A 210501-nucleotide genomic window follows, 5' to 3' on the forward strand; every position below is an offset into this window, starting at 1 on the left:
CGATGCTGAACATTACAAACCTGTCTGCCGATTACGGCGGCAAACCCGCCCTGGAAGAGATCAACCTGACGCTGGACAGCGGTGAACTGCTGGTCGTGCTGGGGCCGTCCGGTTGCGGGAAAACCACGCTGCTGAACCTGATCGCCGGGTTTGTACCGTATCAGCACGGCACGATCCACCTGGAAGGGAAACGGGTCACGGGGCCGGGCGCAGAGCGCGGCGTGGTCTTTCAGAACGAAGGGCTACTGCCGTGGCGAAACGTGCAGGAAAACGTTGCGTTCGGTCTGCAACTGGCTGGCGTGGCGCGTGAACAGCGCCTGAGTACGGCGCGCGACATGCTAAAAAAAGTCGGGCTGGAAGGAGCTGAAAAACGTTTTATCTGGCAGCTTTCGGGCGGGCAGCGCCAGCGCGTCGGGATCGCCCGTGCGCTGGCGGCCAATCCACAGCTGCTGCTGCTGGACGAACCTTTCGGGGCGCTTGACGCCTTCACCCGCGAGCAGATGCAAACCCTGCTGCTGCGCCTGTGGCATGAAACAGGCAAGCAGGTGCTGTTAATCACCCACGATATCGAAGAGGCCGTGTTTATGGCGACGGAGCTGGTGCTGCTCTCTCCGGGGCCGGGGCGCGTGCTGGAGCGCCTGCCGCTTGAATTTGCCCGACGCTATGTTGCGGGAGAACCGGTGCGCAGCATTAAATCCGACCCGCTGTTCATCGAAAAACGGGAATACATCCTGAGCCGCGTGTTTGAGCAGCGGGAGGCCTTCTCATGAGCATTGTCTTCAGTGAAAAACCGCGGCGGGCGCGCCTCGCCTTACGCTGGCCGTTCTCTCGCCGCATCGCCTTAAGCGTCGGCACGCTGGCGGTGTTGCTGGCGGTATGGTGGGCGGTTGCCGCTCAGCAGTGGATCAGTCCGCTGTTTCTGCCCCCGCCAGGCCAGGTTCTGGAAAAACTGATGACCATCGCCGGGCCGCAGGGCTTTATGGATGCCACCCTCTGGCAGCATTTGGGCGCCAGCCTGGCGCGTATTCTGGTGGCGCTGCTGGCGGCGGTGATGATTGGCGTTCCGGTGGGGATCGCGATGGGGCTGAGCCCGACGGTGCGCGGCATTCTCGATCCGCTGATAGAGCTTTACCGGCCCGTTCCGCCGCTGGCTTACCTGCCCCTGATGGTGATCTGGTTTGGCATCGGCGAGACGTCAAAGATCTTACTGATCTACCTGGCGATTTTTGCGCCGGTCGCGATGTCGGCACTGGCTGGCGTAAAAAGTGCGCAGCAGGTACGCATACGCGCGGCGCAGTCGCTCGGTGCCAGCCGCGCGCAGGTGCTGCTGTTCGTCATTTTACCGGGCGCGCTGCCGGAGATATTGACCGGGCTGCGCATTGGCCTTGGGGTGGGCTGGTCTACGCTGGTGGCGGCAGAGCTGATTGCCGCTACGCGCGGGCTTGGATTTATGGTGCAGTCGGCGGGAGAGTTCCTGGCGACTGACGTGGTATTGGCAGGGATTGCGGTGATCGCCGCGATCGCCTTTGGATTAGAACTGGGACTGCGCGCGCTACAGCGTCGCCTGACGCCCTGGCATGGAGAAATACAATGAGTGAACGTCTGACGATTACCCCGCTGGGGCCGTACATTGGCGCGCAGGTGTCGGGCCTGGACGTAACCCGTCCGCTGAGCGATAACCAGTTTGAGCAGCTATACCACGCAGTGCTGCGCCATCAGGTGGTGTTCCTGCGCGATCAGGTCATTACCCCGCAGCAGCAGCGCGCGCTGGCCCTGCGTTTTGGCGACCTGCATATTCACCCGGTCTACCCGCATGCGGAAGGGGTGGAGGAAATTATCGTGCTCGACACCCATAACGATAATCCGCCCGATAATGACAACTGGCACACGGACGTCACCTTTATCGACACACCACCAGCCGGGGCCATTCTGGCAGCAAAATTACTGCCAGAGACCGGCGGCGATACGCTATGGGCGAGCGGCATTGCGGCGTTTGAGGCGCTCTCCGCGCCGTTCAAGACCCTGCTAAGTGGCCTGCGGGCAGAGCATGATTTTAAAAAATCGTTCCAGGAATATAAGTACCGTAAAACGGAAGAGGAGCATCAGCGCTGGCTGGATGCGGTCGCAAAACATCCGCCGCTGCTGCACCCGGTGGTGCGTACCCATCCGGTGACGGGTAAGCAGGCGCTGTTTGTGAACGAAGGGTTCACCACGCGCATTGTGGACGTAACGGAAAAAGAGAGCGAGGCGCTGCTCAGCTTCCTGTTTGCGCATATCACCAAACCGGAGTTTCAGGTGCGCTGGCGCTGGCAGGAGAACGATCTGGCGATCTGGGATAACCGCGTCACGCAGCATTACGCCAATGCGGATTACCTGCCGCAGCGAAGGATTATGCAGCGGGCGACGATCCTGGGGGATAAGCCGTTTTACCGTCCATAACCCGTCGTTTCCGCAGTTCATGCAGGCCGGGTAAGGCGTAGCCGCCACCCGGCAATGGGCTACAAATGGGCCTCAATGTACCGCTGATAGCGGTTCGCCTTCAGATAGCACAAATCCACCAGCACCAGCCCGTCCACGCAGTTATTGAACGCCGGATCGCTGCCGAAATCGATAAACTGCACGCCACCTGGCTCGCATAGCTCGGAATACTGTTTATAGAGCGGCGGAATGCCGCATCCCAGATTGCCCAGCAGGGATTTCAGCTTTGTCAGGTCGTCCACGTAATCCACTCCGCCAAACTGTGCCAGCACGTCCGGAAGCGAGGCCGGATAGGGTTGACGCGAGGCGGCTAAGGGATGGCTGGCCGGAAACCAGAGGCGATAAAACGCCACCAGCAGATCCCGTGCGGCAGGCGGTAAGCCGCCGGAGATAGACACCGGGCCAAACAGGTAGCGATAGTGCGGATAGCGCGCCAGATAGGCGCCAATGCCTGACCACAGATAGTCCAGACCGCGACGTCCCCAGTAGCGCGGCTGTATAAAGCTGCGCCCCAGCTCAATGCCGTGCTCCAGTATGTCCTGCATTTTTTCGTCGTAGTGGAACAGGCTGTAGCTGTACAACCCGTCAACGCCGCGCTTTTCTACCTGCATCGCCGTCGGCATAAAGCGATACGCGCCGACAATTTCCAGATCGTCATCATCCCAGAGGATCAGGTGCAGATAGTCATCATCGTAGCTGTCCATATCCCGGCGCTTGCCGCTGCCTTCTTCCACGGCACGAAAGGCAATCTCGCGCAGCCGTCCCAGCTCGCGCAGAAGAGGTGCCTCCTCCTGCCCGTTGCGCTGCCACAGGTAGATGGTTTTACCATCGCTGGTTTTGCCCAGACACTCGGCCTGCGCCAGTTCGCGCTTCAGCGTGGCCCGATCTTCCGGGCGGGCAATGGCGCACTGGGTTTTAAAGACGCCAGGCAATCCCTTGCCAAGTCGTATCACGTGCTGACGGCACTGCTCGGCCATTTCACGCGATGAAAGGGTAGCGCTAAACCTGTCATTCCAGGCAATCTGCTGGCCGATTTTGATCGGCAGCTGGCTGTGACGACGGCGAAACATCTGTTGCATCAGCAGCAGCATGGATACCGTGGGCGATACCAGCGTGCTGACATAAAACAGCAGGCTGTTGTGCGCCTGAATATGTACCGGGAGTAACGGCACCCGCAGTTTGCTGGCCAGCTTGATAAAGCCCGGATGCCATTTTTTATCGCGGATGCCTTTGCGCGTTGGGCGGGAGACTTCGCCCGCCGGGAAGAAGATCAGCACGCCGGCGTTTTGCAGGTGCTGCTCCATCTGTATCAGCGAGGCTTTTGCGGTTTTTCCGCCCATATTATCCACGGGGATAAACAACGAACTGAGGGGCTCAAGGTGGGACAGCATCCGGTTGGTGACAACCTTGACGTCGCGGCGCACGCGCGAAACGGCGTACAGCAGCGCCAGACCATCCAGGGTACCGGTCGGGTGGTTAGCTATCACAATGAGTGGGCCGTGTTCGGGGATTTGTTCGAGATCGCGGGCGGAAACGGTGCAGAGAATATCAAGGTGTTCCAGAACCTGCTCCACCATATCCAGCCCTTTCAGGTGACGGTGGCGGGCGGCAAACTGCTGAAATTCGTCTTCGTGGAGCAGTCTTTTTAACAGACTTTTTTGCCAGGGTGCGGGCCTCGCCTGAGGCCAAAGGTCATCAAGAACGCTGTCGAGACTAAACATTGATCACTCCTCCTGCCGTCTTGCCCAGACAGTAGAAGGAGGAGATGTCGGTTGTATTGCAGTTTGGTGAAGATTAGCGGAGGATTTTTTTCTCGGCCAGATCCAGCGCGAAGTAGCTGAAGATCAGATCCGCACCTGCGCGCTTGATCGCCCCCAGGCTTTCGAGGATCACTTTCTCTTCGTCGATGGCACCCGCCTGCGCGGCGAATTTGATCATCGCGTACTCGCCGCTCACCTGGTAAGCGCCCAGCGGCAGTTCAGTGCGTTCGCGAATGTCGCGCAGGATATCCAGATACGCGCCGGCCGGTTTCACCATCAGACAGTCTGCGCCCTGAGCCTCATCCAGCAGAGACTCACGAATCGCTTCGCGGCGGTTCAGCGGGTTCATCTGATAGGTTTTACGATCGCCCTTCAGCGCCGTGCCCGCCGCTTCACGGAACGGGCCGTAGAACGAAGAAGCGAATTTGGTGGAGTAGGACATGATGGCGGTGTCGGTAAAGCCTGCCGCATCCAGCGCCTGACGAATAGCCTGAACCTGTCCGTCCATTGCCGCCGACGGCGCAATGAAATCCGCACCCGCAGCGGCGGCAACCACCGCCTGCTTGCCGAGGTTCAGCAGGGTCGCATCGTTGTCCACGCCGTGATCGCACAGCACACCGCAGTGGCCATGAGAGGTGTATTCGCAGAAGCAGGTATCGGACATGACGATCATCTCCGGCACGCTCTCTTTGCAGATACGCGACATGCGGGCCACGAGGCCATCTTCCTTCCAGGCATCGCTGCCGGTGGCGTCGGTGTGGTGGGAGATACCGAAGGTCATCACCGAGCGGATCCCCGCGTTGGCAATGCGTTCAATCTCGCGGGCCAGATGCTTCTCAGGAATGCGCATCACGCCCGGCATCGCGTCGATGGCTTTGTAGTCATCGATCTCTTCTTCAACAAAAATCGGCAACACCAGATCGTTTAAGCTCAGTGTTGTCTCTTCAAACATGGCGCGCAGTGCGGGTGACTTGCGCAGGCGACGGGGACGTGCAATTAAATCGGTCATGGTATGCCTGATGTTTGTGGAACAAAGAGGTATAGTGTACCTGAAAGCGGGAAGCGGTGTTTTACTAAAGTTGTCTTTTAGATTTTCGAAATCGACTAATATTCTTCACATGTATTTTGTCTATATTATACGTCTTATTATGGGGTTTAACGTGGTGTGAAATATTGGCGAAGCTTCTATATTAGATGGAGGTTATAACTATTAATGATTTATTGTATTTTATGATAGGTATCGAACCGACCGAAGTGGTTTGCAATCAGTTGAATTTATAATATTTATTCATAATGATTGATATTGTGCTGGGTTTTTAAGCTTAGTTGTCTGGATACGGACTTAATTGAATCATTCATTGAACCTTTTCGAAGTGAAACTGCATAATTCTTTCCGCAATTAAACATTGCCAAATGATTTGATGGACAAACTTGCTTACGTCCCTGAGGAGGGATGACCCAATGCAAACATGGAAAAAGAAACTGGTTGTATCACAACTTGCATTAGCCTGCACACTGGCTATCGCTTCTCAGGCCAATGCGAAAGATATATCCGGCACGACCTATAATACTTTTGGATATGACAATACTGCGTCAACTCCCTGGTATTATGGTTATGCTGACTGGGATTATTCAGATGCCACACATGATGGTGACATTTATCCGGTCATCAATAAATCAACCGTAAACGGTGTTATTTCGACTTACTATCTGGATGATGGTGTCAATGGCCGTGCGAACGCGCTGAGTATTTCTAACAGCACCATTAACGGCATGATCACGTCAGAGTGTATGACCACGACGTGTGCAGATGGCGTGGATACCGACGGTACCACGCATTCCCAGTACGATCGTTTTAGCCTGACCGTTGATAACTCCACCATCAACGATGCCTACGAGCATTACGCGTATGATGTCGTTAATGGCGAGAACACTGAAACGCATTATGTGGACACCTATGGTCTGGGTAATGCAATCACTCTGGACGTTGAATCTGATATCGTTATTCAGAACAACTCCCACGTCGCGGGTATCACGCTGACGCAGGGTTATCAGGAACTGGATAACACCCCGTACGACGGCGTTGAAGGCGTTGCTAACAGCAGCAATGTCTTTACCGATACGCTGGTGGTGAAAGACTCTGTGCTGACCTCTGGTGCGTACAGCGATCTGGGCACTGACGGGTTCTACGGTCAAACGGCGAAGCCGAGCGATTACGGTGAAGTCAATGCTACAGCGGCGGACGACGCTGCGCTGATCGTGTCTGCTGGTGCCTCTGATAACGCCATGCAGACCACTGCTACGTTCGATCACTCCACCATTACCGGCGATATCCTCTTCACCAGCACCTTCGATAATAACTTCTACGAGAATGGCGACCCGGCAACCGATACCACCGATGACGGCGTATACAACCCAACCACCAACGGCTGGGATGACACGGATACACTGGACGTCACTCTGACCAACGGCAGCAAGTGGGTCGGTGCAGCGCAGTCCAGCGTTGAAGCCATCGGCACTGCGCAGATGTACGGTGAGGGCTACAGCGAAGTTGACTGGCACACGCTCTCCCCTAACAGCATCTGGCCTGGCTCGACCGTTGATACCAACGGTCATGTAGTCGGTAATGAGGTGTATCAGAGCGGCCTGTTTAACGTGACGCTGGAGAACGGTTCCGAGTGGGATACCCGCAAGATCTCTAACATCGACACCCTGGCGGTGAATAATCAGTCTCAGGTCAACGTTGAGAACTCAGGCCTGTTGGCTGACTCAATCACTCTGACCAACGGCTCTTCGCTGAATATCGGAGACACGGGTGGGGTTGCCACCGACAGCCTGTATCTGGACAGCTATAGCCGTGCGGCACTGACCGAAGAAACCGCTGAACTGTATGCCAATACCATTACCGTGGACAACGGTGCAGAGCTGGCGCTGGGTCTGGGTCAGGTTGATACGCACAACATGGTGCTCACCGATGGTGGTGTGCTCAATGTTGCCAGCCGCGATTATGTGCTGAACAGCGACCTGAACAACGCACGCTACATCACCAACGATCGTTACAAAGCGGAATACGACTATGGTGTTGTCGCGCTGAACTCTGACGGTCATCTGGCGGTGAACGGTGACGTTGCCGGTAACTATAAAGTGCGCATCGACGATGCCACCGGTGCAGGCTCCGTTGCTGACTACGAAAACAAAGAGATCATTCGCGTCTATGACAATAACGCGGATACCGCAGCCAGCTTTACTGCCGCAAACAAAGCCGATTTAGGTGCTTACACCTATCAGGCGCAGCAGAAGGGTGACACCGTTGTTCTCCAGCAGAAAGAGCTGACTGACTACGCCAACATGGCGCTGAGCATTCCTTCCGCTAATACCAACATCTGGAATCTGCAACAGGATACTGTGGGTACGCGTCTGACCAACAGCCGTCACGGCCTGGCAGATAACGGCGGAGCGTGGGTAAGCTATTTTGGCGGCAACTTTGACGCGGATAATGGCACCGTTAGCTACGATCAGGACGTAAGCGGCATTATGGTCGGTCTGGATACTCAGATTGACGGTAATAACGCGAAGTGGATCGTCGGTGGTGCGGCTGGTTTCGCGAAGGGCGATATCAGCGATCGTACTGGTCAGGTCGATCAGGACAGCCAGACTGCGATGATCTACGCGTCTGCGACGTTTGCGAACAACGTCTTCCTCGACAGCTCACTGAACTACACCCGCTTTAACAACGACCTCTCTGCTACCATGAGCAACGGTCAGTATGTTGACGGTGACACCACCTCTGACGCTGTTGGCTTCGGGATGAAGCTGGGCTATGACTGGAAACCAAACCTGTCAGGCTACATCACCCCTTACGCGGCGGTATCTGGTCTGTTCCAGTCAGGCGACGACTACCAGCTGAGCAACGACATGCGTATCGATGGTCAGTCTTACGACAGCATGCGTTATGAACTTGGCCTGGATGCGGGTTATACCTTCAACTACGGTGGCGAGCAGGCGTTAACGCCATATTTCAAACTGGCGTACGTGTATGACGATGCTGACAACGAGGCGGATATCAACGACGACAGTATTGATAATGGCGTGGAAGGCTCTGCGGTTCGCGTAGGTCTGGGCACGCAGTTCAGCTTCACGAAAAACTTCAGTGCTTACACTGATGCGACTTATCTGGGCGGCGGCGACGTTGACCAGAACTGGGGAGCAAACCTGGGTGTGAAATATACCTGGTAATACAGAAAGCGCGGGGGATTTTGCCCCCGCTTTTTTATGTGCTTTAAAAATAATAAAGAACCGACATATACAGATGACTTGAGGTATGCATGAACGTTAATGCGAAACCACTTTCTGAATTAAGCCGGCTCATAAAGTGTCTGGAAGTCGCCGGTACCCCATTTAAGAACGAACCACAGCAATTAATAACTCCCGGCAATAATGATGATGAACCATTGACCTTTGTAATACAGTCCGGCATGACAGCCGTCCACCGTAAATCAGACGAATTACTGGTGGGTATTGCGCGAGCACCGTATATTCATGGTTTAAGTGCATGGATAAATGACAGCTATCTTGAATATTCTCTGATAGCACAAACACCTTGTGCCGGATTTTATTTACCAGCCTCTACTGCGTGCCAACTTATTCAGCAAGCACAGCTTTGGCAAGAAGCTTTCTGCTGGCTGTCCTGGTTAAACCATATACTGGGAAAACGTGATATACAGCTGGTTGGAAATAATTCCTATAGCCAAATTCGGGCGATGCTGATCAATATGGCTGAGTGGGATGACGCGCTACGTTCAAAAATTGGTGTTATGAATCATATTCAGCGTAGCACACGGATTTCTCGCTCGGTCGTTGCGGAAGTGCTGGCGGCGCTGCGACAGGGCAACTACATCAATATGAGCCGGGGCAAACTGATCAGCATCAACCGTTTGCCCACGGACTATTGAGATCAATTAGAGGCCGTAAGAACCTGCGCTTTATTGGCGCTGAGCTCGGCGACCAGGTTATTTACGCCATCACTCATATTCACGAAGCGGGTGTTCGGCGACCGGGTGACCACCACAAAAGCGCCTACGTTCGATTGCGGAATCATCGCCATGTAGGTGATGAATCCGCCACCCCCACCGGTTTTTTGAATAATACCCGGGCGGCCCTCTTTTGGTGCCATGTACACCCAACCCATGCCGAGAGCATCGGCTTTACCGGGAACGTCCATACCGATGACGCGACGTAACTGGGCTCGCTGGTAGATGAGCGTCTGCATCCGGTCAGCCTGATTGCTGCGCGCGTAAAAATCCGAGGAGAGGAACTGCTGCATCCAGCGCATCATGTCGCCGGGGGTTGAATAAACCCCACCGCTGCCGATGGCGGCAAGTGTGTTATTACACGGGCTGGCCCCTTTTTCTGCCACCATCAGTCGCTTGCACTGGTCCGGAGATGGAGTGTAAGTGGTATCTTTCATCCCCAGCGGACGCGTGATCTGCTCTTCAAACAGTTGAGGATAAGGCTTGCCTGATGCCGACGCTAAGGCATCAGCCAGCAGATCAAACGCGAGGTTAGAATAGCCGGCCTGCGAGCCCGGAGCCGATTTCAGGGTAGCGGTGCTCAGGTAATTCCAGCGCTGTTCGCGGGTTGGCCAGACAAAAACAGGGCGATGCGCGGCACCACCAGGCTGTTCTCGCGGCAGGGCGCTGGTATGGGTCGCCAGGTTCACCAGTCTGATCGGCGTGCCCTGATATGTCGGCACGCGCGCGCCGGGTGGGGCATATTTGCTGAGCGGATCGTCGAGTTTCACCACGCCCTGATCGAGTAATTTCACCAGCATTTCACTGGTCATCAGCTTGGTTATCGACGCGACGCGGATGACGGAATCCAGCTGCGGGCGAACGTTATTTCCCGGTCGTGTTTCACCGAAGCTGCGAAACACCCGCTGGTTACCGTCGATCACGACCAGCGCCATTCCCGTCGCACCACTGCCGTAATAAATCAGGTTCGCGTAGCGATCGGCAATGTCAGAGGCCAGAACCGGGGCGGTCAGAGGCTGGGCTGCCTGGGCGGTGGACAGGGTCACCGCACACAGCGCGGCGAAAGAGAGCAGACAACGTTTCAACGAAAAGCATCCATCAAGTGAATAAGGAGAGTTACGGGTATTTATACTACTAATCGGCGTCGGGCAATGGCCCGATTTGCATAACGATAGCGAGAAAAACGTAACCGTGGGTAAATTTGAACAATTTACTTGCGGTCAGACTCCCATTTTGTGACATCGACCGTATGATAGACGCTACGGTTGCTGTTGCGAATGAAACGCACCGAAACAATTCCTGAAAACGGGAAAGCGAACTAATAATTCACCCGCAGGTCTGACTTTTTTGCCTGAGCCGGGCGGCTGGCACAGGCAAGGTTTCGCGTGGCGATATGTTGAACACAGCAACAGCCATAACAACAAGAAGGAAGCACAATGTTTAAGTCATTTTTCCCAAAGCCGGGGCCCTTTTTCCTGTCGGCATTTATTTGGGCACTGCTGGCTGTCATTTTCTGGCAGGCCGGTGGCGGCGCGTGGCTGACCCGTCTTACGGGGGCAACGGGCGAGATCCCCATTAGCGCAGCGCGCTTCTGGTCCATGAGCTATCTGCTTTTCTACGCTTACTACCTGCTCTGCGTAGGGCTGTTCGCCATGTTCTGGTTCATCTATTCTCCTCACCGCTGGCAATACTGGTCGATTCTCGGCACGTCGTTAATCATCTTTGTCACCTGGTTCCTGGTGGAAGTGGGCGTGGCGGTCAACGCCTGGTATGCGCCGTTTTACGATCTGATCCAGACGGCGCTGAGTTCGCCGCATAAGGTGACCATAAACCAGTTCTACCATGAGGTGGGGATCTTTCTCGGCATCGCCCTTATTGCCGTGGTGATCGGTGTGATGAATAACTTTTTCGTCAGTCACTATGTGTTCCGCTGGCGTACCGCGATGAACGAACATTATATGGCGCACTGGCAGCACCTGCGTCATATCGAAGGTGCCGCACAGCGTGTGCAGGAAGACACCATGCGTTTTGCCTCAACGCTTGAAGATATGGGCGTGAGCTTTATCAACGCCATCATGACGCTTATCGCCTTCCTGCCGGTGCTGGTGACGCTCTCGTCGCACGTTCCGGAGTTGCCGATTGTCGGGCATCTGCCCTATGGCCTGGTGATTGCCGCGATTGTCTGGTCGCTGATGGGAACGGGGCTGCTGGCGGTCGTGGGGATCAAGCTGCCGGGGCTGGAATTTAAAAACCAGCGCGTGGAAGCGGCCTACCGTAAAGAGCTGGTGTATGGCGAAGACGATGCCAACCGTGCGTCACCGCCTACCGTGCGCGAGCTGTTTGGCGCCGTACGTCGTAACTACTTCCGCCTCTATTTCCATTACATGTATTTCAATATCGCGCGCATTCTTTATCTTCAGGTGGATAACGTTTTCGGGTTGTTCCTGCTGTTCCCGTCCATCGTTGCGGGTACGATCACGCTCGGTCTGATGACCCAAATCACCAACGTCTTTGGTCAGGTTCGCGGTTCGTTCCAGTACCTGATAAGCTCCTGGACTACGCTGGTGGAGCTGATGTCCATCTATAAACGTTTACGCAGTTTCGAGCGTGAGCTGGACGATAAGGACTTGCAGGAAGTCACCCATACATTAGGTTAAAAAAGGAATTGCTATGCCATTTGCCGTACCACGTGGATTACCGCTGACGTTACTCGCTGCCTTCGTGCTGGCGGGCTGTGCCGATAAAGGGGCCGCCCCGCTCAAAGAAGGCGAGAAGCCCGTTGATGTGGCAAGCGTGGTGCGGCAAAAAATGCCCCCCAGCGTGAAGGATCGCAGCGAGTGGGCTGATGCGCTGGCAACGACCTTCAAAAGCCAGAAGATTGCGCCTACCGAGGAGAATATCTGCTCGGTGCTGGCGGTGGCGCAACAGGAATCGATGTATCAGTCAGATCCTGTCGTGCCTGGCCTGAACAAAATTGCCTGGAAGGAGATCGACCGCCGGGCCGAATCGATGCATATCCCGGTTTTCCTGGTGCATACCGCCCTTAAAATCACCTCGCCAAACGGTAAAAGCTACAGCGAACGGCTGGATACGGTGAAAACTGAGAAACAGCTGAGCGCCATTTTCGACGACCTGATCAATATGGTGCCGATGGGGCAGAAGCTGTTCGGTTCGCTGAATCCGGTGCATACCGGCGGCCCGATGCAGGTCAGTATCGCATTTGCGGAAAAACATACCGACGGCTATCCGTGGGATATCGACGGTACGGTGCGTCAGGAAGTCTTCTCCCTGCGCGGGGGTCTGTGGTTTGGAACGTATCATCTGCTGAATTATCCGGCCAGCTACGATAAACCGCTGTATCGTTTTGCGGACTTTAACGCGGGCTGGTATGCCAGCCGAAATGCAGCCTTCCAGAATGCGGTGAGCCGCGCCAGCGGTGTGAAGCTGGCTCTGGACGGCGATCTCATTGCTTACGGCAGCAGCGAGGCGGGCACCACCGAACGTGCGGTGCGTAAACTCTCGACGAAGCTGGAGATGAGCAACAGCGATATCCGTCGTCAGCTGGAGAAGGGCGATAGCCTGGCGTTTGAGAAAACGGATTTGTATAAGCAGGTCTTTGCGCTCGCCGAGAAGAAAAGTGGGAAGGCATTACCAAGAGCCATTCTGCCGGGCATTCAGCTGGAAAGCCCGAAGATCACGCGTAACCTGACGACCGCCTGGTTCGCAAAACGCGTGGACGATCGTCGGGCTCGCTGTATGGGACTGTAATCAGCGGCGGTGGCGCCAGCGCAGGACGAGTGCAATGACGCCCAGCACCATGCTGCCCGCGAGGAAGGGGATGAGCCCGAACACGGTGCTCACGCCTAAACCGATTTCAACGCGCGGGCGGCCGGTATCCTGAACCTGCATCAGGTGCTCATACACGCCAGGAGCGTGCACCAGCATATTCAGCAGTTGGGTTCCAGCCCAGAAGCAAAACAGAACAAACAGGGCATAGGCAATGTTCCCCGCAGTGGAGGTTTTTGGTTGTTTTCCGCCAAAAATCGGTTTCGACAATGTAAAGTCTGCCATAAGACCTCCCGAAAAAATCACTCTGTTTTAATACGCGTCGTACAGGGTGAGTGTGACAGGTCATAGCATTTGTCAATATCAGAATCGTGGGAAAGTCGGCTCAGGATTCCTCCTGGATTGTCGATTTATGCATCATGTCACAAATTGATAACATAAGTGAAACTGTGCTGCATTTCAGAATTTACGTATCCGCCACAGACGTCTTCAGTAAACTGTGAGAGGATGGTTTTTTTCTGCCGGAGTTGCTATGAAGCTCACTTCCAAACTACGCCGTGACTGGCATTACTACGCCTTTGCGATCGGGCTGATCTTTATTCTTAACGGTGTTGTCGGGCTGCTCGGGTTTGAAGCGAAAGGCTGGCAAACCTATGCGGTGGGGCTGGTGACCTGGGTCATCAGTTTCTGGCTGGCGGGATTCATTATCCGTCGTCGTCCCGATGAGACGACGACGGCAGAGAACGTCGAGTAACCGTTAGTTCATCGAACTTTTCAGGGCGCTGTCAGCGGCGTGACGTTCCAGCGCCAGTTCAATCAGGCGGGTGATCAGTTCCGGATAGCTTATCCCGCTGGCCTGCCACAATTTCGGGTACATGCTGATATTGGTAAAGCCCGGCAGGGTGTTGATTTCGTTAATCACTACCTCGTTATCCGGCGTCAGGAACACGTCGACGCGGGCCATCCCGCAGCATCCCAGCGCCTGATAGGCTTCAACGGCGATCGCGCGGATCGTGTCGTTAACGTCGGGATCGAGCGCGGCGGGCACCACAACCTGGGCACCTTTGTCGTCAATATATTTGGTGTCGTAGGAATAGAAGTCACTGTTCAGAACCACTTCACCGCAGGTGCTCGCCTGGGGGAAATCGTTGCCCAGGACAGCGCACTCGATTTCGCGACCTTTAATTCCCTGCTCAACCACCACCTTATGGTCGAATTCGAAGGCCAGACGAACGGCATCGTTAAACTGCGCTTCGCTGGTCACTTTACTGACGCCCACGGAAGAGCCCTGATTCGCGGGTTTCACGAACAGCGGCAGGCCAAGCTGCGCCTGGATCTGCGCGAAGCTATGTTTATCGCGGTTGGCACGCGTAAGCGTCACGAACGGCGCAATGTTCAGACCGGCGTCGCGCAGCAGACGTTTAGTGACGTCTTTATCCATGCAGGCGGCAGAGCCAAGCACATCGGAGCCGACAAACGGCAGGTTCGCCATACGCAACATCCCTTGCAGGGAACCGTCTTCGCCCAGCGTGCCGTGAACGATGGGGAACACTACGTCAATCTGTGCCAGCGCCTGCGCGTTCCCGGCATTAATAAGCTGTCCCTGTTCCACGCCCGGCACCGTTGCGACGCTGATATCAGAAGGATTAAGGGCGATGTGCGCCGGATCGTCAGCATGTAGCAGATACTGGCTGGCATCGTTAACATGCCACTGGCCCTGTTTATCAATGCCCAGCAGCACCACGTCAAAACGGCTTTTATCAATCGCATCAACGATATTTTTAGCCGATTGCAATGACACCTCGTGCTCTGCCGATTTTCCCCCAAAGACAATACCTACGCGCTGCTTTGCCATCTCACTCTCTTCCAGTCTGACGAAAAGCCAATAACATACCACGATGCCCGGCGGGTTTCGCGGCCTTCTGCCATAATGTTTTAAGGGATGTTGAAGGGGGGCGCGTGAGAGGAAAAGGTCTGCTTATTCTTATCGTTATTGCCGGGATCGCCGCGGTGGGCTACCGCTGGTTGCCGCCGCATTACAATCCTTTCGTGCCGCTTACGCTTGACGATCCGCCCGGAAAAATAACCCAGTTTAAACTTCGGCGCTTAACGCCGCAGGCGTGCGAAAATCTGTTAGCGCAGGCGAATCAACGCCAGCTTATCCGTACCCAGGCTGTTGCTGACAGCGCCGGGGAGTGCCCGCTAAGTAACGTGGTGCGCGTGCGTGATTTTGGCCCCGTTAGCCTGAACGGCAGCTTTCTTGCCAGTTGCCCGCTGGCGTTAAGCTCGGCGCTGTTTGTCAGCCAGCAGGCCCGACCGCTCACCAAAACCTGGACGGGAAGCGAGCTTACGCGCATTGAACATCTGGGCAGCTTTGCCTGCCGCAATATCTATAGCCGCCCGGATGCGCGGCGCAGTGAACATGCCACGGCGGATGCGCTGGACATCAGCGCCTTCCGGCTGGCAAACGGACAGCGCGTTACCATTCTCAATGGCTGGAAAGCGGAAAAGACGCAGCCCTGGCTACAGGCGCTGCTGTCGGCAAGCTGCGGCTATTACGGTAACGGTCTGGGGCCGAACTATAATGCCGCCCATGCCAACCATTTCCATTTGGGGATGCGCGGATACGGATTATGTCGATGAAGCATAATCTTCCACCGAAAAGTGGATAAATTGTGACTTGTTTCACAAATATGATGACTGGGAAGATAAAACACCAAAGTCTGCAAGGCCGCATCTCTGGCGCTATGCCATCGCGCGTAACTTGCTAATCTGTCGGCGAATTCGCCTAAAAATGAAGACTATTTCTGTTATGGAATCCTGGAAAGTTAACCTCATCTCAGTCTGGTTCGGCTGTTTCTTCACCGGACTGGCTATCAGCCAGATATTGCCCTTCCTGCCGCTGTACGTGTCGCAGCTGGGGGTCACTTCCCATGAAGCGCTCTCCATGTGGTCCGGCCTGACGTTCAGCGTGACGTTTCTGGTATCTGCCATAGTGTCACCGATGTGGGGAAGTCTGGCGGACCGTAAGGGGCGCAAATTAATGTTGCTCCGCGCCTCGCTGGGGATGGCGATAGCCATTTTGCTCCAGGCCTTCGCCACTAACGTCTGGCAGCTGTTTATTCTGCGGGCGATTATGGGGCTGACTTCCGGGTACATTCCGAACGCCATGGCGCTGGTGGCCTCGCAGGTACCGCGCGAGCGGAGCGGCTGGGCGCTCAGCACGCTTTCCACGGCACAGATCAGCGGAGTGATTGGCGGCCCGCTGCTCGGCGGCTTCCTGGCTGACCATGTCGGGCTGCGTGCGGTCTTTATCATTACCGCCATCCTGCTGACAATCAGCTTTATGGTCACCCTTTTTCTGATCAAAGAGGGCGGGCGGCCTGCTGTAAGTAAATCCGAACGACTGAGCGGAAAGGCGGTTTTCGCCTCGCTGCCTTATCCTGGCCTGATGATCAGCCTCTTTGTCACCACGATGGTGATCCAGCTCTGCAACGGCTCGGTGGGGCCGATCCTGGCGCTGTTTATCAAGTCGATGGCGCCGGACAGCAGCAACATTGCTTTTCTGAGCGGGATGATTGCCGCTGTGCCGGGCGTGTCGGCGCTGATGTCCGCGCCGCGTCTGGGAAAACTGGGTGACAGGATCGGTACGGCGCGCATTCTGATGGCAACGCTCATCATCGCCGTGATCCTCTTCTTTGCCATGTCGTTCGTCACCACACCGCTTCAGCTTGGCGTGCTGCGCTTCCTGCTTGGTTTTGCCGATGGCGCCATGCTGCCTGCGGTTCAGACGCTGCTGGTGAAATATTCCAGTGACCAGGTAACAGGCCGCATTTTTGGCTACAACCAGTCGTTCATGTATTTAGGCAACGTAGCGGGCCCGCTGATTGGCGCATCGGTCTCGGCGATGGCGGGTTTCCGCTGGGTATTTGCCGCAACGGCGGTGGTGGTACTTATTAATATTATTCAACTGGCCTTTGCCTTACGCCGTCGCAGGCAAATCGCTGAGGCAAAGTCAGCCCGGTAAACACGATAATATATTATTTATTCTTATGAACGCCGCATTTTTATATAACGAAATGCGGCGCGTTTCTTTTAGAAAAACGTTTCGCTCCCGGTTCGGAATATCTTTTTTGGCAGCGATGTCACTTTTGCATAAGAGAAAATCAATCCATGCTTTGCATTATTCATTGAGGGTGTTAATTTCAGGGGGAATCACAAAAGGAAATAGCACCATGAAAAATCTCATTGCTGAGTTGTTGGTTAAGCTTGCCCAAAAGGAAGAAGAGTCGAAAGAGCTGGTAGCCCAGGTCGAGGCGCTGGAAATCGTCGTTACGGCACTGTTGCGACAGATGGCAAAACCGGAGCAGGAGGCGTTGATCGACAACGTTGAAGGCGCGCTGGAGAACGCTCGCCCTGATTCACAGGTGCCCGCAGAAGATGCGGAGCTGCTTCAGCAATACGTAAAGAAGCTTTTAAGGCATCCTCGCAGCTAACCTGCCAGAGGTGAAAATGACGTGTCACAGAATTGTCATGCAGGATGCCTGGCGTTGCGCTGTTTTTATTTTTACCTACTTGTCATGGGGTAATTAAATTGAAGCAGAGCACACTTTTTACCGCATTATTTACGTTATTAATGACTTTTGTCCTTACGGCATAACCGGGTAATGTTAATCGCACCGTAACGGAACTGAAATAACCGGGAAGCCCAGCGAAAATCATGGTTGCAGGGTGGTTTTTTTCCCGTAACGAACCAGACTTAACGTGGAACTTCACATAAAGGATGGTGCAATGAAAACAACAATACTGGTTACCCTGCTCTCTGGCCTGTGTCTGATGGCCTCAGCACACGCGGAAGAGAAAACGTTAACGCCCCAGCAGCAGCGCATGACGACCTGTAACCAACAGGCCACATCACAAAGTCTGAAAGGGGATGCCCGTAAAACGTATATGAGCGACTGCCTTAAGAAGGGTGCGACCAAACCGGGTGAAAAAAGCCTGACCCCGCAGCAGCAAAAAATGCGCGAGTGTAATGCTCAGGCGACGCAGCAGATGCTGAAAGGCGACGATCGCAGCAAATTCATGAGCGCGTGCCTGAAGAAACAGGCGTAGTGCTAAGGGGGAGCCACGGCAGTGGCTCACCCAACATTTCATACTTTCGCTGTCATTCCCTCACTATAGCTGGGGAAATGATTTCATAATTTTCCCAAGAAAGATGAGCGATGAATGTTATGAAATCACGAGCACATTCGGGAAGCGGGCACCAGCAGCTTTTACTGGATGACTCATACCGTTCCGGCTGCGTTATTCGTCAGGACTTACTCAGCTTCTCTGATTTTTCCATGCATTTTTGCATCGCCTCGATCACGGCGGAGCGGAAGCCACGATCTTCCAGCACGCGCACGGCTTCAATGGTCGTGCCGCCCGGCGAGCACACCATATCTTTCAGTTCGCCCGGATGTTTACCCGTTTCCAGCACCATTTTGGCCGAGCCCATTACCGCCTGCGCCGCAAATTTGTAAGCCTGCGCGCGCGGCATGCCGCCCAGCACGGCGGCATCCGCCATGGCTTCGATAAACATAAAGACATACGCCGGCGCCGAGCCGCTCACGCCAACTACCGGGTGGATCATCGCTTCGGCAATCACTTCCGCTTCGCCGAAGCAGCGGAAAATATTCAGTACATCCGCCACGTCTTCAGACGTCACCAGGGCGTTCGGGGTCACGGAGGTCATGCCGGCATTTACCAGCGACGGGGTGTTTGGCATGGCGCGAACAATCTTACGGTCGTGGCCCAGCGCGCGGGCGAGCTGATCGAGGGTCACGCCTGCGGCAATCGACACCACCAGGGTATCTTTATTCAGGCTGGAGGTGATCTCGCTCAGGACTTTAATCATGATATTCGGCTTAACGGCGCCAAAGACAATGTCCGCCACCTGAGCCACTTCCTGCGCGCTTTCGGCGGCGTTGATACCATACTCATCACGCAGCGCCGCGACTTTATCCGGTGACGGGGTATAGACCCAAATCTGCCCCGGCAGCACCTGGCCGCTGGCAATCAGTCCACCGAGGATAGCTTTACCCATGTTCCCGCAGCCGATAAACCCGATTTTCTTATCCATCACGTCTCTCCGTTATTATGCGTTGTTATCTCTCACTGATAGCTTAACAACGAAATGCAGGCGACAATAGTCGCCAGAATCATATTGGGGAGAGACTATGGCGATTTGGGTTGATGCGGACGCGTGTCCGAACGTGATCAAAGAGATTTTATTTCGCGCTGCCGAGCGCGTGCAGATGCCGCTGACGCTGGTGGCGAACCAGAATATCCGCGTGCCGCCCTCCAGATTCATTCGTTCTCTGCGCGTTCCGGCCGGGTTCGACGTGGCGGATAACGAGATAGTACGCCTGTGCAGCGCGGGGGATTTGGTGATCACCGCGGATATCCCGCTGGCGGCCGATGTTCTGGCGAAAGGGGCGGCGGCGCTGAACCCGCGTGGAGAACGTTATTCTCCAGCAACGATCCGCGAGAAACTCACCATGCGTGATTTTATGGATACGCTGCGTTCCAGCGGCGTGCAGACCGGTGGGCCAGATAGCCTGTCGCAGCGCGATCGCCAGCAGTTTGCCGCCGAGCTGGATAAATGGCTGCTGGAAGTGAAACGCCGCCCGGCGTAGACATCCTCCGGGCTGTTTTGTGGTACAGTGTGGCTTCCGCAGGCTTGTCATTCCGTACCGCTTTGCAGTAAAGTTAGCGCAACATCTTCTGCAATCATTTCTTTACAGCCTTCAGTTATCCGGCATCAAGGGGAATACCTGGTTATGAACCCACCCATCTTTTTAGTTGGCCCTCGCGGCTGTGGGAAAACGACCGTTGGTCTGGAACTGGCGCGTTTGTGCCAGAGTCAGTTCGTCGATACTGACCACTGGCTCCAGGAGAATGCCGGTCAGACCATCGCCGATATCGTGGAGAATGAGGGGTGGGAGAGCTTTCGCGCGCGCGAAACGGCTACGCTGGAAGCGGTGACCGCACCGTCAACCGTGATTGCAACCGGTGGGGGCATTATTCTGGCACCGTACAATCGTCAGTTTATGCGCGAAAAAGGTGTCGTGATCTACCTCTGTGCCCCGGTATCGACGCTGGTGGGGCGGCTGGAAGCGTTTCCGGAAGAGGGGCAGCGCCCGGCGCTGACCGCGAAACCGCTGAGTGAAGAGGTCAGCGACGTGCTCGCCGAACGCGATGCGCTATACCGCGAGGCGGCACACCATGTTGTGGATGCCTCGGCGTCACCCGAAAAAGTTGCGATTCAGATTATTACCGCCCTGCGTTTGGCTTGCGCCAGCTAACAGCCGTCTATACTCATAGCTCAGACATAAAAAAAGGATGAGCTATGCCAACCAGACCTCCCTATCCACGTGAAGCCCGCATCGTTACCGTTGAAAAAGGTAACGGCGATGAGACCGTAACCTGGTATCAGCTGCGTGCCGATCACCCCAAACCGGATTCGCTGATCAGCGAACATGAAACCGAACAGGAAGCGCGGGATGCGAAACGGCGCTATGAGGATCCAGAGAAGTCCTGATAAAAGTCCGAATTCGTTACAACCGTGCCTGCATCACACTTTTAACTTATCGCCAATGTTAAGTAGCAGTTAATATTTAGTTATTACAGGTGGATTAGGAAAGGCCAGTCGATCTTTACACTACGGTGTAGAGATCCCCTGCTACGCTTGGTGCTGTTTTGTTGAATAAATGAACGGTGCAGCGTAGTGAGCCTGTACCTGTGTGGCAGTTGTGGTAGTAACGAAAGGCGATCAAAATGAAGGCGACGTTGGCGATCCTCACAATCGGTGTGGTCCCTGTAAGCGAAGTATTACCGCTCCTCACGGAGCATATCTCTGAACAACAGATTAAGCATCTTAGCCTGTTAGGGAAGATGAGTCGGGAAGAGGTCATGGAAGACTACGCTGTCGAGGCGGGGGATGAGCCCCTGGCAACGTTATTAAGCGACGGTAAACTGGCGCATGTGTCGCGCCAGAAAATTGAGCGCGCGCTACAGGGCGTGATCGAAGTGCTCGATAATCAAGACTATGACGTCATTTTGCTGATGAGCACGGCACCGGTTAAAGGGCTTAGCGCGCGTAACGCCATTCTGCTTGAACCGATGCGGATCATTCCGCCGCTGGTGGCGTCAATTGTGGATGGTCATCAGGTTGGGGTCATCGTTCCCGTTGAAGAACTGCTGGATAACCAGACGGTGAAGTGGGCCGCGCTGGAGCACACTCCGCTGTACGCGCTGGCAAATCCGTTCTGGGACAGCGAAGCGAAACTGATTGCGGCGGGACAGGAGTTGATCGACAGAGGGGCGGATGTCCTGATGCTGGACTGCCTGGGGTTCCATCAGCGGCATCGTGATTTACTGCAAAAGGCGCTGGATGTTCCGGTGCTGCTCTCTAACGTCCTGATGGCGCGCCTGGCGTCGGAATTACTGGTGTAATGAATTTTGCGTGACAGGTCATGAGCATGGCCCCTATAGTGGATTTTTCTCTATAAATATAAGGGCCAGTTCATGCTTCAAAGTAACGAATACTTTTCCGGTAAAGTGAAATCCATTGGTTTTACCAGCAGCAGCACTGGCCGCGCCAGTGTCGGCGTAATGGCAGAAGGGGAATACACCTTTGGCACCGCAGAAGCGGAAGAGATGACGGTGGTCAGCGGCGCGCTGAACGTCTTACTGCCGGGTGAAACGGAGTGGAAAGTCTATAGCGCCGGGCAGGTATTCAACGTGCCGGGCCACAGCGAGTTCCATTTACAGGTTGCAGAGCCAACCTCTTATCTGTGCCGCTATCTGAAGTGATGTTTTTTCCCTCTCCCCGTTGGGGAGAGGGTGATGGAGAATTACCTCTGCGCTTCGCCGCCGAGGCCTTCCACCAGATTCTGGATCAGCGCCGCCAGCTCGCCGGTCATCAGGATAAAGTCTGCGTCAAAGCGCTGGGCATAATCTTCGCGGTCGATATCTTCGTTCTGATCGCGCAGTTCATCGCAGAATTTCAGACGCTTCACCGAGCCGTCATCACACATCACAAACTGAATGCGCTGTTGCCAGTCGAGCGCCAGTTTGGTCACCACTTTGCCCGCTTCAATGTGCACGGCGATTTCGTCGCTCACCAGATCCTGTTTCTTCGCGCGGATCACGCCGCCGTCTTCCAGCAACGCTTTCAGCTCTGCTTCATCAAGGATCTGGAAGCCCTGAGCGGCCGTCCCGCTGCGCACCCACTCCGTCAGGGTCAGCTCAATCGGCGTTTCCAGCGCCAGCGGAACCACCGGCAATGAGCCAAGGCTCTTACGCAGCAGCGCCAGCGTATCTTCCGCTTTTTTGGCGCTGGCGCAGTCCACCATGATCAGCCCGTTAACGGTGTCGATCCACATCATGGTCTGGCTAAAGCGGCTAAAGGCGCGCGGCAGCAGCGAGTGCAGCACTTCATCCTTCAGAGAATCTTTTTCGGTTTTTTTAAGCTTACGGCCCTGTTCAGCTTCCAGCTTGAAGATCTTCGCTTCGAGCGCCTGCTTAACCACGGGCGTTGGCAGGATCTTCTCTTCTTTACGGGCGCAAACGATGATTTGCCCCGTGCTGCTGGCGTGGGTCAGCGCATCGCTTTGAGAACCCATTGGCGGAACCCAGCCGGTTTTTGCCATATCCTGGCTACCGCAAGGGGTAAAGGAGTAAGCGGCTAACTGTTTTTCCATCTCTTCTGCACGCAGCGAAACGTCGCGGCTGAGACGGTAAACCATCAAATTTTTGAACCACAGCATGATAATTTCCACGGCCTTGTCGTTAAATCAGCGGGCATGATAACGAATTGTCGCATCGCTTGCATTGCTAATCGGGATGCGGGCTTCTACTCTGTTGATAATCAAAATAATGAGGAGTGTCTTGTGCGTATTGGGATTGATTTGGGCGGCACCAAAACAGAAGTTATTGCGCTGAGCGAGCAGGGAGAGCAACTGTTTCGCCACCGTCTGCCTACGCCGCGCGATGATTATCACCAGACCCTCGAAACGATTGCCCGCCTGGTCGATATGGCAGAGCAGGCAACGGGCGAATCGGGGACGGTGGGGATAGGGATCCCCGGCTCCATATCGCCCTATACTGGCGTGGTGAAAAATGCCAACTCCACCTGGCTCAACGGTCAGCCGTTTGATAAAGACGTAAGTCAACGTCTGAACCGGGAAGTGCGTCTGGCAAATGACGCCAACTGCCTGGCGGTGTCCGAGGCCGTCGATGGCGCCGCGGCAGGCGCGCAGACCGTTTTTGCGGTCATCATCGGCACCGGCTGCGGGGCGGGCGTGGCTATCGGCGGACGCTCGCATATTGGCGGCAACGGCACCGCGGGCGAGTGGGGACACAACCCGCTGCCGTGGATGGACGAAGATGAACTCAAATACCGCGCCGAAGTACCGTGCTACTGCGGCAAGCAGGGCTGTATTGAGACCTTTATTTCCGGTACGGGGTTTGCCACCGATTATCATCGTCTGAGCGGCCAGCCGCTCAAGGGGAACGAGATTATGCGTCTGGTTGAGGAGCAGGATCCGGTGGCTGAACTGGCGCTCAGCCGCTACGAAATGCGGCTGGCAAAATCCCTGGCGCATGTGATCAATATTCTCGATCCCGACGTGATTGTGCTGGGCGGCGGCATGAGCAACGTCGACCGGCTGTACGCGACGGTGCCCACGCTGATAAAACAGTGGGTATTTGGCGGCGAGTGCGAAACGCCGATCCGCAAAGCCGTCCACGGTGATTCCAGCGGCGTGCGCGGCGCAGCGTGGTTGTGGCCGGAATAAACGCAAAACAGCAACGCAAGTTTTTGTACCCTCTCCCACGGGGAGAGGGCCAGGGTGAGGGCACCAGACCGCAGCGCCCCATCATTTAACCCACCGCAAACTCCCTGTCCAGCCTGCTGTATCCCAGTCCGTTGATCTTCTTCACTTTGATCTGCACCGGAATACGATCTTTCATTGCCTCGACGTGGCTGATCACGCCGATGGTTTTCCCGGTGGCGTTCAGCGCGTCGAGCGCATCCAGCGCGGTATCCAGCGTTTCGCTGTCGAGCGTGCCGAACCCTTCATCCAGGAACAGCGAGTCAATCCGCGTTTTGTGACTGACCAGATCGGAAAGCGCTAAGGCCAGCGCCAGGCTGACCAGGAAACTCTCCCCGCCGGAAAGGGTGCGGGTATCGCGTACCGCATCGGCCTGCCAGGTGTCGACCACCTCCAGCTCCAGCGCGTCGCTCGCTTTACGCTGGAGCAGGTAGCGGCCGTGCAGACGGTTGAGCTGCTGGTTGGCAAGCCACACCAGATTATCCAGCGTCAGCCCCTGAGCGAATTTACGGAATTTATCGCCGGTGCTGGAGCCTATCAGCGCATTGAGATAGCCCCAGTCGTCGGCCTGACGCGCCGCTTCCTCAATCTGCTGCATTAACGCCTGCTGGTGCAGACGGTTATCGCTGTCCTGTTTAAGCTGCTGGCGGATCTCCCCCTGATGCGTGGTGTTGTCCCGAAGCTGCTGCGCCAGCTGCTGTAACCGTGCCTGAAGGGTTGCGACATCGGTTTCCAGCCCCTCCGGGCGTTGTGCCTGGTGCGCCTGAAGCTGCTGGCTTGCCTGTACCGAGAGCGCCATGGCCTGCTGAAGCTGGTTCTCGAGCGTCTGCTTTTGCTGTTCAAGCTGGCGGATCGACGCATCATCCAGCAGGGCGGCGAGAAATGCCTCGCGATCGGCGAAGCAGCTCGCGGTCAGCGCGGCGCTGAACTGAGCCTGCGATTGCTGAAGCCGTTCACGCTCCAGGGTCTCCTGCTGCTGTAGGGTGGCGAGCTGGCTTTGCAGCGACACGCATTCGTCGTGGATCGCACGCCAGTTCTCAGGGATCACCGCGTCGGCTTCTGCATTATCAGAAACCGGCAGCGTATCCAGAATGGGCATCAGGGCGTTAATACGCTCCTGAATCGTACCGTGCTGGGCCTGTTTTTCCTGCCACCGGGCGTATTCGTTTTCGCGCGCGCTGAGCCAGGCGTTTTCAGCACCCTCATCGGGCTCGCTAAGCGATAGCGACCGTAACGAGGCCGCCAGCGCCTGACGCGTCGCCGCCAGCTGCTGCTGGTGCTGGCGCGCCTGTCCTTCCTGTTCATTGAGCTGGTTTTGCAGCGTCAGACGCTGGCTTAGCTGATAAAGCTGGCGTTCGTACTGCTCCTGTTCGCTCATCCAGGGGGCAATATCATCATGAATGTTCAGCGCTATGTTCAGCGAAGTGCAGACCTCCAGCCACTCTTTAGTGAGTGCTTGCTCTTCCTGAGACAGAGACTGGGCTTCCGCTGTCTCGCGCTGGATCTGCTGGGTCAGCGCATTGACCTGCCCGAGCACCAGCAATCCTTCCTTTTTCAGCGCGGCAACCTCTTTTTCGAGGGCATCGCGGCGGCGCTGATTGTCGGTCAGTTCGAGTGCCTGATACTGCACCACGGCCGGATGTTCGCATGAGCCGCAGAGCGGGCAAGGCTTACCGGCTTCCAGCTGAGCACGATAGTTCTCAAGATCTTTGATTGTCGCTTCACGCTCACAGAGCGCCTTAAGATCGACAAAGTGCTGATTTTTCTCTTTATACTGCTGGCGGCGCAGGGTCAGGGTGTCGTTGAGCGTGACCTGCTCAGCCTGTGCTTTCTTCACGCTTTCCGCATTCTGGCGCAGCCGTTTTTGCAGCGGCTGATAGCGAGCGTGAAGTGCGGTCAGGCGCTGGCGAAGCGCTCGCGTGTGTGCCTGTTGCTCCATTGCCGTCGTGATGGCCTCAGCCGTCAGCGTCAGCGTACTTTCCGGCATCCCTGCCAGCTTCTGGCGGAGCTCAGCAATGCGCGCCGACTGGGCCGCGAGCTGATTTTTATCGCGACTCAGCTGTGTAAAATGCGCCCGCCAGCCGGCAATTTCCTGTCCCCACTGACGGAAACGATCGTGTTCGGTCAGCCACTGCGTCAGCGCCGTGTGCTCTGTCTGCAACTGTTCACGGTTGCGCAGCGCACCGTTGCGGATACGCGCGCGCTGTGCCGCTCTGTCGAGTAAGCGAGTATTTACTTCAGCAATTCGCTCTGTGGTCTGCGACAGGCGGGCGGTCTGCTCCTGCTGGTGCTCCCACAGGGGGCGCAGCTGGGCGGCGGGCTGGGCCAGCTGAAGCTTCGCCAGTTGGGGAGCGGCGTCCGTCAGAGCCTGTTGCGCCTGCTGCTGCGAAACGGCTGCGCGCTGCTGTTCACGTATTAGCTCGTCGTTACGCGTAAGCCACTGAAAATCTTTCTGTTGGCTCTGCTGCCGGGCCAGCAGGATCTTTTCTTCGTCAGTGAGTGCCTGCAAACTTTGCTGCAAGTGCTGCTGCTGTTCCTCGCTCAGCAGAACAACGCCTGCGGCCTGCGCTTCACACATCTCCAGCACACTGCGTGCCGCTTTATGTTTTTCGAAGACCATGGCGGAAATCTGGCCGTAAATTTCCGTGCCGGTCAGTTCTTCCAGCAGCTCAGCGCGATCGCTCGGTTTCGCATTCAGGAAAGCGGCAAACTGCCCCTGAGAGAGCAGCATCGAGCGGGTAAAGCGTCCATAGTCCAGCCCGGTCAGTGCGGCGGTTTGTTCCAGCTTATCCGTGACTTTGTCGGCCAGAATTTTGCCGTCTTCGCAGCGGGCCAGCTCCACGCGCGGTGCCTGTAAGTTTCCGTCCGGCTGGTTGCGGGCACGGTTCTGGCTCCAGAAAGCGCGATAGGCGACGCCTTTGACCTCGAACTCCACCTCTGCCAGACATTCGGCGGTATCGCGCGTCATCAGGTCGTTTTGGGCCTGGGAGACCTTATTAAGGCGCGGCGTTTCGTGGTATAGCGCCAGGCAGATGGCGTCCAGCAGCGTGGTTTTGCCTGCGCCAGTGGCACCGGTGATGGCAAACAACCCGTTGCTGGCGAACGGCTCCGCGGTGAAATCAATTTTCCACTCGCCTTTCAGTGAATTGAGATTTTTCAGACGCAGGCTCAGAATTTTCATGCGTTTTCTTCCTCGTCATTGAGGGTATGCAGGGTCTGGGCAAACAGCTCGTTAAGCCTCGTTTGCCTGGCCTCGTCCATCTCTTCATGCGCAAGCCGCCGCGCGAACACCTCTTCAACCCGGAGTTCGCTCAGCGTTTCACGTTGAGCACTCAGCAGAATTTTCTCGCGCTGCTCGCGGCTGCGGCGTACCAGCAGCACCTCCACGGGAAGGTCTTCCGTCAGCGTCTGAATTTTACGCTGCATATCGTACAGGTAGTCGTCGGTGGCGATTTCGATATCGAGCCAGACGGGCGGGTTAAGCGCTGCGCCGCGCCACTGTTCAAGCTGGGCGGTAATGGCGGCCAGATCGCCTTTCAGCACCGCCAGCGGCTGGGTGACCGGGACCTCAAGCGTCTCAACGGCGCTGAGTTTGCCGTCGGTGAAGCTCACCAGATGCACGGATTTGGCTTTGCCCGTTTCGTCAAAACTGAGCGAAATGGGCGAGCCGCTGTAGCGGATGTGCTCGCAGCCGCCGATGATTTGCGCCCGGTGAATGTGCCCGAGGGCAATGTAGTCAGCGGGCGGGAAGTTCTGCGCCGGAAACGCGTCCAGCGTACCGATATAAATTTCGCGCACCGCGTCACTCTTACTGGCCCCGACGGTGGTGAGGTGTCCGGTGGCAACGATCGGAATGGCCTGTTCACCGCGCAGGGCACAGGCTTCTGTATGTTGCTGGTGGTAATAGCGCGTGATGGCCTGCAACAGATGCTGCTGCTTTTCGCTGCCGGACAGGCCGGCCTGGCTTTGCACGATATCGCGCGGGCGTAAAAACGGGATAGGGCACAGCACCGCGCCCGGCGTGCCGTCGCGTTTTTTCAGGATCTGCGGCGCGTGGCCGGCGCTGGCTACCACGGTGGTATTGAGGTACGCCAGAATATCGCGGGATTCGTTCAGCATCGCCACGGAATCATGGTTTCCGGCGACAATCACCAGATGACAACCGGTTTGCTGGAGGTTGACCACAAAACGGTTGTACAGCTCACGCGCATAGCTCGGCGGCGATCCGGTATCAAAAATGTCGCCCGCCACAATGATTGCGTCCACCTCGTGAGCCTGAGCCGTCTCCAGCAGCCAGTTCAGGAACGCTTCATGTTCCGCGGCGCGGCTTTTGCTGTAAAAATTTTGACCCAGGTGCCAGTCTGAGGTGTGAAGTATGCGCATAAGAGATCCGTGGCAATAATAAGAAAGCAGGATTATAAACTTTCGGGGAGCGGAAAATAACCGCTGTAATAAAACAACAGTTTGCCATTTACCGTAGTAATGTTTTTCATAAATCTGTCATAAATCTGACGCATAATGACGCCGCATTACAGACTTGTAACTTAAATACGATAAGACAGGGCAAAGTATGGCGAGACGTATTCTGGTCGTAGAAGATGAAGCTCCGATCCGTGAAATGGTGTGCTTCGTGCTTGAACAAAATGGCTTCCAGCCGGTTGAAGCGGAAGATTATGACAGCGCGGTGAACCAGCTGAATGAACCCTGGCCCGACCTGATCCTGCTGGACTGGATGTTGCCTGGCGGTTCCGGATTGCAGTTTATCAAGCATATTAAGCGCGAGGCGATGACCCGCGATATCCCGGTAGTGATGTTGACGGCGCGCGGTGAGGAAGAGGATCGCGTGCGCGGTCTGGAAACCGGCGCGGACGATTACATTACCAAACCGTTCTCCCCGAAAGAGCTGGTGGCTCGAATCAAAGCGGTGATGCGCCGTATTTCACCGATGGCGGTGGAAGAGGTGATTGAGATGCAGGGGCTGAGCCTCGATCCTACCTCACACCGGGTCATGACTGGTGAAAATCCCCTCGATATGGGACCCACCGAATTTAAACTCCTTCACTTCTTTATGACACACCCGGAACGCGTTTACAGCCGCGAACAGTTGCTGAATAACGTCTGGGGAACTAACGTCTATGTCGAAGACCGAACGGTTGACGTCCATATTCGCCGCCTGCGTAAAGCACTGGAACTGAGCGGCCACGATCGCATGGTACAGACGGTCCGCGGCACGGGTTATCGTTTCTCGACCCGTTTCTGAACAATGACAGGAGTGTGACGCGTGCTGGAACGTCTGTCATGGAAAAGGCTCGTCTTTGAACTGATCTTATGCTGTATTCCGGCCCTCATTCTGGGGGCTGTTTTTGGCTATCTGCCGTGGTTTTTACTGGTGGCCGTGACGGGACTGCTCGTCTGGCATTTCTGGAATTTACTGCGCCTCTCCTGGTGGCTATGGGTCGACAGGAGTATGACACCTCCGCCGGGAAGCGGGAGCTGGGAGCCGCTGCTCTACGGCCTGCACCAGATGCAGATGCGTAATAAAAAGCGTCGTCGTGAGCTGGGAAGCCTGATCAAACGCTTTCGCAGCGGCGCGGAGTCGCTGCCGGACGCGGTGATCCTGACGACGGAAGAAGGGACCATCTTCTGGTGTAATGGCCTCGCGCAACAGCTGCTGGGCCTGCGCTGGCCGGATGATAACGGCCAAAATATCCTTAACCTTCTGCGTTATCCCGAGTTCACGCTGTATCTGAAAAAGCGCGATTTTACCCGTCCACATAACCTTAAGCTCAACAACGGTCGTCATCTGGAAATCCGCGTAATGCCCTACAGCGATCGGCAGTGGCTGATGGTGGCGCGTGACGTAACCCAAATGCACCAGCTTGAGGGCGCGCGCCGTAACTTCTTTGCTAACGTCAGTCACGAGCTGCGTACGCCGCTGACGGTGCTTCAGGGCTACCTGGAGATGATGCAGGAACAAACGCTGGAGGGGGCGCCGCGTGAGAAAGCGCTGCATACCATGCGGGAGCAGACGTTCCGCATGGAAGGGCTGGTCAAACAGCTGCTGACGCTTTCAAAGATTGAGGCAGCCCCGTCGCTGGCGCTAAACGACATCATTGACGTGCCGATGATGCTGCGGGTGGTAGAGCGCGAGGCCCAAACGCTGAGCCATAATCAGCACACGCTGGCTTTTGACGTTGATAACACGCTGAAAGTGCTTGGCAGTGAAGATGAGTTGCGCAGTGCTATCTCAAACCTGGTGTATAACGCCGTGAACCATACCCCGCAAGGGACGCATATTACGGTGCGCTGGCAGCATATCCCGGCGGGCGCTGAATTTAGTGTAGAGGACAACGGCCCGGGGATTGGGCCAGAACATCTCCCGCGTCTTACCGAACGGTTCTACCGGGTGGATAAAGCGCGCTCGCGGCAGACCGGGGGGAGCGGGCTGGGGCTGGCAATCGTCAAGCATGCGGTGAGCCACCACGACAGCCGTCTTGATATCGAAAGTACTCTGGGCAAGGGCACGCGCTTCAGCTTCGTGCTTCCGGAACGATTAATTGCCAAAAAAAGCGCCTGACGGCAGGCGTGTCAGTTTACCTTTCCACGGGCCAGCGTTTGCTGGCCCGTTTGCTTTGCAGTCAAGCGAAACGCGGCTGAATATTATACGGCTGCTGCTTTTTTGTTCGCATGATTAGCCATGAGTTTTTCTTATACATGGCATATTATTTTGGTCTGCATTTTCATGCTGGCATATTGTTCTGGTTTTACGATCCCTCCTTGCCTTTAAACGTTATAAGCGTTTAAATTGCCCCCCATATACTGTCAGACCGACTGTATATGCGTGGTAAATCGAAAAACTATTCTTCTCCACGCCAGGACGGGAGCATATCCCGCTGAAATTGAGCAAATTTTCCGCTGCATTGTCCCGTCAGGGATGGCGAAAATCTCAACGTTTTCAACACCACATCCACAGGCAGTAAGGTTTTATGACCCATCACTTGAAATCGCGTGACATTATCGCGCTGGGCTTTATGACATTTGCGCTGTTCGTTGGCGCAGGCAACATCATTTTCCCGCCAATGGTTGGCTTACAGGCGGGTGAACACGTCTGGACGGCTGCGTTTGGCTTCCTGCTGACTGCTGTGGGTCTACCGGTACTGACCGTCATCGCGCTGGCGAAAGTAGGCGGCGGTGTGGACAGCCTCAGCACCCCGATTGGCAAAGTGGCCGGCGTTCTGCTGGCAACCGTCTGCTATCTGGCCGTTGGCCCGCTGTTCGCAACCCCGCGTACGGCGACCGTCTCCTTTGAAGTGGGGATCGCTCCGCTGACCGGTGACGGCGCGATGCCGCTGTTTATTTACAGCCTGATTTACTTCGCCATCGTGATTCTGGTTTCTCTTTATCCGGGCAAACTGCTGGATACCGTAGGTAACTTCCTGGCACCGCTGAAAATTGTGGCGCTGATCGTGCTGGCGGTTGCAGCTATCGTCTGGCCTGCGGGTCCTATCAGCTCTGCGATGGACGCGTATGAGAACGCCGCGTTCTCAAACGGTTTCGTGAATGGCTATCTGACGATGGATACGCTCGGCGCGATGGTGTTTGGTATCGTTATCGTTAACGCCGCGCGTTCTCGCGGTGTGACCGAAGCGCGTCTGCTGACCCGCTACACCATCTGGGCTGGTCTGATGGCCGGTGTCGGCCTGACGCTGCTGTATCTGGCGCTGTTCCGTCTGGGTTCAGATAGCGCAACGCTGGTCGATCAGAGCGCAAACGGCGCGGCGATCCTGCATGCTTACGTGCAGCACACCTTTGGTGGGGCAGGCAGCATGCTGCTGGCAGCGCTGATTTTCCTGGCGTGCCTGGTGACGGCGGTGGGCCTGACCTGCGCCTGTGCAGAGTTCTTCGCCCAGTATCTGCCGCTCTCTTACCGCACGCTGGTGTTTATCCTCGGCATCTTCTCCATGGCGGTGTCGAACCTCGGTCTGAGCCACCTGATTCAGGTATCCATTCCGGTGCTGACGGCGATCTATCCGCCATGTATCGTGCTGGTCGTGCTGAGCTTCACGCGTCCGTGGTGGCATAACTCTACGCGAATTATTGCGCCAACCATGTTTATCAGCCTGATTTTTGGTATCCTTGACGGGATCAAAGCATCAGCATTTGCAGAAATCCTGCCAGCCTGGACACAGCGTCTGCCGCTGTCCGAGCAGGGCCTGGCCTGGCTGATGCCTTCCGTTGTTGCGCTGGTTCTGGCGATTGTTTGGGACCGTGCTGCCGGGCGTCAGGTAACCTCCAACGCCCATTAATCAACGGCAACAAATTGTTTAACCACGGGGCTTAAGGCCCCGTGGTTTTTTGTTTTTTTCGTGTTGAATGGCAAGATTTTAATGGAAAGCACTAACAAACTTAAACGTGGATTGAGCACCCGCCACATCCGCTTTATGGCGCTGGGCTCGGCTATCGGCACCGGTCTTTTTTATGGCTCGGCAGATGCCATCAAAATGGCCGGTCCAAGCGTTCTGCTGGCCTACATCATTGGCGGCGCCGCGGCTTATATCATCATGCGCGCGCTGGGTGAGATGTCGGTTCACAACCCGTCTGCCAGCTCGTTTTCACGCTACGCGCAGGAAAACCTGGGCCCGCTGGCCGGTTTTATCACCGGCTGGACCTACTGCTTCGAAATCCTGATTGTCGCGATTGCTGACGTAACGGCGTTTGGCATCTATATGGGGGTCTGGTTCCCCGCCGTGCCGCACTGGATCTGGGTGCTGAGCGTGGTGCTGATCATCTGCGCCGTTAACCTGATGAGCGTGAAGGTGTTTGGCGAGCTGGAGTTCTGGTTCTCCTTCTTCAAGGTTGCGACCATTATCATCATGATCCTCGCCGGTTTCGGCATCATTATCTGGGGTATCGGTAACGGCGGTCAGCCAACCGGCATTCATAACCTGTGGAGCAACGGCGGCTTCTTCAGCAACGGCTGGCTTGGGATGGTCATGTCGCTTCAGATGGTCATGTTCGCCTATGGCGGTATCGAGATTATCGGCATTACCGCCGGGGAAGCGAAAGACCCTGAGAAGTCCATTCCGCGCGCCATTAACTCGGTGCCGATGCGCATCCTGGTGTTCTATGTGGGCACGCTGTTTGTGATTATGTCCATCTACCCGTGGAACCAGGTGGGCACCAACGGCAGCCCGTTTGTTCTGACCTTCCAGCATATGGGCATTGCGTTTGCGGCCAGTATTCTCAACTTTGTGGTGCTGACCGCCTCGCTGTCGGCCATCAACAGTGACGTGTTCGGCGTGGGCCGCATGCTGCACGGCATGGCGGAGCAGGGCAGCGCGCCGAAGGTGTTTGCCAAAACGTCGCGTCGCGGCACTCCGTGGGTAACGGTGCTGGTGATGACCGTGGCGCTGCTGTTCTCGGTCTACCTGAACTACATCATGCCGGAGAACGTCTTCCTGGTGATCGCGTCGCTGGCGACCTTCGCCACCGTGTGGGTGTGGATCATGATCCTGCTGTCGCAGATTGCTTTCCGTCGTCGCCTGTCGCCAGAAGAGGCCAAAGCGCTCAAGTTCAAAGTGCCGGGGGGCGTGCCAACGACCATCGTCGGCCTTATCTTCCTGGTCTTCATCATTGGCCTGATTGGTTATCACCCGGATACCCGTATCTCCCTGTACGTGGGCTTTGCGTGGATCGTCCTGCTGCTGGTGGGCTGGATGTTTAAATGCCGCCGCGACCGTCAGCTGGCGGAAGCAGAGTAAGATAAAAATGCCGGGTGGCGCTGCGCTTACCCGGCCTACACGCCCTTTTGCCCCGGCAAAAAGTCTCATCCCCCGTCCTCCTCCCCCAATAAATTCCGTCATGGTGAGCTAACCTTAACAACCCTGTGGCAAGGTGACGTCAATTTCATCAAAGGGGATTCGTGATGTTAAACGCCTGGCACCTTCCGGTTGCCCCATTTGTTAAGCAAAACAAAGACAACCTTGTGATTACGCTCTGGCTGGCGGGGGAAAATCAGCCTGAACGCGTGACGCTGCGCGCCGAAGTGGATAACGAAGAAACGTCGCTGAAAATGCACAAAGTGCGCAGCCAGCCGCAGCCGGGCATCACGGCGTGGCGGGTAAATATCGATTTGCGCAGCGGGCAGCCGCGACGCCGTTACGGCTTTAAGCTGCTGTGGAATAACCGTCAGCTGTGGTTTACCCCGCAGGGATTTAGCCGTTTTCCGCCCGCGCGCCTGGAGCAGTTTGCGGTGGACTGCCCCGATAGCGGCCCGCAGTGGGTTAACGATCAGGTCTTTTACCAGATTTTCCCGGACCGCTTTGCGCGTTCTGAAAAGCGCACCGCCGATCAGGACAAGGTCTACTACCATCATGCGGCCGGTCACGACATCATCCTGAAAAAATGGGATGAGCCGCTGACCGCCCATGCGGGGGGATCGACCTTTTACGGCGGCGATCTCGACGGTATCAGCGAAAAACTGCCGTACCTGAAAACGCTCGGCGTGACGGCGCTCTACCTGAACCCGGTGTTTAAAGCGCCAAGCGTACACAAATACGATACTCAGGATTATCGCCACGTTGACGAGCAGTTTGGCGGTGACGAGGCGCTGCTGCGGCTGCGTCATAACACGCAAAAAGAAGGTATGCGTCTGATCCTCGATGGTGTGTTCAACCACAGCGGGGATTCTCACGGCTGGTTTGATCGTCACAATCAGTCGATGGGGGGCGCTTGCCATAATCCTGACTCACCGCAGCGTGACTGGTACAGTTTTGACGAGGAGGGGCGCGCTCTGGACTGGCTGGGCTACCCGAGCCTGCCGAAGCTTGATTTCCAGTCGCCCTCGCTGGTGAACGAAATCTACGGCGGGGAAGACAGCATCGTGCGCCACTGGCTCAAAGCGCCGTGGAATATGGACGGCTGGCGGCTGGACGTGGTGCATATGCTGGGGGAAGCGGGTGGGGCGCGAAATAATCTACAGCATGTCGCCGCCATCACCCGCTCGGCAAAAATGGCCCGCCCGGAGGCATTCGTTTTCGGGGAGCACTTTGGCGACGCGCGCCAGTGGTTGCAGGCAGATGCGGAAGACGCGGCGATGAACTATCGCGGCTTCACCTTCCCGCTGTGGGGGTTCCTCGCTAACACCGATATCTCTTACGATCCGCAGCATATTGACGCCGAAACCTGCATGGCGTGGATGGAGAACTATCGCGCCAGCCTGTCGCATCAGCAGCAGCTGCGGATGTTCAACCAGCTCGACAGCCACGACACCGCGCGCTTTAAGTCGCTGCTGGGTAAAGATGTGGCGCGCCTGCCGCTGGCGGTGACCTGGCTCTTCACCTGGCCGGGCGTACCCTGCATCTACTATGGCGATGAAGTCGGGCTGGACGGCAACAACGATCCGTTCTGCCGTAAAACCTTCCCGTGGGAGCCTGAAAAGCAGGATCAGGATCTGTTCAGCCTGTTCCAGCGCATGGCGACGCTGCGCAAGCAGAGCCAGGCCCTGCGCTACGGGGGCTGTCAGGTGATGTACGCCCACGATAACGTGGTGGTGTTTGTCCGCGTCTATAACCAGCAACGCGTGCTGGTCGCAATCAACCGGGGCGAGGCGTGCGAAGTGGTGCTGGACAATTCCCCGCTGCTGGCCGGTAAAACGTGGAAGAGCAAGGAGGGCAAAGCGACGTTCCAGGAGAGCGTGCTCACGCTTCCCGCTATCTCTGCGGCGGTCTGGTTCGGCGGTTAACCGCAGGCAGAAGGGTTTTCACCTTTTAAGATGGCGCAAATGCAACTATTTGTGTCAATCTTAACGGATCGTTTACGGTGAAGGTGGAAACATGGACGAGCTTTACATCCTTGGCTGTTTGTTCCTGGTTTTTGCGCTGGTAGTGGCACCCGTGCTGGCGGTTATCGGCTTTAACCGAAGCACGGCGGCGAAGCAGGAGATCGCCCGGCTTCGCCAGCGCATTGAGGCGCTTGAGCAGCGTGGTGTGGCTGAAAAAGTGCCGGAGCCGGTGCAGTCCGTCACGCCGGTGGAGGAACCAGCGGCAGAGGCCGTTACCGCACTTGTCGATCCCTGGCGTCCCGAACCGCCCGTCACCGAAGCAAAACCTGCACCTGTACGGGCGGCGAAACGGCCTTCTGCCTTTGGCGGCATTCTCTCCTCGCTGACGCGCTGGTTCATGCAGGGCAATCCGCTGGCGAAGCTGGGGATAGTGCTGCTCTTCCTGGGTCTCTCTTTCCTGCTGCGCTATACCGTTGAACATTCACTGTTCCCGCTTGAGCTGCGCCTTGCTGCCACGGCGCTGTTTGCCATGGTTCTGCTGGTCATTGGCTGGCGGCTGCGGCACAGGCAGCGTATCTATGCCCTTATTCTACAGGGCGGGGCGACCGGCGTACTCTACCTGACCGTCTTTGGCGCATTCCGGCTGTGGCAGATGCTGCCGATGACCCTGGCGTTTGCGCTGCTGGTGGTGATTTGCGCGGCGAGCGTTGGGCTGGCCGTTCTGCAAAGGGCCCTGAGCCTTGCCATGCTGGCGAGCCTCGGCGGGTATCTCGCCCCGCTGCTTCTGTCGACGGGCGGGGGAAGCTTTGTGGCGCTGTTCTCCTTCTATCTTCTGCTGTCCATCGGCATTCTCGTCATCAGCATCTGGCAGCACTGGCGCGAGCTCAATCTGCTCGGGCTGCTCTTTACGTTCGGCGTTGGCGGCTTGTGGGGGCTGAGCGACTACCAGCCTGAAGACTACGTCATCTGCCAACTGTTTCTGATCGCCAATACGCTGATTTTCGGCGTGTTTAGCGTGGCGCTGTCGCTGCGGGCGCAGGAAAAAGGCAAGCAGATTATTGACGGCGTACTGCTGTTTGCCCCGCCGCTGGTGGGGTTTGGGATGCAGTACGGCATGACCTCGCACTGGACGTACGGCCCGGCGCTCAGCGCGCTGGGCTACGGTGCGTTTTACCTCTCGCTGGCGTTTCTCGCGCTGCGGCGCTATCCCTCCATCGGACGACCGCTGGTTATGGCGGCGCTGGCGATTGGCGGCGGGTTTGCCACGCTTGCCATCCCGCTGGCGCTGTCGGCACGCTGGACGGCGATGGTCTGGGCGCTGGAAGGGCTGGGCATCCTGTGGCTGGGCGTACAACAGCAGCAGCGGCGCATGAGTTATAGCGGGACGGCGCTGCTGGTCCTGGCGCTCGGCAGCGCCACGTGGGCGCAGATGAACGGCGTCACGTCGCTGAGCCTGCTGCTGATCTTCGCGGTGCTTAGCCTCTGCTGGCTGGCTGCGGCCTGGCTGTGGCGGAAAATCGCGCAGCCAGGCAGCTGGGCGCTGCTGGCAGGCGGGCTGCTGTTCTGGCTGGTGGCGCTGATGGGCGCGTCGCAGTTGATCCTCAAGCCGCAGTTAGCGGTTCTGGCGGGCGTGCTGGCGCTGACGGCGGCATCGGCCTGGGGCTGGCGGCAAATTGCCGCGCGTCTGGCATGGCGGGAGCTGGATGCCAGTAAATGGCTGCTGTGGCCGATGATGCTGCTGATGGTGCTGTATCAGGTCTCGCACCAGCAGATCCTGGCAGCCGGCTGGGCAAATCTGGCCTGGTGTATTGCGCTTCCTGCCGCCCTTATGCTGCTGCGGCGCGACGAAGAAAAACGTCTTCCGCGCCTGTCGATGGGGCTGCACCTGTCGCTGTTGTGGATGATTTTGCTGGCGCTGGGCGCTGAGCTTTACTGGTTTGCCCGCTCCCTGCCGTGGGGGATGGCGGCCTGGGGAAGCGGCATCGCCATGGCTGTTGGCGGTGGGGTGATTATGATGCTCTCCGCGGCCGTCCGGCATCGTGCGTGGCCGTTCCGGGTCTGGCCTGCACTCTATGCCTGTCTTAGCATGATACCGGTGGTTGTGGTGCTCCTGGTATTGCTGGTGGTCACCAATTTCCAGGACGGCGTGGTCTATCGACAGACCTGGCTGCCGCTGGTGAACCCGCTTGAGGAAGGGGCGGCGTTTGCCCTGCTGGGGCTGGTGGTCTTCTATCGGGCCGTGGCGAGCTACTATCCGGCATCGCTTGCGCAGTCCCGACCATGGCCCGCCGTTGCGCTGATGGCGCTTGGCTTCTGGTGGCTTAACGGCGCGCTGCTTCGCGCGCTGGCGTGGTACGGCGAGGTGGCCTGGAACATGGAATCATTGTGGCATTCGCGGCTTATTCAGACCACCTTTGCCCTGTTCTGGATGTTCTGCGCGCTGGTGGTGATGATCCGCGCCACCCGTCGGGCCTCCCGCCAGCAGTGGCTTGGCGGTGCGACGCTGCTGGGCGTGGTCATGCTCAAGCTGATGCTGGTGGACAGTGCGGGCGGAGGCGGCCTGGCGCGCGCCGTCGCGTTTATTGGCGTGGCGATCCTGGTCCTGATTGTGGGCTATTTCTCGCCGCTACCGCCTAAAGCAGGAGAAGAAAAATGAAATGGATGAAAGCGGTTGTTTGTGCGGCACTGCTGGCCCAGTCCGGTCCGGCGATAAGCGAGAGCGCACCGGCGGAATCTCCCCGGAATTATGCCTTCGGCCTGTCCCTTGATACTTCAACAGCGTCGCCGTGGTATCGGGTCACGCTGCCGTTGTCCGTTTACCAGCAGAGCACATCGCCCGATCTGCGCGACGTTCGCGTGTTTAATCAGGCGGGTGAGGCGGTACCGTTCAGCCTGGTTACCACAACGCGTCCGCAGCCGGCACCGACCACAACGCCTCTGCGCCTCTTTGCGCTTAACGCCTCGCCGGACAGGGAAGAGGGCAGCGGCGAGAAAATTATGCTGCGGGCCAGAAACGGCGTGGAAATTGTGCTGGAAGGGCAGACAGCAGCGGCGGCCGGACAACGCTATCTGCTGACTCTGCCGGAAAACGCGGCTGAGGTTCCGCTCTCTCAGCTCCAGCTGATTTGGGACGCGCCGCAGGGCTCGTGGCAGGGGACCGCATCGGTCTATTACGGTGAGGATCTGAAAAACTGGTCAACCCTGCGCGAAGAGATGCCGCTGCTGGACGTGATCAGCGGGCAGGATCGCCTTAAGCTCGACCGCATCGATACCGATCTGGTGTTATCCCCTGAGGCGAATCGTTATCTGCTTTTAGTGCTGAACACGGGGCATTCTGCCCTGACGTTAACCGGCGTCAACGCCATTAACGCCCCTGCACAGGCGGGATCTGAACACATTAGCCTGGCGGGAGAGGGAGAGCGTGTATCCGAAAGCGAAGCCGTGTGGCGCTGGACGCATCCGCAACCCCTCAGTGCGATTGGCTTCATGCTGAATGGCGACGGCGTTCTCCCGGTAGAAATAGCCTGGCGGAGTTCGGACAAAGATCGGTGGCATACGCTGAAAAAAGAGGTGATCTACCAGCTTGGCGGTAAAACGTCTGAACCCATTTCGCTTCCGGGCGGGCTGATCGAGGCGGTGAAAATTAACGCCCTGAACGCGCGCCTGCCGGAGAACCTGCCGGGCGTGACCGGGCAACGCGTGCGCTACGACCTGGTGTTCAACGCGCAGGGAAAAGGGCCGTACCTGCTCGCGTGGGGGAACGGGGCCGCTAAACCGGCAAGCGTGGAAATGGATATGCTGATCCCGTCCGGGCTGCGTAAGACCTACGATCTGGCAGCCCTGCCGATGGCCGATACGCTGGAGGCTGTCCCGCTGGGTGGCGAGGCGCGTTTAACCGCGACGTCTGCGGCAGAGCAGGAAAGCCGGATGAAAACGCTGATGGTCTGGGGCGTACTGATCGCCGGGGTATTGCTGCTTGCGGGGATGGCATGGCGAGTCTGGCGCGAGGTAAAAAAAGACGGCGCCGCATAAGGCATAAAAAAACCCGCGTATTCGCGGGTTTTTCGTAAACCGTACCGATTACAGGCTGGATACGTTCTCAGACAGGTATTTAGCTACGCCGTCTGGGGAAGCAGCCATACCTTCTTTACCTTTTTCCCACTGAGCCGGGCACACTTCACCGTGCTCTTCGTGGAACTGGAGCGCGTCAACCATGCGCAGCATTTCGTCGATGTTACGACCCAGCGGCAGATCGTTCACAACCTGGTGACGAACGATGCCGTTTGCGTCGATCAGGAAAGAACCACGCAGTGCAACGCCAGCGTCCGGATGTTCGATACCGTAAGCCTGCTGGATTTCGCGTTTGATGTCCGCAACCATCGCGTATTTCACCGCACCGATGCCGCCGTTTTCGACAGGGGTGTTACGCCATGCGTTGTGTACAAATTCAGAGTCGAAGGAGACGCCAACCACTTCCACGCCACGCTTCTGGAATTCTTCGTAACGTTTGTCGAACGCGATCAGCTCAGACGGGCAAACGAAAGTGAAGTCCATTGGCCAGAAGAACAGAACGGTTGCTTTACCGTTGGTGTGCTGTTTGAAGTTGAAGTTTTCAACGATTTCACCGTTACCCAGAACTGCGGCAGCTGTAAAATCCGGGGCCGGACGAGTTACCAGAACCATATGATTCTCCTGTAGATACTAAGGTTATTTGGAACGCAACGCGGGCCAGTATAGAGACTGCGCGGGAATAAGACAAAGAGGTGGTAACAATCGTTCCACCAGTTTTTACCTATCAATCAAACCGGCATCACAGTTCTTTATTTTTTGCCTGCATCATCATACGCGGGTAGAACTGCCAGAAGCGGGTTTCCAGCGCATCGTAATGTTCATCCAGGTCATGCCATGAGTCGCGCAGCGCGTCCAGACGCGGGCGGCGGCTCGCCATGCCGTTCAGGACGTTCTGAATAAAATCCATCTCGCGGTATCGCTCCAGCCAGCGTTCAGACCACAGATAGTTATTCAGATTCACAAAGCGCGGCGGGGAGTCCGGCAAAATGATCGAGACCTGTGCGTGGGCGTAGCGCACAAACTCTGGCAGCGTCATGTCAGTCGACAGCTGTGACCAGTGGCGCGACAGGAAATGATCCCACATTACGTCGAGCGTGATTGGCGCCACGCGTCGCGTTTCGGGGCGGAACCAGGCTTTGGCTTCCGTTACTTCCGGCAGGTTATCGGTCAGCACGTCGATGCGGCGGTGCATAAAAATCCCGTCGACAACCTCGGGGGAATAGTCTTCCGCGGGGTTGCCGCGCACGAAATCGGCCAGCAAATTGCCGGAGAGGGAGCTGTCCGCGAGGTGAGCCAGATGCAGGTGAGCGAGAAAATTCATGCGTTTTATTTGTCCGGTGGCGGCTAGTTGTTGCAGCAAAAGGGCGCGAGCACTAGACTATGCCGCCTGTTTTTAAGTCACGAGTATACGTCATGCGCGTCGCCGATTTCTCCTTTGAACTACCTGAATCCCTGATTGCTCACTACCCCATGCCTGAGCGTAGCAGCTGTCGCTTGCTGTCACTGGACGGGCCAACGGGCGCGCTGACGCACGGTACTTTCACCGATCTGCTCGACAAGCTCAACCCTGGCGATCTGCTGGTCTTTAACAATACCCGCGTGATCCCGGCGCGCCTGTTTGGCCGTAAGGCCAGCGGCGGCAAGATTGAAGTGCTGGTCGAACGTATGCTCGATGATAAACGTATTCTGGCACATATTCGCGCCTCCAAGGCGCCGAAGCCGGGTGCTGAGCTGCTGCTGGGCGATGACGAGAGTATCAAAGCGACCATGACCGCGCGCCACGACGCGCTGTTCGAGGTGGCGTTCGACGACGAGCGCACGGTGCTTGATATCCTCAACACCATCGGCCACATGCCGCTGCCGCCGTACATTGAGCGCCCGGATGAAGAGGCCGACCGCGAACTGTATCAGACCGTCTACAGCCAGAAGCCTGGCGCGGTCGCGGCCCCGACCGCAGGCCTGCACTTTGATGAACCGCTGCTGGAAAAGCTGCGCGCCAAAGGCATTGAGATGGCCTTCGTGACGCTGCACGTTGGCGCGGGTACGTTCCAGCCGGTGCGCGTGGACAGCATTGAAGACCACATCATGCACTCTGAGTACGCCGAAGTGCCGCAGGAGGTTGTGGATGCGGTGCTGGCGGCGAAAGCGCGCGGCAGCCGCGTCGTGGCTGTCGGAACGACATCCGTGCGTTCTCTTGAGAGCGCCGCGCAGGCCGCGAAAAGCGAGTTGATTGAGCCGTTCTTTGGCGATACGCAGATCTTTATTTACCCGGGCTATCAGTACAAAGTCATTGATGCGCTGGTGACCAACTTCCATCTGCCTGAATCTACATTGATTATGCTGGTGTCCGCGTTTGCGGGGTATCAGCATACGATGAATGCCTACAAGTCTGCGGTAGAACAAAAATATCGCTTTTTTAGCTACGGTGACGCGATGTTTATCACGTACAATCCGCAGGCTTTGAATGAGCGTGTCGGGGAATAAGTCCGCGGCACCGTATGACAACGTTGGACTGTTTTTCTGACGTCGGAGAAAAAATGAAATTTGAACTTGATACCACCGACGGTCGCGCGCGTCGCGGTCGCCTGGTGTTTGATCGCGGCGTGGTTGAAACCCCCGCGTTTATGCCTGTGGGCACGTACGGCACCGTAAAAGGGATGACGCCGGAAGAAGTTGAAGCCACGGGCGCACAGATTATTCTCGGCAACACCTTCCACCTGTGGCTGCGTCCGGGCCAGGAGATCATGAAGCTCCACGGCGATCTGCACGATTTCATGCAGTGGAAAGGCCCGATCCTGACCGACTCCGGCGGTTTCCAGGTCTTCAGCCTGGGCGATATCCGCAAAATCACAGAGCAGGGCGTACATTTCCGTAACCCGATCAACGGCGATCCGATCTTCCTCGATCCGGAAAAATCGATGGAGATTCAGTACGATCTCGGCTCCGATATTGTGATGATCTTCGACGAATGTACGCCATACCCGGCGGACTGGGACTATGCGAAACGCTCCATGGAGATGTCCCTGCGCTGGGCGAAGCGTAGCCGCGACCGTTTTGATTCCCTGCAAAACAAAAATGCGCTGTTCGGCATTATTCAGGGCAGCGTTTACGAAGATTTACGCGATATCTCCGTTAAAGGTCTGGTAGAGATAGGCTTTGATGGCTACGCTGTCGGCGGTTTGGCTGTGGGTGAGCCGAAGGAAGATATGCACCGCATTCTGGAGCATGTCTGCCCGCAAATCCCGGCGGATAAACCACGATACCTGATGGGGGTGGGTAAGCCAGAAGATCTGGTGGAAGGCGTACGTCGCGGCATTGATATGTTCGACTGCGTGATGCCTACCCGAAACGCACGTAACGGTCATCTGTTCGTTACCGATGGCGTGGTGAAAATCCGTAACGCGAAGCATAAGAGTGACACCAGCCCGCTCGATTCCGAGTGCGATTGCTATACCTGTCGCAATTATTCTCGCGCGTATCTGCATCATCTCGATCGTTGCAACGAGATTTTGGGCGCGCGTCTCAATACCATTCATAATCTTCGTTATTATCAGCGCTTAATGGCTGGTTTACGTAAGGCTATCGAAGAGGGTAAATTAGAGAGCTTCGTGACCGATTTCTACCAACGTCAGGGGCGGGATGTTCCACCGTTGAACGTTGATTAATTTTAATAATGAGGGAATTTGAATGAGCTTTTTTATTTCTGATGCGGTAGCAGCAACGGGCGCACCAGCGCAGGGCAGCCCGATGTCTCTGATTCTGATGCTGGTTGTGTTCGGTCTGATCTTCTACTTCATGATCCTGCGTCCACAGCAGAAGCGTACTAAAGAGCACAAAAACCTGATGAACTCCATCGCGAAAGGCGATGAAGTCCTGACCAATGGTGGCCTGGTAGGTCGCGTTACCAAAGTAGCGGAAAACGGCTACATTGCTATCGCCCTCAACGACACCACTGAAGTGGTTATCAAACGTGACTTCGTAGCTGCCGTTCTGCCGAAAGGCACCATGAAGGCGCTGTAATCCCAACTTTTCCCAAAGGGAACTGCCGTGTTAAACCGTTATCCTTTGTGGAAGTACATCATGCTGGTCGTCGTGATTATCGTCGGCCTGCTGTACGCGCTTCCCAACCTGTATGGTGAGGATCCGGCCGTTCAAATCACTGGCGCGCGCGGTGTCGCCGCCAGTGAGCAAACGCTGATCCAGGTCCAGAAAACGTTACAAGAAGAAAAAATTACCGCTAAGTCTGTGGCACTGGAAGAGGGCGCAATTCTTGCTCGCTTCGACACCACCGACACGCAGCTCCGCGCACGTGAAGCGCTGATGGGCGTGCTGGGTGATAAATACGTCGTGGCGCTTAACCTTGCTCCTGCAACCCCGCGCTGGCTGGCTGCGCTGAACGCAGAGCCAATGAAACTGGGTCTTGACCTGCGTGGTGGTGTTCACTTCCTGATGGAAGTGGATATGGATACCGCGCTCGGCAAGCTACAGGAACAGAATATCGACAGCCTGCGCAGCGATCTGCGCGATAAGGGCATTCCGTACACCACCGTACGCAAAGAAGATAACTACGGTATGAGCATCACGTTCCGCGACAGCGCGGCACGCGATCAGGCTGTGACTTATCTGTCTCAGCGTCACCGCGATCTGGTGATCACCTCTCAGGGCAGCAACCAGCTGCGTGCGGTCATGACCGACGCGCGTCTGAGTGAAGCGCGTGAATACGCCGTTCAGCAGAACATCAACATTCTGCGTAACCGTGTAAACCAGCTGGGCGTGGCTGAGCCACTGGTACAGCGTCAGGGTGCTGACCGTATCGTGGTTGAGCTGCCGGGTATCCAGGATACCGCACGTGCGAAAGAGATTCTGGGTGCGACAGCAACCCTGGAGTTCCGTCTGGTGAATTCCAACGTCGATCAGGCAGCTGCGGCCTCAGGCCGTGTCCCGGGCGATTCCGAAGTGAAACAGACCCGTGAAGGCCAGCCGGTTGTGCTGTACAAACGCGTGATCCTGACCGGTGACCATATCACCGACTCCACTTCAAGCCAGGATGAGTACAACCAGCCGCAGGTGAATATCTCGCTTGATAGCGCTGGTGGCAACATCATGTCTAACTTCACTAAGGACAACATCGGCAAGCCGATGGCGACCCTGTTCGTGGAGTACAAAGACAGCGGTAAGAAAGACGCCAACGGCCGTGCGGTGCTGGTGAAAGAGGAAGAGGTGATCAACATCGCCAACATCCAGTCTCGTCTGGGTAACAGCTTCCGTATCACCGGTATCAGCAACCCGAACGAAGCGCGTCAGCTCTCTCTGCTGCTGCGTGCCGGTGCGCTGATTGCGCCAATTCAGATTGTTGAAGAACGTACCATCGGTCCAACCCTGGGTATGCAGAACATCAAACAGGGTCTGGAAGCGTGTCTGGCCGGCCTGGCGGTGTCCATCATCTTCATGATCTTCTTCTACAAGAAGTTCGGCCTGATTGCGACGTCTGCGCTGATTGCCAACCTGGTGCTAATCATCGGCATCATGTCCCTGCTGCCGGGGGCGACGCTAACCATGCCGGGTATAGCGGGTATCGTCCTGACCCTTGCGGTGGCGGTCGACGCCAACGTACTGATAAACGAACGTATCAAAGAAGAGCTGAGCAACGGTCGTTCTGTACAGCAGGCGATTGAAGAAGGCTACAAAGGGGCGTTCAGCTCCATCTTCGATGCGAACGTAACAACACTGATTAAGGTTCTTATCCTGTATGCAGTGGGTACTGGCGCGATCAAAGGCTTTGCGATTACTACCGGTATCGGTGTCGCAACGTCGATGTTTACCGCTATTGTCGGCACCCGTGCCATCGTGAACCTGCTGTACGGCGGCAAGCGCGTCAAAAAGCTGTCTATCTGAGGAGTGCGTTGTGGCACAGGAATATACTGTTGAACAATTGAACCACGGCCGTAAAGTCTGGGACTTTATGCGCTGGGACTACTGGGCCTTCGGCATTTCAGGTTTTCTGCTGATTTTGTCCATCGTCATTATGGGCGTGAAAGGCTTTAACTGGGGTCTGGACTTCACCGGTGGTACGGTGATCGAAATTACCCTGGAAAAACCGGTCGATATGGACCAGATGCGTGAGTCTCTGCAAAAGGCGGGCTTTGAAGAGCCGCTGCTCCAGAACTTTGGCAGCAGCCGCGACATCATGGTGCGTATGCCTCCGGTACACGATGCCAACGGCAGCCAGGAGCTGGGCAGCAAGGTCGTTCAGGTTATTAACGAAACGACCAGCCAGGACGCGACGGTTAAGCGTATTGAGTTCGTCGGCCCGAGTGTCGGTGCAGACCTGGCGCAGACCGGTGCGATGGCGCTGCTGGTGGCGCTGATCTCAATCCTGATTTACGTTGGTTTCCGCTTTGAGTGGCGACTGGCGGCAGGCGTGGTTATCGCCCTGGCGCACGACGTGGTGATCACCATGGGCATACTGTCTCTGTTCCACATTGAGATTGACCTGACAATTGTGGCATCCCTGATGTCCGTTATCGGTTACTCACTGAACGACAGTATCGTGGTATCTGACCGTATTCGTGAAAACTTCCGTAAGATCCGTCGCGGTACGCCGTACGAAATCTTTAACGTGTCGTTGACCCAGACGCTGCACCGTACGTTGATCACCTCCGGTACCACCCTGATGGTGATCCTGATGCTGTTCCTGTTCGGTGGCCCGGTGCTGGAAGGCTTCTCGCTGACCATGCTGATCGGTGTGTCTATCGGTACGGCCTCGTCTATCTACGTGGCGTCCGCGCTGGCGCTGAAGCTGGGCATGAAGCGCGAGCATCTGATCCAGCAGAAAGTCGAGAAAGAAGGGGCGGATCAGCCGTCTATTCTGCCGTAAGCGATCGTCTTACGCGGCATCGAAATCCCGGCCAGTTGGCCGGGATTTTTTTTGTCTGCATCTCACAAACACTCCTGACAGTATGCTGTCAGGAGCCCTGCCGTAGACTCCTTCTCAACCCTAACAACAGGCAGGAGGACGTATGAAAAGAGTTATTAACTGGTTTGAAATTCCGGTCGCCAATATGGATCGCGCCATCAAATTTTATGAGTCGGTGATGCAGGTCGCGCTGCGGCGCGAGAAGATGGACGTGGCTGAGCTGGCGATTTTCCCGCACGAGGATCCGGCCACGGGCGGCGCGCTGGCGAAATTTGACGGCGTTACACCGTCTTCGCAGGGCGCTATTATTTACCTGCATACTGCCAATCTGGCGGCCACGCTCGATCGTATTGCTTCTGCGGGCGGTGAGTGCGTGTTTGGCCCGCTGGAACTGCCGCAAGGCATTGGCACTATAGCCCTGTTTGCCGACAGCGAAGGTAATCGCGTCGGCCCAGGAAAAAGTGCTGGCGATCCTGCCAGAAGAGAGCCGCCGCAAAGCTGAGCAGACGCGGATTTACGCGCCGGATATTGCCCTTCAGCCACATTCCCGTAGTGGTTTCGACGTGATCCATCAGGCGATTTCCGCACAGCGCGTGCTGGCACTGCATTATCGTGATGAGGCTGGGCAGCTCTCAAAGCGCGAGGTTCAGCCGCTGGGCTTGTTCTTCTGGGGAGAGCGCTGGCTGCTGGCGGCGTGGTGTGAACGGCGCGATGACTATCGCTGTTTCCGGCTCGACCGATGCCTCAATATTGTGCAGACGAAGAGGCGGTTTAGCGAAAGTGCGGACAGGTCATTGGCAGATTTTTTGCGCAAGGTGAGGCAGTAAAAAGCCGGGTGGCGGCTACGCCTTACCCGGCCTACATTCGGATCGTAGGCCCGGTAAGCGTAGCGCCACCGGGCGGAATCCGCACTGATTAGAAGTTGTAACCCACCACCAGGTAACCACCCCAACCGGTAGAACGCACGCTGAAGTCGCCGTTGCCGAAGTTCAGGCTGGCGTCGTCGTTCCACTGACCGCCGTTGTGCCAGTAACGCGCAACAACAGAGTAGTGCCAGTGATCGTAGTTCAGCGCCAGGATGTGACTGGAGGCGATGGAGTCATTGGTGCGCGCCTTCTTGCCGTTCAGATCGCGGAAGTCGTTGTCGCCCAGGTCTGAACCCCAGTCAAAGTTGGTGAAGCCGATGTAGCTCAGGTTACCGCCCCACAGCTGGGTGATTGGCACAAAGTATTTCACTTTGAAACGGTAGCCGTCCCATTCGTTTTCGTTCGCGGCACCGTAGTTCTGCCACTGGTATTTTGCGTACACGTTCATGGACAGGCTCATTGGCAGGCCAGTCTCAATGTCGGTGCCCAGACCCATATACCAGGTGCTCTGACGACCGGACTTGTTGCGGCCCATGTCGTAGATGTAGTTGTTTGCGAAATACCACTCTTTGAACGGACCAAACGCCAGGCTGGTGCCGGTCAGCTTGTCGATGGAGAAGCGCGGCTCGATCTCCATGAACAGAGGGGAACCATGGTTCCAGATACCTTTCGCGTCGGTGTTACCACCGAAGAAGACCGGGGCATCCATGTAGCCGTAGAAATCAAACCAGTCTTTTTTAGCGAACGCTTCGTACTCAAGGTAGGTATCGTTACGGATCTGCGGTCCGAAACGGGTGTGGTAACTGCCCACAACGTTAACGCTCTGATGCCACCAGTCAGAAACATATTCTGGCTTGGTATTCTCCGCAGCGTTAGCCGTGAAAGAGGAGGAGAGTGCCAGAACTGCACCGGCTGCGAGTAATGTTTTTTTCATAATCATGCCACTGATTGAAATTCCCTTCCGGGAGTGAAAAATGCGCGAATTGCGTTTCTAAATATTTCGTGTTTCTGCGGAGCCTATTATAGGAATCCTTGCTCACAAAAATATGTGGTGTTTCACATATCTCTCACATACGTAATCGATTGCGTTCACGTTTGCGTACTTTAGACGGGCGGGATTGTAGCGGCAATCATTTATGTTGCCAATCCATACGAAATGTAAATGTTAGCGGAGTGACATTTCACTCCGCTAAAAGTGAAGGTTATTGCGCGGCGGGTTGAATGTCGTGAATGCGGATAAAGCCTAACTGTTCCGGCGTCAGGCCGCTCAGCTGAACCGGGATGTCCACGTCGCTTGGTGCCAGCGTGCTGGCGGGGGCGGTGAAAAGCTGGTTCTTCACGTTCACTTCCTGATAGTTCTCGGTAGTGCCCTGGATCTGTCCCCACTCCACGGTGCCGGTAAAGGCCGGAAGCGGATCGTTGGACTCACCCTGGATACGCAATGTTGCGCGCGTACCATCCGCATTGGCTGCAACATTCACCAGAGACATTTTTAGCATGCCAATCTGGCTGTTGAGTCGGGCAGGCGTATTAGCCCCTGGCAACAGATAAACGCCATTGCTGGATTTGGCATTCAGCGCGTTCTGCTGGGTGATCTTTACGGTTTCCTGGTTAAGTTTGTTCATCGCCACGTTGAGCGTATTCACGCTTTGTTTCATCTCGCGGACTTCACTTTGCTGTGCGCAGGCGCTGAGCGTGAACAGGCTCCCCACCAGCACGATTTTCAGGTAACGTCTTGTCATTGCGTTTAATTCCTTGAAATCACAGAGTGCTGCAATGGTAGACAGGATAGTGCCGCCAGGCATAGATCCTTTGTCTCAAAAAGCTCTTCCTTTGTTGTCGGGCCAGTTCAGGGTAAAATAGAAATCAGTTAACCAGATAACAGGGACATCGTATGCATTGCCCATTTTGCTCCGCCGTGGATACCAAAGTCATCGACTCACGTCTTGTAGGCGAAGGGTCTTCCGTGCGCCGTCGCCGGCAGTGTCTGGTGTGCAACGAGCGTTTTACCACCTTCGAGGTGGCAGAGCTGGTCATGCCGCGCGTGGTAAAAAGTAACGATGTGCGCGAACCGTTCAATGAAGAAAAACTGCGCAGCGGGATGCTCAAGGCGCTGGAAAAACGGCCCGTCAGCTCCGATGACGTCGAAATGGCGTTAAACCACATTAAATCTTATCTGCGCGGGTTAGGCGAGCGCGAAGTACCGAGCAAAATGATTGGTAATCTGGTGATGGAACAGCTGAAAAAGCTCGATAAAGTCGCCTACATCCGCTTCGCCTCCGTTTACCGCAGCTTTGAAGACATCAAAGAGTTTGGCGAAGAAATCGCCCGCTTACAGGATTAAGCCCATGCACGACGAGATGTACATGGCGCGAGCCATGAAGCTGGCGCAGCGCGGTCGGTTTACCACTCACCCTAACCCCAACGTCGGGTGCGTCATTGTTAAAGATGGCGAGATTGTGGGGGAAGGTTTTCACTACCGCGCAGGCGAGCCGCATGCTGAAGTGCATGCCCTGCGTATGGCGGGGGAGAACGCGCGTGGCGCGACGGCCTACGTGACGCTGGAGCCATGCAGCCACCACGGGCGTACGCCGCCGTGCTGTGAAGCGCTGATTGCGGCAGGGGTTTCGCGCGTGGTCGCCGCTATGCAGGATCCTAACCCGCAGGTGGCGGGCCGCGGCCTTTATCGTCTGCAACAGGAAGGGATCGACGTCAGCCACGGCCTGATGATGCAGGATGCGGAAGCCATCAACAAAGGCTTCCTGAAGCGCATGCGCACCGGCTTCCCGTTTATTCAGCTTAAGCTGGGTGCCTCACTGGATGGCCGTACGGCGATGGCCAACGGCGAGAGCCAGTGGATCACGTCCCCGCAGGCAAGGCGCGATGTGCAACGTCTGCGCGCGCAAAGCCATGCTATTCTCACCAGCAGTGAGACGGTGCTGGCTGACGATCCGGCGATGACCGTGCGCTGGGATGAGCTGAATGCGGATACCCAGGCGCTCTACCCGCAGGAGAACCTGCGCCAGCCGCTGCGCATTATTATTGATAGCCAGAACCGCGTGACGCCGGAGCACCGCATCGTGCAGCAGCCGGGTGAAACCTGGATTGCGCGCACGAAGGAAGATACGCGCGAGTGGCCGGAAGGCGTGCGCAGCATTATGGTGCCGGAGCATAACGGACATCTGGATCTCGTGGTGCTGATGATGTTGCTCGGCAAACAGCAGGTCAACAGCATCTGGGTCGAAGCCGGGCCGACGCTCGCCGGCGCGCTGCTCCAGGCGGGGCTGGTGGATGAGCTTCTCGTCTACGTTGCGCCTAAACTGTTAGGTAACGACGCCCGCGGCCTGTTTGTGCTGCCCGGCCTTGAAAAACTGGCCGATGCGCCGCAACTTTCATTCAGCGAGATTCGTCCGGTGGGCCCGGATGTCTGCCTCCATTTAACGACAGCGTAATTGCTCCCGAAATAGGGAAGCAGTGCGCAAAGTATTATGATAAAATCCGCCCCCCTGCGGGGCCAAATGAACCCGTAAAGGAAGAGTATGAACATTATTGAAGCTGCTGTAGCTACCCCGGACGCTCGCGTCGCCATCACCATTGCGCGTTTCAACAACTTCATCAACGATAGCCTGCTGGAAGGTGCGGTTGACGCCCTGAAACGTATCGGCCAGGTTAAAGATGACAATATTACCGTCGTTTGGGTACCAGGTGCTTATGAACTGCCACTGGCAGCAGGCGCGCTGGCGAAAACCGGTAAATACGACGCGGTGATTGCGCTGGGTACCGTTATTCGTGGCGGCACTGCGCACTTCGAATACGTTGCGGGCGGTGCAAGCAACGGTCTGGCGCACGTTGCGCAGGATGCTGAAATTCCTGTCGCGTTCGGCGTATTGACCACCGAAAGTATTGAACAAGCCATCGAACGTGCTGGCACCAAAGCCGGTAACAAAGGTGCAGAAGCTGCACTGACCGCGCTTGAAATGATCAATGTATTGAAAGCCATTAAGGCCTGATTTTTTTGTAAGGGGAATTCCGTGAAACCTGCTGCTCGTCGCCGCGCCCGTGAATGTGCCGTCCAGGCACTTTACTCCTGGCAGTTGTCCCAGAACGACATCGCTGATGTTGAATACCAGTTCCTGTCAGAACAGGACGTGAAAGACGTTGACGTTCTGTACTTCCGTGAACTGCTGTCGGGAGTGGCGACTAATAGCGCGTATCTCGATGGCCTGATGAAGCCATACCTGTCCCGTCTGCTCGAAGAGCTGGGCCAGGTGGAAAAAGCAGTGTTGCGTATCGCGCTGTTTGAGCTGTCTAAACGTGACGATGTGCCGTACAAAGTGGCCATCAACGAAGCGATCGAACTGGCGAAAACCTTCGGTGCTGAAGACAGCCACAAGTTTGTAAACGGCGTACTTGATAAAGCCGCACCTGCGATCCGTCCCCACAAAAAGTGATCCGCAAACCGGAGTCCTGCATTGCCGAAACGGCAGTGCGGCTCCGGTTTTTTCTTTTATTTGCTGAGGCATAACGTATGGCATGCGGCGAATTCTCCCTGATTGCCCGTTATTTCGACCGTGTCAGAACCTCTCGTCTTGATGTTGAAACCGGCATTGGCGATGACTGTGCACTTCTCAATGTTCCCGAAAAACAGACGCTGGCAATCAGCACCGACACCTTAGTATGTGGGCGTCACTTCCTGCCCGATATCGATCCTGCTGACCTGGCGTATAAGGCGCTGGCGGTCAACGTCAGCGATCTGGCGGCAATGGGCGCCGACCCGGCCTGGCTGACGCTGGCCCTGACACTGCCGGAGGTGGATGAAGCCTGGCTTGAAGCGTTCAGCGATGCGCTGTTTGAACAGCTGAACTATTACGATATGCAGCTGATTGGCGGTGACACCACTGCGGGTCCGCTATCGATGACCCTGGCCATTCACGGTTATGTGCCTGCCGGGCGCGCGCTCAAGCGCTCGGGCGCAAAACCGGGAGACTGGATCTACGTGACCGGCACGCCGGGAGACAGCGCGGCAGGTCTGGCGATCCTTCAGAACCGTTTAGCGGTTGAAGATGCGGACGATGCGGCGTACCTGGTGAAGCGTCACATGCGGCCAACGCCGCGTATTCTGCACGGTCAGGCGCTGCGCGAGCGGGCCAGTTCGGCTATCGACCTGTCTGACGGGCTGATCTCCGATCTTGGTCATATCCTGAAAGCCAGCGGCGTGGGCGCACGTATCGATCTTGATCTGTTCCCGCTGTCAGAGCCGCTGCGTCGTCATGCCGAGCCTGAACAGGCGCTGCGCTGGGCGTTATCCGGTGGGGAAGATTATGAGCTGTGCTTTACCGTTCCCGAACTGAATCGCGGGACGCTGGACGTGGCGTTAGCGCATCTGGGAGCGAAATTTACCTGCATCGGGCAGGTGATGCCGGAGAGCGAAGGGCTACTGTTTGTCCGTGATGGTGCCCCGGTTACGCTTGACTGGAAAGGGTACGATCATTTTGGGTGAGTGTTTTGCCGGGTGGCGCTACGCTTACCCGGCCTACAAATAGTGTGCGATCGTAGGCCGGGTAAGCCGCCACCCTGCAAGCGTTTACTTAAACCCCACCACCGGATGCTGCTGATACGGCGTCTCCAGCTCGGCAACCTGCTCAGGCGTCAGCGATAAATCCACCGCGCTTAACAACTCATCCAGCTGTTCTTCCCGCGATGTACCAATAATCGGTGCGGCGACACCCCGCTTGCCCAGCAGCCACGCCAGCGCCACCTGCGCGCGCGTTGCGCCGATATCGTCGGCGATCCCGGCTAAACGTTCGGCAATCAGCGCATCGCTGGCTTCCGTGTTGTCGTACAGATTTTTACCCACTTCATCCGATACCAGCCGCGCCGTGGTTTCTCCCCACGGACGGGTTAAGCGTCCGCGCGCCAGCGGGCTCCACGGGATCACCGCCACGCCTTCCTGGTCGCAGAGCGGCAGCATCTCGCGTTCTTCTTCCCGGTAAATCAGGTTGTAGTGATCCTGCATGGTGACAAAGCGTGCCCAGCCGTGCTGCGCCTGGATATCGAGCGCCTGAGCAAACTGCGACGCGTGCATGGACGACGCGCCGATATAGCGCGCTTTACCCGCTTTTACGACATCGTTCAGCGCTTCAAGCGTCTCTTCAATCGGCGTGTTGTAATCCCAGCGGTGGATTTGCAGCAGGTCGACGTAATCCATGTTCAGGCGTCTGAGGCTGTCATCGATGGAACGGAGGATCTGCGCGCGAGAAAGGCCTTCAGTCAGCTCGCCTGACGGGTAGTAAACCTTGGTGGCGACCACAATCTCATCCCGACGGGCAAAATCACGCAGGGCGCGGCCCACAATCTCTTCGCTGCTGCCGTCAGAGTAGCTGTTGGCGGTATCGAAGAAGTTGATGCCGCCGTCTATGGCGCGCTTGATGATAGGGCGGCTGCTCTCTTCCGGCAGCGTCCAGGCGTGATTTCCCCGGTCAGGCTCGCCAAAGGTCATGCAGCCCAGGCAAAGCCGGGACACCCTGAGGTCCGTTTTTCCTAATGTCGTGTATTGCATGGTTCCGCTCCTGCTGTTTAAACAATACGTTTAAGCATAGCAGGAGCAGAAAAGGGGAGGGATCAGGCCAGCCAGCTGCGGATTCTGGCTTCGATACCGGCGGCGTCCAGGCCGATATCGGCACGCGCCTCGTCCTGAGTACCTTGCGGGATAAAGTGGTCCGGCAGGCCGAGATTCAGCACCGGAACCCATTTACGGTTCGCCATCAGCACTTCATTCACGCCGCTACCCGCGCCACCCATGATGGCGTTCTCTTCCAGCGTGACCAGCACGTCATGGCTTTCCGCCATGCTCAGAATCAGAGATTCATCGAGCGGCTTCACAAAGCGCATATCCACCAGCGTCGCGTTCAGGGTTTCAGCAACTTTTGCCGCTTCCGGCATCAGCGTACCAAAGTTCAGGATCGCCACTTTTTCGCCGCGACGTTTCACCAGACCTTTACCGATGTCCAGCTTTTCCAGCGGCTGAAGTTCAACGCCAAGGGCATTGCCGCGCGGATAACGTACCGCGCAGGGGCCGTCCTGATAGTGGTAGCCGGTATACAGCATCTGACGACACTCGTTTTCGTCGCTTGGCGTCATGATGACCATGTCCGGGATGCAGCGCAGGAAGGAGAGATCAAACGCCCCCTGGTGCGTCTGGCCGTCGGCCCCCACGATGCCCGCGCGGTCGATAGCAAACAGCACCGGCAGCTTCTGGATGGCAACGTCATGGATCACCTGATCGTAGGCGCGTTGCAGGAAGGTGGAGTAAATCGCCACCACCGGCTTGTAGCCGCCAATCGCCAGCCCTGCCGCGAAGGTAACCGCGTGCTGCTCGGCGATGGCGACGTCGAAATACTGGTCCGGGTATTTTTTGGAGAACTCGACCATACCGGAGCCTTCACGCATGGCAGGCGTGACCGCCATCAGCTTGTTATCTTTTGCCGCCGTTTCGCACAGCCAGTCGCCAAAGATTTTTGAGTAGCTCGGCATTCCGCCGCTGCTTTTCGGCAGGCAGCCGCTGGTATGGTCAAATTTAGGCACCGCGTGGAAGGTGATCGGATCTTTTTCCGCCGGTTCGTAGCCACGCCCTTTTTTGGTCATGATGTGCAGGAACTGTGGGCCTTTCAGATCGCGCATGTTTTTCAGCGTGGTCACCAGACCCAGCACATCGTGCCCGTCCACCGGGCCGATATAGTTAAAGCCCAGTTCTTCGAACAGCGTACCCGGGACGACCATGCCTTTGATGTGTTCTTCGGTACGCTTGAGCAGCTCTTTGATCGGCGGCACGCCGGAGAAAACTTTTTTCCCGCCTTCCCGCAGGGAGGAGTAAAGCTTGCCGGAAAGCAGCTGCGCCAGATGGTTATTCAGCGCGCCGACGTTTTCGGAGATCGACATTTCGTTATCGTTGAGGATAACCAGCATGTCCGGCTTGATATCGCCCGCGTGGTTCATGGCTTCAAAAGCCATCCCGGCGGTGATCGCCCCGTCGCCAATGACGCAGACGGTACGGCGCTGCTTATTCTCTTTTTCGGCGGCAACGGCAATCCCGATGCCCGCGGAAATGGAGGTGGAGGAGTGGCCGACGCTTAACACGTCAAACTCGCTCTCGCCGCGCCACGGGAACGGATGCAGGCCACCCTTCTGGCGAATGGTGCCAATTTTATCGCGACGTCCGGTCAGAATTTTGTGCGGATAGGCCTGGTGGCCCACATCCCAGATCAGCTGATCGAACGGCGTGTTATAGACGTAATGCAACGCCACGGTCAGCTCAACCGTGCCAAGCCCGGAGGCGAAGTGGCCGCTGGAGCGGCTAACGCTGTCGAGCAGGTAGCGACGCAGCTCGTCACACAGCTTCGGCAGACTCTCTTTCGGCAACAGACGTAACTCCTGAGTGGAGTCAACTAACGCCAGTGTCGGGTATTTGGCAATATCAAAACTCATCAAAGGCTCATCGAGATATATAGTTTATTTATCACGCTGGATTATGTAGTCCGCTAGCGCTTCCAGTGCCGAGGTATCCAGCGATTGCGCGGCCAGCTCATTCAGCGACCGGCGGGCATCGTCTATCAGATCCCGGGCTTTACGTTGGGCATGCTCAAGGCCCAGCAGGGCGGGGTAGGTACTTTTGCCAAGCTGCTGATCCGCACCCTGACGTTTTCCCAATGTTGCAGTATCGCCCACCACATCCAGAATGTCATCCTGAACCTGGAATGCCAGACCGATACTTTCTGCGTATCTGTCCAGAATCGGCAGGGCTTTGCGCCCGCGTTCACCCGCGCTCAGCGCGCCCAGGCGAACGGCTGCCCGAATCAGTGCGCCCGTTTTGTGACGGTGGATGCGCTCCAGCTGTTCCAGCGTCACCTGACGACCTTCAGCTTCTAAATCCAGCGCCTGGCCGCCGCACATGCCGGCGACGCCGCTGGCCATCGCCAGCTCGGACACCATCGCCAGACGATCGCGATCGCTTACCTCAACCATCGGCGCATCGCTCAGAATTGAGAACGCCAGGGTTTGCAGAGCATCACCCGCCAGAATGGCATTCGCTTCGCCGAACTTAATGTGGCAGGTCGGTTGACCGCGGCGCAGATCGTCATCGTCCATCGCCGGCAAATCGTCGTGGATCAGCGAATAGGCGTGAATACACTCCACGGCGGCTGCCGGGGCGTCCAGCGTGTTATCGCTGATGCCAAACATGTTGCCCGTGGCATACACCAGGAACGGACGCAGGCGTTTACCTCCTAAGAGTGCGCCATAGTGCATGGCTTCAACCAGTGGAGTGTTCTGAAAAGGCTGCGGCTCAATAAAACGGCGCAGGGCGTCGTTGGCGCGAACGACGCGCGCCTGAAGCGCGGTGGTAAAATCCATTTACTCGGCGTCCGGTGTGAATGGCGTGGTTTTAGCGTCTTCGCTGTCGGAAAGCAGGATCTGCACACGCTGCTCGGCCTGCTGGAGCTTTACCTGCCCCTGGCGCGCAAGCTGCACACCGCGTTCAAATTCGTTGAGGGCATCTTCCAGCGGTAAATCGCCGCTCTCGAGGCGGGTAACAATCTGCTCAAGCTCACTCAGCGCAGTTTCAAAACTGGCCGGTGCGTCGTTCTTCTTCGGCATAGTGAATTAACTCTTATATTCTTCGCCCCAACATGGTAACGGACTCGGGGCAATTATCAAATAACGCGAGTGGCGCGATGGTGGTATACTTGCGCGCCTGGATGCAGCCACGGGTGTGGGCTGCTGTATCATTTTCCACTACAAGCCTTTATAAGCTTGCCTAAGAAACATTGCCGCCATGAAGTTTATCATTAAATTGTTCCCTGAAATCACCATCAAAAGCCAATCTGTGCGTTTGCGCTTTATTAAAATTCTCACCGGGAACATTCGTAACGTATTAAAACACTACGACGAAACGCTCGCCGTGGTGCGTCACTGGGATCACGTTGAAGTCCGCGCGAAAGACGAAAGCAAACGTCTTGATATTCGCGACGCGCTGACCCGTATTCCTGGTATTCATCATATTCTGGAAGTGGAAGACGTTCCGTTCAGCGATATGCACGATATCTTCGAAAAGGCGCTGGTACAGTACCGCGACCAGATCGAAGGCAAAACCTTCTGCGTACGCGTGAAGCGTCGCGGTAAGCACGAGTTTAGCTCGATTGAAGTTGAGCGCTACGTCGGCGGCGGTCTGAACCAGCACGTTGAGACGGCGCGCGTGCGCCTCACTAACCCGGACGTCACCGTTAACCTTGAGATCGAGAACGATCGTCTGCTGCTGGTTAAGGGCCGTTATGAAGGTATTGGCGGTTTCCCGATCGGCACGCAGGAAGATGTGCTGTCGCTGATCTCCGGCGGTTTCGACTCCGGCGTCTCCAGCTACATGCTGATGCGTCGCGGCTGCCGCGTACACTACTGCTTCTTCAACCTGGGCGGCGCGGCGCATGAAATTGGCGTCCGTCAGGTGGCGCATTACCTGTGGAACCGTTTCGGCAGCTCCCACCGTGTGCGTTTTGTGGCGATCAACTTTGAGCCGGTAGTGGGCGAAATCCTTGAAAAAGTGGATGACGGCCAGATGGGCGTGATCCTCAAACGTATGATGGTACGCGCGGCGTCCAAAGTGGCCGAGCGCTACGGCGTGCAGGCGCTGGTCACCGGCGAAGCGCTGGGCCAGGTCTCCAGCCAGACGCTGACCAACCTGCGTCTTATCGACAACGTATCAGATACGCTGATCCTGCGTCCGCTGATCTCGCACGATAAAGAGCACATCATCGATCTGGCGCGCAAAATCGGTACTGAAGATTTTGCCCGTACCATGCCGGAATATTGCGGTGTGATTTCAAAAAGCCCAACCATCAAGGCGGTGAAGGCGAAGATCGAAGCGGAAGAAGAGAACTTCGATTTCAGCATTCTGGAAAAAGTGGTGGCGGAAGCGTCCAACATTGATATCCGCGAGATTGCCCAGCAGACCGAGCAGGATGTGGTTGAGGTGGAAACCGTCAGCGGATTCGGCGCTAACGATGCCATTCTGGATATCCGCTCGATTGACGAGCAGGATGACAAGCCGTTGCAGGTGGAAGGCGTGGACGTGGTTTCTCTGCCGTTCTACAAGCTGAGCACCCAATTTGGCGATCTCGACCAGAGCAAAACGTATCTGCTGTGGTGTGAGCGCGGGGTGATGAGCCGTTTGCAGGCGCTGTACCTGCGTGAGCAGGGCTTCGCGAACGTGAAGGTGTATCGCCCGTAGCCTATTGCCCGGTGGCGCTTCGCTTACCGGGCCTACTGTACCGTGCACTTGTAGGCCGGGTAAGGCGTAGCCGCCACCCGGCTTTTTTTACTCGTAGTAATTATAAATCCCCGCCGCCATCACCAGCGATGACGCCACTTCGTACGCTTTCTCGCGCCCGACCAGCAGGTCAATAATCTTTAAGCCAAAATCAATGGCGGTGCCCGGCCCCTGGCTGGTGAGCAGGTTAACCCGCGGATCCCAGACCACACGCTTATCCACCCACTGCTCTTCCGGAATGGTGTCCTTAAGGCCGGGGAAGCCGGTCATATTGCCGATGGGGAAGATGTCGTGTGGAACCAGCACCGTACCAGCGGCAGCACAGATCGCCGCGACGATACGCCCGGAAAGATGAAACTGACGAACGGTTTCAACCAGCAGCGGGCTGTCGCGGAAATACTCCGCGCCCTTCAGCCCACCCGGCAGGACAATAATGTCGTAATCGCCGTCCGCCACCTGTACAAGCGGTGCATCCGCCAGGATCTTCACCCCACGGGAACAGACGATCGTCAGATCGCCGTCGCTGGCGACGCTGGCGACGCTGGCGGTGGTAACCTTAATACCGCCGCGCACCATTAAATCAATGGCGGTGACCGCTTCTGTCTCTTCGCTACCAGGGGCGAGGCATACCAGTGCCGATGCGCTCATACTCACTCTCCTTTCGTTTTACTGACTCAAACAGACGGCTGTTTTCGGCAACGGTAATGCCGTGTGCCCGGGCGCGTTTTAACAGATAACCGGTAATGTAATCAATTTCGGTATGCCGCATCGCCCGGACATCCTGCAACATTGAAGAGATATTTTCTGCCGTACTCTCAATGACCTGGTCGACATAATAACGTAAATCGGTTTCTGAGGTGTGGTAGCCTTCGCGCTCAATCACGTCGGCAACTTCCCGGCAAATCAGCGCCACCTGATCCGAATGCTGACGCAGTTCACCGTTAGGGCAGTCCAGCAGGGCGGTCAGGGGGTTGATCGCGCAGTTGACCGCCAGCTTGCGCCACAGTTCCGCACGAATGTTATTGTGCCAGGCGACGTCAGGCAGCGTGCATTGCAACGTATCGGCAAGATAGCTGTAATCGCCGGGCTGCTCACGCGCAGGACCGATATGGGTGATACCGCTGGCAACGTGGATAATGACGCTACCGTCGCGACGTGCCGCGTGGGTGGTTGTCCCCATTAGCAGCGGTTGCCGGACACTTTTTAGCTCTTCAATGGTACCCATACCGTTGTGGATCAGCAGGATTGGCGTGCTTTCAGGTAACTGGGCGGCCAGGCTTTTCACCGCATCGGAGACCTGCCAGGCCTTCAGCGTGACCAGCAGCAGATCGCTGGTGGCGAGAAATTCCGGATCGTTTGCCGTTAAAGACTCGTTAAAAATTGAACCGTCGGTACCCATCACATTCACACTGCAATAGGGCTGAGGAATGCGCAGCCAGCCCTGTACGTCGTGTCCCTGTTTGCATAGCGCTGTAAGCCAGAGTTGGCCAAGGGCTCCGCATCCAAGCACTGTTACTTTCATTGTTCCTCCTCACCTGCAACGGTGCCAGGTGCTGTGACGCTAAGTATAGCGGCATCAGCTAAGCTTCTCGTTATGCCTCGTTGCGGGTATTATGCAACGCAACAAAAATGAAGGGAGAAGAAAAGATGCCATCTTTCGATATTGTTTCTGAAGTTGATTTGCAGGAAGCGCGTAACGGCGTAGATAATGCTGTCCGTGAGGTTGAGTCACGTTTCGATTTTCGTGGCGTTGAGGCGACGATTGAACTGAACGACGCTAACAAGACGATCAAAGTCCTGAGCGAGTCTGATTTCCAGGTCAATCAGCTGCTGGACATCCTGCGCGCCAAGCTGCTCAAGCGCGGCATCGAAGGGACCTCACTGGATGTGCCGGAAGATTTCGTTCACAGCGGGAAAACCTGGTTTGTGGAAGCGAAGCTGAAGCAGGGCATTGAAAGTGCCGTGCAGAAGAAAATCGTGAAGCTGATTAAAGACAGTAAGCTGAAGGTGCAGGCGCAGATCCAGGGCGAAGAAATTCGCGTAACCGGAAAATCTCGCGACGATCTCCAGTCCGTCATGGCGCTGGTGCGCGGCGGCGATTTAGGTCAGCCATTCCAGTTTAAAAACTTCCGCGATTAAGACAATAATGCCCGGCTAAACCGGGCATTTTTTCAGGCCTTCAGCGCCTGCTCCACCTCAAAGCGGTTCGTCACTTTGCTGTCAATTTTGACGTACGCACTGCGCTCTTCCGGGACAATCAGCACTTCGCTCACGCCCTCTGTCGCTTCCAGACGCTGTTTTAACGCATCACCGATTGTCACCTCATCGGGAATTTCTACCCGCAGGCTACTCACATAGCGCGGCTCTTTCATGGTGCTGGACACAAACAGCCAGAGCATCGCCAGCAGCGCACCGGCGAGGAAAACGGTCTGGGAATCAAACAGACCGTCCACCCAGCCGCCGAGCGAGCCGCCGATCGCCACGCCGAGAAACTGGCTGGTGGAGTAAATGCCCATCGCGGTGCCTTTGTATCCTGCCGGAGACTCTTTGCTGATCAGCGAGGGCAGCAGGGCTTCCATCAGATTAAACGCCAGGAAGAACAGCTGCACGCCTGCGATCAGCTCCCAGAAGTGCGGGCCGGCGCCCCACAGCACAATCTCGGCAATCAGCAGTAATGCCACGCAGCCCACGAAGACGCGTTTCATTTTGCGCTTCACTTCGGCGTAAATAATGAAGGGCACAACGGAGACAAACGAGATTAGCATTGTGACCAGATAAATTTTCCAGTGCTCGGCCGCCGGGAAACCTGCTGCGGCAAGCTGGCCGGGCAGGGCGACGAAGGTGGACATCAGCAGAATGTGCAGACACATAATGCCGAAGTTAAGCTTAAGCAGACGCGGCTCGGCGATGACTTTACTAAAGCAGCCTTTAACCATCCCGGATTCACGGTTGAGGACGTGATTTTTACTGTCTGGCACAACCCACAGCGTGAGTGCGATCCCGATGGTCGCCAGCACCGCAATCATCCAGAACAGAGCGTGCAGGCCGAGCGCATGCGTGATAATCGGCCCCAGTACCATGGCGATAGCAAAAGTGACGCCGAAGCTGACGCCAATAAACGCCATGGCTTTGGTGCGGTTTTGCTCGCGGGTTAAATCTGACAGCAGCGCCATCACGGCAGCAGCAATGGCACCGGACCCTTGCAGGGCGCGGCCAAGAATAATGCCCCAGATGGAGTGGGAGAGGGCGGCAATGACGCTGCCCAGGATAAATACCAGCAGCCCGCCGACAATCAGCGGTTTGCGACCCACGCGGTCGGAGAGCAGGCCAAAGGGGATCTGGAATATTGCCTGCGCCAGGCCGTAGATACCGATCGCCAGACCAATCAGCGCTTCGCTGGCACCCTGTAACGCCATGCCATACGTGGTCAGAACGGGCAGGACCATAAACATGCCAAGCATCCGCAGCGAGAAAACAGTCCCTAAACCCCAGGTCGCACGCAGCTCGCCTGGCGTCATTTTATAATCGTTCATTACCACCTCAGTTCAAAAGCAGGCCATAGTGTAGTGCGGGGAAGGGGCGGGGTAAATAAAGGCTTATTTAACAAATATTACATGCGTGATTAATGGATTTGGTGAATAAAAAAGGGTGCCGAAGCACCCTTTTCATCATCACATAAACTTACCAGACGTAAGTCAGCAGGTTTTGCGAGTCCGGCACCATGAAGTCTACGGACATCATCACGGACAGGGAGGTGATGGCGACAATCGAGAACACAAACAGCTTGCGTGCCCAGACTTTGTCATCTTCCACCTTGTAGCCGCGCAGGGCCATGCCGAGCCACCAGACGCTCACCGCGGCCGCAACCACCAGATATTTATATCCGGCGTAACCGCCCAGAGAAAGCATCAGCGTTGCTACGGCAAAGGCGATGATATACAGCGTGATGTGGTTCTTGGCAACCGAGATACCTTTCACGACCGGCAGAACCGGAATGTTCGCCGCCTGATAATCCTTGAAGCGGAAAATCGCGATGGCGTAGGAGTGCGGCATCTGCCACAGGCTAAAGATAGCCAGCAGGATGAGCGCACCGCTGTCGAACTCGTTCGTGACGGCGCAGTAGCCAATCACCGGCGGCGCAGCGCCGGAGAGAGAACCAATCAGCGTGCCGTAGACGGAGTGACGTTTCATATACAGGCTGTAGACGCCCACATACACCACGAACCCCATCACCCCCAGCCAGCAGGCCAGCGGGTTAGCACCAAACCACAGCAGCATAAAGCCAGCAATACCCAGCAAGGTGGCGTACACCAGCGAGACGGAAGGGGCAATCAGGCCTTTAACCAGCACCCGATTTTTGGTCCTTTCCATCTTCTTGTCGATATCCATGTCGATGTAGTTGTTAAATACACAACCGGACGCAACCACCAGTGACACACCGACCAGCGTGTAAATAAAGAGGGTGTAATCAATGCTGCCTTTAGAGGCCAGCAGGAACCCTCCGATTACGGAGATCAGGTTGCCAAAGATGATGCCTGGTTTCGTGACTTGCAGGTATTGCTTAAACATACTCGCCGCTCTTAGTGAACCATCATGTTGTAGTTAAGGTTCCACATAATCCAGATGGAACCGACTACCAGGATAGCGATGATAATCACGGTAAAGATAAAGGCCGTCATGTTCCAGCCTTCATCGGACTTGGTGTTCATGTGCAGGAAGCAAACCAGATGCACCAGAATCTGAATCACTGCGGTCACCAGGATTGCTCCCAGGATAACCGGCTTGGATGCAGAACCGTTCATCACCATCCAGAACGGGATCACCGTCAGGATGATCGACAGGATGAAACCTGTCATGTAGGTTTTTACGCTGCCGTGGGAAGCGCCATGATCGTTAGAATGACTCATTACATCGCCCCCATCAGATAGACAACAGAGAACACACAGATCCATACCACGTCAAGGAAGTGCCAGAACAGGCTCAGGCACATAATACGGGTACGGTTAGTACTGGTCAGGCCGCGACGGGAGATCTGGAACATCAGAACCGCCATCCAGATCAGGCCCGAGGTCACGTGCAGACCGTGGGTGCCGACCAGCGCAAAGAACGCCGACAGGAAGCCGCTGCGATCCGGACCGAAACCTTCCGCAATCAGGTGATGGAATTCATAGATTTCCATCCCGATAAAGCCAGCACCAAACAGCCAGGTCAACGCCAGCCAGGAGACAACCTGGCTCTTGTTGTTCTTGTACATGGCGATAGCCGCCATGCCGTAGGTGATGGAGCTGAATAACAGCAGTGCGGTTTCAACCAGAACGAACGGCAGCTCAAAAATGTCCTTACCGGTCGGGCCGCCCGCTGTGCCGTTCACCAGAACGGCATAGGTTGCGAACAGACAGCAGAACAGGATGCAGTCGCTCATCAGGTAGATCCAGAAACCGAAAACTTTATTCGGTCCTGCATCATGGTGCGCATGCTCATGCGCGTGGGCAGTTGAGTGCGCCAGAGTATCAGTTGCCATTTTTCAGCCCCGCTTTAGAAATCTCGTCAAAATGCTGATTTTCCAGCTTTTCAACTTCACGGACTGGTACGTAGTAGTCCACGTCCTCGTCAAAGCTCTTCACAATCCAGCTGATTACGATGCCAGCGAAGCCAACAATCGCCATCCACCAGATGTGCCAGATCATTGCGAAACCAAATACCGTCGCGAAAGCGGCAATCACAATGCCCGCAGCGCTGTTTTTCGGCATGTGGATCTCTTCGTAATGCTCAGGCTGCTTGTACGCTTCACCTTTTTCTTTCATTTCCCAGAATGCGTCGCGTTCATGGATCTGCGGCACAACGGCGAAGTTATAGAAAGGAGGTGGAGAAGAGGTTGCCCACTCCAGCGTACGGCCACCCCACGGGTCACCGGTCAGGTCACGGTTCTGGTCGCGGTCGCGAATAGAAACGTAGAACTGAATCAGCTGAGACGCGATACCGCAGGCAATCAGAACCGCACCGCCCGCTGCAACCATCAGCATTGGGTGGAACTGCGGGTCAATCTGCTGGCTCAGGCGACGGGTCATACCCATGAAGCCCAGCACGTACAGCGGCATAAACGCCACGAAGAAGCCGATGATCCAGAACCAGAACGCGCGTTTACCCCAGGTTTCGTTCAGCGTGAAGCCAAACGCTTTAGGCCACCAGTAGGTCACACCTGCGAAGCAGCCGAAGACCACGCCGCCGATGATAACGTTATGGAAGTGCGCAATCAGGAACAGACTGTTGTGCAGAACGAAGTCAGCGCCTGGTACCGCCAGCAGTACGCCGGTCATCCCGCCTACGGAGAAGGTCACGATGAAGCCGATAGTCCACAGCATGGCTGAGTGGAACTGGATACGGCCCTGGTACATAGTGAACAGCCAGTTGAAGATCTTAACCCCGGTTGGGATCGCGATAATCATGGTGGTAATACCGAAGAAGGCGTTTACGTTCGCGCCCGCACCCATGGTGAAGAAGTGGTGCAGCCAGACGATGAACGACAGAACGGTAATACACACGGTTGCCCACACCAGCGAGGTGTAACCAAACAGACGTTTACGCGAGAAGGTTGCCGCGATTTCGGAGAACACACCGAACACAGGCAGAACCAGAATGTACACTTCCGGGTGACCCCAGGCCCAAATCAGGTTGATGTACATCATCATGTTGCCACCCATATCATTCGTGAAGAAATGGGTACCCAGATAGCGATCCAGGGTCAGCAGCGCGATGGTGACGGTCAGAATTGGGAACGACGCGATAATCAGTACGTTGGCGCACAGAGATGCCCAGGTAAATACTGGCATCTTGAACATCGTCATACCTGGTGCACGCATCTTCAGGATGGTCACGAAGAAGTTAATACCGGTCAGGGTGGTACCGACACCGGAGAGCTGAAGCGCCCAAATCCAGTAGTCAACGCCGACGCCCGGACTGTACTCAATTCCCGAAAGCGGCGGGTAAGCCAGCCAGCCGGTCTGAGCAAACTCGCCCACGCCCAGTGACAGGTTAACCAGGATAACGCCGACAACGGTGAACCAGAAGCTCAGGTTGTTCAGGAACGGGAACGCAACGTCGCGCGCGCCGATTTGCAGCGGAACGACAACGTTCATAAGACCGATAACCAGCGGCATCGCCACGAAGAAGATCATGATAACGCCGTGGGCGGTAAAGATCTGGTCGTAGTGGTGCGGCGGCAGGAAGCCTGCTTCACCCGCAGAAGCGAGCGCCTGCTGGCTACGCATCATGATCGCATCCGCAAAGCCACGAATTAACATGACGATACCGACGATGCAGTACATGATGCCGAGTTTTTTGTGGTCGACCGAAGTCAGCCACTCGTTCCACAGGTAGCTCCACTTACCGAAGTAAGTGATAAGGCCCAGTACGGCCGCGCCACCAATGATAATTGCAGCAATCGTAACCATGATAATGGGTTCATGGTACGGCACCGCATCCAATGTCAATTTTCCGAACATTTTCTTCCTCGGCCCCTTAGTGAGCGGTTTCCGCGTGGCTCATGTCCATGCCTTCCATACCCTGGTGCGTGTTGTGCTCGCCTTCAGGCTGGGTCATGTCCATGCTCATGCCGTGATCCATAAATTTGCCAATAACATCTTTGAACAGATTCGGTTTCACGTTAGAGAAGTACTCCACCTTGTTATATTCGCTAGGTGCAGCCACTTTTTCGAACGCCGCCATGTCAGACATGGTGTTGGTAGACTGCTTCGCTTTTGCAACCCACTGGTCGAAAGTCGCGCGGTCTGGCGTAGCGATAGCTTTGAACTTCATACCCGAGAAGCCCGGGCCACTATAGCTGGCGGAGATACCGTCGTAGGTGCCTGCTTCATTCGCGATCAGGTGCAGGTTAGTCTGCATACCGGCCATCGCGTAAATCTGGCTGCCCAGACGTGGGATGAAGAAGGAGTTCATTACGGAGTTGGAGGTCACTTTGAACTGAACCGGAGTGTTCGCCGGGAAGGCGATTTCATTCACGGTAGCAATGCCCTGCTCTGGATAGATGAAGAACCATTTCCAGTCCATGGAGACCACTTCAATGGTAATCGGTTTTTCATCGTGAACCAGCGGCTTGCTTGGCTCAAGTGCGTGAGTGGTTTTCCAGGTCAGCACGGCAAGGAACAGGATGATCAGAATAGGCACCGTCCAGACCACAGCTTCCACTTTATTGGAGTGTGACCAGTTAGGGCTATACTTCGCATCTTTATTGCTCGCACGATACTTCCAGGCGAAACCAACAGCCATCAAGATGGCAGGAATAACCACAATCAACATCAGGCCAAAAGCCGTCAGTATCAATGAACGTTGTTCCAGTCCAATCTGTCCTTTGGGGTCTAGTAGTGCAGAATCGCAGCCACTGAGTAATACAGTGCCTGCGAATAATGACAACCATCCCAAACTTTTATTGTATTTCCTGAGTCTCATTTAACGACCTCAATTCCACGGGAGTCTGGTGGCGTTTAAAGTGTGGGGGCATTTTACGGGAAGGTTACATTACTGTAAACATCATTAGCCCTGTGTCAGGAAGGTGTTACCGGGTTCTGCCGCACATGTCACAAGTGTTGCAAATTATGTCGCGTTTCAGGAGGGAAGCCGCACGGTGTGGGCGTTATAACGAAAGGGTGCCCCAGCATACCTTAAAAGGGACAATTGGTATAACCATTGTTGAAAATACACAAATAATTAACAATTAATTATCAATAAAAAGACAACTAAAAAACGAAAATTCAATCTTTCAAAAGCTGAATCGTTTAATGGAAAATAGCGTAGCGAAATAAGCTCCAATAATTTCCGAATGCTATCCCGCACAAAACAACAAATATTTTTTTTACCGAGGGCGGTTATTTCACCGTTATAATTTCGGGTCGTTATTACAACGGGAAATAACCTTTCGCTTTTTTCTTCAGGTCATCCGGGTTTTACGCAGCGACATGAAATCCAGCGTGCCGCCCGTCAGGATGCCCGCAAGGGCCAGTAGCGCGCCAATATCCAGCAGCAGCGCTTCAAAAGGCAGCGATAGACCGGCCGTTGCATTAATAATGAGCACCACCAGCCACAGTACCAGCGCAAGGCAGCCTACCATCATCAGACGCAGCGCAAACCGATAGGCGGCCTGATATTCCGTGCGCGGCATGAAGTGTTCCGTCCGCTGGGTATATTCCAGCGTCTGACGACAAATCAGCAGCAATAAAATTCCCGGCACGGCCGCGACCACCGAGAAGAGATAAAACGTCGGCCAGCCGTGAGCTTCAACAAACCAGCCTGCGACAGGGCCAACGTAGACGCGCCCGACGGCGGAAAGCGCTGAGAGCAGCGCAAACTGGGTAGCGGAAAATGACTTATTGCACAGCGTCATCAGCAGGGCAACAAAGGCCGCGGTGCCCATACCGCCGCACAGGTTTTCAAAGAATACGGCCGTCGCCATGCTGATCATATTCTTGTCGGTTACCGACAGCAGCCAGTAACCGGCATTCGATGCGCCCTGAAGGATGCCGAAGATCAGCAGAGCCCGGAACAGCGTCAGGCGCTGCATCAATACGCCGCCGTACAGCGCGCCGACGATGGTGGCAAACAGCCCCAGGGTTTTATTCACCACGCCGACCTCGCCCGCATCAAACCCGACGCCGCGGATCAGGAAGGTGGTGGTCAGGCTCATGGCGAAAGCATCGCCGAGCTTATAAAGGACAATCAGCAGCAGGATCAACCAGGCATTATTGCGACCGAAGAAGTCGCGGAGCGGTGCTACGACGGCCTGCTCCAGCGAGCGGGGGACCGGAATAACATCGCTCGGTTCAGGCGCAAATAGCGTGGCAATAATGCAGGGGATCAGCAGAGCGGCCATCAGCCAGTACATTCCCTGCCAGCCGAGATAGCGGTCGGCAAGCCAGAGTGCCAGGCCGCCGGAAACCAGCATACCCAGGCGGTAGCCCAGCACGCTGATTGCCGCACCGGCACCACGCTCTTCCGCGGGCAAGACGTCCGTTTTCCAGGCGTCAAAAACAATGTCCTGGGACGCGGAACAGAAGGCGATGACCACCGCAAGCGCGGCCATCCAGCGCAGCTGCGTTGACGGCTCAAGGAAACCCATTGCGGCGATCGCGATCAGCAGGAAAACCTGCGTCATTACGAGCCAGCCGCGACGGCGACCGAGGAACGGCGGGGTATAGCGGTCCATCACCGGTGACCACAGGAACTTGAAGACGTAGGCCTGACCGACGAGCGAGAAGAAACCAATGGTTTTAAGATCGATGTTCTCGACCGTCATCCACGCCTGTAACGTGCCGGAGGTGAGCGCAAGCGGTAAACCGGAGGCGAAACCAAGGATCAGCAGAATAGCTGATTTGGGTTGCTGGAAAATGCGTAAGTAGTGACTGGACATATTCTTATGAGCTGACCCGGTGAAGCACCGGGTCAGTCAGCAGGATTAACGGGCGTTCTGCTTGATGAAATCGTGAATGCTGGTGTCCTGTGCCATATCGGCAATGGTATCAGTCAGCACGCTGTTAACCGCGTCAGCGATATTTTTGTTAGACGCCTGGAATGCGCCTTCAACAGAATAGCTTGCACGGTAGTTTTTATTCATTTTGTTGCCGTTCTTCGCGGTAGCGATGATGGCGATATCGGCTTTCGTCGCGATGTTGTAGCGAACGTTGCCCTGGGAAACGTCAGCGTACAGGTTGTTCACGATGATTTGCAGATCAACCGCGCCGCTCGGGCCAATCATGTAGCCACGGGAGGTCATCTGTTTCTCCAGCACTTCCTGCAACAGGAAGCGCAGATCGCGGGAGGCGGTCAGGGTGACCTGCTGGTTGTCGCGGGTCACTTTCGCCAGCGCCTGATCCTGACGCTGATCGGCACCATTAATGCTGACCGTGACGCCCATCAGGCTTGGGTCCTGCTGAGGCAGGGTAATTTTTGGTGAAACGTCGATCGTCGTCGGCGGGGTCGCGCAGCCGGCGAGCATAAAGAGTGCTACCAACGGAAAGAAGATTTTTTTTAACATTTTTGGGTTCTCAACGAATCGTAAGCAAATAGAGAAAAATTGCCGCCATCATAACATCGCCAACGGCCAGTGGAAGTGGTCAACGCATGTAAATTCATCGCCTTGTCCGAAAACTGACCAGCTTTCCGCTTTTCTCTGCCTGTGAGTGACAAAACGTATGAACTTCATAGTGAACTTCATTCGTTTGACTGAGAAAATCAGACGAAAGCTAAATATTTGTTGTCAAGGTGTAATGGAAACGGTAAAAGCGGCTAATATTTAAAGGGATGGGTGACATCTTAGCGTTGTCGGAGGAGTGATTTCATGATGATACGTGAACAGATAGAAGAAAAATTAAGGGCAGCGTTCAACCCTGTGTTTCTCGAAGTTGTCGACGAAAGCTATCGTCATAACGTGCCGGCAGGTTCTGAAAGCCACTTCAAAGTGGTTCTGGTCAGCGATCGCTTCACGGGAGAACGTTTCCTGAACCGACACCGCCTGATCTACAGCACCTTGACGGAAGAACTCTCCACAACCGTACATGCCCTGGCGCTGCACACTTACACCATTAAGGAGTGGGAAGGGCTACAGGATACGGTATTCGCATCTCCGCCTTGTCGCGGTGCAGGCACCATCGCCTGATAAATCGGATTTGCAACCGCCGGAGTTTTTCCAGTATGTTGCATACAGATTTCGTCAAAACGGCCTTCGGGCCGTTTTGTTTTGTCTGAGTTTTGAGCGGATGGTGCGTTTTTGAGGCTAAAAATAGCCTTAAAGTGTGAAAAAAGCCGCAGCTACATACGCCAACCGTTCTCGACTCACCTAGGTGATGCCGCTATAATGCCGCGTCTTAATGAATGTCTTCGGGATGATTCTGGCGACAGGGAATGTGAATCTGCACATAAGAGAGCATCCCGGTATAACAGACAGATTCAGAGTTGACCGAGCACTGTGATTTTTTTGAGGTAACAAGATGCAAGTTTCAGTTGAAACCACTCAAGGCCTTGGCCGCCGTGTAACGATTACTATCGCTGCTGACAGCATCGAAACTGCTGTGAAAAGCGAGCTGGTCAACGTAGCAAAAAAAGTACGTATTGACGGCTTCCGCAAGGGCAAAGTACCAATGAATGTTGTTGCTCAGCGTTATGGCGCTTCCGTGCGTCAGGATGTGCTGGGTGAACTGATGAGCCGTAACTTTATCGACGCGATCATCAAAGAAAAAATCAATCCAGCCGGCGCGCCGAACTACGTTCCAGGCGAATACAAGCAGGGCGAAGACTTCACCTACTCCGTAGAGTTCGAAGTGTACCCTGAAGTTGAGCTGAAAGGTCTGGAATCTATCGAAGTTGAAAAACCGATCGTTTCCGTGACCGATGAAGACGTTGACGGCATGCTGGACACCCTGCGTAAGCAGCAGGCGAACTGGAAAGAAAAAGAAGGCGCTGTTGACGCGGAAGACCGCGTAACCATCGACTTCACCGGTTCTGTAGACGGTGAAGAGTTCGAAGGCGGTAAAGCGTCTGATTTCGTACTGGCGATGGGCCAGGGTCGTATGATCCCAGGTTTCGAAGACGGTATCAAAGGCCACAAAGCGGGCGAAGAGTTCACCATCGACGTGACCTTCCCTGAAGAGTACCACGCTGAAAACCTGAAAGGTAAAGCAGCGAAGTTCGTCATCAACCTGAAGAAAGTTGAAGAGCGCGAACTGCCAGAACTGACTGAAGAATTCATCAAGCGTTTCGGCGTGGAAGATGGTTCTGTTGCTGGCCTGCGTACCGAAGTGCGTAAGAACATGGAGCGCGAGCTGAACGGCGCTGTACGTAACCGTGTGAAATCTCAGGCGATTGAAGGTCTGGTAAAAGCGAACGAGATCGACGTTCCTGCTGCCCTGATCGACAGCGAAATCGACGTTCTGCGCCGTCAGGCTGCACAGCGTTTCGGTGGCAACCAGCAGCAAGCGATGGAACTGCCGCGCGAGCTGTTTGAAGAGCAAGCGAAACGCCGCGTTGTAGTTGGCCTGCTGCTGGGTGAAGTGATTCGTACCCACGAGCTGAAAGCTGACGAAGAGCGTGTGAAAGGCCTGATCGAAGAGATGGCGTCTGCATACGAAGATCCATCAGAAGTGATCGAGTTCTACGGTAAGAACAAAGAGCTGATGGACAACATGCGCAACGTCGCACTGGAAGAGCAGGCTGTTGAAGCGGTACTGGCGAAAGCTAAAGTGACCGAAAAAGAGACCTCTTTCACCGAACTGATGAACCAGCAGGCGTAATTTCGCCCCAACGGTTTAAAGTTTGAACAAAAAACCCGTTGCCCTCCGGCGACGGGTTTTTTTTATCGCAGCTTGAGTCCTGGAAGGGTGCTAAAACGCCCTTTCAGTGTTAGCGTTACAACAAAACGTTGTTATGCTTGAAATAGGGCGTGGCGACCCCCATTAGTATGTAATCACGATGATTGAGACTGGCTGATAATCCGTCCATAAGGTTACAATCAGTACAGCAGGTGTTTTCAATTTTGAACCAGGAGACGGAAATGTCATACAGTGGCGAACGAGATAACTTTGCACCCCATATGGCGCTGGTGCCAATGGTTATTGAACAGACCTCACGCGGTGAGCGTTCTTTCGATATCTATTCCCGTCTGCTCAAGGAACGCGTTATCTTTCTGACCGGCCAGGTGGAAGACCATATGGCTAACCTGATCGTGGCGCAGATGCTGTTCCTGGAAGCGGAAAACCCGGAAAAAGACATTTACCTGTACATCAACTCGCCAGGCGGTGTGATTACGGCGGGCATGTCTATTTATGACACCATGCAATTCATCAAGCCGGACGTCAGCACCATCTGTATGGGGCAGGCGGCGTCCATGGGTGCCTTCCTGTTAACCGCAGGGGCGAAAGGTAAGCGTTTCTGCCTGCCAAATTCCCGCGTGATGATTCACCAGCCGCTGGGTGGTTACCAGGGTCAGGCGACGGATATCGAAATCCACGCCCGAGAAATTCTGAAAGTAAAATCGCGCATGAATGAACTTATGGCGCAGCATACAGGTCAACCTCTTGAGCAGATCGAGCGCGATACCGAGCGCGATCGCTTCCTCTCTGCACCAGAGGCAGTTGAGTACGGCTTAGTCGACTCCATTTTGACCCATCGTAATTGATGCCCGCGACGCGAGTGTGCCGCTATACTAAGGTAGGGCGGCACGTTGCCAGTAAGCAGCTTGCGTCTGAGAATGGCATTTGCGTCGTCATGTGCGGCACATAGAACTTAAAAAGAGGTTTGGACTCATGACAGATAAACGCAAAGATGGTTCGGGCAAACTGCTGTACTGCTCTTTTTGCGGCAAAAGCCAGCATGAAGTGCGTAAACTGATTGCCGGGCCGTCCGTGTATATCTGCGACGAATGCGTCGATTTATGTAACGACATCATTCGCGAAGAGATTAAAGAAGTCGCGCCGCACCGTGAGCGCAGCGCGTTGCCAACGCCACACGAAATTCGCCACCACCTCGACGACTATGTCATTGGTCAGGAGCAGGCGAAAAAAGTGCTGGCGGTGGCGGTATACAACCACTACAAACGTCTGCGTAACGGCGATACCAGCAATGGCGTGGAACTGGGTAAAAGTAACATTCTGCTGATCGGGCCGACCGGCTCCGGTAAAACGCTGCTGGCGGAAACCCTGGCGCGCCTGCTGGATGTTCCGTTCACCATGGCGGATGCCACCACCCTGACCGAAGCCGGTTATGTGGGTGAAGACGTTGAAAATATCATCCAGAAGCTGCTTCAGAAGTGCGATTACGACGTGCAGAAAGCCCAGCGTGGGATCGTCTATATTGATGAGATCGACAAAATCTCTCGTAAGTCAGACAATCCGTCCATCACCCGTGACGTATCGGGCGAAGGCGTGCAGCAGGCGCTCCTGAAGCTGATTGAAGGTACGGTTGCGGCTGTTCCACCACAGGGTGGGCGTAAGCATCCGCAGCAGGAGTTCTTGCAGGTTGATACCTCCAAGATCCTGTTTATCTGCGGTGGTGCGTTTGCAGGCCTGGATAAAGTGATTTCTCACCGTGTTGAAACCGGCTCCGGCATTGGTTTTGGCGCAACGGTGAAAGCCACGTCTGAAAAACCAAACGAAGGTCAGCTGCTGGCGCAGGTGGAACCGGAAGACCTGATCAAATTCGGTTTGATCCCTGAGTTTATCGGCCGTCTGCCGGTGGTGGCGACCCTGAATGAACTGAGCGAAGACGCGCTGATTCAGATCCTGAAAGAGCCGAAAAACGCGCTGACCAAGCAGTATCAGGCGCTGTTCAATCTGGAAGGCGTTGAGCTGGAATTCCGTGACGAAGCGCTGGACGCGATTGCCAAGAAAGCGATGGCGCGTAAAACCGGCGCGCGTGGTCTGCGTTCTATCGTAGAAGCAGCGTTGCTCGACACGATGTACGATCTGCCTTCTATGGAAGACGTCGAAAAAGTCGTGATCGACGAGTCCGTCATTGGTGGCCAGACCAAGCCGTTGCTGATTTACGGCAAACCGGAAGCGCAGCAGGCATCTGGCGAATAATTCACCAACTCATACAATCAGTTAATCAAAAAGGGGGGATTTTATCTCCCCTTTACTTTTTCCGTATTCATGGCGTTGAATGTATGGGAAACATCCCCATATACTGGATTACATGTTAATGGTTGTGTGAAGCACAGTGACATGACCAGCTTACCTGGCGGACACTAAACTAAGAGAGAGCTCTATGAATCCTGAGCGTTCTGAACGCATTGAAATCCCCGTATTGCCGTTGCGCGATGTGGTGGTTTATCCGCACATGGTCATACCCTTATTTGTAGGGCGGGAAAAATCTATCCGTTGCCTCGAAGCCGCCATGGATCATGATAAAAAAATCATGCTGGTGGCGCAGAAGGAAGCATCAACGGATGAGCCGGGTGTAAACGATCTTTTCACCGTCGGGACCGTGGCCTCTATTTTGCAAATGCTGAAGCTGCCGGACGGCACCGTGAAGGTGCTGGTGGAAGGCTTACAGCGTGCGCGTATTACCACTCTGTCAGATGATGGCGAGCACTTCTCTGCGAAGGCGGAGTACCTTGATTCACCGGAACTGGATGAGCGTGAGCAGGAAGTGCTGGTACGCACCGCGATCAGCCAGTTTGAAGGCTATATCAAGCTGAACAAGAAAATCCCACCTGAAGTGCTGACGTCGCTGAACAGCATCGACGATCCTGCACGTCTGGCGGATACCATCGCTGCACACATGCCGCTGAAGCTGGCTGACAAACAGTCCGTGCTGGAAATGTCCGATGTTAACGAACGTCTGGAATACCTGATGGCGATGATGGAGTCTGAAATCGATCTGCTCCAGGTTGAGAAGCGCATTCGCAACCGCGTCAAAAAGCAGATGGAAAAATCGCAGCGTGAGTACTATCTGAACGAGCAAATGAAAGCCATTCAGAAAGAGCTCGGCGAGATGGACGACGCGCCGGATGAAAACGAAGCGCTGAAGCGTAAGATCGACGCGGCGAAAATGCCGAAAGAGGCAAAAGAGAAAGCCGAAGCCGAGTTGCAGAAGCTGAAAATGATGTCTCCGATGTCGGCAGAAGCGACCGTTGTTCGCGGCTACATTGAGTGGATGGTACAGGTTCCGTGGAATGCCCGCAGCAAGGTCAAAAAAGACCTGCGTCAGGCCCAGGAGATCCTGGATACCGACCACTACGGCCTGGAACGCGTGAAAGACCGCATTCTTGAGTACCTCGCGGTACAGAGCCGTGTGAACAAAATCAAAGGCCCAATCCTGTGCCTGGTCGGACCGCCAGGGGTGGGTAAAACCTCTCTGGGTCAGTCCATCGCCAAAGCGACAGGACGTAAGTACATCCGTATGGCGCTGGGCGGCGTGCGTGATGAAGCGGAAATCCGCGGCCACCGTCGTACCTATATTGGTTCGATGCCGGGCAAGCTGATTCAGAAGATGGCGAAAGTGGGCGTTAAAAACCCGCTGTTCCTGCTCGATGAGATCGACAAAATGTCTTCGGACATGCGTGGCGATCCGGCGTCGGCGCTGCTGGAAGTGCTTGATCCAGAGCAAAACGTCGCGTTCAGCGATCACTATCTGGAAGTCGACTACGATCTGAGCGATGTGATGTTCGTGGCGACCTCCAACTCCATGAACATTCCGGCACCGCTGCTGGACCGTATGGAAGTGATCCGTCTGTCCGGCTATACCGAAGACGAGAAGCTGAACATTGCTAAGCGGCACCTGCTGCCGAAGCAGATTGAGCGTAACGCGCTGAAAGCTAACGAGCTGACCGTTGAGGACAGCGCCATTGTAGGCATCATTCGTTACTACACCCGTGAAGCGGGCGTGCGTAGCCTTGAGCGTGAGATCTCCAAGCTGTGCCGTAAGGCGGTGAAACAGCTGCTGCTGGATAAGAGCCTGAAACACATCGTGATTAACGGCGACAATCTGCATGCTTACCTCGGCGTTCAGCGCTTCGACTATGGTCGCGCGGACAACGAAAACCGCGTGGGTCAGGTGACCGGTCTGGCATGGACGGAAGTGGGCGGCGATCTGCTGACCATCGAAACCGCCTGCGTGCCGGGCAAAGGCAAGCTGACCTACACCGGTTCGCTCGGTGAAGTGATGCAGGAGTCCATCCAGGCGGCGCTGACCGTGGTGCGCGCACGCGCGGAGAAATTGGGCATCAACGCTGATTTCTACGAAAAACGCGACATTCACGTTCACGTTCCGGAAGGGGCGACGCCGAAAGACGGTCCAAGCGCGGGTATTGCCATGTGTACGGCGCTGGTCTCCTGCCTGACGGGTAACCCGGTTCGTGCCGATGTGGCCATGACCGGTGAAATCACCCTGCGTGGCCAGGTTCTGCCAATCGGCGGGTTAAAAGAAAAACTGCTGGCGGCACACCGCGGTGGGATCAAAACCGTATTGATCCCTTACGAGAATAAACGCGATCTGGAAGAGATTCCGGACAACGTTATTGCTGATTTGCAGATCCATCCGGTGAAACGCATTGAGGAAGTTCTGACTCTCGCACTGCAAAATGAACCGTCCGGAATGCAGGTTGTAACCGCAAAATAGTGACCTCGCGCAAAGAGCGTCAATAAAAACAAGGCTGGTAAGTCATTTCGTACTTGCCAGCCTTTTTTTGTATAGCTAATTTAGATTGCTGATTGGGTAAGCCATCAACAACGGGTGTTGTAAGGTCATAGCAGGACTGATATAACTGCTGCGCGGTCGCGCTGTGAAGGATTCAGGTGCGATATAAATTATAAAGAGAGGAAGAGAACAGTGAATAAATCTCAACTGATTGACAAAATTGCTGCGGGTGCTGATATTTCTAAAGCTGCAGCTGGACGTGCTTTAGATGCTTTAATTGCTTCTGTTACTGAATCTCTGCAAGCTGGGGACGACGTTGCACTGGTAGGCTTCGGTACTTTTGCGGTTAAAGAGCGCGCTGCCCGTACTGGCCGCAACCCTCAGACCGGTAAAGAGATCACCATTGCTGCCGCTAAAGTGCCGGGTTTCCGTGCAGGTAAAGCGCTGAAAGACGCAGTAAACTGATTGCTTTCCCGCTTCAGGGAAGCTGAAAAGTACAAGGGCGCATCGTTTGATGTGCCTTTTTTGTTTGTCCAGGCCTGATTTGTGCGAGTTTATGCGAGTTGTGGGCTGACAATTGCCCTGTTTTCTTGTCACAATACGCCTTTACGCGCGACGGTCAGGATTTTCCGTCAGCGTCAGGTAACCAGTCACCTACAGCGGAGTGTTGTTACACCATGATGGACAGCTTACGCACGGCTGCTAACAGTCTCGTGCTCAAGATTATTTTCGGTATCATTATCGTGTCGTTCATATTGACCGGTGTGAGTAGTTACCTCATCGGCGGTGGCGCGAACTACGCCGCAAAAGTGAACGGCCAGGAAATTAGCCGTGGGCAGTTCGAGAACGCTTTTGCTGGTGAACGTAACCGCATGCAGCAGCAGCTGGGCGACCAATACTCTGAACTCGCAGCCAACGAAGGCTATATGAAAAACCTGCGTCAGCAGACGCTGAACCGTCTTATTGACGAAGCGCTGCTGGACCAGTACGCGAAAAGCCTGGGTCTGGGCATCAGCGATGAGCAGGTCAAAAAAGCCATCTTCTCGACCCAGGCTTTCCAGTCTAACGGGAAGTTCGACAACGAGCGCTATAACAGCATTGTTAACCAGATGGGTATGACGGCTGACCAGTACGCGCAGGCGCTGCGTAACCAGCTGACCACGCAACAGCTGATCAACGCTGTGGTGGGCACCGATTTTATGCTGAAAGGCGAAACGGAAGAGCTGGCGGCGCTGGTGGCGCAGCAACGCGTGGTGCGCGAAGCGATGATTGACGTCAACGCGCTGGCGGCGAAACAGCAGGTCAGCGACGCTGAAGTTAATGCTTACTACGAGCAAAACAAGAACAACTTCATCTCTCCTGAACAGTTCCGCGTAAGCTATATCAAGCTGGACGCGGCGGCGATGCAGGAAAACGCGACTGACGCGGAAATACAGTCTTATTACGATCAGCATCAGGATCAGTTCACCCAGCCGCAGCGTAACCGCTACAGCGTGATCCAGACCAAAACGGAAGCAGAAGCTAAAGCCGTGCTGGACGAACTGAACAAAGGCGCAGATTTCGCGACCGTGGCGAAAGCAAAATCCACCGACATTATTTCTGCTAAAAACGGCGGGGATATGGGCTGGCTGGAAGACGCAACCACCCCGGACGAGCTGAAAAACGCCGGCCTGAAAGAGAAAGGCCAGCTGTCTGGCGTGATCAAATCCTCCGTTGGTTTCCTGGTGGCGCGCCTTGACGATATCACTGCGGCAAAAACCAAGCCGCTGGCTGAGGTGCGGGATGATATCGCTGCGAAAGTGAAGCAGGAGAAAGCGCTTGACGCCTTCTATGCGCTGCAACAGAAAGTGAGCGATGCCGCAAGCAACGACAACGAATCACTGGCGGGCGCGGAGCAGGCTGCCGGCGTGAAAGCGGTTGAGACGGGCTGGTTCAGCCACGAAAACCTGCCGGAAGAACTGAACTTCAAACCGGTTTCTGATGCCATCTTCAATGGGGGTCTGGTGGGCGAGAACGGTACGCCGGGCAGCAACTCAGACATCATTACCGTCGACGGTGACCGTGCGTTTGTTCTGCGCGTCAGCGAGCACAAAGCCGAGGCGGTGAAACCGCTGGCGGAAGTGAAAGATCAGGTGGTGGCGCTGGTGAAACATAACAAAGCGGCACAGCAGGCAAAACTGGATGCAGAGAAAATTCTGGCCGATCTGAAAGCCGGTAAGAGTGATGCGATGAAGGCGGCTGGCCTGAGCTTTGGCGAAGCCAAAACGCTAAGCCGCACCGGTCAGGATCCTGTCAGCCAGGCGGCGTTTGGTCTGAGCCTGCCGGCGAAGGACAAACCTGTCTTTGGTACCACGACCGATATGCAGGGTAATGTGGTTCTTCTGGCGCTGGATGAAGTGAAAGCCGGCACGCTGCCGGACGCGCAGAAGAAGGCTATGGTTCAGGGTATTACCCAGAACAATGCGCAGATTGCTTTCGAAGCGATGATGAGCAACCTGCGTAAAGACGCCAAAATCAAGCTGGGTGATGTGGTTACCCAGGAGCAATAATTTCGTACCTGCTCGCAGATTTTCGTAACGCTCTGCAAAAACTAAAGGCCGCTTTCGCGGCCTTTTCCATTTCTGCAATCTGCTGTTTGTGCCTGTTTCCCCGTGCGGCTATCGTGGCCTGGCTGTCAACAAACAAGGAGAAAGCAGCATGAAATGTGGAATCAAAGCACTGTTAATTACCCTGGCGATTGCCACTTCCGGGATGAGTGCGGGAGCGCTGGCTGCAACCCCCGCAGCTAAAGCGCAGGCTGTACAAAACCAGGCGGATGCGACGTCGCAAGGTCATGTTAAAGCCAACGCGACGGCCAGCACCAAAGCGGCCGAGGACGAGGGTACGCGAGTCAGTATCAATACTGCCTCTGCGGAAGATCTGGCCCGGGCGATGAATGGCGTAGGGCTCAAAAAAGCGCAGGCCATCGTCAGCTATCGCGAAGAGTATGGCCCCTTTAAAACCATTGACGATCTCAAGCAGGTCCCGGGGATGGGCAGCGCGCTGGTTGAGCGCAATCTCGCACACCTGACGTTGTAATCGCGTAATCACTTGCACTGCGGCAAAAATTTGCCAGGATAAAGAGGTCATACCAGTTATGACCTCTGATCCTATAACAATGAAAGGCTATTGCGCAATGCAAACACAAATCAAAGTCCGCGGTTATCACCTCGATGTTTACCAGCACGTCAATAACGCCCGCTACCTGGAGTTTCTTGAAGAGGCGCGCTGGGACGGCCTGGAGAACAGCGAAAGTTTCCAGTGGCTGACTGCACACAACATCGCGTTTGTGGTCGCCAACATCAACATTAACTACCGACGTCCGGCCGTGCTGGGGGATGTGCTTACCGTGACCAGTCAGGTACAGCAGCTGAATGGCAAAAGCGGCGTGCTGAGCCAGGTCGTCAAGCTGGAGCCTGAAGGGCTGGTTGTGGCAGACGCGCTGATCACCTTTGTCTGCATCGATCTCAAAACCCAGAAAGCGTTGCCGCTGGAAGGGGAATTGCGCGAAAAGCTGGAGCTGATGATCGCGTAAATTTTTGTCTTTTATAAAAGACAAAAAAGTTTTTCAGGGATAAAATAATGAACAGGGACTACGTTGTTGAACGCTACCGGACCCGTGACGGGAAGATACCGTTTGAGGAGTGGCTGGCAAAAACGAGGCGAAAGGATCCGGAGACCGTTTTACGGATCCTTATGCGCGTTAACCGTGCAATAAAACGTAATTTTGGCGATTACAAATACCTAAGAGAAGGTGTTTGGGAGATGCGAATTGACTGTGGTCCCGGTTACAGGATCTATTTTGCCGTAGAGCATCAGAATGTCTTATTGTTACTCATCGGTGGCGACAAGAAGCGTCAAAGAGCAGATGTTAAGCAGGCGGTAGAATATCTGAAAGATCATCTTTCTCAAGGAAAAACAGATGGGCACGCCTAAACGAAAATATTCAAGTTCTGTCAGTCATCACGATGCCGTTGTGAAAATGCTTCGAGAGAACCCTTCCTATGCTCAACTGTATCTTCAGATTGCACTGGAAGAGATTTATGAAGATCAGGGGATCCCTGCCTATCTCATTGCGCTTCGTCAGGTCATTGAGGCCCGTGGCGGCATCGGAGAAATTTCTGCTAAATCGGGTTTGTCACGTCAGCAGCTATACCGAACCTTGTCTGATAACGGCAACCCAACGCTGTCTACTCTGATGAAAATTACCCGTGCTGCCGGCGTAAAACTGTTCGACAGCACGGTCAGGTAGCCCTATTTCAGCCCGGTCTTTTTCTGCATTTCGGCCATCACGCCCGCTTTATCCGCAAGATAATGATTCAGCCCGTTTGCGCGCAGATTACAGGCGGCACACTGGCCGCAGCCGTCTCCTTTAATGCCGTTGTAGCAGGTCAGGGTCTCGTTGCGAACCACATCCAGCTTGCCCCAGTAGTCGGCCAGCGCCCATGTCTCGGCTTTATCCAGCCACATCAGCGGCGTTTCGAAGCGGGTCTCTTTTGCCATTCCCAGATCCACGGCGTGATTGAGTGCTTTCACGAACTCATCCCGGCAGTCCGGGTAACCAGAGAAGTCGGTCTCACACACGCCGGTAATTACCGCTTCGGCTTTTACCTGGTAGGCATAGATTGCCGTCAGGGTCAGGAACAGAATGTTGCGGCCCGGTACGAAGGTATTCGGAATGCCGCTGGCATCCGGCTCGTAATCAGGGACCGGAATACTGTCACGGGTGAGGCTGCTGACGGCCAGTTCATTTAACAGCGTCACGTCCAGCACTTTATGCGCGCGGGCGCCCAGTTTCAGGGCCAGTTCACGAGCGACATCAATTTCAGCGCGATGACGCTGTCCATAATCAAAAGTGACGCAGTGAACTTCATCATACTGGTGAAGCGCCTGAATCAGGCAGGTTGTGGAATCTTGTCCTCCGCTGAACACGACGACGGCACGTTTCATAGATCATCTCGACAGTTACGGTAAAAGCGTCATGTTAACGCCTGGCTACAGCGGCGACCAGCTTCTTCACGCGTTTGGGGGAGGGAGCCAGGCTTCGGTGAAGTCAAACCAGCCGCGGGTGTTAAGGCGTATCCCGTTGACGCCCGGAGGGGCGCTGATTTGATACTGATAGTTAAAGAGCGGCGTCAGGACGGCAGTTTCCATTAACCGGCTGAATATGGCCTGAAGCCCTGCGTGTCGATCACGATCGTCGGCCTGCATCTGCACCGCATCCAGCGTGGCCTGTAAATGGGCGTATGCCGGTGCGCTCAGCAGATGCGGCCAGAGTGCATCGCAGCGGAGCCACTGCTCAAGTGTGTACGCCGGCGCTTCGCCAATCAGTCTGTCTCCCATCATCATGTCTGCCTCGGCAAGCGGCTGGCACCCGTCCCACGTCTTGGCGTCGTGAAAGATGACGGTCAACTCGCAACCCTGCCGCGCAAGGTATGCCTTTAACTGGCTGGCCATGGTGTGAAGCTCAACCGGCAGGTGGTAGACCAGCGTCAATGCCTCTGGCAGCGCAACGTCGGTTAAATCAGGCCACTGGGGGATCGCCCAGCCGGGAAGCAGTTCCCCGGTAGGCGTGATAAGCCCTTCGTTCAGCGGAAGCGTGTGCAGAAGCGTTGAGAGATGAATGATATTAATCAGCCGCTTTGCCTGAAGCTCGCTCAGGCGCGCGCTCTGCTTCAGCGTGAGGTAGCAGAAGCCCAGGCTGGTACTATTACTCACCAGCCGCAGACTGGCCAGCTCGTCGGCCTGACCAATGGCGATTTGCACCGGGTGGCGGCAGCTGGTGCCCAGGCTGTAGTCAAAAAGCTGCGGTGTGATCCAATATTCTATAGCCTTAAGCAACGGATGGCTGAGGTGATACTGCTCGTGGCTTTCCAGACGCACCAGCTCGGGCTCAAAAACGCTCAGACGGAAGGGGCCGCTGCCAACCCCGGGGAGACGGGGATGCGCCAGACGGCTACAGTAGGTTGCCAGCCTGTGCGCCAGCCAGTAGTCAGGTTGATGCAGAATAAACGTCAGGCACTGTGGATGCGTGGTTTCGATGCGAAGGACGCTCCGGAAAAGCGTGCCCATGCCGGGTTGCGATAACAGCGCCGTCAGGCTTTGCTGGAGCTGCGACGTCTCTATTTTATCGCCGTTATGCCAGTGCAGGGTCGAGCGAATATAGAAATGCCAGCGCAGACCGTCAGCAGAAACGTCCCAGTGATGCGCCAGATCGCCCGTAGGTTCGCTGCTGTTACCGTTGAAACGCGTCAAGCCAGAGAACACCTGTCCCGCAAGATGTTGCTCCGCCCGGCCAGGTAAAAACCCCGGCTGAAGTGGCTCCAGCGAGCGATAGTAGGGGATACGCAGCGTTGGCGTATCGTTCTGCCACTGCCCGCCCAGAAACGGATGCAGCAGCGATCGCAAATCTTCAGGCGCGAGCTGGGCCAGCTCCAGGGCGTTATGCTGCTGCCCGCTTTTCAGCGCCTCTTCCATCATCGTATTACGCAACGAATCTGGGGTGACGTGAAAGAGTAACTCCCCTCGCTTTCCTCGTCCGGACCGGGCGTGCCAGCTTAGCCAGCCCGCCTCCTGCGCCTGGCGCAGCAGGGTGCGAATGTGGCGCTCGCTGCAAAAGCAGCGGCTGGCAAGTTCACTGATGGTCACCTGCTGCGGCGCGCCGGCGGAGGGTTGCCACAGACGTTGATACTGGTTAAGACGGTTAAGCTGGCGCATGGAAAACCCGGAACAATAATTATCATCTATTCACTATTACTTCCGTATATCTCACGTAATACTGATGCACAAGTTAACCGCATCACATTTCGGGAGTAATCATGGCTCGGCTCGCTGCATTTGATATGGACGGCACGCTGTTAATGCCGGATCACCGTTTAGGGGAGAAAACCCTCAACGCCCTTAAGCGCCTGCACGAGCGTGAAGTCACCCTGACGTTTGCCACCGGTCGTCATGTCCTTGAGATGCGCCATCTGCTGGGAACATTTTCCCTCGATGCGTTCCTGATCACCGGCAACGGGACGCGCATTCACTCCGTCGACGGCGAGGTGCTGCACCGTCAGGATCTGAACCCGGAAGTGGCCGATATTGTCCTGCACAGCGCCTGGGATACCCAGGCCAGCGTGCACGTTTTTAACGATGAAGGCTGGTTTACCGGGCGTGAGATCCCGGACTTACTGCACGCGCACGTCTACAGCGGCTTTAAGTATCAGCTTATCGATTTGCGCCGTATTCCGGCGCACAAGGTGACCAAGATCTGCTTCTGCGGCGATCACGACGACCTCTGCCGCCTGCGCATTCAGCTTAACGAGGCGCTGGGCGACCGGGCGCATTTGACTTTCTCGGCGGTGGACTGTCTTGAAGTGTTGCCGGTGGGCTGTAACAAAGGTTCTGCGCTGGCGGTGCTGAGCGACCATCTTGGGCTGACGATGCAGGACTGCATGGCCTTTGGCGATGCCATGAACGACCACGAGATGCTGGGCAGCGTTGGCCGTGGGCTGATCATGGGGAACGCGATGCCGCAACTTATCGCCGCGCTCCCTCATTTACCGGTTATCGGACACTGTCGTAACGAAGCGGTGTCCCATTTTTTGACACATTGGCTGGACAAAAATAACCTCCCATATTCCCCCGAATAGCGAGATCCTTCCAGCAAGCCAGGCTTAAGCCTGGCTTTTTTTTATTTCACCAGCTGAGAGATCTGCGCCTTCCACGGTTCAACATCGCCAATATTGGCCTGTACCCATTGCGCGTTGTAATAGGTCTCCAGGTAGCGCTCTCCGCTGTCGCACAGCAGCGTGACGACAGAGCCGGTACGGCCTTCTTCACGCATCCTCGCCGCCAGCTGTAGCGCGCCCCACATATTGGTGCCGGTTGAGGCCCCGACCTTACGGCCAAGCTGTGTCTCCAGCCAGTGCGCCGTCGCGACGCTGGCAGCGTCCGGCACGCGAAGCATCTCATCCACGACGTCCGGAATGAACGACGGTTCCACGCGCGGGCGGCCAATCCCTTCGATTTTGCTACCCACGGGGCTACGCAGGCCGGCATCGCGGGATTGCCAGTAATCAAGGAACACCGAGTTCTGCGGGTCGACCACCATCAGCTGGGTATCGTAGCCCTGACAGCGAATGTAGCGTCCGATAGTGGCGGAGGTTCCGCCCGTACCGGCGCTCATCACAATGTACGACGGAACCGGATGCGGCTCGTGGGTCATCTGGCGGAAAATGCTGTCCGCAATATTATTATTGCCGCGCCAGTCGGTGGCGCGCTCGGCGAAGGTGAACTGGTCCATATAGTGGCCATTCAGTTCGCGGGCCAGCATTTCGGAGGCCGCGTAGATTTCGCAGGCGCTTTCCACAAAGTGGCAGCGTCCGCCGTAAAATTCGATCTGTTCGACTTTGCGTTTCGCCGTGCAGGAAGGCATCACGGCGATAAACGGCAGGCCCAGCAGGCGGGCAAAGTAGGCCTCGGAGACGGCAGTAGAGCCGGATGAGGATTCAATAATCGTGGTGCCTTCTTTAATCCAGCCGTTACATAAACCGTATAAAAAGAGTGAACGCGCCAGGCGATGCTTCAGGCTGCCGGTAGGATGGGTACTTTCATCCTTCAGATAGAGCTGAATACCGGGAAATCCCGGCAGAGGCAGGCGGATTAAGTGGGTGTCTGCCGAGCGCTGATAGTCGGCATTTATTTCGCTGATGGCATGTTTAACCCAGGTGCTATTCATCGTAGTTATCCGTTTGTCATTTTGTGCCCAGCATAGCGAAAAGCACAGAAAAAATTGTTGCTATCTGGCCTTTAAAATAGAATGTATGGAGAATAATTTTCTCTGCGAGGTGGGTATGCTAGATAAAATTGACCGCAAGCTGCTTTCTTTACTGCAAAGCGACTGCACCCTCTCTTTGCAGGCGCTGGCAGATGCCGTTAATCTGACCACCACACCGTGCTGGAAGCGCCTCAAGAAGCTGGAAGATGATGGCATTCTGCTGGGACGCGTGGCGCTGCTGGATCCCGAAAAACTGGGGCTTGGACTGACCGCCTTCGTCCTGATAAAAACGCAGCATCACAGCAGTGAATGGTACAGCCGCTTCGTCACGCAGGTTTCCGATATGCCCGAGGTGCTCGGCTTCTGGCGCATGGCGGGGGAATACGACTATCTGATGCGCGTTCAGGTGGCGGACATGAAGCGCTACGATGATTTTTACAAGCGGCTGGTCAACAGCGTACCGGGCTTGTCCGATGTCACCTCCAGTTTTGCCATGGAACAGATTAAATACACCACAGCATTACCCATTGAATAACATCATAAAAAACCTTCAGGAAAATACCGCGTGCGATTATTTGCCCAATTAAGCTGGTACTTTCGTCGGGAGTGGCAACGCTACCTCGGCGCGGTGGCCCTGCTTATCATCATTGCCATCCTGCAACTGCTCCCGCCCAAAGTGGTGGGATACGTCGTGGATGGCGTTACCGAACAACATTACACCGCCGCACGGGTGATGATGTGGGTCGGCACGCTGGTGCTGACGGCCGTGGTGGTTTACCTGCTGCGCTATGTCTGGCGCGTGCTGCTGTTCGGCGCGTCCTACCAGCTTGCCGTGGAGCTGCGCGAAGATTTTTACCGCCAGCTGAGCCGCCAGCACCCTGAGTTTTATCTGCGTCACCGTACCGGGGATCTCATCGCCCGCGCCACTAACGACGTAGATCGCGTGGTGTTTGCCGCTGGCGAAGGGGTATTAACGCTGGTGGATTCCCTGGTGATGGGCTGTGCGGTACTGATTGTGATGTCTACGCAAATTAGCTGGGAGCTCACTCTGCTTGCGCTGCTGCCGATGCCGCTGATGGCGCTGGCGATTAACCGCTACGGCGAGCAGCTCCATGAACGCTTCAAGCTGGCGCAGGCGGCGTTCTCGTCGCTGAACGATCGCACCCAGGAGAGCATGACCAGCATCCGCATGATCAAAGCGTTTGGTCTGGAAGACAGGCAGTCCGCGCTGTTTGCCGCAGACGCCGCCGACACCGGCGCGAAAAACATGCGCGTGGCGCGGATTGACGCCCGTTTCGATCCGACAATTTATATTGCGATTGGCATGGCGAACCTGCTGGCGGTTGGCGGCGGCAGCTGGATGGTGGTGCAAGGCACGATGACCCTCGGTCAGCTAACCAGCTTTGCGATGTATCTCGGGCTGATGATCTGGCCGATGCTAGCGCTGGCCTGGATGTTTAATATCGTTGAGCGCGGGAGCGCCGCCTACAGCCGTATCCGCGCCATGCTGGCGGAAGTGCCGGTGGTGAACGATGGCAGCGAGCCGGTACCGGAAGGTCCGGGTATCCTGAAGGCTGACGTTCGCGCCTTTATCTACCCGCAAACGGAACACCCGGTGCTTGAAAACGTCAGCTTCACGCTGCGGCCTGGTCAGATGCTGGGCATCTGCGGCCCGACGGGGTCCGGAAAAAGTACCCTCCTGGCACTCATTCAGCGCCATTTTGACGTGAGCGAAGGCGATATCCGTTTCCACGACGTCCCCCTGCCGCGCCTGCTGCTGGATGACTGGCGCAGCCGCCTGGCGGTCGTTAGCCAGACGCCGTTTTTGTTTTCAGACACCATTGCCAACAATATCGCGCTCGGGTGCCCGACGGCGACGCAGGACGAGATCGAGCACGTAGCGCGCCTGGCCAGCGTCCACGAGGATATTTTGCGCCTGCCGCAGGGCTACGATACGGAAGTGGGGGAGCGGGGCGTGATGCTCTCCGGTGGACAAAAGCAGCGTATCTCCATCGCCCGCGCGCTACTGCTGAACGCTGAGATCCTGATTCTGGATGATGCGCTGTCGGCGGTTGATGGGCGTACCGAGCATCAAATTCTGCATAACCTTCGCCAGTGGGGGGAGGGGCGTACGGTCATCATCAGCGCGCACCGTCTGTCGGCGCTTACCGAAGCCAGTGAAATTCTGGTGCTTCAGCACGGACATATTGCCCAGCGTGGTCAGCATGAGCAGCTCGCCGGGCAGACCGGCTGGTATCGGGATATGTACCGCTATCAACAGCTTGAAGCCGCGCTGGATGAGGAGGTCGCCGATGCGTAAGTTTGGACAGATGTGGCCGACGTTAAAACGGCTGCTCGCCTATGGCTCACCGTGGCGCAAACCGCTTTCCATCGCCGTGCTGTTGCTGTGGATCGCCGCGATTGCGGAGGTGACCGGCCCGCTGCTAATCAGCTATTTCATCGATAACATGGTGGCGAAGCGCTATCTGCCGCTGGGGCTGGTGGCGGGGCTGGGCGTGGCGTATGTCGGGCTACAGCTGACGGCGGCGGGGCTACACTATGCCCAGTCGCTGCTGTTTAACCGGGCCGCCGTGGGCGTGGTTCAGCAGCTACGCACGGATGTGATGGATGCCGCGCTGCGCCAGCCGCTGAGCGAGTTTGATACCCAGCCGGTCGGACAGGTCATTTCGCGCGTCACTAACGACACCGAAGTGATCCGCGACCTGTACGTCACCGTTGTCGCAACGGTACTGCGCAGTGCCGCGCTGATTGGCGCGATGCTGGTGGCGATGTTCAGCCTGGACTGGCGGATGGCGCTGGTGGCAATCACCATTTTCCCGGCGGTGCTGATTGTGATGGTGATTTACCAGCGCTACAGCACGCCGATTGTTCGCCGCGTGCGCGCTTACCTTGCGGATATCAATGATGGCTTCAACGAAGTGATCAACGGCATGAGCGTTATCCAGCAGTTTCGCCAGCAGGCGCGTTTTGGCGAGCGAATGGGGGAAGCCAGCCGCTCGCACTATATGGCGCGGATGCAGACGTTACGTCTGGACGGTTTCCTGTTACGCCCGCTGCTGAGCCTCTTCTCTGCGCTGGTGCTGTGCGGGCTGTTGATGCTGTTTGGCCTGACGACGCGCGGAACCATTGAGGTGGGGGTGCTGTACGCGTTTATCAGCTACCTCGGACGCCTCAACGAGCCGCTGATTGAACTCACCACGCAGCAGTCGATGCTGCAACAGGCGGTGGTCGCGGGCGAGCGTGTGTTCGAGCTGATGGACAGGCCGCGTCAAACCTATGGCGATGACGACCGCCCGCTGGAAAGTGGATCTATCGCGTTCTATCATGTCTCGTTTGCCTACCGCGACGACCAGCTTGTCTTGCAGGATATCAACCTGGATGTGCCGTCGCGCGGTTTTGTCGCCCTGGTTGGGCATACCGGCAGCGGCAAAAGCACGCTCGCCAGTTTGCTGATGGGCTACTATCCGTTGACGCAGGGGGAGATCCGTCTGGACGGACGGCCTCTTGCCGCGCTTAGCCACAACGCGTTGCGCAAGGGCGTCGCGATGGTGCAGCAGGATCCGGTGGTGCTGGCCGATACCTTTTATGCCAACGTGACGCTGGGGCGACCGTTCACACCTGAGCAGGTCTGGGAGGTGCTGGAGACGGTACAGCTGGCGGATCTGGCGCGCGGGTTAAGCGAGGGGATCTATACCCGGCTGGGCGAGCAGGGCAACAACCTCTCCGTCGGGCAAAAGCAACTGCTGGCGCTGGCGCGCGTGCTGATTGAGACGCCGCAGGTGCTGATTCTGGATGAAGCGACCGCCAGCATCGACTCCGGTACCGAACAGGCGATCCAGCAGGCGCTGGCTGCCGTGCGGGATCGCACCACGCTTGTGGTGATCGCCCACCGCCTCTCAACCATCGTCGATGCCGATACCATTCTGGTGCTGCACCGTGGTCAGGCCGTTGAACGGGGAACGCACAGGGAGTTGCTTGAGGCAAAAGGGCGCTACTGGCAGATGTATCAGTTGCAGCTGGCAGGCGACGAGCTGGCCGCCAGCGTACGCGAGGATGAGTCACTCAGCGCCTGATGCACCATTCCAAGGCAATATGCTAACAGACATACCTGTTGGTGCAAAACAGAAACGCACCCTGCACCGTCATGGTGCGTTTTTTTTTCACCCGTTCTCTGAGCATGCGCGCCGCGCCGCTTTCCTTCTCACATTTCACTTCTGGCACACCCTTTGCAATGTCCCTTTCGTGTTAGCTGCGGCCATTACCGAATTCTGACTGGAGGGGATTTATGAAGCTGGTTACGGTGGTAATCAAACCATTCAAACTCGAAGACGTGCGTGAAGCGCTGTCTTCCATGGGTATTCAGGGGCTGACCGTCACCGAAGTGAAAGGCTTTGGGCGTCAGAAAGGTCATGCCGAGCTTTATCGCGGGGCGGAATACAGCGTTAACTTCCTGCCAAAAGTGAAGATTGACGTGGCGATTGCCGACGATCAGCTTGATGAGGTGATTGATGTGGTCAGCAAAGCGGCCTACACCGGCAAAATTGGCGACGGCAAAATTTTCGTTGCTGAACTACAGCGCGTCATTCGCATCCGTACCGGCGAATCTGACGAAGCGGCGTTGTAAGTAACTCCTGGCACACAGTGATAGGGATCGAGAAAATGAAGAGAACAACAATGAAAACAGCTCTGGGGTCGCTGGCACTGCTGCCGGGCCTGGCAATGGCTGCACCTGCCGTGGCAGACAAAGCCGATAACGCGTTTATGATGATTTGCACCGCGCTGGTGCTGTTCATGACGATCCCGGGCATCGCGCTGTTTTACGGCGGCCTGATCCGCGGCAAGAACGTGCTCTCCATGCTGACGCAGGTTGCCGTCACGTTCGCGCTGGTGTGCGTGCTGTGGGTGGTTTACGGTTACTCGCTGGCCTTCGGCGAGGGTAACGCCTTCTTCGGCAACGTTAACTGGGTGATGCTGAAAAATATCGAGCTGACCGCGGTGATGGGCAGCTTCTATCAGTATATTCACGTCGCGTTCCAGGGCTCGTTCGCCTGCATCACCGTAGGACTGATTGTGGGCGCGCTGGCTGAGCGTATCCGCTTCTCTGCGGTACTGATTTTTGTGGTGGTCTGGCTGACGCTCTCCTATATCCCGATTGCGCATATGGTCTGGGGCGGCGGTCTGCTGGCTTCCCATGGCGCACTGGACTTTGCGGGCGGTACCGTTGTGCACATCAACGCCGCGGTAGCAGGCCTGGTCGGCGCATACCTGATTGGTAAACGCGTGGGCTTCGGGAAAGAAGCGTTCAAACCGCACAACCTGCCGATGGTCTTTACCGGCACAGCCATCCTCTACTTTGGCTGGTTCGGCTTCAACGCCGGTTCAGCCAGTGCCGCTAACGAAATCGCCGCGCTGGCCTTCGTGAATACCGTAGTGGCAACCGCCGGCGCTATCCTCTCGTGGGTATTTGGCGAGTGGGCTGTTCGCGGCAAGCCTTCGCTGCTGGGCGCCTGTTCAGGGGCGATTGCCGGCCTGGTGGGCATCACGCCAGCGTGCGGTTACGTGGGCGTGGGCGGCGCGCTGCTGATCGGCATCGTCGCCGGTCTGGCGGGGCTGTGGGGCGTTACCGCGCTGAAACGTATTCTGCGCGTTGACGATCCGTGCGACGTGTTCGGCGTGCACGGCGTGTGCGGCATCATCGGCTGCGTAATGACGGGCATCTTCGCGGCGCAGTCTCTCGGCGGCGTGGGTTACGCGGAAGGCGTGACCATGATGCACCAGGTGCTGGTCCAGCTGGAAAGCATTGCTATTACCGTTGTCTGGTCGGGCGTGGTGGCCTTTATCGGCTACAAGCTGGCCGATATGACCGTCGGGCTGCGCGTGCCGGAAGAGCAGGAGCGCGAAGGTCTGGACGTCAACAGCCACGGCGAGAATGCTTATAACGCATGATTTGCGTGCTTTGCCGGGTGGCGGCTTCGTCTACCCGGCCCGCAAAGACAGGATCCTCAGGCCCGGTATGCGTAGCGCCACCGGGCTTTTTACATCATCCTCTGTTACGCATGACCCCTTCCTGGACCGTCGAGGCCACCAGCACGCCATCCTGGGTATAAAACTCCCCGCGTACAAAGCCGCGCGCGCTGGACGCAGAGGTACTCTCCACGCTGTAAAGCAGCCATTGGTTCATATCGAACGGACGGTGGAACCACATAGAGTGGTCAATCGTGGCAACCTGCATCCCTTTTTCCAGGAATCCCACGCCGTGCGGCTGTAGCGCAACCGGCAGGAAATTGAAATCCGACGCATACCCGAGCAGATACTGGTGCACGCGCAAATCTGCCGGAACGCTGCCGTTGGCGCGGATCCACACCTGACGGGTGGGCTCGGAAGCGTGACCCTTCATAGGGTTATGAAATTCTACCGGGCGGATCTCCAGTGGCTTATCGCACAGAAACTTCTCTTTTACCTGCGGCGGCAGCAGATGCGCGAGCGCGCGCGCGATGTCGGTTTCCGATTTCAGATCGTCCGGCGACGGGGCAGGGGGCATCGTTTTTTGATGCTCATACCCCGGCTCTGGCGCCTGGAACGAGGCGGTCATGTAGAAGATGGGTTTACCGTGCTGGATGGCCGCCACGCGGCGGGCGCTGAAGCTTTGGCCGTCACGCAGAACTTCCACGTCGTACACAATCGGTTTAGCGCTGTCGCCAGGGCGTAAAAAGTAACTGTGGAACGAATGCACCAGACGGTCTGCCGGGACGGTCTCCTTTGCGGCATACAGCGCTTGCCCCACGACCTGGCCGCCAAAAACCTGGCGTAAGCCTAAATCTTCGCTCTGTCCGCGAAACAGCCCTTCTTCTATTTTTTCCAGGTTCAGCAATGTCAGCAGATTGTTCAGTGCCTGACTCATAGTGGTCCTCAATAAACGCCGTGGCGAAAGATACGCAGAGTATAACGCAGAAACGAGAGTGGTCCGATGGGTGGAATTATCTTAATACCAGGCCAAAATTAGGCATTAATCCGTGATTTGTGCCACACTTGTTTACGTTATGTGAATAAAACGACATCGGATGGGATCGATCCCGCCGGTGCATTGATGATAAGGAGACTTCAATGAAACTCGTGCCTATGTTAAGCGGTGTTGCAATGGCGGTAGCGCTGTCCGCCTGTGCGGATAAGAGTGCCGATGTTCCGGTGCCAACGGCAACCCCAAACGGGATTAACACCCTTTCACAGCAAGCCATTCGACAGCCTAACGTATCCGGTACTATCTGGATCAAGCAGAAAGTAGCTCTGCCGCCGGACGCGGTACTCACGGTTACGCTGTCCGATGCCTCTCTGGCGGATGCACCGTCGAAAGTGCTGGCCCAGCGCGCGGTTCGTACAGAAGGTAAACAGGCGCCGTTCAGCTTCGTGCTGCCGTATAACCCGTCTGACGTGCAGCCTAACGCGCGTATCCTCCTGAGCGCGGCGGTAACGATCAACGATAAGCTGGTCTTTATCACCGATACCGTGCAGGAAGCGGTTAATAAAGGCGGCACCAAAATCGACCTGACCCTGGTTCCTGTCCAGCAAACGGCAGTGCCCGTTGCGCCACAGTCCAACCAGCCGACTTTGCCAACAGCGCCGACTCAGCTGTAATTTTCTTTCGCCCTCTTCAGGCCTCCTGAAGAGGGCGTCAGTACTCCCACCGATACTTCTGCATATCAATCTTTCCTGACCCGGACACCTGAACCCCTTCTGAGAGTAATGCCTGACGCTGGCGCTGCAAGTCTGGCCCGGTGAGAGAGATCGCGCCATGGCGGTTGACGACCCGATGCCATGGTAACGTGCTCCCCTCCGGTAGTCTTCTTAGCACACCGCCAACCTGACGCGCCGCGCGTGGAGAACCTGCGAGTCGGGCAACTTCACCATAGGTAGTGACATAACCTTCCGGAATTGAGGCCACAATTTGCCACACTCGCTGTGGGAAAGTGTCATGTTCGTCCATTGTTTCTCCTGCGGAAAATCAGCGAAGGGGTAGGGTAAACGAAGATAAAGCAGATTGCCGGGGCAGTTTGCGCAATAATCCAGCATCCGGTTGCCAGCGGCTTGCAATTGTAGTGCTCCACAGGGATAATGCGCCAGCGCGTTGGTTATCAACGCTCTCAATGGGGGCTCTGTTGGTTCTCCCGCAACGCTACTCTGTTCACCAGGTCAGGTCCGGAAGGAAGCAGCCAGGGCAGACGACGTGGGTGCCGGGATGTAGCTGGCAGGGCCCCCACCCATTTGTGCTAACTCTATGGCTTAATAGCGCATTTCTTTGCCGACAATCGCTCTGATGCAGAGCCGATTATATCCGGCTCCACTAATCATAGATGACGCTTTTAGCTTAAGTATGGGGTCCAAGGAACCGATCGCCGTTCAGGTGGATCATATGCGTTGGCGCGTCAGCTACCCAAACCTCTGTTTCCCAGGATAATTCCATAAGATATTTCGACATCACCTTCCGGTCTGGGAAGGCCGTAACGTATACCAGTCCAGGTTTAGCATTCGCAAATAATTTTGCTAACTCACCGTGACGCTTTCCATCGACGGGCCCATGCGAAGTGACCGATTCAATTAACAGTAACCAGTTGCGTTTTTGCCAATAAAGAACAACATCGGGCAGTTTACCTTTTCGATCAACGATAACGCCCAGTTCCGCAAGCCGCTCTTTTCTAAAATGATCTTCCTTCGCACCCGTATCTCCGATGTAAATAACTTCTGCTTCAGGAGCGAAACGAGGACCAAACTCAACGATGATATCCTTGATGAGCTGGCTATGTGCGCCGGGGCTTAATTCTAATTCTGTACCGTCATTCAGTTTTAATGGCACCATTTCCATTTTTCGCGCCATAGCATACTGCTCAACTAAGGTCGGTACGTTGCCCCTGTGTTCATCAAGCGCTTTTTCCCATTTAGCGGAACCATAGTTGAGTAACACTGTATGCAGTTCAGGCGCTATCTGATAGCAAGCCTTAGGGGAGTTGACAGGGCGATCGGGCTTATCCGGGTTATATATTGCTATTCCGCCATCACAAAACTGATGCAGCGTTTGTCGCCGGAAGGTTTCGCGCGTGTTTGGGGCATACTCTTTGCCGTAGACGTCTCTACACCAATCCATGATCGGTGTCACACCCATCATCGGGCGTTCAATTTTCTCCCAATCGCCATTGGGATGAAGATCGAGCAGTGCAAGCAAAGTTAAAGCGGAACGTTCGTTTATTTGCGCACGAGGCATTCCCAGTTGACGCAACACATCAAGCGCCTGCTCAATCTTTTCCTGCGCTTTAAGCGGGTCAGCTATTTTTCCTTTGGTCATGAGGTTCAACTCCCTGTTAATGATTTCGTCTATCTGATTCTGACTGAGCACTTCATCACCGAACTCACCACCCATCTTTCGCAGAACTTCCAGTGATGGATAATGAATTGCTCTTAAATCAGAGGCATTTACCTGAGTGTGCCCGCCAAACTGACGGTAATACTTGTCCAGCAAAGTGCAGTTCAGATAGACATAAAGCCCGCGGGCAAGATCCGCATCCATACCCGTCTTCTGCACATGGAAAACATTAGTCTTATTGTCGAAACCGATCAGCTCGCCCGGTAAAGAGGAGTCATATAAGGTTGCTACAATGCGACGTTTTTCTTCTTTGCTGCTAAATCTTTTTACAATCAGGTAATTACCATGGTTTTTCCATAGCCAGGGTCGTGATGAATCGGAAACCCTGATTGCATTAGGTTTTTTGCCATCAAGGGGCCAATTAACTTTCCCATGCAAATGCTGAGGAAAAAGAAGCGGCACTGATTCAGAATCCATGCTTTCTCTGAGATCTTCTCTAAGACGAAAGTCAACTACCGGTCCTGTACTAACCTGAACGCCAAGCTCGCCCAGAGTAGATGTAAAAGGGGATAATCTCTCGATTATGTCTTGTTCTCTGGGGCTGGCGGCGATATGAATGAACTTTTGTTTGTCCTCTGGGTTAACTATTTTGTCTATCGACACCTTGCGTTGCGTCATATCGGTGGCTGTGATTTGCCCGGATTCTTCATCCAGATGAAAATCAGACGTTGGGCTGGATGTAATGATAACCTGCCCCTGCGGAACACCTTTTACACAGTGAATGATGATATTTTCCTGAAGCACTTCATCTTCAGAAAATGCCGCATTACGGGAGTCGAAAATGTGGATGTGCTTAATGGACGTATCCGACAGTAATTGCTCACGAAAAGGCTGGTAGTACGGACCATTACAGAAAGAGCGTGGAATAATTGCCACTAACTCTCCTCCCATTTTCAGCTGTTTCAAAGCTAAGGCAACAAATCCAGAGTATAAGTTGACCGTTTCTATGCCAGCTTTGCGTAAAGAGTCCCGGTGTGCGCTCGAAGAGAGAATTTTTTTGTAGGGTGGATTCATGATCACATGGCTATAAACCCCCGGCTCTTCACGGGTCGATATACTTTTGGCCGCAAGACTTGCCTCGAGTATATAATCTACCTTTCTGATTTTATGGGATAATTTCCCATTTGCAGCCTCATTGCAGGCTCTCAGCGTCTTTCTAAGATACGTCAGCATCACATCTTCAATGTCGATGGCGTCAAGCTCAATCTTTTCGACTTCAGCCATCAACGCCCGTTCTATGAACGCCGCAGAGAGCGACCCCACTCCACAGCCTGGGTCAAGTAGCGTTATGTCACCTTTTATGTCGTCAAACAGGCTTGCCATGAACAGACAAATCGGAGCCGGGGTCATAAACTGACCAAATGCAGATTTTGTCTTTGGATTTAATAGCTTATTCGCTTCTTTTCTATGCTGATCGGCCAATTCCAACAAGCGCATCATATTTCCACTGGGTAACAAAAAAGTTCAAATTGCATACCGCTCCTGTGTAGCCCGGAAGTGTATCAAGAGTCAGAATGCTTTACATGCCGGCAATGTTACTACAAACAGAGAAGCGATCTGGAAGTCTTTGGTCTGTAGGAGGTTGCTTTGCTGACCGCTAACCTTCCCTGCACCACGGCTGGTCGCCAACTATCCCATAACTATTCAACGACTGCTTTACCAGGCCCGTTATTCTGTCGTGCAATATATCCTTCATTTAACTGAAATAATATTGTCATAAACCTGTAATAATAGACTGTCATTTTATTATCGGGCGTCTTTTTGTTGTCATAAGCAAAAAAATATATATCTGGATAACAAACATATCTTCGTGTATTAAATTAAACACGTGTTCCGAAAGGATGTGACAATCATGGTTACTGCGGTTTTAAACGTTAAAATTGATGAAGCGCTAAAAGAAAGACTTCGCCACTATGCGGAAGATAATAATGAGAATTTAAGCGTGACCACAGAGAAACTGCTGCTGCTGGCATTTGAAGCGGTAGAAGAGGCGGGAGTATCGGAAGAGGATATTGATAATCAGCATACGGAAGAAGAGAGCGTAACTCCATTTACTCCTAAAGAAATCAAAGCACTACGTAAACTTCTGAAGAAGAGAAAATGAAACAACAACTATCGACGGCCAGCGACTACAACGAGGCCTGTAATCTGTTACGTTCCGGCTACGTGAAACATGTTCGTCTTGGCTGGAATGTAGGAAGTGACGAGTTCTTTCGAATTGCATCTGACTGGTGTGACACCGGTGCAAAAATAAAGAAAGAAGGGGATAATTTCATTATTTCACTGAAAGGCTTCCCGATTCCTCCTCAACATTAAGTTGTTCTTCATGAAAACTGCTGACTGCATGCGTTACAGTCAGCAGTTTTTATTGTTTCTGGCGAAAAATTTACACCAGGCTCCGTTTTACTGGTGGTGTACTTCTGTTTAAAGCAAGCCACAGCGGTTTAATCCGCAATAATGCCTCTTCAAGTTCTGGTGGATTGAGGGAGAAAGGCATGCGCAGGTAGCGGTCGAACGCGCCTGAAAGCCCAAAGCGCGTGCCGGTGCCCATAATGATGCCCGTCGTCTCGGCGCGTGCCGCCAGCTGCGTCGCCAGCATGCCGGGTAACTCTATCCAGTATGAAAGCCCTCCCTCCGCTTCCTGGAACCGCCATTCGGGAAAATGTTCCCGCAGCATCTGGCCACAGCGGTCGCGCCGTTCTGCCAGCATTTTCCGGCGAGCGGGCAGAAAAGTTTCACTGTTTTCGATAAGCCACAGCGTGGCTAGCTGTTCCAGCACCGGTGAGCCCAAATCCAGCGTGTCGCGCGTCTGCGCGAGCGTGGCAATAGTGCGTGACGAGGCGCGGATCCAGCCGAGACGAAGCCCGCCCCAGAAGCTTTTTCCAGCGGAACCCAGCGTTATTACGGCGGCCTCCGGGTTAAAGGCGGCCAGCGGCGGCGGTGGGGGAGCATCGAACCAGAGATCGACCATGGTTTCATCCACGACCAGCGTGGTGCGGGTTTGCGCGGCAATGTGGGTTATGGTCTGGCGCGTTGCGGCATCCATACAGCGCCCCGTCGGATTATGGAAATCCGGCATCAGATAGGCCAGACGCGGGGCGGTCTGGGCAAGCGTTGCGGCAAAACCGTCGGTATCCCAGCCCGTTTCAGGCAGCGAGACGCCCACGGGCCGGCATAGTGCCCCCTGAATGGCGGCGATCGCCAGTGGGTAGGTAGGATGATCCACCACCACGCGATCCCCGGGACCGGTCATCATTCTTAAGATCAGGGCGAAGCCGCTGACGGCGCCATTCACCACCATCACTTCGTCTGCCCGGGTCGGCAAACCCCGTGCGGTGTAGCGGGCGGCAATGGCTTCACGCAGCGCCGGGAGCCCGAGCTGATCGTACCCGGTTAGCGCCAGGTTCGGCGTGAGGGCTGTCAGTGCGTGGGCGTAAGCCTGGTGGATCTCGGGCCCCGCGTTGAGCGCGGCGGTAGAGAGATCAAGCGCCGCGCTGGCAGTGGAAAGGGTGGGCACCGCGCGGCTGTCGGGCAGGATCGCGCGCGAACCGCTGCCCTGACGGCTCTCCAGATAACCCTCTTCCCGTAGATGTGCCAGCGCGCTGCTGATGGTGGTGCGGCTGACGTCCAGTGCGGCGGCCAGCTCCCGCTCTCCGGGCAGGCGAGTGTTTAGCGCCAGCCTGCCATCCAGAATCAACAGGCGTAGCGCGTCAGCCAGCTGGCGCCACAGCGGGGTGCGGGAAGAGGCTTGCTGCCAGTGCCCTAACAGGCGAACCAGAGACTGGCTACCAAAACGACGTGATGACATGAGCAGTCCACTATTTGAAAACTGGACATTAATCATAGTGCCATTTTCACCGAAGATGGAACCGGGTTCTTCGGAGAAGAGAAAATGGTACGTCGTCTGGTACAACTTTATGTCGGTTTAGGCCTGTACGGGCTTTCAACCGCGATGTTTATTCGTTCGGATCTGGGGGTAGACCCCTGGAATGTCTTTCACCTTGGCGTCGCCATCCAGACCGGGATGAGCATCGGCACGGTGATTATTTTAACCGGAGCAGCGGTGCTGCTGCTGTGGATCCCGCTGCGCCAGCTTCCGGGGCTGGGTACGGTCAGTAACGTGATTTGTATCGGCCTGGCGGCTGATGCGTCATTGGCGCTGATCCCGGAACTCACTTCGCTGCCCGTGCGCATTATCCTGCTGGTTTCAGGCATTGTGGTTAACGCCCTTGCCACCGGGATGTATATCGGGGCGGGTTTTGGTGCTGGCCCGCGTGACGGCCTGATGACCGGTATACATGCCCGGCTGGGCTGGTCGATTCGCAGCGTGCGTACCGCGATCGAGGTGAGCGTGTTAATCATCGGCTACCTCCTCGGGGGAGCGTTTGGCGTTGGAACCGTGCTGTATGCGTTAACGATCGGCCCGCTGATCCAGCTCTGTTTGCCGTGGTTTCGCCACCGGCCGCGCGTTCAGAAAGCACCGCAGCCGGAGCGGATTGTCTAATTTTGCGAAGCGCTCACAGGCTATAATGACGCAACTGTGTCAGAATAGTGGTTACACTTTTTGCGACGCCAGAATGTATGAAAGCGATCACTCTCTATGACGTTGCCCGCGAGGCGGGCGTTTCTTATCAGACCGTTTCCCGGGTGATTAACGACGCGGAACACGTTTCTGCCCGCACGCGGGAGAAGGTCCGCCAGGCCATGGCGGCGCTACACTATGTGCCTAACCGTGGCGCGCAGCAGCTGGCCGGGAAACGCACCCGCACGCTCGGGTTGATAACGACCGATCTGGCGCTGCATGCGCCGTCGCAAATCGTCTCAGCCGTAAAATCCCGGGCAGTGGAGCAGGGGGCAAGCGTGCTCATCTCTATGGTGGAACAGCCCGCGCAGTGTCAGGCTGCTTTGCAGGCGTTACTGGCGCAGCGCGTGGAGGCGCTGCTGGTGAACGTTCCGCTGGAAGATGCACAGGCAGAAATGCTTCAGGAAATGGCTTCGCCGATCCCGGTTCTTTTTCTCGATGTTTCCCCCTCAGCCAGGGTGAACAGCCTCGTGTTCAATGCCGAACAGGGCGCTGGCCTGGGGGCGGAGCATCTGCTTTCGCTGGGGCACCGGCGAATTGCGCTGCTCGCCGGTCCGGAAAGTTCCGTCTCTGCCCGGGCGCGTCTGGCGGGATGGAAAACCGCGCTCGCTCAGTCCGGCGTGGAGGCGTTTGCAGTAGCGCAGGGCGACTGGAGCGCGGCTTCCGGCTACGAGAAAGGGCATCAGCTTTTATCGGGCCCGGCGCTGCCCGACGCGATCCTCGTTGCGAACGATCAGATGGCGCTCGGCGTTATACGCGCCTGTGCGGAAAAAGGGATTGCGGTACCGGGTCAGATCTCGGTGGTCGGATTTGATGATACGGCCGACAGCGCATGGTTTTCACCCCCGCTGACCACTATTCGGCAGGCGTTCCGCGAGGCCGGTGAGCGCAGCGTGGAGTGGCTCCTGGCGCCCACGCCTCACGACGAACGCTGGCAGAAACAGCTACCCGTTACGCTGATCGTTCGTCACTCCACCGCGCCGCACGCGCCGCAGCAGGCCGATCGTGAAGATCTGGCGCAGCAGCTACGAACGCTGGCGCTGCTGGCGGAGAAACTGGCGCGCAGCTAGCGCTTTTGTGATCGGGCTCGCCTGGTGACGATCAAAGTCTTTACCGCCACCGTTTACCAGGGCATGTTGACTAAAATTGTGAGCGCTTCGCAAAGAGGTTGATATGTCTTCTGCATTACCGCTGACCCTCAGCGCACTTCTGGCTCGTCGTGACTGGGAAAACCCCGGCGTGACGCAATGGAACCGTCTGGCCGCACACGCGCCTTTTCATAGCTGGCGCGATGAAATTCTCGCCCGGGAGGATAAACCTTCGCTGAGCAAGCGCTCGCTTAACGGCGTCTGGCAATTCAGCTTTTTCGCCGCGCCAGAGCAGGTTCCCGAGGCCTGGGTAACGGACGATCTTGCTGACGCCGTTGAGATGCCCGTGCCGTCGAACTGGCAGATGGAGGGATTTGATACCCCCATTTATACCAACGTCACCTATCCGATAAATGTGAACCCACCGTATGTTCCGGCTGAAAACCCTACCGGCTGTTACTCGCTCACATTTGAAGTGGATGACGCCTGGCCACGCAGCGGACAGACCCGCATTATTTTTGACGGGGTCAATTCCGCTTTTCATCTGTGGTGTAACGGCCAGTGGATGGGCTATTCGCAGGACAGTCGTCTGCCCGCGGAGTTTGACCTTAGCACGGTGCTGCAACCGGGGCAGAACCGCCTGGCGGTGATGGTGTTGCGCTGGTGCGACGGAAGCTACCTGGAAGATCAGGACATGTGGCGGATGAGCGGCATTTTCCGTGACGTTTCGCTGCTGCATAAGCCGGAAACGCGGATTGCCGATTATCAGGTCGTGACCGATCTGAATGCCGAATGCGATCGGGCGATACTCCGGGTTGACGTGGCGCTGGAAGGCTCACGCTACGCCGAATGTGAGGTGGCATTTACTCTGTGGCGTAACGGCGAAGCCTGCGCGCAAACCACGCAGCAGCCAGGATCGGCCATCGTCGATGAACGCGGCAGCTGGGCGGAGCGGCTCAAGGTTGCGATACCCGTGAACGATCCCGCGCTGTGGAGCGCCGAAACACCGGAACTCTATCGTCTGACGATGTCGCTTCGTGATACGCAGGGCAGTGTGCTGGAGACCGAAGCCTGCGATGTCGGCTTCAGGCGCGTCGAAATCAGCAATGGTCTGCTGAAGCTCAACGGCAAGCCGCTGCTGATCCGCGGCGTGAACCGTCACGAACATCATCCTGAGAAGGGGCAGGTGATGGATGGGGCGACCATGCGCCGCGACATTGAACTGATGAAGCAGCATAACTTCAACGCCGTGCGCTGCTCGCATTATCCGAACCATCCTCTGTGGTACACGCTTTGCGATCGCTATGGCCTGTACGTGGTTGATGAGGCGAATATCGAGACCCATGGCATGGTGCCGATGAGCCGCCTGGCGGACGATCCGCGCTGGCTGCCCGCCATGAGCGAGCGCGTAACGCGTATGGTGCAGCGGGACCGGAATCATCCGTCAGTCATCATCTGGTCTTTGGGGAACGAATCTGGTCATGGGGCGAACCACGATGCGCTGTACCGCTGGCTGAAAACCACCGATCCCACGCGTCCGGTGCAGTACGAAGGCGGCGGCGCCTGTACGACGGCAACCGATATTATTTGCCCGATGTATGCCCGCGTCGATCAGGATCAGCCGTTCCCGGCGGTGCCAAAGTGGTCGATTAAAAAGTGGATCGGCATGCCGGATGAAACCCGTCCGCTGATCCTGTGCGAGTATGCCCACGCGATGGGCAACAGCTTTGGCGGCTTCGCCAGCTACTGGCAGGCATTCCGCAGCCATCCCCGGTTGCAGGGGGGCTTTGTCTGGGACTGGGTCGATCAGGCATTAACCAAAAAAGAGGAAAATGGCGCGGCGTTCTGGGCCTACGGCGGCGATTTTGGCGATAAGCCCAACGATCGTCAGTTCTGCCTAAACGGGCTGGTATTCCCCGATCGCACCCCGCATCCCGCCCTTTTCGAGGCGCAGCGTGCCCAGCAGTTCTTTACCTTTACGCTGGTGAGCACCTCTCCGCTGGTCGTCGAGGTACAGAGCGATTATCTGTTCCGTCATACCGACAACGAACGTCTGCAATGGTCGGTGGCGCGTGACGGTGCGGTAGTGGCTTGTGGCGGCATGACGCTTTCTGTCGCGCCCCAGGAGGCGCAACGCATCGAGATCCCGCTGCCTGAACTTGCCGCTGAGCGGGGTGAGGTCTGGCTCAATGTGGAAGTTGTTCAGCCGCAGGAGACGCCGTGGTCGCCGTCCGGCCACCGTTGTGCCTGGGATCAGTGGCCGCTCCCGGCTCCGCTGTACGTTGCGCCTGCGAATGTGGAGGGTACGGCCCCGCAGCTAACCGCGTGCGGCGAGGCGCTGGAGATTGTCCATCAGCAGCAGCGCTGGCAGTTTAGCCGCCTTACCGGAAACCTGACCCAGTGGTGGAACGCGGGGGCTGAAACGCTCCGTTCTCCGCTAACGGATAACTTTACCCGCGCGCCGCTGGACAATGATATCGGCGTCAGCGAGGCGACCCGCATCGATCCGAACGCGTGGGTGGAACGCTGGAAGGCGGCAGGGATGTATGAGATGTCGCCGCGCCTTCTCCAGTGTGAAGCAGAACAGCACGCCCGTGAGGTGGTGGTGACCACGCAGCACGTCTGGGAATCCCGGGGGAAAGCGCTGTTTGTCAGCCGTAAGATCTGGCGGATTGACGATCGCGGCGCGCTGCACGGTGACGTGCAGGTGACGGTAGCGTCTAATATTCCCGAGCCTGCTCGCGTGGGCCTGAGCGTTATGCTGGTGGATATCCCGGAAACCGTGCGCTGGCTGGGGCTGGGGCCGCTGGAAAATTATCCGGACAGAAAGCTGGCGGCGCAGCAGGGGCGCTGGACGCTTCCGCTGGAAGCCATGCACACGCCGTATATCTTCCCGACGGAGAACGGCCTGCGCTGCGACACCCGCGAGCTGGCGTTTGGCGCGCATCGGTTGCAGGGGCGGTTCCATTTCTCCGTGAGCCGCTACAGCCAGCAGCAGCTGCATGAGACAACGCATCAGCATCTGCTACGGAAAGAGCCGGGTTGCTGGTTGAACCTGGACGCCTTCCAGATGGGCGTAGGGGGAGATGATTCCTGGAGCCCGAGCGTGGCGCCGGACTTCCTTCTGCAAAACCGGCAGCTGCGCTACACCTTCTGCTGGCAGCAGAACGGCTGAATAAAAGCACCGGCTCCGCTCAGGCGGAGCCGCTGTTGAGATTACGCTCGGCCCAGAGAATGAATTCCGCCTCAGGCAGCGCCTTGCTGTAGTACCAGCCCTGTCCGTACTGCACGCCGTGGCGATGCAGCCAGGCAATCTGTCCTTCCGTTTCGATGCCTTCCGCCACCATCGCCAGCTCGAGCGATTTTGCCATTTCGATAATGTGCGGGGTGACGTTTTTATACTCCAGCGCGTGCACGAAAGATTTATCGATCTTCAGGGTATCGACATCCAGATCCTGGAGATAGCTCAGGCTGGAGTAGCCTGTACCAAAGTCGTCAATGTAGACGGCGTGTCCGGCACGGCGAAACGCCGCGATGGCCGGGGCGCTGACGGCGGGATCGGCGAAGCCGCGCTCGGTTAACTCCAGCGCAATCTGCTGCGGGTGGACTTTCCATTTGTTCAGCAGCTGGCTCAGCAGGCGCGGCAGCTCCACGGACGTTAAATCGGCTGGGGCCAGGTTAACGGAAATGTGCAGCTCCGGATGATGATGCAGCCAGTCGCCCAGCTCGTCGAAGATCTTATCGATTGCCAGCAGCGTTAACTGGGAAATCAGCCCCGTTTGCTCAGCCAGAGGGACAAATATGTCTGGCGACAGGTTGCTGCCATCCGGCTGCGGCCAGCGCATCAGCGCTTCGGCTCCTACCAGTTTGCCGCTGCACAGCGCCACGATGGGCTGATAGTGAACCTGGATCTCCCGGTTGTTTATCGCGTCCATCAGGCGGTTACGCGGAGACTGTAGCCGGCGGAGGATCCGCAGAACAATCAGGGCCGCCGCCAGGCTAATCAGCACGCCAGCCGGCAGCCAGATGAGCAGCTGCTGATGCCAGGCTTCCGCCAGCGGCTTCAGCGAGGCCCAGGCAATGACGGTAAACCCCAGCTCGGGCACGGGCTTCAGAATGTACATCGAGCCGTTGTACTGAACGCTCGTCATCTCCTGCCGATCCTTAACAATCGAGAGGATATGCGGATCGAGGACATGACTTCTGGCAAATATGCGCTGTGTCGTGTTGCCCACCAGGGCGGCATCCATCGAGATTTCGCCGAACGGAACGACATCTACAAGCGATGCCGGATCGACCATCACCAGATAATGCCCTTTCCCGATCACCACCATATAGCGGTGAATGCCGAGGTCGTTTTGCGAGGTGAGCCACGTGCTGTAACCGTCCTCGGTGATGCGCACCGGAGGCGGCAGAGCCTCCGTATTACTCGACTGTTCCAGGGAAGAGCAGAGCGGCTTCAGGTTATCGACATACATCACTTCCTGAACATAGCGCCAGGAGAACGCGACCCGGCGCATTTCACGTAAATGCAAGGGAGTGCAGGGCGGGGCGTTGAACGACTGTAGGTGCGTGAGCGCCTGTTTAGCCTGCACGACAACTCTGTCGGTACGGATCAGGACGCGCGAGGCATAGCCGTCCAGCGCCTCCACAAACTTTTCCTCTGCCTGACGATGCGCCAGCCAGATACTGAGGCAAACGGGGACCAGCACAGAAATGATCAGTACGCCCGTGACCAGGCTCACCAGATGTCGGGTTCGCATGCCGTTTTCCTTCCCATTTGCCCATGAAGGGCAGTGAGTTTGCGCGCCAGAGGAGAAAGATTTTAGTGCTAAATGATATAGTTATAGCATGCGAAAGTCGCAGGCAGGTATCTGAATCCGCCTTTGGATAAAAGACAAAAGTGCGCTGGATCGTCCTGGGGGTTGTTTTTACAGCAAGGCTCGGCTAGTATTTTGTTATGTTATAACAATACACGAGAGTCAGATATGAAACCGAATATCCATCCAGCCTATCGCACCGTTGTGTTCCACGACACCACGGCTAATGAATACTTCCGCGTTGGCTCAACCATCAAGACGGACCGGGAAATCGAGCTCGACGGCGAAACGTATCCTTACGTCACCCTTGATGTCTCATCAAAATCGCATCCGTTTTATACCGGGAAGCAGAAGACCTTCTCCACGGACGGCAGCGCGGCGCGCTTCCGCAAGCGTTTTGGCGGCTTTCTTGATGCGAAGCGAGGCTAACCATGCAGGTACTTAACTCACTGCGTAGCGCAAAGCAACGGCATCCGGATTGCCAGATCGTCAGGCGCAAAGGGCGTCTGTACGTTATTTGCAAATCCAATCCGCGCTTTAAGGCCGTACAGGGACGTAAAAAAAGGCGCTAAGCGGATGCTTAGCGCCTCTTCACAGGCAACAGCCCTGCTAGCCGTTAGCAGGGCGAGAGAGCGTGAAAACGTCATAAAACGAAAGCTCTCCCTTCCTCGCCACCATTTTTTGCAGCTTCTCTTTAAGCCCGGCCTCGACTGAAGGTGAGCGCATGATGCTGTCAATAAGCTCGGGCGGCACGTAGCGCGTGTTGTACCACTCGCCGTTGTAGCACACGCGGAAATCTAGCACGTCGATATCTTCATACCGGTAGCGCGGGTTAACGTCGAAAAAGAAGAACGCGTTAAACACCACGAACAGCACAACCAGCAGCCAGACTGAATCGACCAGCGTTTCGGACCGCAGCATGACGATAAGCGTTGCCAGCCAGGCGGCGTACATCGCAACGAACAGTCCGGGGTGTTTACGGATAAAGCTGATGCTAAAGCGCGGGCGATTGTCGCGCTTTTCGCGGGCATTGAGATCGTCGATGGTGGCGGTAAGCAGGCGCTGTATCTCTGTCATTTTTTGCCTTTATACATATTGAAAATACAGGTGATCTGCCTATTTTATGAGAGGGGGTCAGGCGTGGAAAGTAACAGTTATGCCGGGAAAAAGCATAACAGTTACTCAGGGGGCCTTAGAGCATTTTTATGATTTTCGCGGGATTTCCGCCCACGACCGCATTGGCCGGCACGTCTTTGGTCACAACCGCACCGGACGCGATAACCGCATTATCGCCAATGGTCACGCCCGGGTTAATGACCGCCCGTCCGCCAATCCAGACGTTGTGGCCTATGGTGACCGGTTTGCCGTACTCAAGCCCGCTGTTACGCGCGGTCGCGTCCAGGGGATGCGTGGCCGTATAGATGTGCACTCCCGGCGCGAGCATACAGTTATCGCCAATGCGGATAGGGCAGACGTCCAGCATAACGCAGTCGAAGTTAGCGTAAAAGTTGTTGCCCAGGTAGATGTTATAGCCGTAGTCGCAGCGGAAGCTCGGCTCTATATAGGCGCCTTCGCTTTGACCCAGCAGGTCAGCTAACAAGGCGCGTCGTTCGGCTTTCTCATCGGGGGCGGTATGGTTATAGCGATGAATAAGATGACGCGCGCGTAAACGGTCAGCCCTTAACGTGTCGTCGCCAGGGCGGTAATATTCACATGCAATCATCTTCTGTTTTTCTTCACTCATGGGAACCTCACTGGAATCGTTTTACGTAGCGTAAAGAGGATTAGCCAGAAAGGGAACGTTCCCTAAAAATGGCTGTGACGGTAGTCACAACATTCTTGAGCATAGATACGTTTTACACGGGAACCTGGCGTTTGCACTTGAAGCGTAGTTCGAAGGTAAATTCAGCTTAACAACGGGCGTAGTGCCTTTACAGTCTCTCTTCAACGATTAACGAACAAATTTCCACACCGAAGTGGGGATCTTGTCATACAGTTTATTCATGGTCAGTTCAGCAAGACGATGGTCGGCAGCTGAATAAAATACCGCCAGTTCATTATCGGACAGCTCGTATTTATTTTTCTCAATAACCCGCTCGAGTGTGTCAATTGACTGGCAGCGTCGCAGGCGCATCAAATAATCGACTTTAGTTAATGGTTTATCAGACATAAATTCACCTTAGTAATTGTAATAATTTTAACAGGAAAGACTAACCGGATTAGCTCTGCTGACATTCGTGAAGCAGCGAAATAGACGGTTTCCTGATTTACGCCATTTCTGCAAATCCTGTGCGTTAATGCCGTAGCTGCTGAACAACATAAAGGTGTCGTCCAGGTATTCATCAATTTGCTCTATCAACTTATTATCTTCATTGTACTTAATTTTATAATTAAGTGCGAAGGTAGCGATATGCTCAATCAGCTCGTTTAGCTGTAAATTGATAGCAGACGTTGGATCGTTCACCCAGCCATGGTTACTTTCTTCAAGATTGGCGAGGCAGTCATGGTACAAGGATTCGCAGAGAAATTTCAACTGCGCGATATCATGCCTTTTTGGCGAGTACTCGTCCATAGCGCATCCCCTTCTGAGTGATTTTTTACTCACCGAACATCATGTCGGGATGGATACAACTTGCTTAGCTACACGGGAGCTGTGTTCCTGATAACTCTAACTATAAGCCACTCTGATCAAGATTTCATCGCGCTATTACGAAAAATTACAATTAAAACGTTACTGTGCGAGCCTTTACGCAAATGTTCCTTTGGCAGGGAACGCTTTAATCAGTAAAAAACGCAGTTTTTTATCGGTTCCTTAAAATTCATTGAGTTAGCGCAAAGTTTGATGTGAAGTCCGGAACCAGATATCTCAGATATTTTCTTTAAGTTAGGAATAGTCCGAATAATTTACGCCGCGAAATGATAATAAAAGAATGCTGAGTTCTTCGTATTGATTTTCGGCCTATTATGCCAGGCCTTATAAAAAAGAAGAAAATAAATAGAACGACAATAGGTCTATTTTATGATCTTTTCAGAAAATGAAAAAGGCCGCAAATGCGGCCTTTTTATCATGTGAAACCGGTATCAGTGATGTTCTACCGAATGATTGTGCTCAACATCTTCATTCTTACGGCTGAAGCGGCGACGAACCACCACAAAGAACACCGGCACGAAGAAGATCGCAAGCACCGTCGCGGTGACCATACCGCCCATAACGCCTGTACCTACCGCGTTCTGCGCGCCGGAGCCTGCACCTGAACTGATAACCAGCGGCATAACGCCCAGGATAAACGCCAGGGACGTCATCAGGATTGGACGCAGACGCATACGAACCGCTTCCAGCGTAGCTTCAATCAGGCCTTTACCTTCTTTCTCCATCAGATCTTTGGCGAATTCGACGATAAGTATCGCGTTCTTCGCCGACAAGCCAATGGTTGTCAGCAGGCCCACCTGGAAGTATACGTCGTTGGTCAGCCCACGGAACGTTGCAGCAAGCAGCGCACCGATAACCCCCAGCGGAACCACCAGCATAACGGAGAACGGAATCGACCAGCTCTCGTACAGTGCCGCCAGACACAGGAACACCACAATCAGTGAAATGGCGTACAGGGCAGGGGCCTGGTTACCGGACAGACGTTCCTGATAGGACATGCCGGTCCAGTCGTAGCCAATACCCGCAGGCAGTTTGCTGGCCAGCTCTTCCATCAGGTTCATGGCTTCACCGGTGCTTCGACCTGGCGCTGCCTGACCGAGGATTTCCATCGACGGCAGACCGTTATAACGCTCCAGACGCGGCGAACCGTATTCCCAGTGCGAGGTTGAGAAGGATGAGAACGGCACCATCTGGCCATCGCTACCGCGAACGTACCAGTTGTTGATATCGTTCGGCAGCATGCGGTACTGCGCTTCGGACATGACGTACACTTTCTTCACGCGACCGCGGTCGATGAAGTCGTTGACGTAGCTACCGCCCCAGGCTGCACCCAGCGTGGTATTGATGTCGCTGATGGACACACCCAGCGCCTGCGCTTTTTCCTGGTCGATATCGATTTTGTACTGCGGCGTATCTTCCAGACCGTTAGGACGCACGCCCACCAGTAGGTCAGGGTGTTTTGCCACCTCGCCAAACAGCTGGTTACGCGCCTGAGTCAGTTTTTCGTGGCCCAGACCGCCCTGGTCAATCAGCTGGAAGTCGAAGCCGGTCGCCGTACCCAGTTCCACGATCGCGGGCAGGTTAAAGGCGAAGACCATAGCGTCTTTAATCTGCGAGAAGGTAGCCATTGCACGGCCGGTAATCGCTTCAACTTTGTTCTCGTCGCCCGGACGTTCAGACCAGTCTTTCAGGGAAACGAAGGCAATACCGGTGTTCTGACCACGACCCGCGAAGCCAAAGCCGTTAACCGCAAACACGGATTCGACGTTGTCTTTCTCTTTGGTCAGGAAATAGTCGGTCATCTCATCCAGCACTTTCTGCGTACGCTCTTGCGTCGCACCGGCCGGAAGCTGAGCCATACTCAGGAACACGCCCTGGTCTTCATCTGGCAGGAACGAGCTTGGCAGACGAACGAACAGGAAGGCCATCCCTACCACGATGATGATGTAGAGCAGCAGGTAACGACCGGTGCTGCGCAGAATGTTCCCCACGCTGTCGGTGTAGTGGTGCGTGCTCTTATCAAACATGCGGTTAAACCAGCCGAAGAACCCTTTGTGCTCGCCGTGACCGCCTTTCTGAATTGGCTTCAGCATCGTCGCACACAGGGCTGGCGTCAGGATCAGCGCAACCAGCACCGACAGCGCCATCGCTGACACGATGGTGATGGAGAACTGACGGTAAATCGCACCCGTTGAGCCACCGAAGAAGGCCATCGGGATAAACACCGCAGACAGTACCATCGCGATACCGACCAGCGCGCCCTGGATCTGACCCATCGATTTACGGGTCGCTTCCTTCGGCGGCAGGCCTTCTTCCGCCATCACACGCTCGACGTTTTCGACCACTACGATGGCGTCATCCACCAGCAGGCCGATGGCGAGCACCATCCCGAACATCGTCAGGGTGTTTATCGAGTAGCCAAATATCGCCAGAACCGCGAAGGTCCCGAGCAATACAACCGGTACGGCGATGGTTGGGATCAGCGTCGCGCGGAAGTTTTGCAGGAACAGGTACATAACCAGGAAGACGAGGATGATCGCCTCAACCAGGGTTTTTACCACTTCGTGAATCGAAATTTTTACGAACGGCGTCGTGTCATACGGGTAAACGATTTTCAGACCTGACGGGAAGAACGGTTCCATCTTCTTCAGCTCTGCACGGATAGCCGTCGCGGTGTCCAGGGCGTTCGCGCCGGTCGCCAGTTTGATACCCAGACCAGATGCCGGCTTGCCGTTGAACTTCGCGATAACGTCGTAGTTCTCGCCGCCCAGCTCCACTTTCGCCACGTCACGCAGGCGAACCTGAGAACCGTCCTGATTCACCTTCAGCAGAATTTTGCTGAACTCATCCGCAGAGGTCAGACGCGTTTGCGCGATGATAGACGCGTTAAGCTGCTGGCCTTTCACCGGCGGCGTACCGCCTAACTGACCGGCTGCAACCTGGGCGTTCTGCGCTTTGATGGCGTTGATCACGTCAACCGGCGTCAGCTGGAAGTTGTTCAGCTTATTCGGATCCATCCAGATACGCATCGCGTACTGAGAACCGAACAGCTGAACGTCACCCACACCGGACGTACGGCTGATGGCATCCTTCATGTTGGCGCCCACGTAGTCGGAAATATCCTCCTGCGTCATGGTGCCGTTGGTGTTGATCACGCCGACAACCATCAGGAAGCTACTGGACGATTTCTCGACGCTCACGCCCTGCTGTTGCACTTCCTGCGGGAGCAGGGGCATCGCCAGCTGCAATTTGTTCTGCACCTGAACCTGCGCAATGTCCGCATCCGTACCGGATTCAAAGGTCAGGGTGATCTGAACCGTACCGGTTGAGTCACTGTTTGAGGACATGTACATCAGGTTATCGATACCGTTCATGTTCTGTTCGATAACCTGCGTAACGGTATCCTGCACCGTTTTCGCATCAGCGCCCGGGTAGGTTGCGGAGATCGTTACTGCCGGTGGCGCAATCGTTGGATATTGCGCAACAGGCAGCTTCAGGATCGCAAGTCCCCCGGCCAGCATGATGATAATGGCGATCACCCACGCAAATATGGGGCGATCGATAAAGAAATTAGGCATGTCTTAACGGCTCCTGTTTAAGTTAAGACTTGGTTTGTTCTGACTGGCCAGCGGCGGACGCTTGTTGTTTGTCGTCAGATTTCACTTCCTGAGCTTTGACCTGCGCGCCAGGACGAACTTTTTGCAAACCGGTTACAATCACGCGATCGCCATCTTTCAGACCTTTCGTTACCAGCCACTTGTCGCCAATCGCCTGCGTTGCGGTGATATTGCGCGTTTCGACTTTGTTATCGGCACCCACAACCAGCGCGCTCGCATCGCCGCGTGGCGTACGGGTCACACCCTGCTGAGGAACCAGAATGGCGGTTGGGTTCGTCCCTTCTTCCAGACGCGCGCGTACGAACATACCCGGCAGCAGCGTTTTATCCGGATTCGGGAAAATGGCCCGGATGGTGATTGAGCCGGTGGTCTGATCGACGGTCACATCAGAAAATTCCAGTGTACCGGTCTGCGAGAACTCGATACCGTCATTGGTAACCAGTTCAACCTTGGCTTTACCGTTTTCCTGTTTCAGTTGACCGCTGGCCAGCTCCTGTTTGAGACGCAGGAAATCGTTGCTGGACTGGGTAACGTCAACGTAGATCGGGTCAAGCTGCTGCACGGTGGCCAGCGCGTTGGTCTGACCGTTCTGCACCAGCGCACCTTCGGTGACGGCAGATTTACCAATGCGACCGCTGATAGGGGAGGTCACTTTGGTGTAGGCCAGGTTGATACGCGCGGTTTCTACCGCCGCTTTCGCCGCCACAACGGCCGCGTTGGCTTGCTGCGCATCGGCCAGGGCAGAATCATAATCCTGTTGGCTGATGTACTGCGTGCCGAGCAGTTTCTTGTAACGATTCAACGTCAGCTGCGAAATTTTGGCTGCCGCTTCTGCTTTCGCCAGATCGCCTTTAGCGCTCTCATAAGACGCCTGGTAGGTTGCTGGATCAATCTGATACAGAGACTCACCTGCTTTGACATCACCGCCTTCGGTGAAGTTACGTTTCAGGATGATACCGCTCACCTGCGGACGCACTTCCGCAATGCGGTAGGCGCTGGTGCGGCCCGGTAGTTCTGTTGTCATCTGGAGAGGTTCGGATTTGAGCGTCACCACGCCAACTTCTGGCACCTGCTGAGCTCCTTGTTGAGCCTCTTTGTCGTCACATCCTGTAAGCGCTAAGCTGCCTGAGAGCATCAGAACGACCGCCAGAGGCGTTAACCCTCTGTTTTTGTTCATATGTAAACCTCGAGTGTCCGATTTCAAATTGATCAAGGGTCCTGAGTCTAAAAACCCATTGCTGCGTTTATATTATCGTCATGCTATGGTACATACATTCATAAATGTATGTAAATCTGACTCCTGTAAATTCATCAACGTATGGCACGAAAAACCAAACAACAAGCGCTGGAAACCCGACAACACATTCTGGATGTGGCAATGCGTTTGTTCTCACAGCAGGGTGTTTCGGCAACCTCGCTGGCGCAGATTGCTCAGGCCGCGGGCGTCACGCGGGGAGCGATTTACTGGCATTTTAAAGACAAGTCAGATCTGTTTGGTGAAATCTGGGAGCTTTCAGAGTCCAGCATTAGCGATCTTGAGACTGAGTATCGGGCAAAATTCCCTCACGATCCACTCTCAGTATTAAGAGAAATATTAGTATATATCCTTGAAGCGACCGTTGTGGAAGAACGCCGACGTTTGATGATGGAAATCATTTTCCATAAATGTGAATTCGTTGGCGAAATGGCGGTGGTTCAGCAGGCACAGCGCGACCTGTGTCTGGAAAGCTACGATCGCATCGAGCAGGTTCTTAAGGAATGTATGCAGGCCGACATGCTTCCCGCCACGCTGTTAACGCGCCGGGCGGCGATCCTGATGCGCAGCTATATTTCCGGCCTGATGGAAAACTGGCTTTTTGCCCCGCAGTCGTTTGATTTGAAAGCAGAGGCGCGCAGCTACGTCGCGATCTTCCTTGAGATGTGCCAGCTTTGTCCGACTCTCCGCAGTGAGGAACCGCCGCTGACTGCCTGAACCTGTCCAGGAAATGTCTTAGAGGATAACCTTCCCGCTATTCTGCTTCAGGCGGGCGTGATATTCTTCACGCCCGACTATTTTCGGTCATTTCTCAGATCACATTCACGACTATGCTGCACACCTATCGCTCGACACATTCTGTTCTGGCCGTTTTTTTGATCCTGCTGTTTTTCTTTGCAGCCGCACCGCATTCCTGGGCCCGTGCAGACAACGGCAGTGACGTTCCGACGCGTGCCGAGGTTCAGTCGCAACTCGACACCCTGAATAAACAGAAAGATCTCTCCGCTCAGGAAAAGCTCGTTCAGCAGGACCTGACGGAAACCCTGGAAACGCTGGATAAGATCGATCGCATCAAAGCCGAAACGGCCCAGCTACGGCAGAAGGTTGCTCAGGCACCGGAGAACATGCGTAAAGCAACGGAGGCGCTGAACGCGCTCAGCGACGTTGATAACGATGATGAAACCCGGAAAACGCTCGCCACCCTGTCGTTGCGCCAGCTTGAGTCGCGCGTGGCGCAGCTGCTGGACGATCTGCAAACGGCGCAGTCCGATCTCTCGACCTACAACAGCCAGCTGGTTTCACTGCAAACCCAGCCTGAGCGCGTGCAGAACGCTATGTATTCCGCATCGCAACAGCTCCAGCAGATACGTAACCGTCTGAATGGCATCACCGTGGGGGAAGGGGCGCTTCGTCCGAGCCAGCAAACGCTGCTGAACATTCAGCAGACACTGCTGAACGCGGAGATTGAACAGCAGCGTAAGAGTCTGGAAGGCAACACGGTGTTGCAGGATGCGCTGCAAAAACAGCGTGACTACGTGAACGCGAACATCAACCGGCTCGAGCATCAGCTTCAGCTGTTGCAGGAAGCGGTGAACAGCAAGCGCCTGACGCTGACCGAAAAAACGGCGCAGGAAGCGGTCTCGCCAGACGAAACGGCGCGCATCCAGGCCAATCCGCTGGTGAAGCAGGAGCTGGAGATTAACCACCAGCTGAGCGAACGCCTGATTCAGGCAACTGAAAGCGGCAGCGCGCTGGTGCAGCAGAATATTAAAGTCAAAAACTGGCTGGATCGCGCTTTGCAGGCCGAGCGTAATATCAAAGAGCAGATTGCCGTCCTGAAGGGCAGCCTGCTGCTGTCGCGCATTCTTTACCAGCAGCAGCAGACGCTGCCATCCGCCGACGAGCTGGAGGACATGACCAACCGCATTGCGGATTTGCGTCTTGAACAGTTTGACGTTAACCAGCAGCGCGATGCCCTGTTCCAGAGCGACACGTTTGTTGCCAAAGTGGAAGAGGGCCATTCAAGTGAAGTGAACGGTGAAGTTCACGACGCGCTGTTGCAGGTGGTGGATATGCGCCGCGAACTGCTCGATCAGCTTAATAAGCAACTGGGCAACCAGCTGATGATGGCGATTAACCTGCAAATCAACCAGCAGCAGCTGATGAGCGTATCTAAAAGCCTACAGGAGATCCTGACCCAGCAGATTTTCTGGGTGAACAGCAACAAACCCATGGACTGGGACTGGTTTAAATCTTTCCCTGAAACGCTGAAATCCCAGATCAAAAGCATGAAAATTACCGTGAACTGGGAGAAAGCCTGGCCTGCGGTAATGATTGCCTTCCTGGCGGGCCTGCCTTTGCTGCTCATCGCCGGCGTGATCCGCTGGCGTTTGAAATGGCTGAAACAGTATCAGGCGAAGCTGGCCTCGGAAGTGGGGCAACTGCGTAACGACAGCCAGCTGCACACGCCGAAAGCGATCCTGATCGATCTGATCCGCGCGCTGCCGGTTTGCCTGCTGATCCTCGCCGTCGGCCTGATCCTGCTGACCATGCAGCTCAATATCAGCGACCTGCTGTGGGCGTTCAGTAAAAAGCTGGCGCTGTTCTGGCTGGTGTTTGGCCTGTGCTGGAAAGTGCTGGAAAAAGATGGCGTCGCCGTCCGCCACTTCAACATGCCGGAGAAACTTACCAGCCACTGGCGTCGCCAGATTGTGCGCATCAGCCTCGCGCTGCTGCCGCTGCACTTCTGGTCCGTTGTGGCCGAGCTTTCTCCGCTGCATCTGATGGATGACGTGCTCGGACAACTGGTGATTATGCTGAACCTGCTGCTGATTGCCGTCCTGATGTGGCCGATGTGCCGCGACAGCTGGCGTGATAAAGAGTCCCACAATCTTCGTCTGGTTACCGTAACGGTGCTGGCGTTCATTCCGCTGGCGCTGATGGTGCTGACGGCAACGGGTTACTTCTATACCACGCTTCGTCTGTCAGGCCGCTGGATTGAAACGGTTTACCTGGTGATTGTGTGGAACCTGCTGTTCCAGACCGTGCTGCGCGGTTTGAGCGTGGCGGCGCGCCGCATCGCTTATCGTCGTGCTGTTGCCCGTCGACAGCATCAGGTTAAAGAGGGGGCTGAAGGGGCTGAGCCGCAGGAAGAGCCGACCATTGCCCTGGAGCAGGTCAACCAGCAAACGATGCGTATTACCATGCTGGTGATGATTGCGCTGTTTGCGGTGATGTTCTGGGCCATCTGGTCTGATCTCATTACCGTTTTCGCCTACCTCGACAGTATCACCCTCTGGCAATACAACGGCACCGAAGCGGGCGCTGCGGTAATGAAAAGCGTCACCATGGGCAGCCTGCTCTTTGCGCTGGTGTCGTCAGTGGTTGCCTGGGCGTTGATTCGCAACCTGCCTGGCCTGCTGGAAGTGCTGGTGCTCTCAAGGCTGAACCTGCGTCAGGGGGCGTCGTATGCCATTACCACCATCCTGAACTACGTCATTATTATTGTCGGGGCGATGACGGTATTCGGCTCGCTGGGCGTCTCGTGGGATAAGCTTCAGTGGCTGGCGGCGGCGCTGTCGGTGGGTCTGGGCTTCGGCTTGCAGGAGATCTTCGGTAACTTTGTCTCTGGCCTGATTATCCTGTTCGAACGTCCGGTGCGTATCGGCGATACCGTCACCATCGGCACCTTCTCCGGGACCGTCAGCAAGATCCGTATCCGTGCGACCACCATCACTGACTTCGATCGTAAAGAGGTGATCATCCCGAACAAAGCCTTCGTGACCGAGCGACTGATCAACTGGTCGCTCTCCGACACCACCACCCGCGTAGTGATCCGCCTTGGGGTGGCCTACGGCTCAGATCTGGATAAGGTCAAAGAGGTGTTGCTGAAAGCGGCTAACTCGCACCCGAAAGTGATGCACGATCCTGCCCCTGACGTATTTTTCACCACGTTTGGGCCGAGCACGCTGGATCATGAGCTGCGGTTATACGTGCGTGAACTGCGCGATCGCAGCTACACCGTCGACGAGCTGAACCGCACCATCGACCGCCTGTGCCGTGAAAACAACATCAATATCGCCTTCAACCAGCTTGAGGTGCACCTGCGCAACGAGAAAGGTGACGAGCATACGGAAGTGAAGCGCGAGATTAAGGGTGACGATCCGACTCCCGCCTAAACTATTTTCCCTCTCCCTCAAGGGAGAGGGCCAGGGTGAGGGCAACCGGCCTTCACCTTTCCTTCAAAATCTCGCCGCACAATCTCCAGCGCCTTCAGCACCGTCTCCGCCGGGATCTCATGATTCTCCAGCAGCATAATTAAATCGACGGCCAGCTTGACCTCGTCGGGGGCATTTTCCAGTGACATCAGTGTGGCTCCTGTTAACGGGTCAGGCGTTCAATGACGCGCTCAATGTCGTCCAGCGCCTGACGGCAGCGGACGATACGGCCTTCCAGCGCGCTGATTTCACGCATTAAAAGCTGCTGCTCTTCCAGCGTTTCGCTGTTGTTCAGGCGGGCTTCACGCTCGCGCTTCATCTCAAACAGACGCCGCTCAAACTCCTGGGTCTCCAGCCGCTTGCGCTGCCATTTTCCCAGCCCAGGCGAGGCGCTGTCCCACGCCCGTAGCGGCCAGGCGGCGAGTTCGCGGTGCAGGGCGGTGATCTGCTCGGTAAGATGCGCTGCAAGCCACGCCACCTGTTCCTGCTGTTCATGCTCAACCGCGTGGCGAAGCTCATCGAGGTTGGTCTGCATCTCAGCAAGGTAATCCTGAATGAGAGTGCTGCGGGTGCGGAAAAGCTGCCGGTCAAAGCGCGGTTTCAGCGTGGCGTGTCCCATTAGCGGCGTGGCCTGCGCCCGCAGAGCGATCAGCTGATTTTGCAGCTTCTCAAGAAGCAGTGCTGTTTTCAATGCGCTCTCCAGTGGTAAAGTAGCCGTTCAGTTTGATAACGATTCGCATTATGCAGCGTACTATTTTAATCATCATTGGCTGGCTCGCGGTAGTGCTGGGTACGCTAGGTGTGGTTTTGCCCTTGCTGCCGACCACGCCGTTCATCCTGTTGGCCGCCTGGTGCTTCGCCCGCTCGTCGCCGCGTTTTCACCACTGGCTCCTGTACCGCTCGTGGTTTGGCGGCTACCTGCGCTACTGGCAAAAACACCGGGCCATGCCGCCTGGGGCCAAGCCGCGCGCCATTGCCTTTATCCTGATCACCTTCGCCGTTTCGTTATGGCTGGTGAAAATGATGTGGGTGCGTATTCTGCTGCTGGCGATCCTGGCCTGCCTGCTGATCTTCATGTGGCGGATCCCCGTGGTTGATGAAAAGCAACAAAAGCACTGAAGCCTCATCATGGCGGTTGCAATTATGGCGCGCAGCCAGTAAATTCGACCGTTTTCGAGCACAGGTGCGCCTGGTCAAAGGTTAAACAACTGTTACTTTGACCGACTCGTCGCGCGCCGTGAGTAACACTGTTTCATTTAGGCACAAACCGATGACCGCAACTGCACAGCAGCTTGAATATCTGAAAAATAGCATCAAAAGTATCCAGGACTATCCAAAGCCTGGCATTCTTTTCCGTGATGTCACCAGCTTGCTGGAAGACCCGAAAGCGTACGCGCTCAGCATTGAACTGCTGGTCGAGCGTTATAAAAACGCCGGGATCACCAAAGTAGTAGGTACTGAAGCCCGCGGCTTCCTGTTTGGCGCACCGGTTGCGCTGGCGATGGGCGTGGGTTTTGTGCCGGTGCGTAAGCCGCGCAAACTGCCGCGTGAAACCATCGCCGAGAGCTATGAGCTGGAATACGGTACCGATCAGCTGGAAATTCACGTTGATGCCATCAAGCCCGGCGACAAAGTGCTGGTGGTGGACGATCTGCTGGCCACCGGCGGCACCATTGAAGCGACCGTCAAGCTGATCCGTCGTCTGGGTGGTGAAGTGACCGACGCGGCATTCATCATCAACCTGTTCGATCTCGGCGGCGAGCAGCGCCTGGTAAAACAGGGTATTACCAGCTACAGCCTGGTGCCTTTCCCGGGTCATTAATCCCGTATCTCACAACCTCGCTCAATGGGTGAGGTTGTGATAGCATTCCCCTCCATTAATTCACCTTCCAGCGTTGCAGAGCCTGCCCATGAGTTATCAGGTGTTAGCCCGTAAATGGCGACCACAAACCTTTGCTGACGTTGTCGGTCAGGAACATGTGCTGACGGCCCTGGCGAACGGCTTGTCGCTAGGTCGCATCCATCACGCCTATCTTTTTTCCGGCACCCGCGGCGTCGGTAAAACCTCTATTGCCCGTCTGCTGGCAAAAGGTCTGAACTGCGAAACCGGGATCACCGCCACCCCGTGCGGCGTGTGTGACAACTGCCGCGAGATCGAGCAGGGGCGTTTTGTCGATCTGATCGAGATCGACGCCGCCTCGCGCACCAAGGTGGAAGACACCCGCGATCTGCTCGACAACGTGCAGTACGCCCCGGCGCGCGGCCGCTTCAAGGTCTATCTGATCGATGAAGTGCACATGCTGTCGCGCCACAGCTTCAACGCCCTGCTGAAAACGCTGGAAGAGCCGCCTGCGCACGTTAAATTCCTGCTGGCAACCACCGATCCGCAAAAGCTGCCGGTCACGATCCTGTCGCGCTGCCTGCAATTCCATCTGAAGGCGCTGGACGTTGAGCAGATCCGCGCTCAGCTTGAGCATATTCTCGATGAAGAGAACATTGTTCATGAACCGCGCGCGCTGCAACTGCTGGCCCGTGCGGCGGACGGCAGCCTGCGCGATGCGCTAAGCCTGACCGACCAGGCGATTGCCAGCGGTGACGGTAAGCTCTCCACCGACGCGGTCAGCACCATGCTCGGCACGCTGGATGACGATCAGGCGCTGTCGCTTATCGAAGCGATGATCGCCGCCAACGGTGAGCGGGTGATGACGCTCGTCAACGATGCCGCCGCCCGTGGCATTGAATGGGAAGCGCTGCTGGTCGAGATGCTCAGCCTGCTGCACCGCGTGGCGATGCTGCAACTGTCCCCGTCGGCCATTGGCGCGGACATGGCAACCATTGAGCAGCGGATGCGTGAACTTGCGCGCACCGTGCCGCCGGCTGACGTGCAGCTTTATTATCAAACCCTGCTGATTGGCCGCAAAGAGCTGCCGTTTGCGCCGGATCGCCGGATGGGCGTTGAGATGACGCTGCTGCGCGCGCTGGCTTTCCATCCGCGTATGCCCTTGCCGGAGCCGGAAACGCCCCGACAGTCCTTTGCGCCGGTTGCGCCGACCGCGGTAATGTCACCGCAGCAGGTGCCACCGCAGCCGGCATCGCCGCCGCCGCAAAACGTGCCGCTGTCGGATGCCACCAGTTCGGTGCTTGCCGCACGAAGCCAGTTGCAGCGTGCGCAGGGAGCAACCAAACCAAAAAAGAGTGAACCGGCAGCGCCAGGAAGAGCGCGGCCGGTGAACAACGCCGCGCTTGAACGACTGGCTTCGGTAACGGAGCGCGTACAGTCGCGCCCTGCACCGTCCGCGCTCGAGCAGAAAGCCCCGGCTAAAGAAGAGGCTTACCGCTGGAAGGCGACCACCGTTGTTGAGACGGTCAAGGAAGTGGTCGCCACGCCGAAAGCGCTGAAAAAGGCGCTGGAGCATGAAAAAACGCCGGAGCTTTCCGCCAGGCTTGCCGAAGAGTCCATCGCGCGCGACGCCTGGGCCGCTGAGGTCAGCAAACTGCAACTGCCGAAGCTGGTGGAGCAGGTCGCGCTGAACGCCTGGAAAGAGCAGGAAGGCAATCAGGTGCGTCTGCACCTGCGTCCCGGCCAGCGGCACCTCAACTCCCCCGGCGCGCAAAAGGCGCTGGCCGAGGCGCTCGCCGCTTTACAGGGCATGCCGGTTGAATTGACTATCATTGAAGATGATAATCCGGCGGTGAAAACACCGCTCGAGTGGCGACAGGCGATTTATGAAGAGAAGCTCGCGCAGGCGCGCGAGTCGATTATCGCGGATAACAACATCCAGACCCTGCGCCGGTTCTTCGACGCCGATCTGGATGAAGAGAGTATTCGCCCCCTTTGATCGTGAGTCTGACTTACGGTTGTAATCCTTAACGTGAAAGAAGAGAGAAGCCTATGTTTGGTGGAAAAGGCGGTCTGGGTGGCCTGATGAAGCAGGCTCAGCAGATGCAGGAAAAAATGCAGAAGATGCAGGAAGAGATCGCTCAGCTGGAAGTCACGGGTGAATCCGGTGCCGGTCTGGTCAAGGTGACCATCAACGGTGCGCATAACTGCCGTCGCGTTGAAATCGACCCGAGCCTGCTCGAAGACGACAAAGAGATGCTGGAAGATCTGGTTGCAGCCGCGTTTAACGATGCCGCTCGCCGTATCGACGAAACCCAGAAAGAGAAAATGGCCTCTGTTTCCAGCGGTATGCAGCTGCCGCCGGGCTTTAAGATGCCGTTCTGATGCAAACCAGTCCGCTGCTCACGCAGTTAATGGAAGCACTGCGCTGCCTGCCGGGCGTTGGCCCGAAGTCGGCGCAGCGTATGGCGTTTACGCTATTGCAGCGCGACCGCAGCGGCGGGATGCGCCTGGCGCAGGCTTTGACCCGCGCCATGTCAGAAATTGGTCACTGTGCGGATTGCCGGACCTTTACCGAGCAGGACGTCTGTAACATCTGCACGAACCCGCGTCGTCAGGAAAACGGCCAGATTTGCGTGGTGGAGAGTCCGGCGGACATCTACGCCATCGAACAAACCGGGCAGTTCTCCGGCCGCTATTTCGTGCTGATGGGGCACCTCTCCCCGCTGGACGGCATTGGCCCGGACGATATCGGTCTCGATCGCCTTGAACAGCGTCTTGAGTCCGAGACGATCAAAGAGGTGATCCTCGCCACCAACCCCACGGTGGAAGGGGAGGCAACCGCCAACTATATCGCCGAGCTGTGCGCGCAGTACGGCGTTGACGCCAGCCGCATCGCCCACGGCGTGCCGGTCGGCGGCGAGCTGGAGATGGTCGACGGCACCACGCTGTCGCACTCTCTGGCCGGACGTCACAAGATTATTTTCTGACCAAACGGAGGCTGCGTGCGCGGCCTCCGCTTGAAAATTTCCCCCCTTATCCCCATCTCTCACTCAACGTTTTACAACCCCATTAAATGGCATTGTTGAGGTCGACTTAGATGAAAGGACAAGAAACCCGTGGTTTCCAGTCAGAAGTGAAACAGCTTCTGCACCTGATGATCCATTCCCTGTATTCCAACAAAGAAATTTTCCTGCGTGAGCTGATTTCCAACGCCTCCGATGCGGCGGACAAGCTGCGCTTCCGTGCGCTGTCCAACCCGGATCTGTATGAAGGCGACGGCGAGCTGCGCGTGCGCGTCTCTTTCAATAAAGAGAACCGCACCCTGACGATTGCCGATAACGGCATCGGGATGAACCGCGACGAGGTGATCGACCACCTTGGCACCATCGCTAAATCCGGCACCAAAGCGTTCCTGGAGTCCATGGGCTCTGACCAGGCGAAAGACAGCCAGCTGATCGGTCAGTTCGGCGTGGGCTTCTACTCGGCGTTCATCGTGGCGGACAAAGTCACCGTGCGCACCCGCGCGGCGGGCGACAGCGCCGAGAACGGCGTGCTGTGGGAATCCAAAGGGGAAGGCGAATACACCGTTGATGACATCACCAAAGCAGATCGCGGCACCGAAATCACCCTCCACCTGCGCGAAGGCGAAGATGATTTCCTGAACGACTGGCGCGTACGCTCCATCATCAGCAAATATTCCGACCACATCGCGCTGCCGGTAGAGATTGAAAAACAGGAAGAGAAAGACGGTGAAACCGTGGTTTCCTGGGAGAAAATCAACAAGGCGCAGGCGCTGTGGACGCGTAACAAGGCTGAAATCAAAGACGACGAGTACAACGAGTTTTATAAGCACATCGCCCACGACTTTACCGACCCGCTGACCTGGAGCCACAACCGCGTGGAAGGGAAGCAGGAGTACACCAGCCTGCTGTACATTCCGGCGCAGGCACCGTGGGACATGTGGAACCGCGATCACAAGCACGGCCTGAAGCTGTACGTGCAGCGCGTCTTCATCATGGACGACGCCGAGCAGTTCATGCCGAACTATCTGCGCTTTGTTCGTGGCCTGATAGACTCCAACGATCTGCCGCTGAACGTCTCCCGAGAAATTCTCCAGGACAGCACCGTCACCCGTAATCTGCGTAACGCCCTGACCAAACGTGCGTTGCAGATGCTGGAAAAACTGGCGAAAGACGACGCGGAAAAATACCAGACCTTCTGGAAACAGTTCGGCCTGGTGCTGAAAGAAGGTCCGGCGGAAGACACCGCGAACGTGGAAGCTATCGCTAAGCTGCTGCGCTTCGCCTCTACGCACACCGACTCCTCCGCACAGACCGTGTCGCTGGAAGAGTACGTCTCCCGCATGAAGGAAGGGCAGGAGAAGATCTACTACATCACCGCCGACAGCTATGCGGCAGCGAAGAGCAGCCCGCACCTGGAGCTGCTGCGTAAGAAAGGCATCGAAGTGCTGCTGCTGTCTGACCGCATCGACGAGTGGATGATGAACTACCTGACCGAGTTCGACGGTAAGGCGTTCCAGTCCGTTGCCAAAGCCGACGAGTCCATCGACAAGCTGGCGGATGAAGTGGACGAAAGCGCGAAAGAAGCCGAGAAGGCGCTGGAGCCGTTCGTTGAGCGCGTGAAAACCCTGCTGGGCGACCGCGTGAAAGAGGTGCGCCTCACGCACCGTCTGACCGATACTCCGGCGATTGTCACCACCGATGCGGACGAAATGAGCACCCAGATGGCGAAACTGTTCGCTGCGGCGGGCCAGGCCGTGCCGGAAGTGAAATATATCTTTGAGCTTAATCCGGATCACCCGCTGGTGAAACGCGCGGCGGATACTCAGGACGAAGCCCGCTTCGCCGAGTGGGTTGAGCTGCTGCTGGATCAGTCCCTGCTGGCCGAGCGCGGCACCCTGGAAGATCCTAACCTGTTCATTAAACGTGTGAATGCGCTGCTGCTGGCGTAACTGACCACGTCTCCCCTGGTCTTCTCCCTCTCCCCGTGGGAGAGGGCCGGGGTGAGGGCACCAGACCGCACTCTCCCAAATTATCTCCCCTCATTAACCGTTTCAGCCTCCCCGCCTTCCTTGAGCGATACCCGTTCTGGTGGTATTGTTTAGCGCTTTTGAAAAATTGAATCGACATTTGAGGGGATTTTCGCAATGCGTATTATTCTGCTTGGCGCTCCGGGCGCGGGTAAGGGAACTCAGGCTCAGTTCATCATGGAGAAATACGGTATTCCGCAAATCTCTACCGGTGACATGCTGCGTGCCGCTGTTAAATCTGGCTCCGAGCTGGGCAAACAAGCTAAAGACATCATGGATGCAGGCAAGCTGGTGACCGACGAGCTGGTTATCGCGCTGGTCAAAGAGCGCATTGCTCAGGAAGACTGCCGCAACGGTTTCCTGCTGGACGGCTTCCCGCGCACCATTCCTCAGGCTGACGCCATGAAAGAAGCGGGCATCAACGTGGACTACGTGCTGGAGTTCGACGTGCCGGACGAGCTGATCGTTGACCGTATCGTTGGCCGTCGCGTACACGCTGCCTCTGGCCGCGTTTACCACATCAAATTCAACCCGCCGAAGGTTGAAGGTAAGGACGACGTGACCGGCGAAGAGCTGACCACCCGTAAAGACGATCAGGAAGAGACCGTGCGTAAGCGCCTGGTGGAATACCATCAGATGACCGCGCCGCTGATCGGCTATTACACCAAAGAAGCGCAGGCGGGTAACACCAAATACGCAAAAGTTGACGGCACCAAAGCCGTGGCTGACGTACGTGCAGAGCTGGAAAAAATCCTCGGCTAACCGCACCTCTCTCACCCGGAATCCCGGGTGAGAAAAATTCTCATCTTACCTATTACAGCAATGGGTTTCGTTTAAACGCATTTCCGCTACAATTGACAACCTATCAAATGGTTAAGAGGCGTGAATGAGTCAGGCGAAAACCGGCATCCTGCTTGCCAATCTGGGCACCCCAGAAGCACCTACTCCAGCGGCGGTAAAACGCTACCTGCGACAATTTTTAAGCGACACGCGCGTCGTGGATACCCCAAGACTGTTGTGGTGGCCACTGCTGCGTGGCGTTATTCTGCCGATTCGTTCTCCGCGTGTGGCAAAGCTCTATCAGTCCGTGTGGATGGAAGAGGGCTCGCCGCTGATGGTTTACAGCCGTCGTCAGGAAAAAGCGCTGGCCGCCCGTCTGCCGGACATGCCCGTTGCGCTCGGCATGAGCTACGGTAAGCCTTCGCTGGCCAGCGCCGTCGATTCTCTGCTGGCGCAGGGCGTTGAGCACATCGTGGTGCTCGCCCTTTACCCGCAGTATTCGTGCTCCACGGTGGCTGCCGTCTGGGACGAGCTGGCGCGCATTCTGGCGACCCGCCGCCGTATTCCCGGTATTACCTTTATCCGCGACTACGCCGATAACGAGCTGTATATTCAGGCGCTCGCCAGCAGCGTGCGCGCGTCGTTTGAAAAACATGGCGAGCCGGATCTGCTGCTGCTTTCCTATCACGGTATTCCGCAGCGTTTCGCCAACGAAGGGGATGATTACCCCCAGCGCTGCCGCGATACGACCCGCGAGCTGGTCTCTGCGCTCGGCCTGCCGCCGGAGAAGGTAATGATGACCTTCCAGTCGCGCTTTGGCCGCGAGCCGTGGCTCACGCCGTATACCGATGAAACGCTTAAAATGCTGGGCGAGAAGGGCGTGAAGCATATTCAGGTGATGTCGCCGGGCTTCTCGGCGGACTGTCTGGAAACGCTGGAAGAGATTGCCGTCCAGAACAAAGAGTTCTTCATGGAGGCGGGCGGAACGAAATACGAATACATTCCGGCGCTTAACGACTCTCCTGAACACATCGACATGATGGTGTCGCTGGTCACCACTCGCCGCTGATCGCGTTACGGGCCGGGTTTGTGCTACCATTCCCGGCCCGTATTCTTTGCACAGTTCAGACCATGAAATTTCCCGGTAAACGTAAGTCCAAACACTATTTCCCCGTCGATGCCCGCGATCCGCTGCTACAGCAAATCCAGCCGGAAAGCGAAACCAGCGCAGCCTGGGTGGTGGGTATCGATCAGACGCTGGTGGACATTGAAGCCAAAGTGGATGACGCGTTTGTCGCACGTTATGGTCTGAGCGCCGGGCACTCGCTGGTGATTGAGGATGACGTTGCTGAAGCGCTGTATCAGGAGCTAAAGCGCGACAATCTCATCACCCACCAGTTTGCCGGCGGCACCATCGGTAACACCATGCACAACTACTCCGTGCTGGCAGATGACCGCTCGGTCCTGCTTGGCGTGATGTGCAGCAATATCGAAATCGGTGGCTATGCCTACCGCTACCTGTGCAATACCTCCAGCCGCACCGATCTGAACTATTTGCAGGGCGTTGACGGGCCGATTGGCCGCTGTTTTACGCTGATTAGCGATTCCGGCGAACGGACCTTCGCCATCAGCCCAGGCCATATGAACAAGCTGCGCGCCGAAAGTATCCCGGAAGAGGTGATCGCGGGCGCGTCTGCGCTGGTGCTGACCTCCTACCTGGTGCGCTGCAAGCCGGGCGAGCCGATGCCTGAAGCGACCATGAAGGCGATTGAGTACGCGAAGAAATACAACGTGCCGGTAGTTCTGACGCTGGGCACCAAATTCGTGATTGCCGACAACCCGGAGTGGTGGCAGGCCTTCCTGAAGGAGCACGTCTCCATTCTGGCGATGAACGAAGAAGAGGCCGAAGCGCTGACCGGCGAAAGCGATCCGCTGCTGGCGTCCGATAAAGCGCTGGACTGGGTGGATCTGGTGCTCTGCACCGCCGGTCCGGTTGGGCTGTACATGGCGGGATTCACGGAAGAAGAGAGCAAGCGCAAAACCCAGCACCCGCTGCTGCCGGGGGCGATTGCCGAATTTAACCAGTACGAATTCAGCCGCGCCATGCGTCATAAAGACTGCGTAAACCCGCTGCGCATCTTCTCCCACATCGCACCGTATATGGGCGGTCCCGAGAAGATCATGAACACCAACGGCGCGGGCGACGGCGCGCTGGCCGCGCTGTTGCACGACATCACCGCCAACGCCTACCACAAAACCAACGTGCCGAACTCCAGCAAACACAGGTTCACCTGGCTGACCTACTCCTCGCTGGCGCAGGTGTGCAAGTACGCGAACCGCGTGAGCTATCAGGTGCTGAACCAGCATTCGCCGCGCTTAACGCGAGGACTGCCGGAACGGGAAGACAGCCTCGAAGAGGCGTACTGGGATCGTTGATTGTTAAAAGAAAACCCCGGTGGCGCTACGCTTACCGGGGCTGCTTGTAGGCCTGCTAAGCGTAGCGCCAGCAGGCTTTTTTTTACCCCGTCACCGCCTCTTCAACCGGCGGCTTCGTCAGCAGCGTCAGCATGGTGTTTGCAATCTCACGCTCGCCCATCACCACCTGATTCGCGCCACGCTCGGTGATGTAGTCCACCTCGTCGTCATAGTGCGCTCGGGCGATGATCTCAATACCCGGGCACTTCTCGCGCGCGGACGCCACGATCTCACCGGCCTCGTACCCGTTCGGGATCGTCAGCAGCAGCCAGCGGGCGCAGTCCAGATGCGCAAGCTCCATAATCTCTTCGTTAGCTGCGTTGCCCAGCACCGCACGAATGCCGCGCTCGCGAAGCTCATCCACGCGGGTGCGTGACGTCTCAATCACCACCAGCGGAATGCCCTGCGCCATCAGCTTCTCGCCGAGCAGACTGCCGACGCGGCCAAAGCCGACCAGCAGCGCGTGGTTGCAGATATCCACCGGGATCTGCTTCTCATCTTCCGTTGCCTCTTCCAGCGTCTGCTCTTCGAGGGTTTCGGTCTTCTCGAGGTATTTTTCCAGCAGGGCAAACAATACCGGATTCAGCATGATGGAGAGGATCGCCCCCGCCAGCACCAGATTTTGCCCCGCCTGCGGCAGCAGGTTCAGGGCCATGCCCAGACCGGCCAGAATAAAGGCAAACTCACCAATCTGCGCCAGGCTGGCGGCGATGGTCAGCGCCGTGCGCGGCGAGTGGCCGAACATCCGCACCAGGAAGAAGGCCGCCAGCGACTTACCGAAGATGATGATTGCCAGCGTGCCCAGCACGGCCAGCGGCTGATGAATCAGGACCATCGGGTCGAACAGCATCCCGACGGAGACAAAGAACAGCACCGCGAACGCATCGCGCAGTGGCAGGGTATCGTGCGCGGCACGGTGGCTCAGTTCGGACTCGTTCAGCACCATCCCGGCGAAGAACGCACCCAGCGCAAAGGAGACGTCGAACAGTTCGACGGCGCCAAAGGCAATGCCCAGCGCCAGCGCAAGGACCGAAAGCGTAAACAGTTCACGCGAGCCGGTAGCGGCGCTGCGGGACATGATCCACGGCACCAGACGACGGCCCACCAGCATCATGATGGCGATAAACGCCACCACCTTACCGATGGTGATGCTCATATCCAGCGCCAGCGAGGCGAAGCCGATATTCTCTTTTTCCATCATCCCGGCGACGGCGGGCAGCAGCACCAGCGTCAACACCATCACCAGATCTTCTACAATCAGCCAGCCGATCGCGATTTGCCCGCGCTGGCTGTCTATCAGCTGCCTCTCTTCAAGCGCGCGCAGCAGCACCACGGTACTGGCGGTTGAAAGACACAGCCCAAATACGATGCCGGTCATAATTGACCAGCCCAGCACCGCCGAAAGCGCCATGCCCAGCAGCGTCGCCACCCCTATCTGGGCGATCGCTCCCGGTATGGCGATCGACTTTACCGCCATCAGATCCTTCAGCGAAAAATGCAGACCGACGCCAAACATCAGCAGGATAACGCCCAGTTCCGCCAGCTCCGGTGCAAGTTTGGTATCTGCGACAAAACCAGGCGTAAACGGTCCTGCCAGCACGCCCGCTAACAAATAGCCTACCAGGGGCGAAATACGCAGTTTGTTGGCAATCATGCCGAGGATAAAAGCGAGCACAAGTCCACCAACAATGGTGGTGATAAGCGGTGTGGCGTGGTGCATTCCGTCTCCTTTCGCGATGGGTGATCCATTTTTGGTGCAAATACCAAAAAGCCGATTAATAGTTTATGACAATTTTTACCCTTATGTTTATGAATAATTGTTGAAACAGGAATAAAAAGGCAATAAGCGTGAAAAAGGGCAGGTTTTACTAAGTTTGTGGGGAGGAGTCAGAGGAAAGCCTTATGGCATCAGGTTATCCGGCTGCCAAAGTTTAACTTTGGCAGCCGTGAAATTACGCTTTATGACGGTTGTCAGGCAGGAATATGGTCAACATCCCCAGAAGTGGCAGGAAAGCGCAGATTTTATAAACCAGGAAGATGCTGGTGTGGTCTGCAACCATCCCTAACACGGCTGCGCCAAGGCCGCCCATGCCAAAGGCAAAACCGAAAAAGAGGCCGGAAACCATACCGATACGTCCCGGCAGCAACTCCTGCGCATAGACCAGGATGGCTGAGAATGCCGATGCGAGAATAAAACCAATAATCACCGTCAAAATCCCGGTCCATTCCAGACTTGCGTACGGTAAAAGAAGGGTAAACGGTGCGACGCCGAGGATAGAGCCCCAAATCACATATTTACGCCCAATTTTATCGCCAACAGGCCCGCCAATCACCGTGCCTGCCGCCACCGCAAACAGGAAGGCGAAGAGGTGAAACTGGGCGTTTTGTACCGATAATCCGAATTTTTGCATCAGATAGAAGGTGTAATAGCTGCTGATGCTCGCCATATAGAAATATTTCGAGAAAATCAGCACCAGCAGCACGCTGACGGCCAGGATCACCTTGTTGCGGGGAAGGGGGTTAATAACCTTCGCCACAGGCTTACCCTTATTTACGCGATGCTGCGCGGCATACCAGCGGCTGATTTGCGCCAGCACGACAATCGCCAGCAGCGCGGCCAGCACAAACCACGCCACGTTGCCTTTACCATAGGGCGCGATAATTACCGCCGCCAGCAGAGGACCGAGGGAGCTACCAAAGTTGCCCCCCACCTGGAACAGAGACTGCGCCAGCCCGTGACGTCCGCCGGAGGCCATACGCGCCACGCGGGACGATTCCGGATGGAATACCGATGATCCGGTACCCACCAGCGCCGCGGCAACCAGTACCGCCTCAAAGCTGCCCGCCATCGCCAGCAGCACCAGCCCGCTCAGGGTGAAGCACATGCCAATGGGCAGCGACCATGGCATCGGGTATTTGTCCGTCCAGTAGCCCACCACCGGCTGTAGCAGTGAAGAGGCCAGCTGGAAGGTCAGGGTAATCATCCCGATCTGCACGAAGGTTAATGAGAACTCGGACTGCAACAGCGGATAGATCGCCAGAATCAGCGACTGGATCATGTCGTTGAGCAGGTGAGAAAGACTGATTGCGCCTAATACTTTAAAGGAAGTGCGCGATTTCGGCGGCGACGCCGGAGCGCCCTGAACAGGCTGGGTTGATTCACTGATTGCCATAAATACCACGTCAATTTGTTATTAGAGATGCAGGGAGTAATTATTATCCGACTAACATACTCGTCCGTGACATTTGAAGAAAGTCGCAATTCTGAAAACTTATTTGTCTATTCTTGTGAGTCACTGTAATTTTTGCGTTTGTCTATGGGTCAGGGAGAGAGAAGATGAAGTTAATAAAGCGTGGCGTCGCGCTGGCGCTCATCGCCGCATGGGGGCTGACAAGCCTGCCCGCGCAGGCTTATGAAAAAGATAAAACCTATAAAATTACCATTCTCCACACGAACGATCATCACGGCCATTTCTGGCGCAGCGAATACGGTGAATATGGCCTGGCGGCGCAAAAAACGCTGGTGGACGGCATTCGCAAAGAGGTCGCGGCCCAGGGCGGCAGCGTGCTGCTGCTGTCGGGCGGGGATATTAATACCGGCGTACCGGAATCGGATTTACAGGATGCCGAGCCTGATTTTCGCGGCATGAATTTAATCGGCTACGACGCGATGGCGGTCGGAAACCACGAGTTTGATAATCCGCTGAACGTGCTGCGCCAGCAGGAGAAGTGGTCCAAATTCCCGTTCCTTTCCGCCAATATTTATCAGAAAAGCACCGGCGAGCGCCTGTTTAAACCGTGGGCGCTGTTTAAGCGTCAGGATCTGAAGATTGCGGTCATCGGCTTAACCACTGACGATACGGCCAAAATTGGCAATCCTGAATATTTCACCGACATTGAATTCCGTAAACCGGCGGACGAAGCGAAGCTGGTGATCCAGGAGTTGCAGCAGAATGAAAAGCCGGATGTGATTATCGCGACCACCCACATGGGGCATTACGATAACGGCGAGCACGGCTCCAACGCGCCGGGCGACGTAGAGATGGCGCGCAGCCTGCCAGCGGGCTCGCTGGCGATGATTGTGGGCGGCCATTCGCAGGATCCGGTCTGCATGGCTTCCGAGAATAAAAAACAGGTGGACTACGTGCCGGGCACGCCGTGCGCGCCGGACCGTCAGAACGGGATCTGGATCGTGCAGGCCCACGAGTGGGGGAAATACGTTGGCCGCGCGGATTTTGAATTCCGTAACGGCGAGATGAAGCTGGTGCACTATCAGCTCATCCCGGTGAACCTGAAGAAGAAAGTCACCTACCCGGACGGCAAAAGTGAGCGCGTACTCTACACGCCAGAGATCGCTGAAAACCAGCAGATGCTCTCCCTGCTGACGCCGTTCCAGAGCAAAGGGAAAGCGCAGCTGGACGTGAAGATTGGCACGCTTAACGGTCGTCTGGAAGGGGACCGCAGCAAAGTCCGCTTCGTGCAGACCAACATGGGGCGTCTGGTGCTGGCCGCGCAGATGGCGCGCACGAATGCGGATTTTGGCGTGATGAGCGGCGGCGGTATTCGTGATTCCATCGAAGGCGGAAACATCACCTATAAAGACGTGCTGAAGGTACAGCCGTTTGGCAACGTGGTGGTGTATGCGGACATGAGCGGGAAAGAGGTGATTGACTACCTGACGGCCGTGGCGCAGATGAAGCCGGACTCGGGGGCGTATCCGCAGTTTGCTAACGTCAGCTTCGTGGCGAAGGACGGCAAGCTCAACGATCTCAAGATCAAGGGCGAGCCTGTTGATCCGGCGAAAACCTACCGCCTGGCAACGTTAAGCTTCAATGCCACCGGCGGCGACGGCTATCCGCACATTGATAACAAACCGGGCTATGTGAATACCGGCTTTATTGATGCGGAGGTGCTGAAGCAGTTTATCCAGCAGAATTCACCGATTGACGTGAACGCGTATGAGCCGAAGGGCGAGGTGAGCTGGCAGTAGTGGTTTTGTTGCCGGGTGGCGGCTACGCCTTACCCGGCCTACGATTCGAATGTAGGCCCGGTAAGCGCAGCACCACCGGGCAATTTTCTCAATCCCGGCGCGCAATATCCGCAAACGTCGCGTCCAGCATTTTCGCCAGATCGCCCGCGGCCAGTTCGATATCCAGCCCGCGCTTGCCGCCAGAAATGTAGATCGTCTCAAATTCCTGCGAAGGCGCATCGATCAGCGTCGGCAGACGCTTTTTCTGGCCGAGCGGGCTGATCCCGCCGACAAGATATCCGGTCGTGCGTTGCGCAACCATCGGGTCGGCCATATCGACCTTTTTCGCCCCCAGCGCTTTGGCCACTTTTTTCAAATCGAGCTGACCGGCGACGGGCGTCACCGCCACGGCGAGGTGCTTCATATCGCCATTCAACGCGACCAGCAGCGTTTTGTAGACCTGGTCCGCGTTCAGCCCCAGCTTGCGCACCACTTCATCACCAAAGTTGGTTTCGTTCGGATCGTGATCGTAGGTGTGGATCCGGAAAGAAATTTTGTTTTTTTCGAGTAATTTAACGGCGGGAGTCATGGCTATCCTTCTTACGACAGACGATTCATACCAGCAGCATACGCCTGACGTTTGTCTAAAAAATAGCACCATCTTGCGCAATAGTATTGGCAGTGATGGTCACTTTGAGCGACAATCGGCTCAACCGAAGGTCACTTCGGTATAATAAAAACGATGAAATTCCTCTTTGACGGGCCAATAGCGATATTGGCCATTTTTTTACTTCAGCAGCGACGGCAAATTCCCTTCGCCGTACAAATGCAACGCGCCAACCGCGACGACATAACGACCGGCAGGCAGGGCATACAGCGTCTCCCGCCACGCCTGGTTACGCGCGTTCATCAGCACATCATACAACGATTCACTGAACGTCGACGGTAACGCCAGCTTGCCGTCTGTCGGCGGCGCGTCCAGCCACCAGCCAATCATGGTTTGCAGAAGCCGCGCATTGGTGTGCCAGTGGGTCAGGGTATCTTCCAGCAGCATACGTCCGTCGTCCGGAAGCTGACGCAGGAGCGCTATCTGGCTGTCCGTCCCTTCCAGTTCGATGACGGGCATAGTGCGCGCCCGTGCCATATTCAGCAGCTGATAATCAATGCCGTAATCGCCGCGCAGGCCCAGGCGCTGCGCCTGCGTGGCCTGTAACACCATCGCGATTTGCCACAGCGGCAGGGTATCAATCATGGATAGCGATACGCCCGTCTCGTTGGCAATGCGCGTCAGCTCCGCGAGCTGAGCATCGTCCAGACGTTCCGCCAGCGGGAGGTCGCTTTCCAGCCCGGCAAACGGCGACTCGTGGCCGGAGATGTCGGCCTCGACGATCAGCGCGTCGGCGCGCTTCAGCAGTTTAATCAGGCCGGCGGGCAGGGGTGACATATCCTGTGTGCCCATATGGATGCTTCCCACCAGGTGCAGATGCCGTCCGCCCGGAAGCGAAATATCCATGCCGGGCCAGGCATAACGGCGGGGAAAGAGGGCGCGAAACGATGCTTTTATACGGCTAAACAGACTCATACGCGCTCCATGATCGGAAAGGGTCATGCTAGCGCGTACGAGAACAAGGTTCAATCCTTCGGTTTAAACCGCAGCAGGCGGTTGGCGTTGCTCACCACGGTAATGGACGAGAGCGCCATCGCCGCACCCGCGACCACCGGGTTCAGCAGGGTGCCGGTCAGCGGCCACAAAATCCCGGCGGCAACCGGAATGCCGAGTGAGTTGTAGATGAATGCCCCCAGCAGGTTCTGCTTCATATTGCGCAACGTGGCTTTCGAAATCGCCAGCGCGTCCGCCACGCCCATCAGGCTGTGCCGCATCAGGGTGATCGCCGCAGTCTCAATGGCAACATCGCTCCCGCCGCCCATCGCAATGCCTACGTCAGCCTGCGCCAGCGCCGGGGCGTCGTTTATACCGTCGCCGACCATCGCCACCTGACGTCCTTCACGTTGCAGTTTCTGGATGGCGTCCGCTTTGCCGTCCGGCAGCACGCCGGCAATCACCTCATCAATCCCGGCTTCTCTGGCGATGGCGTTAGCGGTCGTCGGATTATCACCGGTTAACATCACCAGGCGGTAGCCCGCGCGGTGCAGGCGCTGTAGGGCATCCACGCTGTCCTGGCGTAACGGATCGCGCACGGCCAGCAGCGCCGCCGCCTGTCCATCCATTGCCAGCAGAACCGGTGTCGCCCCCTGAGAAGCCTGCGCGTTAAGCTCAGCTTCCAGCGCGGACGTATCAACGCCGTTTTCATTCAGCAGTGCCTGGTTACCCAGCAGCAGCGTATGCCCTTCGGCTTCCCCGCTGACCCCTAAACCGCGCAGGGTGCGGAAGTTGCTTACCTGCGGCAGGCGGGCATCGCCGGCTTTCTCAAGGATGGCGCGCGCCAGCGGGTGGCTGGAACCTTGTTCCAGCGCCGCGGCAAGGCGCACGGCATCCGCTTCCGTACAGCCCGCGGTTTTGACAGCCACCACCTGGGGTTTGCCCTCGGTGAGCGTACCGGTTTTATCGAGGACAAGGGTGTCCAGCGTGCTTGCCCGCTGTAGCGCGTCGGCGTCACGAACCAGCACACCAAACTCGGCGGCGCGACCGACGCCGGAGATAATCGACATCGGCGTGGCCAGGCCAAGCGCACAAGGGCAGGCGATGATCAGCACCGTGGTGGCAATCACCAGGGTGTAGACAATCTGCGGTGCCGGGCCGAAGAAATACCAGATCGCCGCGCTGAGCAGCGCAATGCCGACCACCACGGGGACAAAAATAGCGGAAATTTTATCGGCAAGCTGGCCGATTTCCGGCTTGCTGCTCTGGGCCTGACGAACCATACGGATGATGCGCGACAGGGTGGTATGGCTGCCAACGGCGCTGGCGCGGAACAGCACGCTTCCGTCCTGCACCACCGTACCCGCATGCACCGCATCGCCCTGGGATTTCTGCTGGGGGATCGGCTCACCGGTCAGCATGGCTTCATCAAGCCAGGCATCGCCCTGGGTAATTTCACCGTCGACGGGCACGCGGTCGCCGGTGGTCAGGCGCAGCGTCATACCCGGCTGCACCTCCGAGAGCGGAACGCTTTTCTCCCCGTCGTCCGTCACCACGCGGGCCGTCGGCGGGGTTAAATCGAGTAATCTTTCCAGCGCTTTCGACGAGCGCTGGCGAGCGCGGGCTTCGAGCATGTGGCCTAAGTTAATCAGACCAATAATCATCGCGCTTGCTTCATAGTAGAGGTGGCGAGCTTCCATCGGGAACCACTGCGGCCAGACGTTAACGCTCATTGAATAAAGCCACGCGGCCCCCGTCCCGAGCGCGACCAGCGTGTCCATCGTCGCCGTGCGGTTTTTCAGGCTTTTCCAGGCGCTGGTGTAAAAATGCCCGCCTGCAAACACCATGACCGCAAGGGTAATGACACCAATCACCAGCCACAGGGTGCGGTTATCAGCGGTGACCATCATGTTGTCACCCATCATGCCCCACACCATCACCGGAATACCAACCAGCAGGGCGACGATCGCCTGCCAGCGGAAGCGCTTCATGGTGGCGATAGCCGTTTCCTGCTGGCGCTCGCGGCGCTCGGCATCATCTTCGATGGCCTCCGCCCCGTAGCCCGCTTTCTCAACGGCCTGTACTAAATCTGCGGCGGAGGCGCTGCCCATCACCAGCGCAGTACGCTCCGCCAGGTTTACCCGTGCCTGCGCTACGCCCGGGACCGCCTGCAAGGCATTCTGTACCCGTGAAACGCAGCTGGCGCAGCTCATGCCGTTGATCAGCAGCTGTTGGCTGTCATCAATGTCATCCGCTACCGGAAGCTCAGGAGTGGCCGCTGTCAGTGCTTCCGACGGGGATGATGACTCTGCCAGCGGTTTAGCCTTTGGGTGGCTTAACTCCGCCCCGTAACCGGCCTGTTTGATAGTATCAATCAGCGCGTCGGCGCTGGCGCTGCCGGTCACGGCGGCATGATCGATAGTCACCTCAGCGCTTTCCACGTCAGGGCGCTGTTCCAGACTTTCTTTAACGCGTTTGACGCAGTGGCCGCAGGAGAGGCCGTCAAGCGTCAGGTCAATAGTGTGAGACATAACAAAACTCCCGTATAATGTTCTGGTCAATTGTTGACCTTCACTCTGCTTTTCGCTAACTGTTATGAAGGTTAAACCTTCCATCAAGGGGAAGGTCAAGGGGGAAATGTGAATATCAGCGATGTTGCGAAAAAAACCGGCTTAACCAGCAAAGCGATTCGCTTTTATGAAGAGAAAGGGCTGGTGACGCCACCGTTGCGCAGTGAGAACGGCTACCGCAGCTATACGCAACTGCATCTTGATGAACTGACGTTACTGCGCCAGGCCAGACAGGTTGGATTCAACCTGGAAGAGTGCGGGGAGCTGGTAAACCTGTTTAACGATCCGAAGCGCCACAGTGCCGATGTGAAAAAACGTACGCTGGAAAAAGTGGCGGAGATCGAACGCCATATTATCGAATTACAGGCAATGCGTGAGCAGCTGTTACAGCTGGCGGAATCCTGCCCGGGAGATGACAGCGCCGACTGCCCGATTATCGACAATCTTTCCGGCTGCTGCCACCGCAAAACCCACGCCTAACAGGCTTTAACCCGCAGGGTAATACCTTCCACCGCAATGACCTCAACTCGCGTTCCGGCGCTGAGGTCATCATCGGCCACGACCGGCCACGAACTGTCCCCCACGCGCATATGGCCGCGTCCGTTGATCAGCGCGTTATCAAGCGTGAAACGTTTACCCACGATCTGCTGCCCACGCTGGTTGAGATGCGCATCGACTGGCTTCTGCTCCTGAACGCGTTTGTTCATCCAGCGCCACCACAGCCAGGCGGCCACCAGCGTCAGTACGGCAAACAGCGCGCCCTGCCACTCCCAGCCGACAGGCAGCAGCCAGACGACCAGCCCGGTAATCACCGCGGCAATGCCGCTCCACAGCAGATAACCGTTGCCGCCCAGCATCTCGGCGGCCAGCAGCAGGCCGCCAAGGCTTAGCCAGAACGCATGTGGATGTGCAACGATGAGTTCAATCATTTTTTACGCTCGTTTCCGCCGTCTTTGATCAGTTCGGCAATCCCGGCGATAGATCCCATCAGGCTGCTGGCATCCAGCGGCATCATCACCACTTTGCTGTTGTTCGCAGAGCCGATCTCCTTCAGTGCATCGGTATATTTTTGCGCGACGAAGTAGTTCACGGCCTGGATATCCCCGGCGGCAATCGCCTCGGATACCATTTGCGTCGCGCGGGCTTCCGCCTCTGCTGAACGTTCACGCGCTTCCGCCTGGAGGAAGGCAGACTGACGGTCGCCCTCGGCTTTCAGGATCTGCGACTGTTTTTCCCCTTCCGCTTTCAGGATCTCGGCCTGGCGCACCCCTTCGGCTTCAAGGATATAGGCACGCTTGGTACGCTCGGCCTTCATCTGCGCGTTCATGGAAGCGATCAGCTCTGCCGGTGGGCGCACGTCGCGAATCTCAATACGGGTTACCTTGATCCCCCACGGATTGGTAGCTTCATCCACAATGTGCAGCAGGCGGGTATTGATGCTGTCACGCTGGGAGAGCATTTCGTCCAGCTCCATCGAGCCCAGCACGGTACGGATGTTGGTCATCGTCAGGTTGACGATCGCCAGCTCCAGGTTGCTCACCTCATAGGCCGCTTTCGGCGCGTCTATCACCTGAATAAAGCACACCGCATCAATGGTAACGTTGGCGTTATCCTTCGAGATGACTTCCTGGGAAGGGATATCCAGGACCTGCTCCATCATGTTGATCTTGCGCCCAATTCTGTCCATGAAAGGGACGATCAGGCTTAAACCAGGCTGAAGGGTATTGGTGTAGCGACCGAAGCGTTCGACGGTCCACTGGTAACCCTGGGGGACAATTTTGATGCCTGCGCCCACAATAACCAGCGCAACGAAAATAAGGACAGGGACAACGATGAGCATAAAAACCTCCTGTTTTGCATGCCGTAGCGGGAAAAATTGCGTAATTGTTGAACGTTAGTATATCGGTTAACGGGCGGGATTTCGCCCCTGTAAAGAGGTGGGAACCGGACTGGTAAAATTAAAATGCCCCGCCAGGAGAGCAGGGCCCAGACGCTTAGTCTTCTGACCAGGTGTAGCTGAAGTCGGTGATAAACCCATCCCCGGCGTCAGCGATGGCTTTCGATAACCCCTGATAGTATTTTTCCAGGCCAATAGCCTCTATCTGCTGGATCTGTTCGCGGATCGGGGCGCAGAACAGCACTGCATTGCCCGCTCCGACACGTTTGTTGTTCGGCGGCAGATCGCCGGTGATCGCTTTAAACCAGGTTCTGATCCCTTGCTTTAGGCTGTGCGGCGCTTTGGCAAGATTCTCCTGGCCGGTCAGCACCTGTAGCGTGGGGAATGCATTAGCGTTGACGGCGGTTTTCATGCGCGCAAAGAAGGCGGTAAAAAGCTCAAAAGAGCCGAGATCCGTGACGCGAGGCTTGGTGGTTTTTCCGTTCTTATTGCCCATTTTTCCCACAGGCGCGGTGGGCGCCGGAACCACATTGACCTTATGCAGATCCAGACCAAACAGCAGATTGCAGTGCGCCCGGCGTTCTTTTAGCGGGTAGGACATCAGCACGTCAATAAACGCCGTCGCCTTCACATCGGCCAGGTCATGGTTGATCAGCCATTGCGAGCGGGCAAATTCCGCAGGCGAAACGAACCAGTCCGGCACCTCGGTAAAGCGTCTGGATTTACCCTTGCTGTCAAATTCGAGAAAGTAAGCCCCGTCATCGAAAGCAAAATAGCAGTTCTTAAAGCTGCCAATCGTGGTGTTAACGATGAGTGCCTTCTTAACAAAATCGACAACCTCTGCACCCATAACAAAACGCGTGAGTTCCGACGAATTGATGACTTCCATTAATGTTTCGACATCAGGCACGCCTGGCTTCAGGGAGGAAAACTCATAAAAAATATGTGTCATGCGGCTTACTACCTGTAGTGATAGAGGTGACAATGAGCAAACAAAAAGTTTAACACTAGCCATAGCTTAAGGCTATTCGCACTGTGAACCTGAAAGGATTATGCTACAGGCTGTTCTCATAAAAGCGTTAAATGGAATCGGAATGAATAATAAAAAAAATCTTCTGGATATCAGGGATGTTGGCTTTCGCGTGGGTGACAACACGATCCTTCAGCACGTCGATTTTTGCCTTTCACCGGGCGAATTTAAGCTCATAACCGGCCCCTCCGGCTGCGGCAAAAGCACGCTTCTGAAAATTGTGGCCTCGTTACTGAGCCCAACGGAGGGAACGATCCTGTTTGAAGGGAAGGATATCGCCACGCTTTCACCGGAACGCTACCGCCAGCAGGTGTCCTACTGCATGCAGACGCCGTCCCTGTTTGGCGATACGGTGTACGACAATCTGGTGTTCCCCTGGCAAATCCGCAACCAAACGCCTGAACCTGAAACGTTTGCCGACGATTTGGCCCGGTTTGGGCTTTCGCCGGAGACGCTGACCAAATCGATTGCCGACCTGTCAGGCGGGGAAAAGCAGCGCGTATCGCTGATCCGTAACCTGCAATTCCTGCCGAAGGTGCTGCTGCTGGACGAGATCACCAGCGCGCTGGATGACGCCAACAAGCGCAACGTGAATGAGATTATTCATCGCTACGCCCGTGAACAGGATATTGCCGTGCTGTGGGTGACGCACGATTCAAACGAAATTAGCCATGCGGATGATGTCATCACGCTCAGGCCGCAGGGCGGGAAAATGCAGGAGGCTAACCGTGGGTGAACATAATATAACAAACGAATCGCTGGCGCTGTCGATGGTACTGGTGCTGGTGGCGATTGTGGTCAGCTACCGGGAAAAGCTGGGGCTGGAGAAAGATATTCTGTGGAGTATCGCCCGCGCGGTCATCCAGCTCATCATCGTCGGCTACGTGCTGAAATACATCTTCAACGTCAACCATGCGGTACTGACGCTGCTGATGGTGCTATTTATCTGCTTCAACGCGGCGTGGAATGCGCAAAAGCGCAGTAAATACATCGATAAAGCGTTCATCTCGTCGTTTATCGCGATTACCACCGGGACCGCGTTAACGCTGGCGGTGCTGGTGCTCTCCGGCTCGATAGAATTTACGCCGATGCAGGTGATCCCCATTTCCGGGATGATTGCGGGTAACGCGATGGTGGCGGTAGGGTTGTGCTACAACAATCTGGGGCAACGCTTCAGCAGCGAGCAGCAGCAGCTTCAGGAAAAGCTAAGCCTGGGGGCAACGCCGAAGATGGCCTCGGCGCGGTTGATTCGCGACAGCATTCGTTCTTCGCTGATCCCCACGGTGGATTCAGCAAAAACCGTGGGGCTGGTCAGTCTGCCGGGCATGATGTCGGGGCTGATTTTTGCCGGTATCGATCCGGTTAAAGCGATTAAGTACCAGATAATGGTGACGTTTATGCTGCTCTCCACCGCGAGCCTGTCGACGATTATTGCCTGCTACCTGACCTATCGGAAGTTCTACAACGCACGCCACCAGCTGGTGGTGACGCTGTTGAAAAACGTGCGCTGATTGTGCCGGGCGGCACTGCGTTTGCCCGGCCTACGATTCGTGCTTTTGTAGGCCCGGTAAGGCGAAGCCGCCACCGGGCAAAGTGCATCAATATAACAACGCGTACAGCTGACGACGATATTTTGACGCCAGGGCGTCACCGGTACCGAGCGCGGCCAGGATCTCCTGGAACATCTTCCGCGCCTGACCGTCTGCGGCGCCCAGGTCTTTCTGAAGATGGCTAAAAAGCAGTTCCAGCGCCTCTTCGTTACGCCCGACCTGATGCAGCTGGAGCGCGAGCTGGCTTGCCAGCGCCGCATCCGCCGGGTTGTCCGCAACCTGCTGCTGAAGCTGCTGAATTTCAGGGGTATCCGCCGCCTGTTTCAGCAGGTCAATCTGCGCCACCAGGCCCTGATAACGGGTGTCCTGATCCTGCATCGGAACGGTTTTCAGAACGGCTTCCGCGTCTTCAGGGCGGTGCAGCGCAATCTGGGTCTCTGCCAGCAGCAGACCAATCTGGCTGTTTTGATTCGACAGCTGCCACGCGTCTTTTAACAGCGGCAGCGCCTCGTCGTATTTGCCTTCCTGCATTAGCGCCATCGCTTCCTGCGCCTTCAGCTCTTCTTCACGCGGCAGAACTTTTTCCAGCAGGGCGCGGATCGCCTCTTCCGGCTGCGGCCCCTGGAAGCCATCGACGGGCTGACCGTTCTGGAACAGGTAGACGGTCGGGATCGCACGCAGGCCAAACTGGGATGCCACCATCGGTTCGGCGTCACAATCCAGTTTCGCCAGAATGAACTGGCCGTTGTATTGCGCAGCAAGGCTTTCCAGGACCGGCGTCAGTTGCAGACAGTGTTGGCTGCGTTCAGACCAGAAGTAGAACAGCACCGGTTTAGCCATTGACTGTTCGAGCGTCTGTTGCAGGTTAGCTTCAGTTATGTTGACGATATTCTGTACGGACATGCGGCATTCTCTTTTGTCGGTTTACTCTTTACATGGGGGTAAGCGTCATCGCTTCAACTCAACCCTGCAAAATTTTGTCCATCATCCGTCCCGGCAGCAAGCGTTTTAACCAGCCGACGGCATGGGTCACCAGCGTGACCGGATAGCGCGTTTTGGGGTTGTCGCTCTCAAAGGCGTGACGCACTTTGGCGACCACCGCCTCCGGCCCCAGCGTGAAGCGTGCGGCAATACCGGGGTTTTCGACCGGCTTGTCCGCCTGCGTCTGGTTAACGTTTTCCGTGAACCGGGTGCGGATGGGGCCGGGCTCAATCAGGCTGACCTTAATGCCGCTGTGGCGCAGTTCCATGCGTAGCGCGTCGGACCACGCCTCCAGCGCGTATTTGCTGGCGGCATAAGCTCCACGGCCCGGCGTGGAGATCAGGCCCATCACCGAGGAGGTCATGACAATCCGCCCTTCGCCGTGCGGCAGCATGGCGGGAAGCAGGCGCATGGTGAGCTGATGCGCGCCGAAAACGTTAGCGGAGAACTGCTGTTCCAGCTGTTCCCGCGAGATGGTCTGTAGCGGGCCGTAGACGCCATAGCCCGCATTGTTGAACAGGCCGTAAAGCCGGTTATTGGTCAGGGCGATAACCTCATCGGCGGCCTGCTCCACGCTCTCTGGCGAATCCAGATCCAGCAGGATGCCGGTAAAACCGAGCCCTCTCATGCGTTCGACATCTTCGGGTTTACGGCAGGCTGCCAGCACCCAAAACCCCTGGCGCTTCAGCTCAAGGGCGCTTTCAAGGCCAATTCCGCTGGAACATCCTGTTATTAAGACCGATTTTTGCATAACTTTACCTGTCAGGTTCTCAGCTGTTTGACGAGTCATGTTTTACTAAAGGTGCCAGCCGGGTTGCCATCCAGTCGGCAATAAACGGCTGGGCATCGCGATTGGGGTGAATGCCGTCTTCCTGCATCCACTGGGGCTTGAGATAGACCTCTTCCATGAAAAATGGCAGCAGCGGAATATCAAACTCTTTGGCAAGCTTAGGATAGATCGCGCTAAACGCCTCATTATACCGACGGCCGTAGTTAGCGGGCAGGCGAATTTGCATCAGCAGCGGCTGGGCATTAGCGGCCTTAATGGTTTGCAAAATGGTCCGCAGCGTTTGCTCGGTTTGCTGCGGCGGGAAGCCTCGCAGGCCATCGTTGCCGCCCAGTTCAACCAGCACCCAGCGCGGCTGATGCTGCTTGAGCAGGGCAGGCAGGCGCGACAGGCCCTGCTGCGACGTATCGCCGCTGATGCTGCCGTTAACGACAGACGTCCCGGACTGCCATTTATCATTGAGCAGCGAGGGCCAGGCCGCGCTGGCGGCCATACGATAGCCCGCGCTCAGGCTGTCGCCCAGCACCAGTAACGTGTCCGCAGCCGCCGCGCGGAAGGTCATCAGCATCAAAAACAGGAAGGGCAAATGCCAGCGGAAAACATTGTTGAAGTTCATCGTCTTAAGAAGTCCGTCGGTCAGGGAGAACACGAGCTTTCCATCCTTACCGGAGTTGAACTCGTTGTCAAACGCGCCGAAAGCATCGCGCTGATTGGCGAATCCGGTTCCGGTAAGTCCACGCTGCTGGCGATCCTGGCCGGCCTGGACGATGGCAGCAGCGGCGAGGTGAACCTGGTCGGCCAGCCCCTTCACGCGCTTGATGAAGAGGCGCGCGCCGCGCTGCGCGCCCGGCATATCGGGTTTGTCTTTCAGTCCTTCATGCTGATCCCAACCCTCAACGCGCTGGAAAACGTTGAGCTGCCGGGCCTGCTGCGCGGCGAAAATACCCGCGAAAGCCGCGATCACGCCAAAGCGTTGCTGGAACAGCTTGGGCTGGGGAAGCGGCTCGACCACCTTCCGGCGCAGTTGTCCGGCGGCGAGCAGCAGCGCGTGGCGCTGGCGCGGGCGTTTAACGGACGCCCGGAAGTGCTGTTTGCCGATGAGCCAACGGGCAACCTCGACCGTAAAACCGGGGATAAAATTGCCGATCTGCTGTTTTCGCTCAACCGCGAGCACGGCACCACGCTGATTCTGGTTACCCACGATCCGCAGCTGGCCGCCCGCTGCGACCGCCGCCTGCGGCTGGTGAACGGTATTCTTCAGGAGGAAGCATGATTGCCCGCTGGTTCTGGCGCGAATGGCGCTCGCCCTCGCTGCTAATTGTCTGGCTGGCGTTGAGCCTGGCGGTGGCCTGCGTGCTGGCGCTCGGCAGCGTCAGCGATCGCATGGAAAAAGGGCTTAGCCAGCAGAGCCGCGAATTTATGGCGGGGGACCGGGCGCTGCAAAGTTCCCGACCCGTCCCGCCGGGCTGGATCGAAGAAGCGCGCAAGGAAGGGCTGAAGGTCGGGGAGCAAATCACCTTCCAGACCATGACCTTTGCGGGCGACACGCCGCAGCTTGCCAGCGTGAAGGCCGTGGATGACATCTACCCGATGTACGGCGAGCTACAAACCAGCCCGCCGGGGCTAAAACCGGCCTCCGGTACGGTATTGCTGGCTTCGCGTCTGATGGCGCTTCTTAACCTGAAGCCCGGCGACAGTATTGACGTTGGCGATGCCACCCTGAAAATTGCCGGGGAAGTGGTGCAGGAGCCCGATTCCGGCTTTAACCCGTTCCAGCTCGCGCCGCGCCTGCTGATGAACACCGCCGATGTCGCGAAAACCAACGCCGTCCAGCCTGGAAGCCGCGTCACCTGGCGCTATAAGTTTGGCGGTACGCCCGCACAGCTGGAGGCGTATGAAAAATGGCTTCTGCCGCAGCTCAAGCCGGAACACCGCTGGTATGGGCTGGAGCAGGATGAAGGGGCGCTCGGCAAATCTCTTGAACGTTCCCAGCAGTTCCTGCTGCTGTCGGCGCTGTTAACCCTGCTGCTGGCCGTTGCGGCCGTCGCCGTGGCGATGGGGCACTACTGCCGCAGCCGTTACGATCTGGTGGCGATCCTCAAAACCCTCGGCGCGGGTCGGGCGCAGCTGCGCAAGCTGATTGTCGGCCAGTGGCTGATGGTGCTGGCGCTGTCGGCCATTACCGGCGGAGCGATCGGGCTGCTGTTTGAAAAACTGCTGATGGTGCTGCTCAAACCGGTACTGCCCGCCGCGCTGCCGCCTGCCAGCCTCTGGCCGTGGCTGTGGGCCATTGGCGCGATGACGGTGATCTCCCTGCTGGTGGGGCTGCGCCCGTACCGGCTGCTGCTCGCCACCCAGCCGCTGCGCGTGCTGCGCCGCGATACGGTGGCCAACGTCTGGCCAATGAAGTTCTACCTGCCGGTGATTATTGCGGTGGCGGTCGGGCTGCTGGCCTGGCTGATGGGCGGCAGTACGCTGCTGTGGGCGGTGCTGGCGGGGGCGGTCGTGCTGGCGCTGCTGTGCGGCGCGCTGGGCTGGGTGCTGCTCAGCCTGCTAAAAAAGCTGACGGTGAAATCGCTGCCGGTGCGTCTGGCCATTAATCGTCTGCTGCATCAGCCGTGGTCCACGCTCAGCCAGCTTTCGGCGTTCTCGCTGTCGTTTATGCTGCTGGCGCTCCTGCTGGTGCTGCGCGGGGATCTGCTGGATCGCTGGCAGCAGCAGCTTCCGCCGGAAAGCCCGAACTATTTTCTGATCAACATCGCGCCCGAGCAGGTGACGCCGCTGAAGGGCTTCCTGTCCGAGCATCACATTATTCCCGAGTCGTTCTATCCGATCGTGCGTGCCCGCCTGACGCAGATCAACGGCCAGTCGACGGAAGGAAACAAAGACGAATCGCTCAACCGAGAGCTGAACCTGACCTGGCAGGAGAAGCGTCCGGACCATAACCCGATCGTCGCCGGCACCTGGCCGCCAAAGGCGGGGGAAGTGTCGATGGAGGAGGGGCTGGCGAAGCGTCTGAACGTGGGGCTGGGCGACAGCGTGACCTTTACCGGCGACACGCAGGATTTCAGCGCCAAAGTGACCAGCCTGCGCAAGGTGGACTGGGAAAGCCTGCGGCCAAACTTCTTCTTCATCTTCCCGCCGGGCGCGCTGGAAGGACAGCCCCAGAGCTGGCTGACCAGCTTCCGCTGGGAAAACGGCAACGGCATGCTGACGCAGCTTAACCGGGAGTTCCCGACAGTGAGCCTGCTGGATATCGGCGCGATCCTCAAACAGGTCGGGCAGGTGCTGGAGCAGGTGAGCCGCGCGCTGGAGGTGATGGTGGTGCTGGTGACGATCTGCGGCATATTGCTGCTGCTGGCGCAGGTGCAGGTCGGCATGCGCCAGCGACATCAGGAGCTGGTGGTCTACCGCACGCTGGGCGCCGGTAAGCGACTGCTGCGCGCCACGCTGTGGAGCGAGTTTGCGCTGCTTGGGCTGGTGGCGGGGCTGGTGGCGGCCATCGGTGCGGAAACCGCGCTGGCGGTGCTCCAGACGAAAGTCTTCGACTTCCCGTGGGAGCCTGACTGGCGGCTGTGGGTAACGCTGCCCGTCTGCGGCGCCGTGCTGCTGTCCCTGTGCGGCGGCTGGCTCGGCACCCGGCTGTTGAAAGGTAAAGCGCTGTTCCGCCAGTTTGTCAGCTAGTTTACTGACGTGATGATGACGTACCGGCATATCTGCTGGTGCGTCACCGCTTAACGGCACAAATCGTTAATGACCCTGCATTTAGTAGCACAAAACATTAAAAACCCGCCCACACAGCCCGAATATTTCCGGTTAATATTCACCAGCTAAATATTTAGCAGCGTGTCTATCAAGGAAAAAGAATGACTATAAGAAAAACAGCGCTGGCGACAACGATCGGCGCAGCAGTGGCATTGGCTTCTTTCGCATCCCAGGCGGAAATCACTCTTCTGAAACAGGATCCGCAGGCGGGTAACCCGCTGAGCCGCCTGAACTTCACCGTTGGCGGCAGTATTCGTCCTCAGTTCCAGAACATGACCGGCGATGACGGCAAAAACGGCTACAAGCGTAACGGCTTTGACGGCGGTACCCGCTTCCGTTTCGCGGCAGACTACTACCTGTTCGATGACATCAGCTGGATCACTTACTACGAGCTGGGTGTGAACATTCCGGCGCAGTTTAACTGGGATAACCACTACGCCGACGGCGCGCACGACACCTCACGTCGTATGCTCTACACCGGCCTGAAGAGCGACACCTGGGGCACGCTGACCTTCGGCCAGCAGAACAGCGTGTACTATGATGTGGTGGGCGCGAAAACCGATATCTGGGACTACGACATGATCGGCCAGGCGCCGGGTAACGGGATCAACGGCGACTACGACGGCTCTTACCGTTCACGCCAGATGCTGAAGTACAAGAAAACCGTGGGCGATGCGGATATCTATGCATCTTACCTGTTTGAGGACAGTGAATACCTGCCGGGCAACGGCCTGCGCTACAAGCGTAAAGGCGGCGGCTCGCTGGGTATCGATTACCACCTGACCACCGATCTGACCTGGGGCGCAGCGTGGAACTACACCCGCGCGGACATGCGTAATCCGGACAACGGCGACAGCAAATCCTACGACCAGAACATTGTCGGTACTGCGCTGAGCTGGACCCCGGATAACTGGACCTTCTCCGCGGGCGGCGGCTGGTATCAGAACTTCATGACCACCAAAAAAGTGTCCGTTAACGACTACTTCGCCGGTGACGCATGGGGTATTGAATACTTCGCAGGGTACAAATTCCCGGTCGGCCAGTATGCGGTGAAATCCATCCAGCCTTACTTCATGGGTGACCGCATTGAGTACGTGAACGGCCGTAACTACCAGCGCATCGACAACGGCGTGGGTATCAGCTTCCAGCTGGACTACGGTTTCCGCGTGGATTACGAACACGTGTTCACCTCCAGCACCGACAACCTGGGCGACATGAACCTGGTGCGTCTGCGTTACGACTTCTAAGGTGTTTGTTCCCCGGTGGCGCTGCGCTTACCGGGGCTACACAAGCACGCGTAGGCCGGGTAAGGCGTAGCCGCCACCCGGCTTTATTTTTCAGCGATTAAGCCATTCGGCAATGTCTTCGAACGTCCCGCGATATACAATTTTCTCCGCCTTTTTCTCCAGCTGATAGCCGTACATCGGGTCGTAATAGTCGTTCAGCAGCGGCACAAGCCAGCTGAAGTGTGCGTCAGTGCTGCCAGTTCGCTGTTGCTCGACGAGCGCGGCGTCCAGCAGGGCGGTAAACTCCGCGAAGCGTTGCAGCCCCAGACGGCGACGAATGGCAAAAAGTCCGTGATGTAGGTATTCGCTGTACGCTTTCCAGCCCGCGTCTTCACCGTAGGCGGCAGAAAAGTCCGCCCACATATGGTCGAAGTACTCTTCACGCAGGCGCTCAAGACGAACGTCAAACGGATCCTCGACCACCACGATAGGCGCTTCAGCCATGCGGTCACGCAGGCACTCCGGCAGATGGTTGGAGCCAATCATCCGGCCCTCATCTTCCAGCACCCAGCGCGCCGCGTCTTTTTTCAGCAGCTCAACGGCAAGGTGATTTTCAAAGCTCGCCTGGGAAAGCTGCGGCGTGAGCGTGCGGCCAAACGACGAACCGCGATGGTGCGCCAGCCCTTCCAGATCGATGCCCTGCGCGTGCTGCTTCACCAGCAGCGTTTTACCGTTGCCGGTACAGCCGCCGATAAGCACCATCGGCTTTTGCGACTGCTCGACCGTGACCTGAATGGCCGTCTGACGCAGGGCCTTATAGCCGCCGCGGATCAGCGGGTAGTCGATGCCAGCCTCTTTCAGCCAGGCCTGAGAGATATGTGAACGCTGACCGCCGCGCGCGCAGCAGAGATAGCCCTCGGGGTGCGCAAGGCTGGCTTCGCGCCAGGCGTTAATGCGCGCCTCCCGCGTCTCGCCGCTCACCAGGCTATGGCCGAGCGCCAGCGCGGCGTCGGGTCCCTGGCGCTTATAGCAGGTCCCCACGGCGGCACGCTCGTCGTCGTTCATTAAGGGCAGGTTGAGTGCGGCGGGCATCGCACCCTGGGCAAATTCGATCGGCGCGCGAACGTCGATTAAAGGGGTATCGGACGCGAGGATCGCGCGATAGTCCGTTCCATCGTTCATGGTGATTCCAGAAGAAAACTGAGCAGCAATGGGCGGGAATTGTACGCCGGGGAAGGGGAAGGTCAACTCCCCGGCGCAGATGTCTTAGTTGAGCTTTGACTGTGCCCAGACAATACCGCTCGCGTATTCCGGCGGCAGGAGAGGAACGATCGCTTCCAGCGTGGCGCTCAGGCGATCCGTGTCGGTATCGTTCAGGTTCAGGTGACCGACCTTACGACCCGGGCGCACCTCTTTGTCATACCAGTGCAGGTGCACCAGCGGCAGCTTCAGCCAGTCGTAGTTCAGATCGGTGCCGATCAGGTTGATCATCACCGACGGGCTGGTCACCACCGGCTGCGGCAGCGGCAGGTCGATGATGGCGCGCAGGTGCAGCTCGAACTGGCTGATGGAGGCGCCGTTTTGCGTCCAGTGGCCGCTGTTGTGCACGCGCGGCGCCAGCTCGTTGATCAGCAGGCCTGACGGCGTGACGAAGCACTCCATCGCCATCACGCCCACGTAGCCCAGCTCGTGCATAATGGCGGAGAGCATCTCTTCCGCCTGCGCCTGCTGGCCAGCGTTTGCCTGCGGGAAGGCAACGCTGGTACGCAGAATGCCGTCCTGATGCAGGTTATGCGTCAGCGGGTAAAACACCGTGCGGCCATCATGCGTGCGCGCGCCAACCAGCGACACTTCGCCGCTGAAGTTGATGCCCTGCTCAACGATGCATTCGCCGTAGCAGTCGTCCGGCAGCTCGGCGGTGTCGTTCGCCCGAAGACGCCACTGCCCGCGACCGTCATAGCCGCCGACGCGGCGCTTCACGATCGCCAGTTCGCCCAGCATCGCAAACACATCATCCCACTCGCTTTTATCAGAGAGCAATTGCCACGGCGCGGTTGCAAGGCCGAGCTTGTCGAACAGCTGCTTTTGCGTGAGACGGTCGGCGATGATCGGGAATACGTCCCGGTTCACAAAGGCGTTATGACGCGCCAGCTCGCGGGTCAGGGCGGTTTCCGGCCAGCGTTCAATTTCGGCGGTGATCACGCTCTGATGGAACGGCACGGCTTCCGGCTCGGCGTCCAGCCCGACGGGCCAGACGGTAATACCCAACGGTTCGCCAGCCTGACGCAGCATGCGGCCAAGCTGACCATTACCCAGAACGCAAACCTGCTTCATGCTGCACCCCGCGGATCCGGGTTATCCAGCACCTCGTCGGTCTGGGCTTTACGCCACTCCGTCAGGCGTTGATGTAACGCTGTATCGTGCGTCGCCAGGATCTGCGCGGCGAGCAGCGCGGCGTTGGCGGCGCCCGCTTTGCCAATTGCCAGCGTACCGACGGGAATACCGCGCGGCATCTGCACAATAGAGTAAAGGCTATCGACACCGCTTAACGCAGCGCTCTGCACCGGCACGCCCAGCACCGGCACCAGGGTTTTGGCGGCAATCATGCCCGGCAAATGTGCTGCGCCGCCCGCACCGGCAATAATCACCTCATACCCGTTCTCTTCGGCGCTTTCGGCGAAGCTGAACAGTTTGTCCGGCGTGCGGTGTGCGGAAACCACTTCAACGTGGTGCGGAACATTCAGGATTTCAAAGATTTCGGCGGCGAACTGCATGGTAGCCCAGTCGCTTTTGGACCCCATCACGATGGCGACACGCGCCGGATTATTGCGGGAAGACATGCGTCTTAAAACTCCTGTGGTGCGGAACACACTGCTTTCGAGGGCACAGAGAATAGCATGTAATACCGGCAAGGAAAACGGTTGCGTGGTCGAGAAATGGGCGAAAAGACGGGAAGACGTTAAAACGGGAAGGCGATCAGTTCCACCCCTTCCGGCGTGACTTTTACCATTGAACCTTCGCTGTGCCATGCCCCTAAAACCACGCGGTGAGCGGGCTCGCCGTTGGCGATAAGAGAGTGCACGTCCGGGCGATGGGTATGGCCGTGGATCAGCCACTGAACGCGATGCTTTTCCATCACGTTAACCACTGCCTGCGGGTTGACGTCCATAATGGTCAGCGATTTACTGCTGTTGGCGGCTTTACTGCCCGCGCGCATTCTGGCGGCAATGCGGTTACGGATAAACAGCGGCAGGGCGAGGAATACTTTCTGGATCCACGGGGTATGGACTTTGGCGCGAAACGCCAGATAGCCGGTATCGTCGGTGCAGAGCGTGTCGCCGTGCATGATCAGCACCTTGCGACCGTAGAGATCGAGCACCTGCTCTTCCGGCAGCAGCGTCATGCCGCTCTCGCGGGCGTAGCGCTGGCCTATCAGGAAATCACGGTTGCCGTGAATGAAATAGCAGGGCACGCCGGAATCCACCAGCGCGTGAATGGCGGCTGCCATTTCACGGTGCAGCGGGTTCGGGTCGTCGTCGCCGATCCAGGCCTCAAACAGGTCGCCCAGAATGTACAGCGCGTCGGCGCCTTTCGCTTCGCCGCGTAAAAAACGCAGAAAACCGGCGGTGATCGCCGGTTCTTCTGTTTGCAGATGCAGGTCTGCAATAAAGAGTGTCGCCACGAATTACTCGCTGACGGTCACGCTTGTAATCACAACGTCTTCTTTAGGAACGTCCTGGTGCATACCGCTGCGGCCAGTAGAAACGGCTTTGATCTTGTCGACCACGTCCATCCCTTCAACCACTTCTGCGAATACGCAGTAGCCCCAGCCTTGCAGGCTTTCGCCAGAGAAGTTCAGGAAGTCGTTGTCCGCTACGTTGATGAAGAACTGTGCGGTTGCAGAGTGTGGCGCCTGAGTACGGGCCATTGCCAGCGTACCACGGGTGTTTTTCAGGCCGTTATTCGCTTCGTTTTTGATCGCTTCTTTGGTCTCTTTCTGGCGCATACCAGGCTCGAAACCGCCGCCCTGGATCATAAAGCCGTTGATCACACGGTGGAAAATAGTGTTGTTGTAGAAACCTTCGCGGCAGTAGTCCAGGAAGTTTTTAACTGTTTCAGGCGCTTTATCATCAAAGGTTTTGATTACGATATCGCCATGATTAGTGTGGAAAGTAACCATTTTTGCATCCTGTTCCGTTATTGTGGTGCGTCGACCCGTGCTCGGGTCACATATAGGGGCTTGTTATAGCATAACCACAGGACACGATCACCTTGCATTGTGTGCTGACCGTGCTCCCAATTATGGGTATTATAAGGAACAAACAATCCACACACGTGTTTACATGGAATCTTCGATGTTAAAAATCTTTAATACAATGACGCGCCAGAAAGAGGAATTTAAACCTATCCATGCCGGGGAAGTCGGCATGTACGTGTGTGGTATTACGGTTTACGATCTCTGTCATATCGGCCATGGCCGTACCTTTGTCGCGTTCGACGTGGTGTCACGCTACCTGCGCTTCCTGGGCTATAACCTGAAGTACGTGCGCAACATCACCGACATCGACGATAAAATCATCAAGCGCGCTAATGAAAACGGCGAAAGCTTCGTCGCGCTGGTGGATCGCATGATCGCCGAAATGCACAAGGATTTTGACGCCTTAAATATTCTGCGCCCGGACAGCGAGCCGCGCGCGACCCACCATATCCATGAAATCATCGAGCTCACCGAAAAGCTGATCGAACGCGGCCACGCCTATGTGGCGGACAACGGCGACGTGATGTTCTCGGTGCCGACGGACCCAACCTACGGTGCGCTTTCCCGCCAGGATCTGGACCAGCTTCAGGCCGGCGCGCGCGTGGACGTGGTTGACGTGAAGCGTAACCCGATGGACTTCGTGCTGTGGAAGATGTCCAAAGAGGGCGAGCCGAGCTGGCCATCCCCGTGGGGCGAAGGGCGTCCGGGCTGGCACATTGAATGTTCAGCGATGAACTGCAAGCAGTTGGGCAACCATTTCGACATTCACGGCGGCGGTTCGGATCTGATGTTCCCGCACCACGAAAACGAAATCGCGCAGTCCACCTGCGCCCACGGCGGCGAGTACGTGAACTACTGGATGCACTCCGGGATGGTGATGGTTGACCGCGAGAAGATGTCTAAATCGCTGGGCAACTTCTTTACCGTGCGCGACGTGCTGAAGTATTACGACGCGGAAACCGTGCGCTACTTCCTGATGTCTGGTCACTATCGCAGCCAGCTGAACTACAGCGAAGAGAACCTGAAGCAGGCGCGCGCTGCGCTGGAGCGTCTGTACACCGCGCTGCGCGGCACCGACAAATCTGTGCCTGCGGCGGGCGGCGAAGCATTTGAAGCGCGCTTTGTTGAGGTGATGAACGACGACTTCAACACGCCGGAAGCCTACTCCGTGCTGTTCGACATGGCGCGTGAGGTGAACCGCCTGAAGTCAGAAGATATGGCGGCGGCGAATGCGCTGGCGTCTCATCTGCGTAAGCTCTCTTCCGTGCTCGGCCTGCTGGAGCAGGAGCCGGACGCGTTCCTGCAAAGCGGCGCGCAGGCAGACGACGGCGAAGTGGCAGAAATTGAAGCGCTGATTAAAGCGCGTCTGGAAGCGCGTCAGGCGAAAGACTGGGCGGCGGCGGATGCGGCGCGTAACCGTCTGACCGAGATGGGCATTATTCTGGAAGACGGCCCGCAGGGGACGACATGGCGTCGTAAGTAAGTCTTTAACGCCCGGTGGCGCTTCGCTTACCGGGCCTACAAAAGCACGACCGTAGGCCGGGTAAGGCGCAGCCGCCACCCGGCTTTTTTTACCTTCGTTTCCACCACAACATCCCCATCAGCACCACCCCCGGCAGCCACACCCACAGCAGTTCCGAGATAATGACCTCATGCCCGTACGACGTGGTATAGCGCGACAGCGCAAACGGCGCGACCTTGATCACCTGCCACGGCGCAAAGAAGCGCTCGTCTGACCACGGCCACAGCCAGCCGACGCCTTTCCCGCCGGTGGTAACGGAGTCCAGCAGGCTGTGCGACAGCAACGACACGGTTAAAAACAGCCAGCAGCGCGTCAGGCTGGCCCTGAACCATCGTCGCCCGGCCAGCACGCAGAGTATCGGCACCACAAAGGCAAACAGTAGCGAATGAGTGAAACCGCGGTGGCCAAAAATATTCCCGTAGGCGACGCCGAATTTAAACGCCAGTACGTCGGCGTCGGGCAGCATGGCGAGGACGATCCCGGCAAACAGCAGGCGGGGTGGGATGACGCGGGTTCCGAGCCCTAAGCCGAGACACAGAGGAACGGCAGCGTGGGTGATAACGGTAGGCATTGCATATATCCATGGCAAATCATGGGAATATAGCAGTGGATCCGCCGCAGTAAACCCGTGTCAAATTCTGATTTTACGCCGATTCCCGCGCGATAAGCTGTCCGGAGAGGGTGATGCGCTGGGTTTGCAGATCCGGCTCTTTCAGCCTGCGGATCATCAGCCCCGCCGCCTGGCGGCCTGTCTCTTCGCTGGCAGACGAAACGTAAGTCAGTGACGGCGACGTGAGGTTTACGTGAAGCATATCTTCAAAGCCGATCAGCGCCACCTGCTGAGTCAGGAAAACATCTTTACCCACCGTGCGCCCCACCTGGTGAATGCCGGAGATTGAACCGAGCATCGCATCCGGCGAGTGGCAGAGCAGGGCGGTAATCGTATTGTTCTTCTCCAGCAGCTGGCGGGTCGCCATGGCCGCCGCCTGCGTGTCATCGGTGCAGGCGGGAGAATATTCCTCACGCCAGACCAGCCCGTTCTGCGTCATCGCGCTGCGAAAACCGAGCAGGCGCTGCTCGCGGATACGACATCCGTCGCGCCCGCCGATGTAGGCGATGTTGCGGTGCCCGCGCTCGATAAGATACCGCGCGGCCAGGTTCGCCGCCTGACGGTTATCGCGCATCACCAGGTTGCATTTCTCTTCCAGCAACGACTGCGAAACCGTGACAAGCGGCAGCGGGCAGTGGCGAATGCGTTCCGGGAGAGCGGCGGCGTGGGTATCCGACGCCAGGTAGATGACGCCCGCGACGCCCTGCTGCTTAAACGACAGCAGGGTGCGTTCCAGATGTTCGCCGTCGTTCAGCGGCTGACCGAGAAAAACCATATAACCCTGTTTCTCCAGCTCCTGAACGATGCTCGCCATCACTTTGATGGAAAAGCTGTCGCTGAAGTCGCGCAGGATCAGGCCGATTAAGTTGGAGGTGTTGGCGCGAAGGTTGGCAGCGGCGACGTTATGAACATAGCCCAGCGTTGTGATGGCGGCATTGACCTTCCCGATCGTCGCCTCTGAGATCTTCCCTTTCTGGCGCAGCACCAGCGAAACGGTAGAAACCGACACGCCCGCATGCTTTGCAACATCAATAATGCTGACTTTCTTCAAAACCGCTCCCTGAAATTTACCGATTATCAGCCAGATAAGAGGCGTCCCCCAGCGTACAGGAGACGCCTTCTTCAGGCATCTTATTATTTGCCAATCATGGTGGACATGGTCTGGGCGATAAACTGTGCTCTGGCCCCGAAAATCACCTGTATACCGTTGTCGCCCACGAACACCACGCCGCGCGCGCCAAGCCCGTTCAGGCCCTCTCTGTCCACCGCATCGCTCTTCGCCACTTCCAGACGCAGGCGGGTGATGCAGGAGCCGACGGAGTCAATGTTCTGCGCGCCGCCCAGCAGGCCGATGATTTCGGTGGCAAGTTCGGAATCGGACTTGTCATTCGCACTGGCGGTGACTTCGGTGCGCCCCGGCGTTTTTACGTCGAAACGGCGGATCACGAAGCGGAAGGTGAAGTAGTAAATCAGCGCCATCGGAATGCCGATGATAATGGCGCTCAGGAAGTTGGTCTGATAGCCGTTAAACGACGGCAGGATCCCGAACGACAGGTAGTCGATAAAGCCTGCGGAGAACGATTTGGCAATATGCGCATGCATCAGGTACATGGCCATATATGCCAGCCCCGCCATGATGGCGTTGAAAACGTAAAGGATGGGGGCCACGAAGATAAAGGTGAATTCCACCGGCTCGGTGATCCCCGTCAGGAAACAGGTCAGCGCCGCAGAGAACAGAATACCGGCCGCGATTTTCTTATTCTTCGTGTACGCTTCGTGGTACATCGCCAGGCACGCCGCTGGCAGCGCGAACAGCATCAGCGGGAACTCGCCCTGCATGAATTTCCCGGCGTTCTGGTAGGTGTCGCTGCTGAAGGATTTTACCCCCTCTTCGAGCATCTTGAACCAGATGGTCTGGTCACCGTGGATCACCTGACCCGCCTGAGTGGTGTAATCCCCAAACGAATACCAGAAGGAGGGATACCAGATATGGTGCAGGCCGAGCGGGATCAGCGCGCGCTCCACCAGCCCGAAAATAAAGGTCGAGGCCGCCTGGTTATCGCCGTTCACCACCACGGACAGGGCGTCGATCCCGGACTGAATATGCTGCCAGACGTACGGCAGCAGCAGGCCGAGCAGGAACGACAGAAACGCCGTCGCGATCGCCACAAAGCGCTTCCCGGAGAAGAAGCCAAGGAACTCCGGCAGCTGCATGGTGTGGAAGCGGTTGTAGCACCAGGCCGCGAGAATGCCGCAAATAAGGCCGCCGAAGACGCCCATCTGCAACGTCGGGATGCCGACCACCATGGCGTATTTCCCGCCCTGAGAGGCCATTTCCGGCGTAATGCTCAGCACCGTGCTGATGGTGATATTGGTGACAAACACCGAGACCGCCGCAGAAAGTGCGGCAATACCGGATTCCGAGGCCAGACCGACAGCAGAGCCGATGGCGAACAGCATCGGCAGGTTATCAAAGATAACCCCGCCGGCGTTCATCATCAGCGGCAGGTGGAACTTATCGCCGAAGGCCAGCAGCAGGCCCGCAGCGGGAAGCAGTGAAATTGGCAGCATTAAGGCGCGGCCAATCATCGACAGCTTAGACAACGATTTAACAAACCCTGATATCAGACTCATGCTGATTTCCCCCGAATAGCGCTTTTTTCGCGCTGTTATTTTAAGTAGAACGTTTTAGTAGAACGTTCTACTCATCGTGGGGAAAGTCTGAAAAGCGCGCAACTGAATTCTCACCTTTCAACAGATGAAATAGTGATTATTTGAAGTTGATCGATAAATAACCGCGATGGGTGTGAGGGGATAGAGACAGAAATTGCCGGGTGGCGGCTTCGCCTTACCCGGCCTACAACCGGAGACAGTACGTAGGCCCGGTAAGCGCAGCGCCACCGGGCATCAAACGGCTTACGCCGTCACGGTCACGCTTTGTCCTGCAAAACTCACGGTCTGACCCGCGACAATTTTGCAGCGCTTGCGGGTTTCCACCACGCCGTCCACTTTCACCTGCCCGTCGGCGATAACGATTTTCGCCTGCGCGCCGCTTTCGCTCCAGCCTTCCAGCTTCAGCAGATCGCACAGCTCAACGTGCGGGTGTTTACCTAAAGAAAAAGTTGCCATGATTACGCGTCCTCTACGTCGTGATACTCCTCGCACGCCTGCAAGGTATTCTGAATCAGTGTTGCTACCGTCATCGGGCCTACGCCGCCCGGGACCGGGGTAATGTAAGACGCGCGCGCTGCGGCATCTTCATACACCACGTCGCCGACCACTTTGCCGTTTTCCAGGCGGTTAATACCCACGTCCACGACGATGGCGCCCTCTTTGATCCACTCGCCCGGAATAAAGCCTGGCTTGCCGACCGCGACGATCAGCAGATCGGCGTTTTCAACGTGGTGACGCAGGTTTTTGGTGAAGCGGTGGGTCACGGTGGTGGTGCAGCCCGCCAGCAACAGCTCCATGCTCATCGGGCGGCCCACGATGTTGGAGGCGCCAATCACCACGGCGTTCAGGCCGTAGGTGTCGATGTTATAACGCTCCAGCAGCGTCACGATGCCGCGCGGAGTGCACGGACGCAGGCGCGGCGCGCGCTGGCACAGGCGGCCCACGTTATACGGGTGGAAACCGTCAACGTCTTTGTCCGGTGCGATGCGCTCCAGCACCTTTACGTTGTCAATGCCCGCAGGCAGCGGCAGCTGAACCAGGATGCCGTCGATTGCTTTATCGGCATTCAGGGTGTCAATCAGTTCCAGCAGCTCCGCTTCGCTGGTGGTTTCCGGCAGATCGTAGGAGCGGGAGACGAAGCCTACCTCTTCACACGCTTTGCGCTTGCTGCCGACATAAATTTGCGAAGCCGGGTTGCTGCCAACCAGCACAACGGCCAGCCCTGGCGCGCGAAATCCAGCGGCTGTACGCGCCTTCACTTTTTCCGCAACCTCAGAGCGCACCTGCTGCGCAATCGTTTTACCGTCAATAATCTTTGCTGCCATCAGAGAGAAGATTCCGTCTGTAACGTTAGAAGGGGGGATTGCCTGTATTTTGTCAGAAGCGAGCGCCGCTGTCAGTCACCCTTTACGAGATTTCACCGATAGCCTGCAAAACCCCTTCTCAGGGCATGGCCAATTTCTTAGGGGGGATTAGGATGTGACCTGGCAAAATGGCAGCGTTTTGACATATTACAAAATAGATTACTGAGCTACTTTGTCTTCTCCGAAATAAGCCTTCAATTTTTTAATTGAACGTATTTCTTATTCCCGAATATGTGCGGGAAGGGTTATTTACATTTTAAAGGAATAGACATGAAACTCAGCAACATTGCTTCTACTGTTATTGCAACTCTGGCCCTGGTCGCGGGTGCCGCTCACGCAGAAGATCCTGTAACGCCTGTATCTGTTAACGGTGGTACGGTGCATTTTAAAGGTGAATTAGTCAATGCCGCGTGTTCAGTAAATACTGACTCTTCTGAGCAGACCGTTAATCTCGGCCAGTACCGTACCGCGAAATTCACTAAAGTGGGTGACACCACCTCCAATATTCCGTTCACCATCGAACTGAACGACTGCGATCCTGCGGTAGCGAAAACCGCTGCTGTTGCGTTCACCGGCCAGATCGACGCCACCGACAAAACCCTGCTGGCGGTAACCTCCGGTAACAACGACAACTCCGCGAAGGGCGTGGGCATTGAGATCCTCGACAGCAAATCCACCACGCTGACCCCGGACGGTGCCACCTTCTCTGCGGCACAGAGCCTGATTGAAGGGACTAACACCCTGAACTTCACCGCGCGCTATAAAGCTACGGCTGCGACCACCCAGCCAGGCCAGGCAAACGCGGACGCAACATTCGTAATGAAATACGAGTAATGCCTTTGTACAGGGATGTGGTTGGCCTCAGGGAAGAGGTCTTTTAATCGCTTATACCGGGAGCGAAGGATGACAAGGACTGGGATATTGCTGTGCGCCCTTGCCGTTGCCTCAGCGGTAAACGCACATGCCGTGGTGATCGACGGCGGCAAAGTTCACCTCAGAGGAGAGCTGGTCAACGGCGGCTGCGCGGTGGCCCCGGACAGCCAGAATATGCGCGTGGATATGGGGCAATACCGCACAAACGCCTTTTCCGGCGTCGGCAGCTTTTCCACGGTTAACGTGCCTTTCACCGTACGTCTGCTGGATTGTAGCGTGGACGTCTCCCGCACCGTCGGGATCCAGTTCCAGGGCGTCACACCGGCAGAAGATCCGCAGGTTTTCCTGGCGACATCGCGGCCAGGGGAAAACGCGGTCAGCAGCGGTGTCGGGCTGGCGCTTTTTGACGAACAGCAACGGCAAATCATCCCGAACGCGACGGCGGTGAGCTGGTTACCCATTGATACCCGCGAACTGGCATTTCATTTTAGCGCCCGCTATCGGGCTATTTCCGAACACCTGGTACCAGGCACTATTCAGTCGAATGTCTGGTTTACGTTGATTTATCCCTGACGCCTGCGAACTAATTATTAAAGGTACGGTTGTGATGAACACCCTGATTAAACCTGGACTGTTTTTAACTTTTATTTTGATGATGATGTCTGCCTGCGCAAATGCGTCCGGCGGAATTGCGCTGGGCGCGACGCGCGTTATTTATCCGGCCGATGCAAAACAAACGTCGCTGGCGATCACCAACAGCAATAAACAAGAGCGCTATTTAATTAACGCGTGGATAGAAAACGCCAGCGGGCAAAAGGAAAAATCCTTTGTCGTCACGCCGCCGCTGTTTGTCAGCGAGCCGGCCAGCGAAAACACCCTGCGCATTATTTACGCAGGCCCGGCGCTGCCCGCCGATCGCGAATCCCTCTTTTACATGAACGTCAAAGCGATTCCATCGGTCAGCAAAACGCACCAGGACGGCAACAACGTCCTGCAACTGGCCATTTTGTCACGCATCAAACTGTTTGTACGCCCGGCTAACCTGGCGATGCCGCCGGAAGAGGCGCTCTCGCAGCTGCGCTTTGAGCGCGTCGGCAACCACCTTAAGGTGAGCAATGCCTCGCCGTATTACGTAACGCTGGTTAACCTGAAGCTCGGCGGCCAGACGCTCGATAACCTGATGGTTGCGCCTAAAAGCTCGGCACAGCAGGTACTGCCCGCCGCCGCGAGCGGCACGCTCTCCTGGCAGAGCGTGAACGACTACGGTGCCATTACGCCGGCGCGTAGCGTCAGCCTGTGAGCAGAGACAGGGCGATGAACACTCAATGGCGTTACTGCCCGGTTGCGCTGGCGCTGATGGCAACGCTCTGGCCACACGCTGGCTGGGGCGACAGCTATTTTAACCCGGCGTTTCTCTCCGATGACGCGGCGAACGTGGCGGATTTGTCGCGTTTTGAAAAGGGCCACCAGCAGGCACCGGGCGTCTATCGCGTCGATATCTGGCGTAACGATGAATTTATCGGCACCCAGGACGTGCGGTTTGAGCAAGCCGACAACACGCCGCCGGTCGCGGGCGGGTTGTCGCCGTGTATTACGCGCGCGATGCTCGATCGCTTTGGCGTGAATATCGCCGCCTTCCCGGAGCTCAGCAACGTGCAGGGCGACACCTGCGTTCCGCTTACCACGGCTATTCCCGGCAGCGAAACGGCGTTCAACTTCGCCTCGTTGCGCCTTAACGTCAGCCTGCCTCAGGTGGCGATGCAAAACAGCGCCCGGGGGTATATTCCGCCTGAACAGTGGGATGAGGGCATCCCCGCCGCGCTGGTGAACTACAGCTTTACCGGCAACCGGGGCAGCGAAGACGACAGCTATTATCTGAACCTGCAAAGTGGGCTGAACTATGGCGCGTGGCGATTACGCAATAACGGCGCGTGGCGCTATACCGAAAGCAACGGCCAGCGGCACAGCAGCTGGCAAAATATCGGTACCTGGGCGCAGCGTACGGTCATTCCGCTGAAAAGCGAGCTGGTGCTCGGCGACAGCAATACCGGCAACGATGTCTTCGACAGCGTCGGTTTTCGCGGCGGTCGGCTCTATTCTTCCGACAGCATGTATCCGGACAGCCTGCAAGGCTACGCGCCTACCGTGCGCGGAATCGCCCGTACCCCTGCCAAAGTGGTGATCCGTCAGAACGGCTATGTGATTTACCAGAGCTATGTGCAGCCGGGTGCTTTCGCCATTACCGACCTTAACCCCACCTCCTCCAGCGGTGACCTTGAGGTGACGGTGGAAGAGAAGGACGGCAGCCAGCAGCGCTACACCGTACCGTATTCCACCGTACCGCTGCTCCAGCGTGAAGGACGCTGGAAATACGATCTGGTGGCGGGGGATTATCGCAGCGGCAACAGCGAGCAGGACACGCCGTTCTTTACGCAGGGAACGATGATTGCCGGCCTTGCCGACGGCTACACGCTGTACGGCGGTACGCAGCTGGCCTCGCGGTATACCGCAATCGCCATTGGCGCGGGGAAAAACCTCGGTGACTGGGGCGCGGTCTCACTTGACCTCACGCACGCCCGCAGCCAGCTGGCGGATGACAGCCGCCATGAAGGCCAGTCCCTGCGGTTCCTGTACGCAAAATCCCTTAACGGATTCGGCACCAACTTCCAGCTGCTGGGCTATCGCTATTCGACCAAAGGCTTCTACACCCTCGACGATGTGGCCTGGCGCACAATGGAAGGCTATCAGTATGGCGACGATAAGGATGATGACGGCGTGCCGGACGTGCAGAGCTATCACAACCTGACGCTGAATAAAAAAGGGCGTTTCCAGCTCAATATCTCCCAGTCTCTCGGCGATTACGGCTCGGTGTACGTTTCAGGCAGCCAGCAGAGTTACTGGGGCACCAGCGAGTCCAACGTCTGGTACCAGCTCGGCTATGCGGGCGGGGTGAAAGGGGTCAGCTATGCCTTATCCTGGTCGTGGAACAAGGCCGTCGGCATTGACGGAACCGACCGTATCGCCTCGTTCAACGTCTCCGTACCGTTCAGCATGTTCACCCGTCACGGCTTCCGTCGCGATAGCGCGATCGACAGAGCCTATGCCACGGCCTCTTCCAGCCGAAACAGCAACGGTGATACCAGCTGGCAGACCGGGATAAGCGGAACACTGCTGAAAGATCGCAACCTGAACTATAGCGTCACCCAGGGCCACGCCAGCAATAACGGCGCAAGCGGCAGCGCCAGCGCCAACTGGCAGGCCACCTACGGCACGCTGGGCGTGGGCTACAACTACACCCGGGATCAGCACGATCTCAACTGGCAGCTTTCCGGCGGCGTGGTAGGGCATTCCGACGGCGTAACGTTCAGCCAGCCACTGGGCGATACCAACGTGCTGATCAAAGCGCCGGGCGCGTCGGGCGTGAGCGTCGAAAACCAGACCGGGGTGAAAACCGACTGGCGTGGCTATGCGGTGATGCCGTACGCCACGGTTTACCGTTACAACCGCGTGGCGCTTGATACCAACACCATGAGCAACAACACCGACATTGAAAATAACGTGTCCAGCGTCGTGCCGACGAACGGCGCGCTGGTGCGCGCCAGCTTCGATACCCGCATCGGCGTGCGCGCGCTGCTGACCGTGAAGCGCGATAACCAGCCCGTACCGTTTGGTGCGGTGGTGCGTGAGACGCAGAGCGGCGTAACCAGCATGGTGGGCGATGACGGGCAGATTTACCTGAGCGGGCTGCCGCTGGAAGGGGAGCTGCTGATTCAGTGGGGAGACGGAAAGCAGTCCCAGTGTCGTGCGCCCTACAGCTTGCCAGAACAGAGCCTGCAACAGGCGATCACACTTAAGGGGATCCGCTGTGAATAAAATCCATTATCTGGGGTTATCCCTTCTGGCGTTTTTGCCGGTAACTGACGCGCTCGCCACCGTCTGCGTCAATGAAAATGGCGTGCCGACGGAGGTCTATTACGACCTGACGGATAAATTCAACAGCGCCAATAACCAGGTGGGGCAGGTGGTTACGCTCAGCGAGAAATCCCAGTGGGTGGGCGTAAACGCCGTCTGCCCTAAGGGAACGTCCGGGAACACTACCAAGCGCAGCTATGTGACCGATTTCCCGGTCACGGGCACCAGCGATGGCTATCAGTATCTGAAGCTTAACGACTATCTGGACGGGGCGATGAAAATCACCGACAGCTACGCGGGCACGTTTTATCCCCCCAAAAACTACATCCAGATGGGGAGCCACCCGAACGTGTCTAAAAACAAACCGTTTGGCGTTCAGGATTCCAGCCTCGTCTTTCGGCTTAAGGTGACCCGGCGCTTTATCAATATGGTGGTGATCCCGCGTGCGACCATGTTCCGGGTTTACGTTACCACCACCTCCTCGGATCCGCTCACCACGCCGGTCTATACCATCAGCTACAGCGGGACCATTCAGGTGCCCCAGAGCTGTGAAATTAATGCCGGGAATGTGGTGGAGTTCGATTTCGGGGACATCGGCGCCTCCTTGTTCAGTAAAGCGGGCATCGGGAATAAGCCGGAGGGGGTCTCAGCGCAAAGCAAAACCATCGGCATAAAATGCACCAACGTGGAGGCGAACGCCATGCTCACGATGCGCGTCGAAGCGGAGAAGGTTTCAGGCAGTACGCTGGTCTCCGATAACGCGGATGTGGGCTTTGTGATTGCCAACAGCAATGGCGTGCCGTTGACGCCGAACAACCTGACCAGCAAAATTCCGTTCCGCCTGGACGACAGCGCGCAGGCGCAGGTTGGGATCCGTGCATGGCCCGTCAGCGTGACCGGTAAAAAACCTGCCGAGGGGCGCTTTACCTCTCGCGGCTATCTACGCGTCGACTACGACTAAGGAGCGGGAATGCGAAACGGGATGCGGTATCTCTCTCTGGCGCTCCTGACGCTTTGCGCGCATGCGCATGCAGAGACGGCGCTTGGGGAAATTAACATTCAGCTTTACGGCAATATTGTGGACTTTACCTGCGTGGCGGAGGGGGACGACAGCAATAAGACCGTCACGCTCGGCACCTGGCCAACGAAACAGCTTCGCACTACGGGAAGCCGCACGCAGCCCGTGCCGTTCACCCTCAAGCTGACCGGATGCCCTCCCGGGGCGGCTTCGGTCACGTTTACGGGGAAGGGTGACGGGCATGATAACAGCCTGCTGGCGCTGAATGATGCCAGCGCGGCCAGCAACGTGGCCGTGGAGATCCTCGACCGGGATAAAACGCGCCTCGCCTTGCAGCAGGCCAGCAAGACGGTATCGGTGGATGCGCAGGGAAATGCAGAGCTGTCGTTTTATGCCAATTATATCGCCACGGCGGATAATCCGCAGCCGGGCCGGGCTGACGCCGATGCAACGTTCATGATTAATTATAATTAATTAAATCCACTCTCCCTGTAACGGTTATCCGTTGCAGGGAGAGTGTCAGGTTACAATAATTCGTGCGCTTTCGCGTAATCAATTAATTCAACGATACTTTGCACGCCCAGCTTCGAAAAGATATTAGACTTATGGGCGCTAATTGTTTTGTTGCTAAGTAATAATTGATCGGCAATCTCCTTATTAGATAATCCGTTCGCCAGATACCGCAAAACCGTCACCTCACGATTCGATAAAGGCATATCCACAGCGGCGCCTGTCCGGGAGCCCAGATGATTTATAAAACTCAACGTTTCTGACGGGAAAAAAGAATAGCCCATCAGTATCATTTCCACTGCGTTATAAATTTCTCCCAAATCTTTTCGCTTGCTGACAAAACCATTGGCCCCGGCGCGAATGGCGCGGCCGGCATAGAAGGCTTCTGATTTTGAAGAGAGGAAAAGCACCTTAATGTCTTTGTTTAAGTTTCTGATTCTTTTCAATAATACGAACCCGTCCGTGCCCGTCATTTCAATATCCAGAATGACCAGGTCGATAGGGTGGTTGCGTATACAGTCAAGCACTTCGTGGCTGTCGCCTGACTTCAGTTTTACCTGGATGTTTTTATTTTTCTGTAGCAGGACTTCTATCGACATTCTGACGATAGGGTGTTCGTCCATAATGATAACGGATGCCGGTTTCATTTTTTATGCCTCAGATTGTTAAAAGCGTTATGCTGAGTTTTGTAAAAACTCTCGAAAAGCCGGAAGGATAATTGCGCAGATCCTTCTACGGTAAATGTCCCGGGGAAGAGCGAAAGCATCCTTGTTTACGTAGTGTGATATCGATGCCTCAGCGCAGTTATCTCATAAGGCTGGTTATGGCAAAATGATTTTTCTTATTAGTGTGTCAAACACGTCTTATTATACCGTTTAAGTAATGTCCGAAAAGCCTGTAAATTAATATCCATATATTGCTGATTATTATCTTCTGGATCTGAATCGCTACCTTTTTAAATTTAGCAAAAATGTCCTGATATTGCATTTACCACACACTTTCATCTTTATGTAATAACAAAAAATAAACGATATTACTGTATGTTGCTAAAATGTTAACAATGCGCGGTCTGTGACGGAGGTCATCCTGCCCGCTCGCCACCCCTGATATCCGCGCTTTCGCACGTCATCGCCCCTTTATAAACACCTCAGGCCAGGCTTAAGATCCCGGCGTTTGAACAGCACTATCTGCTGTTTTCTTCACCTCTCATCGCGTTTATTTACACGTAAATCGCTTGTTTTTACACCATTATCACTCTGTTAACGAAAACGTCAGGTCCTTAACGCCTGGATAAAAGTACTCTGATTGAGCATATAAACAGCATTTCGCGCGGTTGAGGGCGAAGAATTAGGAATAGTTATAAAATCGAAAGTTTTGTTAAAAAACACAAAAATTTAACATATATCCTAAGTATTTTCCTAAAGGTCTTTAGGAATTAAGGGGTTATTGAATACGTTAATACGTGAAATCTGAGAGGTTGTTGAGAAGATGTAGCAACTCGTGACGATGGTTCAGGCCAAGTTTCGCCAGGATGCAGCTGAGACGGTAAATAATGCGGCTATAGGGGCGGTTCTGTATCTGCGCGATCTGACGCAGGGAGCGACCCTGCGACAGCGCCTGTAAGATTGGCCATTCTTCCCTGGAAAACCACTCTTTCCGGTGGCCGACGGGGGACGGCGGCTCCAGCAACGTTTGTTGCATAGCCAGCGCCGAAAGCTGCCGTTCAAGCACGTGAAAAGGGCCAGCCGCTTTGCAAAACAGGCGTGTATCGTAATCATCGGCGCGGATGAGCAGGTAGGGGGTCAGGAAGGGAGGGTACAGACTGTGGCGTCGTAATCGGTCCAGCAGGTCAATCAGCGGCGAGGCGCGGCTCTCTACGTCTACCACCAGACGTGATGAAGGCCATTGATTCAAATCGCTGAGGGCTGCTTCCAGCGTGGAGTAGTCGCAGCAATTGCTCAGGGGCGAATGCCCGCTCAGAAAACCGGAACGGAAAAAGTTATCCTGTGTGACCAGAACGATAAAGGGAGCATCGGTTTTGCGGGTCTGGTTGATTGACTGGCTCAAATATTCGAGACGATCAAAAAATGGGAGAGCAAAAGGCGAGTGCGTTGAACCCAGTGAATCACTTCCTGTCCGACGACGCCGGTAACGGCGTACTGTCATTCGCATAGCTTCCCTCTTGGCGATGACCGTTCAGTCCTCCTGCCATCTCCAGGATGGCCAATAATATCCCTGACCGAAGCGCGCGCCAGCCTGAAGCGCACACTCACGATCCTTTTCTGTTTCAATGCCTTCTATAAGCACATTGGCAGCAATTTTTGAACAAAGACCGACCAGCTGCGTCAGCGCTGGCGTTGCACGTAGTCGCCAGAAAGCCATCTTATCGATTTTGATTCCGCTTAACGGCAGACGGCAGGATAAAAATGCGCGCCCTGACGCTTCATCAATATCATCCAGCCAGATTCGATGCCCCTGCGCCGTCAACTGCTGAAGCGCACAACTTACCCTCAGACGTGTTGGGTCTGAGAGGGAAAAGAACGAGGCGGGCTCCACGAGTTCAATGTTCAGCGGTGGGCTGTTAAGTTGCAGTAAGCGCTGGAACATATCCGGGATGGTCAGAACGGTTATCGGCACATTTATGAAAAGGTTGTCACAGGGAGAGGGGTTTTTTAACGCAGCGATCTGGGCTTCCAGCAGCATAAGCGCCCGGGCGGCGGACCAGTCGCGGAAAAAGTCTTCGCTTTGCTGATGCGGTGACAACACGCTGAGCACTTCGGCCCCAATTGTGCGGGAAGAGGAGAGGGCGACAATGGGTTCAAGCTTGATGCCTGTAATGTCGCGTGAGATGTGCTGCACGCACGAGGGGAAACCTGTCTGGTCTGGCGCTGTCACTCCGTCGTCCTGTTCACTTCCAGCCTCCAGGTGGCCGGGATACCGCAGGACAGTGTGACGGCGAAGTAAACAGGAAAACAGCAGGCGTTACTTAAAAGCGGCTAAGCCTTTTCGCAGCCCGTAAAAGGAGCATAAATGTTGAAAAAACAGCCGTATTTACAATCAGCTAGTCATTATCGGCAGAGAAGGCGGAAAAGGCATTGACTCACTACGCATTGACCGTATAATTCCAGGCGTTTCACCACCGCGAAGTATACTCTTCTCCGTGCGCCCTTAGCTCAGTTGGATAGAGCAACGGCCTTCTAAGCCGTAGGTCGTAGGTTCGAATCCTACAGGGCGTGCCATTAAATATCATACACTTAAGCCTCCTTCACATTCTCCTGATTTCCGCTGTTGGACATATTTGGGACAACAACGCTAAAAAAAAGCGTTAATTCACATTTTTGACAGCATAATTGACTGTTATAACAGTATTTTTCTTACGCTGTGGCATTTTCGCCATTCCTCTACCATGCTCATTACACCTCACCGTTTCGCGTGGGGCCTTTTCGTAGTTGCTCATTAATCTCAAGGAAAAAGGTTATGAAAAAAACGACTGCTATTTTGTTGGGCACCGCGTTTCTGTTTACCACCAACGCCTTTGCGGCTGAAATGATGACAAAAAACGAATTCGAAAAAGTTGAATCGCAGTACGAAAAAATCGGTACCGTGAGCACCGCTAACGAAGTCTCTGTCGATGATGCGAAAAAAGAGCTGGTCGAGAAAGCCGATAAAGAAGGCGCTGATGTGCTGGTGCTGACCTCCGGTAACACCAACAACAAAATTCACGGCACCGCCGATATCTACAAGAAAAAATAATGCCTGATCAGCCACCCCCGTACGCGGGGTGGCTGTGCGTCACGCTTTCTCCCGCCTGCATACCCTCCCGTCTTACTTTCACCGTTTACACAGAAAGAAACGCGCGTTTACGCTTGATAACGCATGGATAATACGTATAGTTCTCATTTGCATTTCTCTTAATAAATTCTAAGGCCCGACAACGGGTCATTTTTGCGCGCACGTTAAACGAGTTAACTATGAACAACACCACAATGCACAAAACGCTGCTGGCGATTGCCATTGGCGCGGTTACCCACTCCGCATTTGCGGCGGATGAAAAAAAAGAAGATACCATCGTTGTCCAGTCCACCGCGGGGAGTGATTTTAAACCCGGCGGTGACCAGCTGGTGCCCGCCTTCCTTGACGGGCAGGTGGCCAACGGTGGACGTATGGGGATGCTCGGTCAACAGAACGCCATGGACGTGCCGTTCAACATCATCAGCTACACCTCGAAGCTGGTGGAAGATCAGCAGGCAAAAACCATTGCTGACGTAGTCGCGAACGACGCGGGCGTGCAGTTTGTGCAGGGTTACGGCAACAGCGCGGAAACCTTCCGTATTCGCGGCCTGAAGTTTGACGGCGACGACATGACCTTCGGTGGCCTCTCCGGCGTGCTGCCGCGTCAGGTGGTGGATGCCCAGATGGTCGACCGCATTGAGATCTTCAAAGGGGCAAACGCCCTGATGAACGGCGCGGCAAGCTCGGGCGTGGGCGGGATGATTAACCTTGAGCCAAAGCATGCCGGGGAAACACCGCAGGCGAAAGTGGGCGTGGACTACACCTCGGATTCTCAGATTGGCACCACCCTGGATGCGGGGCGTCGCTTTGGCGATAACGACCAGTTCGGCGCGCGCGTGAACCTCGTGCATCGTGAGGGCGAAACCGGCGTACCGAACGACCGCCGCCGCACCACGCTGCTCTCCACCGGCCTGGACTACAAAGGCGACCGTTTCCGCACCTCGCTGGATCTCGGCTATCAGAAGAAAACCTTCCACGGCAGCCCGACCAGCGTCAACATCTCGGCGGTGGATTTCGTGCCTGAACCGCCGAAAAACGATCGCAACTTCTCGCAGAAGTGGGCCTACAGCGATATCGAAAACGAGTTCGGGATGTGGCGCAGCGAGTACGACATCACCGACAGCTGGACGGCCTATACCGGCCTAGGCGCGCAGCACGCGCACGAAGAAGGGATCTACAGCGCGCCGAAGCTGGTGGACAAGAGCGGTAACGCAACGGTCAGCCGTCTCGACACTAACCGCATCAGCGATTCCGTCAGCGGGATGGCGGGCATTCGCGGTAACTTCACTACCGGCTTCGTATCGCACAAGGTGAACGTCGGCTATTCCGCGATGACCAAAAACGAAAAGATTGCGTGGAAGATGTCGGCGACGAAGGATAACCCGACCACCAACATCTACCACAATACCGGCGTGGCTATGCCGGACAGCACCAACTTCAGCGGCTCAGGCGGCAAATACAGCGATCCGCTGACCAGCGGGCGCACCCGTACCCAGGGCTGGCTGCTGAGCGACACCCTGGGCGTGCTGGATGATAAATTGCTGTTCACCGCCGGCGCGCGCCATCAGAAGGTGGTTATTCGCGGGTACAACAAAATCACCGGCGCGGAAAACGACGCGGACGGTTTCGACGGCAGCCGCTGGATGCCAACCTACGGCGTGGTCTACAAACCGTGGGAGGAAATCTCCCTTTACGCCAACCATACCGAAGCATTACAGCCCGGTGAAACCGCACCTAACACCGCCACCAACTACGGCCAGAGCACCGGTATCGTTCACTCTAAGCAGAATGAAGTGGGCGTGAAGGCAGACTTTGGCCGCGTGGGCGGCTCCCTGGCGCTGTTTGAAATCAAAATGCCGTCGGCTATCCTCGACGACAGCGGACACTTTGGCCTGGACGCTGAACAGCGCAACCGTGGCGTGGAGCTGAACGTCTTCGGCGAGCCCATGCTGGGGATGCGTCTGAATGCCAGCGCCACCTGGCTTCAGGCCGAGCTGACCAAAACCAAAAACGGCGTGAATCAGGGGAACGATGCGATCGGTATTCCGAACTTCTACGCCGTGCTGGGCGCGGAGTACGATATCAGGCCGATTGAGGGGCTGACGGCCACCGCGCGCGTTAATCACTCCGGCACGCAGTATGCCGATCTCGCGAACAGCAAAAAGCTGGACAGCTACACTACGCTGGATCTGGGGATGCGCTATCGCTTCGCGGTAAACCACAATGAAAACCAGATGACGGTGCGCGCAGGCATCGACAACGTGACCAACGAAAACTACTGGTCAAGCGTGGACGATTCCGGTACCTACATCACTCAGGGCGAGCCGCGAACCTTTAAGGTCTCGGTGGGCTACGAGTTCTAAGCGTTCCACCTCGTTATCCGGGGCAGGGACGCCCCAATCCCTCGTTATCGTGTTATAAAATTGTAACAAAAGCTTCTTACACTGGTCGCCAACTCTTTTACCTCTTGGCCAATGACAGGAAGCCGCTATGGGCAGACCCCTCAAATCCGTTTTCAAAAAAGAACATCAAGACGATATCAGTAACCGCAGCGCTAACCCGGTATTTTCCGAGGTTGCGGAGGTGTTCCTCTCCCGCCGCCGTTTTCTCCAGATGGGGGCCGTTGCGGGGGCCGCCGTATCATTCCCGTTTCTGATCAAACCTGAGAACGCCATTGCCGCGGTCTCAAAACCGTCCGCGCTGGCAAAAGCGGTGTCGCTTGGGTTTACCAGCATCTCTGTTTCCACCGAAGATACGGTCAGGGTGCCGGAAGGCTATATTGCCCGCCCGTTCTATCGCTGGGGCGATCCGACGGGTCTCAAAGACAACATGCCGGCCTTTAAGCCGGACGCCAGCAATACCACGGACGAACAGGCCGCGCAGGCGGGCATGCATCACGACGGCATGGCGTGGTTTAGCCTGCCGCAGGGGGGGCAAAGCCCGGAGCATGGCCTGCTGGCGATGAACCATGAATACATCGACAACGGGATGCTGTTTACCGACGGTACGGCGAACTGGAGCCTCGACAAAGCCCGCAAGGGGCAGAACGCGATGGGCGTGTCGGTGGTGGAAGTGAAAAAAGCGGGCAGCGGCTGGGAGGTGGTTCGTCCGTCTTCGTTCGCGCGCCGTATTACCGTCAATACGCCGATGCAGCTTACCGGTCCGGCGCGGCATCAGGACCTAATGAAAACCGCCGCCGACCCGCAGGGGGAGCGCGTGCTGGGCACCATGCAAAACTGCGCTAACGGCCATACGCCGTGGGGCACCTACCTCACCTGCGAGGAGAACTGGTCGGATATTTTTGTGAAAAAAGCCGATCTCAATCCGCTGGAAAAACGCTACGGCATCAGCGACAGCGATGAATCCTACCGCTGGAACGAAGTGGATGACCGGTTCAGCGTCGATAAAACGCCTAACGAACCTAACCGTTTCGGCTGGGTCGTGGAGATCGATCCTTACGACCCATCCTCCACGCCACGCAAGCATACCGCGCTCGGCCGCTTCAAGCATGAGGGGGCTGCCGTCACGCTCGCCGCCGATAATCGCGTAGTGGTCTATATGGGTGACGATCAGAAATTCGAGTACATCTATAAGTTTGTCTCGGATAAAAAATACGATCCCGCGAACCGGGAAGCCAGTATGCAGCTGCTGACCTCCGGCACGCTGTACGTCGCCAGGTTCAACGAGGACGGTAGCGGCGACTGGCTGCCGCTGATCTTCGGGCAAAATGGCCTGGATAAAAGCAACGGGTTTGAAAGCCAGGGCGATCTGCTGATTAAAACCCGCCTGGCGGCCGACGCGGTGGGCGCGACCAAAATGGATCGTCCCGAGTGGATCGCCGTCGATCCGCACGCCAGCGGCAGCGTCTACTGTACACTCACCAACAACAGCGATCGTGGGAAAGAGGGGAAAGCGCCGGTGGATGCCGCCAACCCGCGCGCCAACAACGTGTTTGGGCATATTATGCACTGGCACGAAGACGGGGCCGATCCTGCTGCCGCACGCTTTAAGTGGGATATTCTGGTCATGGCCGGGCGTACCGATGGCGACGATCCGAAGGCCAAAGGCTCCATGCAGGGCGCGGAATTTGGCAGCCCCGACGGCCTGTCGTTCGATCACCAGGGCGTGCTGTGGATCCAGACCGACGTCTCCTCCAGCACCATTAATAAGAAAGCGTACGAGGGGATGGGCAATAACCAGATGGTGGCGACCATTCCGGGCACCAACGAGTATCGCCGTTTCCTGACCGGGCCGCGCGGGTGTGAGATCACCGGCATTGCGTTTACGCCGGACAACCGCACGCTGTTTATCAACATTCAGCATCCGGGGGAGGGCGGGGATGATATTACCGACCCGGCCAATCCTCGCGCTGTCTCAAACTGGCCGGACGCCAGCCCGAACGGACGCCCGCGATCGTCCACGGTGGTGATCGTGAAAGCGGACGGCGGGATCATCGGCTCGTGACGTTTACGCGCCGGGCGCATGCGCTGGCCCGGCGTTAAGCTTGCTACCACCAGCATGAAGTGTTAAAACGTGCCCCTTCTAAAAAAGAGACAGGGGTAGGGCGTGAAAGACGCGTCATCCGCTTCAGGCCATGGTAGCGCTGAAGCTTCGTCGGATCAGAATCCGACGCTGCAACGTGGTTTGCAAAATCGACATATTCAGTTAATTGCCCTCGGCGGCGCAATCGGTACCGGGCTGTTTCTCGGCATCGGCCCCGCCATTCAGATGGCCGGTCCCGCGGTTCTGCTGGGTTACGGCATCGCCGGGATCATTGCCTTCCTGATCATGCGCCAGCTCGGCGAGATGGTCGTTGAAGAGCCGGTGTCAGGCTCCTTCGCGCACTTTGCCTATAAATACTGGGGCCCGTTCGCAGGCTTCCTCTCCGGCTGGAACTACTGGGTGATGTTCGTGCTGGTGGGCATGGCGGAGCTGACCGCCGCCGGCATCTACATGCAGTACTGGCTACCGGACGTGCCCACGTGGATCTGGGCGGCGGCGTTCTTCATCATTATTAACGCCGTTAACCTTGTGAACGTGCGCCTGTATGGTGAGACCGAGTTCTGGTTTGCGCTGATTAAGGTGCTGGCAATTATCGGCATGATCGGCTTTGGCCTGTGGCTGCTGTTCTCCGGCCACGGCGGCGAGCGAGCCACCATCGACAACCTGTGGCAGCACGGCGGCTTCCTGGCGACCGGCTGGAAAGGGCTCATCCTCTCGCTGGCGGTCATTATGTTCTCCTTCGGCGGTCTGGAGCTGATTGGCATTACCGCGGCTGAAGCGCGCGACCCGCACAAAAGCATTCCGAAAGCGGTCAACCAGGTGGTGTACCGTATTCTGCTGTTCTACATCGGCTCGCTGGTGGTGTTGCTGGCGCTCTACCCGTGGGTGGAAGTGAAGTCCGACAGCAGCCCGTTCGTGATGATTTTCCACGACCTGAACAGCAACGTGGTGGCTTCGGCGCTGAACTTCGTCATTCTGGTGGCCTCTTTGTCGGTGTACAACAGCGGGGTCTACTCCAACAGCCGTATGCTGTTTGGCCTTTCCGTACAGGGCAACGCACCGAAATTCCTTACCCGCGTCAGCCGTCGCGGCGTACCGGTCAATTCGCTGTTTCTTTCTGGCGCTATCACCTCGCTGGTGGTGTTGATCAACTACCTGCTGCCGAAAGAGGCCTTCGGTCTGCTGATGGCGCTGGTAGTGGCGACGCTGCTGCTGAACTGGATCATGATCTGCCTGGCGCACCTGCGTTTCCGCGCGGCGATGCGCCGTAAGGGACGCGAGACGCAGTTCAAAGCGCTGCTCTATCCGGCGGGGAACTATCTCTGTATCGCGTTCCTGGCGTTGATTCTGGTGCTGATGTGCACCATGGATGAGATGCGACTTTCAGCAATGCTGCTGCCGGTATGGGTGGTGTTCCTGTTTGTTGCCTTTAAGCTTTCACGCAAAAAGTAGCGCGGTTTTCACCCTCTCCCACAGGGAGAGGGCCGGGGTGAGGGCACCAGACCGTACCCGCCTTCACGCCCGGTGGCGCTTCGCTTACCGGGCCTACATGTCCGGGGACGTTATTTTGTAGGCCGGGTAAGGCGCAGCCGTCACCCGGCACCCCCTTCACCTTTATCGTGACCCTTCTCCCAATTCTGTTTTGATCCGCAGGATCTTTAAATTGTAATCGATTACTTTTCATGTGAACCGTTTTGTAATCGATTACTTTTTTCGGGCGAGGCTTATCATGGTGTCAACTGACGGTAGTGAAAAGGCGATAACACAGCACCGGCTGCTGGTGCCGCGGCTGTCGCTGATGATGTTTCTGCAATTTTTTATCTGGGGTAGCTGGTCGGTCACGCTCGGCCTGGTGATGACCCAGTACAACATGTCTCTGCTGATTGGCGATGCGTTCTCCGCCGGGCCCATCGCCTCTATTCTCTCGCCGTTCGTGCTCGGCATGCTGGTGGACCGCTTCTTCGCCTCGCAGAGGGTGATGGCGGTGATGCACCTCGCGGGCGCGGCGATCCTTTTGTTCGTGCCGGGAGCGCTGATTGCCGGGAACGGCGCGCTGCTGATTGGCCTGCTGTTTGGCTACACGCTCTGCTACATGCCGACGCTGGCGCTGACCAACAACATCGCGTTTCACAGCCTGGCCAACGTGGATAAAACCTTCCCGGTGGTGCGCGTGTTCGGCACCATCGGCTGGATCGTGGCGGGCATTTTCATCGGCGTCACCGGCGTGGCGTCCAGCGTCACCATCTTTCAGGTGGCGGCGGCCAGCTCCGTGCTGCTGGCGCTTTACAGCCTGACGCTGCCGCACACGCCTGCACCGGCGAAAGGCCTGCCGGTGAAGGTGCGGGATCTCTTCTGCGCGGATGCGTTCGCGCTGCTCAAAACCCGCCACTTTTTCGTCTTCTCCGTCTGCGCGATGCTGATCTCCGTCCCGCTCGGCACCTATTACGCCTACACCGCCTCGTATCTGGCGGATGCGGGAATTGCCGACGTCAGCACCGCCATGTCCTTCGGGCAGATGTCCGAGATCGTCTTCATGCTGGTCATTCCGCTGCTGTTCCGCCGCCTGGGGGTGAAGGTCATGCTGCTGATCGGCATGCTGGCGTGGTTCGTGCGCTACGCCATGTTCGCGCTGGGCGTCAGCGAGGAGGGGCGCATTCTGCTGTATCTCGGCATTCTGCTGCACGGCGTCTGCTACGATTTCTTCTTTGTCGTCGGCTTTATCTACACCGACCGGGTGGCGGGCGAAAAGGTGAAAGGCCAGGCCCAGAGCATGATCGTGATGTTCACCTACGGCATCGGCATGCTGCTCGGCTCGCAGATTTCCGGCGCGCTCTATAACCGCCTGGTGGCAGGGCAGACCGTGCCGCAGGCGTGGGTAACATTCTGGTGGATCCCGGCGGTGGCGGCCGCGGCGATTGCGCTGATTTTCCTTCTCACGTTTAAGTATGACGATGATAAGGCGTAACGTTCAGGAGGTGGTATGAGGACGATAAAAGGACCCGGCATTTTTCTGTCGCAGTTTATTGGCGAGAACGCGCCGTTCAACACCCTTGACGGGCTGGCCGGATGGGCGGCTGCGAAGGGCTACAAAGCGGTGCAGATCCCCTGCAACCATCCGCACATCTTTGACGTGGAGAAAGCCGCAGAGAGCCAGGCCTACTGCGACGACATCACCGCAAAGCTGGCCGCACACGGGCTGGTTATCAGCGAACTGTCTACCCATCTGGAAGGGCAGCTCGTGGCGGTGAACCCCGCCTACAGCGACGCGTTTGACCACTTCGCGCCCGCGTCCGTGCGCGGTAACGATGCTGCGCGTCGGGCGTGGGCCACGGAGAAGCTGAAGCAGGCGGCGGTCGCCTCGGCCAGATTAGGGCTGAAGGCGCACGCCACCTTCTCCGGCTCGCTGGCGTGGCCGTTTTTCTATCCGTGGCCGCCGCACAACGAGCAGCGTTTTCAGGAGGCGTTTCAGATGCTGGCGGATCGCTGGCGGCCAATTCTGGATGCCTTCGACGAGCAGGGCGTGGACGTCTGCTTTGAGCTGCATCCGGGGGAAGATCTGCACGACGGCGTCACCTTCGAGCGTTTTCTGGCGCTGGTAGACAACCATCCGCGCTGCAACATTCTCTACGATCCAAGCCATATGCTGCTCCAGCAAATGGACTATCTGGCCTTTATCGACATCTTCCATGCGCGTATTAAAGCGTTCCACGTGAAGGATGCCGAGTTTCGCCCCAGCGGGCGCAGCGGCATGTACGGCGGCTACCAGCCGTGGATCAACCGCGCCGGACGCTTCCGCTCGCCCGGCGACGGGCAGATCGACTTCAAAGGCATTTTCAGCAAGCTGACCCAGTACGACTATGACGGCTGGGCGGTGCTGGAGTGGGAGTGCTGTATGAAGGATGGCGATACCGGGGCGAGTGAAGGCAGCGAGTTTATCCGCCGCCACATCATTCCCGTTTCCGGACGGGCGTTTGACGATTTCGCCGCAGGGGGCAGCCATGATTAACGTCGGGATCGTCGGCAGCGGGTTTATTGGCCCGGCACATATCGAGGCGCTCAGGCGCCTCGGGTTTGTTCAGGTGGTCGCGCTGTGCGATGGCTCGCTCGTTAAGGCGCAGGAAAAGGCGCGCCTGCTTAACGTACCGCACGCGTACGGCAGCGTTGAGGCGCTGCTCGCGCACCCTGATTTGCACGTGGTGCACAACTGCACGCCGAACCACCTGCACGCACAGATTAACCGCCAGATCCTGCGCGCGGGCAAGCACGTGTTTTCCGAAAAGCCACTGTGCATGACGCCTGAGGAGGCGCGCGAGCTGGTGGCGCTGGCGGAGCAGGCGGGCGTGATGCACGGCGTGAGCTTCGTCTATCGCCAGTTTGCGATGGTGCGTCAGGCGGCGAGCATGATGCGCGCGGGCAGCCTCGGGCGGATTTTTGCCTCACACGGCAGCTACCTCCAGGACTGGATGCTGCTGGAAACCGACTACAACTGGCGGGTGGATGCCGCGCTCGGCGGCGCATCGCGGGCGGTGGCGGATATCGGCTCCCACTGGTGCGATACGGTGCAGTATGTGACCGGCAGGTGCATTACCGAGGTGATGGCTGATTTATCCATCGTCTGGCCGACGCGTAGGGCCAGCAGGGGCGGGAATCAAACCTTCTCCCATGACGAGCAGGCGGAGTATGAAGACAAACCGGTCACGACCGAAGACTTCGGCTCGGTACTGTTCCGCTTTGACGACGGCAGCAAAGGCAGCTTTAGCGTCTCGCAGGTGAGCGCGGGGCGAAAAAACCGTCTGACCTTTGAAATCAACGGCAGCGAGCGGTCGGTGGCATGGGATCAGGAGATCCCGCAGCAGCTGTGGATCGGCCATCGCGCGCAGGCAAATCAGACGCTCACCGACGATCCGGGCCTGATGAACCGTGACGTGGCCGACAGCGCCCACTTCCCCGGCGGGCATATTGAAGGCTGGCCGGACGCCTTCAAAAATATGATGGCGCAGTTCTACCGCGCCGTGCAGGCGGGCGCAATGCCTGAGGCGGCGCAGTTTGCCACCTTCCACGATGGCGCAAACGTGATGTATATCATTGATGCTATTGTGAAAAGCCATCAGCAGCAGCGCTGGGTGCGCGTGGAACGTTGATGCACTGCCCGGTTCGCCGGGCAACGAATTTATGATAGCCTGCACAAAACGCTAACCGCAGGATGTATCGTCGCTATGTCAATTCAGAAAATCGCCCAGCTGGCCGGGGTTTCCGTGGCAACGGTCTCCCGCGTGCTGAACAACAGCGATACCGTGAAGGCGAAAAACCGCGAGCGCGTTTTGCAGGCGATCCAGGAGAGTAACTATCAGCCCAATCTGCTGGCGCGTCAGCTGCGCACCGCCCGCAGCTATATGATCCTGGTGATGGTCTCGAACATCGCTAATCCGTTCTGCGCCGAAGTGGTGAAGGGCATCGAAGCCGAGGCGGAAAAGAACGGCTATCGCATTCTGCTCTGCAACTCCGGCTCGGACATTGAGCGCTCCCGCTCGGGCTTAAGCCTGCTGTCGGGCAAAATCGTCGACGGCATCATCACCATGGATGCATTTTCAAAACTGCCGGAACTGGCGGCGCTGATTGGTTCTGCGCCGTGGGTGCAGTGCGCCGAATACGCGGATGCGGGAGCGGTTTCCTGCGTGGGAATAAACGATGTTGATGCCTCCCAGCACGTTGTCAGCCAGCTGGCCGACGGGGGGCGCAAACGCATCGCGCTGATCAACCACGACCTCAGCTACAAATATGCCCGCCTGCGCGAGCGCGGCTATAAGAGCGTGATCCACCTGCGGGGTCTGGACTATCAGGCGGTGGAGTACGCCAGTGAGCTCAGCTCCAGAGCGGGCATGGCGGCGATGCAAAACCTGTTAAAAGATAATCCGCCGGATGCGGTATTTGCCGTTTCCGATACGCTGGCGGCGGGCGCGTTGCGCGCCATTCAGCAGGCAGGCCTGCGGGTGCCGGAGGATATTGCCGTGGTCGGCTTTGACGGTACGGAGCTGGCGGACATGATTTCACTTACCACCATTGAACAGCCGTCGCGGGATATCGGGCGCAAGGCGGTCAATCTTCTTTTAAACAAAATCGACAACCCGGATGCGCCCACGGAAAGGGTGATGATGGGCTGGCGCTTTATTTCCCGCGCCAGCGCCTGATTATCTGGCAATAACCCCTGCCAGCGAGCGAATATCGTTCCCGGTGGGTGACTGATGAATACGCAGGCCAAACTCATCCACTACCGCGAAAATATGGTCAAAGATATCGGCCTGGATATCTTCATATTCTGCCCAGATTACCGTATTGGTAAAGGCATATATTTCAATCGGCAGCCCGTTGGCATCCGGCGCCAGCTGGCGCACCATCAGCGTCATATCTTTACGAATACGCGGATGGTTACGCAGATATTGATTCAGGTAGGCGCGGAAGGTGCCGATATTGGTCATCTTGCGCAGGTTTAATACCGATTCTCCTTCCCCGTTTTGCTGATTCCACAGGTTAATTTCCTCATGGCGCGCGGCCAGATAGGGCTTCAGCAGTTTCGCCTGAATCAGCTTCTGCTGCTCCTGCTCGTCGAGAAAATGAATGCTGGTGGTGTCGATATTCAGGCTGCGTTTAATGCGGCGGCCGCCGGAGGCGGACATACCGCTCCAGTTGATGAACGCGTCGGAGACCAGCGCCCAGGTCGGGATGGTGGTAATGGTGTTATCAAAGTTGCGCACCTTAACGGTGGTCAGGCCGATATCCGTCACCGTGCCGTTGGCGCCGTATTTCGGCATTTCCAGCCAGTCACCAAGCTTGAGCATGTCGTTGGCGGAGAGCTGAATGCCGGCCACTAAGCCCAGGATCGGATCTTTGAATACCAACATCAGAACGGCAGCCATCGCACCCAGGCCGCTTATCAGAATGGCGGGAGACTGGCCGATCAGCAGAGAGATAATTAAGATCCCCACCAGAATGGCGCTCACCAGCTTGATGCCCTGGAATATCCCCTTCAGCGGCAGCTGCGACGCGGTGGCCATTTTCTGCGACAGATTGAATATGACGTCCAGCAGCGAGAAGAAAGAGAGCAGGGCATATACCATCACCCACAGCTTTGCGCAGGTGGTGAGCATTTCCGCTGCTTCGCTGCCTTTTTGCAGCCACAGTACCGCCTGAACGTTGACGATTATCCCCTGAAGGGTAAACGCCAGACGGTGAAATAACTTGTTCTGAGTGATGATCTGCAACCATAAATGGCTGCTGGCCTGCGCGCGTTTCTCGAAGGCGCGCAGCACCACTTTGTGCAGAATAAAATGAACAATGATGGCGGTAAGAAAAATAATACCAAAGATAATCACTAAAGAGGTGGTGTGATTAATTTCAATCCCTAACTCTTCAACCTGAGCAATTAATTCCTGCATAACGTCTCCTGTATTGATGCAGCCCCATAATGGCGGCTGCGGATCTATTATGCAAATTCCGGCTGTTTTATTTTGTCGTCGGGCAGGCCTTGACGACCGGTAAACTCAGGCGATGGCGCATGCGCAGCGTGGCCAGCGCCAGCACCACCATCATGACCGTTTCCACCATCAGAAAGACGTTGACCGCCTGGGTGTAATCGCCGTGATGAGTGTGCAGTCCGTGCAGCAAAATTGCGCCAAAAATGGCCGGGCCAAGCCCCAGCGCAGCTTGTTGCAGGGTGCTTAAAATCGCGCTCGCGGCCCCTGCGTCGTCAGGCTGGATATCGCGCATCCCGATGCGGTAGAAGCTGTTCACAATCAGCGCCTGCCCGTAACCCACCAGCCCGGTAGCCGGAGCCAGCGTCAGTGCGGTATTGTGCATTCCCCAGTGGCGGAACGTGGCGATCAGCGCCACCAGGCCGACAAGCTGAATCGCAAGCCCGGTCAGCAGGATGGCGCTGGTGCTGTAGCGGGCAATCAGGCGTGGGGCGAACCAGGCAGAGATAAAATAGGTCACACCGAGCGCGATAAAGCTGTTCCCGGACTGCCACGGCGCCATCCCCAGACCGCTTTGCATGGTCAGCGCCATGCAGAACATAAACCCGGACCAGACGCTGAAAAAGAGCATCCCAATCAGCACGCCAAAGCGAATGCTGCGCAGCTGCAACAGACGCGGCGCAATCAGCGGGTGGGCATCCTCACGCTCTTTTTTGCGCGCACTCAGCACCATTAACCCGGCCAGCGGCACAATCGCCATCAGCGCGGCCTTCAGCGGCCAGGACCAGTGCCACTGCGGGCCGAGCGCCATCGGGAACAGCAGACAGCACAGTATCGCCGTCAGCAGGACGGTTCCGGTCCAGTCAATGCGCGACGGCGTATCGCGGCGGGTTTCCGGCACGTAGCGACGACTTAACGCCAGCACCACCAGACAAATCGGCACGTTGATAAAGAAGGCGTTGCGCCAGCCCAGCCCGGCGATGTCCGCCGACACCAGCCAGCCGCCACCCATCTGGCCGACGATAAACGCAATCCCGCCGATCCCCCCGAACAGGCTGATCGCTTTGGCGTGTGCCGTCCCTTTTAACGTGACATGCAGCGTCGCAAGAATTTGCGGCATGATAAGCGCGGCGCCCGCACCCTGAATAATGCGCGCGGCAAGCAGCTGTTCAATATTGCCCGCCATGCCGCACAGCAGCGAGGCCAGGCCAAAACTCGCCACGCCCCACATAAACAGACGACGGCGGCCAAGGTTATCGCCCAGCTTGCTGCCGGGGGCCAGGCAGACGGCGAAGGCCACGCCGTAGAGGGCGACAATCAGCTCCAGTTCGGTAGCTGTGGCGTGTAACGACTGGGTGATGGAATCCAGCGCCACGTTGGTGATTGAGGTGTCAATCAGCGGCAGCATCTGGCCGGTTAACAGCAGTATCAGGCCCGCACGACCCGGTGAAACAACTGACGTATTCATGGTGACTCCATTGCGTCAAACAGCGTAGAGTCGTAGCATCAACCATCTGATAAACGGGTACCAGTTCTTGCTTATACTGGTACTGGCACTACCATGCAGGAGATTTTATGGCGCTGATGTCTGAACCTGTCACCTCTCTCCAGGATGACACCCGCAAGCAGCTGGGCGCCTTTTTACGTGCCCGGCGTGAAAGTCTCGACCCGCAGCGCCTCGGCTTACCGCGCAGCGGCCGCCGCCGCACGCCGGGCCTGCGCCGCGAGGAGGTGGCGATGCTCGCGGACGTCGGCGTCACCTGGTACACCTGGCTGGAACAGGGCAGGGACGTCAACCCGTCCAGCGCGGTGATGGCCGCCATCGCAAAAGCGCTGCAATGCACCCCAACCGAAGCCCGACATCTTTTTGTGCTCGCCGGTTTGCCGCCGGGTGAAGCCCCGCAGGCGGTCTGCTGCGAGGGGATCAGCGAAGGCACGCGTCGCCTGCTGGATACGCTGATGCCAAAACCCGCCAGCATTCAGAAACCGAATTTCGATATCGTGGCCTGGAACGACAGCTTCGGGCATTTGATGGGCGTCGATTTCAACGCCATACCGCCGGAAGATCGCAACTGTATTTATCTCTTCCTCACCCATCCGGCGTGGCGCGCGCGGCTCGGCAAACGTGACGACGTGCTGCCGATTTTCGTCTCCTATTTCCGCGCGGCAATGGCCGAACACCGGGGCGACCCGCTCTGGGAAGCGAAGCTGGCGCGTTTTTTCGCGGTTTCCGAGGAGTTCAAAACCCTGTGGCACCAGCGCAACGACGTGCGCGGCGTGGAGAATCAGCTCAAGCTGTTTACCCATCCAGAATTGGGGGATTTCCATCTCCAGCAGATGTACTGGTACTCCGCGCCGCGAAACGGATCGCGGTTGCTGGTGTATCTCCCGGTAGACGAGGCGGGAGAGCGGGCGATGGCGTGGCTGGCCGGGCAGGGGAAATAAGTTTTTTGCGAGGCGCTTTCAGGGAATCAATGCGGATCCGGTACTGACTGTTAAAAGCAGGTAAGGTGAGTCATGAAGGGCAAAATTAGCCTTTAATGCAAATTGCCTTATATGCTAATATCAGGGATGAATAACGTGTTCAGACTTATCGTTCATAAGGCGGTCAGGGATGAGATCCTCTCCCTGCCTGCTGGGGTACAGGCGAAGCTGATTCGTCAGCTTGATAAACTATGCGTTAATCCGACGGCACTGAGAGAGCCTGTCAGCAAACCCTTACCCTATGGTTTGTTTGAAATCAGAACCGTCGGGCTGATCCACACGCGTGGGATCTACGTCTATCAGCGAGAAAAGACAATTTTTCTGCTGCGGGTGTTTATCAAGAAGACGCAAAAAACGCCCTCTGCTGAACTTCGTCTGGCACTGAAGCGACAACAGGAGATGTTAGATGAGCAAGAAGATTATTGACTGGGATGAACTCAGGGCTGAACTGTTAAGCGATTCAGAGGTTCAGGCTTCCTTTGATGCAGAAGAGCGCAAGGAGCGTTTGCGGGAGATGCTGGCGCAATGGCGCAGTCATGCTGGCCTGACTCGCGCCCAGGTGGCGGAGCGGATGGGCGTCAGCGCGCCAACGGTATCAAGAATGGAAGCGAATATTACCCGGGCGAGTCTCGATACTTTAACGCGTTATGCGATGGTGTGTGGGGTAAAGCATCCGCAGATTACGCTCTATTGACGCTTAATCAACGTACTGAATTTACGCGATTTCTATTGGAAGTTAAGTTGACTATACTTATGCGATGAGAAACAACGAATGTCGCCACTGATGATTGATTCCGCAGAGTTCAGCCAAAAACTCGGGCTTATCTCCCGAAACGTCGAACATACCGAAGCATTTCTGGCGCGGGGTACTGCGGATTTTCATCTGCCGGGGTTCTTGCTGCCTGTCGGATACCGGCTTTTGAAATCGCGTTATGGTGATGAATATCGTCTAGTGACTACCGATGACGGTAAGCCTTATACGGCGTATGCCGTGAAGCTTACATTTCATAAAGAAATTACCTTTCCCCACGGTGCCGCCACGCAGGTGATGGTATGGCGCACCCCGCGCGCCGTCCACCAGCGCGTAATAAGCGGATTACCGCAATTATTTTTCCAGTGGGTGCTCAGCGAATACGACATCGTAGTTTCCGACAGCGAGCAAACGGGGGACGGGCAACGGTTCTGGCTGCGCATGATCGACTGGGCGTTCACCATGAACTATCGCATTAGCGTGGCAGACGGTACGGTGGGAGAAGAATGGACGTTAACACCCGTAAACTCTTACGCTGAGCTGGAAGAGCGATGGATTGCCTTTGCCTGGGGAAGCGATCGCGATGTCCATCCGCACCGCAGGCTGGTCATCAGTAAAACGTAACGGGCCGCGTGCAGCGGCCCGTTTGAATCAGCACTCGGTCACAATCGTGCTCAGCGGCAGACGAGACTTCGGCAGCGTGGCGTTGAAATCTTCCACGCTGTGGTGCCCGACCGGGACCACCACCAGGCTGGTGAAGCCTTTCTCTTTCAGGCCAAACTCTTCATCAAGAATAGCCGCGTCAAAGCCTTCAATCGGCACCGCGTCCAGGCCCATTGCGGCCACGCCCAGCAGGAAGTTACCGACGTTCAGGTAAACCTGCTTCGCCATCCACTGGTCGTCATCTTTCAGATCCACGCGGTGCATGTCGGCAAAGTAGCAGCGGCCCTTGTGGTTCGCGGCTTTGGCTTCCGGCGTGTTGAAACGGCCATCGGCTTCTTCCTGATCGACAACGCGCTCAAGCCAGGCATCGTCCATCGCGGTTTTCGCGCAGAACACCACTACGTGAGAGGCATCCAGCATTTTGCGTTCGTTGAACACGTAAGTGCCCGCCGCGGATTTTGCCACGCGCGCTTTACCCTCTTCAGTGCTGGCAATAATAAAGTGCCACGGCTGCGAGTTGGTGCTGGACGGGCTGTATTGCAGCAGCGTTTTGATTTTTTCCGCTTCTTCTGCGGTCAGTTTTTTAGCGGGGTCGAACGCCTTGGTTGAGTGGCGTTTCAGGGCGACAGAAATAATATCCATAACAACTCCTGGTGATGAAATTCGCCCGTGGGCGGGCGTGAAAGGAAAGCAGATTACCGCGCGAAGCGGGAAAAGATAAGTGCGATTCGAGCGCTTATACTGTTCGCCTCAGGCGAACAATCAGGTCGGGCGTATCCGCTTCTGGTCTTTTTTCGGCAGTTTGTCGACGACCAGGTTCCACGAGTCCGTAATCAGGTCGGTGACCAGCTCAGGCGTAACGTCGTCGGTGCCGTACACGGAAATCCAGTGCTTCTTGTTGAGATGGTAGCCGGGCTCCACGCCACGGTAGATCTGCTGATTGAGCAGCGATGTTTCCGGATCGGACTTCAGGCTGACGTGGGGCCGACCGCGTACGGTCGCCATCAGCATGAAAATTTTCCCGCCCACCTTAAACACGTCATACTCCGGCCCAAACGGCCAGCAATGTTCGGTGAAGGGCATCTCCAGTGCGACGCGTTTTGCGTGCGCCTGCAACGTTTTACCGTCCATCGTTATCCTCCTCAGCAAGCCCGCGCCACATGGCCTCAAAGCCCAGCGCTTTAAAATCGACGGCACGGGATGGATCGCGGGTAGCAAACTCCATGGTGGTTTCCGCCAGCGATAAGAACATGGCATCACCGAAGGTCTTAAACTCGTCGGACATAAATACCTGGCGAATCGAACGGCGGCACAGTTCATGCAGCTCAGGGAACATATCTTTCACCGCCTGCTCCGTTTCCGCGTTCAGCTTTTCACTGACGCCGATCTGGCGGATAGCCGCATGCGCCACGGGGTTACGAATACCCCAGTCCACATAGCTGTTCCAGATATTGCGGGTATGCTCTTTCGGCAGGGTGATGGTGCGATCGAGGTTCGCCAGCATGGTCTGGCAAAGATCCTGCTTCAGATGCAGGTAGAGGGCATTCAGCAGATCGTCTTTGGTAGCAAAGTAGCGAAACAGCGTCCCTTCAGCGACGCCCGCATTACGGGCAATTAACGCCGTTGAGGCGGCAATACCTGACTGCGCAAATGCAGCGGTTGCTGCTTCCAGTAAGGCCTGTTTTTTATCTTCACTCTTCGGACGTGCCACTAAATTTTTCCTCCCGTCAATTGTAAAAGCCCTGATTGAAACACGTGCTTTGTTACGCTGCAACGCGGAATGTCAAAGATCGAAAACCTTCTTGACGGCGTAAGCATCCTATCTATAATGAGTGCTTACTCACTCATAATCAAGTGTCACCCGCGCAAACCATCGGAAGGGGCGCGTTGGCGGGTCAGGAAATGAAAAAGCCTCTATTCATCTGCGTGGTGTTAGTCATGATTATTGCTTCAGCGGCGAGTCTACCGTTTGTACTGAATGCCGGATTTGGTCAGCCGCCGCAGGGTGCGCAGCTCTCTGAAGTGGAAGCCTCCCCGCACTATCGCGACGGGCAATTCCACAACACGCTCCCTACGCCGGGCTTTACCGGGCAACAAAATATGCTGGTGGCGTGGTGGCAGTTTCTTACCCGTAAAACCGAAAATGCTCGTCCTGCTCAGCCTCTGCCGCTGGTGAAAACCGAACTGGCCAGCCTGTCGCCTGAACAGGACACGCTGGTGTGGCTCGGCCACTCCTCCTGGTATATGCAGCTGGCGGGAAAGCGCATCCTGATCGATCCGGTTCTGGGTAACTACGCCGCGCCGTTCTCCTTCCTCAATAAAGCGTTTGCGGGGGAGTACCCGTGGAGCGCACAGAGCATGCCGGAGATCGACCTGCTGATTATCTCTCACGATCACTATGACCATCTGGATTACGCCACCATCAGGGCGCTGCTGCCGAAGGTGAAGCGCGTGGTCACGCCGCTCGGCGTGGGCTCACACCTGCGCTACTGGGGCATGAACCCGGACATAATTGACGAGCGGGACTGGAATCAGTCTGTACACATCAGCGATGCGCTGACGGTTCACGTGCTGCCCGCACGCCACTTTTCCGGGCGCGGCATTAAGCGTAACCAGACCCTGTGGGGCAGCTTTATGTTTGTCACCCCGGAGCGGAAGGTTTACTACAGCGGAGACTCCGGTTACGGCCCGCACTTCAAAGCGATTGGCGAGCAGTTTGGCGGCGTTGACTTAGCCATCATGGAAAACGGCCAGTACGACCAGGACTGGAAGTACATCCATATGCATCCGGCAGAAACGGCGCAGGCCTCGGCAGATCTCAATGCTAAAGCGATCGTACCGGGCCATAACGGGCGTTTTGTGCTGGCGAAACATACCTGGAACGATCCGCTGATCCAGCTGGCGAAAGCCAGTAAGGATAAAAACTACCGGCTGCTGACGCCGGAGCTGGGCGAGCCTGTCCGGGTGAGTGATTCCACGCAAAAATTTCGCGAGTGGTGGGAATAATGTTTAAGCGAGAATCAGAGGGGGAGAGCAGTATGACGATTTCCGCTCAGGTCATTGACACGATTGTCGAATGGATCGATGACAACCTGCACCAGCCGTTACGTATCGAAGAGATTGCCCGCCACGCGGGTTACTCAAAGTGGCATTTACAGCGGCTGTTTATGCAATACAAAGGTGAAAGTCTGGGGCGCTATATCCGTGAGCGCAAGCTGCTGATGGCGGCGCGCGACCTGCGTGAATCAAACGAACGCGTGTACGACATCTGCCTGCGCTACGGCTTTGACTCGCAGCAGACGTTTACGCGCATCTTCACCCGCACCTTCAACCAGCCGCCCGGCGCGTACCGCAAAGAAAATCACAGCCAGACACATTAAATTTGACGGCCTGTAGGCCGGGTAAGGCGTAGCCGCCACCCGGCTTTTTTATTGCCTCGCTGCCGTTGTAGCCCATGCCGACACCTGCGATCGTTCTGACATCACCGGTAAAACGCTGTAGGTGATATTGCAAATTATTACCATTTGCATTAGCGTTGATGCCAAATTTCGTTGGGAAACAAGCGGTAATGAAGAGCGTATGGAGTGGGTTGCTGGTGGGGATCGGCGCGCTGCCCGCGGTGGCGGCCACGTGCGAGGAGTCGTCCCTGCTGGGGGATGTTCAGGGAAAGTTTGATGCCAGCGGCGAAGTCTGCTTTTTGCTGCCCGAGCTGGGTGAAAATTACGTTTCCGCCACGCTGAACGGCGTGACGGATGCGCGCCTGCTGGACGGTCAAAACCGCCGCATTCGCACGCTGGTCGAAGGCGGGCCTGCCGACGGCGAACACACGCTGCTGTTTGCCCTGCCGGTGAAACAGCGCACCTCGCTGGTGCTGCACGGCGAAGCGGGCAAGCCGTGGCGTTTTCAGTGGCGAATGAAAGAGACTTCCGCCTTGCCGCGCGTACAGAGGCTGGCGCCTGAAAGCCCGACGCTGAAGGCGCTGGCAAACGCTATTTCTGCCGGTGGCAGTACCGAGGCGTTCTGGCAGGCGCAGCGTCGGCAGGGCACGCCGATGGTGGAGCCGGTTGACGCATACCATAAGCGCGTGACCTTTCTGTGGCGCGGCGCGCGCGATAACGTGTTCATTCTCGGCTCTCCGGCGGGGGATCACGATCCGCTGTTCCGCCTGGGCAACAGCGACGTCTGGTTTCGCAGCTACGTGGTGCCCGCTGACACGGTGATGCAGTACAAGCTCGCCCCCGATGTACCGATCGTGGAAGGTTCTGCCCTCGACAGGCGCCGGGCGATCCTGGTGAGCGCGCAGGCCGATCCGCTTAACCCGAACACCTTTGGTGAACAGAAGGCGGATCGCTGGAATCGCTTTTCCCTGCTCGATCTCAGCCCGGCGCGCTATTGCTCCGTTCAGGCTACGGCACAGCCGCTGGTGCACGGAACGTTGAGCCGCCAGATGCTGAGCAGCACTATCCTCGGCAATTCCCGTGAAGTGATGATCTATAAACCGCGCGGCGCGCAGCCCGCGCGCTGGACGCTCATCCTCTTCGACGGACAGATTTATCAGGACGAGTACCGTTTTGCCAACGTGCTGGATGGCCTGATTGCCCGGCACCATCTGCCACCCATTAACGTGGTGTTTATCGACAGCCTCGATCATGCCCGACGCGGCAACGAACTGCCGCCGAACCCGGATTTCGCCGATTTCATGGCGCACGAGCTGCTGCCGTGGCTTCGCGGACAGGGCATCGCGATGCAGCGGCAAAAAACGGTGCTGGCGGGGTCAAGCTACGGGGGAATCGCCTCTTCCTGGGTGGCGCTACGCTACCCGCGGCTGTTTGGCAACGTGCTGAGTCTTTCCGGCTCCTACTGGTGGGCGCCAAAAGGTGAAGCCCCCGGCTGGCTGACGCGTCAGTACCAGCAGTCTCCGCCGTATCCGGTGCGCTTCTGGTTACAGGCCGGGAAGTTTGAAACCGCGGGGCCGGGCGGTGGCATCTATCGCACCACGAAGGATTTTGAACAGGTGTTGAGGCAAAAAGGCTATCGCGTCAGTTTCCATCCGTGGTCCAGCGGCCACGACTACGCGGCCTGGTGCGAAGCGCTGATCCACGGGATGCGCGATTTCACCGGCCTACGACGCCAGTGAAAACCAGCGGCGCCAGACGAAACGCAGAATGAAGAATTCGATGGCGCCGAGCAGTAAAAACCACAGGCAGAACAGAATGGTGTAAAGCTGATTCAGATCGACCATATGAAAGGTCTGAACCAGCTTTTGCGCCAGCGCCAGCCCAAGCGATGGCGCAGGTAACAGCAGGCAGGAGAGCAGGGCCATCAGTAAAATGCCCCCTGCGGTAATCAGCGATTCTAACGGGTGTTTCATCGTAATGTTAATCGTCAGTTAAAAATGTCATTGTCCGGCATCCTGAAACGTAAAGCAATATCATCCCGGCTGGCAAAACTAAGACACAGCCCGCCGTTATTCTGCGAATAAATAGCCAAAAAAGAATATAAACGCCGATGCGATTAAATTAATATCGCGTAATGTAAATAAACGTCTTTTTTACGAAAATAATTTTACAAAGCTATAGGTGCTATATCCAATTAACGTCGCAATAACAATGGCTGCGACAATGTATAACGCCAGGCGCCGTCCGCGATAAATACCAAACATGGTTCCTCCTCGTTTAGTGTTGGTTTAGAAATATTTTGTAAAAATCAGCGCATCGAAATAATTTTAATCAGTTTTGAATAACCTTGTCGTCATTATATTGCGGTAGATCAATTTAACCCGCAAGACTTAAAAATGAATTAATTAAAGCCAGAAAGGAATTCCGGCTTCCGACCACCGGATATTGAAGGAAAAATACCATGACCAAAAAAAATTTCTCACAGAATATGCCACCCGCAGGCGGACAGGCGTACCAGCAGAACATAGAGCAGGTGCTTGCCCACACCCAAAGCCAGGCCAGCGGCCTTGACCGCGCCGAGGCGCAGGCGCGTCTGCAAAAGCATGGCCCAAACGCGCTGCCGGAGAAAAAAGGCAAGCCGGGCTGGCTGCGTTTTCTCGCGCACTTTAACGACGTGCTGATTTACGTCCTGCTGGCGGCTGCTGTATTAACCGCGGTAATGGGCCACTGGGTTGATACGCTGGTTATTCTGGGCGTGGCGGTCATCAATGCGCTAATTGGCCACATTCAGGAAAGCAACGCGGAAAAATCGCTGAAGAGTATTCGCAATATGCTTTCCAGCGAGGCGCGCGTTATTCGTAACGGCAACCATGAAACTATCCCGACGACGGAAATCGTCCCGGGCGATATTATTGTATTGCGCGCAGGGGATCGTATTCCGGCGGATATGCGTTTAATCGAAGCGCATAATTTAGGCGTGGAAGAGGCGATCCTGACCGGCGAATCCACGGTGGTGGATAAACACACGAATCCGCTTAACGGCGAATTACCGCTGGGCGACCGCACCAATATGGTCTTTTCAGGAACGACGGTAAGCGCGGGCGGCGGCGTCGGCGTAGTCACCGCGACCGGTAAGGATACGGAGCTCGGCCACATCAACCAGATGATGGCGGGCATTGAAAAACACCGCACCCCGCTGCTGGTGCAGATGGACAAGCTGGGCAAAGCCATCTTCGCCATTATTCTGGCAATGATGGCTGCGCTGTTCGTCTTCAGCCTGGTGTTCCGCGAGATCCCGATGGGCGAGCTGCTGCTCTCCCTCATTAGCCTGGCGGTCGCCTCCGTACCGGAAGGCCTGCCGGCGATTATCTCCATCATCCTCTCCCTGGGCGTGCAGGCGATGGCGCGCAAGCGGGCGATTATCCGCAAGCTGCCGACGGTTGAAACCCTGGGCGCGATGACCGTGGTCTGCTCGGACAAAACCGGCACCCTGACCATGAACGAGATGACGGTCAAAGCCATCATCACTGCCGATACCTGCTACCGCGTGGACGGCAACAGCTACGAGCCGGTGGGCAATATCTACCTGGAAGGCAGCGATGAGCCGGTACAGATCCAGCCGGGCACCGTGCTCGAGCAGTACCTGCGCACCGTTGACCTGTGCAACGACAGCCAGCTGATTCAGGACGAGCGCGGCCTGTGGGGCATTACCGGTGGGCCGACCGAGGGCGCGCTGAAGGTGCTGGCGGCGAAAGCCCACCTCGCGCCGGTGATGACCACCCTTATCAACAAGATCCCGTTCGACTCGCAGTACAAGTATATGAGCACCCACTACCAGATTGGCGGTGAGGAGCAGATTTTGATTACCGGCGCGCCGGACGTCATTTTCGCCCTGTGCGACCAGCAGCAGACGCGTAACGGTGCGGAAGCCTTCAACCGCGCGTACTGGGAAACGGAGATGGAGCGCTATGCGCGTCAGGGGCTGCGCATGGTTGCCGCGGCGTTCAAGCCGGCGAACGGCGAGCAGGCGTTAACGCACGACGACCTGAGCCACGGCCTGATTTTCCTCGGCATTGCCGGAATGATGGATCCGCCGCGCCCGGAAGCGATTGATGCAATTAACGCCTGTCAGCAGGCGGGGATCCGCGTCAAGATGATCACCGGCGATCACCCGCAGACGGCGATGAGCATCGGCCAGATGCTGGGGATCACCAACAGCGAGCAGGCGGTCACCGGCTATCAGCTGGAGAAAATGGACGACGCCGAGCTGGCGGAAGCGGCGGTGAAATATGACATCTTTGCCCGTACCAGCCCGGAGCATAAGCTGCGCCTGGTGAAAGCGTTGCAGGATAAAGGCGAAATCGTCGGCATGACCGGCGACGGCGTAAACGATGCCCCGGCGCTGCGCCAGGCGGACGTCGGCATCGCGATGGGCATCAAAGGCACGGAAGTTACCAAAGAGGCGGCGGACATGGTCCTGACGGACGATAACTTCGCCACCATCGCCAGCGCGGTGAAAGAGGGGCGTCGCGTTTACGACAACCTGAAGAAAACCATCCTGTTCATTATGCCGACCAACCTGGCACAGGGGCTGCTGATTGTGATTGCGCTGCTGGCGGGGAATATCATTCCGCTGACGCCGGTGCTGATTCTGTGGATGAACATGGCGACCTCCGCCACGCTCTCCTTCGGCCTGGCCTTTGAGGCCGCCGAGCGCAACATTATGCGCCGCCCACCGCGCCAGACCGGGCAGCACGTGATGGACGCCTACGCCGTATGGCGCGTGGCCTTCGTCGGCACCATGATTGCCATCGCCGCCTTTGCGCTTGAAGCCTGGCTGGCCCCGCGCGGCCACAGCGCGGAGTTCATCCGCACCGTGCTGCTCCAGATGCTGGTCTGCGCCCAGTGGGTGTACATGATTAACTGCCGCAACACCGACGGGTTCTCCCTGAACCGCGGCCTGCTGGCGAACAAAGGGATCTGGCTGGTGACGGGCGTACTGTTCCTGCTCCAGGCGGCGATTATCTACCTGCCGTTTATGCAGATGCTGTTCGGCACCGAAGCGCTGCCGCTGCGCTACTGGTTCGTAACGCTGGCGGTGGCTGGGGTGATGTTCTTCGTCGTCGAAATCGAGAAGCGACTGACCCGCAGGTTCCGTAAGGCTGCATAACGAAAACCAAAACCTTACCCCTCACCCCGACCCTCTCCCCAAAGGGGAGAGGGTGTTCAAGTTCCCTCTCCCCTTTGGGGAGAGGGTTAGGGTGAGGGGAAAACACTGAGGTACTTCTTAATGAAATTCCCGCTCCTGTTCGCACTCCTCGCCTGCACGCTGCCACCCGCATTCGCCGCGGCTATTCCCGTTCGCGTCGCCACCGTGGAGCAGACCGCCCATGCCGCCGAGCGCCAGATCCCGGGCCGCATCGAAGCTATTCACACCGTTGAGCTGCGCGCGCGTACGGAAGGCGTGATAACGAAAATCCACTTCCGCGACGGGCAGTACGTGAAAAAAGGCGACGTGCTGTTTGAGCTGGACGACGCCGAGCCGCGTGCCGCCCTGCGTCTGGCGCAGGCCGAAGTGAGAAGCGCCGAAGCCACGCTGCGTCAGGCGCAGCAGCAGCTTTCCCGCTTCGAAAGTCTGGGCAGCAGCAACGCCATCAGCCGTCACGACGTGGACAACGCCCGCATGCAGCGCGACGTGGCGAGCGCCGCGCTGGAGCAGGCGAAAGCCCGGCTCGATACCCGCAGCGTCACCCTGAACTACACCCGCATCACCTCACCGATTGACGGTCGCGTGGGGCATAGCCAGTTCCACGTGGGCAGCCTGGTGAATCCTGCCAGCGGCGTGCTGGTGGAGGTGGTGCAGCTCGATCCCATCCGCATCGCCTTTGCGCTGGAAGAGGGCGCATTTGCCACCAAAGCCGGACAGCATGCGGATATCAGCGCCATGAAGCAGGCCTGGCAGGCGCTGATCGACAGCAACGGTCAGCGCGTCGGCGGGGAACTGACGTCCGTGGACAACCGCATCGATCCGCGCACCGCCAGCGTAATGCTGCGCGCCGAGTTTGCGAACCCGCGCCACCAGCTGCTGCCCGGCGGCAACGTGAATGTCTATCTGCGTCCGGCGAGCGAGCAGCCGGTGCTGACGCTGCCTGCCGCCGCGGTCCAGCAGAACGGCGACGGGTTCTTCGCCTGGGTGGTTAACGCCGACGGCAAAGCCGAAAGGCGCCCGCTGAAAATTGCCGGGCAAATCGGCCAGCAGTTTCAGATTGCCTCCGGCGTGAAGCTCGGTGAGCGAGCGATTACCGACGGCGCGCAGCGCGTGCAGCCCGGCGCTGCCGTCCAGATACTCAATTAAGGAGCCATCATGCTGACGTTTTTCATCAAACGCCCGCGCTTCGCGATGGTGATTGCGCTGGTCATCACCCTGCTGGGGGCCATCGCGCTGAGGATCATTCCGGTGGAGCAGTACCCGCAGATCACCCCGCCGGTGGTGAATGTCTCTGCCAGCTGGCCGGGCGCCAGCTCGGCTGACGTGGCGGAGGCCATCGCCACGCCGCTGGAGACGCAGCTTAACGGCGTAGATCACATGCTCTATATGGAGTCCACCAGTTCGGATGAAGGCAGCTACAGCCTGAACATCACCTTTGCGGCGGGCACCGATCCGGACCTCGCCGCCATCGACGTGCAGAACCGCGTGGCGCAGGCCGTGGCGCAGCTGCCGACCGAGGCACAGCAAAACGGCGTGCAGGTGCGCAAGCGCGCCACCAACCTGATGATGGGAGTAAGCCTTTACTCACCGAACAACACCCACACGCCGCTGTTTGTCAGCAACTACGCCAGCACGCAGGTGCGCGAGGCGCTGTCGCGTCTGCCGGGCGTAGGACAGGTGCAGATGTTTGGCGCGCGGGACTACAGCATGCGCATCTGGCTGCGTCCGGACCGCATGAACGCCCTGAACGTCACCACCGACGACGTGGCGCAGGCGCTGCGCGAGCAAAACGTGCAGGGGGCGGCGGGCCAGATCGGTACGCCACCGGTATTCAACGGCCAGCAGCAGACGCTGACCATCAACGGGCTGGGGCGCTTAAGCCAGGCCGAAGACTTTGCCGACATCATTATTCGCGCCGGGGAGATGGGCCAGCTGGTGCGCCTGAAGGACGTGGCGACCATTGAGCTCAGCTCGCGCAGCTACAGCTCTGGCGCCCAGCTGAACGGGCATGACTCTGCTTATCTTGGCATCTACCCGACGCCGTCCGCTAACGCCCTGCGCGTGGCCGACGCGGTGCGCGCGGAGCTGGAGCGTCTCTCGACGCGCTTTCCGGACGACCTGGTCTATGAAGTGAAATTCGACACCACCACCTTCGTTGCCGCCACCATTAAAGAGATTGGCGTCTCGCTGGCGCTGACCATGCTGGCGGTTGTGGTGGTTGTTTCCCTGTTCCTGCAAAGCTGGCGCGCGACGCTGATTGTCGCCCTCGCCATTCCGGTGTCGCTGGTGGGTACCTTTGCGGTGCTCTACGCGCTCGGCTACTCCGCCAACACGCTGAGCCTGTTCGCCATTATTCTGGCGCTGACCATGGTGGTGGATGATGCCATCGTGGTGGTTGAGAGCGTCGAAACCCTGATGGCGGAAGGGCAGAGCCGCACGGCGGCGACCGCGCTGGCGCTGCGCCAGATCGCCGGGCCGGTGATTGCCACCACGCTGGTGCTGCTGGCGGTGTTTGTGCCGGTGGCGCTCCTGCCGGGGATCGTCGGCGAGCTGTACCGCCAGTTCGCGGTGACGCTCTCCACCGCCGTCACGCTCTCAAGCCTGGTGGCGCTGACCCTGACGCCCGCGCTCTGTGCCATGCTGCTGCGCTCGCGTCCGGCGAAGCCTGCTGCGATTTTCCGTGGGTTCAACCGTGGGCTGGACGCCACGCGCACGCTTTACACCCGGATAGTGAGCGTGTTCAACCGGCGTCCGTGGCTGGCGCTGCTGGCCACCGCAGGCGCGGCAGCGGTGGTGGCGTTCAGCTTTATGTCGATGCCAAAGGGCTTCCTGCCGCAGGAAGATCAGGGCTACTTCTTCGCCAGCGTCCAGCTGCCGGAGGCGGCCTCGCTGGAGCGCACCGAAGCGGTAATGACCTCCGCGCGCGAGCTGATCGCTAAAAACCCGGCGGTGGAAGACGTGATTCAGGTCTCCGGGTTTAACATCCTCAACGGCACCAGCGCCTCCAACGGCGGGTTTATCTCCATCATGCTGAAGGACTGGAGCGAGCGCCCGCCGCTGGATGAGGTGATGGGCACCCTTCAGCGCCAGCTGCTGGCCCTGCCCGAAGCGACCATCATGACCTTCGCGCCGCCGACGCTGCCGGGGCTGGGCAACGCCTCTGGCTTCGACCTGCGCATTCAGGCGCAGGCGGGGCAGAGCCCGGCGGAGCTGGAGCGCGTTACGCGTGAGGTGCTGGCAAAAGCCAACCAGCATCCGCAGCTGAGCCGCGTGTTCACCACCTGGAGCAGCAACGTGCCGCAGCTGACGCTGACCGTTGACCGCGAGCGTGCGGCCCGGCTCGACGTGCCGGTGTCGCGCATCTTCAGCAGCCTGCAAACCGCCTTCGGCGGCACCCGCGCCGGGGATTTCAGCGTCAACAACCGCGTTTACCACGTGGTGATGCAGAACGAGATGCAGTGGCGCGAGCGCGCGGAGCAAATCAGCGAGTTGTTCGTGCGCAGCAACAGCGGCGAGCGGGTGCGACTGAGCAACCTCGTCACCATCACGCCGACCGTCGGCGCGCCATTTATTCAGCAGTACAACCAGTTCCCGTCGGTATCGGTAAGCGGTTCGGCAGCGGAAGGGGTAAGCAGCAGCACCGCGATGGCGGCGATGGGCGAAATTCTGGCGCAGAGCCTGCCTGCGGGGTACGACTACGCCTGGAGCGGCATGTCGTATCAGGAGCAGCAGACCGGCAACCAGGCGGTATGGATTGTGCTGGCGGCGGTGGTGATGGCGTGGCTGTTCCTCGTCGCCCAGTACGAGAGCTGGACGCTGCCGGCAAGCGTGATGCTCTCGGTGCTGTTCGCCATCGGCGGGGCGCTGGTCTGGCTGTGGCTGGCGGGCTACGCCAACGACGTGTACGTGCAGATCGGTCTGGTCTTGCTGATCGCGTTAGCGGCGAAAAACGCGATTCTTATCGTGGAGTTCGCCCGGGCGCGGCGGATGGACGGGATGGCGATTGTCGATGCCGCGCGGGAAGGGGCATCGCGCCGCTTCCGCGCGGTGATGATGACCGCCGTGTCGTTCATCATCGGCGTCCTGCCGATGATGCTGGCGACCGGGGCGGGTGCCCAGAGCCGCCGCATCATTGGCACCACGGTGTTCAGCGGCATGCTGGTGGCAACCGTGGTGGGGATTGTGTTCATCCCCGCGCTGTTCGTGCTGTTTCAGCGCCTGCGCGAGTGGGGCCACGGCCTTACGGACTCGTCGCCCACAGCTCGCAGTGCTTCTGAACCAGAGAAATAAGCGAGCCGCCGTCGGCGATGAAGTCCCGCATGCGCTGCGCCTCGCTCTTGCCCTGCTTTAACAGCAGGGCAATTTCCTTGATTGCGCTCGTTGCACCGAGCTTCTCGGCCGACGGCGCAACCTGCTCCAGCAGCCAGGCGATATCGTCCGCCACGGTTTTGTGCTCGCCGGTATGCACGTCCGTCAGAACCCCCTCCAGCCCGTAACGACACGCCTGAAAACGGTTAAAGCGGTACAGCAGAAAATCCCGCTCCTGATGCTTATACGGCCGCGTGGTCAGCAGCCAGTGAGACGTCGCCTGGATCAGCCCGGCGATATTAATCGCGTGGCCGAGCGTCAGCGGGGTATCCATCACTCGTACCTCCACGGTGCCGAAGTGCGGGCTGGGGCGGATGTCCCAGTGCAGATCTTTAATGCTGTCGATCATGCTGGTAGCGCTCAGGCGTCGGAACAGCCCCTCGAACTCCTGCCAGCTGTTGACCCACGGCATCTGACCGTTATCCGGGAAGCCCGAGAAGATGTTGAGACGCGACGAGGAAAACCTGGTGTCCGTGCCCTGCATATAGGGAGAGGACGCGGCGAGGGCGATAAAGTGCGGCACGAAGCGCGACAGGCCGTGCAGCAGATAAATGGCGTCGTCCCCGTTTCGGCATCCCACGTGCACGTGCTGGCCAAACACCGTCGCCTGTAAAATCAGATAGCCAAAGCGCTCCAGCGTGACGTTATAGCGCTCATCGGCGCACACTTCCTGCCGCTGCCACTTCTGGAACGGATGGGTCCCGCCGCCGCAGATCTGAATATGCTGCTCCGCCGCCGCGCGCAGGATGCTCTGCTGCATCACCGAGAACTGCGCCGCCGCCTGGTCGATGGTCTGGCACACGCCAGTGGCGATTTCGAGCATGCTTTCGGTGATGTCGTGTTTGACTTCACCGCCTTTAATGTCGTCTTTGACGGCAGCGATAAGCGCGGAAGAGTCCTGACTCAGGTCGTAGCCCGGCGGGTTCACCACCTGGAGTTCAAGCTCGATGCCGAGGGTGTAGGGTTCAGAGGATTTGAAATCAGGTAAAGGCATGGCGCACTCCGTTGTCTGTTGTGTGTTGAGTATAGACAATGGGCGTGGCGCGCTCGTGTCGTGGTGGTATAACGGATAGTAGGCTTTGCAACAGGGGAGTGACTTATGTCTGACTATCCATCGATTACAGAAGGATTTCCTGAATGACCAGGTAAGTTATTTCGGCGTACCGAATTGCGGGAGGGTTGTTGGAAGACTGATTTAATGCACAAAAAAAACAGTGTGATGGAGGCTGCAATGAAGCAGCCTTTTTAATAAATCAGATTAACAATACGCGAGAGTTATTTTTTTAGATTCTCTGGAAAATTATCGGGCAACTGGTCAGGCGGGCAATTAATAACAGATTCATTATTTACACCGCTGTCGTTGACGTATGTAATGGTTGCAAACTCGTCAATGACTTCAGTCGGATAGGCAGGACCCGCGCTGCGATACTCTTCCATTTTGTCGAGATGATCGTTCTGGAAACAAACCGTTTTCTCTGGATTGTTCATAACCCAGCGAGGGAAGAATATGGTTCCATGGAAAAGCTTGTCTCCGAGATTGGCAATCAGACTGACATCAGTACCCGTTGGCTCGGTCCAGGATACCTTATAGATCTCATTACCGACACGAACGATGTAGACATGCTGGTCTTTGACCCAGCGACCACCGACCATACCGCTGTGAATTCGGTAATCGATCGTGTTTTCATTTTTAATGTAAAGCTCGTAGTTCCAGCCGTTGTCATAAGTATAGACAAGGTGTTTACCAGTGAAACCTGAGAGATCATCTTTATTAAAGTCTGTCATGTCCCATCTCCTGAGTACTTAGATATTGCCCCGCAACGTGAAATAAAAGTATAGATGCTTTCATTGGACACAGCGTTTAGGTATGTAAGAGCATGTAAACCGTAGAGTGAAAATATGATCTCAAACTTACGCAGCTTAGGTTGGGCTCCGCGAAATTTGACTGGCATTTTTTAGGACAGGGGGCATCAATTGCGGAAATACGGTATATCGACAGGGTAAGTATTTGTGAGCGTTATCAGGCGGCAGCGTACCAGTTTTTCACTGTCTGCATACCAGAAAGAAAATTGCCCGGTGGTCTGGTTAAAAATCATCTGGTCAAGATTAGCAAAGGGGAAGATAAGAAGTGATCCCTTGCGAAAGTGTCCCGCTCCTGTTTCAAACTGATTTCCCCCCCATGATTCCTGTGAGTGTTCGTAGCGGTGAAGGATGACCTCGATCTGACCGCGCATTGGGCAAAACAACCTGATAGCTGAATTTTCGAGGGATAAAGCATACGACGAAACTGAATAAAAAAAAGTTAATACAAATATTTTGACGTGTTTGATCATTGAAAATCCTTTGACAATCTCTCCGCTCTTTAGGGCGGGAATTTCTACGACCGGACAGTGATGAGCCGCCGCAATAATAATACAGGGAATCTCCCTGTATTATTATTTTACTCAGCGCGTTATCGGCATTACCCATACTCACTACGAATCTGCATCTGTGTGGATGGGTATGTCACGTGTTCACGGTTAATTTACCGCTGCACAGTTAATGCTCTGGCTGTAACTTAACCAGTCAATAACGCACTGGTTGCTCCCTTTATTTAGATAGTTGAACTTAACACTGAATTTATTGGTTGCCAGTATTGATTCAACGGTAGGGACCCAGGTGCCATATTCTCCCGCGACGGCATACTGGGTTCCATTCTTCCAGGGCTGACTGAACCAGTTATCGGTCACGGTAATAGGCCCTCTTGAAGGCTGACCACGCACGCCAATTGAGGAGCGATTGCTGGTACCGTAGCGCCCATAATCAAACCAGTTTTGCGTTACTTCCATAAACGCACCGGCGCCTGCTGACTGATATCTGTGCATATCAAACTGATGATAAGCTCCGGTTCCGCCGCCGTTAAGTACCAGGTTATGGTGCGCCGCGTAGCCTTCTCCAGCCATACCGCTTCCGGCAATTGAATGCCGGTTACTGTTGAACAGGTTACAGGCAACCTCTGCCGTGGCATTACCGTTTTGCACAACCACGCCATACCCGAGCTCTTTTTTAATATTCTGATGAATATAGCTGTGATGAACCCGCACATTCGTTGATTTTTTTACGCTCACCGCAGCCCAGGGCCATCCCCAGAGCTCCATATTGTCGACCTCAACATTATGGCTGCCTTCAACGGTCTGGATACCAATAGTGGTATTTTTCGTCAGGGTTCCTTTATAGGGGCCTTCATATCGGATACCCGAAATACGCGTATTGCTGTCCATCATGATAATCGGGAATTTATTTTCTTCTTCGCTCATGTAAGGAATACTCAGGCGCGCTCCTTCGCTGCCGTTTGCCCCACGATCGCTAAAAATAGTGGTTCCGCTTTTGATGAAGAGCGCGTTTTGCCGGACCGGTAATTCAATTTCAACATCGCCGGGAATATAGATATAGGGGGTGCCGGCATCGACCAGCGCCTTTAGTGTGGCATAGTCAGTAGCCTCCTGATAATTCACGCTGTCTTTATCTATCCGGCTCGCATAGCCTTCTCCGCCACCGACGACAGAGCACTGACCGTTTGCATCAAGTAGCTGGGTGGTGACGACGACGTTCAGCTCCAGCGGCGAGGATACCGTGCCTTTTCTGTCAACGGCGCGGATCGTAACGGGATAACGGTTTTCGCCGCCCACGATAAAGCCCGGCAAGGTCAGCATGAAGGTCCCTTCTTTCTCCGTAATGGTGCCGCCGGCGGATTTGAAGGCGGAAGCCTCAATCTGGTAATTTGCGACGCCGTACAGGCTCTGAACCTCGGGCGTCACCTCGGTTGTGCTGCCCTCAAAGCCCGTGACAGCCGTCTCCGCGGTGATGGTGAAGGGCGCCTGGCTGACGACAACCTCTATTTTCGTCGGCTCGCTGATATTGCCGTGCGGATCCTTTCCGGTAACCGTGATGCTGTAGTGGTTGCTTCCCGTTGCCTGCCATGCGGGCATGACAAAATGATAGTCAGGCAGTGTGCCGGTAATCTTACCGCCTGCGGCAAGGAAATCCTCCGCGCTGAACTGGACATCACTTACGGTGGTTCCCTCTGACACCACGTTTATGGTGGTATCCACCGTTTCCTGCTCAGTTCCGGTCAGCGTGTCGGGCGCCGAAACGGCAATGCTGACAGGCTGCACCTCTAACGTCAGGGTGACCGGTGTCGACGAGCGGCCAGACTTATCCCACGCGACAGCGCGCACGGAATAGCGGTTGGTTCCCTCTTTTTTCCATAAAGGCAGCGTGAACCGCCAGGCATTTGTGCCGTCCTGCGTAATTTTTCCACCAGCGCTGAAAAATGCTTCACCCTGCCACTCGATGCGATCGATGCCGGACTGGGCGCTGGCCTGCGGCGTAACGACAAGCTCCTCACCTGACTTGCCCGTCAGATTTTCATCAAGAACAAGGTTAATGGCCGCTGAAAGTACTGAAACCGTGGCGGTTACCGGCGCGGAACGGTGGTTTTGGTCGTCACCTGCGGTAAGGGTAATTGCATACTGGTTGGAGCCCGAGTCCGACCATGCAGGCAGCTCCAGCCAGACTTTATCTTTTTCGACGGTGACTTTACCCCCATGGGCAACAAACTCGGGCGCCTCCCAGTCGAGCCGGGTGACGGCGGTTTTTGCATCAATCGTCAGCGGCAGCGCAATACGCTCTCCCTCATTACCCTTCACCTCTGGCGGAACGGTGAGCACAATCGCGCCAGGCTCAACCACAATTGTCAGGGTGACCGGTGTCGATGAGTGGCCAGACTTATCCCACGCGACAGCGCGCACGGAATAGCGGTTGGCCCCCTCTTTTTTCCATAAGGGCAGGGTGAACCGCCAGGCATTTGTGCCGTCCTGCGTAATTTTTCCGCCGGCGCTGAAAAATGCCTCACCCTGCCACTCGATGCGATCAATATTGGACTGGGCGCTGGCCTGCGGCGTAACGATGAGCTCCTCACCAGAGTTACCCGTCAGATTTTCATCGAGAACAAGGTTAATGGCCGCTGAAGCCACAGAAACCGTGGCGGTAACCGGCGCGGAACGGTGGTTTTGGTCGTCACCTGCGGTAAGGGTAATTGCATACTGGTTGGAGCCCGAGTCCGACCATGCAGGCAGCTCCAGCCAGACTTTATCTTTTTCGACGGTGACTTTACCCCCATGGGCAACAAACTCGGGCGCCTCCCAGTCGAGTCGGGTGACGGCAGTTTTGGCATCAATCGTCAGCGGCAGCGCAATACGCTCCCCTTCGTTACCCTCCACCTCTGGCGGAACGGTGAGCACAATAGAGCGCGGTTCGACCACGATCCGGGCTGAAGCGGTGTTAGAAACGTTCCCCTCGCTGTCACTCACCGTTACTTCAATGGGATAACTGTTTTCACCGCCAGCCTTATAGGGAGGCAGAACGACGCTATAGTTCAGGCTCAGATTGTCCGCTTCTGGAGCACGCGTCTGGATAAACTTGCCTCCGGCGGCAAGAAATTCCGGTGCCTTCCAGTCAACTTTACCGATGGTGCCGGTACTGCGAACATTAAGGCCGAGGGCCAGCGTTTGTCCCTCTTCACCCTTGAGGTCGCCTGCCAGCGAGATTTTGACATCCAATGGCAGAACATCCACCTCAACGCGGAACGGCGCTGATAAGTTGCCTTTTTCATCAATGGCACGCCCCTCCAGCAGATAGTGATTACTGCCGGTTGTTTGCCATTCGGGCAGAACGATGACATAGGCGCCGTTTACATTGGTGATATCGCCACCTGCGGCGAAGAAATCCTGACCCTGCCAGCCAATTCCGGCCACGGCATAGCGCGAAGAGATGTCCAGGTTTAACGCGAGCTGGCTGCTTTCAACGCCCGAAACCTTGTGATGCGGAGCCACGGAAAACAGGCGATCCTTTTTGTATTCCAGAACAATAACGTTGTTTCTGTCCACCAGATCATAGCGAGAGCCCGCCAGCGTGCGGTTAAAGCGAACACGCTCGGGATCAAGCTGCGTTTTGAGCGGCAAACCAAACTGCCAGGAGAGGTTCAACCCTATGGAAAATTCGTCACCGCCGCCACGCGTGTTAACCGTTTTTTGCAGTGAAATTCCCGCCAGGGGGACAGGGGTGTAATTCAGACCTAAGGTCAGTACCTGAGGATTTTTCTGAAGATCATCCGGGCCAAAAATACCGACTTGATCGCCATAATACCGAGCCCAGGTAATTTTTCCGCCAAGCTGAGGCAAACCCGGTAGCCAGGCTTCTGTCCGGATATCAAAGCCATTAGCGACGCGTTCGTGGTAGTCTGTGAGATCCCGCGAGCGCTTCCAGTCGCTGAGCCGGTAATAGCCATTGGCAGAAACGCGAAAGAAATCGCGTGCATACTCAAGACCTGTGCCCAGGCGCTTATGCTGGCGACTGACGTCGTAATCATAAAACATATTGGCACCGAACATGGCGGAGTCAGAAGGCCAGAATCGATACCCCATGCCGAGATTTGCCATGGTTCTGTCGTCGATCCGCCTAATCCCCGTCTGGGAAAAAAACAGATGGCTGCGGTTTTCGTAAAGGGGCAGTAAAAAATCAAATTCACTGCCGTCAAGGTGCGCGCTGCTTAAATTCAACTTCACTCTTGCCGTGCCAAATGAAGAAAGGCTTTGCTGAACGGCCGAGCTGAATAATCCTGAGGCCATGCTGCCGCCGACGGCGCTGATGCGATCGGCGGAAGCGTCCTGCCCCAGCACCTGCGCCAGCTTAGCGCCTGCGCCAGCTCTTGCCCGGAAGAGGGTTTCTTCACGGCTGATTTCTTCCTCATGCAGCGCGCGATAGACACTCTCCCTGACCGTCATGGCGCGATCGTTCGTATTCATCTCACTTCCCGCAGCCAGTCCTGGCTGCATGAAAAGCACAATATACATCCCGTGCTTTCGCTTAAAATGGGATAGGCAGCTGACCACCATATTGATAATTACTCCCTTGCTTATACAGGCGCACTTTTGACATTGATAATTTATATAAGCGTGCGCGCTAAATTATATTAAAAGTCTTACCCACGTATTTAGACTCAAATATCATCGATAGGTCATCGTGAAGGATGCCGTAGCGTTTATTGTTCCGGGTTGAATGTTTTTGTCCGTCTGATAGTAGGCAGCCTTAAATGGAATATTCACGATTTCCCCATTGGAAGTCGTGATAGCGTGATTGATCATGCTGCCAAATTTCACAGGTGAATCTTGATGCAAAATCTGAATGCCAACCCCGCTGGCAGTGGATGCGCTGCTAAGGCCTAATACTCCGTTGGCGGCGTCTGCAAGTACCGAGACATTATCCAGCGTTACGTTCACAGATGTTTGTGCATCACAATTAAGCGATACATTGAAATTTACTGGGTTTTGGGTACTGCCAATGCCATTAAATTTAGAGGCAACGGCAAATCCCATATCAATATTTAAATTGCTATCCTGTACCAGACACGAAACGGTATTGGTATTGACGCCTGATATAAGGTATTTAAACAGAGGCTGTCGCTGTACGTTTTTACTTACTGGCGTGCTGTACTGAATCGCAATGACGAGTGGGGAAATTATGCCCGTCCTGGGCGTTGACGCCGTTTTGACCAGCTCAAAGGTATCATTGAAGGTTGCCCCTTTTTGCGATATGCCTCGCTGCCAGGTGCTCAGGTTCAGCGAACCGTTAGTAACGGTGCCCGTAGCCCCGGTGGTACTGGAATAGTTTTTCCAGCGTAATCCAATTCCTTCAACGTTTGTGGCCCGTACGCCCGCTATCACCGAAGCACCATTGTCAATATTTGTTGGCGCCAGCTGAATTGCCCAGGACCCTTCCGCTGTGGTTTGACCTTTCGCATCGCAGTTGATGGGATGGTTAACCGTTACCGAACCCAGCACACTTCCGACGGGTACATCCCGCTGAATAAGAATATTTTGATCGAAGTTAACGTTGACATCCGATGCTGTACATAAAGCGTAAGTATTGACTGACATAAAACTGCCTGCAATGAGGCTAATAATTTTAAAAAATGTGCGCACAGCGAATTCCTTAATTATGTCTGGCAATGTTGCGGAAAATGCTTTTCCACAACATCACTGAAGCGATATTCATCTATAAAACCGCGTATTAAAGTTGTTAGCTATCCTCGCAATAATTCATTCTCTGACTTTTTATCACTGACATAGCGCGGTTATACGTTGAATAGCCCCGGGGCGGTTTTCATGTTTTATCGTTGTCTGGCAATTTATCTGACCCCAGGTCGCTGAAATACGATCGCCGTTATTCAGACCGCTCAGGTAAACCTCACCATCATTACCAACGATGCTCATCACGTCACGGCCCTCCAGCTTGACCATTGATCCAAAGGGTACGGGCCCATTTTTGTAGCGCAGTTTAATTAACGCGCGGTAGCCCGTTCTGGCATTGAACGTTGCGCGCACAACCGCGCCGCGGGTCGGTACCACGTTAACCACAGATTCTGCGATATCGGTATCAGGTCCGAGCGAACGGGTATCAATAGCGATACGGTTCTCCTGATAAGCGCTGGTATAAGGAACAATCGCGTAGCCGCGCCAGTCGGTTTTCACCCCCGGATTATTGCGCACCTTCAGGCCTGATGCCCCCTCGGCCTTCACCAGCGCAACGGTGTCGCCGAGCGGTTGCGAGAACGTTACGCCGTCTTCATGAGCGACAATACCGCCCTGCACACCAACGTTAAGCTGGCTGTTATCCCGGCTGTAGTTATAACCTGCGCTGACGGTGCCGTAGCCGCCTTTATAGGTGCCGCTGACCGAACTTCTGGACTGGCTCCCCGATGAGGTATACCCCTGTTGAAGCGAATAACTGAAATTGTTATCAGCAAGCGCTGTACCGCTCAGCCCCACCTGATGCGTTTCGCCGCCCTTTTTTTGGGCGTTCACGCTGTAGCTGGCCCAGCTTTTCGGCAACCATTTACTGAGCGGCACCTGCAAGCTGAAGGCGAGGATCTGATCCTTTTGCGGCACGCCAGGGGTTTCGCTGTAGGTGTAGCTCAGCGAATAGCCGATCTCGTTGATGCTGGTGTTAATGCCCGTACTGATGCTGCGTTCATACCCTTCCCGTCGCCAGTAGTCTTGCTGGTAGGCGCTAATATAAAAGCTCCCCCAGCTCATCAAGGACTGATTAAGATTAAGCTGTAGTCGGCTTCGTTTGTTGTAGCGCTGGCTGGCGTAGTCGTTTACCTCCTGAAAAGTATAAAACCCCTCGGTGGAATATCGGTAGCTGGCCAGCGTTACCGTGGTATCAGTGGTCGTCACCGTTTTCGAATACTGCACCCGATAGGATTGTCCACGGCTTCGCCTGACTTCGTCCTGCTTAAGCTTACTGTCGGCCAGGGTAACATCCGCAGAAAGCGACCCGATCTCACCAAAACTTAAGCCCGCACCCAGTACGCCGGCAAGATAGTTATCTGCGCCCAGCATGCCGCCATAAAGAGTAAGCGTGTTTGACACGCCCCAGGCCAGGGTACCCTGACCAAATGAGGGCTTCTGCGCATTATCTTTGGTGGTACGGTATTCACCGCCGCTCAGCGAGTATTTTAACCGCTCCTCACGCAGCATGATGGGTACTGCTGAAAAAGGCTGGATAAATCGCTGCTCGCTGCCGTCGGCTTCGGCAACCGTAACCTCAAGATCGCCGCTGGTGGAAGTAGGATAAAGATCGCGTATCTCGAAGCTGCCCGGCGCAACATAGGTTTGATAAATCGTGTAGCCGTTTTGCTTAACGGTGACCATCGCATTGCTGCGGGCAATGCCGCGGATCGTTGGCGCAAAACCGCGCATGCTCTCGGGCAGCATGGTGTCGTCTGAATAAATCTGTATGCCCCGAAACATAATGCTGTCGAAAATATCTCCCGGCGTGCTTGTTTCGCCAAGCTGTAGCTGTCCTTTCAAAAATTGTATATCGCGGCTCAGCGTCGTACTGACGGACGAAAAATCATGCTCTTTATTACTTTTAATGGCGGTACTGTAATTACGTAGCCGCCAGGGCCCCAGATTCAGACCGCTCTGTAGGTTCAGATAAAGCTGATCCTGCGTCTTTCCCTGATTTACCCAATTGCGCGAGCCATTGGCACTGTAGTTGAGCAGCAGCGCCGGGATCCCCTGATCCCAACGGGAAGGGTCAACCGTGCCGCGTGCACGAATGTTAAGCGCTGACTGAGGAATGGATATATCTAGCCTTTGCTTATCAAAATTCAGGCGAGCGCTGGCATCAGGTATAAAGGCGCCAGGGTTGGTGATAATCGTTCCTTCCGGCAGTGCCGCCAGCTTCGGAAAAAGCTGGGTCCGTACACCAAGCATCTCAAGCATGCCGCGGTTTAGCTCAGGCGCCAGCCCCACACCATTCAGGGCTACAAAAGAAATATTCTCCGTCCGAACATATTCATTGTTAAGCCAGATTTCTACCCTGTAGGTACCGGGCAACTGCTCTCCATGTTCAAAACGGCTTAGATCAATGCTTTTTGCCGATGTGTGCGTCTTTTCCAGCGCGTCAGACATAAAATATAATTCACCTGCCTTTGCAGGAAACAGACCGGAAATTAACAGGGCAATAGCAGACAGCCGGATAACTTTAAAAGCTTTCATTTCCGGTTTAATTAATTTTCGGCAATTAAAGTCAGTCTTCACTTTGCTTTCCTGCTGGGATGACATGGCTGAATCTATTTCTTAATTACGGCAATCTCTGACGCGCTTCTTCAGTAACGCCGCCGAAATCATTTATCGCTTTCCAGGTAACATCCCGTCCCGCAGCGGTGATATGTGCCGTACCGAACGGTGCTACCATCGGCGGGTGTTCAATAGCCTGACTGCCCACTTTTAAAGAAAACAACGACACGTAATAGGGGGTTGGATTAGAGATAACAATCCGATCTCCGCTACGCTCATAGTGCAGGTTTTTCCAGGCATCATTTACCTTGTCGGTTGCTAATTTTGCCGGCCGATAGAAAAGCTTCATGCGCGTCTTAACGGCAATAAGCAGTTGGTTGTGATCCGATTTTTCCATAGATGGAATCGACTTTACGTTAAGCCAAAAGAGGGATTCACGATCTTGCGGCAGCATCTGTTCCCCGGTGTAAATAATACGAAGGGTATTTTCATGCTCTCCGTCCAGACGAAACAGCGGTGGTGTGACAATAAAAGGTACTTTAGCAGGTGAATTTTCTTCCAGTTCAATCCATGACTGAATGAGATAAGGAATTGAGTTCTTACTATTAATCACCGATATTGACGCTTCGTTTTCTTCACCATTGTAAATCAGCCGTGTGCCGCCAACGGTAATGCCAGCATTGACTGAAAGCGTGAATAAGCAAGCAGTGAGTAAAAGAATAGCGTGAAGGAGACTGCTCATATTACAACTCCATGATCCCATCGGGAAACAGGCGGGCGTGCAGCGGGCACGCCCGAACGTCTTACTGGTAGGTGATAGTAAAATCTGATGAGGCATTAGCCGTACCGGCTGTAACCGTAGCTTCGGTTGCCTTGTATTTAGCAACAAATGCCATCTGATTACTGTTTGAAGCCGTAGTATCAAGCGTCAGGCTTTTAGACAGCGTGGCGAGAGGGATGGGCGTAACGCCATCTTTTTCATACAGCGCGACGCCTACTCCTTTGGCCGTCTGACCTGAGCTAAGCGCAAGTATGCTGGTATCATTAGCATCAGCTGTGCCATCAAATTTAACTGATGCGGTTTTAACCGCCGTCGGGCAATTATCAAGCACTATTGTAAAGCGAGTTGCTGCCGCTACATCGCCTTTTGCGCTGAATGAGCTCTTGGGAATTTGTCCGAGGTCAACAGTCTGGGTAGCAGTACCTGTGTTAACCGTGCACGCCGAATCCAGAATAGTTCCGGTAAAATTAATCTTCCCATCGGCAGCTTGAGCCGCAAAGGAAATACCGGTGACGACAGCAGCTGCCAGCACATTACGAACAAGACGGGGCATTTTATTTTGCATAGCTATATATCCTTATGATTGAACAAATATCTGCTGCGGACGTTATCCATAGCAGGATTGGCGGTTTAATACCGCCTTATAAAAATATTCAAGAAGATCAAAAGGAATACTTCTGACCAAAAAACACATTACTAGATAAGGTTGCTACTTATAATTTACATAAAAGCCCTTCTGGAAACCCCTTCAGAAGACAGCATTAAAATGAGTTGCTTTAACTCCAGGCTGCTACCTAAAAAAAGACGGCTCTTTACATACTGTAATCTATTGGTATCAGATCTGTTTTTACGCAAATAAATTTTATTTGTTGGGTCGTAAATGTTTACCAGAAAATCAAAATAATCTTCTGATAAAGTATCTTTCAATCTTTGATGCAATACATTAACTAAACTACAGGATGATTCTACCAGAGTGAATTTTGCTGCACGGCTGCAAATCTTCTTTAGTTCTTTGATTGTCGTTATTAGCCCAAATGCTTTAAGGAAGCTATTTGCGGCAATGTTTTCTGGTACAATAAAATGGGTCTGCCTGGATAATCCCCTCGCAGCCAGGCGCGAGTGGAGCCAGCGAATATTGTCTCCCGTTTCATGAACCGTATCGATGATAATATAGGGTTTGTCAAAAACCGTCGCGCAAACTAAAAATGCCAGACGATTATCAAAGAAAAAAATCTGTCTATTTTCAGGAGATAGTGTTATGATCGCCTGACGCATTGCAAAATTTCTGGTAAAAACAAGTACAGCTGTCACTGCTTCTGTCCTTTCGAGCTAATCTCATTTTTAATAAATGATTGTTTTTTGACAACATATACACGTTCCAGAGCATCCTGTTCTATTTTATATGCTTTACCGTCCAGCCTTGAGAATGGATACCTTTCAAAGCCAACGCTGTTAAATGCAAGCTGAATCTTCTTTACCATCGACAGTAAATATGATTTTGAACAGCGTAATCCATTATCATAAAATACATGAATGATAATATCTTCATCATACACAACACCCGTGTCCATTTCAGACAGCAAATATTCGAAAAGTCTGGCTTTAGTGGCTCCAAACCTTTTGATACGCCCATTTTTGATGTTGATTAACGTTCTGGTAGAAAGCCTGTACTCCAGATTTTGAAAAATATTATATCCATATAGAAT

General features: G+C 56.2%; 187 protein-coding genes, 1 tRNA gene, 1 other RNA gene, 4 pseudogenes and 1 other annotated feature. Of the genes and pseudogenes, 109 read left to right on the forward strand and 84 right to left on the reverse strand.

All coding sequences use genetic code 11. The features are described 5' to 3' along the window. The first annotated feature begins 2 nt into the window (after positions 1 to 2). From tauB to tauD, 3 genes are read left to right on the forward strand one after another with little or no spacing between them, the layout of a single operon-like run. A complete protein-coding gene (gene tauB / locus IM267_RS02370; protein ID WP_063451739.1) occupies positions 3 to 770 on the forward strand; it encodes a taurine ABC transporter ATP-binding subunit in 768 nt (255 codons plus the stop codon). Then, complete coding sequence (tauC, locus tag IM267_RS02375; RefSeq protein WP_107534776.1) at positions 767 to 1594, forward strand: taurine ABC transporter permease TauC; 828 nt, start codon at positions 767 to 769, stop codon at positions 1592 to 1594. Before tauB ends, tauC begins: the two co-directional genes overlap by 4 nt. After that, a complete protein-coding gene (gene tauD, locus IM267_RS02380; RefSeq protein WP_193032626.1) occupies positions 1591 to 2439 on the forward strand; it encodes a taurine dioxygenase in 849 nt (282 codons plus the stop codon). The genes tauC and tauD overlap by 4 nt, the downstream gene beginning before the upstream one ends. A gap of 59 nt (positions 2440 to 2498) precedes the next feature. Here the strand turns inward: tauD and IM267_RS02385 are convergent, their stop codons facing one another. After that, positions 2499 to 4199: a lysophospholipid acyltransferase family protein gene (locus tag IM267_RS02385; RefSeq protein ID WP_193032627.1), complete on the reverse strand. Its 1701-nt coding sequence runs from the start codon at positions 4197 to 4199 to the stop codon at positions 2499 to 2501. Between the two features lie 73 nt (positions 4200 to 4272). Continuing rightward, positions 4273 to 5247, reverse strand: a complete 975-nt coding sequence (gene hemB, locus IM267_RS02390; RefSeq protein ID WP_063869123.1) for a porphobilinogen synthase — start codon at positions 5245 to 5247, stop codon at positions 4273 to 4275. 452 nt (positions 5248 to 5699) lie between these two features. On the opposite strand from hemB, the gene IM267_RS02395 reads away from it, so the two are divergent. Both IM267_RS02395 and IM267_RS02400 read left to right on the forward strand, forming a co-directional pair. Then, entirely contained in the window at positions 5700 to 8474 is a 2775-nt protein-coding gene (locus IM267_RS02395) for an autotransporter outer membrane beta-barrel domain-containing protein (RefSeq protein ID WP_193032628.1), read from the forward strand. 89 nt (positions 8475 to 8563) lie between these two features. After that, positions 8564 to 9190 carry a helix-turn-helix domain-containing protein gene (locus IM267_RS02400; protein WP_193032629.1) on the forward strand — a complete coding sequence of 209 codons (627 nt, stop codon included), beginning with the start codon at positions 8564 to 8566 and terminating at the stop codon, positions 9188 to 9190. Between the two features lie 2 nt (positions 9191 to 9192). Here the strand turns inward: IM267_RS02400 and ampH are convergent, their stop codons facing one another. Continuing rightward, positions 9193 to 10353: a D-alanyl-D-alanine-carboxypeptidase/endopeptidase AmpH gene (ampH, locus tag IM267_RS02405; RefSeq protein WP_063451732.1), complete on the reverse strand. Its 1161-nt coding sequence runs from the start codon at positions 10351 to 10353 to the stop codon at positions 9193 to 9195. Positions 10354 to 10704: 351 nt separating this feature from the next. Here ampH and sbmA point away from each other — a divergent pair, with 351 nt between their 5' ends. Next, positions 10705 to 11925, forward strand: a complete 1221-nt coding sequence (sbmA, locus tag IM267_RS02410; RefSeq protein WP_063451731.1) for a peptide antibiotic transporter SbmA — start codon at positions 10705 to 10707, stop codon at positions 11923 to 11925. 13 nt (positions 11926 to 11938) lie between these two features. Then, complete coding sequence (locus tag IM267_RS02415) at positions 11939 to 13036, forward strand: DUF1615 domain-containing protein (RefSeq protein ID WP_193032630.1); 1098 nt, start codon at positions 11939 to 11941, stop codon at positions 13034 to 13036. On the opposite strand, the gene IM267_RS02420 is transcribed toward IM267_RS02415, so the two are convergent. Beyond that, positions 13037 to 13339, reverse strand: a complete 303-nt coding sequence (locus IM267_RS02420; RefSeq protein WP_063451729.1) for a DUF2755 family protein — start codon at positions 13337 to 13339, stop codon at positions 13037 to 13039. 247 nt (positions 13340 to 13586) lie between these two features. Between IM267_RS02420 and IM267_RS02425 the strand changes: the two genes are divergently transcribed. Next, positions 13587 to 13808 carry a DUF2754 domain-containing protein gene (locus IM267_RS02425; protein WP_063869114.1) on the forward strand — a complete coding sequence of 74 codons (222 nt, stop codon included), beginning with the start codon at positions 13587 to 13589 and terminating at the stop codon, positions 13806 to 13808. Between the two features lie 3 nt (positions 13809 to 13811). Here the strand turns inward: IM267_RS02425 and ddlA are convergent, their stop codons facing one another. Then, positions 13812 to 14909 carry a D-alanine--D-alanine ligase gene (gene ddlA / locus IM267_RS02430; RefSeq protein WP_063869112.1) on the reverse strand — a complete coding sequence of 366 codons (1098 nt, stop codon included), beginning with the start codon at positions 14907 to 14909 and terminating at the stop codon, positions 13812 to 13814. Between the two features lie 104 nt (positions 14910 to 15013). Between ddlA and IM267_RS02435 the strand changes: the two genes are divergently transcribed. The 4 genes from IM267_RS02435 (at position 15014) to psiF (ending at position 18166) form a co-directional block, all read left to right on the forward strand. Further along, positions 15014 to 15697 carry an extensin family protein gene (locus IM267_RS02435; RefSeq protein WP_063869110.1) on the forward strand — a complete coding sequence of 228 codons (684 nt, stop codon included), beginning with the start codon at positions 15014 to 15016 and terminating at the stop codon, positions 15695 to 15697. Between the two features lie 169 nt (positions 15698 to 15866). Then, entirely contained in the window at positions 15867 to 17081 is a 1215-nt protein-coding gene (locus IM267_RS02440) for a multidrug efflux MFS transporter (RefSeq protein WP_063869108.1), read from the forward strand. Positions 17082 to 17289: 208 nt separating this feature from the next. Further along, positions 17290 to 17550, forward strand: a complete 261-nt coding sequence (gene iraP / locus IM267_RS02445; protein ID WP_063869106.1) for an anti-adapter protein IraP — start codon at positions 17290 to 17292, stop codon at positions 17548 to 17550. 295 nt (positions 17551 to 17845) lie between these two features. Then, complete coding sequence (gene psiF / locus IM267_RS02450; protein ID WP_063869104.1) at positions 17846 to 18166, forward strand: phosphate starvation-inducible protein PsiF; 321 nt, start codon at positions 17846 to 17848, stop codon at positions 18164 to 18166. Between the two features lie 199 nt (positions 18167 to 18365). Here psiF and proC read toward each other — a convergent pair whose 3' ends face one another. Then, entirely contained in the window at positions 18366 to 19175 is an 810-nt protein-coding gene (gene proC, locus IM267_RS02455) for a pyrroline-5-carboxylate reductase (RefSeq protein ID WP_063451722.1), read from the reverse strand. Between the two features lie 97 nt (positions 19176 to 19272). Here proC and IM267_RS02460 point away from each other — a divergent pair, with 97 nt between their 5' ends. The 5 genes from IM267_RS02460 to ppnP all read left to right on the forward strand — a co-directional run bounded on the left by IM267_RS02460 (position 19273) and on the right by ppnP (position 21910). After that, complete coding sequence (locus IM267_RS02460) at positions 19273 to 19731, forward strand: YaiI/YqxD family protein (protein ID WP_193032631.1); 459 nt, start codon at positions 19273 to 19275, stop codon at positions 19729 to 19731. A 144-nt stretch (positions 19732 to 19875) separates the two neighbouring features. Further along, positions 19876 to 20400: a shikimate kinase AroL gene (gene aroL, locus IM267_RS02465; protein WP_063869102.1), complete on the forward strand. Its 525-nt coding sequence runs from the start codon at positions 19876 to 19878 to the stop codon at positions 20398 to 20400. 44 nt (positions 20401 to 20444) lie between these two features. Continuing rightward, positions 20445 to 20636, forward strand: a complete 192-nt coding sequence (gene yaiA, locus IM267_RS02470; protein ID WP_063451719.1) for a protein YaiA — start codon at positions 20445 to 20447, stop codon at positions 20634 to 20636. A gap of 236 nt (positions 20637 to 20872) precedes the next feature. Continuing rightward, positions 20873 to 21550, forward strand: coding sequence for an AroM family protein (locus IM267_RS02475; protein ID WP_063451718.1), 678 nt, complete (start codon positions 20873 to 20875; stop codon positions 21548 to 21550). A 72-nt stretch (positions 21551 to 21622) separates the two neighbouring features. Further along, positions 21623 to 21910, forward strand: a complete 288-nt coding sequence (ppnP, locus tag IM267_RS02480) for a pyrimidine/purine nucleoside phosphorylase (protein WP_003859131.1) — start codon at positions 21623 to 21625, stop codon at positions 21908 to 21910. Between the two features lie 41 nt (positions 21911 to 21951). Here ppnP and rdgC read toward each other — a convergent pair whose 3' ends face one another. Next, complete coding sequence (rdgC, locus tag IM267_RS02485) at positions 21952 to 22866, reverse strand: recombination-associated protein RdgC (protein ID WP_006809928.1); 915 nt, start codon at positions 22864 to 22866, stop codon at positions 21952 to 21954. A 123-nt stretch (positions 22867 to 22989) separates the two neighbouring features. Between rdgC and mak the strand changes: the two genes are divergently transcribed. Beyond that, positions 22990 to 23895, forward strand: a complete 906-nt coding sequence (gene mak / locus IM267_RS02490; protein WP_193032632.1) for a fructokinase — start codon at positions 22990 to 22992, stop codon at positions 23893 to 23895. A gap of 85 nt (positions 23896 to 23980) precedes the next feature. On the opposite strand, the gene sbcC is transcribed toward mak, so the two are convergent. Both sbcC and sbcD read right to left on the reverse strand, forming a co-directional pair. Further along, positions 23981 to 27112 carry an exonuclease subunit SbcC gene (sbcC, locus tag IM267_RS02495; protein ID WP_193032633.1) on the reverse strand — a complete coding sequence of 1044 codons (3132 nt, stop codon included), beginning with the start codon at positions 27110 to 27112 and terminating at the stop codon, positions 23981 to 23983. Further along, a complete protein-coding gene (gene sbcD / locus IM267_RS02500) occupies positions 27109 to 28314 on the reverse strand; it encodes an exonuclease subunit SbcD (protein ID WP_102749802.1) in 1206 nt (401 codons plus the stop codon). The genes sbcC and sbcD overlap by 4 nt, the downstream gene beginning before the upstream one ends. 187 nt (positions 28315 to 28501) lie before the next feature. Between sbcD and phoB the strand changes: the two genes are divergently transcribed. The 7 genes from phoB (at position 28502) to IM267_RS02535 (ending at position 39745) form a co-directional block, all read left to right on the forward strand. Then, positions 28502 to 29191 carry a phosphate response regulator transcription factor PhoB gene (phoB, locus tag IM267_RS02505; protein ID WP_003859122.1) on the forward strand — a complete coding sequence of 230 codons (690 nt, stop codon included), beginning with the start codon at positions 28502 to 28504 and terminating at the stop codon, positions 29189 to 29191. Positions 29192 to 29212: 21 nt separating this feature from the next. After that, on the forward strand, positions 29213 to 30508 hold the full coding sequence (gene phoR, locus IM267_RS02510) for a phosphate regulon sensor histidine kinase PhoR (RefSeq protein ID WP_193032634.1): 1296 nt from the start codon (positions 29213 to 29215) through the stop codon (positions 30506 to 30508). Between the two features lie 409 nt (positions 30509 to 30917). Next, positions 30918 to 32237: a branched-chain amino acid transporter carrier protein BrnQ gene (gene brnQ, locus IM267_RS02515; RefSeq protein ID WP_063451713.1), complete on the forward strand. Its 1320-nt coding sequence runs from the start codon at positions 30918 to 30920 to the stop codon at positions 32235 to 32237. An 81-nt stretch (positions 32238 to 32318) separates the two neighbouring features. Further along, positions 32319 to 33692 carry a proline-specific permease ProY gene (gene proY / locus IM267_RS02520; protein ID WP_063451712.1) on the forward strand — a complete coding sequence of 458 codons (1374 nt, stop codon included), beginning with the start codon at positions 32319 to 32321 and terminating at the stop codon, positions 33690 to 33692. A gap of 164 nt (positions 33693 to 33856) precedes the next feature. Continuing rightward, on the forward strand, positions 33857 to 35674 hold the full coding sequence (malZ, locus tag IM267_RS02525; RefSeq protein WP_193032635.1) for a maltodextrin glucosidase: 1818 nt from the start codon (positions 33857 to 33859) through the stop codon (positions 35672 to 35674). A 91-nt stretch (positions 35675 to 35765) separates the two neighbouring features. Next, entirely contained in the window at positions 35766 to 38369 is a 2604-nt protein-coding gene (locus IM267_RS02530; protein WP_193032636.1) for a DUF2339 domain-containing protein, read from the forward strand. Continuing rightward, positions 38366 to 39745: a DUF3999 domain-containing protein gene (locus IM267_RS02535; RefSeq protein ID WP_193032637.1), complete on the forward strand. Its 1380-nt coding sequence runs from the start codon at positions 38366 to 38368 to the stop codon at positions 39743 to 39745. The genes IM267_RS02530 and IM267_RS02535 overlap by 4 nt, the downstream gene beginning before the upstream one ends. Positions 39746 to 39793: 48 nt before the next feature. On the opposite strand, the gene IM267_RS02540 is transcribed toward IM267_RS02535, so the two are convergent. Next, positions 39794 to 40396, reverse strand: a complete 603-nt coding sequence (locus IM267_RS02540) for a peroxiredoxin C (protein ID WP_003859113.1) — start codon at positions 40394 to 40396, stop codon at positions 39794 to 39796. A gap of 127 nt (positions 40397 to 40523) precedes the next feature. Next, complete coding sequence (gene acpH, locus IM267_RS02545) at positions 40524 to 41105, reverse strand: ACP phosphodiesterase (protein ID WP_063869087.1); 582 nt, start codon at positions 41103 to 41105, stop codon at positions 40524 to 40526. A gap of 92 nt (positions 41106 to 41197) precedes the next feature. Here acpH and queA point away from each other — a divergent pair, with 92 nt between their 5' ends. The 7 genes and pseudogenes from queA to IM267_RS02580 form a co-directional block, all read left to right on the forward strand. Continuing rightward, the gene (queA, locus tag IM267_RS02550; protein WP_063451708.1) at positions 41198 to 42268 is read left to right on the forward strand and encodes a tRNA preQ1(34) S-adenosylmethionine ribosyltransferase-isomerase QueA; all 1071 of its coding nucleotides are present in this window, start codon (positions 41198 to 41200) and stop codon (positions 42266 to 42268) included. Positions 42269 to 42321: 53 nt separating this feature from the next. Continuing rightward, entirely contained in the window at positions 42322 to 43449 is a 1128-nt protein-coding gene (gene tgt / locus IM267_RS02555; RefSeq protein WP_003859110.1) for a tRNA guanosine(34) transglycosylase Tgt, read from the forward strand. A 22-nt stretch (positions 43450 to 43471) separates the two neighbouring features. Next, on the forward strand, positions 43472 to 43804 hold the full coding sequence (yajC, locus tag IM267_RS02560) for a preprotein translocase subunit YajC (protein ID WP_003859109.1): 333 nt from the start codon (positions 43472 to 43474) through the stop codon (positions 43802 to 43804). Positions 43805 to 43831: 27 nt separating this feature from the next. After that, positions 43832 to 45679: a protein translocase subunit SecD gene (gene secD / locus IM267_RS02565; RefSeq protein WP_003859106.1), complete on the forward strand. Its 1848-nt coding sequence runs from the start codon at positions 43832 to 43834 to the stop codon at positions 45677 to 45679. 10 nt (positions 45680 to 45689) lie between these two features. Beyond that, positions 45690 to 46661, forward strand: coding sequence for a protein translocase subunit SecF (secF, locus tag IM267_RS02570; RefSeq protein ID WP_003859105.1), 972 nt, complete (start codon positions 45690 to 45692; stop codon positions 46659 to 46661). Positions 46662 to 46803: 142 nt separating this feature from the next. After that, on the forward strand, positions 46804 to 47202 hold the full coding sequence (locus IM267_RS02575) for a VOC family protein (RefSeq protein WP_193032638.1): 399 nt from the start codon (positions 46804 to 46806) through the stop codon (positions 47200 to 47202). After that, positions 47144 to 47527 (forward strand): annotated as a pseudogene (locus tag IM267_RS02580) (helix-turn-helix transcriptional regulator); the annotation flags it as partial. The gene IM267_RS02575 and the pseudogene IM267_RS02580, both read left to right, overlap by 59 nt. Positions 47528 to 47615: 88 nt before the next feature. On the opposite strand, the gene IM267_RS02585 reads toward IM267_RS02580, so the two are convergent. Then, positions 47616 to 48500, reverse strand: a complete 885-nt coding sequence (locus IM267_RS02585; RefSeq protein WP_063451799.1) for a nucleoside-specific channel-forming protein Tsx — start codon at positions 48498 to 48500, stop codon at positions 47616 to 47618. Between the two features lie 268 nt (positions 48501 to 48768). Next, positions 48769 to 49308 carry a DUF3251 domain-containing protein gene (locus tag IM267_RS02590; RefSeq protein ID WP_077221137.1) on the reverse strand — a complete coding sequence of 180 codons (540 nt, stop codon included), beginning with the start codon at positions 49306 to 49308 and terminating at the stop codon, positions 48769 to 48771. Positions 49309 to 49460: 152 nt separating this feature from the next. Between IM267_RS02590 and nrdR the strand changes: the two genes are divergently transcribed. The 5 genes from nrdR (at position 49461) to thiL (ending at position 53066) form a co-directional block, all read left to right on the forward strand. Further along, positions 49461 to 49910 (forward strand): transcriptional regulator NrdR, encoded by a 450-nt coding sequence (gene nrdR, locus IM267_RS02595; protein ID WP_003859099.1) that lies wholly within the window; start codon positions 49461 to 49463, stop codon positions 49908 to 49910. Between the two features lie 4 nt (positions 49911 to 49914). Next, complete coding sequence (ribD, locus tag IM267_RS02600; protein WP_193032639.1) at positions 49915 to 51018, forward strand: bifunctional diaminohydroxyphosphoribosylaminopyrimidine deaminase/5-amino-6-(5-phosphoribosylamino)uracil reductase RibD; 1104 nt, start codon at positions 49915 to 49917, stop codon at positions 51016 to 51018. A gap of 87 nt (positions 51019 to 51105) precedes the next feature. After that, a complete protein-coding gene (gene ribE / locus IM267_RS02605) occupies positions 51106 to 51576 on the forward strand; it encodes a 6,7-dimethyl-8-ribityllumazine synthase (protein WP_003859098.1) in 471 nt (156 codons plus the stop codon). A 21-nt stretch (positions 51577 to 51597) separates the two neighbouring features. Continuing rightward, the gene (gene nusB / locus IM267_RS02610; protein WP_006809908.1) at positions 51598 to 52017 is read left to right on the forward strand and encodes a transcription antitermination factor NusB; all 420 of its coding nucleotides are present in this window, start codon (positions 51598 to 51600) and stop codon (positions 52015 to 52017) included. Between the two features lie 77 nt (positions 52018 to 52094). Further along, entirely contained in the window at positions 52095 to 53066 is a 972-nt protein-coding gene (gene thiL, locus IM267_RS02615) for a thiamine-phosphate kinase (protein WP_193032640.1), read from the forward strand. An 84-nt stretch (positions 53067 to 53150) separates the two neighbouring features. Here the strand turns inward: thiL and IM267_RS02620 are convergent, their stop codons facing one another. From IM267_RS02620 to xseB, 4 genes are all read right to left on the reverse strand, one after another. Beyond that, complete coding sequence (locus IM267_RS02620; RefSeq protein ID WP_193032641.1) at positions 53151 to 54125, reverse strand: aldo/keto reductase; 975 nt, start codon at positions 54123 to 54125, stop codon at positions 53151 to 53153. 62 nt (positions 54126 to 54187) lie between these two features. Beyond that, the gene (gene dxs / locus IM267_RS02625) at positions 54188 to 56050 is read right to left on the reverse strand and encodes a 1-deoxy-D-xylulose-5-phosphate synthase (RefSeq protein ID WP_063869077.1); all 1863 of its coding nucleotides are present in this window, start codon (positions 56048 to 56050) and stop codon (positions 54188 to 54190) included. Positions 56051 to 56074: 24 nt separating this feature from the next. After that, positions 56075 to 56974, reverse strand: coding sequence for a (2E,6E)-farnesyl diphosphate synthase (gene ispA / locus IM267_RS02630; protein ID WP_063869075.1), 900 nt, complete (start codon positions 56972 to 56974; stop codon positions 56075 to 56077). After that, the gene (gene xseB / locus IM267_RS02635; protein WP_003859094.1) at positions 56975 to 57217 is read right to left on the reverse strand and encodes an exodeoxyribonuclease VII small subunit; all 243 of its coding nucleotides are present in this window, start codon (positions 57215 to 57217) and stop codon (positions 56975 to 56977) included. It lies immediately after the preceding gene. Positions 57218 to 57395: 178 nt separating this feature from the next. Here xseB and thiI point away from each other — a divergent pair, with 178 nt between their 5' ends. Next, a complete protein-coding gene (thiI, locus tag IM267_RS02640) occupies positions 57396 to 58844 on the forward strand; it encodes a tRNA uracil 4-sulfurtransferase ThiI (protein ID WP_112791900.1) in 1449 nt (482 codons plus the stop codon). 87 nt (positions 58845 to 58931) lie between these two features. Here the strand turns inward: thiI and yajL are convergent, their stop codons facing one another. Beyond that, the gene (gene yajL / locus IM267_RS02645) at positions 58932 to 59531 is read right to left on the reverse strand and encodes a protein deglycase YajL (RefSeq protein ID WP_193032642.1); all 600 of its coding nucleotides are present in this window, start codon (positions 59529 to 59531) and stop codon (positions 58932 to 58934) included. Then, complete coding sequence (panE, locus tag IM267_RS02650) at positions 59494 to 60405, reverse strand: 2-dehydropantoate 2-reductase (protein WP_193032643.1); 912 nt, start codon at positions 60403 to 60405, stop codon at positions 59494 to 59496. The genes yajL and panE overlap by 38 nt, the downstream gene beginning before the upstream one ends. A gap of 125 nt (positions 60406 to 60530) precedes the next feature. On the opposite strand from panE, the gene IM267_RS02655 reads away from it, so the two are divergent. After that, positions 60531 to 61022 (forward strand): YajQ family cyclic di-GMP-binding protein, encoded by a 492-nt coding sequence (locus tag IM267_RS02655; RefSeq protein ID WP_063451798.1) that lies wholly within the window; start codon positions 60531 to 60533, stop codon positions 61020 to 61022. A 32-nt stretch (positions 61023 to 61054) separates the two neighbouring features. On the opposite strand, the gene IM267_RS02660 is transcribed toward IM267_RS02655, so the two are convergent. The 8 genes from IM267_RS02660 to IM267_RS02695 form a co-directional block, all read right to left on the reverse strand. Continuing rightward, positions 61055 to 62416 carry an MFS transporter gene (locus IM267_RS02660; protein WP_063451698.1) on the reverse strand — a complete coding sequence of 454 codons (1362 nt, stop codon included), beginning with the start codon at positions 62414 to 62416 and terminating at the stop codon, positions 61055 to 61057. Between the two features lie 148 nt (positions 62417 to 62564). Then, complete coding sequence (cyoE, locus tag IM267_RS02665; protein ID WP_003859062.1) at positions 62565 to 63452, reverse strand: heme o synthase; 888 nt, start codon at positions 63450 to 63452, stop codon at positions 62565 to 62567. Between the two features lie 11 nt (positions 63453 to 63463). Then, positions 63464 to 63790, reverse strand: coding sequence for a cytochrome o ubiquinol oxidase subunit IV (locus IM267_RS02670; protein WP_006809888.1), 327 nt, complete (start codon positions 63788 to 63790; stop codon positions 63464 to 63466). After that, positions 63790 to 64404 carry a cytochrome o ubiquinol oxidase subunit III gene (locus IM267_RS02675; protein ID WP_063451697.1) on the reverse strand — a complete coding sequence of 205 codons (615 nt, stop codon included), beginning with the start codon at positions 64402 to 64404 and terminating at the stop codon, positions 63790 to 63792. The genes IM267_RS02670 and IM267_RS02675 overlap by 1 nt, the downstream gene beginning before the upstream one ends. Further along, entirely contained in the window at positions 64394 to 66385 is a 1992-nt protein-coding gene (gene cyoB / locus IM267_RS02680) for a cytochrome o ubiquinol oxidase subunit I (RefSeq protein ID WP_107534798.1), read from the reverse strand. The genes IM267_RS02675 and cyoB overlap by 11 nt, the downstream gene beginning before the upstream one ends. 16 nt (positions 66386 to 66401) lie before the next feature. Beyond that, positions 66402 to 67349 carry a cytochrome o ubiquinol oxidase subunit II gene (gene cyoA, locus IM267_RS02685; RefSeq protein ID WP_003859054.1) on the reverse strand — a complete coding sequence of 316 codons (948 nt, stop codon included), beginning with the start codon at positions 67347 to 67349 and terminating at the stop codon, positions 66402 to 66404. A 478-nt stretch (positions 67350 to 67827) separates the two neighbouring features. Beyond that, positions 67828 to 69303 (reverse strand): muropeptide MFS transporter AmpG, encoded by a 1476-nt coding sequence (gene ampG, locus IM267_RS02690; protein ID WP_193032644.1) that lies wholly within the window; start codon positions 69301 to 69303, stop codon positions 67828 to 67830. A gap of 45 nt (positions 69304 to 69348) precedes the next feature. After that, entirely contained in the window at positions 69349 to 69927 is a 579-nt protein-coding gene (locus IM267_RS02695; RefSeq protein WP_006809883.1) for a lipoprotein, read from the reverse strand. A gap of 303 nt (positions 69928 to 70230) precedes the next feature. Here IM267_RS02695 and bolA point away from each other — a divergent pair, with 303 nt between their 5' ends. The 7 genes and pseudogenes from bolA to ppiD all read left to right on the forward strand — a co-directional run. Next, entirely contained in the window at positions 70231 to 70548 is a 318-nt protein-coding gene (bolA, locus tag IM267_RS02700) for a transcriptional regulator BolA (protein WP_003859051.1), read from the forward strand. Positions 70549 to 70879: 331 nt separating this feature from the next. Beyond that, positions 70880 to 72178, forward strand: coding sequence for a trigger factor (gene tig, locus IM267_RS02705; RefSeq protein WP_063869062.1), 1299 nt, complete (start codon positions 70880 to 70882; stop codon positions 72176 to 72178). Positions 72179 to 72438: 260 nt separating this feature from the next. Continuing rightward, positions 72439 to 73062 (forward strand): ATP-dependent Clp endopeptidase proteolytic subunit ClpP, encoded by a 624-nt coding sequence (clpP, locus tag IM267_RS02710; protein WP_063451693.1) that lies wholly within the window; start codon positions 72439 to 72441, stop codon positions 73060 to 73062. Positions 73063 to 73189: 127 nt separating this feature from the next. Beyond that, positions 73190 to 74464 carry an ATP-dependent protease ATP-binding subunit ClpX gene (gene clpX / locus IM267_RS02715; protein ID WP_006809879.1) on the forward strand — a complete coding sequence of 425 codons (1275 nt, stop codon included), beginning with the start codon at positions 73190 to 73192 and terminating at the stop codon, positions 74462 to 74464. A 184-nt stretch (positions 74465 to 74648) separates the two neighbouring features. Next, a complete protein-coding gene (gene lon / locus IM267_RS02720) occupies positions 74649 to 77003 on the forward strand; it encodes an endopeptidase La (RefSeq protein WP_063451692.1) in 2355 nt (784 codons plus the stop codon). A gap of 210 nt (positions 77004 to 77213) precedes the next feature. Further along, positions 77214 to 77486, forward strand: coding sequence for a nucleoid-associated protein HU-beta (gene hupB, locus IM267_RS02725; RefSeq protein WP_002444653.1), 273 nt, complete (start codon positions 77214 to 77216; stop codon positions 77484 to 77486). A gap of 215 nt (positions 77487 to 77701) precedes the next feature. Continuing rightward, positions 77702 to 79501, forward strand: a pseudogene (ppiD, locus tag IM267_RS02730) (peptidylprolyl isomerase); the annotation flags it as partial. On the opposite strand, the pseudogene IM267_RS21510 reads toward ppiD, so the two are convergent. After that, positions 79457 to 79648 (reverse strand): annotated as a pseudogene (locus IM267_RS21510) (hypothetical protein); the annotation flags it as partial. The pseudogenes ppiD and IM267_RS21510 overlap by 45 nt on opposite strands. Before the next feature lie 70 nt (positions 79649 to 79718). Here IM267_RS21510 and IM267_RS02735 point away from each other — a divergent pair. From IM267_RS02735 to IM267_RS02750, 4 genes are all read left to right on the forward strand, one after another. Continuing rightward, positions 79719 to 80099, forward strand: coding sequence for a helix-hairpin-helix domain-containing protein (locus IM267_RS02735; RefSeq protein ID WP_193032646.1), 381 nt, complete (start codon positions 79719 to 79721; stop codon positions 80097 to 80099). Positions 80100 to 80196: 97 nt separating this feature from the next. Next, entirely contained in the window at positions 80197 to 80595 is a 399-nt protein-coding gene (locus IM267_RS02740) for a YbgC/FadM family acyl-CoA thioesterase (RefSeq protein ID WP_193032647.1), read from the forward strand. Between the two features lie 47 nt (positions 80596 to 80642). Then, positions 80643 to 80996 carry a type II toxin-antitoxin system RelE/ParE family toxin gene (locus tag IM267_RS02745; RefSeq protein ID WP_193032648.1) on the forward strand — a complete coding sequence of 118 codons (354 nt, stop codon included), beginning with the start codon at positions 80643 to 80645 and terminating at the stop codon, positions 80994 to 80996. Next, positions 80983 to 81312, forward strand: a complete 330-nt coding sequence (locus tag IM267_RS02750; protein WP_131636079.1) for a DNA-binding protein — start codon at positions 80983 to 80985, stop codon at positions 81310 to 81312. The genes IM267_RS02745 and IM267_RS02750 overlap by 14 nt, the downstream gene beginning before the upstream one ends. 2 nt (positions 81313 to 81314) lie before the next feature. On the opposite strand, the gene queC is transcribed toward IM267_RS02750, so the two are convergent. Together queC and IM267_RS02760 are read right to left on the reverse strand one after the other, a co-directional pair. Then, positions 81315 to 82010 (reverse strand): 7-cyano-7-deazaguanine synthase QueC, encoded by a 696-nt coding sequence (gene queC, locus IM267_RS02755; RefSeq protein ID WP_193032649.1) that lies wholly within the window; start codon positions 82008 to 82010, stop codon positions 81315 to 81317. A 66-nt stretch (positions 82011 to 82076) separates the two neighbouring features. Then, complete coding sequence (locus tag IM267_RS02760) at positions 82077 to 83777, reverse strand: SgrR family transcriptional regulator (protein ID WP_193032650.1); 1701 nt, start codon at positions 83775 to 83777, stop codon at positions 82077 to 82079. Positions 83778 to 83878: 101 nt separating this feature from the next. On the opposite strand from IM267_RS02760, the gene cof reads away from it, so the two are divergent. After that, complete coding sequence (cof, locus tag IM267_RS02765; RefSeq protein WP_063451685.1) at positions 83879 to 84697, forward strand: HMP-PP phosphatase; 819 nt, start codon at positions 83879 to 83881, stop codon at positions 84695 to 84697. Between the two features lie 41 nt (positions 84698 to 84738). On the opposite strand, the gene IM267_RS02770 is transcribed toward cof, so the two are convergent. Further along, the gene (locus tag IM267_RS02770) at positions 84739 to 85785 is read right to left on the reverse strand and encodes a PLP-dependent cysteine synthase family protein (RefSeq protein WP_063869047.1); all 1047 of its coding nucleotides are present in this window, start codon (positions 85783 to 85785) and stop codon (positions 84739 to 84741) included. 115 nt (positions 85786 to 85900) lie between these two features. Between IM267_RS02770 and IM267_RS02775 the strand changes: the two genes are divergently transcribed. From IM267_RS02775 to amtB, 5 genes are all read left to right on the forward strand, one after another. Beyond that, complete coding sequence (locus IM267_RS02775) at positions 85901 to 86359, forward strand: Lrp/AsnC family transcriptional regulator (protein ID WP_022647254.1); 459 nt, start codon at positions 85901 to 85903, stop codon at positions 86357 to 86359. A gap of 30 nt (positions 86360 to 86389) precedes the next feature. After that, positions 86390 to 88144: a SmdA family multidrug ABC transporter permease/ATP-binding protein gene (locus tag IM267_RS02780; protein WP_107534808.1), complete on the forward strand. Its 1755-nt coding sequence runs from the start codon at positions 86390 to 86392 to the stop codon at positions 88142 to 88144. Then, a complete protein-coding gene (locus IM267_RS02785; RefSeq protein ID WP_193032651.1) occupies positions 88137 to 89918 on the forward strand; it encodes a SmdB family multidrug efflux ABC transporter permease/ATP-binding protein in 1782 nt (593 codons plus the stop codon). The genes IM267_RS02780 and IM267_RS02785 overlap by 8 nt, the downstream gene beginning before the upstream one ends. A gap of 212 nt (positions 89919 to 90130) precedes the next feature. Beyond that, positions 90131 to 90469, forward strand: coding sequence for a P-II family nitrogen regulator (gene glnK, locus IM267_RS02790; protein ID WP_006809867.1), 339 nt, complete (start codon positions 90131 to 90133; stop codon positions 90467 to 90469). A 35-nt stretch (positions 90470 to 90504) separates the two neighbouring features. Next, positions 90505 to 91791, forward strand: a complete 1287-nt coding sequence (amtB, locus tag IM267_RS02795; RefSeq protein WP_193032652.1) for an ammonium transporter AmtB — start codon at positions 90505 to 90507, stop codon at positions 91789 to 91791. A gap of 94 nt (positions 91792 to 91885) precedes the next feature. On the opposite strand, the gene tesB is transcribed toward amtB, so the two are convergent. Further along, positions 91886 to 92746 carry an acyl-CoA thioesterase II gene (gene tesB / locus IM267_RS02800; protein ID WP_063451680.1) on the reverse strand — a complete coding sequence of 287 codons (861 nt, stop codon included), beginning with the start codon at positions 92744 to 92746 and terminating at the stop codon, positions 91886 to 91888. Positions 92747 to 92949: 203 nt separating this feature from the next. Here tesB and IM267_RS02805 point away from each other — a divergent pair, with 203 nt between their 5' ends. Continuing rightward, positions 92950 to 93477: a YbaY family lipoprotein gene (locus IM267_RS02805; protein ID WP_193032654.1), complete on the forward strand. Its 528-nt coding sequence runs from the start codon at positions 92950 to 92952 to the stop codon at positions 93475 to 93477. A 37-nt stretch (positions 93478 to 93514) separates the two neighbouring features. Here IM267_RS02805 and IM267_RS02810 read toward each other — a convergent pair whose 3' ends face one another. Next, on the reverse strand, positions 93515 to 93826 hold the full coding sequence (locus IM267_RS02810) for an MGMT family protein (protein ID WP_193032656.1): 312 nt from the start codon (positions 93824 to 93826) through the stop codon (positions 93515 to 93517). Between the two features lie 170 nt (positions 93827 to 93996). Between IM267_RS02810 and ffs the strand changes: the two genes are divergently transcribed. Next, positions 93997 to 94093: signal recognition particle sRNA small type (gene ffs, locus IM267_RS02815), an RNA gene on the forward strand. Positions 94094 to 94207: 114 nt separating this feature from the next. Here ffs and IM267_RS02820 read toward each other — a convergent pair. Continuing rightward, positions 94208 to 96697, reverse strand: coding sequence for a BsuBI/PstI family type II restriction endonuclease (locus IM267_RS02820; RefSeq protein ID WP_226847842.1), 2490 nt, complete (start codon positions 96695 to 96697; stop codon positions 94208 to 94210). 412 nt (positions 96698 to 97109) lie between these two features. Here IM267_RS02820 and IM267_RS02825 point away from each other — a divergent pair, with 412 nt between their 5' ends. Next, a complete protein-coding gene (locus tag IM267_RS02825; RefSeq protein WP_063451676.1) occupies positions 97110 to 97361 on the forward strand; it encodes a hypothetical protein in 252 nt (83 codons plus the stop codon). Further along, on the forward strand, positions 97358 to 97573 hold the full coding sequence (locus IM267_RS02830; protein WP_015571263.1) for a hypothetical protein: 216 nt from the start codon (positions 97358 to 97360) through the stop codon (positions 97571 to 97573). Before IM267_RS02825 ends, IM267_RS02830 begins: the two co-directional genes overlap by 4 nt. A gap of 70 nt (positions 97574 to 97643) precedes the next feature. Here IM267_RS02830 and IM267_RS02835 read toward each other — a convergent pair whose 3' ends face one another. Beyond that, complete coding sequence (locus tag IM267_RS02835) at positions 97644 to 99065, reverse strand: PLP-dependent aminotransferase family protein (protein WP_112791907.1); 1422 nt, start codon at positions 99063 to 99065, stop codon at positions 97644 to 97646. Positions 99066 to 99149: 84 nt separating this feature from the next. Here IM267_RS02835 and IM267_RS02840 point away from each other — a divergent pair, with 84 nt between their 5' ends. The 3 genes from IM267_RS02840 to IM267_RS02850 all read left to right on the forward strand — a co-directional run bounded on the left by IM267_RS02840 (position 99150) and on the right by IM267_RS02850 (position 104102). Continuing rightward, positions 99150 to 99761, forward strand: coding sequence for a YitT family protein (locus IM267_RS02840; protein WP_193032658.1), 612 nt, complete (start codon positions 99150 to 99152; stop codon positions 99759 to 99761). A gap of 77 nt (positions 99762 to 99838) precedes the next feature. Further along, positions 99839 to 100909: a LacI family DNA-binding transcriptional regulator gene (locus IM267_RS02845; RefSeq protein WP_193032660.1), complete on the forward strand. Its 1071-nt coding sequence runs from the start codon at positions 99839 to 99841 to the stop codon at positions 100907 to 100909. A 103-nt stretch (positions 100910 to 101012) separates the two neighbouring features. Then, positions 101013 to 104102 carry a beta-galactosidase gene (locus IM267_RS02850; RefSeq protein ID WP_193032662.1) on the forward strand — a complete coding sequence of 1030 codons (3090 nt, stop codon included), beginning with the start codon at positions 101013 to 101015 and terminating at the stop codon, positions 104100 to 104102. A 19-nt stretch (positions 104103 to 104121) separates the two neighbouring features. Here IM267_RS02850 and IM267_RS02855 read toward each other — a convergent pair whose 3' ends face one another. After that, a complete protein-coding gene (locus IM267_RS02855) occupies positions 104122 to 105690 on the reverse strand; it encodes an EAL domain-containing protein (protein WP_107534814.1) in 1569 nt (522 codons plus the stop codon). 225 nt (positions 105691 to 105915) lie between these two features. Here IM267_RS02855 and IM267_RS02860 point away from each other — a divergent pair, with 225 nt between their 5' ends. Both IM267_RS02860 and ykgO read left to right on the forward strand, forming a co-directional pair. Then, entirely contained in the window at positions 105916 to 106176 is a 261-nt protein-coding gene (locus IM267_RS02860) for a type B 50S ribosomal protein L31 (protein ID WP_063451670.1), read from the forward strand. A 2-nt stretch (positions 106177 to 106178) separates the two neighbouring features. Continuing rightward, positions 106179 to 106319 carry a type B 50S ribosomal protein L36 gene (ykgO, locus tag IM267_RS02865; protein WP_063451669.1) on the forward strand — a complete coding sequence of 47 codons (141 nt, stop codon included), beginning with the start codon at positions 106179 to 106181 and terminating at the stop codon, positions 106317 to 106319. Positions 106320 to 106356: 37 nt separating this feature from the next. Here the strand turns inward: ykgO and IM267_RS02870 are convergent, their stop codons facing one another. From IM267_RS02870 to acrA, 6 genes are all read right to left on the reverse strand, one after another. Beyond that, the gene (locus IM267_RS02870) at positions 106357 to 106824 is read right to left on the reverse strand and encodes a YlaC family protein (protein ID WP_063869025.1); all 468 of its coding nucleotides are present in this window, start codon (positions 106822 to 106824) and stop codon (positions 106357 to 106359) included. Between the two features lie 115 nt (positions 106825 to 106939). Further along, positions 106940 to 107491, reverse strand: a complete 552-nt coding sequence (maa, locus tag IM267_RS02875) for a maltose O-acetyltransferase (RefSeq protein ID WP_193032663.1) — start codon at positions 107489 to 107491, stop codon at positions 106940 to 106942. 207 nt (positions 107492 to 107698) lie between these two features. Further along, positions 107699 to 107917 (reverse strand): HHA domain-containing protein, encoded by a 219-nt coding sequence (locus tag IM267_RS02880; RefSeq protein WP_010428174.1) that lies wholly within the window; start codon positions 107915 to 107917, stop codon positions 107699 to 107701. Positions 107918 to 107944: 27 nt separating this feature from the next. After that, positions 107945 to 108319: an Hha toxicity modulator TomB gene (gene tomB, locus IM267_RS02885; protein WP_006809850.1), complete on the reverse strand. Its 375-nt coding sequence runs from the start codon at positions 108317 to 108319 to the stop codon at positions 107945 to 107947. A 509-nt stretch (positions 108320 to 108828) separates the two neighbouring features. Further along, positions 108829 to 111975 carry a multidrug efflux RND transporter permease subunit AcrB gene (acrB, locus tag IM267_RS02890; protein ID WP_063451666.1) on the reverse strand — a complete coding sequence of 1049 codons (3147 nt, stop codon included), beginning with the start codon at positions 111973 to 111975 and terminating at the stop codon, positions 108829 to 108831. A gap of 22 nt (positions 111976 to 111997) precedes the next feature. Next, the gene (gene acrA, locus IM267_RS02895) at positions 111998 to 113191 is read right to left on the reverse strand and encodes a multidrug efflux RND transporter periplasmic adaptor subunit AcrA (RefSeq protein WP_063451665.1); all 1194 of its coding nucleotides are present in this window, start codon (positions 113189 to 113191) and stop codon (positions 111998 to 112000) included. Between the two features lie 141 nt (positions 113192 to 113332). Here acrA and acrR point away from each other — a divergent pair, with 141 nt between their 5' ends. Together acrR and mscK are read left to right on the forward strand one after the other, a co-directional pair. Further along, on the forward strand, positions 113333 to 113986 hold the full coding sequence (acrR, locus tag IM267_RS02900) for a multidrug efflux transporter transcriptional repressor AcrR (RefSeq protein WP_063451664.1): 654 nt from the start codon (positions 113333 to 113335) through the stop codon (positions 113984 to 113986). Between the two features lie 113 nt (positions 113987 to 114099). Next, entirely contained in the window at positions 114100 to 117447 is a 3348-nt protein-coding gene (mscK, locus tag IM267_RS02905; protein WP_063869022.1) for a mechanosensitive channel MscK, read from the forward strand. A 1-nt stretch (position 117448) separates the two neighbouring features. Here the strand turns inward: mscK and rsmS are convergent. Beyond that, positions 117449 to 117635 (reverse strand): annotated as a pseudogene (rsmS, locus tag IM267_RS02910) (pleiotropic regulatory protein RsmS). Positions 117636 to 117649: 14 nt separating this feature from the next. After that, positions 117650 to 118177, reverse strand: coding sequence for a primosomal replication protein N'' (gene priC / locus IM267_RS02915; protein WP_064910894.1), 528 nt, complete (start codon positions 118175 to 118177; stop codon positions 117650 to 117652). A 50-nt stretch (positions 118178 to 118227) separates the two neighbouring features. On the opposite strand from priC, the gene IM267_RS02920 reads away from it, so the two are divergent. The 9 genes from IM267_RS02920 to IM267_RS02960 all read left to right on the forward strand — a co-directional run bounded on the left by IM267_RS02920 (position 118228) and on the right by IM267_RS02960 (position 127595). Next, on the forward strand, positions 118228 to 118605 hold the full coding sequence (locus IM267_RS02920; RefSeq protein ID WP_063451660.1) for a DUF454 family protein: 378 nt from the start codon (positions 118228 to 118230) through the stop codon (positions 118603 to 118605). 151 nt (positions 118606 to 118756) lie between these two features. Next, on the forward strand, positions 118757 to 119308 hold the full coding sequence (gene apt, locus IM267_RS02925; RefSeq protein WP_193032665.1) for an adenine phosphoribosyltransferase: 552 nt from the start codon (positions 118757 to 118759) through the stop codon (positions 119306 to 119308). An 88-nt stretch (positions 119309 to 119396) separates the two neighbouring features. After that, positions 119397 to 121325 carry a DNA polymerase III subunit gamma/tau gene (gene dnaX / locus IM267_RS02930; RefSeq protein ID WP_063869016.1) on the forward strand — a complete coding sequence of 643 codons (1929 nt, stop codon included), beginning with the start codon at positions 119397 to 119399 and terminating at the stop codon, positions 121323 to 121325. Continuing rightward, positions 120655 to 120719, forward strand: a sequence feature (DnaX frameshifting element). Its footprint overlaps the gene before it by 65 nt. Before the next feature lie 53 nt (positions 121326 to 121378). Next, a complete protein-coding gene (locus IM267_RS02935; RefSeq protein WP_003858972.1) occupies positions 121379 to 121711 on the forward strand; it encodes a YbaB/EbfC family nucleoid-associated protein in 333 nt (110 codons plus the stop codon). Next, positions 121711 to 122316, forward strand: coding sequence for a recombination mediator RecR (recR, locus tag IM267_RS02940; RefSeq protein ID WP_006809843.1), 606 nt, complete (start codon positions 121711 to 121713; stop codon positions 122314 to 122316). Before IM267_RS02935 ends, recR begins: the two co-directional genes overlap by 1 nt. Before the next feature lie 110 nt (positions 122317 to 122426). Then, the gene (gene htpG / locus IM267_RS02945; protein WP_112791912.1) at positions 122427 to 124301 is read left to right on the forward strand and encodes a molecular chaperone HtpG; all 1875 of its coding nucleotides are present in this window, start codon (positions 122427 to 122429) and stop codon (positions 124299 to 124301) included. Between the two features lie 195 nt (positions 124302 to 124496). After that, a complete protein-coding gene (adk, locus tag IM267_RS02950) occupies positions 124497 to 125141 on the forward strand; it encodes an adenylate kinase (protein ID WP_006809841.1) in 645 nt (214 codons plus the stop codon). 124 nt (positions 125142 to 125265) lie between these two features. Next, the gene (gene hemH / locus IM267_RS02955) at positions 125266 to 126228 is read left to right on the forward strand and encodes a ferrochelatase (RefSeq protein ID WP_063451657.1); all 963 of its coding nucleotides are present in this window, start codon (positions 125266 to 125268) and stop codon (positions 126226 to 126228) included. Positions 126229 to 126290: 62 nt separating this feature from the next. Continuing rightward, a complete protein-coding gene (locus tag IM267_RS02960; RefSeq protein ID WP_063451656.1) occupies positions 126291 to 127595 on the forward strand; it encodes an inosine/guanosine kinase in 1305 nt (434 codons plus the stop codon). An 82-nt stretch (positions 127596 to 127677) separates the two neighbouring features. On the opposite strand, the gene ybaL is transcribed toward IM267_RS02960, so the two are convergent. Then, positions 127678 to 129354, reverse strand: coding sequence for a YbaL family putative K(+) efflux transporter (ybaL, locus tag IM267_RS02965; protein ID WP_112791913.1), 1677 nt, complete (start codon positions 129352 to 129354; stop codon positions 127678 to 127680). Positions 129355 to 129586: 232 nt separating this feature from the next. After that, positions 129587 to 130807 (reverse strand): MFS transporter, encoded by a 1221-nt coding sequence (locus IM267_RS02970; protein ID WP_063451654.1) that lies wholly within the window; start codon positions 130805 to 130807, stop codon positions 129587 to 129589. 164 nt (positions 130808 to 130971) lie between these two features. Between IM267_RS02970 and ushA the strand changes: the two genes are divergently transcribed. Beyond that, positions 130972 to 132624 (forward strand): bifunctional UDP-sugar hydrolase/5'-nucleotidase UshA, encoded by a 1653-nt coding sequence (ushA, locus tag IM267_RS02975; protein WP_193032667.1) that lies wholly within the window; start codon positions 130972 to 130974, stop codon positions 132622 to 132624. 88 nt (positions 132625 to 132712) lie between these two features. Here ushA and ybaK read toward each other — a convergent pair whose 3' ends face one another. The 3 genes from ybaK to copA all read right to left on the reverse strand — a co-directional run bounded on the left by ybaK (position 132713) and on the right by copA (position 136734). After that, complete coding sequence (gene ybaK / locus IM267_RS02980; protein WP_193032669.1) at positions 132713 to 133192, reverse strand: Cys-tRNA(Pro)/Cys-tRNA(Cys) deacylase YbaK; 480 nt, start codon at positions 133190 to 133192, stop codon at positions 132713 to 132715. A 198-nt stretch (positions 133193 to 133390) separates the two neighbouring features. After that, on the reverse strand, positions 133391 to 134185 hold the full coding sequence (locus tag IM267_RS02985) for a TraB/GumN family protein (RefSeq protein WP_193032671.1): 795 nt from the start codon (positions 134183 to 134185) through the stop codon (positions 133391 to 133393). Between the two features lie 50 nt (positions 134186 to 134235). Beyond that, positions 134236 to 136734, reverse strand: a complete 2499-nt coding sequence (gene copA, locus IM267_RS02990; RefSeq protein WP_193032673.1) for a copper-exporting P-type ATPase CopA — start codon at positions 136732 to 136734, stop codon at positions 134236 to 134238. 108 nt (positions 136735 to 136842) lie between these two features. Between copA and cueR the strand changes: the two genes are divergently transcribed. Beyond that, the gene (gene cueR, locus IM267_RS02995; protein ID WP_063869000.1) at positions 136843 to 137253 is read left to right on the forward strand and encodes a Cu(I)-responsive transcriptional regulator; all 411 of its coding nucleotides are present in this window, start codon (positions 136843 to 136845) and stop codon (positions 137251 to 137253) included. On the opposite strand, the gene IM267_RS03000 is transcribed toward cueR, so the two are convergent. The 3 genes from IM267_RS03000 to IM267_RS03010 form a co-directional block, all read right to left on the reverse strand. Then, entirely contained in the window at positions 137250 to 137702 is a 453-nt protein-coding gene (locus tag IM267_RS03000) for an NfeD family protein (protein WP_193032675.1), read from the reverse strand. The two genes, cueR and IM267_RS03000, sit on opposite strands and share 4 nt — an antisense overlap. Beyond that, entirely contained in the window at positions 137699 to 138613 is a 915-nt protein-coding gene (locus IM267_RS03005; protein ID WP_063451647.1) for an SPFH domain-containing protein, read from the reverse strand. Before IM267_RS03005 ends, IM267_RS03000 begins: the two co-directional genes overlap by 4 nt. 154 nt (positions 138614 to 138767) lie before the next feature. Next, positions 138768 to 139622: a hypothetical protein gene (locus tag IM267_RS03010; RefSeq protein ID WP_063868996.1), complete on the reverse strand. Its 855-nt coding sequence runs from the start codon at positions 139620 to 139622 to the stop codon at positions 138768 to 138770. Between the two features lie 142 nt (positions 139623 to 139764). On the opposite strand from IM267_RS03010, the gene fetA reads away from it, so the two are divergent. Both fetA and fetB read left to right on the forward strand, forming a co-directional pair. After that, positions 139765 to 140436, forward strand: coding sequence for an iron ABC transporter ATP-binding protein FetA (gene fetA, locus IM267_RS03015; protein WP_193032677.1), 672 nt, complete (start codon positions 139765 to 139767; stop codon positions 140434 to 140436). Further along, positions 140429 to 141211 (forward strand): iron export ABC transporter permease subunit FetB, encoded by a 783-nt coding sequence (fetB, locus tag IM267_RS03020; protein ID WP_193032679.1) that lies wholly within the window; start codon positions 140429 to 140431, stop codon positions 141209 to 141211. Before fetA ends, fetB begins: the two co-directional genes overlap by 8 nt. Positions 141212 to 141298: 87 nt before the next feature. On the opposite strand, the gene IM267_RS03025 is transcribed toward fetB, so the two are convergent. Genes IM267_RS03025 through tesA form a run of 3 tightly spaced genes read right to left on the reverse strand, consistent with a single transcriptional unit; the run spans position 141299 to position 143634 of the window. After that, positions 141299 to 142153 (reverse strand): co-chaperone YbbN, encoded by an 855-nt coding sequence (locus IM267_RS03025; RefSeq protein WP_193032680.1) that lies wholly within the window; start codon positions 142151 to 142153, stop codon positions 141299 to 141301. Between the two features lie 58 nt (positions 142154 to 142211). Beyond that, entirely contained in the window at positions 142212 to 143021 is an 810-nt protein-coding gene (locus tag IM267_RS03030; protein ID WP_107534829.1) for an SDR family oxidoreductase, read from the reverse strand. Beyond that, positions 143002 to 143634: a multifunctional acyl-CoA thioesterase I/protease I/lysophospholipase L1 gene (tesA, locus tag IM267_RS03035; protein WP_193032682.1), complete on the reverse strand. Its 633-nt coding sequence runs from the start codon at positions 143632 to 143634 to the stop codon at positions 143002 to 143004. The genes IM267_RS03030 and tesA overlap by 20 nt, the downstream gene beginning before the upstream one ends. Between tesA and ybbA the strand changes: the two genes are divergently transcribed. The 3 genes from ybbA to IM267_RS03050 all read left to right on the forward strand — a co-directional run bounded on the left by ybbA (position 143605) and on the right by IM267_RS03050 (position 148030). After that, a complete protein-coding gene (gene ybbA, locus IM267_RS03040; protein WP_063451642.1) occupies positions 143605 to 144291 on the forward strand; it encodes a putative ABC transporter ATP-binding protein YbbA in 687 nt (228 codons plus the stop codon). The two genes, tesA and ybbA, sit on opposite strands and share 30 nt — an antisense overlap. Beyond that, entirely contained in the window at positions 144288 to 146702 is a 2415-nt protein-coding gene (gene ybbP / locus IM267_RS03045; protein ID WP_193032684.1) for a putative ABC transporter permease subunit YbbP, read from the forward strand. Before ybbA ends, ybbP begins: the two co-directional genes overlap by 4 nt. Before the next feature lie 182 nt (positions 146703 to 146884). Then, the gene (locus tag IM267_RS03050) at positions 146885 to 148030 is read left to right on the forward strand and encodes a porin (RefSeq protein ID WP_063451640.1); all 1146 of its coding nucleotides are present in this window, start codon (positions 146885 to 146887) and stop codon (positions 148028 to 148030) included. Positions 148031 to 148120: 90 nt separating this feature from the next. On the opposite strand, the gene mnmH is transcribed toward IM267_RS03050, so the two are convergent. The 5 genes from mnmH to ppiB all read right to left on the reverse strand — a co-directional run bounded on the left by mnmH (position 148121) and on the right by ppiB (position 152189). After that, positions 148121 to 149191, reverse strand: coding sequence for a tRNA 2-selenouridine(34) synthase MnmH (gene mnmH / locus IM267_RS03055; protein ID WP_193032686.1), 1071 nt, complete (start codon positions 149189 to 149191; stop codon positions 148121 to 148123). 84 nt (positions 149192 to 149275) lie between these two features. Beyond that, the gene (gene purK / locus IM267_RS03060; RefSeq protein ID WP_193032687.1) at positions 149276 to 150343 is read right to left on the reverse strand and encodes a 5-(carboxyamino)imidazole ribonucleotide synthase; all 1068 of its coding nucleotides are present in this window, start codon (positions 150341 to 150343) and stop codon (positions 149276 to 149278) included. Beyond that, a complete protein-coding gene (gene purE / locus IM267_RS03065) occupies positions 150340 to 150849 on the reverse strand; it encodes a 5-(carboxyamino)imidazole ribonucleotide mutase (RefSeq protein ID WP_063868980.1) in 510 nt (169 codons plus the stop codon). The genes purK and purE overlap by 4 nt, the downstream gene beginning before the upstream one ends. Before the next feature lie 119 nt (positions 150850 to 150968). After that, positions 150969 to 151691: a UDP-2,3-diacylglucosamine diphosphatase gene (lpxH, locus tag IM267_RS03070; protein WP_193032689.1), complete on the reverse strand. Its 723-nt coding sequence runs from the start codon at positions 151689 to 151691 to the stop codon at positions 150969 to 150971. A 3-nt stretch (positions 151692 to 151694) separates the two neighbouring features. Then, positions 151695 to 152189 (reverse strand): peptidylprolyl isomerase B, encoded by a 495-nt coding sequence (gene ppiB, locus IM267_RS03075; protein ID WP_000256009.1) that lies wholly within the window; start codon positions 152187 to 152189, stop codon positions 151695 to 151697. A gap of 175 nt (positions 152190 to 152364) precedes the next feature. Between ppiB and cysS the strand changes: the two genes are divergently transcribed. Next, positions 152365 to 153750, forward strand: coding sequence for a cysteine--tRNA ligase (gene cysS / locus IM267_RS03080; RefSeq protein WP_102749837.1), 1386 nt, complete (start codon positions 152365 to 152367; stop codon positions 153748 to 153750). Between the two features lie 88 nt (positions 153751 to 153838). Here the strand turns inward: cysS and IM267_RS03085 are convergent, their stop codons facing one another. The 5 genes from IM267_RS03085 to folD all read right to left on the reverse strand — a co-directional run bounded on the left by IM267_RS03085 (position 153839) and on the right by folD (position 158397). Continuing rightward, positions 153839 to 154360: a metal-dependent hydrolase gene (locus IM267_RS03085; RefSeq protein WP_193032691.1), complete on the reverse strand. Its 522-nt coding sequence runs from the start codon at positions 154358 to 154360 to the stop codon at positions 153839 to 153841. A 73-nt stretch (positions 154361 to 154433) separates the two neighbouring features. Continuing rightward, the gene (malI, locus tag IM267_RS03090; protein WP_193032693.1) at positions 154434 to 155450 is read right to left on the reverse strand and encodes a Mal regulon transcriptional regulator MalI; all 1017 of its coding nucleotides are present in this window, start codon (positions 155448 to 155450) and stop codon (positions 154434 to 154436) included. 83 nt (positions 155451 to 155533) lie between these two features. Continuing rightward, the gene (locus IM267_RS03095) at positions 155534 to 157033 is read right to left on the reverse strand and encodes a PTS transporter subunit EIIC (RefSeq protein WP_193032695.1); all 1500 of its coding nucleotides are present in this window, start codon (positions 157031 to 157033) and stop codon (positions 155534 to 155536) included. 282 nt (positions 157034 to 157315) lie between these two features. Continuing rightward, on the reverse strand, positions 157316 to 157528 hold the full coding sequence (gene ybcJ / locus IM267_RS03100; protein ID WP_063451631.1) for a ribosome-associated protein YbcJ: 213 nt from the start codon (positions 157526 to 157528) through the stop codon (positions 157316 to 157318). 2 nt (positions 157529 to 157530) lie between these two features. Beyond that, on the reverse strand, positions 157531 to 158397 hold the full coding sequence (folD, locus tag IM267_RS03105; protein ID WP_063451630.1) for a bifunctional methylenetetrahydrofolate dehydrogenase/methenyltetrahydrofolate cyclohydrolase FolD: 867 nt from the start codon (positions 158395 to 158397) through the stop codon (positions 157531 to 157533). A gap of 309 nt (positions 158398 to 158706) precedes the next feature. Here folD and fimA point away from each other — a divergent pair, with 309 nt between their 5' ends. The 6 genes from fimA (at position 158707) to sfmF (ending at position 164713) form a co-directional block, all read left to right on the forward strand. Further along, positions 158707 to 159270: a type 1 fimbrial major subunit FimA gene (gene fimA / locus IM267_RS03110; protein ID WP_074161078.1), complete on the forward strand. Its 564-nt coding sequence runs from the start codon at positions 158707 to 158709 to the stop codon at positions 159268 to 159270. Positions 159271 to 159339: 69 nt separating this feature from the next. Beyond that, positions 159340 to 159882, forward strand: a complete 543-nt coding sequence (gene fimI / locus IM267_RS03115) for a type 1 fimbrial protein subunit FimI (RefSeq protein WP_193032697.1) — start codon at positions 159340 to 159342, stop codon at positions 159880 to 159882. Between the two features lie 34 nt (positions 159883 to 159916). Continuing rightward, complete coding sequence (fimC, locus tag IM267_RS03120; protein ID WP_102749839.1) at positions 159917 to 160609, forward strand: type 1 fimbria chaperone FimC; 693 nt, start codon at positions 159917 to 159919, stop codon at positions 160607 to 160609. A gap of 14 nt (positions 160610 to 160623) precedes the next feature. Beyond that, positions 160624 to 163182 carry a fimbrial biogenesis usher protein gene (locus IM267_RS03125; RefSeq protein WP_193032699.1) on the forward strand — a complete coding sequence of 853 codons (2559 nt, stop codon included), beginning with the start codon at positions 160624 to 160626 and terminating at the stop codon, positions 163180 to 163182. Further along, entirely contained in the window at positions 163175 to 164182 is a 1008-nt protein-coding gene (gene fimH, locus IM267_RS03130; RefSeq protein ID WP_112791926.1) for a type 1 fimbria D-mannose specific adhesin FimH, read from the forward strand. The genes IM267_RS03125 and fimH overlap by 8 nt, the downstream gene beginning before the upstream one ends. 9 nt (positions 164183 to 164191) lie before the next feature. Next, entirely contained in the window at positions 164192 to 164713 is a 522-nt protein-coding gene (gene sfmF, locus IM267_RS03135) for a fimbria assembly protein (protein WP_193032701.1), read from the forward strand. A gap of 50 nt (positions 164714 to 164763) precedes the next feature. On the opposite strand, the gene fimZ is transcribed toward sfmF, so the two are convergent. The 3 genes from fimZ to IM267_RS03150 all read right to left on the reverse strand — a co-directional run bounded on the left by fimZ (position 164764) and on the right by IM267_RS03150 (position 167608). Further along, entirely contained in the window at positions 164764 to 165396 is a 633-nt protein-coding gene (gene fimZ, locus IM267_RS03140) for a fimbria biosynthesis transcriptional regulator FimZ (RefSeq protein WP_063451623.1), read from the reverse strand. 808 nt (positions 165397 to 166204) lie between these two features. Beyond that, on the reverse strand, positions 166205 to 166921 hold the full coding sequence (locus IM267_RS03145; RefSeq protein WP_107534840.1) for a LuxR C-terminal-related transcriptional regulator: 717 nt from the start codon (positions 166919 to 166921) through the stop codon (positions 166205 to 166207). A 24-nt stretch (positions 166922 to 166945) separates the two neighbouring features. Next, on the reverse strand, positions 166946 to 167608 hold the full coding sequence (locus tag IM267_RS03150) for an EAL domain-containing protein (protein ID WP_063868950.1): 663 nt from the start codon (positions 167606 to 167608) through the stop codon (positions 166946 to 166948). A gap of 303 nt (positions 167609 to 167911) precedes the next feature. Between IM267_RS03150 and IM267_RS03155 the strand changes: the two genes are divergently transcribed. From IM267_RS03155 to IM267_RS03195, 9 genes are all read left to right on the forward strand, one after another. After that, a tRNA-Arg gene (locus IM267_RS03155) sits at positions 167912 to 167988 on the forward strand. 238 nt (positions 167989 to 168226) lie between these two features. Further along, a complete protein-coding gene (gene yahO, locus IM267_RS03160) occupies positions 168227 to 168502 on the forward strand; it encodes a DUF1471 family periplasmic protein YahO (protein WP_022647318.1) in 276 nt (91 codons plus the stop codon). 218 nt (positions 168503 to 168720) lie between these two features. Next, positions 168721 to 170904, forward strand: coding sequence for a TonB-dependent siderophore receptor (locus tag IM267_RS03165; protein ID WP_193032703.1), 2184 nt, complete (start codon positions 168721 to 168723; stop codon positions 170902 to 170904). A gap of 127 nt (positions 170905 to 171031) precedes the next feature. Further along, on the forward strand, positions 171032 to 173005 hold the full coding sequence (locus IM267_RS03170) for a PhoX family phosphatase (RefSeq protein WP_193032705.1): 1974 nt from the start codon (positions 171032 to 171034) through the stop codon (positions 173003 to 173005). A 102-nt stretch (positions 173006 to 173107) separates the two neighbouring features. Beyond that, the gene (pheP, locus tag IM267_RS03175; RefSeq protein ID WP_193032706.1) at positions 173108 to 174496 is read left to right on the forward strand and encodes a phenylalanine transporter; all 1389 of its coding nucleotides are present in this window, start codon (positions 173108 to 173110) and stop codon (positions 174494 to 174496) included. Between the two features lie 277 nt (positions 174497 to 174773). Beyond that, positions 174774 to 176009: an MFS transporter gene (locus IM267_RS03180; protein WP_193032708.1), complete on the forward strand. Its 1236-nt coding sequence runs from the start codon at positions 174774 to 174776 to the stop codon at positions 176007 to 176009. Positions 176010 to 176024: 15 nt separating this feature from the next. Continuing rightward, positions 176025 to 177050 (forward strand): sugar phosphate isomerase/epimerase, encoded by a 1026-nt coding sequence (locus tag IM267_RS03185; protein WP_193032710.1) that lies wholly within the window; start codon positions 176025 to 176027, stop codon positions 177048 to 177050. Next, positions 177043 to 178185 carry a Gfo/Idh/MocA family protein gene (locus IM267_RS03190; RefSeq protein ID WP_193032712.1) on the forward strand — a complete coding sequence of 381 codons (1143 nt, stop codon included), beginning with the start codon at positions 177043 to 177045 and terminating at the stop codon, positions 178183 to 178185. Before IM267_RS03185 ends, IM267_RS03190 begins: the two co-directional genes overlap by 8 nt. Before the next feature lie 75 nt (positions 178186 to 178260). After that, positions 178261 to 179232 (forward strand): LacI family DNA-binding transcriptional regulator, encoded by a 972-nt coding sequence (locus IM267_RS03195; RefSeq protein WP_063451560.1) that lies wholly within the window; start codon positions 178261 to 178263, stop codon positions 179230 to 179232. On the opposite strand, the gene IM267_RS03200 is transcribed toward IM267_RS03195, so the two are convergent. Together IM267_RS03200 and IM267_RS03205 are read right to left on the reverse strand one after the other, a co-directional pair. Beyond that, positions 179233 to 180477, reverse strand: a complete 1245-nt coding sequence (locus IM267_RS03200; protein WP_193032714.1) for a mechanosensitive ion channel family protein — start codon at positions 180475 to 180477, stop codon at positions 179233 to 179235. 67 nt (positions 180478 to 180544) lie between these two features. Next, positions 180545 to 181981, reverse strand: a complete 1437-nt coding sequence (locus IM267_RS03205) for an MFS transporter (RefSeq protein WP_193032715.1) — start codon at positions 181979 to 181981, stop codon at positions 180545 to 180547. Between the two features lie 107 nt (positions 181982 to 182088). On the opposite strand from IM267_RS03205, the gene IM267_RS03210 reads away from it, so the two are divergent. The 4 genes from IM267_RS03210 (at position 182089) to IM267_RS03225 (ending at position 184372) form a co-directional block, all read left to right on the forward strand. Beyond that, positions 182089 to 182958 (forward strand): helix-turn-helix transcriptional regulator, encoded by an 870-nt coding sequence (locus IM267_RS03210; protein WP_107534850.1) that lies wholly within the window; start codon positions 182089 to 182091, stop codon positions 182956 to 182958. Positions 182959 to 183093: 135 nt separating this feature from the next. Then, on the forward strand, positions 183094 to 183423 hold the full coding sequence (locus tag IM267_RS03215) for a type II toxin-antitoxin system RelE/ParE family toxin (protein ID WP_131636121.1): 330 nt from the start codon (positions 183094 to 183096) through the stop codon (positions 183421 to 183423). Next, positions 183404 to 183691: a helix-turn-helix transcriptional regulator gene (locus tag IM267_RS03220; RefSeq protein WP_193032717.1), complete on the forward strand. Its 288-nt coding sequence runs from the start codon at positions 183404 to 183406 to the stop codon at positions 183689 to 183691. Before IM267_RS03215 ends, IM267_RS03220 begins: the two co-directional genes overlap by 20 nt. A gap of 78 nt (positions 183692 to 183769) precedes the next feature. After that, entirely contained in the window at positions 183770 to 184372 is a 603-nt protein-coding gene (locus IM267_RS03225) for a hypothetical protein (RefSeq protein ID WP_045260722.1), read from the forward strand. Between the two features lie 27 nt (positions 184373 to 184399). Here IM267_RS03225 and nfsB read toward each other — a convergent pair whose 3' ends face one another. The 3 genes from nfsB to IM267_RS03240 all read right to left on the reverse strand — a co-directional run bounded on the left by nfsB (position 184400) and on the right by IM267_RS03240 (position 186122). Continuing rightward, entirely contained in the window at positions 184400 to 185053 is a 654-nt protein-coding gene (nfsB, locus tag IM267_RS03230; protein ID WP_193032718.1) for an oxygen-insensitive NAD(P)H nitroreductase, read from the reverse strand. A gap of 120 nt (positions 185054 to 185173) precedes the next feature. Then, positions 185174 to 185542 (reverse strand): MmcQ/YjbR family DNA-binding protein, encoded by a 369-nt coding sequence (locus IM267_RS03235; RefSeq protein WP_131636123.1) that lies wholly within the window; start codon positions 185540 to 185542, stop codon positions 185174 to 185176. Beyond that, positions 185532 to 186122, reverse strand: coding sequence for a TetR/AcrR family transcriptional regulator (locus IM267_RS03240; protein WP_063451553.1), 591 nt, complete (start codon positions 186120 to 186122; stop codon positions 185532 to 185534). The genes IM267_RS03235 and IM267_RS03240 overlap by 11 nt, the downstream gene beginning before the upstream one ends. A gap of 191 nt (positions 186123 to 186313) precedes the next feature. On the opposite strand from IM267_RS03240, the gene IM267_RS03245 reads away from it, so the two are divergent. From IM267_RS03245 to IM267_RS03255, 3 genes are all read left to right on the forward strand, one after another. Further along, on the forward strand, positions 186314 to 187417 hold the full coding sequence (locus IM267_RS03245) for a RomA family MBL fold metallo-hydrolase (RefSeq protein WP_063868923.1): 1104 nt from the start codon (positions 186314 to 186316) through the stop codon (positions 187415 to 187417). Positions 187418 to 187449: 32 nt separating this feature from the next. Next, positions 187450 to 187791 carry a RamA family antibiotic efflux transcriptional regulator gene (locus tag IM267_RS03250; RefSeq protein WP_063451551.1) on the forward strand — a complete coding sequence of 114 codons (342 nt, stop codon included), beginning with the start codon at positions 187450 to 187452 and terminating at the stop codon, positions 187789 to 187791. Between the two features lie 188 nt (positions 187792 to 187979). After that, a complete protein-coding gene (locus IM267_RS03255) occupies positions 187980 to 189548 on the forward strand; it encodes an alpha/beta hydrolase-fold protein (RefSeq protein ID WP_193032720.1) in 1569 nt (522 codons plus the stop codon). On the opposite strand, the gene IM267_RS03260 is transcribed toward IM267_RS03255, so the two are convergent. Next, positions 189534 to 189782: a DUF1158 domain-containing protein gene (locus IM267_RS03260; RefSeq protein WP_063451549.1), complete on the reverse strand. Its 249-nt coding sequence runs from the start codon at positions 189780 to 189782 to the stop codon at positions 189534 to 189536. The genes IM267_RS03255 and IM267_RS03260 overlap by 15 nt on opposite strands. 488 nt (positions 189783 to 190270) lie before the next feature. Here IM267_RS03260 and IM267_RS03265 point away from each other — a divergent pair, with 488 nt between their 5' ends. The 3 genes from IM267_RS03265 to IM267_RS03275 all read left to right on the forward strand — a co-directional run bounded on the left by IM267_RS03265 (position 190271) and on the right by IM267_RS03275 (position 197308). Beyond that, positions 190271 to 192979 (forward strand): cation-transporting P-type ATPase, encoded by a 2709-nt coding sequence (locus tag IM267_RS03265; RefSeq protein WP_193032722.1) that lies wholly within the window; start codon positions 190271 to 190273, stop codon positions 192977 to 192979. 120 nt (positions 192980 to 193099) lie between these two features. Beyond that, the gene (locus tag IM267_RS03270) at positions 193100 to 194164 is read left to right on the forward strand and encodes an efflux RND transporter periplasmic adaptor subunit (RefSeq protein WP_193032724.1); all 1065 of its coding nucleotides are present in this window, start codon (positions 193100 to 193102) and stop codon (positions 194162 to 194164) included. Positions 194165 to 194173: 9 nt separating this feature from the next. Further along, on the forward strand, positions 194174 to 197308 hold the full coding sequence (locus IM267_RS03275) for an efflux RND transporter permease subunit (protein WP_193032726.1): 3135 nt from the start codon (positions 194174 to 194176) through the stop codon (positions 197306 to 197308). Here IM267_RS03275 and IM267_RS03280 read toward each other — a convergent pair. The 10 genes from IM267_RS03280 to IM267_RS03325 form a co-directional block, all read right to left on the reverse strand. Beyond that, complete coding sequence (locus IM267_RS03280; RefSeq protein WP_063868913.1) at positions 197259 to 198380, reverse strand: YbdK family carboxylate-amine ligase; 1122 nt, start codon at positions 198378 to 198380, stop codon at positions 197259 to 197261. The genes IM267_RS03275 and IM267_RS03280 overlap by 50 nt on opposite strands. Positions 198381 to 198661: 281 nt before the next feature. Further along, positions 198662 to 199171: a phenolic acid decarboxylase gene (locus IM267_RS03285; protein WP_193032728.1), complete on the reverse strand. Its 510-nt coding sequence runs from the start codon at positions 199169 to 199171 to the stop codon at positions 198662 to 198664. A 185-nt stretch (positions 199172 to 199356) separates the two neighbouring features. Beyond that, entirely contained in the window at positions 199357 to 199719 is a 363-nt protein-coding gene (locus IM267_RS03290; protein WP_193032730.1) for a hypothetical protein, read from the reverse strand. Positions 199720 to 199905: 186 nt separating this feature from the next. Then, entirely contained in the window at positions 199906 to 204231 is a 4326-nt protein-coding gene (locus IM267_RS03295; protein ID WP_193032732.1) for an inverse autotransporter beta domain-containing protein, read from the reverse strand. Positions 204232 to 204432: 201 nt separating this feature from the next. Then, positions 204433 to 205407, reverse strand: a complete 975-nt coding sequence (locus IM267_RS03300) for a fimbrial protein (protein WP_288789574.1) — start codon at positions 205405 to 205407, stop codon at positions 204433 to 204435. 135 nt (positions 205408 to 205542) lie between these two features. After that, positions 205543 to 207906, reverse strand: a complete 2364-nt coding sequence (locus IM267_RS03305) for a fimbria/pilus outer membrane usher protein (protein ID WP_193032734.1) — start codon at positions 207904 to 207906, stop codon at positions 205543 to 205545. Positions 207907 to 208078: 172 nt separating this feature from the next. Beyond that, a complete protein-coding gene (locus tag IM267_RS03310; RefSeq protein WP_193032736.1) occupies positions 208079 to 208756 on the reverse strand; it encodes a molecular chaperone in 678 nt (225 codons plus the stop codon). Between the two features lie 61 nt (positions 208757 to 208817). Further along, positions 208818 to 209360, reverse strand: coding sequence for a fimbrial protein (locus IM267_RS03315; protein ID WP_112791941.1), 543 nt, complete (start codon positions 209358 to 209360; stop codon positions 208818 to 208820). A 155-nt stretch (positions 209361 to 209515) separates the two neighbouring features. Further along, the gene (locus IM267_RS03320) at positions 209516 to 210106 is read right to left on the reverse strand and encodes a hypothetical protein (protein WP_370551719.1); all 591 of its coding nucleotides are present in this window, start codon (positions 210104 to 210106) and stop codon (positions 209516 to 209518) included. Next, a partial coding sequence (locus IM267_RS03325) for a hypothetical protein (protein ID WP_226847848.1) occupies positions 210103 to 210501 on the reverse strand: 399 nt, incomplete at its 5' end. The genes IM267_RS03320 and IM267_RS03325, both read right to left, overlap by 4 nt.

It is taken from the genome of Enterobacter cloacae complex sp. P15RS, assembly GCF_014895905.1.
Lineage (GTDB): Bacteria > Pseudomonadota > Gammaproteobacteria > Enterobacterales > Enterobacteriaceae > Enterobacter > Enterobacter quasihormaechei.

Bases quoted from the DNA above. Each gene is read 5' to 3' on its own strand.
- IM267_RS02785 (WP_193032651.1), top strand. From the start codon at position 88,137: ATGCGTAAGTTTGGACAGATGTGGCCGACGTTAAAACGGCTGCTCGCC.
- IM267_RS03295 (WP_193032732.1), bottom strand. From the start codon at position 204,231: ATGAATACGAACGATCGCGCCATGACGGTCAGGGAGAGTGTCTATCGC.
- cyoA (WP_003859054.1), bottom strand. From the start codon at position 67,349: ATGAGACTCAGGAAATACAATAAAAGTTTGGGATGGTTGTCATTATTC.
- lon (WP_063451692.1), top strand. From the start codon at position 74,649: ATGAATCCTGAGCGTTCTGAACGCATTGAAATCCCCGTATTGCCGTTG.
- IM267_RS02870 (WP_063869025.1), bottom strand. From the start codon at position 106,824: ATGACAGAGATACAGCGCCTGCTTACCGCCACCATCGACGATCTCAAT.
- sbcC (WP_193032633.1), bottom strand. From the start codon at position 27,112: ATGAAAATTCTGAGCCTGCGTCTGAAAAATCTCAATTCACTGAAAGGC.
- IM267_RS02530 (WP_193032636.1), top strand. From the start codon at position 35,766: ATGGACGAGCTTTACATCCTTGGCTGTTTGTTCCTGGTTTTTGCGCTG.
- IM267_RS02670 (WP_006809888.1), bottom strand. From the start codon at position 63,790: ATGAGTCATTCTAACGATCATGGCGCTTCCCACGGCAGCGTAAAAACC.
- glnK (WP_006809867.1), top strand. From the start codon at position 90,131: ATGAAGCTGGTTACGGTGGTAATCAAACCATTCAAACTCGAAGACGTG.
- IM267_RS02850 (WP_193032662.1), top strand. From the start codon at position 101,013: ATGTCTTCTGCATTACCGCTGACCCTCAGCGCACTTCTGGCTCGTCGT.
- IM267_RS02475 (WP_063451718.1), top strand. From the start codon at position 20,873: ATGAAGGCGACGTTGGCGATCCTCACAATCGGTGTGGTCCCTGTAAGC.
- IM267_RS02835 (WP_112791907.1), bottom strand. From the start codon at position 99,065: ATGTCATCACGTCGTTTTGGTAGCCAGTCTCTGGTTCGCCTGTTAGGG.
- rdgC (WP_006809928.1), bottom strand. From the start codon at position 22,866: ATGCTGTGGTTCAAAAATTTGATGGTTTACCGTCTCAGCCGCGACGTT.
- adk (WP_006809841.1), top strand. From the start codon at position 124,497: ATGCGTATTATTCTGCTTGGCGCTCCGGGCGCGGGTAAGGGAACTCAG.
- IM267_RS03280 (WP_063868913.1), bottom strand. From the start codon at position 198,380: ATGCCTTTACCTGATTTCAAATCCTCTGAACCCTACACCCTCGGCATC.
- yahO (WP_022647318.1), top strand. From the start codon at position 168,227: ATGAAAAAAACGACTGCTATTTTGTTGGGCACCGCGTTTCTGTTTACC.
- IM267_RS03030 (WP_107534829.1), bottom strand. From the start codon at position 143,021: ATGACTCGTCAAACAGCTGAGAACCTGACAGGTAAAGTTATGCAAAAA.
- IM267_RS03170 (WP_193032705.1), top strand. From the start codon at position 171,032: ATGGGCAGACCCCTCAAATCCGTTTTCAAAAAAGAACATCAAGACGAT.
- sfmF (WP_193032701.1), top strand. From the start codon at position 164,192: ATGCGAAACGGGATGCGGTATCTCTCTCTGGCGCTCCTGACGCTTTGC.
- phoB (WP_003859122.1), top strand. From the start codon at position 28,502: ATGGCGAGACGTATTCTGGTCGTAGAAGATGAAGCTCCGATCCGTGAA.
- IM267_RS03255 (WP_193032720.1), top strand. From the start codon at position 187,980: ATGAAGAGCGTATGGAGTGGGTTGCTGGTGGGGATCGGCGCGCTGCCC.
- ribD (WP_193032639.1), top strand. From the start codon at position 49,915: ATGCACGACGAGATGTACATGGCGCGAGCCATGAAGCTGGCGCAGCGC.
- tig (WP_063869062.1), top strand. From the start codon at position 70,880: ATGCAAGTTTCAGTTGAAACCACTCAAGGCCTTGGCCGCCGTGTAACG.
- copA (WP_193032673.1), bottom strand. From the start codon at position 136,734: ATGTCTCACACTATTGACCTGACGCTTGACGGCCTCTCCTGCGGCCAC.
- IM267_RS02735 (WP_193032646.1), top strand. From the start codon at position 79,719: ATGAAATGTGGAATCAAAGCACTGTTAATTACCCTGGCGATTGCCACT.
- IM267_RS02750 (WP_131636079.1), top strand. From the start codon at position 80,983: ATGGGCACGCCTAAACGAAAATATTCAAGTTCTGTCAGTCATCACGAT.
- IM267_RS02860 (WP_063451670.1), top strand. From the start codon at position 105,916: ATGAAACCGAATATCCATCCAGCCTATCGCACCGTTGTGTTCCACGAC.
- IM267_RS03085 (WP_193032691.1), bottom strand. From the start codon at position 154,360: ATGCCTACCGTTATCACCCACGCTGCCGTTCCTCTGTGTCTCGGCTTA.
- ampG (WP_193032644.1), bottom strand. From the start codon at position 69,303: ATGTCCAGTCACTACTTACGCATTTTCCAGCAACCCAAATCAGCTATT.
- brnQ (WP_063451713.1), top strand. From the start codon at position 30,918: ATGACCCATCACTTGAAATCGCGTGACATTATCGCGCTGGGCTTTATG.
- IM267_RS02540 (WP_003859113.1), bottom strand. From the start codon at position 40,396: ATGGTTCTGGTAACTCGTCCGGCCCCGGATTTTACAGCTGCCGCAGTT.
- amtB (WP_193032652.1), top strand. From the start codon at position 90,505: ATGAAGAGAACAACAATGAAAACAGCTCTGGGGTCGCTGGCACTGCTG.
- IM267_RS02845 (WP_193032660.1), top strand. From the start codon at position 99,839: ATGAAAGCGATCACTCTCTATGACGTTGCCCGCGAGGCGGGCGTTTCT.
- iraP (WP_063869106.1), top strand. From the start codon at position 17,290: ATGAAAAATCTCATTGCTGAGTTGTTGGTTAAGCTTGCCCAAAAGGAA.
- yaiA (WP_063451719.1), top strand. From the start codon at position 20,445: ATGCCAACCAGACCTCCCTATCCACGTGAAGCCCGCATCGTTACCGTT.
- clpP (WP_063451693.1), top strand. From the start codon at position 72,439: ATGTCATACAGTGGCGAACGAGATAACTTTGCACCCCATATGGCGCTG.
- IM267_RS02655 (WP_063451798.1), top strand. From the start codon at position 60,531: ATGCCATCTTTCGATATTGTTTCTGAAGTTGATTTGCAGGAAGCGCGT.
- ppnP (WP_003859131.1), top strand. From the start codon at position 21,623: ATGCTTCAAAGTAACGAATACTTTTCCGGTAAAGTGAAATCCATTGGT.
- ribE (WP_003859098.1), top strand. From the start codon at position 51,106: ATGAACATTATTGAAGCTGCTGTAGCTACCCCGGACGCTCGCGTCGCC.
- IM267_RS02775 (WP_022647254.1), top strand. From the start codon at position 85,901: ATGCTAGATAAAATTGACCGCAAGCTGCTTTCTTTACTGCAAAGCGAC.
- panE (WP_193032643.1), bottom strand. From the start codon at position 60,405: ATGAAAGTAACAGTGCTTGGATGCGGAGCCCTTGGCCAACTCTGGCTT.
- nrdR (WP_003859099.1), top strand. From the start codon at position 49,461: ATGCATTGCCCATTTTGCTCCGCCGTGGATACCAAAGTCATCGACTCA.
- IM267_RS02830 (WP_015571263.1), top strand. From the start codon at position 97,358: ATGAAACAACAACTATCGACGGCCAGCGACTACAACGAGGCCTGTAAT.
- IM267_RS02970 (WP_063451654.1), bottom strand. From the start codon at position 130,807: ATGGCAATCAGTGAATCAACCCAGCCTGTTCAGGGCGCTCCGGCGTCG.
- IM267_RS03260 (WP_063451549.1), bottom strand. From the start codon at position 189,782: ATGAAACACCCGTTAGAATCGCTGATTACCGCAGGGGGCATTTTACTG.
- IM267_RS02420 (WP_063451729.1), bottom strand. From the start codon at position 13,339: ATGGCAGACTTTACATTGTCGAAACCGATTTTTGGCGGAAAACAACCA.
- proC (WP_063451722.1), bottom strand. From the start codon at position 19,175: ATGGATAAGAAAATCGGGTTTATCGGCTGCGGGAACATGGGTAAAGCT.
- IM267_RS02810 (WP_193032656.1), bottom strand. From the start codon at position 93,826: ATGGACGAACATGACACTTTCCCACAGCGAGTGTGGCAAATTGTGGCC.
- IM267_RS03125 (WP_193032699.1), top strand. From the start codon at position 160,624: ATGAACACTCAATGGCGTTACTGCCCGGTTGCGCTGGCGCTGATGGCA.
- IM267_RS02960 (WP_063451656.1), top strand. From the start codon at position 126,291: ATGAAATTTCCCGGTAAACGTAAGTCCAAACACTATTTCCCCGTCGAT.
- IM267_RS03145 (WP_107534840.1), bottom strand. From the start codon at position 166,921: ATGCGAATGACAGTACGCCGTTACCGGCGTCGTCGGACAGGAAGTGAT.
- IM267_RS03185 (WP_193032710.1), top strand. From the start codon at position 176,025: ATGAGGACGATAAAAGGACCCGGCATTTTTCTGTCGCAGTTTATTGGC.
- fimA (WP_074161078.1), top strand. From the start codon at position 158,707: ATGAAACTCAGCAACATTGCTTCTACTGTTATTGCAACTCTGGCCCTG.
- IM267_RS03095 (WP_193032695.1), bottom strand. From the start codon at position 157,033: ATGAGTCTGATATCAGGGTTTGTTAAATCGTTGTCTAAGCTGTCGATG.
- mnmH (WP_193032686.1), bottom strand. From the start codon at position 149,191: ATGAACGATGGAACGGACTATCGCGCGATCCTCGCGTCCGATACCCCT.
- xseB (WP_003859094.1), bottom strand. From the start codon at position 57,217: ATGCCGAAGAAGAACGACGCACCGGCCAGTTTTGAAACTGCGCTGAGT.
- mscK (WP_063869022.1), top strand. From the start codon at position 114,100: ATGCTGCACACCTATCGCTCGACACATTCTGTTCTGGCCGTTTTTTTG.
- IM267_RS02440 (WP_063869108.1), top strand. From the start codon at position 15,867: ATGGAATCCTGGAAAGTTAACCTCATCTCAGTCTGGTTCGGCTGTTTC.
- IM267_RS02770 (WP_063869047.1), bottom strand. From the start codon at position 85,785: ATGAATAGCACCTGGGTTAAACATGCCATCAGCGAAATAAATGCCGAC.
- IM267_RS03205 (WP_193032715.1), bottom strand. From the start codon at position 181,981: ATGAATACGTCAGTTGTTTCACCGGGTCGTGCGGGCCTGATACTGCTG.
- cyoE (WP_003859062.1), bottom strand. From the start codon at position 63,452: ATGTTTAAGCAATACCTGCAAGTCACGAAACCAGGCATCATCTTTGGC.
- IM267_RS02575 (WP_193032638.1), top strand. From the start codon at position 46,804: ATGAAAAGAGTTATTAACTGGTTTGAAATTCCGGTCGCCAATATGGAT.
- thiI (WP_112791900.1), top strand. From the start codon at position 57,396: ATGAAGTTTATCATTAAATTGTTCCCTGAAATCACCATCAAAAGCCAA.
- fimI (WP_193032697.1), top strand. From the start codon at position 159,340: ATGACAAGGACTGGGATATTGCTGTGCGCCCTTGCCGTTGCCTCAGCG.
- cyoB (WP_107534798.1), bottom strand. From the start codon at position 66,385: ATGTTCGGAAAATTGACATTGGATGCGGTGCCGTACCATGAACCCATT.
- IM267_RS02760 (WP_193032650.1), bottom strand. From the start codon at position 83,777: ATGCGCCAGCTTAACCGTCTTAACCAGTATCAACGTCTGTGGCAACCC.
- IM267_RS02675 (WP_063451697.1), bottom strand. From the start codon at position 64,404: ATGGCAACTGATACTCTGGCGCACTCAACTGCCCACGCGCATGAGCAT.
- queA (WP_063451708.1), top strand. From the start codon at position 41,198: ATGCGCGTCGCCGATTTCTCCTTTGAACTACCTGAATCCCTGATTGCT.
- sbcD (WP_102749802.1), bottom strand. From the start codon at position 28,314: ATGCGCATACTTCACACCTCAGACTGGCACCTGGGTCAAAATTTTTAC.
- IM267_RS02400 (WP_193032629.1), top strand. From the start codon at position 8,564: ATGAACGTTAATGCGAAACCACTTTCTGAATTAAGCCGGCTCATAAAG.
- IM267_RS03025 (WP_193032680.1), bottom strand. From the start codon at position 142,153: ATGTCCGTACAGAATATCGTCAACATAACTGAAGCTAACCTGCAACAG.
- IM267_RS03250 (WP_063451551.1), top strand. From the start codon at position 187,450: ATGACGATTTCCGCTCAGGTCATTGACACGATTGTCGAATGGATCGAT.
- ybbP (WP_193032684.1), top strand. From the start codon at position 144,288: ATGATTGCCCGCTGGTTCTGGCGCGAATGGCGCTCGCCCTCGCTGCTA.
- IM267_RS02805 (WP_193032654.1), top strand. From the start codon at position 92,950: ATGAAACTCGTGCCTATGTTAAGCGGTGTTGCAATGGCGGTAGCGCTG.
- tesB (WP_063451680.1), bottom strand. From the start codon at position 92,746: ATGAGTCAGGCACTGAACAATCTGCTGACATTGCTGAACCTGGAAAAA.
- IM267_RS03195 (WP_063451560.1), top strand. From the start codon at position 178,261: ATGTCAATTCAGAAAATCGCCCAGCTGGCCGGGGTTTCCGTGGCAACG.
- proY (WP_063451712.1), top strand. From the start codon at position 32,319: ATGGAAAGCACTAACAAACTTAAACGTGGATTGAGCACCCGCCACATC.
- IM267_RS02935 (WP_003858972.1), top strand. From the start codon at position 121,379: ATGTTTGGTGGAAAAGGCGGTCTGGGTGGCCTGATGAAGCAGGCTCAG.
- acrB (WP_063451666.1), bottom strand. From the start codon at position 111,975: ATGCCTAATTTCTTTATCGATCGCCCCATATTTGCGTGGGTGATCGCC.
- IM267_RS02880 (WP_010428174.1), bottom strand. From the start codon at position 107,917: ATGTCTGATAAACCATTAACTAAAGTCGATTATTTGATGCGCCTGCGA.
- IM267_RS03265 (WP_193032722.1), top strand. From the start codon at position 190,271: ATGACCAAAAAAAATTTCTCACAGAATATGCCACCCGCAGGCGGACAG.
- IM267_RS03225 (WP_045260722.1), top strand. From the start codon at position 183,770: ATGTCGCCACTGATGATTGATTCCGCAGAGTTCAGCCAAAAACTCGGG.
- IM267_RS02395 (WP_193032628.1), top strand. From the start codon at position 5,700: ATGCAAACATGGAAAAAGAAACTGGTTGTATCACAACTTGCATTAGCC.
- IM267_RS03010 (WP_063868996.1), bottom strand. From the start codon at position 139,622: ATGACACATATTTTTTATGAGTTTTCCTCCCTGAAGCCAGGCGTGCCT.
- IM267_RS02820 (WP_226847842.1), bottom strand. From the start codon at position 96,697: ATGATGCGCTTGTTGGAATTGGCCGATCAGCATAGAAAAGAAGCGAAT.
- hemH (WP_063451657.1), top strand. From the start codon at position 125,266: ATGAGTCAGGCGAAAACCGGCATCCTGCTTGCCAATCTGGGCACCCCA.
- clpX (WP_006809879.1), top strand. From the start codon at position 73,190: ATGACAGATAAACGCAAAGATGGTTCGGGCAAACTGCTGTACTGCTCT.
- IM267_RS03270 (WP_193032724.1), top strand. From the start codon at position 193,100: ATGAAATTCCCGCTCCTGTTCGCACTCCTCGCCTGCACGCTGCCACCC.
- IM267_RS02660 (WP_063451698.1), bottom strand. From the start codon at position 62,416: ATGAACGATTATAAAATGACGCCAGGCGAGCTGCGTGCGACCTGGGGT.
- ybaK (WP_193032669.1), bottom strand. From the start codon at position 133,192: ATGACTCCCGCCGTTAAATTACTCGAAAAAAACAAAATTTCTTTCCGG.
- tauC (WP_107534776.1), top strand. From the start codon at position 767: ATGAGCATTGTCTTCAGTGAAAAACCGCGGCGGGCGCGCCTCGCCTTA.
- folD (WP_063451630.1), bottom strand. From the start codon at position 158,397: ATGGCAGCAAAGATTATTGACGGTAAAACGATTGCGCAGCAGGTGCGC.
- dxs (WP_063869077.1), bottom strand. From the start codon at position 56,050: ATGAGTTTTGATATTGCCAAATACCCGACACTGGCGTTAGTTGACTCC.
- acpH (WP_063869087.1), bottom strand. From the start codon at position 41,105: ATGAATTTTCTCGCTCACCTGCATCTGGCTCACCTCGCGGACAGCTCC.
- IM267_RS02855 (WP_107534814.1), bottom strand. From the start codon at position 105,690: ATGCGAACCCGACATCTGGTGAGCCTGGTCACGGGCGTACTGATCATT.
- IM267_RS02620 (WP_193032641.1), bottom strand. From the start codon at position 54,125: ATGCAATACACGACATTAGGAAAAACGGACCTCAGGGTGTCCCGGCTT.
- recR (WP_006809843.1), top strand. From the start codon at position 121,711: ATGCAAACCAGTCCGCTGCTCACGCAGTTAATGGAAGCACTGCGCTGC.
- IM267_RS03165 (WP_193032703.1), top strand. From the start codon at position 168,721: ATGAACAACACCACAATGCACAAAACGCTGCTGGCGATTGCCATTGGC.
- ddlA (WP_063869112.1), bottom strand. From the start codon at position 14,909: ATGGCAAAGCAGCGCGTAGGTATTGTCTTTGGGGGAAAATCGGCAGAG.
- IM267_RS02535 (WP_193032637.1), top strand. From the start codon at position 38,366: ATGAAATGGATGAAAGCGGTTGTTTGTGCGGCACTGCTGGCCCAGTCC.
- IM267_RS02825 (WP_063451676.1), top strand. From the start codon at position 97,110: ATGGTTACTGCGGTTTTAAACGTTAAAATTGATGAAGCGCTAAAAGAA.
- IM267_RS02590 (WP_077221137.1), bottom strand. From the start codon at position 49,308: ATGACAAGACGTTACCTGAAAATCGTGCTGGTGGGGAGCCTGTTCACG.
- aroL (WP_063869102.1), top strand. From the start codon at position 19,876: ATGAACCCACCCATCTTTTTAGTTGGCCCTCGCGGCTGTGGGAAAACG.
- fimC (WP_102749839.1), top strand. From the start codon at position 159,917: ATGAACACCCTGATTAAACCTGGACTGTTTTTAACTTTTATTTTGATG.
- yajC (WP_003859109.1), top strand. From the start codon at position 43,472: ATGAGCTTTTTTATTTCTGATGCGGTAGCAGCAACGGGCGCACCAGCG.
- bolA (WP_003859051.1), top strand. From the start codon at position 70,231: ATGATGATACGTGAACAGATAGAAGAAAAATTAAGGGCAGCGTTCAAC.
- ybbA (WP_063451642.1), top strand. From the start codon at position 143,605: ATGCCAGCGGAAAACATTGTTGAAGTTCATCGTCTTAAGAAGTCCGTC.
- tgt (WP_003859110.1), top strand. From the start codon at position 42,322: ATGAAATTTGAACTTGATACCACCGACGGTCGCGCGCGTCGCGGTCGC.
- fetA (WP_193032677.1), top strand. From the start codon at position 139,765: ATGAATAATAAAAAAAATCTTCTGGATATCAGGGATGTTGGCTTTCGC.
- acrR (WP_063451664.1), top strand. From the start codon at position 113,333: ATGGCACGAAAAACCAAACAACAAGCGCTGGAAACCCGACAACACATT.
- cof (WP_063451685.1), top strand. From the start codon at position 83,879: ATGGCTCGGCTCGCTGCATTTGATATGGACGGCACGCTGTTAATGCCG.
- IM267_RS03000 (WP_193032675.1), bottom strand. From the start codon at position 137,702: ATGATTGAACTCATCGTTGCACATCCACATGCGTTCTGGCTAAGCCTT.
- malZ (WP_193032635.1), top strand. From the start codon at position 33,857: ATGTTAAACGCCTGGCACCTTCCGGTTGCCCCATTTGTTAAGCAAAAC.
- sbmA (WP_063451731.1), top strand. From the start codon at position 10,705: ATGTTTAAGTCATTTTTCCCAAAGCCGGGGCCCTTTTTCCTGTCGGCA.
- fimZ (WP_063451623.1), bottom strand. From the start codon at position 165,396: ATGAAACCGGCATCCGTTATCATTATGGACGAACACCCTATCGTCAGA.
- IM267_RS02695 (WP_006809883.1), bottom strand. From the start codon at position 69,927: ATGTTAAAAAAAATCTTCTTTCCGTTGGTAGCACTCTTTATGCTCGCC.
- maa (WP_193032663.1), bottom strand. From the start codon at position 107,491: ATGAGTGAAGAAAAACAGAAGATGATTGCATGTGAATATTACCGCCCT.
- apt (WP_193032665.1), top strand. From the start codon at position 118,757: ATGACCGCAACTGCACAGCAGCTTGAATATCTGAAAAATAGCATCAAA.
- IM267_RS02460 (WP_193032631.1), top strand. From the start codon at position 19,273: ATGGCGATTTGGGTTGATGCGGACGCGTGTCCGAACGTGATCAAAGAG.
- queC (WP_193032649.1), bottom strand. From the start codon at position 82,010: ATGAAACGTGCCGTCGTCGTGTTCAGCGGAGGACAAGATTCCACAACC.
- IM267_RS03305 (WP_193032734.1), bottom strand. From the start codon at position 207,906: ATGTCTGACGCGCTGGAAAAGACGCACACATCGGCAAAAAGCATTGAT.
- nfsB (WP_193032718.1), bottom strand. From the start codon at position 185,053: ATGGATATTATTTCTGTCGCCCTGAAACGCCACTCAACCAAGGCGTTC.
- IM267_RS03190 (WP_193032712.1), top strand. From the start codon at position 177,043: ATGATTAACGTCGGGATCGTCGGCAGCGGGTTTATTGGCCCGGCACAT.
- tomB (WP_006809850.1), bottom strand. From the start codon at position 108,319: ATGGACGAGTACTCGCCAAAAAGGCATGATATCGCGCAGTTGAAATTT.
- ushA (WP_193032667.1), top strand. From the start codon at position 130,972: ATGAAGTTAATAAAGCGTGGCGTCGCGCTGGCGCTCATCGCCGCATGG.
- tauD (WP_193032626.1), top strand. From the start codon at position 1,591: ATGAGTGAACGTCTGACGATTACCCCGCTGGGGCCGTACATTGGCGCG.
- ykgO (WP_063451669.1), top strand. From the start codon at position 106,179: ATGCAGGTACTTAACTCACTGCGTAGCGCAAAGCAACGGCATCCGGAT.
- ybaL (WP_112791913.1), bottom strand. From the start codon at position 129,354: ATGCACCACGCCACACCGCTTATCACCACCATTGTTGGTGGACTTGTG.
- IM267_RS02385 (WP_193032627.1), bottom strand. From the start codon at position 4,199: ATGTTTAGTCTCGACAGCGTTCTTGATGACCTTTGGCCTCAGGCGAGG.
- IM267_RS03285 (WP_193032728.1), bottom strand. From the start codon at position 199,171: ATGACAGACTTTAATAAAGATGATCTCTCAGGTTTCACTGGTAAACAC.
- IM267_RS03235 (WP_131636123.1), bottom strand. From the start codon at position 185,542: ATGGACGGTAAAACGTTGCAGGCGCACGCAAAACGCGTCGCACTGGAG.
- purK (WP_193032687.1), bottom strand. From the start codon at position 150,343: ATGAAGCAGGTTTGCGTTCTGGGTAATGGTCAGCTTGGCCGCATGCTG.
- IM267_RS02585 (WP_063451799.1), bottom strand. From the start codon at position 48,500: ATGAAAAAAACATTACTCGCAGCCGGTGCAGTTCTGGCACTCTCCTCC.
- IM267_RS02745 (WP_193032648.1), top strand. From the start codon at position 80,643: ATGAACAGGGACTACGTTGTTGAACGCTACCGGACCCGTGACGGGAAG.
- ppiB (WP_000256009.1), bottom strand. From the start codon at position 152,189: ATGGTTACTTTCCACACTAATCATGGCGATATCGTAATCAAAACCTTT.
- IM267_RS02740 (WP_193032647.1), top strand. From the start codon at position 80,197: ATGCAAACACAAATCAAAGTCCGCGGTTATCACCTCGATGTTTACCAG.
- cysS (WP_102749837.1), top strand. From the start codon at position 152,365: ATGTTAAAAATCTTTAATACAATGACGCGCCAGAAAGAGGAATTTAAA.
- IM267_RS03245 (WP_063868923.1), top strand. From the start codon at position 186,314: ATGAAAAAGCCTCTATTCATCTGCGTGGTGTTAGTCATGATTATTGCT.
- IM267_RS03290 (WP_193032730.1), bottom strand. From the start codon at position 199,719: ATGATCAAACACGTCAAAATATTTGTATTAACTTTTTTTTATTCAGTT.
- ispA (WP_063869075.1), bottom strand. From the start codon at position 56,974: ATGGATTTTACCACCGCGCTTCAGGCGCGCGTCGTTCGCGCCAACGAC.
- purE (WP_063868980.1), bottom strand. From the start codon at position 150,849: ATGTCTTCCCGCAATAATCCGGCGCGTGTCGCCATCGTGATGGGGTCC.
- IM267_RS03005 (WP_063451647.1), bottom strand. From the start codon at position 138,613: ATGCTCATCGTTGTCCCTGTCCTTATTTTCGTTGCGCTGGTTATTGTG.
- IM267_RS02425 (WP_063869114.1), top strand. From the start codon at position 13,587: ATGAAGCTCACTTCCAAACTACGCCGTGACTGGCATTACTACGCCTTT.
- IM267_RS03220 (WP_193032717.1), top strand. From the start codon at position 183,404: ATGAGCAAGAAGATTATTGACTGGGATGAACTCAGGGCTGAACTGTTA.
- dnaX (WP_063869016.1), top strand. From the start codon at position 119,397: ATGAGTTATCAGGTGTTAGCCCGTAAATGGCGACCACAAACCTTTGCT.
- IM267_RS02920 (WP_063451660.1), top strand. From the start codon at position 118,228: ATGCAGCGTACTATTTTAATCATCATTGGCTGGCTCGCGGTAGTGCTG.
- ybcJ (WP_063451631.1), bottom strand. From the start codon at position 157,528: ATGGCAACTTTTTCTTTAGGTAAACACCCGCACGTTGAGCTGTGCGAT.
- IM267_RS02840 (WP_193032658.1), top strand. From the start codon at position 99,150: ATGGTACGTCGTCTGGTACAACTTTATGTCGGTTTAGGCCTGTACGGG.
- IM267_RS03310 (WP_193032736.1), bottom strand. From the start codon at position 208,756: ATGAGCAGTCTCCTTCACGCTATTCTTTTACTCACTGCTTGCTTATTC.
- tesA (WP_193032682.1), bottom strand. From the start codon at position 143,634: ATGAACTTCAACAATGTTTTCCGCTGGCATTTGCCCTTCCTGTTTTTG.
- IM267_RS03275 (WP_193032726.1), top strand. From the start codon at position 194,174: ATGCTGACGTTTTTCATCAAACGCCCGCGCTTCGCGATGGTGATTGCG.
- IM267_RS02415 (WP_193032630.1), top strand. From the start codon at position 11,939: ATGCCATTTGCCGTACCACGTGGATTACCGCTGACGTTACTCGCTGCC.
- IM267_RS03210 (WP_107534850.1), top strand. From the start codon at position 182,089: ATGGCGCTGATGTCTGAACCTGTCACCTCTCTCCAGGATGACACCCGC.
- IM267_RS02985 (WP_193032671.1), bottom strand. From the start codon at position 134,185: ATGAGTCTGTTTAGCCGTATAAAAGCATCGTTTCGCGCCCTCTTTCCC.
- hemB (WP_063869123.1), bottom strand. From the start codon at position 5,247: ATGACCGATTTAATTGCACGTCCCCGTCGCCTGCGCAAGTCACCCGCA.
- htpG (WP_112791912.1), top strand. From the start codon at position 122,427: ATGAAAGGACAAGAAACCCGTGGTTTCCAGTCAGAAGTGAAACAGCTT.
- thiL (WP_193032640.1), top strand. From the start codon at position 52,095: ATGGCATGCGGCGAATTCTCCCTGATTGCCCGTTATTTCGACCGTGTC.
- tauB (WP_063451739.1), top strand. From the start codon at position 3: ATGCTGAACATTACAAACCTGTCTGCCGATTACGGCGGCAAACCCGCC.
- IM267_RS03200 (WP_193032714.1), bottom strand. From the start codon at position 180,477: ATGCAGGAATTAATTGCTCAGGTTGAAGAGTTAGGGATTGAAATTAAT.
- IM267_RS03050 (WP_063451640.1), top strand. From the start codon at position 146,885: ATGACTATAAGAAAAACAGCGCTGGCGACAACGATCGGCGCAGCAGTG.
- IM267_RS03180 (WP_193032708.1), top strand. From the start codon at position 174,774: ATGGTGTCAACTGACGGTAGTGAAAAGGCGATAACACAGCACCGGCTG.
- psiF (WP_063869104.1), top strand. From the start codon at position 17,846: ATGAAAACAACAATACTGGTTACCCTGCTCTCTGGCCTGTGTCTGATG.
- acrA (WP_063451665.1), bottom strand. From the start codon at position 113,191: ATGAACAAAAACAGAGGGTTAACGCCTCTGGCGGTCGTTCTGATGCTC.
- yajL (WP_193032642.1), bottom strand. From the start codon at position 59,531: ATGAGCGCATCGGCACTGGTATGCCTCGCCCCTGGTAGCGAAGAGACA.
- IM267_RS03315 (WP_112791941.1), bottom strand. From the start codon at position 209,360: ATGCAAAATAAAATGCCCCGTCTTGTTCGTAATGTGCTGGCAGCTGCT.